The following is a 184,341-nucleotide window of genomic DNA, read 5'->3' as shown; positions in this document are numbered from 1 at the left end:
TGATTTTCAAATGAAAAAAATGGAAGAAGCAAAGCGATTGCCAAATAGGGAATTGGAAAATCTCTGATTTTCAAATGCAAAAAAGGGAAGAATTAAAAAATAATTTACTTTTTTAAAAATAAGACATCCAAAATATCTTTTGTCACGTATATAAAAACAAGTGACACCAATTTCTACTTATATAGGTTAATAGCATAATCATTCTCAAAAAAGTGTCATTAAAAAATAGGTTATTTTATGGGTTAAAATAACCGTAGTTAGTTTAGTTAGGGACTAAAATCCTACTTATTTTGAACAGGAAAGTTTAATTTGGGTAGGATTTAGTTTTTAGGTCTATTTAATAAAGCGCTTTAATTTTCTTTAGTTTTGATTTCCAAAGTTTTAAAGTGTCTTTATGTTTCTTTATGTTGTTATTCACCTCTTGAACTAAAGGATTATCATTTTCTACATTTGTAAAAAATTGTAAATTATTTTCAAGTTGATTGATTTCACCTTTCACTTCATCAATTTTCTTTCTAATGAATGATAGTTCATTATTAAGAACTTTAGAGTCTTCATTATTGTTGAGGACTTCTAATTTGTTGTCATACTTAATGAGCTCAATTTCATTCTTACTTATACCAGTTTTTTCGAATAAATGGTCTAAAGCTTTATAGAATTTACCTTCAATATAGCGTTTATTATTTGGCACAAAACCAATGTCTTTCCATTTAACAATGTAATCTTTTATTAACTGAATATCTTCTTCTTTTTCCCCCTTGAGTTTAAGACCTTTTAGTTCCTGAAGCAGTTCTACTTTTTTATTATAGGTTTCTAATTGCTCTTTGTTTTGTGAATTTCTATTAGCGTGAAGTTTATCAAAATAGCTATTACATGCCGCTTTAAATTGTTTCCAAATCTTATCACTGTCTTTTCTTGGCACATGTCCAATACTTTTCCACTCACTTTGAATTTTTTTCATGAGAGGAGTTATAGTTTCAAAATCTTCACTATCCTTATTGTCTTCAGCAACTTTAATTAAGGCTAATTTTTTTTGAAGGTTTTCGTATTGGTTTTTCTTTAAATCTTTGTAAAATGAATTTTTCTTTTTATTAAAAACTCTAACAGCATTTTTGAACTTTGCCCAAGTCTCTTCGTTTGCTTTTATTGGGACTTTACCAGCATTAAAGAAAGATTCTCTTAATGCTTCAATTTCCTTTATCTTTTTTTGCCATAAACTGTGAGAGGTAGCTCCTTCTTCGGTTATGGTTTTAATAGCATCTATTATCTTTAATTTTTCATCAAGATTTTTTTCATAAACTACTTCAAGTTCTGCAAAGTGTGCCTGGCGTTTATCATGAATTATTTTTGTGGCATCTTTAAAACGTTTCCAAATATCATTTCTATGCTCTTTTGCAACAGGCCCTAATTCTTCTTTCCACATTTTATGCAAAGCTTGAAGCTCACGAAAAGACCTTGTAATATTGTCATCTTTTGCTAGTTCTTCAGCTTGTTCAATAATTTTTAACTTTTTTTCTAGGTTGTATTTAAAGTCTAAATCTCTTAAATCTCGATTAAGATGGAGGAAATCGTAAAAGATTTCAACATGGTGATGATAGCTGTTCCATGCATTATTATATTTATCTCTAGGAATCGGACCGGCATGTTTCCACCGTTCTTGTAATTCTTTAAAATGTTTGTAAGTTGTATTTATGTTCTCTTCAACATTAATCAAGCCTTTAATTTCCTCAATAATTTCTAACCTATTAGCTAGATTGTCCTTGAGACTATTTTCTATGTTTTTATAATGAAGATGTAGTTTATTCCTGTATTCTTTATAAACACTTTTAAAACGCTTTTGTAGTGGACTAGAGTAATAAAAGTCAATTTCATGGCCGCCTTCGTTTAAAAACTCTTCTTTTTTCTCTTCTAAAAGCGCATTGAATTTTGATTTAAATTCTGATCTAATACCTTCTACATGGGCTTTTATAGCCTGTGCTTTTTCATTTTTTACGAGTTTATCCAACTCAATGACCAAAGCATCCATGGACATTTTATCATATTCCTTAAATTCGATAACATGTCGTTCTTTGTTCCCTTCATCTTCGGCATCTTCAGCATTAGAAGAGTCTATTTCATCAATGGCATCTTCCTCTTTTTTTGGCTCTTTATTACTCGATTTTGAAGTAGATTCCTTTTTGTCAAGCGTATCTTCTCCGTTATTGGGCTCATCTATGACTGATGACTGAGAAGAAGATTCTTTTTGATCTTTATGATTCTCCTCTATGAGGTCTATCTTTTTAGACTCTGATTCTTCTATTCCATCTGCTTTTGGCAGGTTATCTTGCTCTGACATTTCTTAAAATGTTTTAAGTTTTTACAATTTCATAACACCTTAAAGATAATAACAACTCAAGTATTTACAAAAGGTTGATACTATTTTAATGTATTAAAAGTACTGTTTTTAATCTTTATTCCAGATGTTCCAGGCTTTCTCTGCTTGCAATATTAACATATTTGAGCCATTAATGGTTGTGGCTCCATATTGTTTGCCAAGCTTAAGAAATTTAGTTTCTTCTGGATTATATATTAAATCGTATAATATATGATTTTGTGTGATGAATTTATATGGAATATTAGGACACTGGTCTACATTTGGAAATGTTCCAACAGGAGAGCAATTAATAATTATTGGATGAGTTTTTATAAGGTCTTCTGTTAAATTGCGATAAGTAATTTTAGTAAATTCTGATGGTTTTCTTGAAATATAAATATAGTCTATTCCAAGTTCGTTTAAAGTAAAGGCAACAGCTTTGCTTGCACCACCTGTGCCTAAAATAATTGCTTTTTTATGGTTAGGTTTTAAAAACGGTTGTAATGATTTTTTAAAGCCATAACAATCTGTGTTATAACCAATTAATTTGCCGTTTGCATTAATCTTTATTGTGTTTACGGCGCCTATTTTTTTTGCTTTTTTATTGAGTTTATCCAGAAAAGGGATGACTTCTTCTTTATACGGAATTGTAACATTCAATCCTTTTAAGTTAACTGTTTTTGATATGATATTTGAAAATTCAGTAATATTCTGAATGTCAAAATTTTGGTAGTTGGCATCATTTATTTGTTCATTTTCAAACTTCTTTTTAAAATAAGATTCAGAAAATGAATATGAAATATTTTTGCCTAATAGACCAAATCTACGCATCTTGTTTTTTAGGTTTTGTTTTTTGTCCGTATACTTCCAAAGCTAAAACAATTAAAATTCCAATAACTATAAATAAAATGGCAGTCCAAGTTTGTGCATTGAGTTCTGGAATGTAACGACTATAATTTTCTATAACTTTTGCTCCTTGAGAATCAATTTGAATACTTCCATCTTCGAGTAACTTATATATGGTTTTTTTCCAGGGCCATACAACACCAAGAGAACCAATAATAAATCCAATGATAACAGAAATAGTAATTCTTTTATACCGTTTTAAAATGTAGCTTAACAAATGAGAAAAAGTGACTAAACCAGTAACAGAACCCAACGTAAAGACTGCAAGAACCTTAAGCATTCTTATTCTTGCAACATTGTATATAAAGCTGAAATTACCTTTAATTATTTCAAATAGAGTATCATAAAGTGCATTTACAGAATCAACTAAAAGCAGTACATAATTACCTAATAAAATAAGAATGAATGAGCCTGAAAAACCGGGCAATGTCATTCCAGTTACGCTAATTATGCCACAGAAAAAAACAAACCAAAGGTTATCATTTTCTGTTGCAGGATCTAAAAAACTAATGCCAATACCAATCACAATCCCTATAATTATAGCAATACAGGTCTTATAATTCCAATCTTTAAAGTCTTTACCGATGTAATATATAGAGCCAATAATCATTCCGAAAAACACACTCCATACATAAAGCTCGTAATGTTTTATAAAATAGTCTAGTATTTTTGACACACTAAAATAACTAATGACCATTCCCAAAAAAAGGAGGCCTAAAAAACGACCATTGATATACTGAAAAAAGCTTTTAAATCTACCATTGAAAAGTAGCTTTAAAGCTTTTCTATTCACTTTTTGTAATGAATAGATAAATTCTTCATAAAACCCTGCAACAAAAGCCACTACACCACCAGAAACACCAGGAACTTTGTTTGCAGCTCCCATACCTATACCCTTTAAAACAAGGAAAATCTTATCTGCTAGTGTTCTTGTACTTTCCATTACACTTTTTTAGATCCGACTTTTTCTAGGATATATATGGTTAAGAAACCAATAATCATTAATACTATGGTGAACAATAATTGATTATCACCTTCATATAAAAATGGAGACACACTTTTTTCCAAAAGAGGAACTTCTACACCTTTAGAATTTAATCGCCAGGTTAATGTTTCTTTCCAAGGCCAAACTTTATTTAAAGATCCAAAAATGAAGCCAGTAAGCAATGCCAATGTGGCATTGTGATAATGTTTAAATAGCCATTTTAAAACACGACTAAAACTTAATAACCCAATTATGGCTCCAATAACAAAAAGAGCAATTTTTTTAAAATCAAAATCATGAATTGCAGTGCTTAAAGTTTTATATGCACCAAGAATGACTAGAATAAATGATCCAGAAATACCTGGTAAAATCATGGCACAAATAGCCAATGCTCCTGCAAAAATTAGAAATATAGAATTCTCATTGTCATTTAATGATGGTAATGTGGATATGTAGTAAGCGATAAATGCACCAATGATTAGAACAACTATTGTCACAAAATTCCATTTTGTAATTTGTTTGCCTACAAAATAGATACTCGCAATTATGAGTCCAAAGAAAAATGACCATATTAAAATAGGATGATTTTCTATTAAATATTTTGCCAAACGCATAAAGGAAACAAAACTGATAATTATTCCAGTTAAAAGAGCTAATAAAAAATTACCATTTAACTGTTTCCAAAATACTGTAAAACCTTCTTTGAAAAGAGTCTTAAAAAGAGCAACATTAACATTACTTATGGTTGTAATCAATTCTTCGTAAATACCTGATATAAAAGCAATAGTACCACCAGAAACACCAGGAACAGCATCGGCTGCTCCCATGGCTATTCCTTTAAGAGATATTATAAAATAATCAATAAGCCGTCTTTGCATTTTCAGTTTTTATATGAGAAAACCAAAGATATTCAATTTTGATAACAAGCTCTTGTTATTGATTTGTTTTTATCAAGTTTTTTATTTTTACTTTCTTGTAAATTTTTGGGAAGAGTTCTTCTATTATAAAAGTATATTCTTTATTGTTTTGTAATGCATTCTTTAAATGATATTCACCTTTATCATTTTCACCTAAAAAGAAATAACATCCAGCTAGCCTATATTCTATTTCAGCATTGTTTGGGTAAAATTCGCTTGCTTCTATTAAGTTTATTATTGCAGAATCTATTTCACCTAATTTAATTAAGATATCACTTCTTGATATCCAAGTGTTTAATTCGTAATTGCCCAAGTCTAGTGCTTTTTTAAAACCATTTTCAGCTTCCTCCAGAAAATTTAACTGTAGATTTATTTGAGCATAGTATTTCCAGTAAACTACGTTTTCACTATCAATATTGATGGCTTTGTTGATATAGTATAATGCTTTTTGAAAATTATGCTTTTTTCTGTAAAATTTAGTGATTGAAATCCAACCTTTATCCAAAAGAGGATCTTCGTGAACAGTTTTATAATAATATTGAACTGCAAGATCGTCCTGACCTAATTTTTCATAACAATTACCAATACGTAACAATGCAAAAGAAGTTGGGTCGTCTAGTTTTAAAGTCGTATTATAACTCTCGATGGCTTCGTTATAGCATTTTAATTTTTCAAGCACTTTGCCTTTTTCTAAATAAGCTCCAATAAAAGCATCATCAGAAATTATAGCAAAATCAAAAGCAGCCAAAGCTTTTTTATAATCTTTTATTGTAAAATATTGTTTCCCTAACTGATGCCATGCTACTTCGCTGTATGGGTTTTTGTCTAAAAACACATTTAAAAACTCAATAGCTTCTAGATTTTGGTCTAGAAAATCAAAACAATAAATCATGTTATACAATGCAGAATAATCAAACTGGTCTTCTTCCACGCATTTCATGAAATAAATTTTTGCTTCTTCAAATTTGTCAAGAAACAAATATTCCATACCTATAAGTGAGTATATATCTATTGGGTCATCCGTTAATTTAAGCGCGTTTTTCAACACATCTACAGCTTCTTGATGAAGATCTTTTTTAGACAGTATATTAGCCTTCTGGATATAAATTTCTTCATTCAATGGCTCTAAATTATAAAGCTCATTAAGCAAACTATCGGCAATATCCAACTTGTTTTCAAAAACATAGACCTCAACTTTAAATAGCTTTAGATTTATTGAAGTCGGATGTTGATCCAATCCCAATTTTATTGCTTTTTTAGCTAGAGCAACTTTACCTTGATTAAGATAGTGGTGGATGATGTTTTCGAATTCCTCTGAATCAAAAAACAAAACATGGTTTGTTTTTAACATTGATTCAAATTTTGTAAGTGATAAATTGTTGTTGTTGTCGTCGGGACTAAACTCCATAGGCACTTCGTACTATTAGGTTTCAATAAATTTAACGTTCTATTCTATTTTTATCTGTTGAAGACTTAAATGTTTTTAACAAAGTAATCAACAGCATAATTTCACTGGTTTTAGGACTTTTGCTTTTGATTTTCAAAAAGTTGAAAACTTATTCATAATGTGTTATTGTGTTTAAAACATCAATTATGATGCCGCAACCTTTAATAATTTCTTCATTTGATATTGTAAGCGACGGTGTAATTCGGATTGCTTTGGGTTCAAATAGTAACCAAAACAGTACTAATCCTTCATCCTGGCATTTTAAAATGACTTGATTTGTAATTTCTGCAGATGGTGTAAAGGCAGCCAACATTAAACCTCGACCTCTTATTTCTGTTATTAATGGATGTTTTAAATGCTCTCTGAAAAGTTTTTCTTTTTTAAGAGTTTGGTGCATTAAATCACTTTTAGTAATTTCTTTAAGAGTTGCAAGAGCAGAAGCAGCTATAACTGGATGACCACCAAAAGTTGTTATGTGTCCTAATCTTGGATTGTCCATAAATAAATCCATTAAACTTGAAGATGATGTGAAAGCGCCAATAGGCATGCCGCCACCTAAACCTTTTCCCATGACCAAGATGTCTGGTACACAATTGTAATGTTCAAACCCAAAGAGTTTTCCAGTTCTTCCAATACCTGATTGAATTTCATCTAAAATTAAAAGTGCTCCAACTTGATCGCAACGTTTCCTAACCTTTTCTAAATAATCCTTATTAGGTTCTATAAATCCAGCACCACCTTGAATGGTTTCAAGAATAACACAAGCTGTTTTAGTAGAAATGTGTTGTAAATCTTGTTCATCATTAAATTCTATAAACCTAACATCTGGTAGTAATGGTCTGAAAGCTCGCTTACGTTTTTCGTAGCCCATAATACTCATAGATCCCATTGTATTGCCATGATAAGCTTTTTTTGCTGCAATCATTTCACTGCGACCTGTAGCTCGTTTAGCAAGCTTTAATGCACCTTCTATGGCTTCTGTACCAGAATTTGTCAAATATGTTTTATCAAGAGATTTTGGTAAAAATTTTGACAATAATTTAGCGAGTTCAACAGCTGGTTCTTGAATGTATTCTCCATAAACCATAACATGCAAATACTTATCTATTTGCCCTTTTATTGCTGAAATGACTTTTGGATGATTATGCCCTAAAGTACATGCTGAAACACCAGCAACAAAATCAAGATATGATTTTTGGTTTTTATCATAAATGTATGACCCTTTGGCATGTGAAATTTCTAGAGCTAAAGGGTTTAGTGATGTTTGCGCTTGATATTTAAAGAAATCTTCCGTCATTGAGAATTGGGCTTCTTTTTTGGTAAGGGTTTCTCTATAGTAAGAGAATCAGACTTTAAGTCTTCTGGTAAATGTCGTGATGCTTTTTTTGGTTCATTTGGGTTAATGCTTGGATCCGCTTCATCAGCTTTTTTTATACGCTCTAATAAATTATCATCAAAGAAATCTTCAGCCTCTATATAATCACTCAACCCTTTTATTTTTGGCAAATTTAAAGGAGGGTCATCCTTAAACAAATCTTCTACGCTATTAGGTCTTTCGTCTTCTCTCCAAACAAAACCTTTAAGTATTTTAGCATTTTCAGGGAATTGTGATTCAGGATAAATATTTCCATCAATTTGATTAATTTTTCTTACTTCCTCTACAGCATTATCTTTAATGAAAATTCTAATTCTGCCTGATTTAGATTTGTCAATTCCAACAAGTTCGTTTTCATCGTTTCTAAAGTAATAAATTGATTCAGCATTTTTTATAATATCAACCTGATGTAGCTGATTTTCTTCATTGAACAAACCAATTAAACGCTGTCCTGATATTTGATTGTATCCAGCATCAAGCGTGTCTTTACTTATTAGAAATGCGTTATTAAAAACAAGTAAAGTATCTAATTTTTCGGTTTCTGTATTGGATATTAAGTGTATAGTATCTCCAGTCATTTGGTTTTTAAGATTCCAAAGTATAGGGCGAATTTTCTTTGCAAATGCATCTGAAGGATCTACTTTAGAAATGTTAATTAATTGTGTTAATCCTTTTTCATGGTTCACATGTACAGAATCTGCTTTTCCGCTCATATCAGATTTATACATTTTTACATTTCTAAAAGCTCTTGTAATGCGATGTTCTGGATCACCAGTTACCATAAGTGTATCGCCATGCATGTAAATAGAATCTTTTTCCTGAACGGTTATTGCTAAAGCGCGTTTAGTTATAAAAACGGAGTCTTTTTCTCTAAACACTTCGGCATAATGTCCTTTCACAACGCTATTATTTAAAGTATCTGTAACCTTAATATTATTAGTAGCCGAAGCAAAACTACTGTTTCGATCAAAATACATGCTGTCTCCTTCAAAAATCCGATTGTCATAATCAATTCTGGATTTTTTTATAAAATAACCGATATCATTTTCTGTGTCATAATAACCACGTTCACAATAAATTTTACTAGAGTCTCCTGTAATTGTGCTTGGCCCGTACATATAGGCATGACCATTTTCTGTAAAATAATCTAATCTTTGAGTCCTTAAAATATAATCTGGGTTTACCAATTTTACGCTATCAATAAATTGATATTTTTTTATATTCATATAATATCTACCGATACGACTTGTGATAGTTCCTGATGAATCTCTAACTACTGTTCCTCCAGATTTGTAAAATGATTGTTGTTTTTCTCTGTCAAAATAAAGCGTGTCTGTTGTAAGTACAGAAGATGGCTCTGTTAAGACCACATCACCGCTGGCAAAAGCTAGTTGTGTTTTGCCACTGTATTCAACATATTTGGCGCCCATATTTATGGTATCGCCTTGTTTCATATTCACATTTCCGTAAGCTTCAATAAAGTTTTCGTCACTATAATGAATGGCTTGGTCACACCACATATTTACACCATCATGGATGATATGTACTTGTCCAGAATCATCTCTGGTTAAGATTTTTGCACCAGGATAATTGGCTTCATCAAAGGTTAAAAATCCAGAATATTCAATTTGAATTTTTCGTTGTTGGGCATTTATTGTTGCAACTGCAAATAACAGGAAACACAAAAAGATATATTTGAATTTGAATAATTTCAAAATTGAATAATTTGCAACAAAAATAACGATAATAATGAAGTAACATTGTGTAGTTAGAAAAAATGCCTAAAATATAGTTAGGCATTGAATTTTATTGAATTAAATTGAAGGTATTTTATACTTTTTTTTCTTTTTTGAATTTGGTTATAATTTTCATTGTACCCGTTGGATTACTGCGTTTTAAAATCAAAAGATCTTCTTGTTGTTGGTACTTATATTCAAGTTTTATTTTGCGACCATTAAATATTAGTGAAAGAAATAAATTATCATTTTCGATTGTCCATGTACCTTCTTGAGATTCCAAACTTCCATTTCTCATGTTACTGGATTGTTTTAATGTGCCATCATTAAAAAAGTATAAATCCCAGGCAGACTTATCTTCTTTTAAAGTGCTTTCGGATGTTGTGTTTGTTTTTTCGCCTTTAACCATTGTAAATTCAATGACGCTCCATTTTCCAATGATACTAATGTCTTGGGCTTTTACTAATAAGGATAAGCTTATAAATATTAAAGTAAATATTAAATGTTTCATTATTATTAATTTAATGTTTTAGATTTTCTTTTTGAGGTATACCAATATAAAAGATACAAGAATCCAGGAGGGAAAATAAAAAATATAAAAATTGAGGCTTGTTTAACAAAATCTAACAATGACATTTTTACATCTGGGGCAGAAATTTGTAAAGCAGTAAACATAATTACTAAACCTAAACAAGCAATGAGTCCACCTAGCCCTTCCCATTTGTAGGCAATAGCTAAACCTAGCACTATTACAAAAAAACAACCAAATGCTATAATTTCCCAAACGTTTCTAAACCCTTCTCCTTTAGGAGCTTCACCAGTTATTGATTCAATAATGTGGGCTATAACCATGAAGAGAATGAAGGCTAAAATCAGTCCTCCCCAAATTCTAGCGATCCACAAGATTAATGTTGAAATTTTCCGTGATTGCTTCATGATAAAGGAATTAAGATCCAACTTTAGGATAATATTAAGCTATAATTTATAAAATGAGTATTATATATTAATATTGTTTAATATATTGGACACTTTTCTTGTGCTCTAGAGGTGTTTGTCCGGTAACTTTTTTGAAGATAGTGTAAAAACTAGATTTTGAATTGAATCCAGATTCTAATCCAATAGATAAAACGGTGTACCTTTCATATTCAGAATCTGCCAGCATTTTTTTTGCTTCCTCAACTCTTAATGAATTAATATAATCAGAGAAGTTTATTGATAAGTTTTTATTGATAAGTTGAGATATATACCCTTCACTCAAATTAAATTTATCAGATAAATATTTTAGACTTAAGTTAGGATTCAAGTATGATTTTTCTTCCTGTATATAATCCTTTATTCTGTCAAAACTTTCTGAATTTCGATTAGGCCTGTTCTGTTTTACCTTAAGATGTTCTATTCGTTTTTCTCTTAATTCAATTCGGTTTCGCAATTCTTTTGACTTATTTAAACCAGCATATCCTATTAAATAAATTAAAATAGATATACCGATCCATAAAGGATAGAATAATTGTATATCATTCAAATCATAAATTGTTGTCTTTGCAACTGCAAATATCCAGCAGATACAAGCAAGCACACCTAGATATATTAAATTTTTTAACCAATTGGTTTCAGATTTTACCCATTTTATGTCATATGTATTATCTTTTTCATACAATATTATCAGTTTGTAGGTAAAATACATGACTAATAAATTGAAAGCAAAGGAAAGATAATCTGAATACATATAAAACCCTCGTTTAAAATGTGAAGGTTCACTAAAATTCTGATTAATGGAGTAGTTGTGCAAGACTAATGATGTGTGGATTATAAAAAGAACACAGAATGGTAAGATTAATAAAATCTTCGTTTTAAATTCCATTTTTTGTTTACCCAAAAATTTGAAAACATAAAAATAGAACATAGGTAATATTAACCATTGCCAAGGTAGATAAGCAAGCTTGAAAATTGAATCATCAGCAACGATCTGTGTATCAAGTAACCAGTTTTGAAAGTTATTTAATGATAAAAAAAGAACAACCAGACCTAAATAAACAGTATTGTTTGTAATATATTTTTTTTGGGTAAATACAATACCACTGAAAATTATTCCATGAACAACTCCAGAGATAATGAGGATATTAAATATGTTAAAATTTAACCCATTTATTGTTACTGTCTAAAAATAGTCTGTTTTCTATCGGGTCCAACAGAGACAATGGTAATTGGTATTTCCAATTCTCTTTCTAAAAAGTCTATGTATTCATTCAGTTCTTTTGGTAATTGAGAATTGTCCAATAGTTTGGTTAGATCTTCTTTCCAACCTTTTAATTCTGTATAAACAGGAGTCACATTTTCAGGTTCGATATTATAAGGTAAGTGATTTATTTCCTTATTTTGATACATATAGGAAGTACATACTTTTAAGGTTTTAAACCCAGAAAGGACGTCGCCTTTCATCATCATTAATTTTGTAACCCCGTTTATTTGACATGCATATTTTAAAGCTACCAAATCTAACCAACCACAGCGTCTTGCCCGTCCAGTAGTAGCACCAAATTCCTTGCCAACACGCCCCATAGTTTCACCAGCCTCATCAAATAACTCTGTTGGGAAAGGCCCAGAACCAACTCTAGTAGTATAAGCTTTAAAGATTCCAAAAACGTCACCAATCTGGTTTGGTGCAACACCAAGACCAGTACAGGCTCCTGCTGCTGTTGTATTGCTTGATGTCACAAAAGGATACGTTCCAAAATCTATGTCGAGCAGAGAGCCTTGAGCACCTTCAGCAAGAATACTTTTTCCTTCTTTTTGAGCCTGAAATATATACTCTTCAGAGTCAATAAACTTTAGTGATTTTAAAACATCGACAGCATTAAAAAACTCATTCTCCAATTCTTTTAAATCGTATTGAATGTCCACATCATAGAAATCTATCATTGCTTCGTGCTTGTTAGCTAGATTTCTATATTTTGTTTTCCAATCGCTCAACTCTAAATCTCCAACGCGAATTCCATTTCTTCCTGTTTTGTCCATATAAGTTGGGCCAATACCTTTCAGAGTAGATCCTATTTTTGCTTTTCCTTTGGAGGCTTCGCTAGCTGCATCCAACAAGCGATGAGTAGGAAGAATGATATGAGCTTTTCGAGATATAAACAATGATTTTTTATAATCTACATGTTGTTCAGTCAGGTTATCCAATTCTTTCTTGAAAATAACAGGATCTATTACAACGCCATTACCTACGAGGTTTGTAGCATTGTCATGAAAAATACCGGAAGGAATAGTATGTAATACATGTTTCTTGCCATTAAAGACCAGAGTATGTCCTGCATTTGGACCACCTTGAAAACGCGCAATAATATTGTAGTTAGAGGTAAGAACGTCAACAATTTTTCCTTTGCCTTCGTCTCCCCATTGTAAACCTAGTAGTAAATCTACTGCCATTATAAAAAATTAATTTTTGGTTGTTTTTTTGTTTCCGTAAAAGTAGAGTGAGTGATTTTTAATTTCGATATCAAAAACCTCTTCAATTGTTTTTTTTATGGATTGAATTCTAGGGTCGCAAAACTCAATAACTTCTCCAGTATCTGTAAGAATGATGTGGTCGTGCTGCCTATCGAAATATGATTTTTCGTAATGTGCCTGATTTTGACCAAACTGATGTTTTCTTACTAAACCACATTCTAAAAGTAATTCGATGGTATTGTAAAGCGTAGCTCTACTTACACGATACTTTTTGTTTTTCATGGTCAGATAAAGAGATTCTATATCGAAATGCTCTTCGCTATTATAAATTTCTTGAAGTATAGCATAGCGTTCAGGAGTTTTTCGATGTCCATTGTCTTCTAAAAATAAGGTAAAGACATTCTTTACAATTTCCTGATGTTTTGAATCTGATTTTACACTCATAATTTCTCTGCAAATTTACACTTATTTTTAAACTCTTGTTACTTTATCTATACCATTAATAGTTTTAAGCTTATCAATAAGTTTTTTGAGCATCGTATTATTTTTTACAATAAGATTTATTTTTCCTGAAAATACACCATCGTCACTATCAAAGCTTAAGCTTTTCATATTAACGTGCATGTTTGAAGAAATAACTTTGGTAATCTCATTGACCAATCCAAGGTTATCTATGCCAGATAATTTTATTTGAGCAGAAAATTCTTGTTGTGAAGAATCTATCCATTTGGCAGACATGATTCTATATGCGTAGTTGGATTGTAGACTTACTGCATTTGGGCAATTTTTTTTATGCACTTTTAATCCTTCAGATACAGTTAGGAAACCAAAAACGGGATCTCCTGGAATTGGGTTGCAGCAGCTTGCCAGTTTATAATCTAATTTTTCTTCATCTTTCCCAAAGACCAGTAAATCATATTTTGAAGTAATTTCTTCTTTTTCAATTTCTTCTTTAGAAATAGAGGTTTTACGAGAAATTTTGTTTTTTATAAAACTCATTAGAGCATTACTTCTTGATGAAGCATAATCTTTTAGCATAGAATTATCTATGGTGCCAATACCGACACGATAAAATAAATCTAGGCTCGTTTTAAGCTTAAAGAAATTAACCAACTCGTTAATAGATTTTTCATCTAAGGTAATTTTAAGCTGCTTTAATTTTCTTCGTAACAATTCTTTACCATCTTCGGCTACTCGTTTTTTATCTTCTTTTAAAACGGATTTAATTTTACTTCTGGCTCTAGCGGTAGTAGAATAGTCCAACCAGTTAGGATTTGGTTTTGCCGATTCTGATGTTAGAATTTCTACCTGATCACCACTTTGTAATTCATGACTTAAAGGCACCAATTTACCATTTACTTTAGCACCGCGAGTTTTCATACCAACTTCGGTATGGATACTAAAAGCAAAATCTAGTGGTGTCGCTCCTTTAGGTAAAGATTTTAAATCTCCTTTTGGTGTAAAAACAAATATTTCTTTTGAATATAAATTAAGCTTAAACTGCTCAACAAAATCTACGGCATTGGTTTCAGGGTTTTCAAGAGCTTCCTGTAACTTGTTTATCCAATCTTCAAGGCTATCTTCTTGTTCGTCTACATTTTTGTATTTGTAGTGAGCTGCATAGCCTTTTTCAGCTATCTCGTTCATACGATCACTTCTAATTTGCACCTCAACCCAACGACCTTTAGGACCCATTACTGTAATATGAAGTGCTTCATAACCTGTAGTTTTTGGAGACGAAATCCAATCTCGAAGTCGTGTTGGATTTGGTCTAAAATGGTCTGTTACGATAGAGTAAATTTTCCATGCCAAGAACTTTTCGTTATCAATATCACTTTTATAAATTATTCTAATCGCAAATTTATCGTACACTTCATCAAAAGATACACCTTGCTTCTGCATTTTTTTTCTAATGGAGAAAATTGATTTAGGTCTTCCTTTTATTGTATAATTTAAATTTTCCTTATTCAACGAATTGCTAATAACCTTACTAAACTCTTTAATGTAAAGATCCTGTTCTTCTTTACTTTCTTTAATTTTAAGTAAAATATCGCTGTATACTTCGGGTTCTGTATATTTTAGACCAAGGTCTTCAAGCTCTGTTTTAATGTTGTATAGCCCAATTCTGTGCGCGAGTGGAGCATAAATATAGAGTGTTTCCGAAGCTATTTTTACTTGCTTATCCGCACGCATCACATCCATAGTTTGCATATTGTGTAGTCGGTCTGCAATTTTTATAATGATTACGCGAACATCATCATTTAGCGTTAACAACATTTTTCTGAAGTTCTCGGCTTGGGTAGAAACATCCATATCTTTTTTAAGTGAGGATATTTTTGTGAGACCATCAACAATTCTGGCCACAGTTTCACCAAACATTTGTTCGATATCTGCCAAATTGTAATCGTCGTTATCTTCTACAACATCATGAATTAAGGCAGCAGCAATTGAGGTTGCGTCCAGACCAATTTCTGAAGCAACAATTTTGGCAACTGCAAGAGGATGAAAAATATAGGCTTCGCCAGATTTTCTACGTTGGTTTTTATGCGCATCTAAAGCGACATCAAAGGCTGAACGAATCATCTTTTTGTCGTCTTTAGTAAGCGTTCTGTAGCTAACTTTTAGAAGTTCTTTATACTCTTTAGCAATTGCAGCATTTTCCTTTTCAATCTCAACTTCTGTCATAAAACTAAAGTAACATAAAGAAAATTAATGAGCAATAGTTTGCTTTGGTTTTTAATTGCTAAAATAGATAAAAGAGTATTTAAACTTGTAAAGTAGACTTTAAACGATTAAAGCTCTAAAAATGAAAGAATTATCATATTTATTTGTATATTAGATATACTTCAAACCAAGATCACCTATTTAGTTTTTGATATCTGTTTTCTATTGCCACTTTAGAATTCTAATCTACACTCTCTGGTTATTTAATTAATAGCAAAATAATATTTAATAACTAAAACTAACACATTATGAAAACAATTTTTAAAACGGCAATGCTCATTGCTATTATGGTATCATTTTCTTGTAGTAATGAATCTTTAAATGATAGTCTAGATTCAGCCAACAAAAGTGCAAATGCAGAACGAGTAACTAAAAAAATAACAAATTCTTTAGCGAGTGATCCTGACCCAAACGCCACCAATGAATGCGGTGAAGCATTATACTATGGTATTATGTCACATATGGGTAAAGTTACTGGCTATACCTATGATTCAACATGTTACTTTACCGAATACGGAACTTTAATTAGTACTGGAAGTGAAGTTACAATTGCTGCAAATGGTGACGAAATGTGGTCTATTGGAACTATAGAAATAACCTTCCCAACAGATGGTTCTAATATCGCGACAATTGAAGGTGGTTCTATTATAACAGGAGGCACAGGACGGTTTGCAGGTGCTACTGGTTGGTTTGTATTTGAAAACATGACTGTAGACCTTTTAACTGGTCATGAATCTCACACTGCTTATGGTGAAATCACGTATTAAGCTTATATAATATAATTTATAATAGTATTATCGGTAATTATTATTTGTCATTAAAATTTGATATTATAATAATTGCCGATTTTTTATAAAATTAAAGTTTTAAATTCTTAATACGTTGCAATAGTGTAGGATGCGAATAATGCATAAATACATAAGCTGGATGCGGTGTTAGATTGCTCAAGCTATTTTTAGAGAGTTTCTTTAATGAAGTAATTAATGGTTTTGCTTTGTAGGTACTTTTGGCATAATCATCTGCTTGGTATTCGAATTTTCGGGAGAAATAATTCATAATCAAACCAGTGATTTCACTAATTGGGCTGTACAACAAACCAAAGGCAATTAAACCAATATGAAAACTTGGAATTTCTACTCCTAAAGCATGCGACAACACAGGATTTGAAATAAAAACCGAAAGTAAATACAGCATAAAACCAGTTAAGATAATAGATACAAACAGATTGAAAATGATATGCTTCTTCTTATAGTGCCCAACTTCGTGAGCTAAAACAGCAACAATTTCTTCGTCATCCAGATCATTAATCAATGTATCAAAAAGGGTGACACGTTTTTCACTACCAAAACCAGAAAAATAGGCATTGGCTTTTGTACTTCGTTTGGAGCCATCAATTACAAAGATCTTATCTAATTTAAAGCCAACCGTTTTGGCATAAGCAGATATTTTTTCTCGAAGTGTGTTCTCTTCCAAAGGTGTTTGCTTGTTAAATAGAGGTACAATAAGACGTGAGTAGAACATATTCATGAATAATGTGAATACAGCAACTGTTGCCCAAGCATATAACCAGAAGTTTGAACCTGTAATGTTATAAAACCAAATGATCAATGCTAATATACCACCGCCAATAATGGCCAACATAAACCAACCTTTTATCTTATCGAGAATAAAGGTTTTCATTGTCATCTTGTTAAAACCAAATTTTTCTTCAATCACAAAATTCTTGTAATAGGCGAATGGTGTTGATAATATATCACTACCTAACATAATGATACCGAAAAATATCAAAGCAATAATTATTGAATTGTCACTGTAACTTCGAGCGATATTATCTACAAATTCAAATCCGTCAAAGAACAAAAAAGCTAAAGTTAAGACCAATGAAAATGCTGATGTATAGTTAGAAAACTGCTGATTGGTCTTTTTATATGCTTGCGATTTTTTGTATTCGTTTTCATCATAAACGTCTTGTAATTCTTTTGGCAATTCGTCATTAAAATGTTTGGCGTTAAGCCAATCTAAAGTTTTGTCAACAATAAAATTGACTAATAAAATGCCAATGATGATATAAAAAAGTGTATTTGAAGTCATGTAATTTAATTCCTAGTTATTTTGTCTCTGACGAACGGCTTCAAAAATAAGAATTCCTGCAGCAACTGAAACATTCATCGAATCTATTTCACCTTGCATGGGTATTATAATATTTTGAGTTGAATTTTGGAGCCATTCATTACTTAATCCTGTAGCTTCAGTTCCAACAACAATAGCTGATGGTTTTTTGAAATCTTGAAAATCATATGTTACAGAAGCCTGTAATGCAGCACAATAAATATTGATGTTATTGGTTTTTAAAAACTGAATGATTTCAGTTGTGCTTCCCATTGCAACAGTATTTGTAAACACACAACCAACACTTGAGCGAATAATGTTGGGATTATACAAATCAGTTTTTGGATTAGCTATAATGACAGCATCCAAATTGGCAGCATCTGCAGTACGAAGCAATGCGCCAATATTTCCAGGTTTTTCAGGAGCTTCGGCAACTAAAATGAGAGGCTTCTTATCTGTAAGTTTTAAATCTTTAAGAGAATGATCTTTACTTTTTGCAACTGCCAAAACACCTTCTGTAGTTTCACGATGTGCTAATTTCTTGAATACGTCATGAGATATTTCTATAATCTCAATACCATGATGCTGTAAGGATTCAGCCTCACTTATTGAAAATAACTCTGGGTAAAACAAGATGGTTTCTATTTTGTAATTGCTTTTAATAGCTAATGAAACCTCACGTTTACCTTCAATTAAAAACAATCCAGATTTTTTTCGTTCTCTCGATTTTTCCTTGAGCTGAACGAGCTGTTTGATATAGGAATTTTGCGTGCTGAAAATTTGTTTTGTCATAAACAGCAAAGATACTTTAAAAACTGATGTCAAAGGTTTGTGTTTTCAAAATAATTAACAAGCAACGCCACTACATAACTATAACTTTCCATGCCTTTATCTTGATTGTTTGCCTTCAAGAAACCATTATAGAAAATTTTAAAAAAAGGCTCAAACGGATTTTGATGTGCTTCCCAAAAATCTCTAACTTCTTTGTAATTTTTTAATATTCCAGGATTTACGGTTTCAACAAGTTCTTCGTAAAGTGCTTCATCTCTCATATAAATTTCATTCAAGCAATGGCGCAAACCAAAAGTGTATCCTGAATATTTAAAATATATATTGTCGTGATTTGTAGCTGCCAAGAAACCAATAAAATTGGCTTCATTTTCTGCTGCATATCCTAACTGATGTGCAATTTCGTGTGAAGCCGTAGTTGGGAATCTGTAAGTTGGTATAAGACCGTCAATTTGAGATTCATTGGTCAACGGATTTAAATAGCCACTAAAACCCATATACGTTAATGGATAGCTAAACAAAGATTTCTTTAAGCTTTTTGTGTTGTATTTTAAATCCGGAAAATCTTTTTTAAGATTGTCATATCCATCCGCAATCATATTTAAAATGTTATTTTCATCGTAGGGTATGGTTACTTTAAGGCTATCATTTCTCGCAATATTGGAATGGATTTCGTTAGATTTTTCAATCAACTTTTTAGTTGTAGACACCAATTGTTCTGTAGTATAGTCAGCTTCAAGACCTAAATTTTTATGAAGAGGTAATCGGTAATAGTTCATTGCCCAAAGCAGATGAAAAGCAAAGTATAAAATTGAAACTACTGAAAGCACATCTGTGAGCCACGATTTAGTATCTTGTATAATTCGTCTTCTATTTTTATACAACCATCTTAAACCAAAAATAATGGCGAACAAATAAAGAAAATCACCTATGGAAAACGGAAACCAACCAAATACAAATCGGAAGAATTTTGAGCTGTATTGGTAAAAACCATTACTGTAATATTTTTCTATAACATCTGGGTAGAGAGACAACCATTTAATAATAAAATATTGTGGAATTATAGAAATCGCTATTAACTGTTTGGTGGTTTTACGCATGAATCAAAAATAGAAAATAGTTTTATAAAACTTGTGCTTATCATTACCTTTGTAAAACTTTAAAAAATAAATATGAATTCTGAAATAAGAGAACTACAGCCAAAAACAATTTGGAACAAATTTGCTGACTTGAATGCAGTACCAAGAGCTTCTAAAAAAGAAGGACGAGTCATAAAGTTCATGAAAGATTTTGGAGCTAAACTTGGTTTAGAAACCATTGAGGATGAAGTTGGGAACGTGATTATAAAAAAGCCAGCAACTGCTGGTATGGAAAACAGGAAAACTGTTGTGATACAATCACATTTAGACATGGTTCACCAAAAGAATAATGACACGAATTTTGATTTTGATACTCAAGGCATTAACATGATGGTTGATGGCGATTGGGTAAAAGCTAAAGGCACAACACTTGGTGCAGATAATGGTTTAGGTGTGGCTACCATTATGGCCGTTCTGGAGAGTAAAGATGTTGTTCATCCACCGCTTGAAGCCTTGTTTACTATAGATGAAGAAACAGGAATGACTGGGGCAATGGGACTCAAAGGAGGCTTGCTTTCAGGAGATATTCTTTTGAATTTGGATACAGAAGAAGATAATGAAATAGGCGTTGGATGTGCTGGCGGTGTAGATATTACAGCAACTAGAACGTACAAGATGGAAGAAACTCCAGAATTCAAAATAGGATTTAAAATTACTGTTAAAGGATTACAAGGCGGACATTCAGGGATGCAAATTCATGAAGGGTTAGGCAATGCAAATAAGATTATGAACAGATTGCTTTTTGATGGTTTTGAAAATTTTGGTTTACGAATTTCTGAAATTGATGGAGGAGGACTTCGTAATGCTATTCCAAGAGAAAGCAATACTATTGTTGCAATTGATAGTATTCATGAAGAAGCTTTTAATACAGAAATGGAAGAACTGGCTAATGAAATCAAAACAGAATTGAACATCATGGAACCAGATTTGGTTATCGAATTTACTAAAGTTGAAACACCAAAAAACATTATGGATTTAGGTGTGCAGGAAGGTCTAACAAGAGCTATTTATGCAGCTTGCAACGGTGTGTATAGAATGAGTGCAGACATTCCAGAATTGGTAGAAACCTCAAATAATATTGCAAGGGTTTTAGTAAAGGATGGTAACATTAAAGTGGCTTGTTTGACACGATCTTCGGTTGAAAGTTCTAAATGGGATTTGGCTAATATGCTTCGAGCTACTTTTGAATTAACAGGTTGTGAAGTTGAATTTTCTGGAAGTTATCCAGGCTGGACACCAAACATGAATTCTTCTATTTTAAAATTAATGACCGAACTCTATAGAGAGATGAATAATGAAGAACCACATGTTGCAGCTTGTCATGCTGGTTTGGAGTGTGGAATTTTAGGACAAAATTACCCTGAAATGGAAATGATAAGCTTTGGACCAAATATTCGCGGCGCACATTCACCAGATGAACGCGTTCAGATTTCTTCAGTTCAAAAATATTGGAAGTTTGTTCAAGAGATATTAAAACGTGTACCAGAAAAAGATGAATAAAAAAAAGCCACTTCATAGTGGCTTTTTTGTTTATTAAATTTCAGTATTCTATTTAACAAGCTCAACAATTTCAACTTCAAAAATTAAATCAGATTTTGGAGGAATACCTCTATTCCCAGCTTCTCCATAAGCCAAATGGTATGGCACAAAAAGAGTGGCTTTATCACCAACACTTAATTGCTGTAATCCTTCTTTAAATCCTGGTATCATTTGGGCATCTGGACTAATATCGGCCGGTATAGGTTGATATTGACCTGCATCTTTTCTCGCCTGGTTTACAACATCATTGGCTTCAGCCACATCAAGTTTGCTTGTTTCTAATAATTTGCCATTATCAAAATAAACGGCATAATGTGTTAATACTTTAGCTGAAGAAGGTAATTTTTCTCCGCTTCCTTTTTCCGTTATGGTAAATTGTAATCCAGAAGGAAGCGTTGTGGCATTTTGTTCTTGCTCATTAAATTTCTCTTTATTCATTTTAATGATAGCTTCTTCTTTTTCTTTTCTTTCTTTTTCGCGACGTTCAGCTTCAGCAAAATGATTTTTAAAAGTATTTGCTGCATCAAATGCTTTGGCATCACTTCCTTTTCTTATAATATTTAGTTGATTAATTGTGATATCTTCTACAGGTTTATTACCCGGTTGTGAAGTTTCGACATTGGAAATAGTGTCTAAAACATCAAGTCCTAAAACCAATTCGCCAAATACACTATGTCTGTTGTTCAAATGTGGCGTAGGAACTTCTGTAACAAAAAATTGACTACCATTGGTCGCAGGTCCTGAATTTGCCATAGATAGAATACCAGGTTTATCATGTTTTAAATCAGGACTAAATTCATCCATAAATCTATATCCTGGGCTGCCAGAACCTGTTCCTGTTGGGTCTCCACCTTGAATCATAAAGCTATCTATCACTCTGTGAAAAATAATACCTTCATAAAAGTTTTTTCCTTTATAAACGCTATCTACCATGGTATTTGTGCCTTCGGCAAGTGACACAAAATTGGCAACTGTTACAGGCGTTTTGTCATAAAATAGTTTTGCTACCATAGTTCCTTTATTGGTAACAATTTCAGCATATATTCCATCGTCTAGATCAGCATATTTTTCCTGACAGGAAGACAATGTCATTAATAGAATTAGAGCAATACTTTTCATTACGTTTTTAAAAATATTCATGTTTATTGATTTTCTGTTATTGAATTTATTGTAACCTCACAAATTAATGGAACATTGCTTCCAATTTTATTGTTGTCGCCATAATACCCGAAGGCCATTTGCGATGGAAATAAAAAAGTAACCGTTTCTCCAGTTTTCATAAGTTTTAGTCCTTCTCTTAAGCCAGTGAAAAGTTCTTGTTGATCCATAGCATAATTATGGGTTTTATTTTCTTCTATAGAATATATTAGACTACCATCAAGCCGTTTTGTACTGTAGTCAAAATTTACTATGTCTCCAAAATCTGGTGTTGTCAGGCTATCATTTTCAATTTTAGTATTATAATAATACCAGAATCCGTTTTCCGAAGCTATATATTCATTCGTCGTATCTTTAGAAATAATACTTTCAATAAGAGATTCTTCCTTTTCGTTTAATTTTTTATTTCGCTCAACAGAAACATCAATAAAAGAACCTGATGTCACAGTTATTGGTCGTCTTGCTTCTGGAGATTTACAATTAAAAAAAGTTAGGCTAATGATTCCTAGAACTAGTAACTTATTCATTATTTAGGGCTTTGTAATAGGATGGCAATATACTAATAAATTTATCAACGGTTTCATTTAAAGACAGCTCACTTCTGCCTCCTGCAGCATTGGTATGGCCACCTCCGTTAAAGTGTAATCTTGATAACTCATTCACAGAAAAGTTGTCTTTAGAGCGTAAAGAAATTTTAATAATATTTTCTTTAAAATCTTCAATGAAAATTGCAGCGAGAATAATGTTTTCAAGAGATAACGCATAGTTTACAAACCCTTCTGTATCACCTTTTTTAAAATTGTATTTATTTAATTCATCTTTAGATAAGGTAATATAAGCAGCTCTGGCTTCTGGAATAACTTTCAGATTATTGAGTGCACAACCTAAAAGCTGCATTCTTTCGTATGAATTTGTGTCGTAAATAGCATTGTGAATTTCAGCATTATTTGCACCTTTTTCGATAAGGTCTGCAATAACTCTATGTGTTGTACTTGTAGTAGAAGCAAACTTGAAAGAACCTGTATCAGTCATAATGCCTGTATACAAGCAAGTTGCCATATCATCATTTACTTGACTTAAATCATTCAGCATATCAATAAAATGGTATACCATCTCTGCAGTAGAACTCATTGTAATATCAGAATAGACATAGGTTGCATAATCCTCTGGTTGCTGATGATGGTCTATCATTATTTTTATGGCCTTGCTTTCTACCAAAACATTTTCCATGTCTCCAGTTCTTGATAAGTCATTAAAATCTAATGTGAATATAACATCAGATTTTTCTATCAACTTATCACATTTATTTGATTCATTATCGTATTTTAAGATTGTGTTTTCACCTGGCATCCATTTTAAAAATTCAGGATAATCATTAGGGGCAATTATGTGAACTTTATGATTGCCTTTTTGAAGATAATGGTAAAGCCCTAACGAAGCCCCTATAGCATCTCCATCCGGGTTTTTATGCGGCACTATAACAATTTGCTTTGGTTGTAGAAGCAATTGTTTTATATGTAGAATATCTGTTTCTGTCATATTGGGCGAAGATACAATTTAATAACATATTCTTTAAAAATAAAGATATACTTTTGTGTAAAAGTAGGTGCATAAAACCCGTTTTAACTTTTATAATTTTATGTTTTGTTGTAACTCCTTTTTTTTCACAAAATGATGAAGGTGTTGAAAGGGATTCTTATTTCACTATTGCTTTTGGTTCATGCAACAAACATAATTCAAAAAACACTTTGTGGGATGATGTTTTAAACCAACAACCTAATGTATGGATTTGGGGAGGAGATAATATCTATGCGGATACTTATAATATGAGTAGGTTAGAACGAAAGTATAAGAAACAATTAAAGAATCCAGATTATAGTAATCTTGTCAAACATACTAAAGTATTGGGTACTTGGGATGATCATGATTATGGCGATAATGATGCTGAAGTGCATTTTAAAGCTAAAAAGGGAAGCCAGCAATTATTTCTTGATTTTATTGGTGTTTCTAAAAATGATGAAAGACGACAACAAGAAGGTATCTACCATTCGGAAACCTTCGAGGTTCGTAACTTTTCGGTTTAAATATTGATTTTGGATACAAAATATTTTAGAAGCGATTTGACAGAGTCTGAAGATAAAAATAAACATTACCAACCTAACATATATGGTAACGGAACACTTTTAGGAAATATACAATGGCAATGGCTTAAAAATGAATTGAATTCATCTATGCAGATTTTAATATTCAGGTTAGTAGTATTCAGTTTTTATCAGACCAACGTGGCTTTGAATGTTGGGCTAATTTTCCTCATGAAGTTGATGGACTGAAAGCACTAATAACTTCTTCAAAAGCCAAAGGTGTTATAATCTTATCTGGTGGTAGACACATTTCAGAATTTTCAAAATTATAGATCCCCAATATGGATTATCCTTTAATAGATTTTACTTCAAGCGGATTAACACATTCATATACAGATTTTAGCGGAGAATATAATCCTTACAGAGTAGGTGATGTTGTTTTTGATAAGAGTTTTGGACTATTGCAATTTAATTTTAAAACGAAGGAAGTCGCTATGAAAATGATGGGTGATAATATTGAGATCCAACAGGTCTTAAAGCAATCTTACTAAAACTTGTTTTTAAATAGAAAAGACTTACTTTTGCACGCAAATTAAAGAACAACATGGTAACAAATAGAACATTTACAATGCTTAAGCCAGATTCTGTTGAAAAAGGGAATATTGGCGCAATATTAGAAAAAATAACAGCTTCAGGATTCAGAATTGTAGCAATGAAATTAACTCAAATGACGGTTGCAGATGCAAAAGAGTTTTATGCTATACACAGTGAGCGTCCGTTTTTTGGAGAACTCGTTGAGTATATGACTCGTGGACCAATTGTAGCTGCAGTTTTAGAAAAAGACAATGCTGTAGAAGACTTTAGAAGATTAATAGGAGCAACCAACCCTGCTGAAGCAGCAGAAGGAACTATACGTAAATTATATGCTACTTCTATGGGAGAAAATGCTGTACATGGTAGTGATAGTGATGAAAACGCAGCCATAGAAAGTGCTTTTCATTTTTCTGGTAGAGAGATGTTTTAGGTTGAAAGAACATGATTGAAATAAAAACCTGCAACATAAGTTGCAGGTTTTTTTGTTCAAAAAATTATTCAGAAAAGTATTATAAAATGGTTTACCTTTAGACCAACTAACTAACTTTTAAATTATGACCAACCAACCAAATGTCGATCTTCGTCCTGTTGAACGAGGTGATCGAATCAACTCCCTTGATATCATTCGAGGAATTGCCCTTCTAGGCATCTTATTAATGAACATTACAGGCTTTGGTCTGGCATATGCCTATGGTGATCCAACCAATTCTGGAGGAGCAGCTGGCTGGAATTTAAAAGTCTGGATCATGGACAATATGTTTTTTGAAGGCACCATGAGAGGCTTATTTACCATGCTCTTTGGCGCTGGGTTTATTCTGTTAACTACACGAGGAATTGAGAAAGGAGGAGGCATTGCTGTAGCCGATTTATATTACCGGCGTATTTTGTGGCTTTTACTTTTCGGAATCATACATGTGTATTTTATGTTATGGTATGGCGATATACTATATCCTTATGCTCTTTTTGGTTTGATGATTTTTCCCTTGCGAAATGTAAAAGCCAAACATCTAGTGATGGCTGGATTAATTTTACTTACCATTGGAAGTTTAATTTCGGTAAAGCATTATCACGAAGATTTAAAAACCAAAACTGAAGGTGTTGCGGTAGAGCTACTTAAAGAACAAAATCAAGATGTAAAACTAACTGAAGCACATGAAACTGCACTTGCCAGTTGGGAAGACTTTAAAAAGAATAAGAAAACTGAAGAGCAAGTTAATGAGGCCATAGAAGAGAATTTACAAGGTTATTGGAGCATTGTGATGAGTAAGAGTAGGTTAAACCGAAACGGGTTTATGCAAGCAAATTTGGTATATGAACTTTGGATTTGGGATATTTTAAGTTTTATGTTATTGGGTATAGCCTTTTTTAAATGGCGCATTTTTCAAGGAGAGCGCACGATTAAATTTTATGCTATTTTAATGGTAATTGGCTATGTCGTTGGTTTGAGTGTTAATTATTATGAAACTATGCTTCACTTGAACAGTAATTTTGATTTGGTTGAAATGAGTAAAGCAGATCAGACCTATCAGCTTGGAAGGCTTTTTACAACCTTGGGACATATAGGATTGTTTATGCTTTTCATAAAATCGGGTATTTTAAGGTTCTTACAAAATGCTTTGGCAGCAGTAGGTAAAATGGCATTGACCAATTATTTGATGCATACCATTATCTGCACTACATTTTTCTTGGGTTATGGTTTTGGTATGTTTGGAAAATTGCAAAGATATGAATTGTATTATGTAGTAATTTCAATATGGATTATTCAACTTATCTACAGTCCGATTTGGTTAAAATACTTTAGATATGGACCTGCGGAATGGTTATGGAGAAGCTTGTCTTATATGAAAAAGCAACCTTTTAGAAGAGTTAATTAAGATATATACTTAAAAAAGCCTCTCATTTTTGAGAGGCTTTTTGTTTTAGGTTAAATTTTATTTTCTACCAAGAGTTTTTCTTTACTTTCTAATGTCAGCCTACGGTTTTTTGCTCGTTTCAATGTTAGGTCGTAATGCTCTATAGCTTCATCAAATCTGTTATGTGCCACCAACCAATCTGCATAGAGTTCATGTGATGGTTTTTGAATAAATGGAGGACCGTAACTAAAGCTCATGCTGTCTTGCAATGCTACTGATTTTTTCAACCAATCTTCGGCTGTTTCTTTGTCGTCATCCAGCCAAGCTCTTAATGCTTTTAATTGCATTTGCATAATTTGAGATTCATCTACATCCGATTGGGAAACATCACCTCTCGAGACACTAGCGCAAACCTTAACACCATCTAAAGCCACCAATAATGATTGCTCATCATAATCTTTTTGCATATCAGAGATTATTGAATCCAATAAAACCTTATTTCCTTTTTTAAAAGCTTTCATACCTTCCAAAAAATTATATTGAGATTTTACTGAAATATTTAGGTCGGCTACATCTATAGGAATATCTGCTATTGCACTATCCCAATCATTAGTATCAACTAAATAATTGCCTTTAAGAAAGATTAAATGCACACGCGCACGAATAGAAGGAGTTTCGTTGGCAAACTTTTCCATTTCTAAAACCATTTTTTTGGCTTCTTCAAAGTTGCCTTTTTGTAAATAACCATATTCTAACCAATGAAAAGCATGATAGCCACGATCATCATTACCTAATTTTTTGCGTTCCATTCTATTTAAACTGGCTTGATACGATGCGATATTAGAAGACACCACTTCATCCCACATGCCTAAAGCCGAATAAATATGTGATGGCATATGAAGCGCATGGCTGGCATCTGGTGCTACTTTTGAATATGAATTGGCAGCACTTAATGCTAGTTCTGCGTGTCCAGGATCATCGTAAGAATGAATTAAGTAATGCAGTGCTCCTGGATGATTAGGGTTTTTGTCTAATATACTTTGAGCTATTTTGGCACCTTGTCCATAAATGATTTCATCTCGACCGTCAGGAACAGATCCCAATAATGATAATGCGTAAAAAGCGGCAACTTCATGATTGTCTGGGTATTTTTCGTAAAGCTTTTTCATGTATTCTGCATAGATCTTGTCTCTTTCTATTTTTGGTGTTTCTGATTTATAAAGTAATCTGCAGCTTTCAATGAAGTCTTTTTCAAGTTCAGAAATGTTATCAAGATTAACAGTATCTAATTTTTGTAAAACTGAAACAGCAACTTCATAATCTTGCTCACTCCATAAACTATGATTGTAGGTCATAGCTTCTCCCCAATATGCCATTGCCATTTCTGGATCTATTTCTTGAGCCATGATGAAAGATTCTCGAGCATCATTATATTCAAAGCTATGTAATAAGAGAAGACCTTTTTCAAAATGAGGAATTGCTTTGTCCTTTCCAGTTACGGTAATGTTTAAGACGCCTAAATAATCTGTTTTTGCTGTTTCTTTTTTACAAGATAATATAACTAGTAAAGACAGAAGATATAAATACGGTTTCATGTTTTAAGTTGATTATGTTTTCGTTTTAAAGGTAATAAAAAAAGCCTATCGAATTCGATAGGCTTTTGTTTTAAAAAATTAAAGCGTATATATTAAATTACTTTTACATTTACTGCGTTCAATCCTTTTTTACCTTCTGTTAAATCAAATTCTACCTCATCACCTTCACGAATCTCGTCGATTAATCCAGAAATGTGTACAAAATGTTCTTTGTTGTTTCCTTCTTCAACGATAAATCCAAAACCTTTAGAATCATTGAAAAATTTTACTGTACCTTTACTCATTATTTAAGTATTAAATTATTTATTAAGGCACAAATATACCATATAAAATCTAACTAGTTCATATTTTGTAATTTATATTTTAGATTTTATGTCATTTTCTAGTTTGCCTTTTTCTTGAAGCTTTATATATTTTTCTATGGCTTTATTTTTTTTAATGCTATTTTTATTGCTCTCATATAATCGAATTACACTCTCTATCCCTGCTATACTTCCTTTTAATTCGTTGTTGTAATCTTTATTTACTAAAGCGTATTTAGCCCAACTTCCCATAAAAACCAAAAGACAATCACTACAATCCATAAAGGTTATAACCTCTGGATTCAAATTAATGGTTACGTCTGGAGTTCCAGTAAGCCATTGCGTTAAGTAGGTATTGACTTCCTTTCTTTTTTCTGTTTCTTGATTCATCGCCGTGTTTTCTAACCAATCTACAGCTTTTATAATATTGCTGCGTTGGTTAGCATAATCTTCAGCTTTTTCAAAAGAATAATTTTTTGGAACTTCAAAATTCTGTGCAGTAATTGATATTGTAAACAGAAAAACACAAAGGATTGATAAGTTTTTTTTCACGGCAAATATATTTAAGGATTTATCTTAATATAATTTTTTTTATTAGAGGTTTACCAAGTTCTTCATTGAGCATGTTGATTATTTTTTCTTTACCATAACTTAATTCTTCACGCAGAACACTTGAGCTCAATTGTACGTGCAAAGTATCACGCTGCAAATTAATGGCTGTAGTATAATTATTTACACCATTGCCCATCATCTTTTCCCAAGCTTTTTGAACATTAACTTTATCCAGACCATGTTCCAGCTTGTTGGTTTCAACAAACTCTTTTAAGGCCTCACTTATGCTTATATGATCGTTATTGCGTTTGGGCATTTTTATAATTTAAAAATCTCATAAGACTGATGTACTTGTTTTACAACCTGCTCTGTACGTTCGGCATGAGTATCACTTATAAAAAGTTGACCGAAATTTTCATCGTCTACCAATTTAATTATTTGTGCTACACGATTTTCGTCTAATTTATCAAAAATATCATCTAGCAATAAAATAGGATTCACACCGCTTTGAGCTTTTAAAAAATCAAATTGAGCTAATTTTAAAGCTATTAAGAACGATTTTTGCTGTCCTTGGCTACCAAATTTTTTAATGGGATAATCTTCAATATTAAATACTAAATCGTCTTTATGTATGCCAACGCTTGTGTATTGTAATGCTTTGTCTTTATAAAGACTATTTTGTAAAAGTATGTTTAAACTATCCTCAAATAAGTCACTTTTGTAAATTAAATTGACTTCTTCGTTCCCATTACTAATTGCTAAATAGCGTGTCTTGAAGATAGGAATAAATTTATCTAAAAAGGCTTTTCGTTCCGTAAATATTTTTGTTCCATAATCGCTTAACTGATTATTATAAACTTCTAAAGTATCCTTATTAAACGTATGATTCAAGGCAAAATACTTTAACAATGCATTACGTTGCATGAGCACTTTATTGTAGTTTATTAAGGCAGTGAGGTAGTTTTTATTGCTTTGTGAAATAACATTATCAACAAATTTTCTACGAATATCACTTCCTTCTGTAATCAGATCCCTATCTGCGGGAGAAATGATAACTAATGGTAAAAAACCAATATGATCGCTAAATTTTTCATAAATTTTGGCATTTCGTTTTATAATTTTTTTCTGCCCACGTTTTAGGCTAACCACAATTTTTTCTTCGTTATCATCTTTGATATAGTTGCCATTTATGACAAAAAAATCTTCATCATGCTTAATATTTTGCGTCGCAACAGGATTGAAATAACTTTTTCCAAACGATAAATGATAAATGGCATCGAGAACATTGGTTTTACCAATACCATTGTTGCCAACAATACAGTTTATTTTGTTGTTAAACACAAACGTTTTGCTATCAAAGTTTTTGTAATTAAGTAATGAAAGCGATTTTAAAATCATATCTACTATAACAGTAATGCTTTTTTATGAATTAGGTTACTTTAAAAAGGATGTGCAAATTATTGAAAAATAACAAATAAATAGGCTTTTAGTTATGAAGAAAAATTATATTTTTGCGGCGCATTAATATTATATATATGGCAACGTACAAGAAAAGAGGAGGGAAACCAAAAGATAAAATTGATAAAGAGCAAAGTTTAGGTGCTGGATCTACAACGGCAGAGGTATTTGATACATTAGATCAAACAGCCTCAAAGACAGAAGATTGGGTAATAAAGAATCAAAAATATATCTTCATAATCATTGGTGTAGTAGCTGTAGTTGTACTTGGGTTTTTGGGTTATAGAGAGTATATTGCTAAACCAGCACAAAGTGAAGCTATGAACGATATGTTCCAAGCTCAAAAATATTTTAATGAGGCTGTAAATGCTACGGAAAAAGATTCATTGTACACACTTTCTTTAAATGGTGGCGAAGGTAAATACGGGATGTTAGATATTATTAGCGAACATAGTGGTACACAAGCTGCAAACCTTGCGAACTATTATGCCGGAATGGCTTATTTGAACCTTAAAGATTACAAAAACGCTGTAGAATATTTAAGCAATTTTTCTAGTGATGATGAGGTTCTTGGACCTTTGGCAAAAGGAGGTATTGGTGATGCTTTTGTTCAACTGAATCAACAAGAAGACGCATTGTCTTATTACGAACAAGCAGCTAAATTAAAGACTAACGATTTTACGACACCAATGTTTTTGTTTAAAGCTGGTACAATCGCGTTAGAATTAGGTCAGGTTGATAAAGCACTAACCTATTTTAACAGTATAAAAGACGATTATCCAAATTCTACCGAAGCTGCAACTATCGATGTATTTATAGGAAAGGCTCAAGCTAGTAAATAACATGGCAACCGAGAATAAAAATTTATCACACTACGATAAAGCCACAATCCCAAACGCGAAGAACTTTCGGTTTGGGATTGTTGTTTCAGAGTGGAACGACACTATTACAGAACGCTTGTTTCAAGGTGCTCATGAGACACTTTTGGAGCATGGTGTTGACCAGAAAAACATTATTCGTTGGAATGTTCCAGGAAGCTTCGAGCTAATTTATGGTTGTAAAAAAATGCAAGAACAATCTGTAGATGCCGTTGTTGCCATAGGTAGTGTTATACAAGGCGAAACCAAACATTTCGATTTTGTTTGCGAAGCTGTTTCACAAGGCATTAAGGACTTAAATGTATTACAAGATACACCAGTGATTTTTTGCGTTCTTACAGATGATACTTCACAACAAGCCATAGATCGTTCTGGAGGGAAGCATGGTAATAAAGGAACTGAAGCTGCTATAGCTGCTATTAAAATGGCTTCCTTACGCAAAGATTCTTAAAAAATATTTTCTTTTTCAATACGGATTTATTGCTATCCTGTTAACAAATTTTAGCATTAAACCAACTGTATTTCTTGGTATTTTAAGTACATTTGGAGTATAACATATGTAAGCGTAAAAGTGATTTTTAAGCAACGCAAACACAGGCAATTTAGTTATAAACCAAAATTTAAGGAAGGAAATACTACTGACGATAGTTTTCAGAACAAATGGGATGAATTAAAAAAATCTAGGAAAAGAAAATCTAGTATTTTATTATCTCCAGTGCTTTTGGTAGTATTTTTGATAGCTATATTAGTATTGATATATATTTTAGGGCGTTACGAATAGATTGAATTATATTATGGGAATTTTTAAAACCAGAAAAAATAAAAAATACAGTTATACACCACGTTTTTATGATGATAATGGAGAAGGAAGTCCTTTTCAGATAAAACGCAAATTTGACGATTATCGTAAAACTGCTACCAGCCCTGGAGGTCTTAAAACTAAATTTAAAACAGCAATTGAAGAACTTAAGGAAAATCCAGATAGAGATGCAAATAGGCGCATATTAATTATTGTTGCTATTTTAGTTTTGTTGTTTTTGTTCATCATAGATTTTGATTTATCTATTTTCTTTTCGAGATAATACATGGCAGACATCATTCAATTATTACCAGATCATGTAGCTAATCAAATTGCAGCAGGGGAAGTGGTACAACGTCCTGCATCAGTTGTAAAGGAGCTACTTGAAAATGCCATTGATGCCAAAGCTGCTGCCATAAAATTAATTGTTAAAGATGCTGGTAAAACCCTTATTCAGGTTATAGATGACGGAATTGGCATGAGTGTTACAGATGCTCGGTTAAGTTTTGAACGCCATGCAACTTCAAAAATTAGAACTGCAGATGATCTGTTCAATCTGCATACCAAAGGCTTTCGTGGTGAGGCTTTAGCAAGTATTGCAGCAATTTCTCATGTAGAGTTAAAAACGAAACCAGAACAAGATGATGTTGGAACTCACCTTATCATCGAAGGTAGCAAAGTTGTGTCTCAAGAAGTGATAGTAACTCTAAAAGGAACCTCGATTTCAGTTAAGAATTTATTTTATAATATACCTGCGAGACGTAATTTTTTAAAGTCAAATTCGGTAGAAATGCGTCATATTATTGACGAGTTTCATCGTGTGGCTTTAACACATCCAGATATTAAATTTGTGATGTTCCAGAATGGAAGTGAACATTTTAACCTTCCTAAAAGCAATTATAGACAACGTATTGTCAATATATTTGGTAGTAAGACCAACGAAAAGTTAGTGCCAATAAAAGAGACTACAGCAGTTGTTGGAATTTCGGGTTTTGTTTGTAAACCTATGTTTGCTAAAAAAACTAGAGGAGAACAGTTCTTTTTTGTGAATAATCGTTTTATTAAAAGCGCTTATTTAAACCATGCAGTGTCTTCTGCTTTCGAAGGTTTGTTGAAAGAAGGTATGCATCCAAGCTATTTTTTGAATCTAGAAGTTGCTCCGAAGTCAATAGATATTAATATTCATCCAACGAAAACCGAAATTAAGTTTGATGACGAGCATGCCTTGTATGCCATATTACGTTCTTCGGTAAAACATAGTTTAGGACAATTCAATATTGCACCTGTGTTAAACTTTGATCGAGATGCAAATTTAGATACTCCATATAAATATAAAGACAAAAAAGCAGTTGCCCCTTCCGTTGAAGTTGATAAAGACTTTAATCCATTTAGAGAAGACAAAGCACAACAAGTTAGAACTTCGTTTAAAAAAGAAACTACTTCCGGTTGGGAGAGTTTGTATGTAGGTTTAGAGTCTAAAAGCACTAAAACACAGCATGATTTTAGTGAAGTACAATTTGAAAGTGATGAAGAAAACACTCAAATATTTGAAGCCGATAAAACCGTAAACGTGTCGTCTAAAATATTTCAGATTCATCGTAAATATGTGGTAAATACTATTAAATCTGGAATGTTAATTATAGACCAACACAAAGCGCATCAACGTATTTTGTATGAAGATTTTCTTCAGTATTTAACGGTTAAAGAAGCTGTGAGCCAACAGTTATTGTTTCCTTTAAAGTTATATTTTTCTGCACAAGAATTAGAAATTATAAATCAATTAAAAGAAGACTTGGAACATACAGGTTTTGTGTTTTCTAACTTTAATGATTCTATGGTTGAAATTTCTGGAATACCAACAAATGTCCCAGAAAGTGAAGTGTCTGTTATCCTAGAACAATTGATAAGCGATGTTCAAAATGAAGTGCCTGATGCCAATTTTAGTGCGACCGATTTGTTGGCAAAATCTATGGCAAAAAGTTTGGCCATTAAAACAGGGCAGGAACTAACTCAAATGGAGCAAGAACATTTAGTAAATAGTTTGTTTGCCTGTAAAGAACCTAATGTTTCACCAAATAATAAAGTGACGTTTGTCACCATGACTGTTGACGAATTAGAAAAAAAGTTTATGTAATATGATGAGGATAACGGATACTGTTAAGCATTTGATAATCATTAATGTTATCATGTTTATTGGAACCATGGCAATAGGAGGTGGGCAATTATTTTATGATTGGTTTGCCATGCATTTTCCAAAGAATGAAACATTTCAACCTTGGCAAATTATAACACATATGTTTATGCATGGTGGATTGATGCATATTGGCTTTAATATGTTTGCGCTTTGGATGTTTGGTACTCCAGTAGAACAGTTTTTGGGTGGTAAAAAATTCTTATTCCTTTATATTTCTGCAGGACTTGGTGCTGTTGCTTTACAATTAGGATATTACTATTTTGATTTTTATTCTGCAGCACAAGGTATCGCAGATTTAAATATGAGCAGTGAATTGGTAAATCAAATAGTTTCTATTGATGCTAGTGATGGAGATTTTTTGAAAGGCGAAATATTGCATAGACAGATGTTACCTATTCTAGCTGAATTTAATTTTGATCCTAGTTTAATAAGCTCAAATAATTTTAGTGCTCTTTTTAATATGAATGCCATAGCAAGAAGCACGATGGTTGGAGCCTCTGGTTGTATTATGGGAATTTTGGTAGCTTTCGGGATGATGAATCCTGATGCAAGATTGATGATGATTTTCTTACCCATTCCGATTAAAGCCAAATACTTTATACCAGGGATAATTATTTTGGATTTAATTTCTGCTTTTAGTGGACAATCATTTTTTAGCCCAAGTAATACAGCATATATGGCTCACGTAGGAGGTGCATTAACAGGGTTTTTAATTATGTGGTATTGGAAAAAATCACAATTCAATAAGAATCGTTGGGATTTATGAGTTTGACACAAGACATCAAATACAAGTTGGCTAGACTTAATGTCTTCGAAAAAATAATAGTTATTAATGTTATTATTTATTTTATTGGATTATTATTAAAACCACTTCAAGGTGGATTGAACAAATACAAAAGTTTAAGTTGGTTAGAAATACCTAGTGATTTTTTTGATTTCATTATAAAACCTTGGTCAATTATTACCTATGCCTTTGCACATTACGATTTTTGGCATATACTTTTTAATATGCTTTGGTTGTATGTTATAGGAAGAATGTTCTTAAATCTATTCAATCCAAAACAAGGATTGAACGTATATTTTCTAGGCGCTATCGTTGGAGGCTTGTTGTTCTTATTTGGTTATAGCGTTTTTCCAGATTTTTTTACTTCAGGTAATAGACTAGTTGGTGCTTCTGCTGCAGTTAGAGCACTTTTAATTTTTCTGTGCGCATATATGCCTAATATGGAGCTTCGTTTTTTTACATTTAACTTAAAGCTTTGGTACATTGGAGCTGCTATTATTGTACTTGATGTTATTGGTTTGTTTGGCATGAATGCTGGAGGCAATCTGGCCCATTTAGGAGGTGCATTATTGGGATATGTTTATGCTAAACAATTGCTCAAAGGCAATAACATTGGTAAAGGGTTTGAACGAGTCATGGACTCTATTGTTAGTTTATTTAAAGCATCAAAGAAGTCACCTTTAAAAACAGTCCATAAAAAAAAGCGTAAAGTGGCAGGTTATACCAAAGACGAATTTAAGGAGTTTAACCATCAGAAGAAAATAGATTTAATACTAGACAAAATAAGTAAAAGTGGATATGAAAGTCTAACAGCCGAAGAGAAAGAGTTTTTATTTAAAGCAGGTAAATAGTTGCAATGAAACATCGATTATGACAATTTTTTTGGAAGCATTGAAAATAATAAGTGTTAATACATGAAAAAATTAAGTTTTATTGGCAAGATTGTATTTTTTTGTAATGCTATTGTTGCTCTTTTACTTTTATTCTCTTACACTTTACCTCTTATTCCGCCAAGGACATTTCCCATTCTTTCTGTGTTAAGTTTAGGAGTTCCATTCTTAATCATACTTAATATATTGTTTTTTATGTATTGGTTTTTTAAGCTAAAAAAACAACTCTTTTTGTCGTTTGTAGTTTTACTTATTGGCTATTTTTGTTTTGGGTCTCTGTACAAATTCTCTTCTGGTGAAGACGAAAAAAAGCCAGACAGTTTTTCTGTGATAAATTACAATGTCAGGTTATTCAATCTTTATAAATGGATTGAGGAAGATAATATTGAAGAAAATATTGTTGGTTTGATAAAAACTGAAGCGCCAGATGTTTTGGCTTTACAAGAGTACCATCCACATAAAGATGTAGATCTTTCGTTTTTTAAGTATAAATACGAAAAACTTTCAGGTAACAAAACGAAGTATGGTCAAGCTATTTTTTCCAATTTTCCTATTGTTAATTCAGGTTCTATCGAATTTCCTAATACATCTAACAACGCCATTTTTGCTGATATCGCCAAAGGAAAAGATACAATTAGAATTTATAATGTTCATTTACAATCCATGAGGATTGATGCCAATGCCAATAATTTTAACGAAGAAGAATCTGAAAAGCTTTTAAAACGTGTAGCCAATACGTTCAAAATGCAACAATCTCAAGTAGAATTATTTCAAGAACACAAAAAGCAGTGTAAGTATAAAATGATAGTTTGTGGTGATTTGAATAATACCTCGTTTTCGTATGCCTATAAGCACATCAAAGGAGATTTTGTAGATGCATTTAAAGAATCTGGAAGTGGCTTTGGAAGATCGTATTTGTTTAAATTAATTCCTTTAAGAATAGATTTTATTTTATGTGATAATAGTTTTGAGGTTACAAGCTTTAAAAACTTCAACGAAAAGTATTCAGACCACTATCCAATTAAAGCAACGTTTGCTTTACATGAATAGACAATCCATACTATCTGCTAAAATGTGAATCATCAAACCTAAACCGATTATTCTTGTACTTTTTGGCAATAATAGTAAAACATATAACACAATAGCAAAGTATGAATGTAAAGGGTGAAAATTGATACTACATCTGTTAGCGTCAAAAATTGGGTTGGCAAATAGATGGTCCAAATCGATCAGCATTGTAGAAATCATAATCAAATAAGCCATTTTCCATGTTGATTTAAAAAAAATCAAAGCGACAACCAAGGGAATAATAAAATGAATTCCATAATGAACACCTTGCTGTATCATTAAAAATTTAATTCTTGAGATAATAAATACTGTGATGTATTTGGACCTTCGTTGAAGAGTAAATCCAAGATGCTCAAATTAGAAATAAATCCATGCTTATTAATGAATACTTGAGTATAACTTTCGAATTCAAACGATTGTTCCTTTTTTGCATTCACTAAAATCCTGTAGTCAGCTTTGTCTTTAACTTCTTTTTCAAATTTCACTGTTTTAGATATGTTTAAGTCTAGTTGAATGCAATCACAAATAGTTTCAAAACATTTAAAATTAAAGTCCATAAGATAATTGGCTTTAGTTGTAAACAATGGTTTTAAATCGTCTTCATAAAACTCAAAAAAAGGTGAAGTTCTGTAAGCCGACTCCAGAGACTTCCAATGTAGTTCCTGCCATTTGGAAATATTGGCAATTTTTACATCACGATATTTTTGTCTGTTCTTTTGAGTGTGAATTACTGGAATATTCAAAAGCAACTTTCCGTTGGCTGCATAAATATAAGCTCTGTTTCTATAAGTTTGTTTTTGGTAATTATCATCTATCTCAAAAGTTAATTCATTTGCCTTTAACATACCTACAAAATGCGCTATGTTTGGAAAGTAAGTCAGATGAATAACAATGTTCATTTATCTAATGTCTATTGTTTTTCTTTCTTCCGTTTTCTCCATTTGCTAAATCCAATCCAGCCAAATAATAAAACCAAGAACGGAATAAAATATGACGTTGCTTTTCCAGTACCATGCACAGTTGTAAAGAAACGTTCCCAACGCGGATTTTTAAGTCCATCCCAACTCATCCATATAAAAACTGGTTTACCAACAACGTGGTCAAAAGGAACAAAACCCCAAGCTCTTGCATCAATGGAGTTATGACGATTATCACCCATCATCCAGTAATAATCTTGCTTAAAAGTATATGTAGATGCAACCTCACCATTTATTAAGATTTGATTGCCTTTTATTTGCAATGTGTTGCCCTCATATTCGGTAATAACCCTTTTATAAAGAGGTAGTAGATCTAAATTAATGTTAATAGTTTTTCCTTTTTCAGGAATATATAATGGTCCAAAAAAATCTACATTCCAATTATAATTGGGATTATGAGGAAAAATGTTTGAGTCTCTAACACCTTTTTCTTTTATATTTGGTGTTATGCTAACCACATTGGGGTTATTTTTAAACTTGGCTAATGCTTCATCAGAAATTGCAGAAAAGTAATATGTATTCTGATTATTGATGATGCCAAAGTTATCCGTGATATCATATCTTTCTTTCAAGAATCTCGGATCAAACTGTGTAGACTTCGGCTGAACAAAATAACTGAATTGTAAATGTGCTCTATCTGGCAATTCATTCTTTTCACCATTTATATACACATATCCATCACGCACTTCAAGTGAATCTCCCGGAATACCTACACAACGTTTTACCAGATTTGTTTTCTTATCGATAGGCTTGTAATAATTTCTATTTGGATTGAAATCATTCATGTCCAGTAATGTATCTGCCGGTTGATTAAACACAACGATTTCATTTCGCTCAATCTTTTCGAATCCAGGTAACCTCATATATGGTAACTGTAGTTTATTTTTCCATGAGGTATTTCTTTTTTCAAAATGGTCATTAAAGAGATACGATTTATTTTTCAATATTGGAATAGTATCATGGACCATAGGAGCAGCTACGGTGGTCATTGGAACTCGAGCACCATAATGGAATTTGCTTACAAATAGAAAGTCGCCAACCAATAATGATTTTTCAAGTGATGATGAAGGAATAGTGTAAGGCTGAATAAAATAGGTATGTACAATCGTTGCAGCAACAATAGCAAACAAAATAGAACTTACCCATTCTCCAGAACCTGACTTTGGATGCAGACTTCTATCTTCAATATATTTTACGTCTGCAACATAATTTAAATAGTAATTATAGAATCCAAGAGTAACAACAGCTAAAAACGTATCTAAATAGGTGTTTTTTCCAAAGCTTCTAGCGGTTTCAACCCAAACGACAGGAAACATTATGAGATTAACAATAGGAAGGAAAAGTAAAAGTGTCCACCAAACAGATCTGTTTATAATTTTCATTAAAATTACGGCGTTGTAGATTGGCACAAATGCTTCCCATGTTTTTCTTCCTGCTTTAATGTAAAGTTTCCATGTGCCTAAACCATGGATGAACTGAAGTATTAAGAAGAAAATTCCCCATTGCGATAATGTCATAATTCTATATATTTAATTTTTTTGTAAGTGAAAAAACATTCTTATTTGTTACTCAAAAATTCATGATTAACTAATATTTAACACATCTTTCATACTAAAAACACCAGTTTTATCTAAAATCCACTCTGCTGCTATTACTGCACCGAGCGCAAAGCCATCTCTGCTATAAGCTGTATGTTTAATACTAATACTATCTACGTTACTTTCGTAATTAATAGTGTGCGTTCCAGGCACATTTTCAATTCTTTTGGCTGTAATAGGAATTGAGCCTTCGACATTTTCACTTAAAGACCATTGGTTATATTTAGAATGTTCTTTAATGATATCATTAGCCAAAGAAATGGCTGTACCACTTGGTGCATCTAACTTTTGTGTATGATGAATTTCTTCAATATCAATATTATATTGAGATAAATTACTCATCATTTTTGCAAGTACTTTATTCAATTCAAAAAAGATGTTGACGCCCAAACTATAATTCGATGCATAAATAAAAGCTCCATTTTTTTCTTTACATAAACTAACAGCTTTATCGAAATCTTGCAACCAGCCTGTGGTTCCAGAAATAACAGGAACATTGTTGTTTAAACAATTTGATATATTATTTAATGCCACTGTTGGAACGCTAAAATCTATAGCAACATCAGCCTTGGTGATATTATATACGGTATCTACATCGGCAATAATTACAATATTGTGACCGCGATCTTTAGCAATGCGCTCTATGGTTTTACCCATTTTTCCGTATCCTAGGATGGCTAATTTCATTAAAATTGAAAGTTTAGTGTTAGTCCAACATCACTGCTTTTATAATCAAATTCATTGATTTTATAATGTGGTCTCAAAGATAAGTTGTCATCAACATTATATTGCAATAAATGAGCATCAACATTGGCATCAATAATATTTAAGGCATAAATACCAATGGTAACAAGAATAGATATTTCTCTGTTTTTATTGAGTTGTTTTTGAGCATTACGCAGACCATCATCAGTTACGCGACCATAAAATTCATCATCCTTAAAGCCAGCTAATCTCCTTTTGTAGGCATCTCTATACCTGTGATATTCATTATTGTTATCTATATAAAAATAAATACTAGTTCCAAGAGCTGCATATATTATAGGTATTTTCCAATATTTTTTGTTATAGGCTTGTCCAAGACCAGGAAGTACGGCAGAATAGAATGCTGCTGTTGATGGGCTTAAAGGATCAAAAGGCTTACTCTCTACGGAAGCCGCTTCAACTGTGATTTCTTCAGTTTTAAGAGTGTATTTACGATCTTTTTCTTTTTCATCCTTATCTTCTTGAGAAAAAGTCGAAAAGGAAAAAAATAAAGTGCATAAAGTTGCTATTACAAATTTACTTTGCACGTTCTACCAGTTTTTTTATACGAATAAAATCTTCTTTTGAATGAAACGGAATCGTAATTTTCCCTTTTCCGTTATTAGAAACTTTAACGTCTATTTTATGTCCAAAGTATTCTGAAAACTCTTTTATACCATTTTTAATAAAATTCGGGAGTTCTTCTTGAGGATTTGGATTATTGGTATTCTCTTTTTTTAAATTGTAATTACGGACCAGATTTTCGGTTTCTCGAACCGACAGTTTTTTTGTGATGACCTTCTCGTAAATATCAAGTTGGGTGTTTTGGTCTTCTACAGAAATGATAGCACGACCATGACCCATTGAGATGAAACCATCTCGCATGCCAGTCTGAATAATAGGATCTAATTTTAAAAGGCGTAAATAATTGGCTATAGTTGAACGCTTTTTACCAACACGTACGCTCATGTCTTCTTGAGTGAGGTTTATATCATCAATTAAACGTTGATAAGACAATGCAATTTCAATTGGGTCTAGATCTTGTCTTTGAATGTTCTCTACCAAGGCCATTTCAAGAGATTCCTGATCGTTGGCAATCCTGATATAAGAAGGAATGGTTTCCAGACCAATTAATTTAGAAGCTCTATAACGACGTTCACCAGAAACCAATTGGTATTTATTGAAACCTAATTTTCTTACGGTAATTGGTTGTACAACACCAAGTTCTTTGATCGATGAGGCCAATTCGCGCAGTGACTCTTCATTAAAGTTGGTTCTTGGCTGAAACGGATTGACCTCAATGGTATTTATGTCTAATTCTACAATACTACCAATAACCTTGTCTGCATTTTTATCCTGAACAGAAGAAATATCATTACTTGGGTCTTTTAAAAGAGCCGACAATCCTCTGCCTAATGCTTGTTTCCTAGTTGCTTTCGCCATAATTAGGAATTTTTATTAATCATTTCTTTTGCCAAACTTAAGTAATTACTAGCACCTTTACTACTAGCATCATAATTTATTATACTTTCTCCATAACTTGGTGCTTCACTCAAACGTACATTGCGCTGAATAATGGTTTTAAATACCATATCATTGAAGTGTTTTTGGACTTCTTCTACCACTTGATTTGATAAGCGTAAACGAGAATCGTACATGGTAAGTAATAAGCCTTCAATATCTAAAGACGGATTATGAATTTTCTGAACACTCTTTATGGTATTCAATAATTTACCGAGGCCTTCAAGAGCAAAATACTCACATTGAATAGGAATAATTACTGCATCTGCTGCTGTCAAGGCATTAAGTGTTAATAAGCCTAAAGAAGGAGCACAATCTATTAATATAAAATCGTAATTATCTTTTATTTCTAACAATGCTTTTTTAAGCATGTATTCACGTTCTTCTTTGTCTATTAATTCTATCTCTATAGCAACTAAATCGATATGAGCTGGAATCATATCCAAATTAGGAGTTTCGGTTTTAACAATAGCCTCCTTTGCTGTATTTGTGTGCTCTAAAAGCTGGTAGGTTCCAATATTGACAGACTCAACATCTATCCCTAATCCAGAAGTTGCATTGGCCTGCGGATCACAATCTATAAGCAATACTTTTTTCTCGAGGACACCAAGCGAAGCTGCTAAATTCACAGACGTTGTTGTCTTTCCTACACCGCCTTTTTGATTAGCAATGGCTATGATTTTTCCCATGAAGTGATTTGGTTTTTTGTATGCGTAAAAATACAATTATTTACGAGTATAGAAAATGGAAGTTGTTAACAGATAGTGAATAAAAATCTTTTAGAGAAGTGTAGAAAAAATAAACAAAGAAATTGTCAGGAAGTGACTTATGTCATATTTCTTATGTGAGTTTTACAGTAATTTTACCTTTTTAAAAACTAATTATAAATATCATGCAAGATTTAAAAATTAACAAGACTATGAATTTAGAGAAGTACGGATTAAAAAATATTGTAGCACATTGGAACCTTTCTCCAGAAGAATTACAGAAAATTACCGTTGAAAAAGGAATGGGAGTTGAAACATCAAACGGAACTTTGGCCATAAATACAGGAAAATTTACAGGTAGATCACCACAAGATAGGTTTTTGGTAAAAGATGAATATACTAAAGATAAAGTATGGTGGGGAAAAGTTAATAAACCATTTGACCCAGAAAACTTTGATGTATTGCAAAACGAAATTGTAAACTATCTTTCAGGTAAGGAAATTTATGTGAGAGATGGCTATGTGTGTGCAGATCCAAAATATAGAACTAATATTAGAACTATTACAGAGTATCCTTGGTCTAATTTGTTTATATACAATATGTTTTTGCGACCAGAACTTTCAGAATTAGAGAATTTTGAAGAAGATTGGTTGGTTTTATGTGCTCCAGGATATGAGGCAAACCCTGAAATTCATGGAACACGTCAAGGTAATTTTTCAATCATCAACTTTACTAAAAAAGTTGCACTTGTTGGTGGTTCTGCTTATACAGGTGAAATGAAAAAAGGTATTTTTTCTGCACTGAATATGATTTTACCAACAGATAAAAATGTACTACCAATGCATTGTTCCGCCAATGTTGGAGAAGATGGAGATACTGCAATTTTCTTTGGTTTATCTGGCACCGGAAAAACCACATTATCGGCAGATCCTAATCGAAAATTGATAGGAGATGATGAACATGGCTGGACAGCAGAAAATAGTATTTTTAATTTTGAAGGTGGTTGTTATGCTAAAGTAATTGATCTTACTGAAGAAAAAGAACCTGATATTTTTAGAGCAATTAAACCTGGAGCCTTATTAGAAAATGTGATACTGAATGCTAATGGAGAAGTAGATTTTATGGACAGCTCAATTACTCAAAATACGCGAGTAAGTTATCCTATTTATCATATTGATAATATACAGGAGCCATCTTATGCAGGTAACCCTAAAAACATTTTCTTTTTAACCTGTGATGCCTTTGGAGTGTTGCCACCTGTTTCTAAACTATCTCCTGGGCAAGCGGCTTACCATTTTATTTCAGGTTATACTGCAAAGGTGGCAGGTACAGAAGCTGGTATAACAGAGCCAGTGCCTTCTTTTAGTGCTTGTTTTGGAGCTCCATTTATGCCTTTACATCCAACAGTGTATGCCGAGATGTTAAGTAAAAAAATGCAAGAGGCAAATGTAAATGTATGGCTTATAAACACCGGATGGAGTGGTGGTGCTTATGGAGTAGGTTCACGTATTAAACTTAAATATACTAGAGCGATGATTACTGCCATTTTAAATGGTGATTTAGACAATGTAGAGTATGAAATGCACCCAATATTTGGGTTGGATATGCCAAAAGAATGCCCTGAAGTACCCAATGGAATATTAAACCCGATAAATACTTGGGATAATGTAAGCACCTATATTAGTAAGTCTATACAATTGGCGCATTCATTTCATTTAAACTTTGAAAAATTTGCGAATGAAGCGAGTGAAGATATCTTAAACGGAGGTCCTTTGATTGATGAACATCATCATTTAGATCATGTTTAATTGATAATTAGTTTTAAAAATGAAAAACGGTGAATTAAAAATTCACCGTTTTTTTTAATTTATCTTTAATTCTTGATCAATTCGTTGTAAAACCTTATCGCACTTGCTTATTAATTCCATATAAATACCATTACTTGCTTTTTGGTTAAATGCTGTAGCTGAAATGGCTCTTACCAACATTTTAAAATTTGGGTCTTCTTTATTGTTTAAAAAGGCATAATCATACTCATTAAGCATTTCTGAAGTCGTGAAAATATCAATAACGCCACTACCAAACTTAATTAAATCTGTTTGGGTAGATTCAGCAGTAGCCATACTGATCATCCAATTTCCTATTGCTAATAACAATGCTCCTTTTTGATCATAGTCACTATAGAGATCTATGATGCTCTCTTTTAATTCCAAGTTATAAATCAATCCCAAAGTACCAGAGCTTACCATTCCCCTATAGGTATTGTCATTTGGAGTAAAAACCTGATCCAATGCTTTGTCATATACCTCACTTATGTATTTAACTTGCTCAATATCATCAACGCCATTGTATAATGTTACTAGAGCCTTTTTAATGTCTTCTCGAAGCGCATTATTTTGTGTAATGATATTTCTAAAGGCAGTAGTATCTTGTACCAAATCGTGATGAATTCTTAACAAATAATCATTTCCTAATCTACGGTCTTTATTTTCTTGGTTCCAATTGTTTACACTTAAAGCGATTAAAATACCAATCACTACAAGTATAATTTCACCAACAGCATAAAAGAGATATTTACTGAACTTGTTTTCTGTCAACATTTTTTGGCGGATGCGTCTAAAAAATTTTATCATGTATTAAAAAGTTTATTTCTTAATGCTTTGACCAAATGTAAGTAAATTATTATCTGGATCGAGCAATGAAAATTCTTTTTGTCCCCAAGGTTTTTGAGTTAATAGTCCGTTAGGGTGGATACTTACTTTTCTTTCCAGTATGTATTTATAAAGATTGTCAATGTCGTCTGTTCTAATGTAGACTTGACCATAATTTTCTTTTGGGTCAAGGTCTTTAAACAAAAAAAAGTGAATTTCAATTTGGTCCTTTTTTATCATTAAGTACTCTTCATAGTCTTTACTTCCCAATTGAATAAAACCCAATTTATTAATATAGTAGTCTTTTGTTTCATCTTTGTTCCGCATTGGTAATTTTGGATTTATTTCAGTCATCATATTTACAGGGTTTTTAAGTTTATTTACCTATTATATTTTCTTCCATTCCGGTTTATGTATTCTAAAGATATTCACTTTATTTCCATTATATTCTGTGACCTTGTCTATGGTCATTCCGTTTTTTAAAGCCACATTTTCAGATGGCTTATTGACTAAACTAATAATTGAAATCAATGAATCAGAAAAGTTGTTTTCGAATGCATAATCACGACATTTTTTAGCTGCTTCGGTTGCATAACCTTTATTCCAAAATTCAGGCAAAAGAGAGTAAGCTACTTCCAATTCTGATACATTGTCAACATTTTGGACTAATAAACCAGCATGCCCAATGATTTTCCCCGTTTGTTTTTCTATTAAGGCGTTCATACCACCCAAATTATTTTCATAACGATGGAATTGTTTTTCATACCATTTTTTGCATTCAATTTCTGGAGATTCAACTTCCGAAATCCAGTATTGTGACGTGATTGGGTTTTTATGAAACTCCAACCAAACATCAAAATCCATCAAGTTTACTTTTCTAAACAATATGCGTTTGGTTTCTTGTCCGTCAAGCAGATATTTCATAATCTTCTAACCTTTTAATTCTAATTTTTTATAAAAACCATCGCAGTTTGGTCTCTCTTTTTTATATTGGCTAAGGTTGCTATGATATATGTCGGCTTTTGGGTTCATTTATTGTTTTAACGCGTTTGTGTATGATTTCGGTGCGTGTTTGAGCAACTAATTTAACAAATAGAAACCGAATAGAAAATCCGTTAGGATTTTCAAAAGTTTGCGATAACGAGCAATTAATTATAGCCGTTGTTGTGCTTTCGTTATTTTTGTTTAATGAGAATTTCAAATAAATTTATTGTTCATTTTTTTGAGTATTTAATTCAGAAAGTAATTTTTCAGTTTCAGATTTAAGTGTTTTGTAAGATTCCAAATGCAATTTTGCAATGTGTGTTCTTTGTTCTAATATATTGAATATAACTAAAGTATTTTCACGTTTTGATACTATTTCACTAGATATTTCACGAACTTTTTTCAATGATTTTTCATCAAAAATAGTGTTGTTCAGTTTATTAAAATCAGCATCATCTGAATCCCAAACAAATAATATTTGTTTTAAAATATTTGTTTGATAAATTGCATCTACGATATGAATATTATTATTTCCAATAACCATTGACACTCTTTCTAAATCATTATAATATTGGATGATTTTTCTTTTAGTTGACTTATCCTGCAAAATTCCAATAGTACCCGTTGATATTAATTCTTGGAATGTCGTTCTGATAGGATTGAAAGTTTTCCTTTCCATTAATGAGTTTAGTTTTGCATAAATACTATCACTACCTATGAATGTTTGATTTGATGAATAGAAGCTCAAAATATCTTTACCATGATGATAATACCTTGATTCAATTTCTATATAGTTTTCTAATACTTTTGATTGTTCTTTAAGGTCTACAATTAGCTCTGCAAGAATCAGTTTTTCTTTATGACGTTCAATTCTATTTTGATTCCAATTATTAATACTTAATGCAATCAAAATTCCTATCACAACAAGTACAATTTCTCCAATAGCATATTTTACATACTTTCCAGTTTTATTTTTCTCCATAAGGTCGTAGCGGATTTTTCTAAAGAATTTAATCATTGGTTTATTGGTTAGCAATAATGAAGCACAACGGTCTTGACTATGGTTTCGTTGTGTAATGGTTCGGCAGAACTATTCCGCCGTAAACCAAAGTTAGCAAATACGCAGGAATTTCGGACAGGGAATTCGCCGCATTGAACTTTAGCCGTTGTTGTGCATAGGCATAACCTATTTTCTAATAATAAAAACTTCAGCTACCAATAAATTAGGCACCCAACATAGCCAGGCTATTATTTTGTAGGCTGGTATAAAATCCATTCCTAAAACTCCTAAAAAAAGAGGCATATAAATCCGTAAAGTTACTGCAGCAAAACACAGGGCATAACTGCGTACCATCCATTGTTGATGTCTTGCTATATCCTTATTCTTAATTGATGAATAAGCTTTAACTGTCGTAAATAGCCAGAGTACTGCAAGTGCAGCAAAACCAGTTGAAGCGATAAAGCCACCTTCCGCAAAAAATGCAATACATAAACCAGCTGTTCCACTGAGCAGTACTGAAATAATATATACTTTTCCTAGAACTTTGTGAATACCAAGATATTTTCTCCTCAATATTTTAAAGAATTGAGAAAATCCACTCAAAAGTGCTAATCCTCCTAAAAAAATATGTGTATAGAATGCAATAATGTAGGGTAAGCTATCTAATAGAGTGGATGATTTGTTACCCAATAAACTATCATTATAACTTAACCCAATAAACCGTAAAGGATATAGACCAATAAATATGGCAAATAGAGCCATAAAAAAATAACCTGCAGAGAGGTGTACTTGTTTAAGATTCATTTTTTCATCAATTTGTAATTAAAAGATGACAGATTTGTTTTATTGTTACAGTTTTTTGCTTACGCACAACGAGTGTGTATGTTTACCGTAGGTGTATATACCTCTATTATAAATACACCATTTCTAAACAATTAATATTTCTAAAATGGAAATCGCTGCATCACTAATTTTGGTGCCTGGTCCAAAAACTGCCATAGCACCAGCATCAAACAAAAATTGGTAATCTTGTTTGGGTATAACGCCACCAACAATCACCATAATATCGTCACGGCCATAGTTTTTGAGTTCTTCAATCACTTGTGGTACTAGCGTTTTATGCCCAGCAGCCAGAGATGATACACCCAAAATATGTACATCGTTCTCAACAGCTTGTTTGGCTGCTTCTTGTGGTGTTTGAAACAATGGTCCAATATCAACATCAAAACCTAAATCTGCATAAGCTGTAGCTACCACTTTGGCACCGCGATCATGACCATCTTGTCCCATTTTGGCAATCATAATACGAGGTCTTCTGCCGTCTTGTTTGGCAAAAATATCGGCAAGTTCTCTTGCTTTTTTAAATGAACTATCGTCTTTTACTTCTTTACTATACACACCAGAAAAAGATTTTATTTGTGCTTTAAACCGTCCAAAAACAGCTTCTAGAGCATCACTAATTTCACCAAGTGTTGCGCGCTCTCGAGCCGCATCAATAGCTAAAGCTAATAAATTTCCGTTTCCTGTACGAGCAACTTCGGTTAATTTTGATAAAGCTTTATTTACTTTTTCTGTATTTCTCTTTAATTTAATAGCGTTCAAGCGTTCTATTTGTTGGTTTCTAACCGTTTGGTTATCTACCTCAAGTGTTGTGATTGGATCTTCTTCTTCCAATCTGTATTTGTTAACACCAACAATAATATCTCGTCCAGAATCTATGCGTGCTTGTTTTCGTGCAGCGGCTTCTTCAATACGTATTTTTGGAATGCCTGCTTCAATAGCTTTGGTCATGCCACCAAGATCTTCAACTTCTTCAATGAGTTGCCACGCTTTTTGAGCAATATCATGAGTTAATTTTTCAACATAATAGCTTCCAGCCCAAGGGTCAACGGTTTTGGTGATTTTGGTTTCTTCCTGAAGAAAAATTTGCGTATTTCTTGCAATTCGTGCTGAAAAATCTGTTGGTAAAGCTATAGCCTCATCCAAAGCGTTGGTATGAAGTGATTGCGTGCCACCAAAGGCAGCTGCGGCAGCTTCGATGGTTGTTCGGGCAACGTTATTGAAAGGGTCTTGTTCGGTTAAGCTCCATCCAGAAGTTTGACAATGCGTGCGCAATGCCAGAGACTTTTCATTTTTTGGATTGAATTGTTTTACCAATTTTGCCCAGAGCATGCGTGCTGCGCGCATTTTGGCAATTTCCATAAAATGGTTCATACCAATCGCCCAAAAGAAAGATAGGCGAGGCGCAAAAGTGTCAATATCCATTCCTGCGGCGAGACCTTTTCTTATATATTCCAAGCCATCAGCAAGCGTATAAGCCAGTTCGATATCGCAAGTTGCTCCAGCTTCTTGCATGTGGTAACCAGAAATACTTATACTATTGAATTTTGGCATGTTTTGACTCGAGAATTCAAAAATATCTGAAACGATTTTCATGGATTGTATTGGTGGATAGATGTAGGTGTTGCGTACCATAAACTCCTTTAGAATATCATTCTGTATTGTACCAGCCAATTGTTCTGGTTTTACGCCTTGCTCTTCTGCTGCGACAATATAGAATGCCATGATAGGTAATACAGCGCCATTCATGGTCATTGAAACCGACATTTTGTCTAAAGGGATTTGGTCAAAGAGTATTTTCATATCTTCAACCGAATCTATGGCAACTCCTGCTTTTCCAACATCGCCAACAACACGTTCGTGATCAGAATCATAACCACGATGCGTAGCCAAATCGAACGCAACAGACAAACCTTTTTGTCCTGCTTCGAGATTCCGCCTGTAAAAGGCATTACTATCTTCTGCAGTGCTAAAACCTGCATATTGTCTTATAGTCCAAGGACGACGTACATACATGGTGCTATAAGGACCGCGAAGAAACGGTGAAATCCCAGCTGCAAAGTCTAAATGTTCAACACCTTTTAGATCGTCTTTAGTGTAGATTGATTTTACTGAAATGCCTTCGGCCGTTTCAAATGTTGAAGAACCTTCAATATTTAAATTGCCATCTTCAGACTTTAAGGTGATATGTTGCAGATTTTTTCGTTTCAAGCCTAATTATTTGAATTGTTTTGAGTATTGGGTTGAGTAGCTGCTGGCCTTTTGTTAAAATCTATATTTGATGCTTCTGGTTTGTCAAAATGTATTGTACTTAAATCTACATCAAAAAGTTTTGAATAATAATATTGTAGTGCAACAAAAGTGGCTAAATATTTATCGTTGATTAGTTGAACAGAACTACTTTTTATAGGTTCTCCAATTAGCTTTGGTGTAAGAGAATTAGTTTGTTGCAGCGCATTGAAAGTAGATTTTAAACGTTCATTCCTTATATTGTCTGCAATGCAATTAACCAATTGGCTATTATAGTTTAAATTGCTTTTACCATTATTAAGGCTCCAAAGGTCCTTATCTTGCTTTAAGACTTCAAAAACTTTTACAGTATGTTCTGATATAACATCTTCTATTCTTAATCTATTGATAATTGATTCTGTAATTAGCCTTGTATAGGCTCTTGATGTATTTCTGTTTTGAGCATCATAATGATTGACAATATCATCCTCAAAAGAATACAATGCTTCTCTTAAGAGTTTTGTATCCATATCACCACAAGTCATGGCATCTGGTTTATCTGCATATTTGAAGTCTGTAAACTCTACCTTATTTTCTGTTTTACAACTTGCTAAACTCATGGCCATTGTGATTAGTAAAAGTTTAAAAAATTGTGTTTTCATTTTTAATTAAGTTTTAAATGTTATTCTGTTTTTAATCGTTCTTGTTCTATCGTTTCTGACAATCGCTTTGCAATAATGGGTTCAACTAATGTTTTTCGTTTATTGGTCTTGACAAAAGGATAAAGTTCAAGCTCATCTTTCATCTTATCATTTGGGTTTTTGTGTTTGTTTGTACCGAGCAATATGTCTTCACCAATATTAAACTGCTCCTGTTCTTTTGCAGCACTTTCTTTGATTTTCTTTTGAATAGTGCCTTGTTTTAACTGATGCAAAAAACCTCCGTTTTTCTCTATGTCTTTAAAAAGCAATAAAGCTTTTTCTGCTAATTGGCCTGTTAAAATTTCAATATAATATGCACCATCTGAAGGATTATTTACTTTATCAAAGTAACTTTCGTTCTTTAAAATCAACAACTGATTTCTAGCAATGCGTTCAGCAAACTCATTGTCTTTATGGTAAATGGCATCGTAAGGTAAATTGCAAATAGTATTGGCGCCACCAAGTATCGCACTCATGCATTCTGTTGTTGTACGCAGCATATTCGTATTGTAATCGTAAAGGGTTTTGTTTCGTCTTGTTGGTGTAGCGAAAATAAAACACTCTGCATTGAAAGCAAATTCTGAAGCGAGAGTTCTATAAAGAAAGCGAAGTGCTTTGAGTTTTGCAATTTCGAAGAAATAGTTTGAGCCAATTGAAACATTAAAGATAACTTTTAAACGTTTCCATGTCATTTCATTCCTCGAAATGACAGTATTATTTATATGATTTAGGTATTCATTGACATGAGCCATAGCATAGGCTAATTGTTGAACCATTGTTGCGCCTGCATTTTGATAAAGCGAATTGTCTATAGATAAGGACAGTGTATTTTTTATACTATTTTCAAATTGAATATGGTCTTCTTTAAGGCTCTGATACCAATTTCCTGTTTTGGTAAGATTGCCAATAATGTCTGTTTGAATATGGATTAAATTATTTGTTGAGATGCTAATCTGCTTGACATATTCAGAGTCTAAAAATTGTAAATCAAAATGAATTTCTATTAAAGCTGTATCTATATGAGATAGCAAATCATTTATTGAGACAGTTCTATTAGGAATAATAAATTTAATGCTTTCTGCTCCCTTATCAATAGCACTTAAGGCTTTTCTATTTGCTGTTTGAGCATCACTAACAAAAATGGATTGGCATATTCTCCATAAAGAATTATTGCCAGTACTTTGTAAAGTGTTTTCTAAATCTTCTTTATTGTAGAAAGGTTTAACATGAATACCTTCGTTTGAATCCCAGATTAATGTTTTATTATAATCGGCACCTTTTAAATCGTATTGTATTTTCTGTTTCCATTGCTTTGTAGAAACCTCATTAAACTCGCTGAATAAGCTACTATTCATCTTCTTTTGTTTTTAAACTATCTTCATATTCAATAATATATATCTCTTCATTTTCGCGTTTCATGTAATATTCTTCTCGAGCAAATTTCTCCAATCCTTCTTCAGTACTTAATTCTTTTATAGCTTTTCTGTCTTTTTCAATTTCTTTTTTATAGTATTCTTTTTCATTTTCTAAAGCTTCAATTTCATTGTTTAATTCGTGATGTATAAACCAGGAATTACTGTCAAAAAACAACATCCAAATCGCAAAAACAATCAGGATTAATACAAAAACATTTTTAAAAGGTCTTAAATATTTCTTTTTATTGACTTTTGAATTTGACATTTATAATTTTTCGTTAATAATAGTTCTAACAATATCTACAGCTACATTATTGTATTTGTTGTTTGGTATTATAATATCTGCATATTCTTTCATTGGTTCAATAAATTGCTCGTGCATAGGTTTTAGTGTATTTTGATAACGTGCTAAAACTTCATCAATATCTCTTCCGCGTTCAGAGATATCACGTTTTAAACGTCTAATGAGGCGTTCGTCACTATCTGCATGAACAAATATTTTGATATCAAACATATCTCTTAACTCTGGATTAGTCAAAATTAAAATACCTTCTACGATCATTACTTTTCTTGCATGTGTTAATATAGTGTCACCAGTTCTATTATGTTTTACAAAAGAATACACCGGTTGATGAATAGGATTGTTATTTTTTAATTCTTTTAAATGTTGAACAAGCAAATCAAAATCTATAGATCTTGGATGATCAAAATTTATTTTGATACGCTCATCATAACTTAAATGAGATGTATCTAAATAGTATGAGTCTTGTGATATAACACCTACTTCTCCTTCTGGAAGTTCATTTAATATCTGGTTAACAACGGTAGTTTTTCCACAACCAGTACCACCAGCTATACCTATGACGAGCATAAAAAAGGTTTTTTGAACTGTACAAAGTTAATTAAATGGATAATGAATATGGGAATGATTGTTTGTTTTTCAATTTCTGAAACTTCTTCTTCGGTAATCATTTTATCATTTGTATTGCCCCAAGTGTTAGTTATGTAATTCATTACATCTGCAATTTCAGAATCGAGCAATCCTAAATTATCCATAACACTATTGTATGTTTTTCCATTAACAACTATTTCTCCTTGCATACCATACTTAATGCTTTTAATGCTTTCAATACGTTTCTCCATTAAAAAGTCAGATTTAGCCAAAGGAGGAAATGTATCTGGTACACCTTCTCCATTAGGCATGTGACAAACAACACAAAAAAAAATCCTGATAGATATCTTTGCCTCTTAAGATGCTATCTTCCTCTGCGTTTTGACAATGGATTTGAGCAAAGCAAATTGTCAAACTATAAATACAAATAGTTAAAAATAGTTTCATAAGGACATTTAATTTGGGATTATTTTATAAATGCCTTTGCCTTCTACTGCAATATATATATAGTCATCTGGTGCTTGAATCACATTTCTTAACCTACCAATACCTTCAAATAGCTTTTCTCGTTTTACTACTTTATTATTTTTTAGAACTAGACGTTCTAAATATTGGAACTTTAGAGATCCTGCCAGAACATTTCCTTTCCAATCAGGATATTTATCTGAAGAAACAATAGCCAAACCACTAGGAGCTATGGAAGGTACCCAATAAAATAATGGTTGTTGCATTCCTTCTTTTTCTGTTATATCAGTAAAACTAGTACCACTATAGTTTATGCCATAAGAAATGACAGGCCAGCCATAATTTTTCCCTTTTTGAATAATATTAATCTCATCACCACCTTGAGGACCATGTTCGTGTTCCCAGATTTCTCCTGTAATAGGACTTTTAACTAACCCTTGAGGGTTTCTGTGTCCATAACTAAAAATAGCTTTTTTAGCATTCTGAACGTTTATAAAAGGATTGTCTTCAGGTATTGTACCATCATCGTGTAGGCGATAAATTTTACCGTTATCACGGGTAATATCTTGTGGATTAACATCACGTTCTCCACGGTCACCAATAGAAAAATAAAGGTAACCATCATTATCAAAAGCAATGCGCGAACCAAAATGTTGCCCTCTGGTTGTGTTAGGGCTTGCTTTGTACAAAACTTGACTGTCAGTTAATGAGTCATCAATTAATCGAGCTCTCATAATAGTTGTATTACCACCATTTCCTTCACCTACAGAAGATGCATAAGACAGATATATCCAACTGTTATCTTTGTAATTAGGATGCAGTTTTACATCCATTAGTCCACCTTGACCGCGCACATAAACTTCAGGCATACCTTTAATATTGGTTTTTTCTCCATTTTTAAAATGAATTAAATTGCCTGACTTTTCTGCAATAAGCATACTACCATCAGGTAAAAAATCCATACCCCAAGGAATGGATAGGTCAGATACCACCAATTCAGTAGTATATTGAATATTTTTAGGATCTTCTGCTTTAACTGAAGATTCAGTTTGTTGAGCACAAGCCGAAAGAGTTGTTAAAACTAATAGTATTAATGAATAAATTTTTCTCATAGCAAAAAGATAATATTATAGATTGTTGCTAAAATTAAAGGAAATAATTTAAAAATTATAAATAACATTAAAACCTGCATAATAATTTATAGGATTTCCAGGGTAATAGTATCTTGGAGCGCTTCCATTAAAACTATTAGCATTTATTAAGATTTGTGATGCATATTTTTCATCAAAAATATTATTTAAACCATAAAACAGATTGGCTTTTATTTGTTTATAAATATTAAACTTGTAACCCAGCTTAAAGTTTGTTAGTTTATAACTGTTTGAATATAAACTGTTGCCATCAGTAATTGGCATGCTGCCAATATATTGAAAGTTAACATTTCCGTAAAGACCGATTTTGGAATCGAAATCAATTACAGCATTAAATACATCTTTTGGGACTCCTGTTAGCTCATTACCAGAAAAATTATTGTCTTCATCAATAAATTCTTTAAAAATATAATCGTTGAAAGTGTAATTAATTAAAGAGCCAAGTGTAAAGAATCCCTTGTTAACAATATTATATTGTAAAGAGACTTCCAGGCCATCATGCTGTGTTTTTCCTGCATTTATGCCAATATATTCGTCTTCTGCAATACGCCTTGAGACCAAAAGATTTTTAATATCCATTCGATAAATTGCCATATTAAAAAATAGTCTATTATGTACAATTGAACCTCTAGTGCCGACTTCAATGTTCCAACCAGTTTCAGGCTTTAAATCTCTATTTATTTGCCCATTTGGCATTAAAGTCTCTGATAATGTGATAGGAGAGAAACCATGTGATGCATTGGCATAGATAACTGAATTCTTTGAAACTTCTTGTGATATTCCAAATTTTGGTGATACAATCCCTTTAAACTTAAATGAACCTGATTGATCTGGATCATTAGGTGAAATTACAAACTTTTCATTTAATTTGTAAGACGTCTGGTTGTAATTAATACCTATAGAAAAAACCGTACTTTTAGTTAAGTTGTAATTCGTTTCAAGGAAAACATTAACATGAGCTCTTTTTTCTTTAAAATTGGTTAATTGATTTCCCTTTACACTACCTGTTCCTGCAGGAAAATCTTCATAAAGGTTTTCAAATGTGGAATATTTATAATTATCATTAAATAATTCAGTACCAAGAGTCCAATTTAAATCATTGTCAAATAATATTGTATTTCCTATGATCCTGCTACGCATACCAATAGCCAATAGATTTTCGTCTAAAATATCAAATGGTCTAGGCTCGTAGGCATTTCTGAAGGATGTAAAGATACTTGTAATTTGTTTTAAGTTAGTGCTGTATTTGTGATTCCAGGCTATGCCAAAAATACCACGCTTGGAATCTTCATAACCTTTGGATTGAGCCCAAGTGAAAGCCGCAGAAGATGGATTATTTTTATAGCTACTTTCATTTAATGAACTAGGTATGTATGCAAATAAATCTACATAACTCATTAAAAAAGTTAGATCATTATTTTCTCCTAGATAAAAGTTCGAATTAAAGTTGAAGGTTTGTCTTTTGTACTCATTGTTTTTTCTATAACCATCACTATTGGTATTGCTGTATATCCCACGAAAGCTTCTTTTTGGAGCACCTATGTTAAAATTGATAAAACCTTTAGTAAATCCGAATGAGCCAAAAGAAAATTCACTATTAATGTTTGTCTGCTTCAAATATGCATTTTGTGGTATTAAGTGTATGGTGCCACCCAAGCCTGCACCATAAATACTGGAAGCGCCTTTGTCTATTTCTACTCTGGAAAAATTCATTAATTCAAAATCTTCAATGTTGGTTTCACCACTTCCGTTTGTCAATGGTATATCCTTATAGTAAGCTCTTATTTTAGCAGTGCCAAACAAGTTTCTGGAACCAATACCTCTTATTGTGATTCTATTGGTATTAAGTGCTCCACTTTGCATAAAAACACCAGAAGTTCGATTTAATGTCGGTGCGATATCAGTACTATTGCCTCTTTGTATATCTGCTGAAGAAAGCAAATTGACAGTTGCTACAGATTTTTTTAGTTGTTTAGGTATTTGATCAGAATTAATAATTACTTCATTCAACTCTAAAGGATTACTACTTAACTGAATTATTTGATAATTCTTATCAATCTGAATTATAATATCTATATAGCCAGATTTTTTTAAAACATAATTTTCAGGATTTGGAACTATGAACTCGCCTTGTAAGTTCGACAAATAAGTTTGATTGTCTTCAGTAGATGTAATGCTTACATTTGGTAGAGCTATACCACTTTCAATATCAACAACTTTTCCTTTATAGACTTCTTGGGCATTAACACCATCGGTTGTAATCATTATAATTACAAAAATGGTTTTAAAAACAAACTTCATGATATCTTCAGTTAGGGAATCTAAAATAAATTATAAAATTATAACTTATAATTTTATTTTTCCTTTCAGACTTTTTGGAGTAAATTATTTTATTACCTAGACTAAAATTTTTGAAAACAAGAAGAAATTGTATTGTGCAGCTTTAATATTTATCTATATTTGCAGTCCTGAAAAGATAACCAGAATTCGGGGTGTAGCGTAGCCCGGTTATCGCGCCTGCTTTGGGAGCAGGAGGTCGCAGGTTCGAATCCTGCCACCCCGACAATTTTAATAAACAATAAATATCAAAACCTTGGTAATCTTGTGATTATTGAGGTTTTATTTTATCAAATTTTACTCAAGAAGCGTTTGTAAATTATTTTTTAATTTGAAAGAGCATTATTAATTGCTGATTCAGCTAATTTTTCCATAATTAAATATCCCTCTTTATTTGGGTGAACAAGATCTTCTTCTGATGTATATTCAGGTACTTTTAAACCTCCTTTGTCATCCACCATTGACGAATAATAATCTAAATAAATAAAATTATTTTTATCAGCATAAGCTTTTAATGCTTTGTTAATTTTCACAATTATTGGAGCGGGTTCTAGTCCTGGCTTCCAAGGATAGTCAATTGCAGGTAAAATAGATGAAATAATTACTTTAATATTATTAGAATTGGCAATTTCGGCCATAGACTTAATATTTCCAATAATAGTTTCAATTGGTGTAAATCCAGTATTGCCAGCAATATCATTAGTGCCAGCAAGAATTACAACTACTTTTGGGTTTAAATCTACAACATCAGCTCTAAAACGCAATAGCATTTGTGATGTAGTTTGACCGCTTATACCTCGTCCTATGTATTCTCTGTCTTTAAAAAATTCTGGACGTATACTTACCCAAGCTTCAGTAATTGAGTTACCCATAAAAACAACACGATTGTTATTTTCTGTGTGTAAATTAAGTTCGATATTGGCTTTGTCATAACGTGTTGTGTTTGCAAAAACACTCCAATTTTGTCCAGACATATTATTAACTAATAGAATGGTGAAAATATAAAATATTGCCAATGACAAACGATTAATCATCATATTTAATTTTAAATTACATAAAAACATTTGTTAATCTTCGGTTTTAAATGTGGAAGCAGGTAGTCCCTCTTTATTATACAAGCTAGCTATTCCATTGTCACTCCAAGCGTAACGTGCATATATAGGTTTTTCAACTGACGAAGCAAATAATTCAATTGTGTTATCAACAATTACTGCTTCAGCAGGAACATATTTTTTGTTTGTGCCAGAAATTTCAAACCCTTCCAAATGAGAATGTATAGACATTAAACCCGAACCTATATGGTCGAATTCTAGTATTATTTTATTTCCAGAAATAGTGTGATTTTTATACAAGGGTCCCGCCGCAACCAGTTCTTTATTATAATCATTGGCCAAAGCTAACGCTGCTAACCGATTACCAACATCTTGTTTATTTGCTGGGTGGATATTCATGAAATTACCAATATCCATAGTAACAACCATTCCAGTATTTTTTGTGCTTAAACTCTTTCTTTGAGCATTTCTTAAATCCATCGATCCTTCTTTACCTAAAGGGCTCCCGTAATTATAAGGTGCAATTTGAACAAAGTAAAAAGGAAAATCTTCTTTCCATTTACTACGCCAATCAGATATCATTTTAGGAAATAATTTAGAATATTGCTCTGCTCTACCAACATTAGACTCACCTTGATACCAAATAGCGCCTTTAATACTGTATGGTATTAACGGATTAATCATAGCATTGTATAGAACACTAGGTAAATTTGGCCCCATTACCATGACTGTGGGACGATTATACAAATCAATATTATCTAGATCATAAATATAAAATTTGCCGTTGTATATTTCAGCTAAAGGTTGGTAACTCCACAAGCCATTTAAAGGAATAGTAACATTGTTTTTATTTGACGTCTTTAGATTACCGGTTATTATTCCAGGTCCCATAACGTCAATAGCTCTTATGGCAATGGTGTTTTTCCCTTTTTTAAGTAGATCTTTTGAAACTGTATAAACTCTTTCAGTTGTATGAAATCCAAGACCTAAATGACCACCAATTCTTTCACCGTTAAAATAAACGGCATCCATATCGTCAATAATTCCCAAAGAAATCTCATAATCCGTCGATATATCATCTATTTCAATTTCTTTTCTAAGCCATACAACACCATCAAATTCATAATCATTAAATTTATCAAATCTATTTGGTAATTCAATGGTTTCCCAATTATCATCCTTAAACTCATATTTGGAAATTTCCAAATCGTCAAAATTTATGGTATACCAATCTTCATTGGTTTGTGGTATTTGTACAGAATCTAACTTTGCATACCAATCTTCGGTACTTTGCCATTTTTCTGTATCCTCTAAAGCGGCAATAGATTCTTCAAAATCTCCCAGTTCATGTATAGATTTTATGCTGGTCCAAGCTTCAGCAACCGTTCCGCCCCAACTCGAATGAATAATTCCTATAGGTATATTTAACTCTTTATGTAAGCGTCTTGCAAAAAAATATGCCGTAGCGCTAAATTCCCCAACAGATTGAGGAGAACAAACATTCCAGTTTCCGCCAATTGAATCGACAGCTTTTAAACTAAAATTTCTTTGTGCATTAAACATTCTTATGGAAGGATAATTGGCATTAGCAATCTCCTCTTCAGAATTTTTTATGGGGTCGTTAGGCGGCCATCCTTTTACTGGCATTTGCATATTTGATTGACCTGACGCCAGCCACACTTCTCCTATCAATACATCGTTTAAGAAGATTGTTGTGTCTTTTGTAGTTACATTTACTTCAAATGGTCCGCCAGCTTCAGGTGTAAGTATATTAAGTTTCCAATTACCGTTTTGGTCAGTAATACCGGTTGACTTTTCTCCCCAACTGCCACTAACCGTAATTTTTTCGATTGGAGTATAAGTTCCCCAAAAAGCCACATCTTGATTTTGTTGTAAGACCATATGATCAGAAAAAAGTTGATTAAGTCTTAATTCTCCTTGTTTTGAATGCTTACAGGAAGCAATCATTAAAAAAGTAAAAATTAAGCTAAAACAAACAGATTTGTTTTTAATCATACTTTCAGAAATCATAATTATAAATTAAATTTTAAGGGTTTAAGGAGATAAAAATTACAAAATTTAATACTTTTTATGAATAGCTTTTTCAAATGCTTCCCAGTGTTCTTTTGTCATTCTTCCTGGTGTAAATAAACAGATACCTGCGGCTCCATTTTCCATAGATTCTCTAATGGCATCTTCTAATTCTTCTGGTAGGAGTCCATGATTTTCAGGATCGTTTTCTTTAGTTTTATTTGCTGGGTTGGGACAAATAAATAAACCGCTAATTACAGGTTTCTTATTATTTAGAGAAGTTACCGCTTCTTTAGTAACTTCTCCAATCCATTTAGTGTCTTCCAAATAGAAATCATTATAATTCATTGGGAAATATGCATCTAACGACCATTTATCCCATTCTTGTCTTACAATCTTTTTAGCTACAGAATTCGGTCCTGGAAAAACAGCTCCATTAATTTGCTTGCCTTCACTATGGGCTACTTCTGTAAGTAAGCTTACTATTTTTGTAATTAAATCATATCGAAATTGCTTCCATTCTTCAACTTGAGTAGGGTCTTCAACATTCAATATGTCAATACCAGATTTTTCTTTAAAATCGGAGGTACATTCATCACAATAGCAATAGTCGTAAGGAGGATATTCTTTATCCATTACCAAACCATATTTTTCCCATAGACCACGAGCTAAAATAACATCTGGAAAGCGTATATAATCTAAATGAATGGCATCAACTTCTTCAACAGCTGCAACTTTTCTATACATATTGCTTAAGAACTCTTGAGTTCCTTTTTTGCTTGGGCATAAAAAAGTATAATGTGGTACATAGGCTGGTTTATCGTAAGCAGATTCTCCATTTCTGTTAACAGCATACCATTCTGGTTTTAACTCATCTTTGTGCCCTTGAACCATTGTTGGAATCCAGGTATGAAAACCTAATCCAACAGACTTGGCAATTTTACCCACTCGCTTATAAACATCAGGATTTTGACCACCATTATACATCAACACATCGATTCCTTTTGCTTTTAAATCATTAAAGTTTTCTTGGATCTCTTTGTCGGTTGATTCACCAGGACCACCTAGCCATGCATATACTGGGATTTTATTTTGTTCTTTAGTTGAATTACATGAGAATGTCAATAACATTAACAAAATGCCAAACACCATAAAAGCATTATTATTGACTGTAATTTTTTGATTGGATCTAATATTTCTTGTCATTTTTTAATATTGTTTTAGGTGAAAAATTATGTTAATATGATACATCAGAATAATGAATAATAAAGGTAATGTGGCTCATTTATACATGCAATAAATTTCTACAATCAACCTGTTTGAAACGCTAAACGTTTATAAATTTCGGATTTATTAAACGAACACATTTTCTTATTGATACTTAAAATATTGAAAATAAGGAGTTAGAGAAATTTCAATTAGAATAGCAAGATATAAAGCCAAACAAATTTGTTTGGCTTTTTTATTTATTCAATTCTAATATAGTTTTCAGCGAGAAGAGGATTACCATCTTCATCTATTTCTATTTGTGTGAATTTATCTTTTTCTAAAATTAAATCAAAATTAAATGATTCTCGTTCGCTAATTACCGGATTCATTGTTTTTGAACCATAATCTAAAGCTTCAGTTAATGATGTGTCCGAATTTGTATAAGTGCCATACCCAAACCAATCATTAGTATCAGATTCAACAAATCTGCTCCACATGACTTTGGTTTTAGTATACATTTTAATTTGACGATACGATTTTGATGACATAATAGTATCGGTTATGCCGTTGTCACCATAATTATAATAGCTAACCAACTCCCAAACTCCTTCTAGCGTCAAATCATTAGATGATGCATCACTAGAATCAATCATAGTATTTTGTGCATATGTGTTACTTAAAAAAAGAAACAAGAGTGCTGTGCAAAGTAAAACCAAAGATTTTTTCATGATATTAAGATGTTTTGTGTCATAACAATTTACAAAAAAATTAAGTTATAATTAAATTATAGATTAAATATATTGTACTATAGTTAGTGTTAATAACTTCTCTGTAAGTTTTATGTTAAAAAAACTACTTTTGTTAGGTAATAAAATTTTAGATAAATGTCAGAAGAAATTGAAAAAATAAAATGCTTAATTATTGGTTCGGGACCTGCAGGATATACTGCAGCCATTTATGCTGCCAGAGCTAATATGAAACCAGTTTTGTATCAAGGTACTCAACCTGGAGGGCAATTAACAACTACAAATGAGGTTGAAAACTATCCTGGTTATCCAGATGGAATAACTGGGCCTGAAATGATGATAGAGTTTCAAAAGCAAGCAGAACGTTTTGATACGGATGTACGAGATGGTTGGATTACCAAAGTTGATTTTTCAGGAGAAATTCATAAAGTATGGGTTAATGACACTAAAGAGATCCATTGTGATACTGTGATAATTTCTACAGGTGCTTCAGCAAAATATTTAGGGTTAGACTCTGAACAAAAATATCTTAAACTAGGAGGTGGAGTATCTGCTTGCGCTGTCTGCGATGGGTTCTTTTATAGAAATCAGGAAGTTGTTATTGTTGGTGCTGGAGATTCTGCTTGTGAAGAAGCACATTACTTATCTAAACTTTGTAAGAAAGTTACCATGTTAGTTCGTAGAGATGAGTTTAGAGCTTCGAAAATTATGCAAGCGCGCGTAAAGAATACTGAAAATATTGAAATTTTGTACAATACTGAAACTGACGAGGTTTTGGGTGATGGGCAAGTTGTAACTGGTGTTAGAGTTTTTAATAACCAAACCAATGAAAAGCACGAAATACCTGCAACTGGTTTTTTTGTGGCTATTGGACATAAACCTAACACAGACATTTTTAAAGACTTTTTAAATCTGGATGAAACAGGCTATATAATTAATGTGCCTGGCACTTCAAAAACCAATATTGAAGGTGTATTTGTAAGTGGAGATGCAGCGGACCATGTATATAGACAAGCTGTAACTGCAGCGGGTACAGGTTGCATGGCAGCTTTGGATGCTGAACGATATTTAGCTGCAAAAGACTCAACATATGAAGTAACCACTTCAAATTATAATTAATATTAAAATAATATTTGTAAAAGACTGAAACTTCGGTTTCGGTCTTTTTATTATATAATGAAAAATAAAACTGTCATTGTAATCGGTAGTTCGAGATCAAATGGAAATACACGGAGAGTTGTTGACCAATTAATTTCTTTGTCTTCAGATATTGATATTATTGATTTAAACAGCTATAACATTGGCTTTTATGATTATGACTTTAAGAATAGAAATGACGATTTTTTCCCTCTTTTTTTGAAAATTTTAGAATACGATACAATAATCTTTGCTACACCAATATATTGGTACACAATGAGTGCACAAATAAAAACCTTTCTTGACAGGATCTCTGATGTACTACATGAAGATAAGAAAGTTTTTGGAAGAAAGTTAAGAGGAAAAAACCTTGCTACCATTAGTTGTGGTTCTGATAATGAAATTTTTGATGGCTTTACAATGCCATTTGAGCAAACTTCAAATTATCTAGGGATGAACTATTTAGGTCATCTTCATACCTGGTTAGATAATAATTCAGAACTACCCGATATTGTAAAAAATAAGTTAAAAGAATTCTCCACTTATTTATAAACAAAAACCCAAGAATACCTTGGGTTTTTGTTTATAAATGATCTTTACACCTAGACTTTAAAATTCCTTAATTCAATTCGGAGTATAAAAAAAATAAATCGATTTTATCTTATGATAAAAGTCATGATTTTAGTTTTCATTAATAAGGAACTTTGTAGTATAAAATAAAAAATTCAAGAAATGTTAGTCATAAATAACAAAATAGCTAAAGTTTTAATCCTCTTTATAGTTTTTAATCTTACAACAAGAATAAGCTGGGGTCAAGAGTATAAATTGGTAAATATTTCCTCTGAACTTTCAATATTTGGTACTTCAACTTTACATGATTGGGAAATAAAAGTTGAGAATATCAAAGGCAGCATTAATATTGAGTCATTAATAGTTAATAGCTTAAAAATTGAAATTGAAGCGGAAAGCCTTAAAAGCGGACACAAAGGCATGGATAAAAACACCTATAAAGCTTTAGAGACAGACACATACAAAACAATAGTATTTCAAATGCCTAATAGTAGTGAATTATCTGAACAAAGTGAAGGAAAATATTTGATGGAGGCAAAAGGAGATTTAACTATTTCTGGTACAACTAAAAATATAACCCTAAAATTTAATGTAGAGAGAAATAACGATCAAATAAAACTCAAAGGAGAAAAAACGTTTAACATGACCGACTTTAATATTGATCCTCCAAAAGCGCTAATGGGGACCATAAAAACAGGTAATGAAATTACTGTAAAGTATCATGTTACTTTTAATAAATAAATAAAAATAGAAATCAATTTAAAACAAAATTTAAAAATCATGAAAACAACACTTAAAAGTCTAATTACAGTAATACTTTTAATGTCATTTATAAGTATTAATTCACAAAATAGGGATCTGGATAATTACAGAGCTCCTGATAAAAGAGGTATCAACGTGTTTGAAGCCCCTAAAGATACCGTTTCAACATTCGAAATCGTAAAAGTAAGAGTAGGTGGACAATCCACATTACAATTTCAAGCTGTAGACCATGAAAATGGTGTATCAGCAGCTAATCAAACAGAAGATAACATATTACAAGAAATAGGTTATAACTTTAATTTAGCAACAGCGAACCTAGATTTGGATGTTGCTTTAGCTAAAGGTGTTAGAATGCATTTAAGAACGTATCTATCTTCAAGACATCACCCAGAACCTTACGTAAAAGGTGGATATTTCCAAATTGATAACCTAGATTTTATCAGTGAAGGTTTGTTAGACAACCTTATGAAGTATACCACTCTTAAAGTAGGGCATATGGAAAATAATTATGGTGATGCCCACTTTAGAAGAAGTGATAATGCACAGGCCATTTACAATCCATTTGTAGGGAACTTAATTATGGATTCCTTTACCACTGAAGTAGGTGCTGAATTTTATTACCAAAGAAATGGATTTATTGGTATGATAGGCTTCAGTAATGGTAAACTAAATCAAGCTGTTGTTAAAGGTTCTAATGGTAAAACAGGTGGTGCTGCATTTCTTGCGAAATTAGGTTATGACAGCCAATTGTCTGAAGATTTTAGATTTAGATTAACAGGTTCATTATACACTACAGGGTATGTTGCAAGCAACTATCTTTATACTGCAGATAGAGCTGGATCGAGATATTATTCTGTTTTAGTAACTCCAACTTTTGTGGACAGAAGTGGAGAAGTAGTAAGGACAACTGCTACAAACAATTTTAGAACAGGTCGTTTTGATCCTGGGTTTAGAAATCAAATAACAGCTGTTATGTTCAATCCATTCCTTAAATACCAAGGATTAGAATTTTTTGGAACATTAGAGTTTAGTAATGGTAAAGCAAGTTCAGAATCAGATACTAGAAAAGCAACACAATTTGCAGGTGAAGTGATTTACCGTTTTGGTGCATCTGAAAACTTCTTTTTAGGTGGTCGTTACAACAAGGTGAATTCAGAACAATCATTTGGTGACGTAGATATCGATAGAGTTCAATTTTCAGCAGGATATTTCTTAACAAAGAATATTTTGGCAAAAGTTGAGTATGTTAACCAAAAATATGATGGCTACCCTGATGATAATGTATTTTATGATGGTAAATTTAATGGTTTAATGATTGAAGCGGTAATTAGTTTCTAATTAAGTTCTGATTGATTATTAGCTAAAAAGCGAGTTTCATTTTTGTAATATTATATTAATACTATACATTTATGAAACTCGTTTTATTTTTAAAAAGTAGATGTTATACCATTGATTCTTTTAGAGTATCCGCATGAAGAAGTTTTTGTTTTTAGGTTTAATCGTATTGCTATTAGCGTTTAAGTCTGATAATATTTTAGTAGAAAAAACAGCTATGGTGATTATGCCTAACAGCTATTTGAGTATTATGGGCAAAACCAACGTGAGTCAGTTTAATTGTGATTTAAATATTTCAAGCATTAATTCGCCTATAGCCATTAATTATGTTAAAACAAGTGATAATGTTCTTTTTAAAAATACCAAATTGTTGGTACATAATTCTTGTTTCGACTGTGGCTCAAAAACAATGAATAAGGATTTTTTGGATTTGTTAAAAACACCAGAACATCCAAATATTATATTGAGTTTAAAAGAAATAGATTTAAGCACTAATCAAAAAAACCAAGTAATTGCTCATATAGAAATTAAGGTAGCTGGAGAAACCAGACCATATGCTGTCCCAGTTATTTTAAGCAATAATCACTTATTAAAAATATCTGGTTGTTTGAATTTAAGATTGAGTGATTTTAATATTCCAGCTCCTAAAAAGATAATGGGTTTAGTAGCTGTTAAGGACGACTTTCAAATAAGTTTTGATTTGGAAATTGATGAATGCAAATAGCCATTTAATAAAATAAAAAAACCGAAGCAACTGCTTCGGTTTTTTTATTTTGAATTAGATACTTTCAGGAAGCGTATATGTTCTTCCTTTGTTTTCTTCTTTTAAGTAATCCATTAATGGCTCAAAATAATCAAGCATAGGTTTTGCACTCATCTCACTACCAACACTTTGTTTTAGTAATGCTCTCCAATCATTATTTGCTCCTGTTCTTAAAACACTCTTTAAGAATTCACCAACTTCTTTGCTTCCAAAATAATTGGTTGCATGAGGATCTTGGTGTAAAACATTTTTTGCTATATGATCATGAAACTGAAATAAAAGGACGTAGGAAATTGCATAATCATAATATTGAGCAGCGTCATTATTAATATGAGTTTTAGAGGCTGCATCACAATATTCTTCTCCTCTTTCGGTTGGAGGAACCATACCTTGATATTTTTTTGCTAATTCCCACCATTTTTTATTGTATTCATCTTTTGGTAAATTTTCAGCATATAAAGCATTTTCAAATTGCGTCATTACTCCAGCACCAAATGGTAAAAAAGCAACATAGTTTAATGCTTCTTTTAAAAGATTTTGAGTTTCATCAATTTTTATGTTCGCATCAACTAAACCTCTACCTTCTAAAAATGGTTTTTGCATGGCAGCCAATCCTAACATACTACCAATAGCTTCATGATAACCACGATTAGCACCTTCTCGTAGCAATAATGGTACATCTGGGTTTGAGTATGATTGATAGTAATAAATATGACCTAATTCATGATGAACCGTTTCATAATATTCTGCAGTTGGTACTACGCTCATTAAACTTCTTAAGTCATTCTCTAAATCCATATGCCAAGCCGAAGCATGATTATTCTTTTTATAAGTGGCATCTTCAGGAAGCGGATATAAGCTAGATTTTTCATAAAAAACCGAAGGAAGTGGATCAAAACCTATACTCTTAAAAAACTCTTCTCCTTCTGTTACAATCCATTCTGCACTTTTATCTTTTAAAGCTTCATCAATATCAAAGCCTTCTACTTTTACTAATGCACTCCAATCTTGTCCCCAACGATTTGGTAACCAATGCGCAGGAATATAATCTGGCACATTTTTTCCATATTTTTTTGCTAATTCGTAACGAGCCCAAGTATGAAGTTCACGATATAATGGCCAAACCTCTTTAATGATTTTATCCATATCATTAAGCATCTCTTCACGAGTCATTTTATAGTCTGATACCTGATATGTGAAATAATCATCATAACCAAGAGCATTAACAGTTTTATTACGAAGAGATACCAAATTCTCGAGTCCATCTTTTAATTCTGTACCAACTTCTTTAGAGCTTTCCCAAACTTTCAAACGTTTAGCTTCATTATTTGATTCACGTAAAATTCTATCAATTTCTGTAGTTGTTGTTGAGGCTCCATCTACCTTGAAATCAAAGCCAAAAAGAGTTTCGTTTTGTGCATTCTCTGCAGTAATTCTTTCAGAAACTAAGTCAGAAACAATTTCAGGATTATTTGCAGCTTTATATAAAATGCTATTTAACTGACGAATCTGTTTAATATCCAATAGATCCTTGCTTTCAAGAAATGTTTTGGTTTTTTCTATTACATCTGTACTTCCAGTAAATTTGGCAAATGCTTCATTAGCTTTTTGAACATTAAAAGCGTTTAATGTATCTCCAGGAACGATTTTGGTGTTAGCATCCCATTCTGCTAAAGCTGAAGCATAATATAAATCTTTGTAGGTTTTTGAATATTCATCAAGAAAAGCTTGAGCTTCAGTTTTTAAGTTGTTGTCTGTGTCTTTTTTGGCGGTTTCATTTTTACAATTAAAAAAAGTAACAGCCAAAATCAATAAAATTATTTTTTTCATTTCTTAATTTTTAGTTTGGATGCAAATATAATAATAAAACCCACCTAAATATGGTGGGTTTTATGTTAAAATTGGTTGGTTTATATTGATGCTATCTTTTTCTTATGCTGCCAGAAACTCCATCACTTTTTTTAACTATTTCTGGATTACCGTAATAGGTTATATCTCCACCACTTGATGCTTTGGCATTTAATTCTTGAGATGTGTTAATTGTAATATCAGCGCCACTCGTCACTTCTACTTGACTTGATTCAGCCATCAATTTTCCAGCTTTAATATCACTTCCACTTGTAGCTTCAGCAATTAAATTTTTGGTTTTACCTGATAATCTCAAATCGCTACCACTTGTAGATTTGCATTCTAGAGTATTTGTGTCTACTTCTAGCTCCATATCACTACCGCTTGTGGTTTTTAGTCTTAAATTATCCACACTAATTACGTTGGTTGAATACACATCACTACCACTAGTAGATGTGATTTTTGAAACATCTGAAAAGCTTACCATTACTTTTTGAGCTTTAGAATGTGCAATATTTTCGGTTGTTGTAATTTTTAGTTCGCCATTTTCTACCTCAACTACAATAATGTCATGTAAGTTTTCGTCCGCTTCAACTTTTATACTTTGAGTGTTACTTTGAGTTAGATAAACATCCAATCCACGACTTACATGAATTGAATTAAAAGATTCATTTATGATTCTAACTTCTGTTTGTACATTTCCGTTTCCTTTAACTCCTGGATTGAAGTGCATATCAAAATTACATGAGAATAATGTTAAACTCATTAATGTAGCTACGATAATTTTGGTGAGTGTCGTCATGATTTAATTATGTTTGATTGATTTTACTTTGCAAATATCTTTCACAAAAGACATATTTTAAATTTTATATTTCTGAACTGTTCATTTAATGAGATGAACTGTTAATTATCTTTTGATTCTATACTGATACCATTTGAGTCAATTTCTACTTTGACGTCTTGATCTTCGCCAATTATTCCGTCTTCATTAATCTTTAAACTAGATTCATCGTCATGTATATCTACATTTACTTTGTAGTTTTCATCTTCTGGGCAATCTAAACACAGGACATCATCTTCAATAACTTTAAGGTAATGTTCTTCCATGCCATTGTCTAAAATGTCATTGCTATTTCGATAGTTTCTATGGTATGAATATGTGTTGTCATCTGCAAAAAGAACAGTTCCTTCAGGTAGATTTATAATTATCTCAACTTGTTGATTCCGAAATTTATTTTTAAAATCTGTTGTTAAATAAGAATCTAATTGCAATTCTCTTCCAACAAGCGCATAATTGTAATTTATTTTTTCAGCACCTTCTTTGGCATTTTGATAATTTCTACCTTCAGAATTCTTTTCAATACTAATTGAGGCAAGAGAATCTTTTGTTGATCGTACTATAAATTTAAGGTCTGAAGAGTAAATTAATTTTTCTCCATTATCATTATAAACTAGTTGAAAGGATCTGTGTCTTCGTCTTATATTGTCATCGTAATTTTTATTTCCAACCATTTTTATAGTAAGTGTATCCTTTGATGTAATATATAATTCTTCTTTTTGGGTAACACTAGCATCAAAAGCATGTTCGGTAGCTTCTCTTATACCAAATACTGTTAATGTCAAGATAGATGCTAACCAAAGTCCCAATAAGGTAAATTTTGCAATGTTGCCAATAGATTTTAAGTTATTCACTAAAATTTTTAAACCTAAATAGAATATGACAAAGAAAGGCACTCCTACTGCAAAAAACACCAGTAATGATATTAACCAAATTGGCATACCTGTTGTATTTGCCACATGAGCATAATCCATCCACCAAGGACTAAAAAATGAAGATGTACCAACAGAAAAAAGACTAATAAATAAAGCAATTAGCGTTGATGCCCCTACAATGATTAAGATAACACCAATAAACTTTGCAATAACTTTAAAGAAAAACATGATAATGTTTCCAAGCGCATCAAAAAATGATCTTGATGATGATTTAATTTTATTGCCTGCCTTACTGTAGTCTTGATTTTTTATTTTTTCAGCAGCGTCTTCAATACTATCTTTTACGTTACCAAACCCTTCTTTTACTTTTTGTTCTATATTAGTAATGTTAACAGGCTTTCCTGACATTGCTAATTTGTCTGCAGTTGTTTGAGCTGCAGGCATTAATATCCATAGTAGAATATAAATTAAGAATCCGGTACCAAAGCCAAACATGAGAATTACCCAAGCTAGACGAATCCAAAGTGGATCTATATCAAAATAGTGCCCCAATCCTGAAGATACGCCACCAACGTAAGCATTTTCAGTATCTCTAAATAATTTTCTTGAAGAACTAGATGTTTTAACTTTTGGCTCATCTTCAAAGATTTCTTCATCTACTAGATAATCTTCTGGTTGTCCCATTATAGCAATAACTTCTTCTACCTCTTTGATAGAAATGACTTGTTTTTCAGTTTTCATTCGCTCTGTAAATAGCTCTGCAATACGAGCTTCTATATCTGAAATAATTTCAGAGCGTCCTTGTGAATTTGTGAATGAACGTTTTATAGCCTCAAGGTAGCGCTGTAATTTTGCGTATGCATCCTCATCAATGTGGAAGAATATACCTGCTAAGTTTATGTTGACTGTTTTATTCATTTTGTTGTTTTTTTATCTCTTGTTACTAGGTTAACTGCATTTTGTAAATCGCTCCAAGTGCCATTAAGTTCGTTTAAAAATAATTTTCCTGTTTCGGTCAAACCATAATATTTTCTTGGAGGTCCAGATGTTGATTCTTCCCAACGATAATTAAGAAGTCCAGCATTTTTTAAGCGTGTTAGCAAAGGGTAAATGGTGCCTTCTACAACGAGAAGCTTTGCTTGTTTTAAAGTGTCTAGAATTTCTGCAACGTAAGCATCATCATCTTTAAGAATCGAGAGAATGCAGTATTCTAAAACTCCCTTGCGCATTTGTGCTTTTGTGTTTTCTATTTTCATGTGTTCATGTTTATTAATATTCTATTATTCACATCCAGCCTTAAAGCTTTTTGTATTATAGAATTAAATTTGTGATAACTGTTCATTTTTTGATTGATGATTGATTGATGATTATTTTAAAAAATTGATGGTTATAGGATATTTATAAGGTTTGCCTTGGTTTGCTTTACTTGTTGCTATAATTATAAAAACTATTTCAAAAATAAATGCAGCTGCAAGGAGTAACCCAGAAATTATTGTAAAAAGTATTACATTGAAACTGTCATGAATTGATAGGTGAAAATCAAAATCGTAAGCATTCCAAAATTCTGGAAAGCTGACCGAATTTAATACACCAAATAAAAACATTGGAATAGTCAAACAACCAATTATAATTGTATAAAGTAAAATACTTAATTGAAAGTTAATGGCTTGTTTACCGTGCTTATCGATAAATTCAGATTTATCCTTATTCATAGTCCAAAAAATTAAAGGCATTAAAAAATTGCCAAGTGGTATAATGAACTTTGTCAATGTTGATAAATGAATTATCGCGGCCAGATTTTTATGATGTGTAGTTAACATAATTGAAACATATAGTAATTTCTTATGCAAATATATATCCAAAAGATAGTATTATGCAATACAAAGTACTATAATTAACAAAATTTTAACATTATTTAATGTTGAAAATATTCAATACTTTTAACTCAAATTAGTTTTATTATGACTATAGCACCTAGTAAACTCAATACTTTTTTATTGTTTAAGTTGCCTTCAGCTTATTTATGTGGAGTAAGAGTTAAATCTATTGATAAAAACAAGTGCATTGTTTCTGTAAAGCATAGATGGATAAATCAAAATCCATTTAAATCTATGTATTGGGTTGTTCAAGGTATGGCAGCAGAGTTGACTACTGGAGTATTAGTGATGCAGAAAATTAAAGAAAGCGGAAAGAAAATATCGATGTTGGTTGCTGGAAATAATGCCACCTTTACAAAAAAGGCAACAGGAAGAATAACTTTTGTGTGTAATGAAGCGTATTTGATTGACCAAGCTATTCAAAAAACCATTGAAACAAAAGAAGGTCAGACGGTTTGGTTAAACTCCAAAGGCATAAATGAAGATGGAGTAGAAGTATCAAACTTTAATTTTGAATGGACAATTAAAGTAAAAAACTAAAATTTTGATGTAACAAAACTAAATTCCAATCAACAAATAAACGTATAATTAAATAATTGAAATGAATATGACAGCACACGAAATTGACTATAGAATTTATGGCGAAGAAATGCAATATGTAGAAATTGAACTTGACCCACAAGAAGGTGTTATAGCAGAAGCAGGTAGCTTTATGATGATGGATGACGGTATAAAAATGGAAACCATTTTTGGTGATGGTTCTCAAAAAGACGATAGTTTTCTGGGTAAAGTTTTTGGAGCAGGAAAACGTATTCTAACAGGCGAAAGTTTATTTATGACTGCATTTTATAACAATCTATCTGGAAAACGTAATGTGTCTTTTGCCTCACCATATCCCGGAAAAATTATTCCAATAGATTTAACTGAATATAAAGGAAAGTTTATTTGCCAAAAGGATGCTTTTTTATGCGCAGCCAAAGGTGTTAGTATTGGTATAGAGTTTAGCAAACGTTTAGGTCGAGGCCTTTTTGGAGGCGAAGGATTTATCATGCAAAAATTAGAAGGTGATGGCATGGCATTTGTGCATGCTGGTGGAACAATGGCTAAAAAAGTACTGCAAGCTGGAGAAGTATTGAGAGTAGATACCGGATGCTTGGTTGGATTTACTCAAGATGTAGATTACGATATAGAATTTGTTGGAGGCATCAAGAACACTATTTTTGGAGGTGAAGGATTATTTTTTGCAAAACTACAAGGTCCAGGCACTGTTTATATTCAATCATTGCCATTTAGTAGGTTGGCTGGTCGAGTTTTGGCTAGTGCACCTCAAAGAGGAGGAAAGAATAAAGGAGAAGGCAGTATTTTAGGAGGTTTAGGAGATATTTTAGATGGAGATAATAGATTCTAAAAACTAACATTTAACATATAATTTTTGCTTTTAAGAAATTGTTTAGATTTTTTTTAATATATTTATTCTGTTAATCTTTAAAACTTTTGCCTATAAAATATCTTTACATTTATTAATTTTTACCAACCCTAACAAATAATTAATATGTCAAGAGCAATGTTTGAATACACCAAAACGGTTCTTAAAAAAGTTAGTTTTGATGTATCGTTGTTCTGTAAGGAGGTACAAAAAGCGATGACGCGATTGTTGCCTTACGAGATTGAAGAGCTTAAAGTCTTTATTCAATCTCTAATTTTGCAGAACCCAGAATTAAACCAATGTTTAATTTATTTAAAAGCATAATTTCAAAAGACCTTCTTTATAAAGAAGGTCTTTTTATTTAGCCAAAGGACTTATAATGTTTACATTCTGAAACGCAATTGCGCCTCTAATAACACCTGAAATCACGTTGTGTAAGGCATTAATTATTTGCATTTTCAATTCACTTTTATGATAAATAACACTTACTTCTCTTGCCGGAGTCGGTTCATTAAAATAATGAAGGTTATTCTTCTTTGATTCACTAATATTCATCGTATGTAAATAGGGCAGCAGCGTCATTCCTAAACCTTCATTAGAAAGATTTATTAGAGTTTCAATACTTCCGCTTTCAAGCTGAAAATTATCATGAAAATGATCTTTGAAGACTTTACATAAATTAATAACACCTTCTCTAAAGCAATGTCCATCTTCCAATAAAAGCATATCGCTTAAGTCCAGATCTGTAACATCAATTTTTTTATTATCATGTAACCTGTGGTTCTGTGGAATGTAACCTACAAATGGTTCATAGTATAATACTCTTTCTTTTATAAAATCATTTTCAAGAGGTGTAGCCGCAATGGCTGCATCTAGATGACCTTCAATAATTTTGGAGATTATATCTTCGGTATTTAACTCTTCTATTTTAAGCTTAATTTTAGGGTATCTTTTAATAAATGTTTTTAAAAACATCGGTAAAAGTGTTGGCATTACAGTAGGTATGATACCTAGCTTGAATTCACCACCAATAAATCCTTTTTGTTGGTCTACAATATCTTTAATCCTATAAGATTCGTTAACAATATTTTTTGCTTGGGTGACAATTTTTCTTCCAATTTCAGTTAATTCAATGGGTTTTTTCCCTCGATCAAAAATGATGACATCTAGTTCATCTTCTAATTTTTGGATTTGCATACTTAAAGTGGGCTGTGTTACAAAGCATTTCTCTGCTGCTTTGGTGAAATTTTGATGCTCTGCAACTGCTAGTACGTAATATAATTGTGTAATAGTCATTAGAATTGATTTAGACTATAAAATTATAAAAACTATCAATAAAATTTATCATGATAGGCATTATTTATAAATTAAATTTGTAGAACAAAATATAATGTTATGATAATTAATAGTTTAGGATTAGAAGTAAATAAGGCAACGGCTTTAGCAAATGATTTGAATATCTTATTATCAAATTTTCAAATCTACTATCAAAATTTACGTGGAATTCATTGGAATATAAAGGGTAAGCGCTTTTTTGATCTACATGTAAAGTTTGAGGAACTTTATACAGATGCAAATATAAAAGTGGATTTAATTGCAGAACGTGTTTTGACTTTAGGAGAAACTCCTTTGCATACTTTTAAAGATTATTTAGAGAATGCAAAAGTGCCTATTGGTAAAAATGTAAGTGTTGATGAAAATGCAGTTAGGCTCATAGTAGATTCATTAACAGAGTTACTAAAACTTGAAAGAAACTTACTTTCCAAATCTGACGAAGCCAATGATGAAGGTACTAATTCAATGATGAGCGATTTTATTACTGAACAAGAAAAAACAGTTTGGATGATGAAAGCATGGCTTAACGAAAAAGTATAAATTCTTATTTTGAAAATAAGAATTGATTTACTTTTGTGAACATGTTTTATTTTGTTGATATCCTTGGAACAATAGCGTTTGCGATTTCTGGTGTACTCGTTGCAATGAATAAGCGTATGGATATTTTTGGAATTATTATCATAGCTTTTGTAACAGCAATTGGTGGTGGTACTCTTCGTGATGTGATTACAGGACAGACTCCGGTTAACTGGATGTTAGATATTACATACACCTATGTAATCATTGGAGCTTCAATTTTTGCAATTGTATTAAAAAATAAAATAAATTACTTAAGAACATCTTTGTTTTTGTTTGATACTATTGGTATTGGTTTATATACAGTAGTAGGAGTTGAAAAAGGAATTGCATTAGGCTTACATCCTATATTGTGTATTGCTTTAGGGACTGTAACTGCCTGTTTTGGAGGTGTAATAAGAGATATGCTTTGTAATGAAATTCCAGTTATTTTTAGAAGGGAAATTTATGCTACAGCCTGTTTACTTGGAGGAGTTTCTTACTTTGTTTTAAGTAATTTTTTAGGTGAACAATTTACTTTTGTGATTGCAGGTATAATAGTAATTACGGTAAGATTATTGGCAGTAAAATTTAATATTGCTCTACCTAATATATATAAAATCTAATCGATAATTTCTACTTTTTTTATGTAGACATTATGTAAAGGCCATTCAGCATTATCAGTTTCTTGTTCAGCAATTTCATCAACTACATCCATTCCTTTGATTACCCTTCCAAATACGGTATAATCACCATCTAAATGATTAGAGGTGCGTTGAACAATAAAAAATTGGTAAGGTGATGCTAACTTATGCGGGTTTTCTATCTCACTACTTGGCATTGAGATTACACCTCTATCATGAGTAAAACCATGTTTGGTGTCCTTAGGTAAGAGATATTTACCAATGTTTCTTCGTCGATTGGCAATTTCCATTTCATCACTGCTTCCACCTTGTATGATAAAGTTTTTAACTATGCGATAAAATTGAGTACCATCAAAATATTTTTGTTTGGTCAAGAAGATAAAATTTGCTCTATGGAATTTGGTTTCATTGAACAACAAAATGTCTATTTCGCCAAAACCTGTAGTGATTCTTACTTTATTTTCTTTATTATGTTTTTCGTATTCCAAGAAGAATTCCATAGCATTTTTGTCGGTGAGTAAAGGGAATTCTCTTTTAGGTTCTAAAATAGCATCTTTAATAGTATCTTTTTGTTTTACAATTTCTTCCTTTTGAACTTCTGGTTTTGTGGTTTCGATATTTTTCTTTTTAGATTGATTATCTTCACAGTTTAGTAAAAATAAAAAGAGAAAAAAGTATAATGTAATCCGCATAGATGAATTTTGACGAGTTTAAAATATTGCTTTCAAAAGTAAAAAATATCCCTTTACCAGCACAGAATTCACAATTTAAAATGGCTCCGCCATTTAGAGAACATCTTCTTAAGAAGTATAAAGAAGCAATGCTAAACTCAAAAAAAGCAGGTGTGTTGGCTTTGTTTTATCCAGATGAGAATGATGTAACCAAAATTATTTTAATTTTAAGGAAGACATATTCGGGCGTACATTCAGATCAGGTTGGTTTTCCCGGAGGAAAGCTTGAGGAAAAAGACAAATCATTAAAAGAAGCCGCAATTAGAGAAACTTACGAAGAAATTGGAGTTCCTATGCATCGTATAGAAGTTATTAGAGAATTGACCGAAGTTTACATTCCGCCTAGTAATTTTTATGTAAAGCCTTATTTAGGTATAACTACTATAGTGCCACAATTTGTTAAGCAGGAAGATGAAGTTGAAGAGCTTATTGAAGTTTTTTTAAAAGATCTATTAATTGAAGATAATGTTGTAAACAAAACAGTTTCAACTTCTTACAATAAAGATTTGGAGGTTCCTGCTTTTAATCTTAATGGATACACGGTTTGGGGAGCCACAGCGATGATGTTAAGCGAAATAAAAGACTTATTAAATCAAACTTTTTAATAATGCAGATTTCATACCTTTGTTATCTTATCTAATTGGTAAAATTTATGGGATTGTTTAAGAAAAATCCTTTTGGACATATACTATTTGTTAAAAAATGGCTCATCAGAATTTTAGGGCTTTTAACACATAGACGTTTTAGAGGTTTTAATGAGCTTCAAATTGATGGTTCAGAAATTATACCCGATTTACCTGAAACCAAAGTATTATTTATTTCTAATCATCAGACCTATTTTGCAGATGTAGTAGCTATGTTTCATGTGTTTAATGCAAGTTTGAGCGGAAGAGTAGATTCTATAAAAAATGTCGGTTATTTATGGAATCCAAAGCTCAATATTTATTATGTAGCTGCTAAAGAAACAATGAAATCGGGTTTACTGCCTAAAATATTGGCTTATGTAGGTTCTGTGAGTATTGAACGTACATGGAGAGCTGAAGGAAAAGATGTGAATAGGCAAGTTAAAATGAGTGATATTTCTAATATTGGAAAAGCCTTAAACGATGGCTGGGTAATTACTTTTCCTCAAGGCACAACAACACCTTTTAAGCCCATTAGAAAAGGAACAGCTCATATTATAAAGCGTTATAAACCTATTGTAGTACCAATTGTTATTGATGGTTTTAGGCGTTCTTTTGATAAAAAAGGGCTTCGAGTTAAAAAGAAGAATATTTTGCAGTCAATTGAAATAAAAGAGCCATTAGACATTGATTACGAAAATGAAACCATTGATGAGATTGTTGAAAAGATTGAGTATGCCATTGAACAACATCCTTCATTTTTAAAGGTCATATCTCAAGAAGAATTACTTGCTGAAGAAGAACTCAATAAGCAAAGAGAATGGTAGTTTACATCTCTAATTTTTTTAGTTCTCTGTAGTTTTTGTTTAATCGCTTCAATAAGATACCATAAACTAGCCAATAAAACAGCAATAGAAAAACTATTGCCATGGCTAGTAATAAAAATGTAGCAATTATAATTGATGCGTAAAACTTAAAGGCGTCTCCATTAGCCGCTGCTACTTGTGCTTGGTTAATAAGTGTTTGGTCTTTATCAAATTCAATAAACAACACCACAATAACAGATAAGACTAAAAAAATCAGGTTAAATGCAACATACTGTTTAACGGTTCTCCTAGTTTTAAGGATGTTTTCCATCAATACTTTTGCACTATCTGTCACAGAAATTTTTCTGTAATTCATAAAGAACAAATAAAAGAAATAAGCTAAAATGACATAACTCACAACAGCAAGTGGAATCAAAATATAATCAGCATCATATTCTTGGAAACGCTGCATGCTTTTAGAATCTTTTAAAACAAAAGAAATCAAACTCCAAAAGGCAAACTCCAAAAGACTAATTATAAAAATCCATTTCACTATTGAAGACGATTTTTTCAAGATCATCTTATAGATATCATTATAGCTTAATTTAGGATAATCATCATCCTTTTTCTGCCAGTCTTTCTTTAATAATTCTAATTCATCCATACAATCACGGATTTAGTATTGTTTTTAATTTCGTTTTTACACGATTCATTTTTACACGAGCATTTACTTCGCTTATACCCAGAGTTTCACTAATTTCTCTGTAATTTTTATCTTCCAGATATAAAAACACCAGAGCCTTCTCAATATCATTTAATTGGCGCACTGCTTTGTAAAGTAGTTTAAGCTGCTGCTCTTCTGTATCATCATAATCTTCTGCACTAATTTTGAACTCTACATTATCAAACTCTTGAGTATTAATTGTTCTTTTTGACTTTCTATATAATGTAATGGCTGTATTCAGTCCAACACGATACATCCAAGTACTAAATTTCGCATCACCACGAAACTTCGGATATGCTTTCCAAAGTTGAATGGTTATCTCTTGAAACAAGTCATTATGAGCGTCATAATTATTGGTGTATAACCGACAAACTTTATGAACAATTTTCTGATGTTTTTCAAGTAATTCTACAAAATTATGTTCTAGTTCCTTGGTCAAATTTTTTGAAGTTAGTTACTATATAAGTAGTATTATGGTTTAAAACGTTACAAAGAAGAAAAATAAATTTAATTTCTATAATCTAAAGCGGGAGCTCGATTACCAAGCAAAGGAATATATTTAAAATCTTTACCTCGGGATTCTAAAAATTCAACTTTAGCTTTATCTATAATTGTAGTATCATAAAAAAGCTCGATAGCTGTTGCTGCCATGGTCTTTGCAGCGACCATCATCCCTTTTGTCCCAATGCTTGTTCCTCCAGCAGCTACGGCTTGCCAACTATGCGCAGGTGTTCCTGGAACCCATGTAGCAGCTCTCATTCCAACCGTCGGTACAGCAAAACTGACATCTCCTACGTCGGTTGAACCACGACCATTGGAGTCAAGTTCGGTAGTATAAGGCATAATACCTTCAGAATATGATACATCTAAGTGGGTGTCATTTAAACTTTTAGATATTTTTTCAGCGAAAAGCTTTTCTTCTGGAGAATATTTGAATCCACCAACTTTTACCAAATTGTCATACATTAATTTTTGAAGCGTTAGATTGGGTAATAATTCGTGTGTACCTCCAATAATTTCATAATCCATAGATGTTTCAGTACCTAAAGCAGCTCCTTCAGCAGCTTTTACAATTCTATCAAAGATATCTATAACCTCATCTCTTTGCGGATGTCTTGCATAATAATATACTTCAGCAAAATCTGGTACTACGTTTGGAGCTTTTCCGCCATCAGTAATTACATAATGAATACGCGCATTATGCGGAATATGTTCTCGCATCATATTTACCATAAAATTCATTGACTCAACTGCATCTAATGCTGAACGCCCTTTTTGAGGAGCTGCTGATGCATGTGCAGAGACTCCATAAAATCTAAATTTTGCTGATTTAACTGCTAATGCAATTGATGGATTGGCATTATTGGCGTTACTTGGATGCCAATTAAGCACAACATCAACATTGTTAAATAACCCTGCACGTGTCATATAAACTTTACCAGAACCGCCTTCTTCTGCCGGACAGCCATAAAACCTTATAGTACCTTCTACTTTATTCTCTTTAAGCCAATTTTTAACACTTATCGCTGCGGCTGCAGATGCGGTTCCAAATAAATGGTGACCACAAGCATGACCAGCCTCGGATCCAGCAGACTTTTTTTCTGGTATGGCTTGTTGAGATAAGCCAGGAAGAGCATCATATTCTCCTAAAATACCAATGATAGGGGTTCCAGAGCCATATTCGGCAATAAATGCAGTTGGTATTCCTGCAACTCCAGATGTAATAGTAAAACCTTCATCTTTTAAAGTTTCTTGTAATAAAGCGCTACTTTTTTCTTCTTGAAAACCCATTTCAGCATAATTCCAAATAGTTTTTGCAATGTTTCCGTAAAATGTAGTTTGATCATCAATATCTTTTAGGATTTCATCTGTTTTGACTTGAGAGAAAAGATTAAAAGATATTAGAAAAAAGATTAAAATGGCACTAAAATATTTCATGGTTTTTATATAATTAGAGTTGTATCCAAATATAGTTTTTTAATAGTTTTAATTGTCTTGTTTTCAGAACTAACTTATTTTTTAGTTCTTTATATTGTTATTATAATTATTAATAGAAAATTTATTTTTTGGTATTTTAATAATAGAATTTAGAGAAAACACAAAGCTGATTTATCGTTAAAATCACAATTTATACTATGTGCTAAATATGTTAAAGTTATAATTTACTATAGTAATTATAATGTTATGATATTTAAATATATAATAACATTCTATAAATATAATCTATCGTTGTTTTTTTATCCCTAAAACAATAAAAAGTTGTGCAAAAGCATAAGTAGATATTACACTTATATCTGCAAATGAAAATTGCACATAAAATTTATTAATTGCCAATAAACTGTCAGAAATCATAAACAAAATAGCTCCAAAAAGGACCAAATTATAACTTAAATGTGGTACACTTCCCTTTCGTAAAAATGCCGTTGTTGCCATAAATAAAATGACAGACATATAGACAATTACAGGCAGTGACATATTTCCTAATCCATCACTTAAAAAGTAGAAAATACCAAGTGCATAAATAACTAATATAGCAGAAAACAATAACGGATTTTTTTCTTTATTTCTCATTTTTAGAAAGAGCATTAAATACATGATATGTGCAATTAAAAAAGCAACAAGGCCACTCATAAAAAAGTTAGGAGATTTGTTTACAAACATTAAGAGTATATCTCCAATTAATGAAAATGACAATGCCGAAAGTGTTAACAGCTTTGTTTTGGATGGTAAGTCAGCACTATTCTTTGCAAAGAACAAGATTAAGCTCAATAAAATAAGAGGTTTAGTAACATAATGTAATATGGTTGGATTGCTACTATCACTAAATAATAGATGAATAATTACTACAAGAATAAATACTATGGTAAAAGAACTTTCTGTTTTAGTAAGCATTTTCCTGATTTTCATCAAATATATTCAATTCATCATCAAAATTTTACAATTCAGTAATTATAAGTTTCTACAATTATTTGTTCGTTGCAACTTTGTACTATCAAAACAAAGAACGAACATTATAATCAATCAAATGAAATCATTTTTACCAATCTTAATTATTTTACTCTCTTTTAACTTGACCGCTCAAAGTACTATTAGTGGCACGGTCACGGATACAAAAGGAAATGTAATAGTTGGTGCTAACGTTTATTTAAAAGGAACTTACGATGGAAGTACTACAGACGAAAAAGGTATTTTTTTATTTAAAACGTCTGAAACTAGATCCCAAACTCTAATCGTCTCTTATGTCTCTTTTGAAACGTTTTCAATGACAGGAGATATCTCTTATATGCAGAATTTAGAAGTTAAATTAAGAGAAGATGTGAATACATTGAATGCTGTTATTTTGTCTGCTGGAACTTTTTCGGCTGGAGACAATAGTAAAGTAAATGCTCTTAAACCTTTGGATGTAGTTACTACAGCAAGTGCTTTAGGAGATTTTGTCGGTGCTTTACAAACACTACCAGGAACATCAACAGTTGCCGAAGATGGTCGACTTTTTGTACGTGGTGGTGAAGCAGAAGAAACGCAAATATTCATAGATGGTATTAGAGTTTTTACGCCGTACACACCAACAACCAATAATGCACCAACACGTGGAAGGTATTCTCCGTTCTTATTTGATGGGATTACGTTCTCAACAGGTGGTTATTCGGCAGAGTATGGTCAAGCTTTATCTAGCGTACTCTTATTGAATACCATTGAAGAGCCAGATCAGAAAAAAACAGATGTTGGCATTATGACTGTTGGTGCAACGCTAGGTAACACACAGAAATGGGACAAAAGTTCTGTAAGTGTAAATGCATCATATATTAACCTTGCACCTTATTTAGACCTTTTTCCAGATAGAAACGATTGGAAAGAACCTTATGAAGCATTTTCAGGAGAAGCTGTTTTTCGTCAAAAGGCTGAAAACGGGTTATTCAAACTTTATACAGCTTTTGATGCTACAAATTTCGACTTAATTCAGGAAGATATTAATTATGATGAAGGTATTCGCTTCAATACAAAAAATAGCAATTTGTATTTAAACACTTCTTATAAAGGTATGCTTAATGACGTTTGGTCTGTTTTTGGAGGTTTAAGTTATACACATGCAAAAGATGACGTAACTGTTATAGATAGCGAAATTGATAATTCTGAAGATTCCTTTCATACAAAACTTAAATTTGGTCGTCGCTTTAGTAACAGGTTTAAACTTAATTTTGGAGCAGAATATTTTTTCACAGATTTTGATGAAACTTATCAAGATTTGACAATAGACAAAGTAAGCTATGGTTATAATAACAATATAAGCGCAGCTTTTACCGAAGCAGATATTTTCTTATCAACAAAACTGGCTTTTAAAGCAGGTTTAAGAGCCGAATACAGTCAGATTTTTAAAGATTTTACCATTTCACCTAGATTATCTATGGCATATAAAATATCTTCAAATAGTCAACTATCTTTAGCTTATGGCGACTTTTTACCAAAACCCTAATAGTAATATATTAAAATTTGAAAACAATTTGTCACCTCAAAAGACATCACATTACATTTTAAACTATCAGTTGAACAGAGATGGACAGATTTTTAGAGCAGAAACCTATTACAAAGATTACGATAATTTGGTAAAATACGACACAGAATTTGTAAGTTTTGATAGTAATTATAACAATTCTGGATATGGATATGCAAGAGGACTTGATCTGTTTTGGAGAGATAGTAAAAGTATTAAGAATATTGACTATTGGGTAAGTTATTCTTTTCTGGATACAGAGCGTAATTACGCAAATTACCCAATGGCTGCACAGCCTGATTTCGCAAACAAGCATAACCTTTCAGTGGTTGGAAAATACTGGATAAACGATTGGCGGAGCCAGGTAGGTATAAGCTACACCTATGCTTCAGGAAGACCATATACCAACCCTAATATGCAAGGATTTTTAAACGAAAAAACTAGACCTTATAACAGTATAAGTTTAAACTGGGCATACTTAATTACACAACAAAAAATCCTGTACTTCTCAATAAATAATGCACTTGGGTTTAAAAATATAAATGGATATCAATATGCCGATATGCCAGATATGAACAACAATTATGCAAGGCGAGCTTTAAAACCAGCGGCTGACCAGTTCTTTTTTGTCGGCTTTTTCTGGACCATTAGTGAAGATAATAAAAGCAACCAGTTGGATAATTTGTAGAATGGTTCAAATGATATCATAGATTTAGAAAAAGTAGCACATGTTAATCTTCAATTTTTTCTTTTTTGACAATACTATTACTGAATTGGAGATCCCTCATTCTTGACTTTCCCTTCAAGACAGGAATGAGGGTGTTTTTAATTTATTTTACTTACTCAAGGCGTCTGAACAGAATTGCAGAGAAACTGCCAATCTAGAAAACGTTTTATTGAAATGACCACCTTCAAAAGTTTCATATGTATAGTCTATACTATAAGCATCCATTTTCTGTATGAGATATGGATAAGCTAAATTCATACCAAGCTCGTCATAAATACCAACATCAAAATAAATACCTTTTAATGATTTAAATTCATTAAAATGTGTATCAAGTAGAGTAAACACATCATTTTGGTACCATCTTTCACTTACTTCAGGAATTGGAATTGGAGATGGATATTCAAATGGTAGGTCAACATAAAAAGGAGGATTATTAAGGTTGGGAGACCAAGCTGCACTAAAGGCATATCCTGCACTTGTTAAGAATTTATCGGGGTCAGGACCAATGAATCCATTAGGGTTTTCTGCTATAATAACTTCTCCCATAGAAAGCACAGCATCTACCAATAATAATCCACTATGACTGGCCACAGCACCAAATATATCAGGATGTTTCAATCCAAATTTAAAAGCGGCATAACCTCCTTGGGAATAACCAATAACAGCACGCCCATTATTACTGGCAATAGTATTGTATCTTTTATCCATAAAATTTACTAAATCATTTACTATATAGTCTTCAAAATTACCATTTAGAATAGAATTTGAATACATACTAAAACCATAAGGGTAAGATATTGCATTGGGCATAACTATAATCATAGGTTCCATTTTCCCAGTTTCAATTAAATTATCTGCCCAAAGTCTAAATCCTTCTGGGGGATCGTCTCGTTCTGGGCTTAAAATATTTTGAGATGCAGCAAACTCGTCCCAAGCCCTTCTATCAATAAATGCTTTTTCACTAAAGGGTTCACCGTGTAGTAAATAAACGACTGGATATCCCTCGGCTCTTTTATGATCATATCCTGGTGGGGTATAAACTTGCATTTTTCTAATTGGATCATTTCCAATTACATTGTACATCAGAGACTCACTGGTAAACTCTTTATTTTGAAGTTTACTCTTATGAATGATTGATGATTTTTGCTGAATTAACTGTTCACTCTCTTGAGTGTTTGTTTCAATAATGTCATGTTCGCAACCGCAAAATGACATAATTGTTGTCAATAATACTATAAGAATTAATTTTTTTTTCATGATGAATATTTTTAAATAGTTAATGAATACCTTTAAGATTTATTAGATTATTTTGTTCTTAAGGAAGAAAGTATTTAGCTATTTAATTCTTCTATCTTATAAATCAAGAAATGTTTTATAAATTAAACCGTTCGATTAATTACATCGAAAAAGTTATGGATATAAATTTTTTTTGGCAATGATATTTATCAGTTCCAATTAATAATGGTATTAATGAATACTTTTTTATTTAAAGCTAACTAAACTTCTTACCAGAAAAAGTTTTAATTGTTATAGCATTTTTTGTGGGCTTTTTCTGGACCATTAGTGAAGATAATAAAAGCAACCAGTTGGATAATTTGTAGGGATTTCATTTAAGGTTGATGTGTATGAGTCGTTGCGTCAAATCAGCTATGATTTTCCGCCGTAACGTAAAGATAGCAAATTGCAAAGAATTCCGGTTAGGAATTCAGGTACAATGAGCTATACATAGTGTTGTAAGCTGCCTTTTAAATTCCAATTATTTATTGGTTATTATAAATTCAAGAACAATTCTATTAAACTCTTCAGGATTTTGATATTCTAAACCATGTGAAGAATTAGATAGTATTTTCAATTCATTTTTATCAATACATTTTGCTAACTCATCAGTAATTGCGGTTAGAACTTTTGGAGATCTATCTCCTTTTATAAGTAATGTAGGTGTTCTTAATTTTTTTAAGTCTTCGCATCCCAATGGTGGAAATGGATTTTCGGTTAAAACAACACCTTTAAGTCCGAAGGCATTATCCATCATTAAGTTCTTTTCCTTGTCAGATGCTTTAGAAAAATAGAGACTATCGGTTAAAACACCTCCAATAAATAGTTCAACTGCTCTTTCATCATTATTGCTATTAAAGGCTTGAACTGAAGGAATTAATACATTCATAGCGAAATCATTTCCTATTTTTTCACCATCAGAAGTATATTGTAAGAAAGACATTACTGGTGGTTCGCCAAGTGTAAGGCTTTTTATTAATTCTGGACTTTCTAATGTTGTCATTAAAGAAGTATATGCTCCATAAGAATGCCCAACGAGATGTACAGGTCCTAAATCAAGTGTTTTTAAGAAATGACTAAGGTCCTTTGAATGTTGAGTTACAGAATAATCGTTGGTTTCAGTGGCTTCCTGTTTGTTTGGGTACGCATAACGTCTGCTTATGGCAATTACCCTATAATCTTTTGAAAAAACTTCCGTTTGTGCTTCCCATGTGCGATAGTCACCTACACCACCATGAACAAAAACTACAGGTTCGCCTTTGCCAATATCAAGATAATTTATGATATAGTCATTAACTTCCATGCTTTTCAATTTTGGAGGTTCTACTTCCACCACTTTTTCAGGTTTTACTTTACTTTCGTTCTTGCAAGAATGTGTAGTGAAAAGTATCATTCCTATTATAATTACGGAGATAAGATTAGTTTTCATAATTCTATGTTTTAAATTGAAATTAGTCATTCCAAGGTTGCTTACAATGATCTGCTAAACGAAGTTCGGCTATTTTTTTACAAAAACAAATAGAATAGAATATAATATTCAATAGACTTTTTCAACTGATAAATATCATAGTAATTGGTTTGAATTCTTGATAATTTCATAATACAAAACTAATGTATCATGCAAGTTAAAAAGAACCCAGAATTAGAGGTTGGCAAGAATAGCAGTCTTTATTTCGCTATCGGATTAAACGTTATGTTGTTTTTTAGTTGGTATGGTTTGAATTATAAGACTTATGAAAAAAATGACATCAGTTTAGATATTGTTCAAGTAGAGGAAGTTTTAGAGGAAGATATCCCCATAACTAATATGGAAACACCACCTCCACCTCCGCCACCAGCTGCAGCACCAGAGATTATAAACGTTGTGGAAAATGTAGAAGAAGTTGAAGAAACCGTTATTGAGAGTACCGAAACCAACCAGTCTGAAGAAATTGATATGGAGGTAAGAATTGAAGATGTGGCTATAGAAGAAGTAGAAGAAGATATTGAAGTTCCCTTTGCTGTTGTGGAGACTGTTCCTATTTTCCCTGGATGTGTTGGCAAAAACAACCAAGAGTATAAAAAATGCTTTGAAGAAAAGGTATTAAAGCATGTGGTTGATAATTTCAAATACCCTGATGATGCACTTCAATTAGGTATTCATGGTAAAGTATTTGTAGTATTTGTTATTGATGCTAACGGCAATGTAGGTAATATAAGAACCAGAGGTCCTCATAAAATTTTGGAAAAAGAGGCCAATCGTATTGTAAGTTCACTTCCTAAAATGACACCTGGAAAACAACGTGGCAAGCCTGTTAAAGTTCCGTTTAGTTTACCAATTAATTTTAGATATGTGGAAAATTGAATAATTCACTACTGTTTTAAGATTTAAGTAACCATTATATAATGAAGTATGATGGTTATTTTTATTCTCAAAATATCATATACTAACATTTCATCCATGTAAAATTACAATTCGGTAACACAGATTTAGAATTAATGCTCTTTCGTTTGATATTTGTACTATAATTTAAAATATACATTATCATGCAGAAATTAATTATCATTTTAGTATTATTTGCAACAAGTTTAGTAAATGCACAGGGCAATTATGAACAAGGTATGCAGAAAGCCTTTGAACTTTGGGGAAGCAACAAAATTGTTGAAGCTTCAAATTTATTTGAGCGTATAGCAGCGGCAGAACCAGACAACTGGTTACCATCGTATTATGCAGCACAAATTAATATTCTAAAAAGCTTTGGAGAAACCAATGAAGAGACCATTACGGCAAATCTTAATAAAGCGCAAGATCTAATCAATGACGCTACAGCAATTTCAAAGAATAATTCGGAGATATTAGTGCTTCAGGCTTTGTTAGATACAGCTTGGGTAGCTTATGATGGCGCAACTTATGGACCGACATTAGCAGGTAAGGTAGCATCTACTTACGCTAGAGCAGAACAAATAGATCCAACAAACCCAAGAGTTGTATTTGGTAAGGCAGAATGGGGAATGGGCAGTGCACGTTATTTTGGCCAGGACATTAAACCGTTTTGCAAAGATATTGAACGCTCAATAGAACTTTTTGCTAACTTTAAACCAGAAACATCTTTTCACCCAAATTGGGGAAAAGAAAGAGCGGAGCAAGTTTTTGCAGAAACTTGTAAAGAGTAATTTTAGGTTAAATAAATGAGTAAATCTATTAAAAATATCATAATCACATTTGTTATTGGATGTATGGTCTTTGGTATAGGCAGTGCACTTTCAAATGGATTTAATTTTGAGAACGCTAATGAATTTTTAATTGATTTTATATTCTATCAGCTATACTCTTTTGTTCTAGGATATTCAAACATGTATTTTTTCGATTACATGGAACGACGTCAATGGAAAAAAGGAGACACTTTAAAGCGTATTTTTTTAGGGATTTTAGGTTCAATTGTAATTACTTTAATTGGCTTATTTGTTTTAAGAGCTGGTATTTCAATGTTTTATTATGGTATTACATTTAAAACTTTTATTACAAATGAAACTTTAAGGAGCTATCAATTTGGAATCTGGATTACGATCACCATTGTTGTTATTTTCCATTTTATATATTTCTATAACAAGTATCAGCAAAACCGGATAAAAGAACAGCAAGTTATTGCAGGCACAGCAAGTGCAAAATTTGATGCATTAAAGAATCAGTTAGATCCTCATTTTTTGTTCAATAGTTTAAATGTATTAACTAGTTTAATAGACGAGAATCCAGAAAACGCTCAAAAGTTTACCACTGCCTTATCGAAAGTATATCGTTATGTACTAGAGCAAAAAAACAAAGAATTAGTTTCTGTAGACGAAGAGTTAGACTTTGCAAGAACTTATATGTCGCTCTTAAAAATGAGATTTGAAGACAGCATTATTTTTGAGCTTCCAGACAGAGCTTCAAATCCAGAAAGCAAAGTAGTGCCATTGTCATTACAATTGTTGCTAGAAAATGCTGTAAAGCATAATATGGTAACAACAACAAAGCCACTTCATATTAAAATATATGAAGAGCAGAATAATTTGGTAGTAGAAAATAATTTACAAGCCAAACAGATAATAAAAAAGAGTAGTGGAGTAGGATTAAGCAACATCATGCAACGCTATGATTTGTTAACAACAAGAAAAGTAAGAATCAATCAACAAGCAAAAAGTTTTGCAGTAGCATTACCAATGCTTACCAAACAATCACATATTTTGAGAACAACAGAATCATCATCAAGTTTAGACGATAGTTATGTACGAGCACGAAAGCATGTTGAAGAACTTAAAGGTTTTTATTACAGCATTATTTCTTATGTACTTGTCATACCATTTTTAATATTTATCAATTACAGAACATATTGGGGCTTTCAATGGTTTTGGTTCCCTATGTTTGGCTGGGGAATTGGTTTAGCCATTCAAGCTTTTAAGGTGTTTTCTGGAAATAGTATATTAGGACATGGTTGGGAAAAACGCAAAATGGAAGAATTCATGCGAGAAGAAGAAAACAATAAATGGCATTAAATTTTAAGATCATGGAACCTTACAAACTAGAACCAAGAAAAGATAATAGCTCTAAATACAATTTTAGAAGAGAAGACGCTTATATGAGAGCTCAAAAGCGTGTTAATGAATTAAAAGGATTTTATTGGCATTTGTTTTCTTATATAGCGGTAAACATATTTATCATTGTTGTTATAGCAATAAACTCTAATGGTAATATTTGGAATTTTGGTACCTTTGCCACAGCATTTTTTTGGGGTATAGGATTGGGATTTCATGCATTTGGAGTTTTTGGTAAAAATGTATTTTTTGGAAGAGATTGGGAAAGACGCAAAATGGAAGAGTTTATGCGTAATGAAGAAAACCAAAACCGTAAATAAGATTGTTATGGAAAGAGTTAATAAAAATAATCAAGATAGCTATTCTCAAAAGGAATTTAAAAGAGAAGAAGTATATTTTAGAGCCGAAAAAAGATTAAAAGAACTCAAAGGATTCTACTGGCATTTATTCTGGTATTTGGCTGTAAACATATTTATAATTGTGAGTAGTCTTATTATAAATTCAACTTACTTCAATATAGGGCATTTTAATGCATATTCCACGGTAGTTTTTTGGGGAATAGGTATAGGAATTCATGCCATAACTGTGTTCGGCAAAAATATTGTGTTCTCTAAAAGTTGGGAAGACCGCCAGATTCAAAAATTTATAGAAAAAGATAAAAAGCAATGGGAATAAACGTAATTCTTATTGAAGATGAGAAACCATCGGCAAGACGTTTGCAACGTATGCTATCTGCTTTAAATGTAGAAGCTGAAACCATGCTCCATTCTGTTGAGGAAGCTATTACATGGTTTCAAAATAACCAACATCCCGATCTTATTTTTCTTGATATTCAGTTAAGTGATGGTCTTTCTTTTGAAATCTTTGATGCTATTGATATAAAGTCTGCAGTCATATTTACAACGGCTTATGATGAGTATGCTTTGCAAGCCTTTAAATTAAACAGTATAGATTATCTTTTAAAACCCATTGACGAAGTTGAACTTGAAAAAGCTATATCTAAATACAGAGACAGAATACCTAACCATAAGGCAGTTACCATAGATTTTAACGATATAAAAAAACTGTTAGTCAATCCAATAGATCGTGAGTACAAAAAACGCTTTTCAGTAAAGGTTGGACAACATTTAAAACTCATTAATATTGATGATATAGAATGTATTTATAGCGAAAATAAGGGAACATATCTTCATACTGCAGAAGGTAGAAACTATTTATTGGACAATACTTTAGAGCAGTTGGAACACGAACTGGAACCTCAAACCTTCTTTAGAATAAACAGAAAATTCTTTGTAAACATCAATGCTATAAAAGACATGTTAAGCTATACCAATTCCAGACTACAAATTAAGCTGAGGTCTTATAAAGAACAAGATGTCATTGTTGCTAGAGAACGTGTAAAAGATTTTAAAGCTTGGTTAGAATAGTAAAAGCAATGAATACATTACAATTTATCCAACACGTAAAATTTTTTCCATTTTACGTCCTTTGGCCAATTCATCTACCAATTTATCCAAATACCTTACCTCTTGTGTTAACTTATTTTCTATGTCCTCAACGCGATAACCGCAGATAACACCTTTAATGAGTTGAGCATTTGGATTTAGTTTGGGCATTCTTAAAAAATGTTTCAAAGGTAGTCTTATCTTCAATAAGTTTTGTTAGTTTTTTTTCATCATAGCCAGTTAACCATTCTATGACTTGGTGTAATTCTTGTTTGGTTCTGCCTTTCTTCTCAACTTTGTTTACATAGTGAGAATAAACAGAAGCAAAACTCATTTTTGCAATTCGTTCGTCATGGTGGCTTGTGTCTTTCATTTATACTAAATTATAGTGATACTAATTTTCTATTTTGATAGAAAATTCAGAATCATGGGATTAACCAATTCTGGATTACTAAAGATTTCATGACCTATATCTGGCAAAATGCATAGTTCACTATTTGATAGCTTTGTATGGATTTCAACTGAATGATTTAGATGTATAAATGGATCTCTATCACCAAAAAGTACAAGTACTTTACATTTTAAGTTTGAAATTAACTCATCAGGAATCCAAACCTCATCCAGCCACATTCTTTTAGATGCATAAATAAAGTTTTCCCATTGGTCTGGATTTGGTGATTTTTCTCTATAAGCAATGGCAAACTCTTCTGGTAATAATTTTGGGCTAAAATTTTGTAGCATCTTCAAACCTTCAGGTTTGCTAGCTTTTGGGTTTAATGCACCAGCTCCAAAAATTAGCTTGTCGATTCTATTTGGTGCTAAATGAGCTACATGGATTCCAATAATAGCTCCGTCACTATATCCTATAATGTTAACTTTATTTAAATCTAACTTGACTAAAAATTTCACGACATATTTAGCTAGATTGTTGTAGCTCATAGAATCGAGATATTGTGATCTTCCATGCCCTGGGCTATCAATTGCATATAATTGATAGTGTTTTGATAATTCAGGAATAACATTTTTAAAATCTGAAATACTTCCTAATCCACCATGAAGAAGTATGGTAGGTGTTCCAACACCATATTTTTCATAGTAAATGTCTAGATTATCTATCTGGATATATTGACCATTATTAGACCCATAATTAATTTGAGATTGAGCAATGGTAAGATTAAATAAAAAGAATACAGAACAAACGAATGAGGTGACGTGTTTATTTATTTTCAAAGTTAGAATGTATTAATTGAAATAATTGTGACATATCTACTAATATACCCATTATTAACTATTTTCCATAATATCATTATCATTTATCTTCAATTGGATTGTCATTAAGAAACGTAGCAATTTAGTTGGTAAATTTTCCTTCAAATTCAATATTTCTTATGGGTTCATCTTGATTTATGGTGTTAGTTTCAATATTTACATTTATTTCCCAAGTATTTACAGAAATTTTTTCACCTCTAATAAATCCTTTTTTGACATTTTGTTGTGTGCCAAAAGCCCAAGCGCCATTTTGGAAATAAAAACAATTCGTAGTAAGAATTTCATCATCAACAAATTCAAATTCCTCGATATCATTTTCTATTTGAAAGATTAATACTTCTGCCCACTCATCATCTATTATGTCATCACATTGAGCTCCAACATGAATATAATTGAATACTAATTTGTTGCCATTTGCAACTTGATAGTGATTTCTTTGGGCTGCCTCATTGAACTCAAGCATTATCTCTTTTTCAGATTCCCATTTTGATAATGTAGTTTCTGGTTGACAATTATTTTCATCGTTAATATTATCACAGGATAAAAAAACAATTTGGAATAGGAATAGAATTAAACTGATTTTTTTCATGACTTGCTTTTTAAGAATAAGATGATGAAAAATTATTTAGGTTGCGTCAATTTCAATTCTAATTAGTTGTATACAAATACTGTGTTAAAAATCTTAAGACTTTACTCATCTTCAACACGGTTGTCATCAAAGGCAGAAGGTAATAATTTAGGTATAAACTTTACTACAAGTGGCAATAATAAAGCACCACCAGGTAACATAAAAATAGCCAGACTTGGTATGCTTTTAAAAATGTCTAGCAGTTGTTCCTGTACTTTTTTATGCTCTTCTTCATTTAGGTCTCTCATTGTAGATTGAGTAAGTAATTTCATGAGCTCCTTGCTTTCTCGTAATTCATTAAGCAGTCGTTTGCTATTTCTTGTAATAAGCTTGGAGACCATACCACTGGAGTTGTCGTAAAAGGTTTTTACCAAATTTTTTGAAGTGAGTAACGCAATATTATTTTTATGAATACTGTAAAATATATTCAATGAGGTTACAGCTTCTTTTATGATATTATGCTCTAGATTTAAGTTTCTGCCAAGTTTATTTAAAACAGCCTGTTCTTGCTTATCTACTGTTGCATCTCCCCAAGTTGCCATGCATGCCATATCTATGATATAATAGGCTTCAAGATTGGTATTTATATGATCTATAGCTTCTTTATAGGTTAATTTAGATTCTTTTCTATAGCGTAAAGACTGCTCGAACAGTCTAATTAAACTTTCGTCGTAGTCTGTTTTTTTCTTTTTAGAATTCAAAACAGTCATCACGATAGTTTCTATAACAGATTCAAGTTGTTGTATGTAATCTTCAGAAATAGAATGCGTTTTTAAATATAGTTTATAACCTAATATATCTGTAAACAGTAGCGCATTGGTAATAAAGTAATTAAAGCTTTTATCAATAATATTGTCTGCAATTTGTATACGCTTATGGATTATTTTTTCTAGTAGAGAAGATGTTTTCTTTTCTCCTATCAAATCAGATAAGAATGACGCTTTATAAACATTGATCTTTGAATAAAAATCTATAACACTTTCAATAAAATCAATTTCGGAAGATGATTGTTTGTGCATATATTTAAATGCAATTAAGAAATTTATCTTACAAAGTTCTTCTGAAGTATAATCATTAACTTTAATAAACTCCTTAAAGACCAAAACGTTATTTCCATAAATAAAACCGCAAGACCTTAATGATGTATAAAAGTCATCTACATCAAGACCTTCAACAGTTTGAATAAATGCTTTCTGCTTTAATATCTTTTTTATCCATCCTGCGGACGAAGGATTCATAGTTGTATGATTTGATGTGATAAAAATAAAGAAGCTACTTGAAAAAGCAGCTTCATAAAGGTTATTTTATTTTAAAATTTTATTCGATTATACCACCACAACTTATACGGCTTCCAGCGGCTCCACTGGGTTGAGAAACAAAATCATCAGTTCCTTGATGTACAATAACTGCTTTTCCTATAATATTTTTTGATTCGTCATCACAATCTATACACCATTGGTCTGTTGTAAATGTAATGGTTCCGTTGCCATTAGCATCTGCTTCAAAATTCCCAATATCACCTTTATGATATCCGGCTTCATCACCCCATTTTCCATGTGGTTGTCGGGTAGGGTTCCAATGTCCACCAGTTGATTTACCATCAGTAGAGGAGCAATCGGCCTTTTCATGTAAGTGTATAGCATGGGTGCCTTCGGATAGATTACTTAATAATGCTACCATTTTTACACTACCTTCTTCTTCGGTAAAAACAGCAGTACCAGAAACATTACTGTCACTTTTAGCTGTAAGATTTATGATAATTTTTTTTGGAGTAGATTCAACAACTTTTTCGGCTACAACCATATCTTCGGTCATGGCATCTTCAGATTGTTTTTTTTCTTGTTTACAGGCAAAAACAAAAAATATTGCAAGTAATATAATAAATATAAACTGTTTCTTCATTTCATTGGTTTTATAGATTATTCAATTAATTTGAATGAAAGTTAAGTTAATATTTATCCAATAGCAAATTACTTACATGACATATATCATATTTTTAATGCTGACCTTTATTTAGTTTTATCTTGTGAACTAAAAACAACATTTAAAATGAAAAAGATAATTGTACCCATAGATTTTTCTGAATATTCAGAAAATGCATTAGAAACTGCGGCTGTTTTAGCCCGAAAGTATAATGCAGAAATTTTGGCATTGCATATGTTAGAATTATCCAATGCAGTCTTGACGAGTACTTCAGATCAAAAAGATGTTGAAGCTTTATTTTATATGAAGTTGGCAGAAAAAAAATTCAAAAACTTTCTAGAAAAAGATTATTTGAATGATATAAACGTAACACCAATTGTTAAACATTTTAAAGTTTTTAGTGAAGTTAATGAAGTAGCAAAAGAAAACGAGGCAAACCTTGTGGTGATGGGTTCACATGGTGTGAGTGGTCTTAAAGAAGTTCTAATTGGATCTAATACAGAGAAAGTAGTAAGACATTCAGACATCCCCGTTTTAGTTGTAAAACACAACCCGATTTTGACCGATTTTGAAAGTGTTGTTTTTGCTTGCGATTTTTCTGAAGATGCTATCAAACCTTACATTAATGCCGCTAAAATGTTTGAAGCTATTAATGCTAAAATGCATTTACTTTATGTTAATGTTCCAGATTCAGGTTTTAGAAGTTCTGCCGAAATGGAAAAACTAGTTGCAAACTTTTTAAAACGTGCAGATGGTAATTTAGACCGAATGAAAAATGTAACCTATGTAAGTGACTATACCATTGAGGAAGGTATACTAAACTTTTCAAATGTGCTTGGAGCTGATTTAATAGCTATTGCAACTCATGGAAGAACAGGTTTGGCGCATTTCTTTGAAGGTAGTATATCTGAAGATATTGCAAATCATTCAACTTTGCCAGTTATGACTTTTAAGATTTAATATGAATTTATTAGTTTTTAGTTTAAGAAAGAGGTAAAGGTTATTTACGTCTTTCTTATTTTATTTATATTGGTAAAAAAGTAATCCCTTTTTCAATTTCCAAGGACAGTTCTTTAATTGTTTTTTTATTGAAAGCCTCAATAAGTTTGTCTCTCATTGGGCTAACAATATGGTGCAAAGGACAAGGTTTGTTTTGGTTGCAGTGTGATAAGCTCAACATACAGCTTTTCATTCTGTAGTCTCCATCAATGGCATAAATAACATTCATTAAGTTCTGTTTAGAATTTTCTTTCGTAAGATAAAACCCGCCTTTTATTCCTCTCGTAGAAGATATAATATTTTGTTTTGATAATTCCTGTAACAATTTGGCAATATATGCTTTGGGGACATTAATTGGTTTATTCAATTCTTTTACCATTATTTTTTTATCCTCACTTGAATGAATTGCTAAATACAATACTGCCTTTAAAGCATACTTTACAGAATTTGAAAACATAATATAATTATTAAATAATGTTCAAATATATAAAAGATATTTTTATCTTAAATATGATTTTTATCATATTTTGTTATTGTCCGAGCTCTTAATTTTGCTGAAACTAAAAATATTTAATTATGACAAAAACACTAAAACCTATACTTGTATTATTTCTTGCTTTGCTTCTGGGATGTGGAGGTAAAGAAGAAAAAAAGAAAGAATCATTTACTATTCAAAAACCAACTGAAACAAAAGAAGTAGTTGATAAAACAGAAAACATCCCAGCTTCTAAAAAAATAGATTTACAGAATAAAGGAGTTGGTCCAATAACATCTTTAAGTCTATCACCAGAAATTGATCAAACTATGGTAGCTCATGGTGCTGATGTTTTTAAAAAAATGTGTACGGCATGCCATAGACCAGATAAGAAGTTTATTGGTCCTGCACCTACAGGAATACTTGAACGCAGAAGTCCAGAATGGGTAATGAACATGATTCTTAATCCTGAAGAAATGGTTCAAAAAGATCCATTAGCTAAAGAACTGCTGATTGAATTTAATGGATCTCCAATGGCAAACCAGAACTTAACCGAAGAAGAAGCACGAGCAGTTTTGGAATACTTTAGAACTTTAAAATAATAGAATATGAAACTAATTAAGCAATTACTTTTTGTTTCTGCACTGGCAACGATGTTGTTTGCATGTAAAAATGAAAATAAAGAAAACTCAACAACTTCAGCAGAAGAAACTGTTGAAGCTACATCAGAAGATAGATCAGGTCAAGCTTTTATTGAAGATGATGGATCTACACCAAATTGTTTACAAATAGCAATAGGTTCTCCAGATCATAAAACGCTTGTTGCTGCAGTACAAGCTGCACAAGTAGAAAATGCACTGGTTAATGTTGGACCTCTAACTGTTTTTGCTCCAACAGATGCTGCGTTTGCAGCTTTACCTGAAGGAACAGTAGAAAATCTTGTAAAACCTGAAAACAAGGAAACTTTAGCGAATATTTTGAAATATCATGTTACACCTGGTAATTTGAGTACAAACATATTAACTAAACTACCTAAACTTGGACAAGCAAATAATCAATATGTACAAGTTGAAGTAGTAGACGGTAAACCAGTCATAGGAGGTGCAAATATTATTGCTTCAGTCAAAGCTGGCAATGGTATTGTTCATGTTATTGATAAGGTATTATTACCACCAACTGAAGATTAATAAAAAATTTAAATAAAAATGAAAAATATTCTAAAATTAACTATTACAGTATTAAGTGTTTTTGTAGCATTTACAAGTTGTAATAATTCCGGAAAATCAGATAAAAAGTCTGGCGCTCTTGCTGGCAATGTTGCCGAAAAAGTATACGTAGCCCCAGGAGAGCACGATGAGTTTTATGCATTTATCTCCGGCGGATTTAGTGGACAGTTATCTGTTTACGGCTTACCATCAGGGCGTTTGTTTAAAGTAATTCCCGTATTTTCTCAAGATCCAGAAAAAGCTTATGGATACAATGAAGAAACAAAGCCAATGTTAAATACATCTCACGGTTTTGTGCCATGGGATGATGCTCACCATCCAGACATTTCTCAAACCGAAGGTGTTATTGATGGGCGTTGGGTATTTATAAATGGTAATAATACACCTCGTATCGCTAAAATAGATTTATCAACTTTTGAGACTACAGAAATTATTGAGATTCCTAATAGTGCAGGTAACCACAGTTCATCCTTTGTTACAGAAAACACAGAATATGTAGTGGCAGGAACCCGTTTTTCTGTCCCTATTCCACAAAAGGATATGCCTATTAAGGACTATAAAGGCAACTTTAAAGGTTCATTAACTTTTATTTCTGTAGATCCAGAGCATGGGCATATGGACATAAAGTTTCAATTAATCATGCCAGGTTTTGATTATGACTTGTCCCACCCAGGTAGAGGGAAATCTCATGGATGGTTCTTCTTCTCAACATATAATACAGAAGAGGCTAGTACACTTATGGAAGTGAATGCATCACAAAATGATAAAGATTTTATTGCAGCTGTAAACTGGAAAAAGATTGAAGAATATGTAAATAATGGAGGAGGTACCATAATGCCAACAAATTATGCTCATAATGTTTATGATGAAAGTACACATATGGCAACTTCCACAATGAAAAAAGAAGTGCTTACGGTAAATCCTCTTGACGTTCCTGGAGCAGTATACTTGATGCCTACACCTAAATCTCCTCATGGTTGTGACGTTGATCCAACAGGAGAGTATATTGTTGGTAGCGGTAAACTTTCAGCCAACTTGACCGTACATTCTTTTACAAAAATGTTAGCTGCTATTGAAAATGAAAAATTTGCAGGTGATGCTTATGGCATACCAATAATTAATTTTGATGATTCTTTGGCGGGAGTTGTAGAACAACCAGGTTTAGGACCTTTACATACAGAATTTGATGATAAAGGAAATGCTTATACTACATTCTTTATTTCTTCTGAAGTTGTAAAATGGAAAGTTGGAACTTGGGAAGTTGTTGACAGACAACCTTGCTACTATTCAGTAGGTCATTTAATGATTCCTGGAGGAAACTCACAAAAACCTTGGGGTAAATATGTTGTAGCCATGAACAAAATCACAAAGGACCGATATTTACCAACTGGTCCAGAAGTAACACAATCAGCACAATTATATGATATTTCTGGAGATAAGATGGAATTATTATTGGATTTCCCAACCATTGGTGAACCTCACTATGCTGCAGGTTGTCCAGCAGATTTGATAAAACCTCGATCTAAAAAGATCTTCAATTTAGAAGATAATAATCATCCTTATGTTGCAAAAAGTGAAGCAGATACCAAAGTTGTGCGTGATGGAAATATAGTTCATATTTATATGACAACGATTCGCAGCCATTTTTCACCTGACAATATTGAAGGTGTCAGAGTTGGAGACAAGGTATATTTCCATGTAACTAATTTAGAACAAGATTATGATGTGCCTCATGGTGTGAGTATGATTGGAGCTAATACATCTGAACTGTTAATCATGCCAGGGCAAACCGAAACATTCCTTTGGGAACCAAAACAAGAAGGTGTTTGGCCATTTTATTGTACAGACTTCTGTTCTGCGTTGCACCAAGAGATGCAAGGTTATGTGCGTGTTTCTGCAGCAAATGCTAATACACCATTAAAATGGTCTTTAGGAGAAGATATTGATTAAAAGGAGCAAGGGAGAATTTGTTTTAGTGTTATTTTTCCTATTTCAAGGCGAGAGTTTTATTTTCGCTCTCGCCTTACTTTTATAATATCATTAAATCACAAATAAAATAAAATGATGAAAAAGTCAAATATCATTATGCTGTTGGCGGCAATATTACCACTTGGATTATTTTTATTTCCACTTTGGAAAATCACTTTGGAAGCTCCACAGTATCCAACTCCTTTAGGAATGTATATCCATATCAATGATTTTACCGATGCGAATCCGCATGATATTAAAAACATTAATTTGATGAATCATTATGTTGGTATGAAATATATTCCTGACGCCATACCTGAATTTAAAATATTCCCAGCAGGTATTATTATTACAACTGTTATAGGATTAATCATTGCTTTTAAAGGAAACTATAAATGGTTCTTATATTGGTTTATTTTAATGATAGTTTTAAGTAGTGCAGGGCTTTATGATTTCTACTTATGGGAGCATGATTATGGTCATAATCTTGATCCTAAAGCTATTATGAAATTCACCAATCCAGATGGTTCAGTTATGGGCTTTCAACCTCCTTTGTTCGGTAGCAAAGACATTCTAAACTTTAAAGCGCATTCTTATCCTAGATTAGGAGCTTACTTTTTAGGTTTAGGAATTGCAATGGGTTTAATAGCCTATCTTGTAGGAAAGAAAAATCATAAAAAAACGGTAGCAATGTAGAAAAAAGAAAAACACTAAAACACTAAAAATGCAAACACTAAAACACTATTCACTAATTGTATTATTTCTGTTGTTGTACAGTTGTAATGTATCACCGCAAGCTATAGATTATGGCAATGATGGTTGTCATTTTTGTAAGATGACTATTGTAGATAAAGTTCATGCTGCAGAGATTGTAACTAACAAGGGCAAAGTTTATAAATTTGATGCTTCAGAATGCATGATCAATTTCATTCAAGAATTTGACACAAATGAAATTAAACTATACTTATCAAATAATTATACTGAACCAGAAATTTTGATAGACGCTACTAAAGCAACCTTTTTAATTAGCGAAAATGTACCTAGTCCAATGGGTGCTTTTTTAACTGCTTTTAAAGATAAGTCGGATGCTGAAAAAATTCAGACTGAAAAAGGAGGAAAACTTTACACTTGGGACCAACTCTTAACACATTTTAACAACAAATAACCCCAATTATTTTATTTTTTTTTGAACTTATGAAACGTATAAATATACTTTCAACGCTAATTGTTTGTCTTATTTTTAATGCGGCATTAGCACAAAATAATAATAACTGTGTTTATTGTAACATGGCAGTTAAAGATGATTTACATAAAGCCGAAGAAGAAATTGATGGTAAGACTATTCATTTTGATGCTATAGAGTGCCTTGTTAATTATTTAAAACAAAAAGATGAAGCTAGTTTTTCTAAATTGCGAGTTTCCGATTATCAATCAGGAGAATTGGTAGATGTAAAGCAAGCAACTTATTTAAAAAGTAAAGCCATTCCTAGTCCAATGGGAGCAAATCTTTCAGCTTTTAAAGACAAAAGCGAAGCCAATAAGTTAAAAACTGATAAAGGAGGTGAGATATTTAATTGGACAGAATTAAAAGCCAAGTTTATTAACTCAAATTTTGGAGCAATAAATCACAGCTATCATGATCATTATAGACCAGACGCTCACGCACCAATTGGTGTTATGGGTGACCATTTGCACGAAAAAGGAGGATTAATGTTGTCATTTCGTTACATGAATATGATTATGGATGGTAATAAATCAGGAACAGATAATATTAATAATGACGATATTTATAACAGTTTTATGGTTGCTCCACAAGAAATGACAATGAATATGTATATGTTTGGAGTAATGTACGCACCAACAGATAAACTTACATTAATGCTTATGCAAAATGTTGTTAAAAAAGATATGGATTTAACCGCCAGAATGATAATGAATGGTATGCCAATGTTACGAGATTTTTCAACAAGTTCGTCTGGATTAGGCGATATGAAGTTAGGTGTAATGTATGGTTTGTTTAATAATCATAAAACTTCTTTACATTTTAATGGAGGTATAAATATTCCAATTGGAGACATCGAAAACAGAGATGACACACCAATGATGAATGATGTTAAGTTGCCGTACGCAATGCAATTAGGAAGTGGTACATTTGATATTACATTAGGTGCTACATACAAAATGAATTGTACCAACACCTCTTGGGGAACACAATTTTTAAGTACGTTTAGAACAGGAGAAAACAGTGAAGATTATCGTTTTGGTAATCTATACCAATTAAATCTTTGGGGAGCATACAAACTTTCTAAAAACTTTAGTGCGTCTGCTAGAGTATTAGGTGTTTCTGAAGGAAAACTAAAAGGAATGGATCCAGATCTAAACCCTATAATGGTAACAACTGCTAATACTAATAACTATGGAAGCAATAAAATAAAGGCCTTGGTTGGTGTAAATATTGCGTTCCCTCAATCATCTAGTTTCAAAAATTTGCGATTTGGCATTGAAGCTGGAGCACCTATTTATGAAAATTATAATGGTATACAAATGAATGAAGATTTATCTCTTAATTTTGGTATTAAATATAATGTGTTGTAGATGAAACACTTTTTACATTATAGTATCATATTCTTTCTATGCTTGATGAGTCCAGGCACTTTTTCACAAACTATTCAAGTTTGTGAAAGTTGCCCTATTACATCCATAAAAGAGGCAATAGCTAATGCTAAAGATTTTGATACGATTATCGTAAAAAAAGGAACCTATAAAGAGTATGATATTTTAATAAATAAACCATTAGTTATAAAGGGTGAAAATTATCCAGTAATTGATGGAGAGCTGAAAGGAGAAATCATCACCATTGTTTCAGATAATGTCACGATAGATGGATTATTTGTGATAAATGTAGGCACAAGTTATACCGAAGATTATGCTGCAATACGTATAAGAAAAAGTAAAAATTTTGTCATTCAAAATGTAGTTTTAGAAAAACTATTTTTTGGTATTTATGTAGAAAAGTCAAGTTATGGTAAGGTGTATCACAATAAAATAATTGGTGATGCGGTTGAAGAGTATAACTCTGGAAATGGTATCCAGTTATGGTACAGTAACCATATTGAAATAGAGCATAATTACATAGAGCATGTTCGTGATGGTATATATTTAGAATTTGCCGATCATTGTATTATTAAAAACAATGTAAGCGCAGAAAATTTAAGATATGGTCTACATTTTATGTTTTCAAATGACGACATTTATCAGGATAACACTTTTGAGAATAATGGAGCTGGCGTGGCTGTTATGTTCTCTAAAAAAATAAAAATGCTTAATAATATATTTAAAGAAAACTGGGGAACAGCATCTTACGGGATGCTTCTAAAAGAAATTAATGATGCGGAAATTATTGGTAATACATTTGAAGAAAATACCATAGGTATTAATATAGAAGGCTCTAATAGAATTGTCTATAAGAACAACAATTTCATCAATAATGGTTGGGCAATCAAAGTACGTGGTGCATGTTATTCCAATAGTTTTTTAGAGAATAACTTTTTGTATAATTCTTTTGATATATCTTATAACAGTAAAGTAAATGACAATATTTTTGATAAAAATTACTGGAGCAATTATACAGGATATGACCTTAATAAAGATGGAATAGGAGATGTGCCATACAGACCAGTTAAGTTGTTTTCATATATTGTAAATCGAACTCCAGAAACTATTATTCTTTTGCGTAGTTTGTTTATCGATATTATAGATTTTTCAGAAAAAGTATCTCCAGTATTTACTCCAGATAATCTACTAGATAATAACCCACAAATTAAAAGAATATAATGGTAAATATTCAAAATCTATATAAATCGTTTGGCAAAAATCAGGTGTTAAGTGGTATTGATCTAGAAATTACCGAAGGCGGTATATTTGCTATCCTTGGTCCAAATGGTTCTGGAAAAACCACTTTAATCAAGTCTATGCTTGGAATGGTTATACCTAACAAAGGTAAAATTGCTGTACATGGAGATGATATTAAAAAGAATTCAATATACAGACACAAAATTGACTATTTACCACAAATTGCAAATTTTCCAAGTAATTTAAGAGTCAAAGAACTTATTAAAATGATAAAAGATCTACGAGGTAAAACCTCTGATGATTTGCAGTTAATTAAATTGTTTAAATTAGAACCTTTTTTAGATAAAAAACTTGGAAATCTTTCTGGAGGAACAAAACAAAAAGTAAATATCGTATTAACATTTATGTTTGACAGTCCACTAATAATTTTAGACGAACCAACCACTGGCCTAGATCCTATTTCCTTAATTCATCTAAAAGAATTAATTCAAAACGAAAAGGAAAAAGGGAAAACTATTTTAATAACCTCTCATATTATGAGTTTTGTGGAAGAGGTTTCTGATAAAATCGTGTTTATACTTGAAGGTCAAATTTATTTTAAAGGCAGTATTAATGAGTTGAAATCTAAAACCAATCAGCCGGATTTTGAACATGCAATTGCATCAATTTTAACAGACAATCATGCTTAAAATATTAAAATATAGTTTTTTTGATTTAATGCGTAGCAGATGGAGTTATGTATATTTTGCATTCTATTTAATGTTAGGTGTTGTACTTCTATTTTTAAATAATGATCTTTCTAAAGCAGTTATAACGTTAATGAACGTTATAATAATACTTGTACCGTTAATAGGTACGATCTTTGGAGTAATGTACTATTATAATTCTAAAGAATTTACTGAGTTGTTATTGGCTCAACCACTTCAACGTTCTTCTATTTTTTTAGGACAGTACCTGGGTGTAGCATTATCGTTATCTATGAGCTTAATTCTTGGTCTAGGTATCCCTTTTGTATTTTATGGTTTGTTTAAAAGCAATGCAATTTGGGATTTTTCGTTGTTGCTCATTACAGGAATTTTCCTTACTTTAATATTTACTGCTTTGGCCTTTAATATTGCTTTATCTAATGAGAATAAAATAAAAGGCTTTGGTTACGCCATATTATTGTGGTTGTTTCTGGCCATAATTTATGACGGAATATTCTTAATGACATTAATACTTTTTGAAGATTATCCACTAGACAAATTATCATTGGTAGGAACTATGTTAAACCCAATTGATTTATCCCGAACATTGATCTTATTAAAACTGGATATTTCTGCATTATTAGGGTATACAGGCGCCATTTTTAAACAATTTTTTGGTACTGGTTTTGGGCTAATGGTATCCTTTGTCATGTTAATAGTTTGGGTAGTTTTACCAGTCACAAGAATTGCTTACAAATCTCAAAAAAAAGATTTTTAACTCAACAAATAATTTTCAATAGTAATGCTCGCTAGATATCTCCCGATTTTTGTCATTTTATCCTTAATTGCTGAAATATTGGGAACTGTTGGAGGCTTTGGTTCTTCTGTGTTTTTTGTTCCAATTGCTAATTTTTTCTTCGATTTTCAATCTGTTCTTGGAATAACTGCATTGTTTCATTTATCAAGTAACGTCACTAAAATTGCATTTTTTAAAAAAGGCCTGAATAAGCAATTAATACTTTCATTAGGTATTCCAGCGGTTATTTTTGTTTTGATAGGTGCTCTTTTAAGCAAGTATTTTGATCCAATTATATTAACATACATACTAGGATTTTTTCTCATAACCTTAAGTTTATTGTTTTTAATTTTTAAACAACTTAAAGTAAGTCCAAGAACAAAAAATGCTATTATTGGAGGTTCTCTTTCCGGCTTTAGTGCAGGTCTTTTAGGGACAGGAGGTGCTATAAGAGGTATCACTATGGCCGCATTTAAGCTAGATAAAAATAAATTTATTGCTACATCTGCTGTAATTGATCTAGGTGTTGATTTTAGTAGAACTATCGTGTATTATTTTAATGGTTATATTCATAAGGATGATTTATACCTTATACCAATTTTAATAGTCGTGAGTATTATTGGGACTTGGATAGGTAAGAAAATTTTGAACAAAATATCTCAAGATCAATTTAGAAATTTTGTTTTGATATTAATTTTAGCTATTGGAATTATAAGTATAATTTTTAATTAATTAGTAACAATCTATATGATTATGTTAAGTCGTTAAACTCCAATTTTTCACCAAATGATTCACATAACAAAAGTGTCTCTTTTACATCGTCTATTGTTGTTCTTGGGTTTATAAGACACATACGTAACACTACTTGATTTTGTAGTACAGTAGTAACCAGTAAAGCTTCTCTAGATTCAATTACTTTTTTGGAAATAGATTGGTTTATTAAATCCAATTCTTTTTCGGTATAAGACTTGCCTATAGGATTGTATCTAAAGTTTATAACAGCTAATGTTGCTGGTGATATTACTTCCCAATAGGGGCTTTTACGCAATAAGCTTTCAACTTCTTCGGTTAAATCTATAGAATAGCTAATAGCCTTTTTAAATGCATTTAAACCAAAGGTTTTCAATGACATATAGAATTTTAATGCTCTAAAACGTCGGGTAAGTTGAATTCCATGATCATAAAAATTAATTTCCGATGTATTGCCTTCAATATCTCTTAAATACTCGGGTTTTTCACTAAATGTTTCACTTAACCATTTATGATTTTTAACAAGGAGACAACCCATTTCGTAAGGTTGAAATAACCATTTGTGAGGATCTATTGTTAAGGAATCTGCCTTTTCAATTCCTTTTAAAAGTTGGCTACCTTTTTTGGATAGAATTGCTGCACCACCATAAGCTCCATCAATGTGAAACCATAATTTTTCTGTTTTACAAATTGTTGCAATTTCATTTAAAGGGTCAACTGTTCCAGTATTTGTTGTTCCTGCCGAAGCTATAATGCAAAAAGGTTTAAGCCCTTCAAGCTTGTCTTTAGCAATCGCATTTTTAAGTTTGTTATTAGCCATTTTAAACTCAATATCTGTTGGGATAATACGCACTTGTTCCTTTTTAAACCCTAATACTCTTATGGCTTTAATGTTTGAAGAATGTGCTTGATCTGACATATAGATAATAGCTTTTGAAAAATCATCTCCGCATTGATGTCTTCTTGCAGTTACCAAAGCAGTTAAGTTTGCCATAGAACCACCGCTGGTAAAAATTCCGCCACCTTTTTTTTCTGGAAAATTAAATAGTTTTAAGAGCCATTGAATACTTACAATTTCAAGTTCTGAAGCTGCAGGTGACCCAGCCCAACCACCAGAAAAAATATTATAGCCAGTTGCTAATGTGTCGGCCATAACACTTACATAATTGCTTGGTCCTGGAACAAAAGAATATGATTTTGGATGTGTAAAGAAATCGCTATAAGGGAACACTTTGTTAACCACAAAGTCCAATACATCTTGATAGTTTGTAGGTTTTTCAGGTACTTCAATTTTTAATAATAATTCCATTTCTTCTCTTGACGCTGTTGTAACGGGTTTTTTTAAACGTTCGGTATCAAAATGATCTACAATAGTATCTATTACTTGATAGCCAAATTGTTTCATTTCTTCTTTATCGAGTTGTAATGTATGTGCGTTTAACATAAGTGCAAATGGTTTTTATATGTTTAAAATTTGGTTTGCAATGTAATAATGAAAAGTAAGCCAATTATAACCTTATTATGGTGAAATAATATTTTCAGTACAATTCTTTTAATGACAATTTACTTGACTAGAAGCCACGTCCACAAAGGGGGTAGGAGATATGTATGGAATTCCTAAACCTAAACCACGTAAAATAAATAATATTCCAATTACAACTACAAAAACAGGTATTACCTTTTGAATACGTTGTTTTATAGTAGTATTCAAAAATTTACCTAGATAAATTGCAGATGTCATTAATGGTATAGTTCCTAAACCAAATAATACCATATATAAACTGCTTTGAAGTGCGCTTCCAGTAACCAATGATGCAAAAACAGCCATGTAAACCAAACCACAAGGTAAAAAACCATTCAAGAAACCAATAGTTAAAAATGTATCTGCTGTTTTCTTTTTTAATGATTTCCCTAAAGCCGACTTAATTTTTGAAATAACCTTATAAACTGGTTTTAAAAAGTTGTATTTATTAAATATATGAACGGGAATTATCACTAGAATTATCATTAAAATACCAATAGTAATAGATAATTGCTGTTGTAGTCCAAAAAGATAAAGACTCTTGCCAATTATTCCAAAGAGAAGCCCAATTATAGCATAGGATATTAGCCTTCCAAAATGATAAACAGAAATCTGCACTATTTTTTTTAAGGAATGGTTTCTGTCAACAGGTAACATAAATGCAATTGGTCCACACATGCCTATGCAGTGCAAACTTCCTAAAAGACCAAATATGAGTGCAGACCAGAGCATTAATACACGATTTCCTTTTTGTATAGATATGATTTTCCGTTATACTGCCAATCCACTTTTATGTTCCAACGACCATCTAATAAACGATTGTCAGGTATGAGCAAATATTGGTTAGACAATGACAAGGGTATATCAAAGTCTAATTGCTTATTAGATGGTCTATATAGGAACACTTTTCCAGTTATATCTTGTGCTTTAAGTGTTTTTGGAAAATGCAATAATATACCTTCGTTGGTTTTTTGCCAGGTAATATTTTCGGTTAAATTATTTCCGTTTTTTTGTTTATCAATATCATTTTGAAATTCTAATTCTTGTTTGTAATAATCATCTGTTACTAAATCATGATCATATTTTTTGTTGGTATTCATGCTTATAACAAAGTACATGATAAAGCTTATAAAGCCTATGAATGCAATAATTACTCCTGTTCCCCAATTAAATTTCATGGTGTTTTATTTTTTTAGTTATAACTTCTTGGTCCTAAAAAGTTAACGGTCGTGGTTTCAATTAATTGGTCTCCACTATAAACTTCAATCATTAATTTGTTTTTATCTCCAGTAAGCTGTTTTTTATCAATTTCAATAAACAAAGTACCTTCAGCAAGGCTTTCTTCTGCTATGGTAATATAATCTGCGTTTGAAACTACTTTTATTTCGCCATCATATTTACGAAGCTTAAAACTTACACTATCTATTTCATGTACAGTTTTATTAATTAATTTATAAGTAAAAACATTACTGATAATATTATTTTCTTTATGCTCGTATAATTGTCCTGGCAAGCGTAATACTCTTGCTTCTATATCATTTCGTAAAAGTAACATTCCTGTAAGAACACCTGTTAATATTATCAAAACGGCAATATAGCCTTTCATACGAGCCGTTAATTTAAACTTTTCTTTTTTCTCTATTTCATCCTCGCTGGCATAGCGAATAAGACCTTTAGGGAGATTAATGCTTTTCATAATATGGTCACACTCATCTATGCAAGCTGTACAGTTTACACATTCTAGTTGCGTTCCGTTTCTAATATCGATTCCTGTTGGGCACACATGTACACACTGTAAACAATCAATACAGTCGCCATGACCTAGAGCCGCTCGATCTTCATTTTTTCTAAATTTTTTCCGTCCATTTTTTCCTTCGCCGCGTTTATGGTCATAAGCAACAACAATGGATTTATTATCTAAAAGAACACCTTGTAAGCGACCATAAGGGCAGGCAATAATACATACCTGTTCTCTAAACCATGCAAACACAAAATAGAAAACTGCAGTAAAAATAATAAGCGGAAATAGTGTGCTAAAATGTTCTGAAGGTCCTTCTGTAATGTATCTAATGAGTTTATCACTACCTATTAAATAAGCCAAAAAGACATTAGCAATTAAAAATGAAATAACCAGAAAAGCTAACCATTTTAAAAGACGTTTTCTAATTTTTTCAGCATTCCATTTTTGCCTGTCTAGCTTTCGCTGTTTGTTTCTATCTCCATCAATCCAATATTCTATGCGTCTGAAAACCATTTCCATAAAAATGGTTTGAGGACAGATCCATCCACAAAAAATGCGTCCAAAACCAACTGTGAATAGTGTAATAAATACTACTCCAATGAGCATAGAAATCACAAACAAATGAAAATCTTGAGGCCAAAAAGGAAATCCAAAAATATTGAAACGACGTTCTAATACATTGAACATCAGGAATTGATTGCCGTTAATTTTGATGAAAGGTGCAGCAAACAAAATGGCTAACAGAAAATAGCTAACTATTTTACGATTTTCATAGTACTTGCCACTGGGTTTTTTTGGATAAATCCAAGCTCTTTTACCTTCATCGTTTATGGTAGCAATCGAATCTCTAAATGATCCATTTTCTGTAGTCTCCACAAATGTTCTTGTCTAATGAATAGTCTTTGTATTATTTTTTTTAAAATAATTTAATCCGTATTGTCATCTATCCAAATATCTCCTTCAGGATTCTTTGGTTCTGCTGGAGTTGTACCTTGAAATTGTAAAATATAACTTGCTACTTGCGCAATTTCTATAGGTTTTAAGCTTTGTTTCCAAGCAATCATGCCTTTACCATCACGTCCGCCTTCATTAATGGTTTGAAACACGTTCTTAATTCCACCGCCAAGTATCCAATAGTTATCTGCCAAGTTAGGACCAATACCACCACCACCATCATCTTTATGACATGCCACGCAATTGGTTTCATAAATGGCTTGACCAGCTTTTAAATCCGCTAGATCAGTTAAAACGGTTACGGTATTGATATCGACCAAATCTTTTGCAGTCTTCTTGTATTCTTCAATGGCAAGCTTGGCTTCGGCGTATTCAGTCTCTAATTCTTGATACTGATTTTGGCCATCAAAGACATGATATCTTAATAAATAAATTGCACCAAAAATAATGGAAGCATAAAAACTATAAAGCCACCATGGTGGTAAACTATTATCTAGTTCTCGAATGCCGTCATAGTTATGATCCAGAATAATTTCATGCTCTTCTTGTATGGGTCTAGATCCTAACAATTTTTTATACATGTTTTTTGTCCAAATAAATAGTTTTGGTTGAGCATTGACGTTAGCCATATACCTTGCTTTGGCCTCTTCATCTAGGCTTTTGGAAACAATATTGTCTATAGTACTGACAATGGCTTCCATAGCAATTAAAATCAACAGGACTAGTAGCAAAAATAACATGATGATCGGTTGCTCAATAAATGCTGGTTTTTCTCCAGAATCAATAAAGTATTCTACAATTCCGAAGATGATAAAAAATATAATTGGGACTCTTACCCAAGATGGAATAAAATGTCTCATAATTCTGTTTGGTTTTGGTTATCTAAAGGTATATTACTTACAGTTTTGATATAATCTTTTTTAGCTGTGACTACCCACCAAAATAGGATAACGAAAAAGATAAAAAAGATAAGTAAAGATATAATGGGGTATATTTCAATGCCTGAAATACTCTCCATATGATTTTTTACAAATTTTAGCATAATTCTAGTTTTGAGCGGTTGTCTCTAAATTGTCAACTTTTATATCTGTTCCTAATCTTTGTAAATATGCAATGAGCGCTACTATTTCACGATTTCTCATTTCAATAAATTCTGATCCTCCTTCTTGCTTATCGGCTTCGTATCCTTCAGCAAAATCTGGATCTGTATACAAGTTTTTCTCAATTTGAGTTCCTTGTTCCAACATGTGGGCTTGAGCGTTGGCAATATCTTCTTCGCTATAAGGAACACCCAATTTTACCATAGTTTTCATTTTTGTCTCGGTTTGCGACTTATCCAGTTCATTTCTAATTAACCATTGATATGCTGGCATAATAGAACCGGACGAAGTACTTTGTGGATCATACATATGATTTAAGTGCCAATTATCCGAATATTTTCCACCAATACGATGTAAATCTGGACCAGTACGTTTACTTCCCCAAAGGAATGGATGATCGTAAACAAACTCTCCAGCTTTGGAATAATCACCATAGCGTTCAACTTCACTTCTAAAAGGGCGAATCATTTGCGAATGGCAACCAACACAACCTTCTCTAATATAAATATCTCTTCCTTCTAATTCCAATGGAGTATATGGTTGTACACTTGAAATTGTTGGAATATTGGATTTTACCATAATAGTTGGTACTATTTGAACAATACCACCAATTAATATAGCGACTGTTGCATATAATGTTAGCTTGATTGGTTTACGTTCTAACCAGGTATGCCAACCTTCTCCTGAAGTACGTCTTTTTGATACATGTTGTAGTGCTGAAGCTTCAGCCAATTCATCGGTAACTTTACTGCCACTTCTTACAGTTAATATAATATTATAAACTAAAATTAGCATACCCACAACATATAGTGTTCCTCCAATAGCACGCATCCAATACATAGGCATGATTTCAGTAACTGTTTCTAAAAAGTTACCATAAACTAATGTTCCGTCTGGATTAAATTGTTTCCACATACTAGCTTGAGTAAATCCTGCAACATACATTGGCAGAGCGTACATGATTATACCTAATGTTCCAATCCAGAAATGCAAGTTAGCCAGACCATTAGAAAATAATTTTGTTTTAAAGAGTCTTGGCACTAAATAGTATATTATACCAAAAGCCATAAAGCCGTTCCAAGCTAATGCTCCAACATGTACATGTGCAATAATCCAATCTGTAAAGTGACCTATAGCATTTACATTTTTGAGTGATAACATTGGTCCTTCAAAAGTGGCCATACCATAACCTGTAATGGCAACCACCATAAACTTTAAAACAGGATCTGTCCTTACTTTATCCCAAGCTCCGCGAAGTGTTAATAAACCATTTATCATTCCACCCCAAGAAGGCATAATAAGCATAACAGAAAAGGCAACACCTAAATTTTGTGCCCATTCTGGTAAAGCTGTATACAATAAATGATGAGGTCCTGCCCATATATAAATGAATATTAAAGACCAAAAGTGAACAATAGATAATCTATATGAATAAACGGGTCTATTAGCTGCTTTTGGCACAAAATAATACATCAAACCTAAAAACGGAGTAGTTAAGAAGAATGCTACTGCATTGTGTCCATACCACCATTGTACCAATGCATCTTGAACCCCAGCATAAACAGAGTAACTTTTTAAAGCACTGACAGGAAGCTCTAAACTATTGAAAATATGAAGTACAGCTACCGTTACAAATGTTGCAATATAAAACCAAACAGCAACATACAAATGACGTTGTCTTCTTTTCAAAATGGTCCATATCATATTAACACCAAATACTACCCAAACCAAGGCAATGGCAATATCAATTGGCCATTCTAGTTCTGCATATTCTTTTGATGTTGTATAACCAAGTGGTAATGAAATTGCAGCCGCGACTATAATTAATTGCCAGCCCCAAAAGTTGATATTACTTAATAGATCACTTGCCATTCTTGTTTTTAATAATCGCTGTAGCGAATAGTAAATTCCGGCAAACATGGCATTGCCTACAAAAGCAAAAATAACGGCATTGGTGTGTAAAGGTCTTAAGCGACCAAAACTTAACCACGAAATGTCATCAGTTAAATTTGGGAATATAAACATAAAAGCCAGTAGTAAACCTACTACCATTCCTACAACACCAAAAACAATAGTGGCGTAGATGAATTTTTTAACGATTTTATTATCGTAGTAAAACTGTTGTACTTCCATAATAATTAATTAGTCTTTTTTGATTTAATAGATGGTTTGGTTTGTTCTTTAAGAAGTTCATCTTCAAATAGCATACGTACTGAAGGTGTGTAATTATCGTCATATTGCCCATTTCTTACAGCATAAATGAATGCAATAAAAAACACTATAGCCACTATAATGCTAATACCCAATAAAATATATATAACACTCATACCTATTTGAAGTTATCGATCAAAAGTACCGTTAAAAGTTACTTAAAAATATGATAAAAGTCATGTTTGTTAACTTTAATTATTTCAATTTCCTTCCTAATAAGTTTGTTGAAACAGTCGTAAAAATTACAATACTTATAGAGCTTAAAGGCATAAGTATTGCAGCAACTACAGGTGCTAATTGCCCTGTTACTGCAAAATAAAGCCCAATTACATTATACATAAAAGACAGAATAAAACTCCATTTAATAATTGTTATAGCACTCTTAGAAGCTTTGATATAGCTATATAATTTGTTGATTTTGGAAGCATCTAAAATGGCATCACAGGCTGGAGAAAAAACATTAATATTTTCTGATACAGCAATACCAACATTGCTTTGTGCAAGCGCTCCAGCATCATTTAGACCATCACCAACCATAAGTATTTTAGCACCTTCTGATTGATGATATTTTATATATTCTAACTTATCATCTGGATTTTGGTTGAAAATTAATTTAGTTTTTGTAGGTAAAAGTTTTCTCAAATTCTTTAACTCTCCTTCATTATCGCCTGAAAGAATGACAAGATCAAAATGTTTTTTCAATTGGTTGAAAAGTTTTGAAACACCTTTCCTGTATCTGTTATAAAAAGTAAACTTTCCTTTGTATTGGTTGTTAGTGCTTACATGAACAGCAGTGTTTAGTGCCGAATTTTCTGTTACTCCAACAAAATTAGCCGAACCAACTTTAATAGAATTTCTATTATATGATGCCTCAATACCTTTACCGACATGCTCTTCAAAATGGTTGAGACTAATAATGTTATTTTCTTCAAGGATGTTGTAAAGTGTTCTACTTAAAGGATGATTTGAGCCGCGAAGCGTGTTTTTCAGTAAAACTTCTTCAGAATGAGATAATTTTTCACCTTCATAAATTGCGGTACTTTGTTTGTTGGATGTTATTGTTCCTGTTTTATCAAAAATAATTGTATTAATTGATGCCAATTGTTCAATAACAGTGGCATTTTTTATGTAAAACTTGAGTTTTCCAAATATGCGTAACAAATTACCATATGTGAACGGTGCCGATAATGCGATTGCACATGGACAAGCTATTATGAGTACTGCTGTAAAGACATTCATGACTTTGGAAGAATCGACAAAAATCCAATACGAAGTTGCAATGACAGCAATACTTAAGATTGCTATAGTAAAGTGTTTACTTATGGCATTTGTTAATGTGGTAAAACCATCTTCCTTACTTTTATTGAATACATCATTACTCCATAATTGTGTAAGATAACTTTGTTCAACCGATTTTATAGCTTCTATTTCAATCACCCCATGTGTTTGTTTACCACCAGCAAAAAGCTTATCTCCTGATTTTTTGTTTACTGTTTCAGACTCACCTGTAACAAAACTATAATCAATTCTCGCTTTTCCATTAATCAATATGCTATCAACGGGGATGAGTTCTCCATTTCTGATAAGGAGTCTATCACCATTTTTAATATCATACACCTGAATTGGTTTTTCTTGTCCATGAGAAATTTTTGTAACAGCTATTGGGAAATAAGATTTATAGTCACGTTCAAAAGAAAGGAATGAATATGTTTTTTGCTGAAAAAATTTTCCAACTAGCAAAAAGAAGACCAATCCTGTAAGACTGTCAAAGAAACCTGATCCTAAATCGAAAACAATTTCAATGGTGCTTCTTACAAATAGAACAGTAATGCCAAGAGCAATCGGGACATCAATATTTAATAATTTTGAACGTAAGCCCTTATACGCTGAAATAAAATAATCTTGACTAGCATAAAATACAACTGGTAATGAGAAAGCGAACATAAGCCAACGGAACAAATGTTTATATTTTTCTAGCCAAAATTCGCCAACTTCAAAATATTCTGGAAACGATAGGAACATGACATTACCAAAAGCAAATCCGGCAATGCCTAGTTTATAAATAAGAGATCTGTTTATATATTGTTTTCCTGTTTTAAAATCATCTAAAGAAATGTAAGGCTCGTATCCTATAGAGTTTAAAAGTAAAACAACTTCTTTTAATGAATAGCTTTCGGTATTATAAGTAACACGAACATTTTTCTTACCAAAATTAACTTGAGATGTTATTATGTTTTGATTTAGCTTGTTGAGGTTTTCTAAAATCCAAATACAAGAACTACAATGTATATGTGGAATATAAAGTGTGGTAATTTGAGTTTTCCCATCATTAAATTCGGTGAGTTTTTCAATAATGTTTTCTTGAGAAAGAAAATCATATTTTCCTGCTATTTCTTTTGGAACAGCTCCTGGAGAAGATTGTAAGTCGTAATAACATGTTAAATCATTTTCATAAAACATCTCGTAAACGGTCTTACAACCATTACAACAAAATGATTTATTATTGAATTCAATGATTGCAGAAACACAATTATCACCACAGTGGAAACAAGTAACCTTGCCCATAATATTTGCTCATTTTTACCCTTAACAAAAGTCACAAAACAAGTGCCTTAAAAATATGATATTTGTCATGTTTTATTTAATTTTACAAGATACAAAAAGTAGCTATGAGTAAATGTGAACAATGCATCGTTAGACAATTTAATTCATTAAAATCTTTAACACACCAAGAAATACATAGAATTTCCAATTGTAAAGTCTCAAGAATAGTTAAACGTGGAGAATCTATTTTTGAAGAAGGTGAAACTATTAATGGGGTTTTTTGTGTCAAAGATGGGATATGTAAATTATCAAAGTTAAGTGCTAATGGCAAGGATCAAATTGTCAAACTGGTAGCTAAGGGAGAATTGTTAGGTCAACGTTCTTTGATTGGGGAAGAGTCTGCAAACTTAAGTGCTATAGCTTTGTCAGATATGGAAGTTTGCTTTATTCCTAAAAGCGAAATTATTGGAGATTTACAAAAAAACACCAATTTTTCCATGGATCTATTAAAGGAAATGGCACAGGATTTAAAGGAATCTGATAATGTAATAGTAGACATGGCTCAAAAATCTGTTAAGCAAAGGTTAGCAGAAACGTTGCTTTACATGAATAATCATATTGGAATTACTGAAGATGGGTATATAAAACTTTCTTTATCTCGAGAAGACTATGCTAATTTAGTTGGTACCGCAACCGAGTCTGCAATTCGAATTCTATCGCAGTTTAAAAGAGACGGATTAATATCTACATCCGGAAAACAAATTAAGATAGAAGATTTGAATGCTCTAAAGCGAGTAGAATAAAGATGTTTTACCAATTACTTCTAGATTTAATATTTGCTTCGCAAAGATTAATAATTTCAACTACGCGCTTTTCCCTAGTTGCATCACGTTTAGCGTGATTGAGCCAGTACAAATAACCTTTTCTGTATGAAGGCGCAAAATTTTTATAATTTTCAAAAGCAAGAGGAGATTCGTCAAATGCTTTTTGGAGATTTTCGGGTATTACTTCGTTTTCAACATCATCCAAAGCTGTCCAACTTCCGTTTTCTTTTGCAATCTTAATTTTTCGCAAACCACTTTTATGCATTAAGTTATTTTTGGTAAGTTCTTTAATATATTTTTTATTTAGAGCGCTCCAAACACTTTTTGGATTTCTAGGTGTAAAATATTGTCTGCGTTTTCCATTACCCAAACTTTTTACAGTAGAGTCTATCCAACCATAACAAAGGGCAACTTTTACAGCTTCTTCCCAACGCATACTTTCTTTGTCATGCGTAACTTTGTAAAAAATAAGATATAAGCCTTGAGAAGTATCATGATTATCATGTAACCATTTTCGCCATTCTTCATCATCTTTAAAGTACAGTTCTGGTAATGACATAGATTATAATTTATACTATGATTAATTTTCACAAAGTTAAAGAAATAAAAAAGCCAGTTCAATAATTTGAACTGACCCTTTCGTCATTTTGAATTAGTCAATAAAAGCTGCTATTAAAAGCAGTATTTGTTTTCGCCTTTTACTTTTTCGGCAATTTCGTTGCGTAAATCTACAATATCTGGATAGTTTTGATATTTAGTGAAACGTTTTAATCCCATGAGCATCATACGTTGTTCATCACCTTCTGCAAAAGAGATGATGCTTTCTTTTCCTTTTTTCTCAATGGTTTCAACGGCTTGATATAAATATAGTTTTGCCATGGCTATTTGTACAGATTGTTCTTTTTCACCATAACGTTTGGCATTCTTTTCTGTACGTAGAATAGCAGATTCTGCCATATAGATTTCAATTAAGATATCTGCAGCGGCAACCAATAGTTGTTGGTGTTCTTCTAAATCTGGACCGAACTTTTGAACAGCAGCACCTGCAACCATCAGGAACGTTTTCTTGAGCTTCTTAATCATATCTTTTTCTTCGGAAAATAATTCAGAATAATCAGGCGTTTCAAATGATGGAATTCCCATTAACTCTTCTTGGACTTTCATAGCTGGACCTAATAAATCTACATGACCTTTCATAGCTTTCTTTACTAACATACCGACAGAAAGCATACGGTTAATTTCATTTGTGCCTTCATAAATTCTGGCAATACGAGCGTCTCTCCAAGCAGCTTCCATAGGTGTTTCTTCAGAAAATCCCATACCACCAAAAATCTGGATACCTTCATCAGAACAATTCTGTACATCTTCTGAAACAGCAACTTTTAAAATAGAACATTCAATAGCATATTCTTCGACACCTTTTAACTCGGCTTCTTGATGCGAATTTCCTGCTGCAACTCTCAATGCAATCCGGTCTTCAATATTTTTTGAAGCTCTGTACGTAGCAGATTCACCTACATAGGCATTAGTAGCCATTTCAGCCAGTTTTATTTTTATAGCACCAAAATCTGCAATTGCTGTTTTAAATTGTTTGCGCTCATTGGCATACTGTACTGCTGCAGTTGTGATACGACGTTGTGAATCTAAACATGCAGCGGCTAATTTAATGCGTCCAACGTTTAACGTGTTCATTGCTATCTTGAAACCATTTCCTCTTTTAGACAGCATGTTTTCAACAGGCACAATAGTATCATTAAAAAAAACTTGTCGAGTTGAACTCGCACGAATTCCTAGTTTATGTTCTTCTTCTCCTAATGTAATTCCATTAGGATTCTCTTTATCATATTCAACTATAAATCCAGTAATATTTTTATCGTCTTCAATACGTGCAAAAACAATCATTAAACGACAGAAACCTGCATTAGAAATCCACATTTTTTGACCATTTATTTTATAGCTTTTCTCATCTATAGAAAGTGTGGCAGTAGTTTTTCCAGAGTTGGCATCACTTCCTGCTCCGGGTTCAGTTAAACAGTAAGAACCGAACCATTCTCCTGACGCTAGTTTGGGAACATATTTTTGTTTTTGTTCTTCTGTACCATATAATGTAATTGGTAAAGTACCAATTCCAGTATGTGCACCAAAAGCTGTACTGAATGATCCGGTTCCGCTTGAAATATAATCACAGGTCAAAACTGTTGAAACAAATCCCATCCCAAGACCTCCATAAGCTTCAGGAACAGCTACGCTTAAAAAACCCATTTCTCCAGCTTTACGCATGCATTCTTCCGTAAGTGCAAAATCTTTTGCTTCAAAACGAGGTTTATGAGGAATAATCTCTCGGTCATTAAATTCAATAACCGATTCTTTCATCATTTTTTGTTCTTCTGAAAAATCTTCAGGAGTAAATACGTCTTCGCATTTTGTTTCTTTTACTAGAAACTGTCCACCTCTCAAGATGTCCTTTTCAGTTGTTTCCATTTATAATAGTATTAAGTTTTTTAGTTTAAAAATTCGAATATTCCACATGCGCCTTGACCAGTTCCAACACACATGGTTACTGCACCGTACTTTCCTTTCATTTCTCGCTTTCTCATTTCATCAAATAATTGTACTGATAGTTTGGCACCAGTACATCCCAAAGGATGTCCTAAAGCGATTGCTCCACCATTGACATTTACAATATCAGGATTTAAACCTAATTCACGAATAACTGCAAGTGATTGTGAGGCAAAAGCTTCGTTAAGCTCTATAAGCTCTATATCATTTTGTTTTAAATAAGCTTGAGCTAATGCTTTAGGAATTGCTTTTACTGGACCAATTCCCATGATGCGAGGTTCAACACCTGCAGCTGCATAGCTTACTAAACGAGCAATGGGTTCTAAATTTAGTTCTTTAACCATATCTTCACTCATGACCATAACAAAAGCAGCACCATCGCTCATTTGAGAAGAGTTACCTGCAGTAACACTTCCACCTTGAGCGAATACAGGTCTTAATTTTGCCAATGCTTCGAGACTTGTACCTTTTCTCGGACCTTCGTCTTTAGTTACTGTATAGGTTTTTGTAGATTTTTTACCATTCTCACCTATATAAGTTTGATTGACTTCAATAGGGACTATTTGGTCTTGAAACCGATTTTCAGCTTGTGCTTTTAATGCTTTCATGTGTGAATTGTATGAAAACTCATCCTGATCTTCTCGAGACACCTTAAATTGATTAGCTACGGCTTCGGCAGTATTTCCCATTCCCCAATAATAATCAGCATGCCCAGCATTTACAATGTCATAATTAAGTTCTGGTTTATAACCCGACATAGGAACAGAGCTCATACTTTCTGCACCACCAGCAATAATGCAATTGGCCATGCCAGATTGAATTTTAGCAGTCGCTATTCCGATAGTTTCAATTCCAGAAGAACAAAAACGATTAACAGTTACACCTGGAACATCTACAATATCTAATCCCATTAAGGAGATTAATCGTCCCATGTTTAAGCCTTGAGAACCTTCAGGCATTGCATTACCTACAATAACATCATCAATACGTTTTGCATCAAAATCTGGCAATTCTTTCATCATGTACTTAATGGTTTCTGCAGCTAACTCGTCGGTTCTTTTGAAACGGAACACACCTCTTGGTGCTTTACCAACAGCTGTTCTATATGCTTTTACTATATATGCTTGTTTCATTTTTTAATTTCTTAAAGGTTTTCCTGTTTTCAACATGTGTTGAATACGTTCAAGTGTTTTTCTTTCTGTACAAAGACTTAAGAATGCTTCACGTTCTATATCCAATAAGTATTGTTCGCTCACATTGGTTGGTTCTGATAAATCACCACCAGACATAACATAAGCCAATTTATTAGCTATTTTTTGATCATGTTCACTTATATAATTACTTGCATTCATAGAATCCGTGCCGACTAAAAATAGTCCAAGTGCTTGTTTGCCCAATACTTTAATATCATTGCGTTTAATAGGTTGAGTATAACCTTGTTCAGCCATCAATTTTGCATAAGCTTTTGCAGTAGCAATTTGTCTATCTTTATTAACTACAACGATATCTTTTCCTTTTTGTAGAATATTATTATCATAAGCTTCATAAGCAGAAGTTGATACCTTCGCCATAGCAATAGTTAAAAAATGTTCTCTTAAAATATTAAGTTCTACATCACCTTTTTGGAATAGATCTTGGGCTCGAAGAGTCATTTCTTTAGAACCACCACCACCAGGAATCACACCAACACCAAACTCAACTAAACCAATATATGTTTCTGCAGCTGCAACAATTTTATCGGCATGTAATGACAATTCGCAACCACCACCGAGCGTCATACCGTGTGGAGCAGAGATGGTTGGAATAGAAGAGTAACGCATACGCATCATGGTATCTTGAAAATATTTAATTGACATATTAAGCTCGTCATATTCTTGTTCTACAGCCATCATGAAAATCATTCCAATGTTAGCACCAACCGAAAAGTTTGCTGCTTGGTTGCCAATAACCAAACCTTGAAAATCTTTTTCGGCAAGATCTATGGCTTTGTTTAACCCTGCAAGAACGTCTCCACCTATAGTGTTCATCTTACTTTGAAATTCGCAGTTCAAAATGCCATCTCCTATATCTTCAATAACAACACCAGGGTTTTTAAATACTTCGTTAGTTTTTCTAATATTATCTAGTATGATAAAACTATCTTGACCAGGAATCTTTTCTTGTGTTTTCGTTGTAAAATCATAGACGTATGTTGCACCATCTTTCACTGTATAAAATGATTTGTTTCCTGAATCTAGCATATCATTTACCCAAGCCGCTGGCTCAAGACCTTCTGCTTTCATGATATCTATTCCTTTATCAACACCTATGGCATCCCAAATCTGGAAAGGACCATGTTCCCAACCAAATCCTGCTTTCATAGCATCATCTATTTTATACAAATTGTCTGTGATTTCTGGAATCCTGTTAGAAACATAAGTAAACATTGCAGAGAAATTTTTTCTGTAGAAATCTCCAGCTTTATCTTTTCCAGAGGCTAGGATAGGGAAGCGGTCTATGACTTTATCAACCGTTTTGGTTAACTCTAAAGTGGCAAATCTAGCCGATTTTTTTTGCCGGTATTCTAAAGTGTTGAGGTCTAATGACAAGATTTCACTAGAGCCATCATCTTTTTTTACTTTTTTATAAAAACCCTGACCTGTTTTACTGCCCAACCACTTATTTTCCATCATAGAATTGATGAAATCTGGTAACTTAAAAAGTTTATGAGCTTCATCATCTGGGCAATTCTCATAAATTCCATTGGCTACATGAACCAAAGTATCTAATCCAACTACATCAACAGTTCTAAACGTGGCTGATTTTGGCCGACCAATTACAGGACCGGTTAACTTATCAACTTCTTCAATAGTTAATCCTAATTCTTTTACCTGATGAAATAAACTTTGAATGCCAAATATTCCGATTCGGTTTCCAATAAAAGCTGGCGTATCTTTAGCAATTACAGATGTTTTGCCAAGATATTGTTCGCCATATCCATTTAAGAAGTCCAACACTTCTGTTGTAGTTTTTGGACCTGGAATAATCTCGAATAGCTTTAAGTAACGAGCTGGGTTAAAAAAGTGAGTTCCACAGAAATGCTGTTGAAAATCTTCACTTCGACCATCGTTCATGAATTTAATAGGAATACCCGAGGTATTGGAAGTAATAAGTGTACTAGGTGTTCTATGTTTTTCTAAATTCTCAAACACTTGTTTTTTAATATCTAAACGTTCTACCACCACTTCAATTATCCAGTCTACATCTTTTACTTTAGATATGTCATCTTCTAAATTGCCTGTTGTAATTCTATCAGCAAATTTTTGATGGTAAATAGGAGAAGGTTTCGATTTTAATGCCGATTGAAAAGAACTGTTAACAATTCTATTTCTAACTTCTTTGTCGTTAAGTGATAATCCTTTTGCTTTTTCAGCGTCATTAAGTTCACGAGGGACAATATCTAGAAGAAGTACTTCTACACCTATATTGGCAAAATGACAAGCAATACCACTTCCCATAATTCCAGATCCAATAACAGCTACTTTTTTTATGATTCGTTTACTCATGTTATTTAAGTGAATATTGTTCTTTTTGGTTATATATTTTTTTATTGGAGATCATATTATTGATAAGTTCTGCAACTTCATAAAAATGATTGAGTTTATCTTGAGATATATTGTTACGAATGGCTTCGTTGAACGTTAAAACCTTTTCTCTTGAATATGCGCGTTTTTCACGACCAAATTCCGTCAAATGAATAATTACACCACGACCATCTTCTGGATTGGGCCTACGTTCAATTAATCCCTTTTCTTCCATGGTTTTTAAAGTTCTTGATAGACTAGTAGCTTCCATTCCCATTTTTGGACCAAGTGAAGTTGATGGGGTACCTTTTTCGGGATCAATACTTAACAAAGCAAATCCAGTTGCCATGGTAGTATCAAATTGAGCAGCTTCCTCATTATACATTTTGTTTATGGCTAACCAAGTGGTTCTGAAAATGTAATCTATCGTTTTGTCATTCATATGTTATGATTTTGAAGTCCAAATATACAAAAAATTTATTATGCACGCATAATAAATTTAAAAAAAATATATATAAGTATAAATAAAAAAACCACCTCAAAAGAGGTGGTTTAAATTCATAATGTTCTATTATATTATCCTAGTTTACCATTAACTAGACCAATAACAGCACCTACAATAGCTGACATAACAATTCCAATAACTACATCTAGAGCCATTAACTCAAATGTTGCACCAGAATCCATAGCCATATTAAAGAAATTGTAGAATAAGCCAATAAACAAACCTATTATAGCACCAGCTTTAGCTCCTGTAGCCAAAGTTGTTATTTGAGCCCATTTGGTAAAGATATAGGCTATAAATAATCCGAAAGTGAGGCAGCCTAGGAATATCATAATCATTGTATTGGAGTGTTCCTCTGGTTGTGGAAATGTATCTTTAAAAATCATTCCATAAAATAACCATCCTAAAAGAAAGTCGACAATACCTCCGACAACACCGGAAACTACAAAATTTTTTGTTTTCATTGTATATAATTTTATTAGTTAGTGTTCTAAAAGTATCAAAAAAATGTGAAATTGATAATTTTTTGATTAAAAAATTATCAAATAAACTAATAAAATTATAAATTATTGAGAATAAATTAGTTAATATTTGGATTGTTTAGAAACTTTCATGTCACTAAAATTAGTATAACTATAATAGGTTTAGCTATAGATTTTGTTGTAAAGACTTATATATTTTTCTTTAATTATTTTTCTTTTCATTTTCATAGTTGGTGTTAAATGACCAGATTCAACTGACCAAACATCGGGTGTTAGTTCAAATGCCTTTACCTGTTCCCATTTCCCAAATTTTTTATTCGCATAATCTATTTCTCGCTGTATTCTATCGCGAATTATTTGCGAAGTAGCAATAGACTCATAATCTGGTTCTACTTCTTTTTCTTTTCGTTCAATCCAATCTTGTATGAACTCAAAATTTGGTTGAATAATGGCAGCTGGCATTTTTTCACCTTCACCAACAACCATCACCTGCTCTATAAATCTGGATTGTTTTAATTGATTCTCAATTAATGCAGGAGCAATATATTTGCCACCGGAGGTTTTAAACATCTCTTTTTTTCTGTCTGTTATTTTTAAGAATCCATCAGAATCTATTTCACCGATATCTCCTGTATGAAAAAAGTCTCCTGACATGACTTCAGCCGTTTTTTCAGTGTCTTTATAATAACCTTGCATAACATTAGGTCCTTTAACCAAAATTTCTCCATCTTCTGCAATTTTCACTTCTACGTTATCAATAATACGTCCTACGGTTCCGATTTTAAAACCATTATTTCTCTGGTCATTGACAGAAACCACAGGAGATGTTTCGGTTAAACCATAGCCTTCCATAATAGGCATGTCTGCAGCTGCAAATATTCTTGTTAGTCTTGGTTGTAAAGCTGCACTTCCTGAAACCATCAACTCCAAATTACCACCTAATCCTTCTTTCCATTTGCTAAAAATTAGTTTTCTGGCGAGTTTTAGTTGTTGTTCATACCACCAACCATTAACACCATATGGTTCGTATTTTAAACCAATTTCTATAGCCCAAAAGAATAGGCTTTTTTTTAAACCAGATAACTCACTACCTTTTGCTACAATTTTGTCATAAACTTTCTCATATAACCGAGGTACAGCCGTCATAACAGTTGGTTTCACTTCTTTTAAATTATGACTCATAGCTTCTATAGATTCAGCAAAATAAATTTCTACTCCACAATATTGATATAGATATAAAATCATGCGTTCAAAAACATGGCAAACGGGAAGGAAACTTAATGCTTTAGATTTTCCATGATCAAAAGGGACACGTTTTTCACTATCAATAACATTTGATACTAAATTGTTGTGAGAAAGCATAACGCCTTTCGGTGTACCTGTTGTTCCTGAAGTATAAATTAGTGTAGCTAAATCATGTGGTTTGACTTGATTTTTTCTGTCTTCTACAACATCTTGATTGGATTGGTCTTCACCTAATTTTAATACTTCTTTCCAATTAGTTTCTCTAACAATATCTTCAAAAGTATATACATTTTTTATTGAAGTATTTTGTTTTATCTGATTTAATTTTTCTAAAATGATATCATCCGAAACAAAACAATATATTGATTCAGAATGGTTTAGAATGTACTCATAATCTTCTTTGCAAATAGTAGGATAAATAGGTACATTTTGAGCACCAATTTGAAGGATACCGATATCAACAATATTCCATTCGGTTCTATTTGTGGTAGAAATTACTGCTATTTTATCATTAGGTTGAACACCTAAACGCAACAATCCACGACTTATAGCATTGGCTTGATTGATATATTCTTGCGTTGAGATGGATTGCCACTGTCCATTTCGTTTAGAGGTAAATGCTTTTTGTAAATTATATTTTTCTAATTGATAATAAGGAAAATCAAAAAGTCGTGTTATTTGTGTCATTAAGTAAATTCTCGTTTGTAGACTTGCAAATTATGAAATTAATAATGATTTTCAAATGGGGAATTAAAAAAGGAGCTTATTTAAAAAAGCTCCTTTTCTAAAAATGGATAACTTATTTCACTTAATTGGTTAATTGATCTATCATTCTATTTGATAACATGTAAATTCTTGCAATTTTAATTAAGTTATCTTCTAGATCATAAGAAACACAAAGAGGAACTTTGACAGTTTTATTAGTTGCAGATATGCCTGCGAAATCACCAATGTGTTTGCCTGTAAACATACCTTCTAGTAATGCTTTATCATCCGTAACAATGGAATTAGTTTTTTCCAGATAAGCATCAAATGCTACATGATAAATATAATTTAACATGTTACCAATTGCTTCTTTACCAATAGTAAGTTCATTGGTTTCCATATTAATAAATACTGCATCTTCAGCTAGATATTTAGTATCATGGGACTCAAAATATTTTTCGATTGGTTTTTTTATTTCTTTAGTTTTCATTAATAATTTGTGTTATTGATTAATATTTAAAATCTAAATCTTAAAAGCACCTCATGAGATCCTTTACTGTAATCTTTTACATCTGTTGTTGTAGCTTCATAAGCGTATCCAAAATGTATCCAATTGGCAAGCTTAACTAATCCTAAACCACTCACTGACTCATCTAATCTATATGAAATACCTAATCCAATTTTTCCTTTATGCTTTCCATATGGAAAATTTATTGAATCTGAATATTCAATTATTTCGTTGTATAGTTCTATTGATTTTTCAGGTTCAGAAAACCTATATTCATTGGCTTTGGCTAGCTTATTCTTAATTGGTAAAGTATCTATTTGAGAAAATCCAAAAAAACAATTTAATAATAATATCGCTAGACAAGAATGACGCATAATGAGTTGGTTACGATGCTTTTAAAGTTAAGGTTTTTTATAAATAGTTAGGCTTTAAATTTAAATAGCAATAAAAAAGCCAACCGAATTAGGTTGGCTTTTTTATTATTTTAACAATGTTATGATTTCTCAATCCATTTTCTTGCATTTATAAAGGCTTCTAGCCAAGGAGAAATCCGGTCTTTTCTACCTTCAGGATAGTTAGCCCAATTCCATTGGAAGGTAGAACGTTCAATATGCGGCATGGTGACTAAATGTCGACCAGATTTATCGCACATCATGGCAGTATTATAATCTGAACCATTAGGATTGTGTGGATATTCTGCATAACTATATTTGGCTACGATGTTATAATTATCTTCAGAAAGTGGTAAACTAAATTTTCCTTCGCCATGGGAAATCCAAACACCTAAAGTACTTCCTGACAAAGTTGATAGCATTACCGAATTGTTTTCTTGAACTGTTACTGAAGTAAAAGCACTTTCGTGTTTATGCGAATTGTTGAAGGTCATTTTGCCATGTACCTTGTGGTCTGGATTAATCTCTTCCAATTCCATAAACAATTGACAACCATTGCAAATACCTACAGAAAGCGTATCTTCTCTGTTGAAGAAATCCTGAATGGCTTTATTTGCTTTTTCATTGTATTTAATAGCTCCTGCCCAACCTTTGGCTGAACCTAAAACGTCAGAGTTCGAGAAACCACCTACAGCACCTAAAAACTGAATGTCCTCTAAAGTTTCACGACCTGATATCAAATCGGTCATATGTACATCTTTAACATCAAAACCTGCCAAGTACATGGCATTTGCCATTTCACGTTCACTGTTACTGCCTTTTTCACGAAGAACAGCTGCTTTAGGTCTTGATTTGCTTGAATCAATTAAAGGAAGTTTTCCAGTAAAATGTTTAGGAAATGTATATTTAAGCGGTTGGTTTTTGTAATTATCGTATCTGTCTTTCGCCAAACCATTGGCTGTCTGTTTCTTGTCAAGTAGGGAAGAGGTTTTATACCAAACATCTCGCAATCTAGAAACGGTTAATGTAAAAACATCAGTGTGATTTATTATACTTAAAACATCAGACTCTGTTACTTTACCAATGTTGAAGAATTCGATGTTAGCATTTGCTAAAACAGTTTCAATCGAATTATCTTTTGACTGAAATACAATACCAGCATTTTCTGAAAAAAGTAGTTTGACAGAATCTTTTTCTCCTAAAGAAGTAAGATCTAATTCCGCGCCTATATTTACATCTGCAAAACAGCTTTCAAGCAACGTAGTTATTAATCCTCCAGAAGCCACATCATGTCCGGCAACAATTTGTTCATCCACAATTAATTGTTGAATGGAATTAAAAACATTTTTCACATAATTGGCAGACTTTATATTTGGAGCGTCTGTACCAATTTTATTTACAATTTGAGCAAACGAACTTCCTCCTAATTCAAATTTGTCTTGCGACAGATTAATGTAATAAATATTTCCCTGATTTCTTTTGAAAACAGGCTCAATCACTTTATTAATATCGTTGCAATTTCCTGCTGCCGAAATAATAACGGTTCCAGGTGCAATAACCTCCTCATTAGGATACTTCTGTTTCATGGATAATGAATCTTTTCCAGTAGGAACATTAATTCCTAAATCTATAGCAAACTCTGAAACAGCTTCAACTGCTTGATATAAACGTGCATCTTCACCTTCATTTTTACAAGGCCACATCCAGTTTGCTGATAAGGAAACTGATTGTAAGCCATCTTTTAAAGGTGCCCAAATAATATTGGTTAAGGCTTCTGTAATTGAATTTCGACTACCAGCAACTGGATTAATTAATCCCGAAATAGGAGAGTGCCCAATGGAAGTTGCAATACCTTCTTTTCCATTATAATCAAGTGCCATCACTCCAACATTATTAAGCGGTAATTGTAATGTTCCAACACATTGTTGTTTAGCTACTTTTCCACCAACACAACGATCTACTTTATTGGTTAGCCAGTCTTTACAAGCTACAGCTTCAAGTTGTAAAACTTGATCTAAATAGTCTAAAATATCTTCAGAATTATAGCTTAAATCATCATAATTTCTTTTGATCGAAACGTCATTCATGACTGTTTTTGGTGAGCTGCCAAACATATCTTCCATGGCTAAATCCATGGGTTTGTCGCCTTTGGTTTTACTTTCAAAAGTAAATCTGTTATCGCCTGTAACATTACCAACTGTATACATTGGTGAACGTTCTCTATCTGCAATTTTGTTTAATATGTCAATATGATTTTCAGCAATCACTAATCCCATACGTTCTTGAGATTCATTGCCGATAATTTCTTTAGCAGATAATGTAGGATCGCCAATAGGGAGTTTGTCTAAATCTATCTTTCCACCAGTTTCTTCAACCAATTCAGATAAGCAATTTAAATGCCCACCTGCACCATGATCGTGAATTGAGACAATAAAATTCTCCTTACTTTCAACCATACCACGAATTGCATTTGCAGCGCGTTTTTGCATTTCTGGGTTAGAACGTTGTACAGCATTTAGTTCGATGCCTGAAGCAAATTCGCCTGTATCAGCACTTGAAACAGCAGCGCCACCCATTCCGATTCTGTAGTTTTCACCACCAAGAATTACAATTTTATCACCTTCTTTAGGCGTGTTTTTAAGTGCTTGATCTGCCTTTCCATAGCCAATACCTCCGGCTTGCATTATGACTTTGTCGTAACCTAATTTACGGGCATGTTCTTCGTGTTCAAAAGTTAAGACCGAACCACAAATAAGAGGTTGTCCAAATTTGTTTCCAAAATCTGAAGCTCCATTTGAAGCCTTTATTAATATATCAATTGGAGTTTGATATAACCAATCACGTTCTTTTATGCATTTTTCCCAAGGTCTGTTGTCTTCTAAACGCGAATAGGAAGTCATGTAAACCGCTGTTCCCGCCAGTGGTAATGAACCTTTACCACCAGCAAGTCTATCGCGAATTTCACCACCAGAACCTGTTGCAGCACCATTAAAAGGTTCAACGGTTGTTGGAAAATTATGAGTCTCTGCTTTAAGAGAAATAACCGATTCAAAATTTTCAGTAGTATAATAATCAGGAACATCGGCACGTTTTGGTGCAAACTGCTCTACAATTGGGCCTTTTATGAAAGCAACATTGTCTTTATAAGCTGAAACAATATCGTTTGGATTGGTTTCTGATGTTTTTCTAATGAGTTTAAAAAGTGAGGTTGGTTTTTCTTCACCATCAATCACAAACGTGCCATTAAATATTTTGTGTCGACAATGCTCTGAATTTACTTGTGAGAAACCAAAGACTTCGGAATCGGTAAGTGGTCTTCCTATTTTTTTTGAAACACCTTCTAAATATGCAACTTCTTCATCACTTAACGATAATCCTTCTTGTTGATTATAAGCCGATATATCTTCAATATTTAGAATCGCTTCGGGTTCAATATGGATTGTAAATGACTCTTGATTTAATCCGTTGAACTTTTCAGAAATCATAGAATCAAAATCTTTAAAATCTTCTGAAACAACTTTAAATTCTTCAATTCTCACTATATCTGAAATCCCCATATTTTGAGTAATCTCAACTGCATTTGTACTCCAAGGTGTTATCATAGCAGCTCTTGGTCCAACAAAAAAGGCGTCAAGTGACGCCGAATTTATTTTTGGTTGATTTCCGAATAACCAAGTAAGTTTAGAGATTGTTTCAGGTGATAATTCTTTTGTTGTTTGAACAGCAAAAACCTTACTGTTTGTGTTTCCAAAGAAATGAATCATTATGCTTTAATTTGTATATTGTATTGAAAGTGCAAATTTAATTTATTTCCTAGTAAACTTCATTTAAAATAACATCAAAATACGTGAGTTATTCACCATGTTTTGAACATAAAAAAAGCGACACAAATTCGCCGCTTTAATTTATTGTTTTATGAGTTTCTTGGTGACTTGCCCATTTTCTGAAATAAGCCTGACCAAGTAAATACCTTTATTGAAACTTGAAACATCAACACTATTTTGATCTGATGATACTTTTTCTATGAGGACTTTTTTTCCTAATACATCATATATAATTAAGTCCAAATCTTGTGTTGTAGAAAAATGTAAATTGTTTTTTACTGGATTTGGATACATACTAACAGAAATTGAGTTATAATTGTTTTCCGTTGAAAGTGAGGCGCTCCAGATTTGCTGAACATACTCTGGATGGTCTATAAAAGGATTACGGTTATTTTGCCTTGCAAAAATGGCGTTGTTTCTATCTTGCTCTCTTATTGAAACTGGGTCATCTAAATGCCATTGGTACAAAATATTTAGAAAGGTTTGATTAAAAACTTTATCGCTTGAACCATCAAACATATCATAAGTGTTAAAGCCTGTAATATCGTCTTCATATCTAGTTACAAAATAGAAAAACATTCTAGCAATATCGCCTTTAAACTCATCAATTGGTTCAAAAACTGTATTGGTGTAACCAGCTGAATATCCTGAATTCAAATTGTTTCCTCTTTTAGAACCATTTGTTGATGTCCAATCTGGTGAATCAACAACTCCAAATGGAAAATTACCTCGTTGAGCATTTACAAATTTATCTGAAGGAATTACAAAATGAGCATCATTTCTCATTGGGTCATCAGAATCAAAAACTGATTGAGGTATCACGTGCTCTCTATTATAATATTCGCCTTCTGATGTACCTCCAGAACCAGAATCCCTATCGTCAGGGTTTTCAATTTCATAGGTATATTCGTAATTGTCTGCTAAATTATTGCCGTCACTGTCAACTCTTTCTGAATACATATCTAAAACAGTACCATTATCTTCAAAATAGTTATCTCTGTCTGATGTTTCATAAGTAATATACAGTCCGCCATAGCCATTATCAACAGATAAATATTCTGTTGAAAGACCATCGTTATTTGCATCAATAATTTCTTTTAATGCGGTTTTTAAAGGGTATCCATTTCTTCCGTTCGCCCAATCATAGTAACCAGTTGGTTGGGCAAAACTTAAAAAAGAGGTCAATAAAAATAGAAAGTAAATATGTTTCATTAATTTTTCTTTTGTAGTAAGGCCATATAAAATCCATCAAAACCAGATTTATGAGCCAATATTTTTTTATCTGTTACAAAGGTAAAATCTTTTCCTGATTCTGAACTTAAAAACTTTTCAACTTGTTCTTGATTTTCAGATGCTAAAATTGAACATGTAGCATAAACTAATTGTCCATCTGCTTTTACCATTTGAGAATATTGTCTTAAAATTTCTTGTTGTGTTATTTTTATATTTTCAATAAACTCTGGTTGAAGTTTCCATTTAGCATCGGGATTTCTCCTTAAAACACCAAGACCAGAACATGGAGCATCTATTAAGACACGATCTACTTTATCATATAATTTTTTAATGACTTTAGTAGAGTCTATTAAACGAGTTTCTATATTATGTGCTCCATTTCGTTTGGCACGGCGCTTCAATTCGTTAAGTTTATTGCCATAGATATCTAATGCAATTATTTGACCTTTGTTTTCCATTAAAGAGGCCAAATGCAATGTTTTACCGCCAGCTCCTGCACATGCATCAACAACACGCATTCCGGGTTTTACGTTTAAAAATTCTGCAACCAGTTGAGAAGATGCATCTTGTACTTCAAACAAACCATTTTTAAAGGCTTCGGTTTGAAAGACATTTGCACGTTCTTTTAATTTTAAAGCATTTGGGTAATCTTTTAAAAACTCGGTTTCAATATCAAGGTCAAATAATTCTGCTTGTAGTTTTTCTTTGGATGTTTTTAAGGAGTTTACTCTTAAAATAACATCAGCTTGTTGGTTTAATGCTTCAATTTCTTTGGTCCAAATTGCATTTCCCAGTTCATCCTCTCCTAAATCATCTAGCCAATCTGGAATGGATTCTCTGAACTTTCTTATTTTTGAAAGTTCATCAAAACGTCCTTTAATTTTTCTTGTAGGGGTGTTTTCAAAATACTTCCAATCAGGTAATTTAATACCTTTTAGAGTTCCCCAAACTGCAAACATGCGCCACAGATTATCTCTATCAAAAGGCTCTTTAACTTCAGCAATTTCAGCATATAACCGTTTCCAACGTACAATATCGTATGTGGTTTCGGCTACAAATGCCCTATCACGACTTCCCCAACGTTTGTCTCGTTTTAAAAGTTGCTGAATCACCTTATCTGCATAGTCTCCTTCATTAAATATTTTTGTTAAGCCATCTATAGTAGCAAAACATAAATTTCTGTGTAATCGCATTTTGAAAATTTAAGTTCGCAAAGATAGGTTTAAAATGTTGATTTGTAAATTGTTTGTCTGGATTATTGATTCTCCAGTATTAAAATGAATGAGTTGCAGAGATACAAGAATCTATAAAAATAAAAAAGACATTTTTAAACGTCTTTTTAAAATATATAAACAAAGGAAAAATTAATGCCCTGTCTTTTTTCTCTTTTTGTATTCTTCAAACATTTTATGTTTGAATTCATTCTCTGCTTCTTTGAGTAACAACACTTTTTTAGCAGGAATGACTTTTGTTATATCAGAAATAAATTCATTATAAAGATCATGACGTTTATTAGAAAGTATGGTTATTTCCTTTAAAATTGATTTAGCATCTGCTTCACTTAAAGTTGCATAATCTATTGCTTTTCTTTTTTCGTGAATCGCATTTTTCATCGCTCTATTACTGTCTTGAAAAGCATTATATATTGGCCAAAAGCTTTGGGCCTCATCTCCCGAAAAGCTCAATTTTTCTGTAATCATAGCTACTTTAAGAGCTTTGATACGTTCTTCTTTATCCTGGGAAAATCCTAAAGAGGAAGCTAAAATGAGTGAGATAAGAATGATGTTTTTTTTCATTTTATTAAAAATTTATTCAGAAAGAAAATCTTCTACATCTTCAGTATTGAGTAAAAAATCTTCTAACAATATATCGCTTACAGACTCTGCTATGGCTGTACTGGATAATTCATCTGTGTTAGTAATAAGATTTGCAATATCTGAAGATTCTAAATCTTCATTTAATACAAAGTTTTCTAAAGTTTCATTATCTAATGAATCAAAAGTTATTTGCTTTTTAAAAATGGAAAGATTAAATAACAATAAAATTGAAGCAGCAATACTTAAGCTCGTAATTATCGTTTTTTTGTTGAATAGTTGAATAACTTTGTTGTCTTTTTGATGAACTTTATTTAAGATAGTATCTTCAATAGTTTCAAAATAACCTTGAGGCACTTTAAAACCACTTCCAGAACATTTAATCTTATCTTGGTTTAAAACAGAAGCTTCAAACGTTTCAAAATAATCTTGTGGAGTTTTAAACCCTGAATATTTGATATTTTTAAGATTGTACTTCTTCATTATTAAGTAAGACTTATTTTTTGATCAAAGGTTTAAATATTGATTAAATAGTCCTCAATTTTTTTTACAGCAATATGGTAGGAAGCCTTTAATGCTCCTTCACTTGTTTTTAATATTTCGGACATTTCTTTATATTTTAAATCTTCAAAATATTTCATATTAAAAACTAGTTGTTGTTTATGAGGTAAAGTGGCAATAGCCTGCTGTAATTTTAATTGTGCCTCATCACCTTCAAAGTAAACATCTGTTGTTAATTTATTTATGGCTAGTTGTTGAACTTCTTCGTTAGTTATCTGTAATCTATTTGCTTTTTTATTAATAAATGTAATAGATTCATTAGTTGCAATTCTGTACATCCAAGAGTACAATTTGCTTTCTCCTTTAAAGTTATGAATATTTTTAAAAACTTTTATAAATGTGTTTTGCAAAACATCGTCAGCATCTGGGTGAGACTTGACAATATTCCTGATGTGCCAGTACAAGCGTTCTTTGTATTGTGTAACTAACTCTCTAAAAGCTTGATCTTTATGTTCAGAAGAATTAAGTTGTTCTATAAGCTCTAGCTCATCCGTCACGTTAAGTAGTTTAAATTAAGACTTATTCTTAAAAAGAAGGTTTAAAAGCAAAAAGATATTCATTTTTCTGTTAAAACACAAAAAGTTGAAAATCAGAATATTAATAATAATATAATCGATTAAGTGTATAAAAATATCGATAAAATGCATTTTTTTCTTGTTTTATAGATTTTTTTGTTTTATGTTTACATCACTAAACCTACCAATATGTTGTTAGAGCCCCAAATCTAGCAATGAATTCAAAAGGATAGAACTTGGTCACTCTATCCTTTTTTTTATTGGACTAATCGAAACTTTGCATTTCTACTAGTTTTTTATAAACTGTATTTTTTTGGAGTAGCTCTATGTGAGTACCTTGTTCTACAATTTCACCTTTTTGCATAACGATTATATTGTCAGCATTTTGAATAGTAGATAACCTATGAGCAATAACAATGGAAGTTCTATTTTTCATCATGTTTTCGAGAGCCACTTGTACAAGACGCTCACTTTCTGTATCAAGGGCAGAAGTTGCTTCATCAAGAATCATTATCGGTGGGTTTTTAAGTACTGCACGCGCAATGCTTAATCTTTGCTTTTGTCCGCCAGATAATTTGTTTCCAGAATCACCTATGTTTGTATCAATGCCATTTGGTAGATCCTTAACAAATTCCCATGCGTTTGCAATTTTTAATGCATCGATAATTTCTACATCAGTTGCTTTAGGTTTTCCTAAAAGAATATTGTTCTTTACAGAATCATTAAATAAGATTGAATCTTGAGTCACTAAACCCATTAATGAGCGTAAGGAACTTTTACTTAAATCTCTAATATCTATTCCGTCTATAGTAATAGCACCTTCAGTAACATCATAAAAACGAGTAACCAGATTTGCAATAGTAGATTTTCCGCTGCCAGATTGACCTACAAGCGCAACGGTTTTACCTTTTGGGACTTGAATAGAAAAGTTCTTTAGAACCAATTCATCTTCATATTTAAAGAAAACATTATCAATAGTAATATTTGAGGTAAAATCTTCTTTTGTGATAGCATTTGGTTTATCTTCCAAAGGAGATGTAGTATTTAAAATCTCTAAAACACGCTCTGCGGCAGCATTTCCTTTTTTAACACTATAACTGGCTTTACTTATAGCCTTTGCAGGTGTTAAAATATTATAAGCTAACCCCATATAAACAATAAATAAACCAGCATCTAAAGTCTTTTCTTTGAGTACCATTTGACCTCCATACCATAGTAAAATTGAAATTACAGTAATGCCTAAAAATTCACTGGTTGGAGAGGCTAAATTTTGTCTATTTAAAAGCGTATTAGAAAAATTAAAAAATTGAGTTGTAGATTCCCTGAACTTGTTTCCAAAGATTTTTTCTGCATTAAAACCTTTGATAACCTTTAATCCTCCAAGTGTTTCTTCGATAATGGATAAAAACTTTCCTTGTTCTTTTTGAACTCTATCTGATTTTCTTTTTAATGATTTACCAATTAAAGAAATAAGAAATCCAGAAATTGGTATGAAAATAAAAACGAAAAAAGTCAGTTTTGCACTAATCAAAAACATCATAATGATAGTAAAAATTATCATTAATGGTTCTCTTACAATAAGTTCAAGTATTGACAAAAAAGAATGTTGTATTTCTTGAACGTCACTAGAAATTCTTGCTATAGTATCACCTTTGCGCTTTTCAGAAAAATAAGATAAAGGTAGACTTACAATTTTATCATATAAAGTATTTCTAACATCTTTTAAAACACCGTTTCTTAGAAATGTAATAAAATACATGGCCAAATAATTGAATACGTTTTTAAGTAAAAACATGCTTACAACCAGAATCACCATAAATATAAGTACATCGTCATTACCGTCATTGGCCTTTTGCGTTACGAAAAAATTAAGATAATCTTCAGCGTAGTTTTTCAAACCAGAAAAACCTTCCCATTCTGGTTTAACCTCAAGTCTTTTGGTTTTATCGAAAAGTACGTTAAGCATTGGGAATAGTGATACCATTGCCAATGTACCAAACAAGGCGTAAAGAATATTTGATAGAATATTTAATAAAGCATAACCTCTATAGGGCTTTGCAAAGCCAAGTATTTGCCTGAAATAATTCATTAATTAAGGCTCATGTCTTTTACAATGGCATCAATTTTATGATCGAGAAGCTTCTCTGTTTTATCAAATTCATCTATAGAGTTTAATGGCATGTTGACACTTATATAAAACTTGATTTTTGGTTCTGTACCGCTAGGCCTTAAAGCTATTTTGCTCCCATCTTCTGTATAGTAAATAAGGACATTAGATTTTGGAATATCAATTACTTCTTCAGAATTATCTATAATGTTTTTGGCAATAGATAGTTGGTAATCTTCAATTCTAATTACTTTGGACTCATTTACTTTTTTAAGAGGATTATTGCGAGCATCAATCATCATTTGTTTTATTTCATTGGCACCTTCTATACCTTTTTTGGTTAATGAAATTAAACGTTCTTTATAAAAACCGTGATCTACATATAATTGGATAAGGTCTTTATAAAATGAACTACCACTAGACTTGGCAAGAGTAGCAATTTCACAGGCTAATAATGTAGAAGTGACGGCATCTTTATCTCTTACAAAATCGCCAACCATATAGCCAAAACTTTCTTCACCACCACCAATAAAATCGAGTTCTGTGAAATCTCTAATCATTTTGGCAATCCACTTAAATCCTGTTAGACCTTCTTTATATTCAACACCATATGCTTTTCCTAAAACCGCCATCATTGGTGTAGAAACAATGGTTGAAGCAATAAATTCTTTACCTTTTATCCTTCCATCTTTTTTCCATTGTTTCAGGAGGAATTCGGTCATCATTAACATGGTTTGATTTCCATTAAGTAAAACCATATTATTTTGAAAATCTCTTACTGCCACTCCAAGCCTATCACTATCTGGATCTGTACCAATGACAATATCTGCATTAACCTTTTCTGCCAATTCTAGGGCCATCTTAAGTGCTGCTGGTTCTTCTGGGTTTGGTGACTCTACAGTAGGAAAATCTCCATTAGGCACACGTTGTTCTTCAACAATATGCAAGTTGTCATATCCAGCATGGGTCAATGTTTCTGGAATTATTGTTATGGAAGTTCCGTGAAGTGATGTAAAAACAATAGTCAGATTATCTTTTTCTTCTTTTGACGTGTAATTAGCATTGATAATAGATGCGTTAATAAAAACATCGTCAACGTCTTTACCAATATATTGGATTAAATCATCATTGGCTTCAAACTTAATTTTAGAATAATCAGTGGCTTCAATCTCTTTTATGGTATTATTGTCATGCGGAGGAACCAATTGTCCGCCATCTTGCCAATAGACCTTATACCCATTATATTCAGGTGGATTGTGAGAAGCTGTTAAAACAATACCACAATGGCAGTTTAAATGTTTTAATGCAAAAGACAATTCTGGAGTTGGACGAAGTTCTTTAAACAGAAACACTTTAATTCTATTAGCTGAAAAAACATCAGCAACAACTTTAGCTAATGAGTTACTATTATGTCTGCAATCATAAGCAATAGCAACTTTTATGTTTTCACCAGGAAAGGATTTGTGCAGGTAATTACTTAAGCCTTGTGTGTTTTTCCCCAGTGTATATTTATTAATCCGATTTGTACCAATTCCCATCATACCACGCATTCCACCAGTACCAAATTCTAAATTTTTATAGAAACTTTCTTTGAGTTCTTTTGGGTTTGTAGCAATTAGATTTTTAATATGATCTTGTGTTTGCTTATCGAATGCTGGAGTTAACCAAGTGTTAACTTTATCTAATAATTCTGGTTCAATATAAATCATAAGCTAATATTATTTAACAAAAATAAGCAATTCGTTAAATGTTAAAGTTTAAAAAAGCGTTAATTTGACTAGAAAGGCTATAAATTCAATTCGTCTTTGATGAGATAACGATTTTTATCTTCTTTTGTTCTTAAGATTATCTCACCTAGAAAACCTGCTACGAAAAACTGTGTACCAATAATCATTGTAACCAAAGCAATATAAAATTGTGGTCTTTGAGTAATTAACCTGCCAGCTGGATTCAAGAATAATTTATCAATACCTAGATATAATGCAAAAGCAAAGCCTACAGCAAACATAATGACACCGAGTGCTCCAAATAAATGCATTGGTCGTTTACCAAAACGAGATAAAAACCAAATTGTAATTAAATCCAGAAATCCATGTATAAATCTATCCATACCAAATTTTGTTTCGCCATATTTTCTGGCTTGGTGTTGTACTACTTTTTCTCCAATATTTGTAAAGCCAGCATTTTTTGCTAGTAATGGAATATAGCGATGCATTTCTCCATTAACATCAATATTTTTTACCACATCTTTATGATATGATTTTAATCCACAATTGAAGTCATGTAGTTTTACTCCAGAAGTTTTTCTTGCTGCCCAATTAAATAATTTGGAAGGCATATTTTTAGAAAGTTTTGAATCGTAACGTTTCTTTTTCCAACCTGAAACCAAATCATAACCATCCTTGACAATCATATTGTAAAGTTCTGGAATTTCGTTAGGATTGTCTTGCAAATCTGCATCCATAGTGATAATGACATCACCATTTGCTTTTTCAAAACCTGCATGTAGAGCTTGAGATTTTCCAAAATTCTTTAAAAACTGAATACCTTTTACATTGCTATCTTTTTGGGATAGTTGTTGTATTGTCTTCCAGGAATCATCAGTACTTCCATCATCAATAAAAATGATTTCATAAGAAAAACGATTGGATTGCATAACATTTGCAATCCAATCGTATAACTCATTAAGAGATTCTTTTTCGTTAAGTAGTGGTATGACTACTGATATATTCATAAGGTATTATGCTTCTTTTTTCATTACCAATCCAGCAATTAATGAGTAAATCAATCCAAACAATGCACTTAAGGCTATCCAAACAGCACTTCCTATAATAGGATTTGTAAATATCTCCCGTATTGATGCTGATTTTTCAACCATTTCTTCGGTTATTTTGCCACTCTCCAATTGCCTTTCAATTTCAGCATTTGCAACTTGTTGTATAAATTCTGGATCTACTATATAATTGAAAATTATTGAATAAACAGAAAAAACTAAAGCACTAACAATAGCAATAGAGAGACCAACTTTTAAAGCTTCACTTAAACTTAAAAGGTTTGAATTATGAGCTTTGTATTTATTAATAGCATAAAATATGACTACGGGGAATAAAATATAAAATAAATACATAGGCCATTGCTTACCTTGTATTTGCATTCCTGTAACATACATCATTACTGCAATTATAATTAAAAACATTCCTAAATAGACACCATAATTTCTTGAAAATTTTCCAGGAGATAAATCTTGAGTTTCCATATTATTTTTTGATTTGATAGTTTATAGTTAGTAAGTGTAAATTTAACCAAAAAAGTTACATTTTGTTTAAACTTGAAAAAATAATAAAAACTATTGTTCTTTTGTAAAAAATGCTTAAATTTGCACCTTTAAAAATCAAAAGAATTTTAAAGCGTCAAGCGATGAAAAAAGGTATACATCCAGAAAATTATAGATTAGTAGCATTTAAAGATATGTCTAATGACGATGTGTTTTTAACGAAATCTACGGCTAATACAAGTGAAACAATAGAGGTTGATGGTGTTGAATATCCACTTGTAAAAATGGAAATCTCTAGAACATCTCATCCTTATTATACAGGTAAATCTAAATTGGTAGATACTGCTGGGCGTATTGATAAATTTAAAAACAAATACGCTAAATTTAAAAAATGAGATATTTTTAAAATATAATTTGATTAAGCCTTTCAACTATTGAAAGGCTTTTTTATTTTTACAGAAAAGCATTTATATGAATTATATTCTTTTTGATGGACCTTCTCGCGAAAACTTACTGCCTTTCACTTTTACTCGACCAGTTGCAGATATAAGAATAGGGATTCTCACTATTCGTGAAAAATGGGAAAAACATTTGGGTTTTACTACAACTACTATTACTGAAGATTATTTGTCTGATAAATATCCAATGGTAGAAATGGAAGAGAATGTGATGATTAACTCATCATATTTACCAAATGCCGAATTGGTTGAAATGATAAAATCTTTAGAAGAAAATCAAGCCATTTTTAAGGATGAAGATGTTATAGCTTTTTATGCTAAAGAAGCTCAAGAAGATATTGATTTTAATACATTTTCTGCCATTGAGTTAGATGATGATATTATAAAAATAGACCATTCTTGGGATATTTTTTCTAAAAATGGAGAAGCTATGCTTGAAGATTTTGATCTTCTAACAAATAATAGAAAGTCAAAAAATATTCCTTCCAGTAATCAATTAATTAATTCTGAAAACATATTTATTGAAGAAGGTGCAAAGCTTGAATTTGTAACCCTAAATGCTAGCTCTGGTCCAATTTATATTGGAAAGAATACCGAAATTATGGAAGGGAGTTTAATTCGTGGTCCATTTGCTTTATGTGAAGGTGGTGTTGTAAAGATGGGAGCAAAAATTTATGGACCTACTACAGTTGGTCCATATTGTAGGGTTGGTGGAGAGATAAATAATTCGATACTTTTTGCCAATTCTAATAAAGGGCATGAAGGTTATCTTGGTAATTCGGTTATTGGAGAATGGTGTAACCTTGGTGCAGACACTAACAATTCTAATCTTAAGAACAATTATGCTGAAGTTAGATTATGGAATTACCAAACCGAAGGATTTTCAAAAACTGGTTTGCAATTTTGTGGTTTGATGATGGGAGACCACAGTAAATGTGGTATTAATACCATGTTTAACACAGGAACTGTTGTAGGTGTAAGCGCTAATATTTTTGGAAGTGGTTTTCCTCGTAACTTTGTTCCTAGTTTTTCATGGGGCGGCCATAGTGGTTTTACCACTTATGATACAAAAAAGGCTTTTGAAGTGGCCAAAGTTGTTATGGCAAGACGACATGTGGAATTTACTGAAAGTGAAGCTAAAATATTAGAGCATGTTTTTCAAGAAACCAGACAATTTAGAAGAAGTTAAGTTTTATCATGAATAAAATATTTTTCTACCCCATTTTATTTATTTCCTTAAATATCTTTTGTCAGGAAGAGCCCTTTACTGTTGTTAATTTAAAAATGAATAACGAATTACCTCATTTTGGATTAACATTAACACCAAAAAATACTGTTTTATTCACATCATATTTGGTCAACAAAAAAGGAAAGGTCAAAATGAATGGAGTAGATCCAATCTTGACGCTTTATGAAGGTCAAATAAGTTCGGATGGTAATATTATAAATATTGAGCAGTTACCAATTGATAATTCACAGGACCTAAACCATATTACTAGTGGCTCACTTTCGCCAGATGGTAAAAGATTGTATGTTGCAACCAATTATATCAATATTAAAAATAAACCAAAAGGTACTTACAAGGAGACCAATTTTTTTATTCAAGCAGGTGAATATCAAGAAGGAATTGGATGGACAAATTTTAAAACTTTACCGTTTTGTCAGCCGAAATATTCTTATTCGCATCCAAACATAAGTCCTGATGGAAAGTGGCTTTATTTTATATCTAATATTAGAGGTGGTAATGACAATACACGAGGACCTTCAGATGTGTTTAGAGTTGAAATACAGGATGATGGAAGTTTTGGAAAGCCAGAAAATTTGGGGTCTAATGTAAACTCTTATAGTCGTGAGATGTTTCCTTTTATAAGTGCCGATAACATTTTATATTTTTCTTCTAATAAACCTAATGGTGTTGGAGGCTTTGATATTTATAAAGCAAAAATGAAAGATGATGGTACTTTTGAAAAAGCTGAAATTTTACCCGAACCCATTAATAGTAAAGAGAGCGATGTTAGTTTTGTTATAGATGCCAAAGGAAATGGCTTTTTGGCTTCAAAAAGAAATGGTGGTCAAGGTGATGATGATTTGTATTATTTCACAAAAAATTAATTCTTTTTTACGAATCTTAAATCCAGATAATTGATTGGATTTATTCCCAATCCTGATACATTTTTTCCAGTAAATCTTACAACTTCATCATAATATAATGGCACTATTGGAGCTTTGTCTATCACAATAGAATCCATTGCAGTATATAATAATTTTCGTTCTTCGATATTAGTTATAGTAAACGCTTTGTTGTATAAACTATCAAATGTGGCATTTTTAAAATGAAAATAATTAGAGCCGTTTGGAGCAAAGTTCTTACTATAAAAAATAGACAAGTAGTTTTCGGCATCCAAATAATCTGCAATCCATGAGCTTCTGAACATATCTATCTTTCCGTTAGACCTTCCACTTCTTAAAGAGGCTTCAGGCATGACATCAACATTAATGGTCAAGCCTGTTTTTTCCAGTTCACGCTGAATAAATTCACAAAAACTTAAATAATTACTTGTAGTTGTTAAAGTAATTTGCGGATTTGATATACCACTTTCCTTCTTGAACTGCTCAACCAATTGTCTTGACTTTTCTGGCTGATAAGTGAATCCTATTGATTTATCATAACCAGCAAGACCAATTGGGATAAAACCACCATGAGCAGGATTTCCTATACCATTTCGCAAATAGATCATCATTTTTGCTCTATCAAAGCCATAGTTTATTGCTTTTCGAATAAGTTCTGATTGAATCTCTGGAGTTTCAGAATCTAAATAAAAACCTAAATATTCAGTATTTAAATAAGGACCTCTGATCATATCAATAGTTTCGGTGTAAGAGTCTCGAAGCTGTCCTTGTGCAGTTAAAAGCTCATCTTTATATGAAGCATCCAAACTATTTAAAAAGTCTAAATTGCCTTGTGCAAATTGTAAAAATTCACTTTGTTTGTCAGGTAAAAATGTAATGGCAACTGCTTCTAAATACGGTAAAGAGTTTCCTGCTTCATCCTTTTCAAAATAAAATTCATTCTTTCTAAAAACTAGTTTAATATTTTCTTCCCAACGTTTAAATTTAAATGGACCTGTGCCAATTGGATGCGATCGGAATTCGCTGCCATAATAATCTACAACTTCTTTTGGCACTACAGAACAGTACTTCATTGATAATAATCCTATAAATGCAGGAAAAGGTTGCTTCAATGTGATTTCAAAAAGTGTGTCGTTTATAGCTCTAAAATCATCAACTTTATTTAAAACCCAACTTCCTGGTGCAGCAATTTTACTATCTCTCAAACGGTTTAAGCTATAATTAAAATCTTCAGCAGTAACAATTCGCGTGGAGTCTTTTCCCAATAATTGATGCTTATGAAAATAAACATCGTTTCTTAATGAAAATGTATAAGTCATTCCATCTTCAGAAATGTTCCAACTTTTAGCAATACAAGGTTTAATGTTTAGATCACTATCTAATTGTACTAAACCATTGAACAGTTGATTAGTTACCCAGGTATCTTGTAAGGTCCTTGCAAATGCTGGATCAAGTGTATTTATGTTAGCATGTTCATTATACCTAAAGACTAAACGATTGTTATCTAAATCTGAAGTTTTATCGCATGAAACAATTACAAAAAATAGAGAAATAAATATTAATACTTGATTTAATAAATTGTCTATTATTAGGTGTTTTATCATTCTATTTATTAGTTGTAAATTTGCAACTTGGTAAAAGTACAAGAATGAACGATAGAAAAAAAGTCGCCTTCTACACATTAGGTTGTAAGCTTAATTTTTCCGAAACGTCAACAATAGCTAGATCTTTTAAAGATGAAGGATTTGAACGTGTTGGTTTTTCTGAAAAGGCAGACATCTATGTTATAAATACGTGTTCTGTTACCGAAAATGCCGACAAACGTTTCGAGACCATTGTTAAACAGGCGCAAAAAGTAAATTCAAATGCCTTTATAGCAGCAGTTGGCTGTTATGCACAATTAAAACCACAGGAACTTGCTGATGTAAATGGCGTGGATTTAGTATTGGGTGCTACCGAGAAATTCAAACTCACAGACTACATTAACGATTTATCAAAGAACGATTTTGGTGAAATACATTCTTGCGAAATTGATGAGGCAGATTTTTACGTAGGTAGTTATTCTATTGGAGATAGAACAAGAGCGTTCTTAAAAGTACAAGATGGTTGCGATTATAAATGCACATATTGTACAATTCCATTAGCTAGAGGAATTTCTCGAAGCGATACTATGCAAAATGTTTTAAAAAATGCAAAAGAAATCGCATCAAAAAATATTAAAGAAATTGTTCTTACTGGAGTGAATATTGGTGATTACGGTAAAGGTGAGTTCGGTAATAAAAAGCACGATCACACATTTTTAGATTTGGTGAAAGAGCTTGATGAAGTTGAAGGCATTGAACGTTTAAGGATTTCTTCTATTGAACCCAATTTATTGAAAGATGAAACTATAGATTTGGTCTCTAAATCAAGAACATTTGTACCTCATTTTCATATTCCGCTACAATCAGGAAATAATAAAATTCTAAAAAAGATGAAACGCAGATATATGCGTGAATTATATTCCGATAGAGTTCGAAAAATTAAGGAATTAATGCCAGACGCTTGCATCGGAGTAGACCTTATTGTAGGTTTTCCTGGAGAAACAAAAGACTATTTTCTTGACACATACAATTTTGTTAATGAGCTCGACATTTCTTATTTACATGTGTTTACCTATTCAGAGCGCGATAATACCTTAGCAACAAAAATGAGTGGAGTAGTACCTGCCAATGTAAGAAGTAAAAGGAGTAAAATGTTGAGAGGTCTTTCTGTAAAGAAACGAAGAGTATTTTATGAAAGCCAGATAGGAACTATAAGAACTGTTTTATTCGAAAACGAAAATAAAGAAGGTTACATTCATGGCTTTACTGAAAATTATGTGAAAGTAAAAACACCTTGGAACCCAGAATTAGTGAATACACTTCATGAAATTGAGCTCACAAAAATTGATGATGATGGCTTGGTGAGATTTGAATTTGTTAAAAATCAAGTGCTGGTTTAGTTAAATGAAACTCCCTTTAGACAGGTTTTATCGAGTTTTAACGATTATTTTTGATTTAAAAGCCTTCCAACTGTAGGTTTGGATGAGAATACTAAAAGTATTACCAAATCTATAACTATGAAAATCTACCTACAATTATTCACAGTTTTTATTTTAATAACTTCAGTTACCTCTTGCACCAAAGATGAGATAAATAAAGATTTCAATATACTTGGTGTTTGGGAAGTAAGTAATTCTACAGATGATACTGTGCACAAACAAACATTGGTTTTCGGCGAAAACAGTACTGGTTTAAACATTTATGCAAGTGAATTTCTTTCTGGAGAAAAAACCTCAAGTGCAATTGCTTTCAATTGGGAAATTAATGGTAATGCAATAACGCTTTTTGAAGGCGACACTGTTCAAAATATTCAGATCATTAATTCAGATGATGAAGTTTATCTTTACCATGAAGATTTATATTTAATTAAAATATCAAATGATTACTCAAGTTACTATTAAATTGTAAAACACTATACAAAAAAAGCCCTAGACCAAAGTTTCGGGCTTTTTTTGTTGAAGTCTATTATTAATGTCTATTATTAATAAAACTTAAATTCTTAACCCAACAGGCAACATGCTCTTATACTGTCTGTTTCGTCTAATGAATTTTGCAATTTCTGGGCTTGTAGGTACAACGCTTAAATTTCGTTCTTCAATATTTTCAAAAACAGCTTTAAGAAAGTCATCAGTAAAATTTTCATCACTAATACATTCAGGAACAATTAGCTTGGTTAGAAAGATTTTTCGGTCCTGTAACGAGTATTCAATTTTTGCTAAATGGTCATCAACTTTAATTTCGTATTGACGTAAAAAGTCATTGTCTATTAGTTCAGCTGCATCAATCATAATAAGTATATTTTTAATTCTATAGGAAATCTAAATAGTGAGCACTATTTTTATAGCTTTGTCATGCAAATTTACAAAAAAAAATTGTTAAATAAGAGAATATTTAGGTTAAAACCTTATGAATCAAGAATTAATTCATGTTTACTTTATGCCAGGTTTGGCAGCAAGTCCTTCAATCTTTGAATACATAAAATTACCTGAACATCAATTTAAGATGTATTATCTTGAATGGATCATTCCATTTTCAGGTGAATCTATTAATAGTTATGCTAAAAGAATGACAAAAAACATAAAGCACGGCAACGTAGTATTAGTTGGTGTTTCTTTTGGAGGTATCTTGGTTCAAGAAATGAGTAAGCATATTAAACTTTTTAAGTTAATAATAGTATCGAGTGTAAAAACAAAACATGAATTACCAAAGCGAATGAAATTATCTAGAAAAACAAAAGCTTATAAACTTATTCCAACAAGTCTAATAAATAGTTTTGAAAATTTAGCAAAGTATTCATTTGGAGATTCGGTAAAGAAAAGGCTTGATTTATATAAAAAGTATTTATCTGTTCGTGATAAATTATATTTAGATTGGTCTATAGAGCAGTTAGTTTGTTGGGATCAAGAAAACCCAATCCCAGGAATAGTGCATATTCATGGCAGTAAAGACCATGTTTTCCCATTTCACCATATTAAAGATTGTATTACAGTAGAAGGAGGAACACATATTATGATTATAAATAAATACAAGTGGTTTAATAAAAATTTACCTCAAATTATTTTAACACAGTAAAATAAAATTATCAGGAAATATTTTTAACTTTAACCAAAACTTATTAGAAATGAAGATAGTACAAAAAGCATTGGCGTTTGTAGGATTATTAAGTTTAGGAATGTTATTTATTTATGCCCTTCAAGACGCCCCAACCGATGAAAATTTTGAAAAAAAATTAATAAACGATTATAACGTTTATGCCCTTCAAGTTCCAGAATATTTAGATTTTGCTGGTGAACCCATACCACTAAAAGATCCAGATATTTTAGAACGAATGGATAGAGAATTATTAGTTAATACATATTGGCAATCTAATGGTTTACTTATGTTTAAAAGAGCCAAAAAGTATTTTCCAATCATGGAACCTATTTTAGAAAAATATGGTATTCCTGACGATTTTAAGTATTTGGCCGTCATCGAAAGTGGGTTAACCAATGCAACTTCTCCAGCTGGAGCAAGAGGTGTTTGGCAAATTATGAGATCTACTGGTAGAGAAAATGGATTAGAAATAAACGATAATGTAGATGAACGCTATCATTTAGAAAAAGCGACTGAAGTAGCTTGTAAATATATTTTAGAAGCTAAAGATCAGTTAGGTACATGGACTCTTGCAGCCGCAGCATATAATGCTGGAAACACTGGTGTTTCAAGACGACTGAAAGAGCAGAATGTGTCCAATTACTATGATTTACTTTTAGGAGAAGAAACAGGAAGATATGTATTTAGAATAGTTGCTTTAAAAGAAATTATAACTCACCCAAGTAAATACGGATTTAATTTTAGAGAAAAGGATTTATATAATCAAATACCAACTTTTAAAGTTCAAGTTGATACTGCGGTTACTGATTTTACTAAATTTTCTGAAACGTTTGGAATAAATTATAAGATATTAAAAATTCACAATCCTTGGTTAAGAGAAGGTCATCTTAACAATAAATCTAGAAAACTTTACTTAATTGATATTCCAGAAGAAGGATATTATAATTTGGTGAATTAAATAAAATTATAATAAATCTGCTATTTAGCGTCTTCTTTGTTGCCTGTGACCACCATAGTGTTGGTTTGGCATTTGAGCGCGCTTCATATTCTCTTTCATCATTTTTATCTGCTCTGTTAACATACCTTGCTTATCTAGCTGTTGTGCTTCCGTCAAAAGTTTTTTAGCTTCTTGCTTTCTTCTTTTAGAGAATGCAATTCCAGATAAATTTAGTTTTGCCATAGCCAGATCATGTTTCATAGATAATCCTAGCGAAATAGCTTTCCTAAAATATTTTTCTGCTTCATTCATATTAGTTTGAGACACCATAATACCATGTAAGTAATTATAATACCCTTGTTGTTTTCTAACTAATGCAGATTTTGGGTTTTTAATTTTAGATAACCATTTTGTCGCTCCTTCAAAATCTTGTTTACGTAATCTTAAAAAAGCAAGTAAAATAAATTCGTTTTTGAAATATAGGAAAACAAATATTGATGATAATAGTATAAACATGATACCATTCCCTATGAAACCTTCACTAAATTGATAGATAGCATATCCGAAAATTAAAATGGCTATGATTAATTTTATTATTTTGTTGTACATTTTAGTAGATAATTTTAAGATTGCAAAGGTAATAAAAACAATTATAAATATTTTTTATTATAGTCTTGTCAGAGTAAAAACTCTTTGTATATTTGCACCCAGTTTTGAGATAACTCTGAACTATTAAAAAGATTATTCAGTTTTAAAAATATAAGACAATGCCAAAAAGAACGTTTCAACCTTCAAAAAGGAAAAGAAAAAATAAGCATGGCTTTAGAGAAAGAATGGCTAGCGCTAATGGAAGAAAAGTGCTTGCAAGAAGAAGAGCAAAAGGAAGAAAGAAATTGTCTGTATCTTCTGAATTGAGACATAAAAAATAATGATTAACAATTGTTAATATTTTAAAGGCGTTACTTAGGTGTAACGCCTTTTTTTATATCTGCGAATGACTATTTTTGAAAAATATTAAAAAAATAAAATGCCAAAAAATCCTCAACTAAAATCTATACTAATTATTGGTTCTGGTCCAATTATTATTGGCCAGGCATGTGAATTTGATTATTCTGGAACGCAATCATTAAGATCTTTAAGAGAAGATGGAATAGAAACAATTCTTATCAATTCTAATCCTGCAACGATCATGACTGATCCTTCAATGGCAGATCATGTGTACTTGCTTCCTTTAACAACCAAATCCATTATTCAAATTTTAAAAGAACATCCACAAATTGACGCCGTGTTACCAACAATGGGTGGACAAACAGCTTTGAATTTATGTATTGAAGCTGAAGAGAAAGGAATTTGGACAGATTTTGGTGTTAAGCTTATAGGTGTTGATATAGATGCAATTAATATTACTGAAGACCGTGAGCAATTTAGAGAGCTCATGCTCAAGATTGGAATCCCAATGGCACCTCAAGCAACAGCAACCTCTTATTTAAAAGGAAAGGAAATTGCGCAAGAGTATGGATTTCCATTAGTTATTCGCGCTTCATATACATTAGGAGGAGCAGGAGCTTCTATTGTCTACAAGCAAGAAGATTTTGATGAATTGCTAACTCGAGGTTTGGAAGTTTCCCCTATTCATGAGGTTATGATAGACAAGGCATTAATTGGTTGGAAAGAGTATGAATTAGAACTGCTTCGTGATAAGAATGATAATGTTGTTATTATCTGTACTATAGAAAATATGGATCCCATGGGAATCCATACAGGAGATTCTATAACCATAGCTCCAGCAATGACATTATCTGATAAAACGTTCCAGCGTATGCGTGATATGGCAATTCATATGATGCGTAGCATAGGTGATTTTGAAGGTGGTTGTAATGTTCAGTTTGCTGTAAGTCCTGACGACAAAGAAGATATTATAGCTATTGAAATTAATCCACGAGTGTCACGATCATCAGCTTTAGCAAGTAAAGCTACAGGATACCCAATTGCAAAAGTGGCTACAAAACTGGCTATTGGTTATACTTTAGATGAGTTAAATAATCAAATCACTGGATCTACTTCTGCATTATTCGAACCAACTATTGACTATGTTGTTGTAAAAATACCACGTTGGAATTTTGATAAGTTTGAAGGATCTGATAGAACTTTAGGCCTGCAAATGAAAGCTGTCGGTGAGGTGATGGCTATAGGTCGTTCGTTCCAAGAAGCTTTACATAAAGGCACTCAATCACTTGAAATAAAGCGTAATGGTATTGGTGCAGATGGAAAAGGGTTGAAAGACTACAATACAATAATTGATAAATTGACTAATCCATCTTGGGATAGAGTTTTCGTGATTTATGATGCTATACAAATGGGTATTCCTTTGAGTAGGATTCACGAAATCACTAAAATTGACATGTGGTTCTTAAAACAGTACGAAGAGCTTCATATTCTTGAAAAAGAAATATCCAAATTCAACATCGATACTATTGAAAGAGACCTCTTATTAGAAGCAAAACAAAAAGGATATGGAGATAGACAAATAGCGCACATGTTAGGATGTCTTGAAAGTCAAGTGTATAAAAAAAGAGAAGAATTGCGAGTTAATCGTGTGTATAAATTAGTTGACACTTGTGCAGCAGAGTTTAAAGCGCAAACACCATATTATTATTCAACTTTTGAAGATGATGTTGAAACTAAAGATGGTAAGCTTTACGCTGATAATGAAAGCGTTGTTTCAGATAAAAAGAAAATCATTGTTTTGGGCTCTGGACCAAACAGAATAGGTCAAGGTATAGAGTTTGATTATTGCTGTGTTCATGGTGTATTAGCAGCTTCAGAATGTGGTTATGAAACCATTATGATAAACTGTAATCCAGAAACGGTTTCTACAGATTTTGATATAGCCGATAAGCTTTATTTTGAACCTGTTTTTTGGGAGCATATTTACGATATAATCAAGCACGAAAAGCCAGAAGGTGTCATTGTTCAATTGGGTGGTCAAACCGCCTTAAAGCTTTCTGAAAAGTTAGATAGATACGGTATTAAGATAATAGGCACTAGTTTTAAATCTTTGGATTTAGCTGAAGATCGTGGTAGCTTTTCGACCTTATTGAAAGAAAATAATATTCCATATCCAGAATTTGATACGGCTGAAACCGCTGATGAAGCTTTAGCTGTAGCAGACAGGTTGAACTTCCCAATATTGGTAAGACCATCTTATGTATTAGGAGGTCAAGGCATGAAAATTGTGATTAACAAGCAAGAATTGGAAGAACATGTAGTTGATTTACTTCGTAAAATACCAAATAACAAATTGTTACTTGACCATTATCTTGATGGCGCTATAGAAGCTGAGGCAGATGCTATTTGTGATGGAGAAAACGTATATATCATAGGAATCATGGAACACATAGAGCCATGTGGAATTCATTCAGGTGATAGTAACGCTACGTTGCCACCATTTAATCTTGGGAATCTGGTAATGCAGCAAATTAAAGATCATACACATAAAATTGCACTTGCCCTTAACACAGTTGGTTTAATCAATATTCAATTTGCCATAAAAGACGATATGGTTTATATCATTGAAGCAAATCCAAGAGCCTCACGCACAGTACCTTTTATAGCAAAAGCCTACGGTGAGCCTTATGTTAATTACGCCACTAAAGTAATGCTAGGAGATAAGAAAGTAACCGATTTTGAATTTAAACCATATTTAAAAGGTTATGCCATTAAGCAACCTGTATTCTCATTCAATAAATTCCCTAATGTGAATAAAAAGCTTGGACCTGAAATGAAGAGTACTGGAGAAAGTATATTATTTATTGATAGTTTAAAAGACGATGAGTTTTACAACTTGTATTCCAGGCGCAAGATGTATTTGAGTAAGTAATTACTTTTCAACTTACTTTGAATATGTAATTGGTTTCCCAAAAGTTTTTTTCAACTTTTATAATATTTAAATCCAGATTATTTGAATTTGCAATAGTCTGGATTTTTTCAATATTACAGTCTTCAGATAATATCATAAAACAATTAGATTTATTAGTTATCCGAAATTGAAGTTGGTTGAAAAGTTTTTGAAAATATTCAAAATTTGGGCCACAGAACCAGGCACTTTCTTCAACCGATTTTGGAGTTCTTGGATAATAGGGAGGATTGATAATTATATAATCGAACATTTTATTTTTCAGATTTTCAAATAAATCTGAATACAAAATTTCAATTTCAAGCTGATTTGCTTTTGCCGAACTTTTAAGGTAAGCCAAAGCAGTTTTGTTAATATCGGTGGCAGTAACGTTAGCTCTTTTTTTTGATGCGAAAAGAGAAATTATGCCACTGCCACAACCCAATTCCAATAATGTTTTTCCATCTAAATCTAAAGTGTCCAAATATTTTAAAAGTATTTTTGTGCTGAAAGTATATTGTGGAGAAAATACTCTAGGCGCTATGGTTATGCTAATATTTTCGTATTTAAATGAACGAGGTTTAGAATAGTACTTTTTAAACCACCATTGAAAAAAAGGGTTAGATATTTTTTTGAAGAATTTCCGCATTATTCGAGGTAGAACCCTTCAATTTCTGGTTGACGATATTTCCATAATTTTTGCAACACTTTTATTTCATATGGAAATTTGTAAAACCCCGATCTATACCGATAGCTTGACAATAACCGAAGCAATTTTTTCTTATAGCCAAAAATTCTAAAATCCGATACCGTTGGATAATAACCGTTCAGAACCGTTTCAAAATTTTTGATTTTATCAATCATTGCTGAAGTTAACCATGGTGTTAAGGGATTTTTTCTTAAATCAAAATTTTCCCAAACTGGAGATAACCAATCTTCCAACTGTTGCGGAAAGCTAAAACCAGACTCTATTATTTGTTTGTACAAATCTGAACCTTCAGTCGGAACAGGACTATATAAGTAGATTATAATTTCGGTATCTGGGTTTAAGGTTTTTATCTCTTTGATGAAATTAATGTCCCAATCAATTTGGTGCATTACTTTTTCTTTAGATTCACCTGGAAGACCTAATACAAAGGACATTTCAGGTATGATGCCAACTTTTCTCATTCTTACTGCAAAATCCTTTATCATTTGTCCGGTTTGCTTTCCACCTTTATCCATTTGTTTTAGAATCTCATCATTGCCTGTTTCGGCACCAAGAAATATCATTTTGCAGCCTGCTTTTCTCATCAATAATAAATCTTCATCATTGTATTGATTAATAGTATCTATGCGGCCTTCGCCCCACCAATCTATATTATCATTTAGTATGAGTTTTGAAAATTCAACCACGCGCTTTCTGGAAGTGAAAAAATTATTGTCATGAAACTCGATAGCATCAATCTTGTATTTCTCTTTAAAAAAAGAGACATCTTCATAAATTTTCGTGGCAGATTTTCCTTTCCATCGTGCATTGTAAATAGGTACAACTGCACAAAAGGAACAAGTAAAAGGGCAACCAAAACTGGAGTGATAAGAAAATGTCCTTTTACCCAAAAACGTTTTACCTAAATAATTTTCCAATTTATAGAAACTATCCAAGTTGTTGTAGGGTAATGGAGGAAGCTCATCCTGATTCAAAAGAGTTTCTTTAGCGTTTACAGCTATTTTGTTGTTTTCGTCTTTGTAAATCAGGTTTTTGATTTTAGGAATATTATCATGGTTTTTATGGATCAACGCTTCTAAAAGTTGAGGGAAAGCATTGTCTCCAGGACCATTTATTACATAATTTACGAAAGGAGAATTAATACAAACTTTATATTGATTGGATGCAAAATAGCCACCCCAAATAACTATGCTGTTAGGGTAATTTTCTTTTATTTTTTTTGAAAAAGGAATGGCTTGCTTAAGTTGTGGACCAGGCATAACTGTAGAACAGAAATATTTAAAATCTCCAGAATTGAAATAAGATTCGATTCTTTTCCAAGGGTCATTTTCAAGATTTCCATCTACAAAAACAAAATCATATTTACCGTAGATAGAAGCACCAACTTGTAAAATAGAATTAGGGATTCTATGTTTTGAATTGGCACTTTTAGGATTAAATATGAGAATTTTTTCTTGAGACATAGTATTGTTAGACTAATTTAGCAAAAATATTACCGTGTAATCTATTTGTTGGTAGGCTATTTATAATTGAACCAATAGAATTTTTATTTTCCCATTTGGAAAGTTCAAAATAGTTGTTTTCGTTTAATATGAAATTATACTCATAATTACCTAGTGTTGATAGCTTTTTAATACATTTTAGAGTTTCATTTAAAAAACCATCGGTAAATTCAAATTCTAATAATGGAATTGCGTAAGTCAAATTTTTTAATATTTCGAATTCAAACCCTTCAGTATCTATTTTGCAAAAATCTGGGATACCAAAAAGTTCAATTTGTTTATCTATAGTTTCAGTTTCGATATATTCTGTATCATTCCAGAAAATATTTTCAGATGTAAAATGTTCAATGAACTTACTTGATAATGTAGCTATTTCTATATGATTTGCAACATGTAAAATGCTTTTCTTGTTAGTGCTTCCTAATGCTTTTTTGACCAATGTGAATTGTGGGTTTTTAATTTGACTCAAAGTAGCATGACATTGTGATTGAGGTTCGAATGCAACAACTCTTGCACCTAAAGAAAGAAAGATTTTACTTTTAAACCCAACATTGGCGCCAATGTCAAAGCAGAGTGAGTTTTTTTTGATTAGTTTCTTATAAAATCTTTTTTTTCTGTAGTATTTTAGAGGTAAACGTATATTCAAGAATCTATTTTATTAAGTGAATAATATTTATAACTCAACACAGCAATAAATTGGCAAATTGCATTAGCTAATAATACACCTTCTAAATTCATGCCTAGAGACAAAAATAGTATGGATAAAAGCAAATTAATTATTAAGCATAATGTTGATATTTTTACTATTGTAAATTCTTTGTTTTGCTTGAGTAAAACATACAAATCAATTGTATATAAATAACATAAGAAACTTATAAAAAACCCAAAAACATACCCTTTTAAACTTAATTCGATTTCATAAATTTTAAGCACAAAATAAATTGCGATTGTCGTAATTATAGAACCAATTAGTCCAAACCACTTCAGTAAGTTTTTTATTTTAATTATTGCAATAGCAGACATTCTAAAAATATTCTTTATGTAGGGTAGTGCAATAATTCCTGCTATAGATTGTGAAAACACAAATAGTCCAGAGATTATTTGATAATTACCTAAAGTAGCTTTATCTCTATAAAAATTCAACACATAAAGATCTACCTTTGATTGTAAAAAACCTGTGATAGCCAAGAGAGTAAAAGGTAACCCAAGTTTCAATAAATTAAAATCAACTTTTAACGTCTTCAAGAAAAAAAACTTTGGATATAATAGTATATAACCCATAGCTATCAATAACATACTTAAACTATAATATACTACTGTTTTTTGCAGCGTTAATGAGTTTGCTTGAAGGATTAAAAAGAAGAGTAGTGCAAAACCGAGCAGCTCTACAATAATCATTTTTAGAAAATCTCTTTGATAAAAAACTATAGGCAGTACTGAATTCTTAATAAATACACTTATAAGCCATACTATTAAATAGATGTATAAAGATGGATTATACAGGAGAATTAGAGTTAAAATGAAACCAACGACTATAGGTAATCTAACCGTAAAATAGTGTTGCCAATTTTGAATTATTAAGCTAGGATTACTACTAAAAAGTCTTAATAAATACATCTTGTTACCCCAATTACATATAATACCAGCTATATAAAAGAAAAGTAGGTGCTCAACAAATTGACCCCAAAGCTCATGTCCTTTACTTTTTATAATTATATATGAAAAAAGTAATGAAAGAAGAGGTGTAATGACACTTTTAGTAGCGTTTAATAGTATAGGGGAACTACGGATTAAGTTTTTGTTTAATGTCACTACCTTAAGTTTATTGAACGAATATAATATTTTATATTTATCATAACTTTAAAGTGTTGATGAATAAAAACAAGATTTCTTTTGTAACAGAACTTAAGTGGTATATTCCATTGGTAGTTTTCATTACATACTTTATAGTTACTTCTTATAATTTTCAATTACATGATTTTGCTAACTATTATTTTGCTTCTAAAGCAGGATTAGAATTTGAAGATAGCTCATTTATATATTCCATTTATTCTTTTAATTCTTATTTATGGTCATTGGGTTATCCAGAAGTATTGGTAGATTTTTATATAAACTCACCCTTTACAATTGCAGTATTTTCTCCTTTTTTATGGTTTGAGAACGCTTTTGTCGCTAAACTCATTTTTAACATATTAAGCTCTGTTTTTTTCCTAGCTTCATTATATTTATTACTTAAATCTAAATTTAATAAAAAGCAATCGTCCATATTCTTTATTTTATTACCCGTATTGTTTTTTGTGCCTTTGCGTAACCAAATACTCTTTGGACAAAGTTATTTTTTAGTTTTTTCTTGTATTGTATTTGCCTTATTGCTCATTGAAAAGCAAAAAGAAATAAAAGCTGGTTTTATTCTCGTTTTAGCGTCCTTACTAAAAATATTCCCTGTTATATATGGTCTTCATTTACTACTTAACAAAAAGTATAAAGCCCTTGCAATATCAACTTTAGTTGTTTTAAGCTTAATTTTAATAGCTATTTGGCAATCGGGTTTGGAGATATGGAAAACTTATTTGGTTGAAGTTTTACCAACAACTTTTAAGAATCATAGTGGTATTGGGTATCAGTTTAATGCGCAATCTGTGTCTGTTTTTTTGAAGACTTTGTTTGTTAAAGATGTTTATTACAATCCTGAAGCTATTGTAGATTCGTTTGCTACTTATACTGTATTAACTTGGCTTTATAAATCATTTATTATAGCATTGTTTATTCAAGGAATTAGGGAAAACAGTAATAATGTTTTTAAAGTTTTTGTAATAACTACAGTAAGCTTATTCTTGCTTCAAGACAGGACAGCAACCTATGCCCAACTTTTATGGATAATTCCACTTAGTTATCTTTTTACTTCAAAAATTTCAATTAAAATTAAATATCTCATGGTATTAGAAATATTAATTATTTGTAATATCCCTTTAAGATGGCTAGAAGAGCTACCAATAATTTTAAAGTTTGGTAGAATGTGGCTCATGTTAATTGTTGGAATAATATTCTTATTCCATTTTGTAAAAAAAATAAAGCCTAAATTTATATTATATACATGTTGTTTTACCATTCCTATTAGTATATTTTCGATTGTTAAGTATGTACCTTCAAAAGCAGAATATGTTCTACCTAATACAGATTATTTTTTAGTTCATGAGTACTCTGCAGAAAAGGGGTATCTAACTTATAAGGCTTTAGGCAGAAATGGAGAAGTGGAGGAGAACACTGAAATTAAGATAAATTCTATTAGTGAAAATGAGTTGAAAGTAATTGACAATCAAGTTTATTTTAGAGGCCAGCAAATCACTTTTGATAATTCTTTAAAGACTAGACCCAAATTAATAAACAATTCCGAAATTTATTTTTTGAGTGACTACAATACAAGAAGAGGACAATTCACATTAAAAAAAATAGTTATTGATTGAATTCCTAAAATACCATATAAAAGACAGGATAGTTTTGACAATTAAGCATTTAAAGTTGCTTTTGTTTCCTAAACACCCCATTATTTTAGTTTTCACTATGGGTAAAGTAGGCTCGTTAAGTGTTTACTCATCACTAAAGAAAAAAATGTGGCAACATGCAATATTCCATATCCACACATTAGATAATAATGAGGTTGAAAGAGTAAACAGACAATTACAAGACAAAGGATTGTTTCCTGATAGTAGAAATCCAGTGCCATTAATACACAAATACTTTTCTAGAAGACAAGTTAAAATTATTACATTAGTGAGGAATCCCATTGAAAGAAATGTTTCAGCTTTTTTTGATGCTTTTCAATTTTTAGTTGGTGTGAAAAAAAAGGATTTTATTGGTAGCATAGCAGATTTAGAGAATAATTACCATCAAACTTTTTTACACGAGTATCCAATATTTTGGTTTCAAAATCAATTTTATAAATGTACAGGCATCAATATTTTTTCTTATCCGTTTAATCCAGAAAAAGGATATTTAACAATCGCAAAAGATACTGTTTCAGTACTATTAGTTAGAAGTGACTTACCTGATTTTAGAAAAGAAAATCTTATTTCAGAATTTTGCAGCATTCAAGATTTTGAGTTAACAAATACAAACTTGAATACAAGTAGCTTATATCAAAAGTTCAAGAACAACATAAAATTTTCTAAAAAATATCTTGAAGATATTTATAATTCTGATTTAGCTGTTCATTTTTTTTCAGTACAAGAAAGAAATGATAATATAGAAAAATGGATTAAGAAGGATGCTTGAAAATTTTAAAACTACCCAAACCTAATTTTTGTAAGAAGTACTTTATGGATACTCCCAAAACCCCAAATCCATAAATAACACTTCTTGTAAAATTGATGGATGAAGAATTCTCATCATATTTGGTAGGACAAGATATTTCTCCTATTCGAGCATTATTAAAACAGAATTGTGCAATAATTTCGTTATCAAAAATAAAATCATCAGAATCAGTATTAAAAGCAATGGAATTCAAAAACTGAGCATTGTAACAGCGATAACCCGTATGATATTCTGAAAGCTCTTGATGCATTAAAACATTTTGAACAAAAGTTAGTATTCTATTTGAAACAAACTTATAAACTGGCATACCACCTTTTAAAGCACCTTTCCCTAAAATTCGAGAACCAAGCACCAAATCATAGGTGTTGTTAGCAACTAATTCACACATTGCTGGTATGAGTTTAGGACTATATTGATAATCTGGATGTAGCATTACAATAATATCTCCTTGTAAATCAATAGCTTTAGAATAACAACTTTTTTGATTTGCACCATAGCCTAAATTCTTATCGTGTTTTAGAATGTGTTTTATGCCTAATTGTTTTGCAACTTCAAGGGTTTTATCGTTGCTACAATCGTCGGTAAGAATAACTTCATCAACGATATCCGTTGGAATTTCACGATAAGTTTTCATTAACGTTTTTTCAGCATTATAAGCTGGTAAAACAACTATTATTTTTTTGTTGTTTAGCATCTATTCCAGGTAATTAACTTCATTTTCGGAAGGTTCTCTAACACTGCTCGATACAGTAAGCCCTTGAAAAGGTGCTAAAGATTCAACATCATTTCTGTGGTATAGATTTCCAAGAAAAGGAAATTCATCATAAACATGTGTTTCTAATTCTGAAAGCAAGCTTTCTATTTCAGCTAAAGGTAAATTCCACTCATAACTTAATCGCTGTGCTGATGGTTCCATAAATGAAATGTAAAGCAATTCAGTAAATGTATGTTGTTGAGTTTGGGTAAAATCAACACCATTTGGAAACAAGGTAGTTTTGTTTTCATGATGTTGTACCCTATAATTTTGTAAAGTGTTTTGAAGCTCATTGTAGGTTAAGTAGTTTGGGTAATTATTTTGCGGTGTAAAAAGCGGATTGATTGTTGATTCATGACACCACATACACTTTGCAGGTTTACCAGCGTTTGTATAAATACTTTCAGCTGAAGGAATCCTAATTCCGTTTGCATCAAAAATGCCAAAACGTAATTGACCGTTAGGTAATATTTCAATGGTTTCGTATTCGTTAATTTCTTGGGTTATTGGATCAACTTCAGTTGTCATTAAAAGTTGATTGAGGGCATTTTGCTCACTAAATTCCAATATTCTATGTTCGTTTGAAACAGTAGAGTTATCTATATATCCTTTTAAGGGTAGAAAAGTATAGTTATTTAAAATTTCATCTAGGGTAATTGGTGTGCCAACAATTTTGTAATAATGTTCTGAAGCACCAATCGTTAAGGCAATAAACCTTCCTAAATCAATAGTGTTGTTGGTTTTATATTCATTGGAAGTTTTCATGATTTCCACTAGTTCTAAAAGAGACTGTTCAGCGCTTGTATTGAAACCCAATTTTATAATATCTATGGTAATGGCGGTATCTGATACTGAAATGCCCATATCGCCGCTTGGTAGTGATGCACCTATATAAGATAAAGCCCATTTTAGCCCTATTAATGATTGATCTATGGAATCATCTTCATAGGCTTTGTTCCATTTTAGAGTAATGGTTGTGTTGACATTAGCCAAATCAGAATATGAATCGTTAGAACATGAAATTAGTAATAGATAAATAAATGAAAGTAGTCTAATTTTCATAATTATTTAGATAGGTTCATTAACCCACTTGCAATAATAGATTTTAATTTTAATTTACTTTTTTTTAAAAACGAACTAGTTCTTTCTATCTCCATTTCGTTAACCACTTTTCTCACAGCATATTCATAATACTTTCTTTTATAGGTTCTTTCAAAATCAATATCTCTATCTGTAGAGGTTTCCCAATTAGGTTGAACAGTAATTTTATTTTCAATTTCATTGTAGAGACTTGTTCCTTTAATAGGATATGCCACAGTTATGGTATATTGTGTCGGATTGGCTTCTTTGAGATATTGAATAGTTTCTTTAATATCGTTTTCAGTTTCTTCAGGATAACCCAACATAATAAAAGTGCCTGATTCTATACCTAGTTTATTTGTTTTTTGAATCATTTCTTTTACTGTTTTTACATCAACTCTTCTGTCCATAGCATCAATAACTTTTTGAGAACCACTTTCTGCTCCAATCCAAATTCTAAAACATCCTATATCTTTAAGTTGCTTTAGAACTTCATCGTTGAGACGTTCAGCTCGGGTAATTATTTCAAAAGGGATTTTAAAATTAGCTTTGTTCATTTCAGAATGAAATTCGTTAATCCATTTATGACTAACTGTAAACACATCATCTACAAACCAAATGGCATCAGCATTATATGTTGCTTTTAGTTTTACCAACTCTTCAACAACTATTTTTGCTGGTCTTCTCCTGTAACTTAAACCATATACTGCCGTACTGCACCATTTACAAGTATAGGGACAACCACGTTGCGTACTAACTGTCATTGAACTTTTGCCGTGATGTTTTTGCCAAGTGTTTAAATACTTTTGTACAGGAATTGCATCTCTATTTGGCATAGGAAGCTCAGCAAGATCTTTTATTTTTTCTCTTGCTTCAGTTTTAATTAATTTTCCATTTTCCATAAAAGCAATTCCTGGAATATCATTAAAACTTTTCTTGCAAATTATAGCTTGATACAATTCTAAAGTTGTTTGCTCTCCTTCACCAATCACTAAAAAGTCAGCTCCAGTTTTTAAGTAATTCTCGCAATTGTATGTAATATCTGGGCCTCCTAAAATTATTTTCGGAAACCCATAAGTAGGTTCACGTTTAAGAATTTTAACCAATTTTATAACATTTATTTTAGTCATTAAATTGGTATAAATGGCTATTATTTTCGGTTGTTTTTCTAAAATATATTGTAATTGCTCTTCAGAAGAATTAAAAGTGCTGTCAAAAACATCATTTGGAATATTATACTTTTTTAAATAGGATGAAATATAAAGTAACCCTAATGGAGGATAAGGTTTCATGATTTTTTGCTCTTTGGCATCTTCATACAAATAATAGGCATGTGTTAGAAGAATACTCATCTTTTTTCTAATTCAATAATGAAGTGGTCGGCATATTTTGCTAAAGCAGAAAGGCCTAACAATTTTTCAATATTAACCAATACCTTAAATACAATACCTTTTGTTACAAAAGAATTTTCTAAATAAGAAGGAGGAATACTGATTCCTATTGGTTTGATAAATTTTATAGCAAACAACTTTTCTGTTAAAGATACAATATCTTTTGGGTTGTAAAACCATGTTTTAATTGGTTCTCCATGAACATTTATGAGTATTGGACTAGTTGTGTTTCTCCGCTTTGCAGTTATAAACTTTCCTTTTAGAAAAAAGTAAAAAATTTCCCAAAGACATTTTTTGGACATAATAACCGCTACTATTTTACCTTGAGGTTTTAACAAAGGAACACATTTACTAAAAAAAATATTTAATTGATCTTTTGAAAGACAATTAAGACCACCAAAGTTTGAAAACACTAAATCGAATTTTTGTACAAAATCTTCGGGGTTAATTAAGTTAATATCCAATACTTCAAACTGAAGATTATTTAAATTGGTTTTGGCGTTTGCAATTTCTATCATTTCTGGAGATACATCTGTTGCTAATACTTTATGGCCTAATTGAGCAAATTTTATAGCATCTTCTCCTGTGCCACAATTAATTTCAAGTATTGATATTTTTTTTGAATTAGAAATAATTGGATTTATATAAGAATAGACTCTATTACGCTGGGCTTTGCCTATTTTGGTAAAGGTAAAATCCTTATCATAACTTATTGAAGCACTACCAAAACCTTTAGGCATGAGAATGTTGGAATTTTTTGAGTTGTACTTTATTGATAAAAGCAAAGAGAACATAATATAAAAAAAGTAGCATAGACCTCAATTCAGGTTTAGTAGTTTTAAAGGGCATTTGTAATACCTTTTTAAAATTTGTTATAGCCTGACTTTTTCTATACTCTTTATGCACGTATCTATGGAGTTTCTTATAATATTTAGAATGGTAAGTGCCTTTAAACATCATTGCCAAATCGTCTGAATCTGTCCAATTGGCTTTCAACTTTAAATCATCTTTTACTTTTTCGTAGAATTTTGTGCCTGGTAATGGATAGGAAACGGAAATACCAAGATTATCAGGTTGTAATTCCTTTATCATGTGTATCGTCTTATCGATATCTTCTTTGGTTTCTCCCAAGTATCCAAACTGTATAAAAAAAGCAACTCTGATATTTTTTTGTTTGAGAAGACTTGTTGCTTCATAAATTTGTTTCACAGTGGTTCCTTTATCCATTGCATCTAAAATAGTTTGAGAGCCACTTTCCGCTCCAACCCAAACTTCTTCCAGACCACTTTCTGCAAGAGCGTCTATTGTATCTTCTTTCAAGAGAAGATCAACTCTACTCTGAATATAATATTTGATTTTTAAAGATCTTTTTTTTAGTTCTTGATTGAATTCTTGAACCCAATTTGGCTTTAACCCGAAAATATCATCACACATCCAAAACTTGTTGACTCCATAGTTTTCTTTTAAATAGGAAATATGGTTAGTTATATATTGTACAGAGTGAGAATTATATCTATTCCCATAAATCGGTTTTGCACACCAATTACATTTAAATGGACAACCTCTGGTTGTTACCATGTTAAGCGTAAATTCCTTGCCACCGGAATTCCAAATAGATTTGTAAGCATCTATATCTATTAAATCCCATGCAGGAAGTGGTAAAGTGTCTAATTCATTTAATACAGGTCGTTTTGGATTTACGACTATATTATTGTTTTCTTTGTAAGCAATACCTAAAATATTAGAATATGATTCATTCTTCATAAGTGAATCAGATAACTCCTTTAATGTAATTTCTCCTTCACCTTGAATAATGAAATCTGCACCAGCTTCAAGATAGTCTTTATAATGATCTGTCGCATCAGAACTGCTAACGATAACCTTACAATCATGAGTTTTAGCTATTTGTATCATTTCAAAAGCTGCCTCTCGCATCTTTGTAAGGCACATTTTGGTTAAGTAATTAAAGCAATCGTCATAAATTACAAATAGCTTTGGTGTTTGGTTTTCTAAAACAGGTTGTATGTCTTGAGGATTATCTATCAAACATGTGTCAAATAAGCTAACCGAATAATCATGTTGTCGTAAATATGATGCGGCATAAATTGTACCTAGTGGAGGATAAGGTGTTTTATTTTTCCATTGTTTAGCATCGAATTTGTAAAAATAGGAATGCGAAAATAAAATATCAAGCATGTTCGGGTTCTAAAATTATTTCATGTTTTTGTTTTACATGATTATAATTTTCATTTAAGGCTTCTATAACTTTTTTCTGAAAATTATTAGGGTGATGTTTAGAGACATTTTTAGTAGATTTCATAGCAATATTAAAATCTACATTATGCAAATGTTTAAACTTCTTATTCCAAACATTAAGTGTCATTATTCTAAATTGTGTATCTAAAAAATCACCAAATTTATTATTGAGTATAAATTCTATTAATTTCGAAATAATAGGTTTTTTTGTATCACTGACAAGACTAAAATTCTCTTCAATATTTTTATTTGGGAAATATCCTTTTACCCACTTATTGTTACTCATAAACTCCTTAAATATGGATTGCCCATAGGTTGGGATAAGAGTTACTAGCTCCATTGCAGTAAACTTGTTTTTTTCTGTAATATTTAAATTGTTACTGCCGATAAAGTAGTTTACACAGAAGTATTTTTTAGAATTGAGTAAAAATATTTTTTTATACAAAATTAGTAGGGTTCGAGCTAACCATAGTTTGTTTGGAGAAGTAATAATGAAAAAATCCACATCACCTTCACTGTCAAAACAGCCTTTAGATAACCCACCAGACAACGCAACCCCTTTTACATAAGGGAATGAAGCAATGCGTTTACTTATCCTTAAAGCTTTAGGCATTATTTTCTCTGCCATCTTATTGTTGGTAAGTCTTCTTTTTACTGAATCTAGAGATTGAGTGTTTAGATAATAATCACCAATTTGGTAAATAATCTTTCTTTTTAATAGAATTTCAAGCTCATTATCCAATATATCAATATTCTCACTGGTTGAAAATTTAAAAATTTCATCTCTAGTAACGGGATAATTAAATATTGAAAAGTATAGTATGGTCTTTAGAGCTGTCAAAATATATAATTGATTGTTTAATTATTGCTTTTCAAGATTAAATTCAAATGAAACCGCAACATCTTGTGCAATTTTGTTGCTCACTATTTTTGGTATTTCAATGTCATAATCTGAAGCCTTTGATATAAATTCTCCAGTAATAATAATTTTCCCATCAGCTTTTGTAATGGTTAATGGAATATCTTCTAAAGCTTTTGTGACACCATGAAAGGTTAGCTCTCCAGAAATATTGTAAGACGATATATCGCTATGTATATCCAGTCCTGAAATGTTTCCCTTAAAAGAAGCTTTTGGGAATTGACTCGATTCAGCATAGTTTTCATTAAAATGCTCTTCCATAAGTGCATTCTTAAAACGGAAACTTTTCACTAAAACCAAAGCAGCAAATTCACCATTATCAGTATTTATTATAGCTGTTGCAGCATTACTCTTTGCTTTGACCTCTTCAAACGCTGGTACTGAAGCTTCAAAGCCTATAATTCCTGACCTCGTGATATATTTGTTTTGGGCAAATGAAGTTAGGCTAAATAGAAGAATGAAATAGAATATGTTTTTCATAGATTTAAATTTATAAAGATTTAGAACAAAAATTCTGCCAAGAAACAATTTAATTTTCTAACAGACCATCTGTTTCCCATTGTACAATTTTATCAATGAGGTTTTGAGGCAATCTTGTGCCTCCAAAAGGCATAAATCCAGCCTCTCCTGGTTGAGCCGAAATTCTGTTTATTAAATTACTATTTTCAACAGCACTTTTTACTTTATCATAAGTCGTTAAAGAATTTGGGGCACCATTTACTGGAGGGTTATTATGGCAAAAAATACAATTGTTATCTATGATAACTTTTACATCATCAATATAGGTCACTAATTCTGGGTCTGGATCGGGAGGAACTGGTTCAAGCAAATCATTTTCACTATGATTGGTACACGATATGATTGAAAAAATGGTAATAATAGATGCACTGAAGATTAGATATTTTTTCATAATCCTAACAATTTTTGATATAAATTTAATTAAATTCATTTTAATTTCATTAATTTTAAACAATAAATTGCTTTAAAACATTTGTATATACAAGTTTTATGAAAAAGAAAGTCTTCATTTTTATAATAACGGTTATTGTTGTGATTATTGCATATAATTATGTGTATCAGGATCACAGAAATATTCAAAAAGAAAAGGCTGAATTTGTAGTTTCTGCCACAGAAATTTCTAATGAATACTCAAATAATTCCGAAGAAGCATCCAGCAAGTACTTAAATAAAACCATTGAGATATCTGGACAAATCACCAAATTGAATGAAAATGATATTGTATTGGATTCTAAAATATTTTGCCAATTTGTTTCTACTATAAACAGTAAAGTTCAAGAAGGCGATATGGTTAAAATAAAAGGTCGCTGTATTGGGTTTGATGATTTATTAGGTGAACTTAAACTTGATCAATGTTCTATTATTGAATGAAATTTTATGCTATGAAAAAATTGAAATTTATTCTTCTAATTGTTTTTTGTTGTCCTTTAGTCATTTTTTCTCAAGAGGATTTGCTTCGAGAAATTGACACAGATTCTGTTACCGATAATTATGCTTCGGCCGTATTTAAAAGTTTAAAGATTGTCAATTTTGAATCTACTAAACTTGTAGCTAAAAAAGAGTTTATGTTTGTTGTAGCACACCGATTTGGTAGTTTGGAAAATGGGCTTGATACTTTTTTTGGTCTTGACGATGCTGTGACAAGATTAAATTTTATTTATGGAATTTCCGATGGGTTTAATATAAGTATTTCGAGAAGCTCTTACCAAAAAATTTATGAGAGTGCTCTTAAGTACAGACTGGTTCAGCAAAAAGAAGGAGGTTTCCCTTTTACTATTGTAGGGTATAATTCTTTAATGATTAATACTGCATTAGAGAAAGATAATTTACCGAAATTAGAATTTGAAGATCGTATAAGTTATGCTACGCAATTGTTGATTTCACATAAAGTAAATACAAATTTTTCTTTTGAAATTGCTCCAACTTTATTCCATGACAACTATGTCATGCTAGATTCTCAAGACAATACCCAGTTTGCACTTGGTTTAGGAGGAAGACATAAGCTTGGCAAACGATGGTCCATAAATGCCGATTATGGTATTCATATGAATAGAGCTAGCGATTCTCCTTTTAAGAACCCATTGTCTATTGGTGTAGATTTAGAAACCGGAGGACACGTGTTTCAAATGCATTTTACCAATGCACAACCTATGAACGTGAATGGGTTTTTAGGACAAGCAACTGGAGATTGGGGAGAAGGCGATATTTATTTCGGATTTAATTTAACTAGGATATTTTAAAGTTCGATTTTTGCATTATGAGTTTTTAAAATTTCAAGATGATCATCAATCTTAAATTTTGAAGCTTTAAATTTATTAGATCTTTTTTTAGATTGTTTTTGTCTGACTATACTTCTTGAAAATCTACGAATACTTTGCTCTGTATTTAAAATAAGACCTGGAACAGGTACATTTTTTCCTGATTCACCTTTTGCCACCATTGTAAAGTATGACGAATTACAATGTTTTATTTCACTTGTTTGAATGTTTTCAGATTCTACTCTAACACCAACAACCATCGAAGTTCTACCAGTATAGTTAACAGAGGCCTTAAGTGTTACAAGGTCGCCAACATCAATAGGATTTAGAAAATCTACTCTATTAACTGAAGCTGTTACACAATAATGTCTGGAGTGTTTTGAAGCGCAAGCAAATGCAATTTGATCCATTAAACCTAAAATATATCCACCATGAATTTTACCACTAAAATTAGAATGTGATGGTAACATTAATTCGGTAATGGTTATTTGTGAGTCTTCTATGTTTTTATACATACAATAGCTTTAAAATACAATATCAATTATTAAGTTCAGAACGTTTCAAAATATTTTCAGGAAGTGATTTTTTAGCTTTAGCACCTAGCTTTTTAAGTTTTTCAACACTTTTAATAAGATTACCTTTACCTTCAACTAGTTTATTCATAGCAGAAGAATAATCTGTTTTTGCAGAATCTAATTTTTTACCAATTCCTGTTAAATCACTAACTAAACCCTCAAATTTATCATACAATGCTCCAGCTTGTCTGGCAATTTCAATAGCGTTTTGCTGTTGTTTTTCATTATTCCACATGGTATCTATAGTTCGAAGTGTGGCCAATAATGTTGAAGGGGTTACAATAACAATATTTTTCTCAAAGGCTTTATTATATAATGTATTGTCTTCATTAATAGCTATAGCAAAAGCAGGTTCTATAGGAATGAACATCAACACAAAGTCAGGCGATTCTATATCGTATAAATCTTCATATTTTTTATCAGATAATTGGTCTACATGCTTTTTAATTGAATTGACATGAGATTTTAAGAATTGTGGTCTATCGTCTTCGTCAGCATTTACAAAACGTTCATAATCTGTTAAAGACACCTTACTGTCAATGATCATGCGTTTGTTATCAGGTAAATGTAAGACCACATCTGGCATGACTCTAGAACCATTTTGATTTGTAAAACTTTGCTGAACAAAATATTCACGATCTTTTTCCAAACCAGATTTTTCCAAAACACGCTCAAGAACCAATTCGCCCCAATTTCCTTGCATTTTGCTATCGCCTTTCAGAGCTTTGGTAAGATTTGTAGCTTCTTTAGTCATTTGAAGGTTCAAATCTTTTAAGCCTAAAAGTTGTTCCTTTAGAGCCGAATGCATGCTGATACTTTCCTTTTGGGATTTCTCAACCTTGTCTTCAAAAGTTTTAATTTTCTCTTGTAAAGGATTTAGAATTTGCTTTATGTTTTCTTTATTTTGAAGAGTAAATTTTTCTGATTTTTCATCCAAAATCTTATTTGCCAAATTTTCAAATTCCTTTGTGAACTTTTCTTGAAGTTTTTCTACTTCACTTTTCTGTTCTTGAAGCTTTGTCTGTAGATTTTCAAATTCTGAATTGCGTCTAACTAATTCAGAGTTGAGTAAGTCTTTTTCTTTTCTTATCGATTCACGCTCAAGTTCTATCTTATTCTGGTTTTCTTTTAATTCTGCAATGTTTTGATTAAGTAAATTTTGACGCTCTTCTAAAGCACTTTGATTGCTTTTACCTTTTAACTTAGCAATAGTAAACCCAATATAAACACCAATGCCACCAGAAATAAGAATTGCAATTATAAGAGTTAGGTTATCGTTCATTTTAAATGTAGAAGTTTACCCAAAGATAAATTTTTTAGCTGGAAAAGATATAAATGTTGATAAGTTATATGCTACTTCTTTAAAGTCTTTATGTCACTGATGAGCCTGTTTATGTCGTTATCATCAGTGCCGTCATAAATACCTCTTATCTGTTTTTGTTTATCTACCAAAATAAAGTTTGGAGTATGAATAAAATCCTGAAGCTCACCATCGCCTTGGTCTACCACCGCAAAATAACTTTTTCTAGCTAATTGATAGATATGCTTTTTATCTCCAGTAGTTACATTCCATTTTGAATCAATAACTCCTTTTTCATCAGCGTATTGTCGTAATACTGGAATGCTGTCAATATTTGGAGTTACAGACATTGATAAAAACATGATATCAGAATCATTTATAAATTTATCTTGTAATAGTTTCATATTATCCGTCATCACCGGGCAGATGGTAGGACAACGCGTAAAAAAGAAATCGGTTACATAGATTTTATTTTTGTACACTTCTTGCGTGATTGTATCGCCATTTTGATTGATTAATGTGAAATTAGAAACCGTATGATTATGGTTTTTATTTTGAAGAGTTTCATCAACCAATACAGGATTAAAGTCTACAGGGTTATAAATAGGTAAGGATTTGTTATTATTTTTTTGACAACCAATACATAAAATAATGGTCAAGGCTAACAACAAAGATTTACTAAATATATTGAACATAAAAACTATTTGCGTTGACTAAAATAATCTTTAATTTCTGAAATTTCAACTCTATCGCTAATTGTATTTTCCGTTTGTTTCATCAGAGTTTGAAAATACAATGTCATTTTTTCATGGTTTCCAATTTGTTTAGCTGTAATAGCTGCTCCATAAAGGCTGTTAAATCTGTTAGGATGCTTTTTTAAGCAAAATTCATATGCTTCTAAAGCCTCTTTTGGTTTATTAAGTCGTATGTATAAATCACCAAGAAGCTCATCTGCAGGCAATACTTCACATGGTGTTACGGCATGCTTCGATGTATTATTTTCCAATGCTGAAGCTTTTAGCATACGTTTAAAGGCTTTTTCATCATTTCCTTTAGCTAATTCAATCCAAGCTTGTGCAGCATTTATTTGTATAAGAACTTGACCAGACTTATAATCATCATTTTGTTTTATTAGTTTTTGATAAAGCGATTCTAAAATTTTCAATTCACTTTCGGCAGATACGACATCACCTATACGTGAAAATCCCAATGACCTTCCAAAATGAAGAATAGCCTCTTGCCAAGGGAATACTTCCCAGTTTATTTTAATATCAGGTAATTGAAGTTGTGAAGCCTGAATCCAATTTTTATTTTCCAATGCTATGCGCGTAGGAATAGCAGCTGCACTATATGCAATTTTGAAATTAGCTGGAAAAACATCATCAAATGTTTTTAAATAGTCATATTGTTCTTTCGCTTTTGTATTATTGCCAATTTGTAAATAAGCGTAAACTAGATAGTCCATTCCATGGAGCTCTTCATCCCAATGCGATTCAGGGTTTATATTTTCTGCGTAGCATAAAGCAGATTCTGTGGAATGTATATTTGATTGGATTGATTCTTTCCAAAGTCCTAATCTTGTAAATATATGAGAAGGCATGTGCTGTGCATGGGCTGAAGCTGGTGCAATTTGTGCATAACGCCTTGCAGTACCCAAAGCCAAATGGGCTAATTCTGGATAATCGTAATTATGAATTATGTAATGTGCAATGCCTGGATGGTTTGGATATTTTACAAATAAATCTTCTAATATTTTCCCTGATTTTTTTTGTTTGGTATACATTTTATCATTTGGGTCCGCCGCTGTTCTTAAAGCTAGAGCATAAAATACGGCTGCTTCAGTATCATTTTTATATTTTTTATAGAGAGCTTCCATTTTCTTTTCATACAACTCTTTTCTGGTTTGTTGGTCAATAGTTTGCCAATCTTTATAAAAAACCCCTATGGCATCTAAATAATCTTTTTCCTTTGCCTCTAGATTAAGTTTGTCGGCAATCTTTATAAGTTTTTCTCCTTTTTCCAAATAACTTAAGTCTGATTGCATCCAGAGTGAATGAAAGATACTCATAGAAACTCCCCAATACGCCATAGCGCAATCAGGATCCATATCAATAACTTTTACAAAAGCTTTTTCGGCTTCAGCATATTCAAAAGAGTGAAGTAATGATATTCCAAGATCAAAGGTCTCTCTAGTGTTATAATCACACGGCAAAGAAAAGCTTACGTCTCCAAATTGTTCCGAATTACAAAGTATAAGTTCTCCTCTCAACAGGTTAATACTAGCTAAATCTGGATTAGGGTTTGAAGATTTATTTTTACAACCTGTTAAACAAACTGTTGTAAATAGTATAATAATAAGCTTCAATGATTTCATAATAAGCATTTTTAAAAGACATTTTTTGACATGCTTTTACTGCTTAAACAAATCCCTTAAAGTCTAGTTTTGAACAAACAAGGTATGAATTATTTGCAGATTATAAACTAAATGTGAAATGAAAATTTTAAACTGTTTTTAAATATCTGTTTGACACAAATTCAAAACTGTAATACATCACTCCTGCAAAAAAGAAATCTCCAATAATTGAATTTCTGAAAAAAGGAATAGCTAGAGTATAACATTCAATTAATCCTGCAAAGTTTTTAGGGTAATGCAATAACCAAACACCAAAATTTGTGATTAGAAAGAAACTTATACTACTAATTAATATAGATTTGATAGAGATCTTTTTTGAAGATATACCAATATATGCAACTAGTATAAAAGCAGCATAAACAAATAAAGTAATATTAGAAAAGCCTAAAAACAAATCTGATAAAAACATCGCAAAAAGCGGAATTGCAAATGCAAATTTTTTATTGGTAAGATAAACACCCGAAAACAAGGCAATTGCTGTAATTGGGGTCACATTTGGCAAATGAGGAATTAACCTAAAAAGTACAGCAATAACAATAAACAAAATAATTACTAATTGTTTTTTATTTAATAAAGAACTCATAATATTCAATTTTTTCTTACCCCAAAAGTAATATATATAGTTTTAACATTAAAAAATAAAAATAGATATTTACATTTGCAAAGAATATTGGTTTGATTCAGGTTTAATTTGAATCAATTAAAAGGGAATCTGGTGCGAAAATTAATTTCAAGGCCAGAACTGTTCCCGCAACTGTAAGCTATCAAGCTTCATGTTAAACTTCAAGTCACTGGAAATTTTATTTCTGGGAAGACCAACATGAAGACGCAAGTCAGGAGACCTGCCAAATTCAAAAGTTATAAGTCAAACTTTCGGGATAAAAGTTTACGTATGATGATCCATGCGATTCTCGAGCAATTTTTATTTAAATGAAAAATAAGGCAACAATTTTTGGAATGCTTTTTAGCATATCAATTTGTGGATTTACGCAGCAACATGCAGATTCAACCAAAGTACAAGAATTGGAAGAAGTAGTTATTACTGATTCTAAATTCAACTTAAAACGTGAAAATTCTGGTAAGGTGATTACCAAGATTACCCAAAAAGAATTACAAAACCTTCAAGGAAAAACCATTTCGGAAATAATCAACACCACTGCAGGAGTTGAAATTAATGGAACAAAAAGTAGTGCATCGCAAAACTTGAATTACTATGTACGAGGAGGTAGAAATCGTCAGTTATTAATACTTATTGATGGAGTGGCATTAACAGACCCTTCTCAAATAGCCAACGACTACGATTTAAGGTTGATTAACCCAGATCAGGTTGAAAGCATTGAAATTCAAAAAGGAGCTTCAAGTACGTTATATGGTTCTGGAGCTGCAACAGCTGTTATAAATATTAAACTAAAAGAAGCATCAAAAGATAAAATTTCTGCTAATTTTAGAAGTACTTTCGGGACAAATGCATCTCAAGATGATGATGGTTTTTCAATTAACGATTTTAGAAATAATGTTTCAGTTAATGGTTCATTGAATACGTTTAATTATTTGGCGAGTTTTGGTAATCAATATACTGATGGCCTTTCTGTAATTTCAGATGGTACTGAAAAAGATGTTTATAATGCTATTTATGGAAATTTTAAACTTGGCTTTAAAGCTTCAAATACATTTAAATTAACAACTTATGGAAATTTTGAAAAGTTTAAGGCCGATTTTGATAATGCTTTTTCTATGATAGATTCAGATGATCTTTCTATATCAAATCAGTATAGACTTGGTTTGTCTTCAGAATATAAATATAACAAAGGAAACATTACTCTAAATGCCGCCTATAATAATATTGAACGTTATGTTCAATCTAGTTTTCCAACGCAGTTTTTTGCTGAAAGCTTTATAGGTGATATTTTCAACAGAAATAATTTTAATGATAAATTTTATACAGTTCTTGGTGTTAACATTCAGCAAAGCTCAATGGAAAGTTTTACAATACCATTTGGTAGTACAGATTTAGAGCAAAGTATAAATCCAGATGTTGCAGAATTTTCAATTGTTGATCCTTATATCAATGCCGTTTATATTTCAGAATCTGGTTTTAATGTAAATGCTGGAACACGATTAAATAATCATAGTGAGTATGGTAGTCACTTGGTTTATAGTGTAAATCCATCGTACAGAAAAGAAGTTGGTTTTGGCTCTATAAAAGGATTAGCAAGTTATAGTACTGCTTATATTACACCTTCGTTGTACCAATTGTTTGAACCTACTTATGGCAATGCAGATTTGCAGCCAGAGGAAAATACTACTTTAGAAATAGGAGCTGAAATTGGTATTTCAGACAAAGGGAATTTTAGTTTGGTCTATTTTAACCGAAATGAGAAGAACTTTATTGATTTTGTAGATTTAGGAGGTTTTGTTTTTCAGTATACCAATGTAGATAAAGAATTTACAGCAAGTGGTATTGAGTTTGTAGCGAATTACAAACTTTCAGAAAAGATTGGTTTGAATGCTAATGCTACTTTTACCAAAGTTGACAAGGATTTAAATTTGAGAATTCCAGAGTTGAAGGTCAATGCACAAATAGATTATCAAGTTTGTGACGCTACTTTTTTAAGTATGTCTTACCAGTTTAATGACGATCGGAAAGATTCTGTTTTTAATAGTTCAACATTTATGAATGATGAAGTTACATTAAAAAGTTATAGCCTATTGGATTTTTATGTGAGTCATAACATCATTAAAAATAAAATGAAGGTATTTGCAAACATCACCAATATTTTTAATGAAGATTATCAAGAGCTTTATGGATTTACAACCGAAGGAAGGAATTTCAGTTTAGGGTTTAATTTGAACCTATAAAATAAAGCCGCTTTTTTAGCGGCTTTTTTTATTCATTGAATAATAATCTTTTGATCATTCCCGGAGGAACATCTTTCTCACTTAACATTCTGAATTTAGAATCGTTTTCATTTATAAATTCATATAAGAAAGAATCATTATCCTTTTGGTTAACTGCTCTTCCAGAACCAGCAATAGTTGCAATGGCTTCAGCTAAAAGAGGCTCGGTTTCATCACCTAAAACACCCAAATTATTGAAACGTTCACGTTTTTCTATATCTGGTGACAGACCATCAATAAAATCTGTATTGCCTTGAATGTTCGAATATTTAAAAGTCAAGGGTTGTAATGCATAAGTATGATTTGGGTTTACATTATCTCTTGTGAAATCTGGAGAATCATAAAGTGTAAAGGATCCTTGGTATTTTCCTCTTGTGTTTGTACCAATCTGAACCACGTTTATAAATGGGTTTAAAGAATTAATTACAAACTCACTGGCAGAAGCACTACTTCCTGTAGTTAGAACATATACTTTATTGAGGTTTAAACTATTAAGAGCCATGTCATTTTCACTACTTATAAACCTATCGTTCAAAAATTCTGGGTCATCATTTTCAATGGCTGCTTGTATTTCACTATTATATTGATCAGTATTCATTACATCTCCTGTAAATTGTCCAGTAATGAGGCTTGCCATTAAAATTGCTTTACTTGTAAAACCTCCTGGATTATATCTTAAATCAAGTATTAAGTCAGTAATTCCAGCACTTTTAAATGTTCCAAAAACGTTATTCAACTCTGTTGAACTTCCATTAAAAGCATTAAACATTAAATAACCAACATTGTTTCCGTTAACATTAATAACTCTATTAATATGAATAGGATTTTCAATATGTTCAATGCCAATTAATGAAACACTTTCGGCTGTTTGTATCATGGAGTCATCTGTGTAATCTGTTGGCGTTCCGTTATCATTATAAGTTCCTAAATTTATTGAGTAATTTGCTCCGCTTAAAAGCGAACGAGCATTGTTGATAGTTAACTGGGTACCATCAACACCATAAAAAAGATCGCCTCTCTTTAAACCTTTGTCGTCTGCATCAAGACCAGGAATTACATAGCGTACATAACCATAGAGGTCTGTAGCTTCTGACGAAAATCTAAAAAGACCATAAGCCATACCATTATTAAGGCCTTCGCCATTTAGAAACTGCTCGTTCGCAATGTAATCATCAGTTATCCAGCTAAATTCATCTATAGTTTCACGATTATATATTAAGCTTTCAAATAAGTCTTCTGGAGTAGAAAATAAGTTCAAATAATTGGCATACTCTTCGTCGCTCGAAAAACGATTATTAGCCAAATCCGGTACGTTATCTTTGTACAGATACCAGACATTCATGCCTTTCCAAACAAAATCATTGATCTCACTTGCAAAAATGCCATTATCGTCTCTATCCTCAAAACAACTCACAGATAAAGCAGATATTAAAATAAGTAATATAAAGCGTATAGAATTTTTCATAGGAATTTATTTGTGCAATTTTAGTCTCTTTAACGTTAAAATTACTTACATTATTTTGTAATAAAAATTTTTTGTAACAAAATAGTTTATCATTCGTCGTAATATCAAATAGCATTAAAAGCTACTTAACAACCAAACCAAAAAATGACGCAGACAGAATTTTTAAATATTGTCATGCCTTTTAAAGATAAGATATTTCGTTTAGCAAAACGATTGTTAGTATCTACAGAAGAAGCGGAAGATGCAACGCAAGAGGTTTTAGTAAAACTTTGGAACAATAAGTCGAAGTTTGAAACCTATAAGAATGTGGAAGCGTTTTCTATGACAATGACCAAGAACTTTTGTCTTGACAAATTGAAATCTAAACAAGCACAAAATTTAAAAATTGTGCATAGTAACTATCAGGACAATAATGTGTCTCTGCAAAAGCAAGTTGAATTGAACGATAGTTTAAGTTGGGTTGAACGAATTATTGAAGATTTACCAGAGCAGCAAAAAATGGTCATTCAATTAAGAGATATTGAGCAGTATGATTTTGATGAGATTGCAAAAATGTTGGATATGAATAATACAGCTGTAAGAGTAACGCTTTCAAGGGCAAGAAAAACAATAAGAGAAAAATTAACTAATACACATAGTTATGGTATTAAATAATATAGAAAAATTACTAGAAAAGTACGAGAACGGTGAGACATCGCTAAAAGAAGAGCAACAGTTAAGACACTATTTTTCTCAAGAAACTGTGCCACCGCATTTGGAAATGTACAAACCAATGTTTGAATATTTTTTAGTAAATCAGGAAGAACAGTTTACTAAAGACGTTCCATTAACAACTAAAAGTAACCCAATTTACAAATGGATTTCTGTAGCAGCAGTAGCAGTTCTTATGTTTGGTATTTACTTTCAAATGAGTAATACGCCAAAAACGATTGAAGATTTAAGCCCAAATGAATTAATGGCTTATAATCAAACTGTAGAAGCTTTAGGTTTAGTTTCATCACAGTTATCAAAAGGAACCGAAAACATGTTAGCTCTAAACTTAATGTCTTCGAACTTTAATAAAGGAACTGAAAATATGTCCTATTTGGAAGAATTTTCAAGCACAACAAACAAAATTTTTAACACAAATAATTAGAACAAATTTAAATTAAGAAATCATGAAAAAAGTAGTATTAATAATAGCAATTGCTTTAGCTCCAGTAGTTACCTTCGGTCAAAGTTTATTTGACAAATATGAAGATTTAGACAACGTAACTTCTGTTGTAGTAAATCAAAAAATGTTTAATATGTTAGCTCAAATAGATGTACAAACAGACGATCCTGAAGCTGATGAGTTTATGAGCATGGTAAAAAAATTGAATAATCTTAAAGTATTAACTACAGGAGATGCCAAGGTGTCTGGACAGATGAAAGCTGATGTAGAAAAATATTTAAAAACAGCAAACCTTGAAGAATTAATGCGTATTAAAGATGGGGACCAAACGGTTAAGTTTTATGTAAAAAATGGAAAAGACGAAAATCATGTCAAAGAACTTTTAATGTTTGTCAATGGTTTAAAAGAACTTACACAAGGTCAGGATATTACAATTAATGGAGAAAAGCGTGAAATAGAAACAGTACTTTTATCTTTAACTGGTGATATAGACTTAAGACAAGTATCTAAACTTACCAATAAGATGAATGTACCAGGCGGTAAGCAATTAGAAAAAGCAGGAAAACAGTAATATTTAGTTTTTACCAAATAAAAATGAAAAAAACATCAATCATAAAAACTGTTATGTTAATCATTTTGGTCACAGCATTTGTTAGCTGTGGCCAAAATGCTTCATTGCAAAGCTATTTTGTAGCAAATCAAGAGACACCTAATTTTATCTCTGTAGATCTTCCAGTTAGTTTTGTTAAATTGGATGAGAATACTCTAACAGAAACTCAAAAAGAAGCCTATGAGTCAATGGATAAACTTAATATGCTTGGATATCATTTAACAGAAAACAATCAGGAAGAATATAAAACAGAATTACAGAAAGTTCAAAACATTTTAAAAGATGAAAGATACCAAGAGCTTTTTAGAGCAGGAAACTCTAAAGATGGTAAAGTGGTTGTAAAATATATCGGAACAGATACTACTATAGATGAGCTAATACTCTTTGGTAACATGAATGATCAAGGGTTTGCAATTATTAGAATTTTAGGAGATAATATGGAACCTGCAAAAATCATGTCGCTTTCAGATCAGATTCAGAATATAAATTCCGACGAAAACAGTATTGGCGAATTCATGAATTTTTTTAAATAGATAGTTTTTAGCTATATAAAAAAGGCTTGCATTTGCAAGCCTTTTTTATTCAGAATCTTTATCACTATCCAAGAGATGTTCTCTCTTTCGGAGGACAATATTTACAATTATAGCAATGAAGGCTAAAATCAAAATAGAAGCAATCATAAAATTGTCAAGAATCCCTAAAATTCCAGCAACGCAAAACCCTAGAGATACAAAGACACACAGTAATAATGATTGTTTGTTGCTTAACATAAAATTAAATTCCAGTATAATTACTCGGCGTAATTATTTTTAATTCGCTCTTTATTTCTTCAGAAACATCTAAAGTATCAATAAAATCTGAAATAGATTGTTGGGTAATTTTTTCATTAGTACGAGTCAAACCTTTTAAAGCTTCATAAGGATTTTTATATCCTTCACGACGCAATATAGTTTGAATAGCCTCGGCTACAACTGCCCAATTATTTTCCAGGTCTTCTGTAAATTTACGTTCATTTAAAAGTAGTTTGTTGAGCCCTTTTAAGGTAGATGAAAAGCCAATAAGTGTATGACCAAAAGGTACACCAATATTACGCAAAACTGTACTGTCTGTGAGATCTCGTTGTAATCTTGAAATAGGTAGTTTAGCTGATAAATGCTCAAAAATAGCATTTGCCATTCCTAAATTTCCTTCAGAATTTTCAAAATCTATAGGATTAACTTTATGAGGCATTGCCGAGCTTCCAACTTCTCCTTTTTTAATCTTTTGCTTAAAATAATCCATAGACACATAAGACCAAACATCTTTATCAAGATCCAGTACAATAGTATTGATTCTTTTTAATGCATCAAACAAAGCAGCCATATGATCGTAATGCTCAATTTGGGTCGTGGGGAACGAATGTTGGAGACCTAATTTTTCCTGTACAAAAGTGCTTCCAAAAGCTTTCCAGTCTATGTTTGGATAAGCAACTTTGTGCGCATTAAAATTTCCTGTAGCTCCACCAAATTTGGCTGCGCTTGGTATGTCATTTAATAAGTTAAATTGTTCTTCAAGTCTAACCACAAATACTTCAATCTCTTTACCTAATCGTGTTGGCGAAGCAGGTTGACCATGAGTCCTAGCCAGCATAGGAATTGATGCCCATTCTTTTGAGAGTTCTTGAAGCTTTTCTACCAGAGAAAAATATTCAGGAACATAAACATCATTCATGGCTTCTTTGATACTCAAAGGAATAGCTGTATTGTTAATGTCTTGTGATGTTAAGCCAAAATGTATAAACTCTTTATATTCGGATAAATGTAAATCGTCAAACTTTTCTTTAATAAAATACTCAACAGCTTTAACATCATGATTGGTAACCTTTTCTATGTCTTTTATAGCATTGGCATCTTTGGTTGAAAAGTCTTTATAAATTTTTCTCAAATCCTCAAAGCTACTTTTGTTGATGCCTTTTAATTGAGGTAACGGAATTTCACAAAGCGAAATAAAATATTCAATTTCAACCAGAACCCTATATTCTATAAGAGCCTCTTCAGAAAAATACTTTGATAACTTCTCTACTTTATTTCTATATCTTCCATCAATTGGCGAAATGGCGTTTAGTAAGGACAAAGACATAAATAGTATTGTTTTTTGAAGTTGCAAAGATAATTAATTCGGTAAAGAAAAGAGACTTTAAAATTACTTATATTCGTAGTTAAATTAAATATAATGAAGAAAATTGCGCTGTTAATTACAATCCTTTCAATTCAAAACCTTGTCGCACAATTATACATTAAATCTGAACCTTTTGTGCATACGTATTCTATTGTAGCAAGAGATTCAGTTACAGGTGAAATGGGTGTTGCAGTACAATCTCACTGGTTTAGTGTTGGTAGTATTGTTACATATGGTGAAGCAGGTGTTGGAGTAGTGGCAACACAGTCTTTAGTAAATCAAAGTTATGGACCAAAAGGACTAGCTTTAATGAAGCAAGGATTATCACCGCAAGCTGCATTAGATCTTTTACTAAAAAAAGATGAAGGTGAAATGTACAGACAGGTTGCATTTTTAAACTCAAAAGGTGAAGTAGCTACACATACAGGAGATCTCTGCATTGCAGAAGCTGGTCACAGACAAGGTAAAAACTTTTCTGTTCAGGCTAATATGATGCTTAAAAACACTGTTTGGGATGCTATGGCTAATGCATTTGAAAATACCACTGGAAGTTTAAGCACTCGTATGGTAGCGGCCTTAAAAGCAGCTGAAGGTGAAAAAGGGGATATTAGAGGAAAACAATCTGCAGCAATATTAATAGTAAAAGGTGAAGCTACTGGAAATTCTTGGGAAGATATTGTTATGGATCTTCGTGTTGAAGACCATAAATATCCTTTATACGAGTTGGAGCGTCTTGTAAAAGTTCATGAAGCTTATGATTATATGAACAAAGGTGATTTAGCCATGGAACATGGTGATTCTGCAGAAGCAGAACGTATGTATTTGAAAGCACAAAACTTAATAGACTATAAAATAGAAATGAAGTATTGGTACGCCATCAACTTACTTAATAATAAAGAATACGATAGAGGCCGAACCATTTTAAGATCCATTTTCAGAACAAACAGGAATTGGAAAACGTTAACTTCAAGGTTAGTTAAAAGTAAACTTTTAAACATACCAGATGAAGAATTACAAAAGGTTATGCGCCTTTAATTTTCTTCAATACTTGCTTGGCTCTTGCTTTAAATCCAGCACTTTCATTGGCGTAATCATGTTGTAATATTTGCTTCAATTCTGGATGAACCCAATCGTATTCTTGTCCTAAAAGATAGAGAGTTGTCATAGAGTAGGCTTTTACTGCAACCTTTTGATCGCTTATCATCCAGTCAAAACAAGCTTCAATGATGCGTTCTTTGTGTACAGCTTGCAAATTTTTTTTTATGGTTTTGTTGTGTTTGGAGTCGTATTCTTTAGCTAACATTTCACAAACTTTAGCAACGGGTCTTATGGAAGAATCTAAATAAACTTGTTTTAAATTTTTGGTAAATACATCTAGATAGGGAATTAATCCATAGATATAGTCATTACACACATATTCAAAGACCCAAGCTGCACGAGAAGAAATTGGGTCATTAACCATAAACATGATTTCAATTAGCTTTGGAAACAAACTCATATCGTCTAAAACCATTTTAGCATACTTTAATCGATTTTCACGCGATGCATCTACATAGTTTAAGGTTTCATATAATTGATTTATTGTCATCAGATAATTTTAGTAAATTTAAAATTCTTAAATTATGTAAATGAAAATTATAAAAAAAATAGTCTGGTTTTTATTCGTAGTTTTTATTATTGCTCAATTTTTAGGCTCGGAAAAGTCAAGTACGTTTTAAATATAGTTTAGAGCCTAAATCACAATAACGGTTTATGAAACACGTATTAATTATTGGTTTTGTTTGGCCAGAACCTAAATCTTCGGCTGCTGGAAGTCGCATGATGCAATTAATATATGCTTTTTTATCAAATGGCTATCAGGTCACATTTGCAAGTCCTTGTCAGAAAAATGAGAATGCTGTTAATCTTTCAGAAATTGATGTAAATCAAGTTGAAATAGCACTAAACAGCCCTAGCTTTGATGTTTTTATTAAAGAGCTTAAGCCGTCAATTGTTATGTTTGACCGTTTTACAATGGAAGAACAATTTGGTTGGAGAGTAGTTGAACATTGTCCCGATGCGTTGAGAATATTGGATACAGAAGATCTACATGGTTTACGAAAAGGTAGACAGCAGGCCTTTAAGGATGGTAAGTATTTTAGTAAGGAGTATTTATTCAACGATTTTTCTAAACGCGAAATAGCCAGTATTTACAGAAGCGATATAAGTTTGATTATTTCTGAAGCCGAAATGGAAATACTTCAAACAGAATTTAAAATAGATCAACAATTATTGTATTATTTGCCATTTATGTTAGATGAGGTTTCAGATGAAACTAAAAAGAAGCTGCCAAAGTTTGATGAACGAGAACACTTTATTAGTATTGGCAATTTTTTGCATGAACCCAATTACAATTCAGTGTTGTATTTAAAAGAAGTACTTTGGCCTTTATTAAAGAAAGAATTACCTGAAGCAGAATTACATATTTATGGTGCTTACGCTTCTCAAAGAGTAGATCAGTTCCATAATGAAAAGGAAGGATTTCTCATTAAAGGCTTTGCTAGTGATGTAAACCATGTCATGCAAAATGCCAAAGTATGTTTGGCGCCTTTACGTTTTGGTGCTGGTTTAAAAGGTAAACTTATCGATGCAATGCAAAACGGGACACCGTGTGTTACAACATCGGTTGGAGCAGAAGGTATGTTTGGTAATTTAGAGCCTAATGGCTTTACAGAAGATTCAACTGATGCTTTTGTGGAGAAAGCAGTAATATTATATAATAATCAAAACGTTTGGACAACCAAACAATCAAACGGTTTTGCAACTATTAAAAATCGCTTTAATAAAAAATATCTTGAATCAGAATTCATTAAAATAGTTGAAGAGCATAAGACCAATTTAAAAGTACATCGCTCAAATAATTTTATAGGTATGATGCTACATTTTCATACTATGCAAAGCACTAAATTCATGAGTAAATGGATAGAAGAAAAGAACAAATAATTAGAATATCATGATATCACTTAAATTAATATACTACATAATTTTATTAAACTTTTTTATCCTCTCATGTAAACAACAACCTAACTTACCTGATCCTTCGCAAGCAGGATGGAAAGGACATAAGGTTTGTGAAGTGCTAGAGGATAATGATAAAGTAAAAATTTTAAAATGCACATTTCCTTCAGGAATTGGTCACGAAAAGCATAGGCATAAACCACACTTTGGCTATACATTAGCAGGTAGTAAATTTAGAATGGTAGATAAACATGGAGTGAAAGAATTGGATGTTCCAACAGGTTATTCATTTTACAAAGATAGTGTCACGGTTCATGAAGCTTTGAATATTGGTGATAGCACTGCAGTTTTTTTAATTATTGAACCAAAATAAAAACTACATTAGGTTTTATTAATTAATCCCTATATCTTTAAAGGACTAACAACCAATAATTTATTTTAATGAAAGCCAACCAAACTTGGT

Annotated in this window: 185 protein-coding genes, 1 tRNA gene, 2 pseudogenes and 1 riboswitch (1 of these 189 cut by a window edge); of the genes and pseudogenes, 69 read left to right on the top strand and 119 right to left on the bottom strand. The window is 31.8% G+C overall.

Translation table 11 applies throughout. The annotated features are described in order from the left end of the window. Positions 1-337: 337 nt before the first annotated feature. From AAFP94_RS10535 to AAFP94_RS10475, 13 genes are all read right to left on the bottom strand, one after another. The gene (locus AAFP94_RS10535; protein WP_316662677.1) at positions 338-2,335 is read right to left on the bottom strand and encodes a DUF349 domain-containing protein; all 1,998 of its coding nucleotides are present in this window, start codon (positions 2,333-2,335) and stop codon (positions 338-340) included. Between the two features lie 108 nt (positions 2,336-2,443). Further along, positions 2,444-3,184 (bottom strand): shikimate dehydrogenase family protein, encoded by a 741-nt coding sequence (locus AAFP94_RS10530; protein WP_316662675.1) that lies wholly within the window; start codon positions 3,182-3,184, stop codon positions 2,444-2,446. Beyond that, complete coding sequence (locus AAFP94_RS10525; protein ID WP_316662674.1) at positions 3,177-4,202, bottom strand: DUF368 domain-containing protein; 1,026 nt, start codon at positions 4,200-4,202, stop codon at positions 3,177-3,179. Before AAFP94_RS10525 ends, AAFP94_RS10530 begins: the two co-directional genes overlap by 8 nt. Further along, positions 4,202-5,122 carry a polyprenyl-phosphate transporter gene (locus tag AAFP94_RS10520; RefSeq protein ID WP_316662673.1) on the bottom strand — a complete coding sequence of 307 codons (921 nt, stop codon included), beginning with the start codon at positions 5,120-5,122 and terminating at the stop codon, positions 4,202-4,204. The genes AAFP94_RS10525 and AAFP94_RS10520 overlap by 1 nt, the downstream gene beginning before the upstream one ends. Positions 5,123-5,177: 55 nt before the next feature. Further along, positions 5,178-6,512 carry a tetratricopeptide repeat protein gene (locus tag AAFP94_RS10515; RefSeq protein WP_409628534.1) on the bottom strand — a complete coding sequence of 445 codons (1,335 nt, stop codon included), beginning with the start codon at positions 6,510-6,512 and terminating at the stop codon, positions 5,178-5,180. 205 nt (positions 6,513-6,717) lie between these two features. Then, positions 6,718-7,905 (bottom strand): aspartate aminotransferase family protein, encoded by a 1,188-nt coding sequence (locus AAFP94_RS10510; protein WP_316662671.1) that lies wholly within the window; start codon positions 7,903-7,905, stop codon positions 6,718-6,720. Continuing rightward, a complete protein-coding gene (locus AAFP94_RS10505; RefSeq protein WP_316662670.1) occupies positions 7,902-9,698 on the bottom strand; it encodes an OstA-like protein in 1,797 nt (598 codons plus the stop codon). Before AAFP94_RS10505 ends, AAFP94_RS10510 begins: the two co-directional genes overlap by 4 nt. Positions 9,699-9,813: 115 nt before the next feature. Then, a complete protein-coding gene (locus tag AAFP94_RS10500; protein WP_316662669.1) occupies positions 9,814-10,230 on the bottom strand; it encodes a hypothetical protein in 417 nt (138 codons plus the stop codon). Positions 10,231-10,235: 5 nt separating this feature from the next. Then, a complete protein-coding gene (locus tag AAFP94_RS10495; protein WP_316662668.1) occupies positions 10,236-10,655 on the bottom strand; it encodes a DUF7670 domain-containing protein in 420 nt (139 codons plus the stop codon). A gap of 67 nt (positions 10,656-10,722) precedes the next feature. Further along, entirely contained in the window at positions 10,723-11,580 is an 858-nt protein-coding gene (locus AAFP94_RS10490) for a helix-turn-helix domain-containing protein (protein ID WP_316662666.1), read from the bottom strand. A 290-nt stretch (positions 11,581-11,870) separates the two neighbouring features. Beyond that, the gene (locus AAFP94_RS10485; RefSeq protein WP_316662665.1) at positions 11,871-13,145 is read right to left on the bottom strand and encodes an adenylosuccinate synthase; all 1,275 of its coding nucleotides are present in this window, start codon (positions 13,143-13,145) and stop codon (positions 11,871-11,873) included. A gap of 9 nt (positions 13,146-13,154) precedes the next feature. Next, on the bottom strand, positions 13,155-13,610 hold the full coding sequence (locus tag AAFP94_RS10480; RefSeq protein ID WP_316662664.1) for a Fur family transcriptional regulator: 456 nt from the start codon (positions 13,608-13,610) through the stop codon (positions 13,155-13,157). Positions 13,611-13,637: 27 nt separating this feature from the next. Beyond that, a complete protein-coding gene (locus AAFP94_RS10475; protein WP_316662663.1) occupies positions 13,638-15,851 on the bottom strand; it encodes a RelA/SpoT family protein in 2,214 nt (737 codons plus the stop codon). 287 nt (positions 15,852-16,138) lie between these two features. Here AAFP94_RS10475 and AAFP94_RS10470 point away from each other — a divergent pair, with 287 nt between their 5' ends. Further along, on the top strand, positions 16,139-16,657 hold the full coding sequence (locus AAFP94_RS10470) for a hypothetical protein (RefSeq protein ID WP_316662662.1): 519 nt from the start codon (positions 16,139-16,141) through the stop codon (positions 16,655-16,657). A 91-nt stretch (positions 16,658-16,748) separates the two neighbouring features. Here the strand turns inward: AAFP94_RS10470 and AAFP94_RS10465 are convergent, their stop codons facing one another. From AAFP94_RS10465 to AAFP94_RS10455, 3 genes are read right to left on the bottom strand one after another with little or no spacing between them, the layout of a single operon-like run. Beyond that, on the bottom strand, positions 16,749-17,981 hold the full coding sequence (locus AAFP94_RS10465) for a M48 family metallopeptidase (protein WP_316662661.1): 1,233 nt from the start codon (positions 17,979-17,981) through the stop codon (positions 16,749-16,751). Between the two features lie 12 nt (positions 17,982-17,993). Beyond that, complete coding sequence (locus tag AAFP94_RS10460) at positions 17,994-18,791, bottom strand: TrmH family RNA methyltransferase (protein WP_316662660.1); 798 nt, start codon at positions 18,789-18,791, stop codon at positions 17,994-17,996. A 29-nt stretch (positions 18,792-18,820) separates the two neighbouring features. Continuing rightward, on the bottom strand, positions 18,821-19,888 hold the full coding sequence (locus AAFP94_RS10455; protein WP_316662659.1) for a DUF3810 domain-containing protein: 1,068 nt from the start codon (positions 19,886-19,888) through the stop codon (positions 18,821-18,823). Positions 19,889-19,960: 72 nt separating this feature from the next. Between AAFP94_RS10455 and AAFP94_RS10450 the strand changes: the two genes are divergently transcribed. Beyond that, positions 19,961-21,427: an aminoacyl-histidine dipeptidase gene (locus AAFP94_RS10450; protein ID WP_316662658.1), complete on the top strand. Its 1,467-nt coding sequence runs from the start codon at positions 19,961-19,963 to the stop codon at positions 21,425-21,427. 48 nt (positions 21,428-21,475) lie between these two features. Here the strand turns inward: AAFP94_RS10450 and AAFP94_RS10445 are convergent, their stop codons facing one another. From AAFP94_RS10445 to AAFP94_RS10435, 3 genes are read right to left on the bottom strand one after another with little or no spacing between them, the layout of a single operon-like run. Next, positions 21,476-22,606: a peptidylprolyl isomerase gene (locus tag AAFP94_RS10445; protein ID WP_316662657.1), complete on the bottom strand. Its 1,131-nt coding sequence runs from the start codon at positions 22,604-22,606 to the stop codon at positions 21,476-21,478. Between the two features lie 2 nt (positions 22,607-22,608). Beyond that, positions 22,609-23,151 (bottom strand): gliding motility-associated peptidyl-prolyl isomerase GldI, encoded by a 543-nt coding sequence (gene gldI, locus AAFP94_RS10440; RefSeq protein WP_316662656.1) that lies wholly within the window; start codon positions 23,149-23,151, stop codon positions 22,609-22,611. Further along, positions 23,144-24,163 carry a DHH family phosphoesterase gene (locus AAFP94_RS10435; protein ID WP_316662655.1) on the bottom strand — a complete coding sequence of 340 codons (1,020 nt, stop codon included), beginning with the start codon at positions 24,161-24,163 and terminating at the stop codon, positions 23,144-23,146. Before AAFP94_RS10435 ends, gldI begins: the two co-directional genes overlap by 8 nt. 53 nt (positions 24,164-24,216) lie before the next feature. Between AAFP94_RS10435 and AAFP94_RS10430 the strand changes: the two genes are divergently transcribed. From AAFP94_RS10430 to AAFP94_RS10410, 5 genes are all read left to right on the top strand, one after another. Continuing rightward, a complete protein-coding gene (locus AAFP94_RS10430; RefSeq protein ID WP_316662654.1) occupies positions 24,217-24,708 on the top strand; it encodes an alkaline phosphatase D family protein in 492 nt (163 codons plus the stop codon). Positions 24,709-24,717: 9 nt separating this feature from the next. Continuing rightward, on the top strand, positions 24,718-24,954 hold the full coding sequence (locus AAFP94_RS10425) for a hypothetical protein (RefSeq protein WP_316662653.1): 237 nt from the start codon (positions 24,718-24,720) through the stop codon (positions 24,952-24,954). A 92-nt stretch (positions 24,955-25,046) separates the two neighbouring features. Next, the gene (locus AAFP94_RS10420; RefSeq protein ID WP_316662652.1) at positions 25,047-25,256 is read left to right on the top strand and encodes a hypothetical protein; all 210 of its coding nucleotides are present in this window, start codon (positions 25,047-25,049) and stop codon (positions 25,254-25,256) included. Positions 25,257-25,309: 53 nt separating this feature from the next. Beyond that, positions 25,310-25,729, top strand: a complete 420-nt coding sequence (locus AAFP94_RS10415) for a nucleoside-diphosphate kinase (RefSeq protein ID WP_316662651.1) — start codon at positions 25,310-25,312, stop codon at positions 25,727-25,729. Between the two features lie 124 nt (positions 25,730-25,853). Continuing rightward, positions 25,854-27,173, top strand: coding sequence for a DUF418 domain-containing protein (locus AAFP94_RS10410; RefSeq protein WP_316662650.1), 1,320 nt, complete (start codon positions 25,854-25,856; stop codon positions 27,171-27,173). 50 nt (positions 27,174-27,223) lie between these two features. On the opposite strand, the gene AAFP94_RS10405 is transcribed toward AAFP94_RS10410, so the two are convergent. The 5 genes from AAFP94_RS10405 to recF all read right to left on the bottom strand — a co-directional run bounded on the left by AAFP94_RS10405 (position 27,224) and on the right by recF (position 30,999). Next, positions 27,224-28,747: a tetratricopeptide repeat protein gene (locus AAFP94_RS10405; protein WP_316662649.1), complete on the bottom strand. Its 1,524-nt coding sequence runs from the start codon at positions 28,745-28,747 to the stop codon at positions 27,224-27,226. 92 nt (positions 28,748-28,839) lie between these two features. After that, the gene (locus tag AAFP94_RS10400; protein ID WP_316662648.1) at positions 28,840-29,031 is read right to left on the bottom strand and encodes a cold-shock protein; all 192 of its coding nucleotides are present in this window, start codon (positions 29,029-29,031) and stop codon (positions 28,840-28,842) included. Between the two features lie 72 nt (positions 29,032-29,103). Further along, positions 29,104-29,601 (bottom strand): hypothetical protein, encoded by a 498-nt coding sequence (locus tag AAFP94_RS10395; protein ID WP_316662647.1) that lies wholly within the window; start codon positions 29,599-29,601, stop codon positions 29,104-29,106. 19 nt (positions 29,602-29,620) lie between these two features. Then, on the bottom strand, positions 29,621-29,917 hold the full coding sequence (locus tag AAFP94_RS10390) for a DUF721 domain-containing protein (RefSeq protein ID WP_316662646.1): 297 nt from the start codon (positions 29,915-29,917) through the stop codon (positions 29,621-29,623). Positions 29,918-29,919: 2 nt separating this feature from the next. Then, entirely contained in the window at positions 29,920-30,999 is a 1,080-nt protein-coding gene (gene recF, locus AAFP94_RS10385; RefSeq protein WP_316662645.1) for a DNA replication/repair protein RecF, read from the bottom strand. A gap of 137 nt (positions 31,000-31,136) precedes the next feature. Here recF and AAFP94_RS10380 point away from each other — a divergent pair, with 137 nt between their 5' ends. From AAFP94_RS10380 to AAFP94_RS10350, 7 genes are all read left to right on the top strand, one after another. Next, on the top strand, positions 31,137-31,901 hold the full coding sequence (locus AAFP94_RS10380; protein WP_316662644.1) for a tetratricopeptide repeat protein: 765 nt from the start codon (positions 31,137-31,139) through the stop codon (positions 31,899-31,901). Position 31,902: 1 nt separating this feature from the next. Beyond that, positions 31,903-32,388, top strand: a complete 486-nt coding sequence (gene ribH / locus AAFP94_RS10375; protein ID WP_316662642.1) for a 6,7-dimethyl-8-ribityllumazine synthase — start codon at positions 31,903-31,905, stop codon at positions 32,386-32,388. A 343-nt stretch (positions 32,389-32,731) separates the two neighbouring features. Then, positions 32,732-33,019 (top strand): riboflavin synthase subunit beta, encoded by a 288-nt coding sequence (locus AAFP94_RS10370; RefSeq protein ID WP_316662640.1) that lies wholly within the window; start codon positions 32,732-32,734, stop codon positions 33,017-33,019. Between the two features lie 3 nt (positions 33,020-33,022). Continuing rightward, on the top strand, positions 33,023-34,870 hold the full coding sequence (gene mutL / locus AAFP94_RS10365) for a DNA mismatch repair endonuclease MutL (RefSeq protein ID WP_316662639.1): 1,848 nt from the start codon (positions 33,023-33,025) through the stop codon (positions 34,868-34,870). Position 34,871: 1 nt separating this feature from the next. Beyond that, positions 34,872-35,696 carry a rhomboid family intramembrane serine protease gene (locus AAFP94_RS10360; RefSeq protein WP_316662638.1) on the top strand — a complete coding sequence of 275 codons (825 nt, stop codon included), beginning with the start codon at positions 34,872-34,874 and terminating at the stop codon, positions 35,694-35,696. Beyond that, a complete protein-coding gene (locus AAFP94_RS10355; protein WP_316662637.1) occupies positions 35,693-36,565 on the top strand; it encodes a rhomboid family intramembrane serine protease in 873 nt (290 codons plus the stop codon). Before AAFP94_RS10360 ends, AAFP94_RS10355 begins: the two co-directional genes overlap by 4 nt. A 63-nt stretch (positions 36,566-36,628) precedes the next feature. Then, on the top strand, positions 36,629-37,654 hold the full coding sequence (locus AAFP94_RS10350; RefSeq protein ID WP_316662636.1) for an endonuclease/exonuclease/phosphatase family protein: 1,026 nt from the start codon (positions 36,629-36,631) through the stop codon (positions 37,652-37,654). Here AAFP94_RS10350 and AAFP94_RS10345 read toward each other — a convergent pair. The 7 genes from AAFP94_RS10345 to AAFP94_RS10315 all read right to left on the bottom strand — a co-directional run bounded on the left by AAFP94_RS10345 (position 37,643) and on the right by AAFP94_RS10315 (position 43,201). Beyond that, complete coding sequence (locus tag AAFP94_RS10345; RefSeq protein WP_316662635.1) at positions 37,643-37,951, bottom strand: DUF6122 family protein; 309 nt, start codon at positions 37,949-37,951, stop codon at positions 37,643-37,645. The genes AAFP94_RS10350 and AAFP94_RS10345 overlap by 12 nt on opposite strands. After that, a complete protein-coding gene (locus AAFP94_RS10340; protein ID WP_316662634.1) occupies positions 37,951-38,571 on the bottom strand; it encodes a WbqC family protein in 621 nt (206 codons plus the stop codon). Before AAFP94_RS10340 ends, AAFP94_RS10345 begins: the two co-directional genes overlap by 1 nt. An 11-nt stretch (positions 38,572-38,582) precedes the next feature. Next, positions 38,583-40,166, bottom strand: a complete 1,584-nt coding sequence (lepB, locus tag AAFP94_RS10335) for a signal peptidase I (protein ID WP_316662633.1) — start codon at positions 40,164-40,166, stop codon at positions 38,583-38,585. A gap of 66 nt (positions 40,167-40,232) precedes the next feature. Further along, positions 40,233-40,934, bottom strand: a complete 702-nt coding sequence (dapB, locus tag AAFP94_RS10330) for a 4-hydroxy-tetrahydrodipicolinate reductase (protein WP_316662632.1) — start codon at positions 40,932-40,934, stop codon at positions 40,233-40,235. Further along, entirely contained in the window at positions 40,934-41,539 is a 606-nt protein-coding gene (locus AAFP94_RS10325; protein WP_316662631.1) for a DUF5683 domain-containing protein, read from the bottom strand. Before AAFP94_RS10325 ends, dapB begins: the two co-directional genes overlap by 1 nt. Next, positions 41,529-42,434, bottom strand: a complete 906-nt coding sequence (locus AAFP94_RS10320; protein ID WP_316662630.1) for a ParB/RepB/Spo0J family partition protein — start codon at positions 42,432-42,434, stop codon at positions 41,529-41,531. Before AAFP94_RS10320 ends, AAFP94_RS10325 begins: the two co-directional genes overlap by 11 nt. A gap of 2 nt (positions 42,435-42,436) precedes the next feature. Next, a complete protein-coding gene (locus tag AAFP94_RS10315) occupies positions 42,437-43,201 on the bottom strand; it encodes a ParA family protein (RefSeq protein WP_316662629.1) in 765 nt (254 codons plus the stop codon). Positions 43,202-43,404: 203 nt separating this feature from the next. On the opposite strand from AAFP94_RS10315, the gene pckA reads away from it, so the two are divergent. Beyond that, the gene (gene pckA, locus AAFP94_RS10310) at positions 43,405-45,027 is read left to right on the top strand and encodes a phosphoenolpyruvate carboxykinase (ATP) (protein WP_316662628.1); all 1,623 of its coding nucleotides are present in this window, start codon (positions 43,405-43,407) and stop codon (positions 45,025-45,027) included. Positions 45,028-45,081: 54 nt separating this feature from the next. Here the strand turns inward: pckA and AAFP94_RS10305 are convergent, their stop codons facing one another. The 13 genes from AAFP94_RS10305 to AAFP94_RS10245 form a co-directional block, all read right to left on the bottom strand. Continuing rightward, positions 45,082-45,852, bottom strand: coding sequence for a DUF6090 family protein (locus tag AAFP94_RS10305; protein WP_316662627.1), 771 nt, complete (start codon positions 45,850-45,852; stop codon positions 45,082-45,084). A gap of 12 nt (positions 45,853-45,864) precedes the next feature. Beyond that, the gene (locus tag AAFP94_RS10300; RefSeq protein WP_316662626.1) at positions 45,865-46,227 is read right to left on the bottom strand and encodes a bleomycin resistance protein; all 363 of its coding nucleotides are present in this window, start codon (positions 46,225-46,227) and stop codon (positions 45,865-45,867) included. 30 nt (positions 46,228-46,257) lie between these two features. Continuing rightward, the gene (locus AAFP94_RS10295; RefSeq protein ID WP_316662625.1) at positions 46,258-46,794 is read right to left on the bottom strand and encodes a GNAT family N-acetyltransferase; all 537 of its coding nucleotides are present in this window, start codon (positions 46,792-46,794) and stop codon (positions 46,258-46,260) included. A gap of 283 nt (positions 46,795-47,077) precedes the next feature. Beyond that, the gene (locus AAFP94_RS10290; protein WP_409628518.1) at positions 47,078-47,872 is read right to left on the bottom strand and encodes a DUF6090 family protein; all 795 of its coding nucleotides are present in this window, start codon (positions 47,870-47,872) and stop codon (positions 47,078-47,080) included. 168 nt (positions 47,873-48,040) lie between these two features. Further along, on the bottom strand, positions 48,041-48,658 hold the full coding sequence (locus AAFP94_RS10285; protein WP_409628516.1) for a DUF2306 domain-containing protein: 618 nt from the start codon (positions 48,656-48,658) through the stop codon (positions 48,041-48,043). Between the two features lie 123 nt (positions 48,659-48,781). Next, positions 48,782-50,905, bottom strand: a complete 2,124-nt coding sequence (scpA, locus tag AAFP94_RS10280; RefSeq protein WP_316662621.1) for a methylmalonyl-CoA mutase — start codon at positions 50,903-50,905, stop codon at positions 48,782-48,784. Between the two features lie 2 nt (positions 50,906-50,907). Further along, positions 50,908-51,585 carry a hypothetical protein gene (locus tag AAFP94_RS10275; RefSeq protein WP_316662620.1) on the bottom strand — a complete coding sequence of 226 codons (678 nt, stop codon included), beginning with the start codon at positions 51,583-51,585 and terminating at the stop codon, positions 50,908-50,910. Between the two features lie 20 nt (positions 51,586-51,605). Further along, the gene (locus AAFP94_RS10270; RefSeq protein WP_316662619.1) at positions 51,606-52,979 is read right to left on the bottom strand and encodes a methylmalonyl-CoA mutase subunit beta; all 1,374 of its coding nucleotides are present in this window, start codon (positions 52,977-52,979) and stop codon (positions 51,606-51,608) included. After that, positions 52,972-53,304, bottom strand: coding sequence for an FtsB family cell division protein (locus AAFP94_RS10265; protein WP_316662618.1), 333 nt, complete (start codon positions 53,302-53,304; stop codon positions 52,972-52,974). Before AAFP94_RS10265 ends, AAFP94_RS10270 begins: the two co-directional genes overlap by 8 nt. Beyond that, positions 53,305-53,910, bottom strand: coding sequence for a uridine kinase (gene udk, locus AAFP94_RS10260; RefSeq protein ID WP_316662617.1), 606 nt, complete (start codon positions 53,908-53,910; stop codon positions 53,305-53,307). It abuts the gene before it with no gap. Continuing rightward, positions 53,898-54,242: a c-type cytochrome gene (locus AAFP94_RS10255; protein ID WP_316662616.1), complete on the bottom strand. Its 345-nt coding sequence runs from the start codon at positions 54,240-54,242 to the stop codon at positions 53,898-53,900. Before AAFP94_RS10255 ends, udk begins: the two co-directional genes overlap by 13 nt. Positions 54,243-54,386: 144 nt before the next feature. After that, complete coding sequence (locus AAFP94_RS10250; RefSeq protein ID WP_316662615.1) at positions 54,387-55,508, bottom strand: PQQ-dependent sugar dehydrogenase; 1,122 nt, start codon at positions 55,506-55,508, stop codon at positions 54,387-54,389. Positions 55,509-55,556: 48 nt separating this feature from the next. After that, on the bottom strand, positions 55,557-57,848 hold the full coding sequence (locus AAFP94_RS10245) for a TonB-dependent receptor domain-containing protein (RefSeq protein ID WP_316662614.1): 2,292 nt from the start codon (positions 57,846-57,848) through the stop codon (positions 55,557-55,559). 187 nt (positions 57,849-58,035) lie between these two features. Here AAFP94_RS10245 and AAFP94_RS10240 point away from each other — a divergent pair. Continuing rightward, positions 58,036-58,110: transfer RNA gene (locus AAFP94_RS10240), tRNA-Pro, on the top strand. A gap of 100 nt (positions 58,111-58,210) precedes the next feature. On the opposite strand, the gene AAFP94_RS10235 is transcribed toward AAFP94_RS10240, so the two are convergent. From AAFP94_RS10235 to AAFP94_RS10220, 4 genes are all read right to left on the bottom strand, one after another. Next, positions 58,211-58,921 (bottom strand): SGNH/GDSL hydrolase family protein, encoded by a 711-nt coding sequence (locus tag AAFP94_RS10235; RefSeq protein WP_316662613.1) that lies wholly within the window; start codon positions 58,919-58,921, stop codon positions 58,211-58,213. Between the two features lie 30 nt (positions 58,922-58,951). Then, the gene (locus tag AAFP94_RS10230) at positions 58,952-60,967 is read right to left on the bottom strand and encodes a sialate O-acetylesterase (RefSeq protein WP_316662612.1); all 2,016 of its coding nucleotides are present in this window, start codon (positions 60,965-60,967) and stop codon (positions 58,952-58,954) included. A 48-nt stretch (positions 60,968-61,015) separates the two neighbouring features. After that, the gene (locus AAFP94_RS10225; protein ID WP_316662610.1) at positions 61,016-62,173 is read right to left on the bottom strand and encodes a glycoside hydrolase family 10 protein; all 1,158 of its coding nucleotides are present in this window, start codon (positions 62,171-62,173) and stop codon (positions 61,016-61,018) included. 260 nt (positions 62,174-62,433) lie between these two features. Beyond that, complete coding sequence (locus AAFP94_RS10220; RefSeq protein ID WP_316662609.1) at positions 62,434-62,904, bottom strand: hypothetical protein; 471 nt, start codon at positions 62,902-62,904, stop codon at positions 62,434-62,436. Between the two features lie 156 nt (positions 62,905-63,060). Between AAFP94_RS10220 and trxB the strand changes: the two genes are divergently transcribed. From trxB to AAFP94_RS10195, 5 genes are all read left to right on the top strand, one after another. Continuing rightward, positions 63,061-64,041 carry a thioredoxin-disulfide reductase gene (gene trxB / locus AAFP94_RS10215; protein ID WP_316662608.1) on the top strand — a complete coding sequence of 327 codons (981 nt, stop codon included), beginning with the start codon at positions 63,061-63,063 and terminating at the stop codon, positions 64,039-64,041. Between the two features lie 57 nt (positions 64,042-64,098). Continuing rightward, positions 64,099-64,611: a flavodoxin family protein gene (locus tag AAFP94_RS10210; protein WP_316662607.1), complete on the top strand. Its 513-nt coding sequence runs from the start codon at positions 64,099-64,101 to the stop codon at positions 64,609-64,611. Positions 64,612-64,791: 180 nt separating this feature from the next. Then, the gene (locus tag AAFP94_RS10205; RefSeq protein WP_316662606.1) at positions 64,792-65,370 is read left to right on the top strand and encodes a YceI family protein; all 579 of its coding nucleotides are present in this window, start codon (positions 64,792-64,794) and stop codon (positions 65,368-65,370) included. A gap of 39 nt (positions 65,371-65,409) precedes the next feature. Next, entirely contained in the window at positions 65,410-66,729 is a 1,320-nt protein-coding gene (locus AAFP94_RS10200; RefSeq protein ID WP_316662604.1) for a hypothetical protein, read from the top strand. Positions 66,730-66,862: 133 nt separating this feature from the next. Beyond that, complete coding sequence (locus AAFP94_RS10195) at positions 66,863-67,450, top strand: YceI family protein (RefSeq protein ID WP_316662603.1); 588 nt, start codon at positions 66,863-66,865, stop codon at positions 67,448-67,450. A 54-nt stretch (positions 67,451-67,504) separates the two neighbouring features. Here AAFP94_RS10195 and AAFP94_RS10190 read toward each other — a convergent pair whose 3' ends face one another. The 5 genes from AAFP94_RS10190 to AAFP94_RS10170 form a co-directional block, all read right to left on the bottom strand. Then, on the bottom strand, positions 67,505-69,319 hold the full coding sequence (locus tag AAFP94_RS10190; RefSeq protein WP_316662602.1) for a M2 family metallopeptidase: 1,815 nt from the start codon (positions 69,317-69,319) through the stop codon (positions 67,505-67,507). A 91-nt stretch (positions 69,320-69,410) separates the two neighbouring features. After that, positions 69,411-70,139, bottom strand: coding sequence for a head GIN domain-containing protein (locus AAFP94_RS10185; protein WP_316662601.1), 729 nt, complete (start codon positions 70,137-70,139; stop codon positions 69,411-69,413). A gap of 101 nt (positions 70,140-70,240) precedes the next feature. Next, positions 70,241-71,968: a PspC domain-containing protein gene (locus AAFP94_RS10180; RefSeq protein WP_316662600.1), complete on the bottom strand. Its 1,728-nt coding sequence runs from the start codon at positions 71,966-71,968 to the stop codon at positions 70,241-70,243. Then, positions 71,965-72,306 (bottom strand): PadR family transcriptional regulator, encoded by a 342-nt coding sequence (locus tag AAFP94_RS10175; RefSeq protein WP_316662599.1) that lies wholly within the window; start codon positions 72,304-72,306, stop codon positions 71,965-71,967. The genes AAFP94_RS10180 and AAFP94_RS10175 overlap by 4 nt, the downstream gene beginning before the upstream one ends. A gap of 111 nt (positions 72,307-72,417) precedes the next feature. Beyond that, positions 72,418-72,870, bottom strand: a complete 453-nt coding sequence (locus AAFP94_RS10170) for a DUF4870 domain-containing protein (RefSeq protein ID WP_316662598.1) — start codon at positions 72,868-72,870, stop codon at positions 72,418-72,420. Positions 72,871-73,011: 141 nt separating this feature from the next. On the opposite strand from AAFP94_RS10170, the gene AAFP94_RS10165 reads away from it, so the two are divergent. The 3 genes from AAFP94_RS10165 to AAFP94_RS10155 all read left to right on the top strand — a co-directional run bounded on the left by AAFP94_RS10165 (position 73,012) and on the right by AAFP94_RS10155 (position 74,677). Further along, on the top strand, positions 73,012-73,467 hold the full coding sequence (locus AAFP94_RS10165) for a DUF4442 domain-containing protein (RefSeq protein WP_316662597.1): 456 nt from the start codon (positions 73,012-73,014) through the stop codon (positions 73,465-73,467). A gap of 67 nt (positions 73,468-73,534) precedes the next feature. Then, entirely contained in the window at positions 73,535-74,335 is an 801-nt protein-coding gene (locus AAFP94_RS10160; RefSeq protein WP_316662596.1) for a TIGR00266 family protein, read from the top strand. 144 nt (positions 74,336-74,479) lie between these two features. Then, positions 74,480-74,677: a hypothetical protein gene (locus AAFP94_RS10155; protein WP_316662595.1), complete on the top strand. Its 198-nt coding sequence runs from the start codon at positions 74,480-74,482 to the stop codon at positions 74,675-74,677. A gap of 33 nt (positions 74,678-74,710) precedes the next feature. Here the strand turns inward: AAFP94_RS10155 and AAFP94_RS10150 are convergent, their stop codons facing one another. Then, on the bottom strand, positions 74,711-75,649 hold the full coding sequence (locus AAFP94_RS10150; protein ID WP_316662594.1) for a LysR substrate-binding domain-containing protein: 939 nt from the start codon (positions 75,647-75,649) through the stop codon (positions 74,711-74,713). A gap of 99 nt (positions 75,650-75,748) precedes the next feature. On the opposite strand from AAFP94_RS10150, the gene AAFP94_RS10145 reads away from it, so the two are divergent. Together AAFP94_RS10145 and AAFP94_RS10140 are read left to right on the top strand one after the other, a co-directional pair. Continuing rightward, the gene (locus AAFP94_RS10145; protein ID WP_316662593.1) at positions 75,749-76,228 is read left to right on the top strand and encodes a Dps family protein; all 480 of its coding nucleotides are present in this window, start codon (positions 75,749-75,751) and stop codon (positions 76,226-76,228) included. A gap of 41 nt (positions 76,229-76,269) precedes the next feature. Then, positions 76,270-76,869 (top strand): trimeric intracellular cation channel family protein, encoded by a 600-nt coding sequence (locus tag AAFP94_RS10140; RefSeq protein ID WP_316662592.1) that lies wholly within the window; start codon positions 76,270-76,272, stop codon positions 76,867-76,869. Here AAFP94_RS10140 and AAFP94_RS10135 read toward each other — a convergent pair. Next, positions 76,866-77,579, bottom strand: coding sequence for a peptidylprolyl isomerase (locus tag AAFP94_RS10135; RefSeq protein WP_316662591.1), 714 nt, complete (start codon positions 77,577-77,579; stop codon positions 76,866-76,868). The two genes, AAFP94_RS10140 and AAFP94_RS10135, sit on opposite strands and share 4 nt — an antisense overlap. A gap of 2 nt (positions 77,580-77,581) precedes the next feature. On the opposite strand from AAFP94_RS10135, the gene AAFP94_RS10130 reads away from it, so the two are divergent. Next, on the top strand, positions 77,582-78,223 hold the full coding sequence (locus AAFP94_RS10130) for an NUDIX hydrolase (RefSeq protein ID WP_316662590.1): 642 nt from the start codon (positions 77,582-77,584) through the stop codon (positions 78,221-78,223). A gap of 47 nt (positions 78,224-78,270) precedes the next feature. Continuing rightward, entirely contained in the window at positions 78,271-79,068 is a 798-nt protein-coding gene (locus AAFP94_RS10125; protein WP_316662588.1) for a lysophospholipid acyltransferase family protein, read from the top strand. Between the two features lies 1 nt (position 79,069). Here the strand turns inward: AAFP94_RS10125 and AAFP94_RS10120 are convergent, their stop codons facing one another. From AAFP94_RS10120 to AAFP94_RS10105, 4 genes are all read right to left on the bottom strand, one after another. Further along, on the bottom strand, positions 79,070-79,711 hold the full coding sequence (locus tag AAFP94_RS10120) for a hypothetical protein (RefSeq protein WP_316662587.1): 642 nt from the start codon (positions 79,709-79,711) through the stop codon (positions 79,070-79,072). A gap of 4 nt (positions 79,712-79,715) precedes the next feature. Further along, positions 79,716-80,210: an RNA polymerase sigma factor gene (locus tag AAFP94_RS10115; RefSeq protein WP_316662586.1), complete on the bottom strand. Its 495-nt coding sequence runs from the start codon at positions 80,208-80,210 to the stop codon at positions 79,716-79,718. Positions 80,211-80,278: 68 nt separating this feature from the next. Then, positions 80,279-81,709 carry an amidohydrolase gene (locus tag AAFP94_RS10110; protein ID WP_316662585.1) on the bottom strand — a complete coding sequence of 477 codons (1,431 nt, stop codon included), beginning with the start codon at positions 81,707-81,709 and terminating at the stop codon, positions 80,279-80,281. Positions 81,710-81,994: 285 nt separating this feature from the next. Next, positions 81,995-82,663: a lysoplasmalogenase gene (locus AAFP94_RS10105; protein WP_316662584.1), complete on the bottom strand. Its 669-nt coding sequence runs from the start codon at positions 82,661-82,663 to the stop codon at positions 81,995-81,997. A 133-nt stretch (positions 82,664-82,796) separates the two neighbouring features. Between AAFP94_RS10105 and AAFP94_RS10100 the strand changes: the two are divergent. Next, a pseudogene (locus AAFP94_RS10100) lies at positions 82,797-84,951 on the top strand (TonB-dependent receptor). Between the two features lie 147 nt (positions 84,952-85,098). On the opposite strand, the gene AAFP94_RS10095 reads toward AAFP94_RS10100, so the two are convergent. Further along, on the bottom strand, positions 85,099-86,247 hold the full coding sequence (locus AAFP94_RS10095; protein WP_316662582.1) for an alpha/beta hydrolase: 1,149 nt from the start codon (positions 86,245-86,247) through the stop codon (positions 85,099-85,101). 499 nt (positions 86,248-86,746) lie between these two features. Then, the gene (locus AAFP94_RS10090) at positions 86,747-87,694 is read right to left on the bottom strand and encodes an alpha/beta fold hydrolase (protein WP_316662580.1); all 948 of its coding nucleotides are present in this window, start codon (positions 87,692-87,694) and stop codon (positions 86,747-86,749) included. A gap of 189 nt (positions 87,695-87,883) precedes the next feature. On the opposite strand from AAFP94_RS10090, the gene AAFP94_RS10085 reads away from it, so the two are divergent. From AAFP94_RS10085 to AAFP94_RS10060, 6 genes are all read left to right on the top strand, one after another. Then, a complete protein-coding gene (locus AAFP94_RS10085; protein WP_316662578.1) occupies positions 87,884-88,609 on the top strand; it encodes an energy transducer TonB in 726 nt (241 codons plus the stop codon). Between the two features lie 182 nt (positions 88,610-88,791). Further along, positions 88,792-89,418: a hypothetical protein gene (locus AAFP94_RS10080; protein ID WP_316662576.1), complete on the top strand. Its 627-nt coding sequence runs from the start codon at positions 88,792-88,794 to the stop codon at positions 89,416-89,418. Between the two features lie 15 nt (positions 89,419-89,433). Further along, positions 89,434-90,777: a histidine kinase gene (locus AAFP94_RS10075; protein WP_316662574.1), complete on the top strand. Its 1,344-nt coding sequence runs from the start codon at positions 89,434-89,436 to the stop codon at positions 90,775-90,777. Positions 90,778-90,788: 11 nt separating this feature from the next. Then, positions 90,789-91,136 (top strand): 2TM domain-containing protein, encoded by a 348-nt coding sequence (locus AAFP94_RS10070; protein WP_316662572.1) that lies wholly within the window; start codon positions 90,789-90,791, stop codon positions 91,134-91,136. Between the two features lie 7 nt (positions 91,137-91,143). Continuing rightward, positions 91,144-91,491, top strand: coding sequence for a 2TM domain-containing protein (locus AAFP94_RS10065; protein WP_409628501.1), 348 nt, complete (start codon positions 91,144-91,146; stop codon positions 91,489-91,491). Continuing rightward, the gene (locus AAFP94_RS10060) at positions 91,488-92,243 is read left to right on the top strand and encodes a LytR/AlgR family response regulator transcription factor (RefSeq protein WP_316662679.1); all 756 of its coding nucleotides are present in this window, start codon (positions 91,488-91,490) and stop codon (positions 92,241-92,243) included. The genes AAFP94_RS10065 and AAFP94_RS10060 overlap by 4 nt, the downstream gene beginning before the upstream one ends. A gap of 24 nt (positions 92,244-92,267) precedes the next feature. Here AAFP94_RS10060 and AAFP94_RS10055 read toward each other — a convergent pair. The 5 genes and pseudogenes from AAFP94_RS10055 to AAFP94_RS10035 all read right to left on the bottom strand — a co-directional run bounded on the left by AAFP94_RS10055 (position 92,268) and on the right by AAFP94_RS10035 (position 96,060). Next, a pseudogene (locus AAFP94_RS10055) lies at positions 92,268-92,634 on the bottom strand (DUF2200 domain-containing protein). 29 nt (positions 92,635-92,663) lie between these two features. Further along, a complete protein-coding gene (locus tag AAFP94_RS10050; RefSeq protein WP_316662568.1) occupies positions 92,664-93,491 on the bottom strand; it encodes an alpha/beta fold hydrolase in 828 nt (275 codons plus the stop codon). 121 nt (positions 93,492-93,612) lie between these two features. Next, complete coding sequence (locus AAFP94_RS10045) at positions 93,613-94,119, bottom strand: hypothetical protein (RefSeq protein WP_316662566.1); 507 nt, start codon at positions 94,117-94,119, stop codon at positions 93,613-93,615. Positions 94,120-94,220: 101 nt separating this feature from the next. Further along, positions 94,221-95,396 (bottom strand): LETM1-related biofilm-associated protein, encoded by a 1,176-nt coding sequence (locus AAFP94_RS10040; RefSeq protein WP_316662565.1) that lies wholly within the window; start codon positions 95,394-95,396, stop codon positions 94,221-94,223. Between the two features lie 79 nt (positions 95,397-95,475). Further along, the gene (locus AAFP94_RS10035; RefSeq protein WP_316662563.1) at positions 95,476-96,060 is read right to left on the bottom strand and encodes a superoxide dismutase family protein; all 585 of its coding nucleotides are present in this window, start codon (positions 96,058-96,060) and stop codon (positions 95,476-95,478) included. 147 nt (positions 96,061-96,207) lie between these two features. Between AAFP94_RS10035 and AAFP94_RS10030 the strand changes: the two genes are divergently transcribed. Continuing rightward, the gene (locus tag AAFP94_RS10030) at positions 96,208-97,041 is read left to right on the top strand and encodes a universal stress protein (RefSeq protein ID WP_316662561.1); all 834 of its coding nucleotides are present in this window, start codon (positions 96,208-96,210) and stop codon (positions 97,039-97,041) included. A 64-nt stretch (positions 97,042-97,105) separates the two neighbouring features. Here AAFP94_RS10030 and AAFP94_RS10025 read toward each other — a convergent pair whose 3' ends face one another. After that, entirely contained in the window at positions 97,106-97,537 is a 432-nt protein-coding gene (locus tag AAFP94_RS10025; RefSeq protein ID WP_316662559.1) for an RrF2 family transcriptional regulator, read from the bottom strand. A 119-nt stretch (positions 97,538-97,656) separates the two neighbouring features. On the opposite strand from AAFP94_RS10025, the gene AAFP94_RS10020 reads away from it, so the two are divergent. From AAFP94_RS10020 to AAFP94_RS09975, 10 genes are all read left to right on the top strand, one after another. Beyond that, the gene (locus AAFP94_RS10020) at positions 97,657-98,157 is read left to right on the top strand and encodes a c-type cytochrome (protein ID WP_316662557.1); all 501 of its coding nucleotides are present in this window, start codon (positions 97,657-97,659) and stop codon (positions 98,155-98,157) included. A 6-nt stretch (positions 98,158-98,163) separates the two neighbouring features. Next, positions 98,164-98,742, top strand: a complete 579-nt coding sequence (locus tag AAFP94_RS10015) for a fasciclin domain-containing protein (RefSeq protein WP_316662556.1) — start codon at positions 98,164-98,166, stop codon at positions 98,740-98,742. Positions 98,743-98,760: 18 nt separating this feature from the next. Next, positions 98,761-100,731 (top strand): Sec-dependent nitrous-oxide reductase, encoded by a 1,971-nt coding sequence (nosZ, locus tag AAFP94_RS10010; RefSeq protein WP_316662554.1) that lies wholly within the window; start codon positions 98,761-98,763, stop codon positions 100,729-100,731. A 114-nt stretch (positions 100,732-100,845) separates the two neighbouring features. After that, positions 100,846-101,445: a hypothetical protein gene (locus AAFP94_RS10005; protein ID WP_409628537.1), complete on the top strand. Its 600-nt coding sequence runs from the start codon at positions 100,846-100,848 to the stop codon at positions 101,443-101,445. A gap of 28 nt (positions 101,446-101,473) precedes the next feature. Continuing rightward, on the top strand, positions 101,474-101,914 hold the full coding sequence (locus AAFP94_RS10000; RefSeq protein WP_316662549.1) for a nitrous oxide reductase accessory protein NosL: 441 nt from the start codon (positions 101,474-101,476) through the stop codon (positions 101,912-101,914). A gap of 29 nt (positions 101,915-101,943) precedes the next feature. Beyond that, complete coding sequence (locus AAFP94_RS09995) at positions 101,944-103,344, top strand: nitrous oxide reductase accessory protein NosL (RefSeq protein ID WP_316662547.1); 1,401 nt, start codon at positions 101,944-101,946, stop codon at positions 103,342-103,344. A gap of 45 nt (positions 103,345-103,389) precedes the next feature. Continuing rightward, positions 103,390-104,583 (top strand): nitrous oxide reductase family maturation protein NosD, encoded by a 1,194-nt coding sequence (locus tag AAFP94_RS09990; RefSeq protein ID WP_316662678.1) that lies wholly within the window; start codon positions 103,390-103,392, stop codon positions 104,581-104,583. Next, the gene (locus tag AAFP94_RS09985) at positions 104,583-105,290 is read left to right on the top strand and encodes an ABC transporter ATP-binding protein (RefSeq protein ID WP_316662546.1); all 708 of its coding nucleotides are present in this window, start codon (positions 104,583-104,585) and stop codon (positions 105,288-105,290) included. The genes AAFP94_RS09990 and AAFP94_RS09985 overlap by 1 nt, the downstream gene beginning before the upstream one ends. Beyond that, positions 105,283-106,065, top strand: coding sequence for an ABC transporter permease (locus AAFP94_RS09980; protein ID WP_316662544.1), 783 nt, complete (start codon positions 105,283-105,285; stop codon positions 106,063-106,065). The genes AAFP94_RS09985 and AAFP94_RS09980 overlap by 8 nt, the downstream gene beginning before the upstream one ends. A 24-nt stretch (positions 106,066-106,089) precedes the next feature. Further along, a complete protein-coding gene (locus tag AAFP94_RS09975) occupies positions 106,090-106,815 on the top strand; it encodes a sulfite exporter TauE/SafE family protein (protein WP_316662542.1) in 726 nt (241 codons plus the stop codon). 19 nt (positions 106,816-106,834) lie between these two features. Here the strand turns inward: AAFP94_RS09975 and AAFP94_RS09970 are convergent, their stop codons facing one another. From AAFP94_RS09970 to AAFP94_RS09930, 9 genes are all read right to left on the bottom strand, one after another. Beyond that, complete coding sequence (locus tag AAFP94_RS09970) at positions 106,835-108,277, bottom strand: pyridoxal phosphate-dependent decarboxylase family protein (protein ID WP_316662541.1); 1,443 nt, start codon at positions 108,275-108,277, stop codon at positions 106,835-106,837. Between the two features lie 108 nt (positions 108,278-108,385). Continuing rightward, a complete protein-coding gene (locus tag AAFP94_RS09965) occupies positions 108,386-109,087 on the bottom strand; it encodes a sulfite exporter TauE/SafE family protein (protein WP_316662539.1) in 702 nt (233 codons plus the stop codon). Beyond that, on the bottom strand, positions 109,087-109,533 hold the full coding sequence (locus tag AAFP94_RS09960; protein WP_316662537.1) for a FixH family protein: 447 nt from the start codon (positions 109,531-109,533) through the stop codon (positions 109,087-109,089). The genes AAFP94_RS09965 and AAFP94_RS09960 overlap by 1 nt, the downstream gene beginning before the upstream one ends. 14 nt (positions 109,534-109,547) lie before the next feature. Beyond that, positions 109,548-110,972: a cytochrome c oxidase accessory protein CcoG gene (gene ccoG / locus AAFP94_RS09955; protein WP_316662535.1), complete on the bottom strand. Its 1,425-nt coding sequence runs from the start codon at positions 110,970-110,972 to the stop codon at positions 109,548-109,550. A 50-nt stretch (positions 110,973-111,022) separates the two neighbouring features. Then, positions 111,023-111,910 (bottom strand): cbb3-type cytochrome c oxidase N-terminal domain-containing protein, encoded by an 888-nt coding sequence (locus AAFP94_RS09950; protein ID WP_316662534.1) that lies wholly within the window; start codon positions 111,908-111,910, stop codon positions 111,023-111,025. After that, entirely contained in the window at positions 111,907-112,092 is a 186-nt protein-coding gene (locus AAFP94_RS09945) for a CcoQ/FixQ family Cbb3-type cytochrome c oxidase assembly chaperone (RefSeq protein ID WP_316662532.1), read from the bottom strand. The genes AAFP94_RS09950 and AAFP94_RS09945 overlap by 4 nt, the downstream gene beginning before the upstream one ends. Positions 112,093-112,096: 4 nt before the next feature. Beyond that, on the bottom strand, positions 112,097-114,283 hold the full coding sequence (ccoN, locus tag AAFP94_RS09940) for a cytochrome-c oxidase, cbb3-type subunit I (RefSeq protein WP_316662531.1): 2,187 nt from the start codon (positions 114,281-114,283) through the stop codon (positions 112,097-112,099). 5 nt (positions 114,284-114,288) lie between these two features. Then, the gene (gene ccoS, locus AAFP94_RS09935; protein WP_316662530.1) at positions 114,289-114,477 is read right to left on the bottom strand and encodes a cbb3-type cytochrome oxidase assembly protein CcoS; all 189 of its coding nucleotides are present in this window, start codon (positions 114,475-114,477) and stop codon (positions 114,289-114,291) included. Positions 114,478-114,556: 79 nt separating this feature from the next. After that, on the bottom strand, positions 114,557-116,926 hold the full coding sequence (locus AAFP94_RS09930; RefSeq protein WP_316662528.1) for a heavy metal translocating P-type ATPase: 2,370 nt from the start codon (positions 116,924-116,926) through the stop codon (positions 114,557-114,559). A 104-nt stretch (positions 116,927-117,030) separates the two neighbouring features. On the opposite strand from AAFP94_RS09930, the gene AAFP94_RS09925 reads away from it, so the two are divergent. Next, positions 117,031-117,708, top strand: coding sequence for a Crp/Fnr family transcriptional regulator (locus AAFP94_RS09925; RefSeq protein ID WP_316662527.1), 678 nt, complete (start codon positions 117,031-117,033; stop codon positions 117,706-117,708). Between the two features lie 7 nt (positions 117,709-117,715). On the opposite strand, the gene AAFP94_RS09920 is transcribed toward AAFP94_RS09925, so the two are convergent. The 19 genes from AAFP94_RS09920 to AAFP94_RS09830 form a co-directional block, all read right to left on the bottom strand. Then, a complete protein-coding gene (locus AAFP94_RS09920; RefSeq protein ID WP_316662526.1) occupies positions 117,716-118,288 on the bottom strand; it encodes a YdeI/OmpD-associated family protein in 573 nt (190 codons plus the stop codon). 113 nt (positions 118,289-118,401) lie between these two features. Continuing rightward, positions 118,402-120,210, bottom strand: a complete 1,809-nt coding sequence (locus AAFP94_RS09915; protein ID WP_316662525.1) for an acyl-CoA dehydrogenase family protein — start codon at positions 120,208-120,210, stop codon at positions 118,402-118,404. A gap of 20 nt (positions 120,211-120,230) precedes the next feature. Continuing rightward, complete coding sequence (locus AAFP94_RS09910) at positions 120,231-121,421, bottom strand: acetyl-CoA C-acyltransferase (protein WP_316662524.1); 1,191 nt, start codon at positions 121,419-121,421, stop codon at positions 120,231-120,233. Between the two features lie 3 nt (positions 121,422-121,424). Beyond that, the gene (locus AAFP94_RS09905; protein WP_316662523.1) at positions 121,425-123,833 is read right to left on the bottom strand and encodes a 3-hydroxyacyl-CoA dehydrogenase/enoyl-CoA hydratase family protein; all 2,409 of its coding nucleotides are present in this window, start codon (positions 123,831-123,833) and stop codon (positions 121,425-121,427) included. Between the two features lies 1 nt (position 123,834). Then, complete coding sequence (locus AAFP94_RS09900; protein ID WP_316662521.1) at positions 123,835-124,293, bottom strand: MarR family winged helix-turn-helix transcriptional regulator; 459 nt, start codon at positions 124,291-124,293, stop codon at positions 123,835-123,837. A gap of 134 nt (positions 124,294-124,427) precedes the next feature. Continuing rightward, entirely contained in the window at positions 124,428-124,820 is a 393-nt protein-coding gene (locus tag AAFP94_RS09895) for a DUF1761 family protein (protein WP_316662519.1), read from the bottom strand. A gap of 180 nt (positions 124,821-125,000) precedes the next feature. Then, the gene (locus AAFP94_RS09890) at positions 125,001-126,770 is read right to left on the bottom strand and encodes an AMP-dependent synthetase/ligase (RefSeq protein ID WP_316662518.1); all 1,770 of its coding nucleotides are present in this window, start codon (positions 126,768-126,770) and stop codon (positions 125,001-125,003) included. Between the two features lie 121 nt (positions 126,771-126,891). Further along, positions 126,892-127,278 carry an ester cyclase gene (locus AAFP94_RS09885; RefSeq protein ID WP_316662517.1) on the bottom strand — a complete coding sequence of 129 codons (387 nt, stop codon included), beginning with the start codon at positions 127,276-127,278 and terminating at the stop codon, positions 126,892-126,894. Positions 127,279-127,304: 26 nt separating this feature from the next. Next, on the bottom strand, positions 127,305-127,670 hold the full coding sequence (locus tag AAFP94_RS09880) for a type IX secretion system membrane protein PorP/SprF (protein WP_316662516.1): 366 nt from the start codon (positions 127,668-127,670) through the stop codon (positions 127,305-127,307). A 119-nt stretch (positions 127,671-127,789) separates the two neighbouring features. Continuing rightward, the gene (gene purL, locus AAFP94_RS09875) at positions 127,790-131,452 is read right to left on the bottom strand and encodes a phosphoribosylformylglycinamidine synthase (RefSeq protein ID WP_316662515.1); all 3,663 of its coding nucleotides are present in this window, start codon (positions 131,450-131,452) and stop codon (positions 127,790-127,792) included. 141 nt (positions 131,453-131,593) lie between these two features. Next, on the bottom strand, positions 131,594-132,724 hold the full coding sequence (locus AAFP94_RS09870) for an endonuclease (protein WP_316662514.1): 1,131 nt from the start codon (positions 132,722-132,724) through the stop codon (positions 131,594-131,596). Beyond that, positions 132,724-133,938: an RsmB/NOP family class I SAM-dependent RNA methyltransferase gene (locus tag AAFP94_RS09865; protein ID WP_316662513.1), complete on the bottom strand. Its 1,215-nt coding sequence runs from the start codon at positions 133,936-133,938 to the stop codon at positions 132,724-132,726. The genes AAFP94_RS09870 and AAFP94_RS09865 overlap by 1 nt, the downstream gene beginning before the upstream one ends. Positions 133,939-134,109: 171 nt before the next feature. After that, positions 134,110-134,541 (bottom strand): sensor of ECF-type sigma factor, encoded by a 432-nt coding sequence (locus AAFP94_RS09860; RefSeq protein ID WP_316662512.1) that lies wholly within the window; start codon positions 134,539-134,541, stop codon positions 134,110-134,112. A gap of 12 nt (positions 134,542-134,553) precedes the next feature. Beyond that, positions 134,554-135,042 carry a hypothetical protein gene (locus AAFP94_RS09855; protein ID WP_316662510.1) on the bottom strand — a complete coding sequence of 163 codons (489 nt, stop codon included), beginning with the start codon at positions 135,040-135,042 and terminating at the stop codon, positions 134,554-134,556. Positions 135,043-135,074: 32 nt separating this feature from the next. After that, a complete protein-coding gene (locus AAFP94_RS09850; protein WP_316662509.1) occupies positions 135,075-135,617 on the bottom strand; it encodes an RNA polymerase sigma factor in 543 nt (180 codons plus the stop codon). Positions 135,618-135,900: 283 nt separating this feature from the next. Then, positions 135,901-137,724: an ABC transporter ATP-binding protein gene (locus AAFP94_RS09845; RefSeq protein ID WP_316662507.1), complete on the bottom strand. Its 1,824-nt coding sequence runs from the start codon at positions 137,722-137,724 to the stop codon at positions 135,901-135,903. Next, positions 137,724-139,451, bottom strand: a complete 1,728-nt coding sequence (locus AAFP94_RS09840; RefSeq protein ID WP_316662505.1) for a phospho-sugar mutase — start codon at positions 139,449-139,451, stop codon at positions 137,724-137,726. Before AAFP94_RS09840 ends, AAFP94_RS09845 begins: the two co-directional genes overlap by 1 nt. A gap of 77 nt (positions 139,452-139,528) precedes the next feature. Continuing rightward, positions 139,529-140,476, bottom strand: coding sequence for a glycosyltransferase family 2 protein (locus AAFP94_RS09835; protein ID WP_316662503.1), 948 nt, complete (start codon positions 140,474-140,476; stop codon positions 139,529-139,531). A gap of 6 nt (positions 140,477-140,482) precedes the next feature. After that, the gene (locus tag AAFP94_RS09830) at positions 140,483-140,998 is read right to left on the bottom strand and encodes a DUF4199 domain-containing protein (RefSeq protein ID WP_316662501.1); all 516 of its coding nucleotides are present in this window, start codon (positions 140,996-140,998) and stop codon (positions 140,483-140,485) included. 161 nt (positions 140,999-141,159) lie between these two features. On the opposite strand from AAFP94_RS09830, the gene AAFP94_RS09825 reads away from it, so the two are divergent. The 3 genes from AAFP94_RS09825 (at position 141,160) to AAFP94_RS09815 (ending at position 143,586) form a co-directional block, all read left to right on the top strand. Then, entirely contained in the window at positions 141,160-141,411 is a 252-nt protein-coding gene (locus AAFP94_RS09825) for a type B 50S ribosomal protein L31 (RefSeq protein WP_316662500.1), read from the top strand. A gap of 76 nt (positions 141,412-141,487) precedes the next feature. Then, positions 141,488-142,663: a GlmU family protein gene (locus AAFP94_RS09820; protein ID WP_316662499.1), complete on the top strand. Its 1,176-nt coding sequence runs from the start codon at positions 141,488-141,490 to the stop codon at positions 142,661-142,663. 95 nt (positions 142,664-142,758) lie between these two features. Then, positions 142,759-143,586, top strand: coding sequence for a TolB family protein (locus tag AAFP94_RS09815; RefSeq protein ID WP_316662498.1), 828 nt, complete (start codon positions 142,759-142,761; stop codon positions 143,584-143,586). On the opposite strand, the gene AAFP94_RS09810 is transcribed toward AAFP94_RS09815, so the two are convergent. After that, positions 143,583-145,208, bottom strand: a complete 1,626-nt coding sequence (locus tag AAFP94_RS09810; RefSeq protein ID WP_316662497.1) for an ABC transporter substrate-binding protein — start codon at positions 145,206-145,208, stop codon at positions 143,583-143,585. The genes AAFP94_RS09815 and AAFP94_RS09810 overlap by 4 nt on opposite strands. 44 nt (positions 145,209-145,252) lie before the next feature. Here AAFP94_RS09810 and mtaB point away from each other — a divergent pair, with 44 nt between their 5' ends. Both mtaB and AAFP94_RS09800 read left to right on the top strand, forming a co-directional pair. Next, the gene (mtaB, locus tag AAFP94_RS09805; RefSeq protein ID WP_316662495.1) at positions 145,253-146,587 is read left to right on the top strand and encodes a tRNA (N(6)-L-threonylcarbamoyladenosine(37)-C(2))-methylthiotransferase MtaB; all 1,335 of its coding nucleotides are present in this window, start codon (positions 145,253-145,255) and stop codon (positions 146,585-146,587) included. A 117-nt stretch (positions 146,588-146,704) separates the two neighbouring features. Continuing rightward, positions 146,705-147,088, top strand: a complete 384-nt coding sequence (locus AAFP94_RS09800) for a hypothetical protein (RefSeq protein WP_316662494.1) — start codon at positions 146,705-146,707, stop codon at positions 147,086-147,088. Between the two features lie 90 nt (positions 147,089-147,178). Here the strand turns inward: AAFP94_RS09800 and AAFP94_RS09795 are convergent, their stop codons facing one another. Continuing rightward, a complete protein-coding gene (locus AAFP94_RS09795) occupies positions 147,179-147,475 on the bottom strand; it encodes a GNAT family N-acetyltransferase (protein ID WP_316662493.1) in 297 nt (98 codons plus the stop codon). 118 nt (positions 147,476-147,593) lie between these two features. Between AAFP94_RS09795 and AAFP94_RS09790 the strand changes: the two genes are divergently transcribed. Next, positions 147,594-148,259 carry an alpha/beta hydrolase gene (locus tag AAFP94_RS09790; RefSeq protein WP_316662492.1) on the top strand — a complete coding sequence of 222 codons (666 nt, stop codon included), beginning with the start codon at positions 147,594-147,596 and terminating at the stop codon, positions 148,257-148,259. 49 nt (positions 148,260-148,308) lie between these two features. Continuing rightward, positions 148,309-149,238, top strand: coding sequence for a lytic transglycosylase domain-containing protein (locus AAFP94_RS09785; RefSeq protein ID WP_316662491.1), 930 nt, complete (start codon positions 148,309-148,311; stop codon positions 149,236-149,238). A 24-nt stretch (positions 149,239-149,262) separates the two neighbouring features. Here the strand turns inward: AAFP94_RS09785 and AAFP94_RS09780 are convergent, their stop codons facing one another. Continuing rightward, positions 149,263-149,826, bottom strand: coding sequence for a DUF2892 domain-containing protein (locus AAFP94_RS09780; protein WP_316662490.1), 564 nt, complete (start codon positions 149,824-149,826; stop codon positions 149,263-149,265). A gap of 158 nt (positions 149,827-149,984) precedes the next feature. Between AAFP94_RS09780 and rpmH the strand changes: the two genes are divergently transcribed. Further along, positions 149,985-150,146 carry a 50S ribosomal protein L34 gene (rpmH, locus tag AAFP94_RS09775; RefSeq protein ID WP_316662488.1) on the top strand — a complete coding sequence of 54 codons (162 nt, stop codon included), beginning with the start codon at positions 149,985-149,987 and terminating at the stop codon, positions 150,144-150,146. A gap of 98 nt (positions 150,147-150,244) precedes the next feature. Continuing rightward, on the top strand, positions 150,245-153,097 hold the full coding sequence (gene carB / locus AAFP94_RS09770) for a carbamoyl-phosphate synthase large subunit (protein ID WP_316662486.1): 2,853 nt from the start codon (positions 150,245-150,247) through the stop codon (positions 153,095-153,097). 7 nt (positions 153,098-153,104) lie between these two features. Here carB and AAFP94_RS09765 read toward each other — a convergent pair whose 3' ends face one another. The 4 genes from AAFP94_RS09765 to AAFP94_RS09750 are packed head-to-tail and all read right to left on the bottom strand — an operon-like array spanning position 153,105 to position 157,135. Then, positions 153,105-153,761, bottom strand: coding sequence for a methyltransferase (locus tag AAFP94_RS09765; RefSeq protein ID WP_316662485.1), 657 nt, complete (start codon positions 153,759-153,761; stop codon positions 153,105-153,107). Continuing rightward, positions 153,761-155,284, bottom strand: coding sequence for a B12-binding domain-containing radical SAM protein (locus AAFP94_RS09760; RefSeq protein WP_316662484.1), 1,524 nt, complete (start codon positions 155,282-155,284; stop codon positions 153,761-153,763). The genes AAFP94_RS09765 and AAFP94_RS09760 overlap by 1 nt, the downstream gene beginning before the upstream one ends. A 7-nt stretch (positions 155,285-155,291) precedes the next feature. Beyond that, positions 155,292-155,969: an FkbM family methyltransferase gene (locus AAFP94_RS09755; protein ID WP_316662483.1), complete on the bottom strand. Its 678-nt coding sequence runs from the start codon at positions 155,967-155,969 to the stop codon at positions 155,292-155,294. Beyond that, the gene (locus AAFP94_RS09750) at positions 155,966-157,135 is read right to left on the bottom strand and encodes a hypothetical protein (protein ID WP_316662482.1); all 1,170 of its coding nucleotides are present in this window, start codon (positions 157,133-157,135) and stop codon (positions 155,966-155,968) included. The genes AAFP94_RS09755 and AAFP94_RS09750 overlap by 4 nt, the downstream gene beginning before the upstream one ends. A 59-nt stretch (positions 157,136-157,194) precedes the next feature. Between AAFP94_RS09750 and AAFP94_RS09745 the strand changes: the two genes are divergently transcribed. Together AAFP94_RS09745 and AAFP94_RS09740 are read left to right on the top strand one after the other, a co-directional pair. Next, positions 157,195-158,787: a glycosyltransferase family 87 protein gene (locus tag AAFP94_RS09745; RefSeq protein WP_316662480.1), complete on the top strand. Its 1,593-nt coding sequence runs from the start codon at positions 157,195-157,197 to the stop codon at positions 158,785-158,787. Between the two features lie 97 nt (positions 158,788-158,884). Beyond that, entirely contained in the window at positions 158,885-159,595 is a 711-nt protein-coding gene (locus AAFP94_RS09740) for a putative capsular polysaccharide synthesis family protein (RefSeq protein WP_316662479.1), read from the top strand. On the opposite strand, the gene AAFP94_RS09735 is transcribed toward AAFP94_RS09740, so the two are convergent. Genes AAFP94_RS09735 through AAFP94_RS09700 form a run of 8 tightly spaced genes read right to left on the bottom strand, consistent with a single transcriptional unit; the run spans position 159,579 to position 166,944 of the window. Further along, positions 159,579-160,328 carry a glycosyltransferase family 2 protein gene (locus AAFP94_RS09735; protein WP_316662478.1) on the bottom strand — a complete coding sequence of 250 codons (750 nt, stop codon included), beginning with the start codon at positions 160,326-160,328 and terminating at the stop codon, positions 159,579-159,581. The two genes, AAFP94_RS09740 and AAFP94_RS09735, sit on opposite strands and share 17 nt — an antisense overlap. After that, entirely contained in the window at positions 160,329-161,450 is a 1,122-nt protein-coding gene (locus AAFP94_RS09730) for a hypothetical protein (RefSeq protein ID WP_316662477.1), read from the bottom strand. It abuts the gene before it with no gap. 2 nt (positions 161,451-161,452) lie between these two features. After that, entirely contained in the window at positions 161,453-162,820 is a 1,368-nt protein-coding gene (locus AAFP94_RS09725) for a B12-binding domain-containing radical SAM protein (RefSeq protein ID WP_316662475.1), read from the bottom strand. Next, positions 162,817-163,599 (bottom strand): class I SAM-dependent methyltransferase, encoded by a 783-nt coding sequence (locus AAFP94_RS09720; RefSeq protein WP_316662472.1) that lies wholly within the window; start codon positions 163,597-163,599, stop codon positions 162,817-162,819. Before AAFP94_RS09720 ends, AAFP94_RS09725 begins: the two co-directional genes overlap by 4 nt. Beyond that, positions 163,592-165,055 carry a B12-binding domain-containing radical SAM protein gene (locus AAFP94_RS09715; protein ID WP_316662471.1) on the bottom strand — a complete coding sequence of 488 codons (1,464 nt, stop codon included), beginning with the start codon at positions 165,053-165,055 and terminating at the stop codon, positions 163,592-163,594. The genes AAFP94_RS09720 and AAFP94_RS09715 overlap by 8 nt, the downstream gene beginning before the upstream one ends. After that, a complete protein-coding gene (locus AAFP94_RS09710) occupies positions 165,048-165,956 on the bottom strand; it encodes a nucleotidyltransferase domain-containing protein (protein ID WP_316662468.1) in 909 nt (302 codons plus the stop codon). The genes AAFP94_RS09715 and AAFP94_RS09710 overlap by 8 nt, the downstream gene beginning before the upstream one ends. A 21-nt stretch (positions 165,957-165,977) precedes the next feature. After that, entirely contained in the window at positions 165,978-166,514 is a 537-nt protein-coding gene (locus AAFP94_RS09705; RefSeq protein WP_316662467.1) for a YceI family protein, read from the bottom strand. 49 nt (positions 166,515-166,563) lie between these two features. Next, positions 166,564-166,944: a hypothetical protein gene (locus AAFP94_RS09700; protein ID WP_316662465.1), complete on the bottom strand. Its 381-nt coding sequence runs from the start codon at positions 166,942-166,944 to the stop codon at positions 166,564-166,566. Positions 166,945-167,042: 98 nt separating this feature from the next. On the opposite strand from AAFP94_RS09700, the gene AAFP94_RS09695 reads away from it, so the two are divergent. Next, positions 167,043-167,423 (top strand): OB-fold protein, encoded by a 381-nt coding sequence (locus AAFP94_RS09695; RefSeq protein ID WP_316662463.1) that lies wholly within the window; start codon positions 167,043-167,045, stop codon positions 167,421-167,423. 11 nt (positions 167,424-167,434) lie between these two features. Continuing rightward, positions 167,435-168,292 carry a DUF5777 family beta-barrel protein gene (locus AAFP94_RS09690; protein WP_316662462.1) on the top strand — a complete coding sequence of 286 codons (858 nt, stop codon included), beginning with the start codon at positions 167,435-167,437 and terminating at the stop codon, positions 168,290-168,292. Here the strand turns inward: AAFP94_RS09690 and AAFP94_RS09685 are convergent. The 5 genes from AAFP94_RS09685 to AAFP94_RS09665 all read right to left on the bottom strand — a co-directional run bounded on the left by AAFP94_RS09685 (position 168,289) and on the right by AAFP94_RS09665 (position 173,181). Further along, positions 168,289-168,825, bottom strand: coding sequence for an acyl-CoA thioesterase (locus AAFP94_RS09685; protein WP_316662460.1), 537 nt, complete (start codon positions 168,823-168,825; stop codon positions 168,289-168,291). The two genes, AAFP94_RS09690 and AAFP94_RS09685, sit on opposite strands and share 4 nt — an antisense overlap. 22 nt (positions 168,826-168,847) lie before the next feature. Then, positions 168,848-170,167 carry a DNA recombination protein RmuC gene (rmuC, locus tag AAFP94_RS09680; protein ID WP_316662459.1) on the bottom strand — a complete coding sequence of 440 codons (1,320 nt, stop codon included), beginning with the start codon at positions 170,165-170,167 and terminating at the stop codon, positions 168,848-168,850. Between the two features lie 71 nt (positions 170,168-170,238). Beyond that, entirely contained in the window at positions 170,239-170,880 is a 642-nt protein-coding gene (locus AAFP94_RS09675; RefSeq protein WP_316662458.1) for an SCO family protein, read from the bottom strand. Between the two features lie 5 nt (positions 170,881-170,885). Further along, positions 170,886-172,559 (bottom strand): tetratricopeptide repeat protein, encoded by a 1,674-nt coding sequence (locus AAFP94_RS09670; RefSeq protein WP_316662457.1) that lies wholly within the window; start codon positions 172,557-172,559, stop codon positions 170,886-170,888. A 127-nt stretch (positions 172,560-172,686) separates the two neighbouring features. Beyond that, positions 172,687-173,181: a DUF6580 family putative transport protein gene (locus AAFP94_RS09665; protein WP_316662456.1), complete on the bottom strand. Its 495-nt coding sequence runs from the start codon at positions 173,179-173,181 to the stop codon at positions 172,687-172,689. An 82-nt stretch (positions 173,182-173,263) separates the two neighbouring features. Continuing rightward, a riboswitch (cobalamin riboswitch) is annotated at positions 173,264-173,462 on the top strand. Between the two features lie 66 nt (positions 173,463-173,528). Between AAFP94_RS09665 and AAFP94_RS09660 the strand changes: the two genes are divergently transcribed. Further along, positions 173,529-175,457, top strand: a complete 1,929-nt coding sequence (locus AAFP94_RS09660; protein WP_316662455.1) for a TonB-dependent receptor plug domain-containing protein — start codon at positions 173,529-173,531, stop codon at positions 175,455-175,457. Positions 175,458-175,485: 28 nt separating this feature from the next. Here the strand turns inward: AAFP94_RS09660 and AAFP94_RS09655 are convergent, their stop codons facing one another. Further along, a complete protein-coding gene (locus AAFP94_RS09655) occupies positions 175,486-176,961 on the bottom strand; it encodes a S41 family peptidase (protein ID WP_316662454.1) in 1,476 nt (491 codons plus the stop codon). A gap of 144 nt (positions 176,962-177,105) precedes the next feature. On the opposite strand from AAFP94_RS09655, the gene AAFP94_RS09650 reads away from it, so the two are divergent. Genes AAFP94_RS09650 through AAFP94_RS09635 form a run of 4 tightly spaced genes read left to right on the top strand, consistent with a single transcriptional unit; the run spans position 177,106 to position 179,257 of the window. Further along, entirely contained in the window at positions 177,106-177,615 is a 510-nt protein-coding gene (locus tag AAFP94_RS09650; protein WP_316662453.1) for an RNA polymerase sigma factor, read from the top strand. Continuing rightward, a complete protein-coding gene (locus AAFP94_RS09645; protein ID WP_316662452.1) occupies positions 177,602-178,096 on the top strand; it encodes a hypothetical protein in 495 nt (164 codons plus the stop codon). The genes AAFP94_RS09650 and AAFP94_RS09645 overlap by 14 nt, the downstream gene beginning before the upstream one ends. Before the next feature lie 22 nt (positions 178,097-178,118). Continuing rightward, a complete protein-coding gene (locus tag AAFP94_RS09640; RefSeq protein WP_316662451.1) occupies positions 178,119-178,685 on the top strand; it encodes a DUF4252 domain-containing protein in 567 nt (188 codons plus the stop codon). A gap of 23 nt (positions 178,686-178,708) precedes the next feature. After that, entirely contained in the window at positions 178,709-179,257 is a 549-nt protein-coding gene (locus AAFP94_RS09635) for a DUF4252 domain-containing protein (protein ID WP_316662450.1), read from the top strand. Between the two features lie 45 nt (positions 179,258-179,302). On the opposite strand, the gene AAFP94_RS09630 is transcribed toward AAFP94_RS09635, so the two are convergent. Then, positions 179,303-179,494 (bottom strand): hypothetical protein, encoded by a 192-nt coding sequence (locus AAFP94_RS09630; protein WP_316662447.1) that lies wholly within the window; start codon positions 179,492-179,494, stop codon positions 179,303-179,305. Between the two features lie 4 nt (positions 179,495-179,498). Beyond that, positions 179,499-180,842 carry an adenylosuccinate lyase gene (purB, locus tag AAFP94_RS09625; protein WP_316662446.1) on the bottom strand — a complete coding sequence of 448 codons (1,344 nt, stop codon included), beginning with the start codon at positions 180,840-180,842 and terminating at the stop codon, positions 179,499-179,501. A gap of 93 nt (positions 180,843-180,935) precedes the next feature. Here purB and AAFP94_RS09620 point away from each other — a divergent pair, with 93 nt between their 5' ends. Beyond that, the gene (locus AAFP94_RS09620) at positions 180,936-181,916 is read left to right on the top strand and encodes a DUF1028 domain-containing protein (RefSeq protein WP_316662445.1); all 981 of its coding nucleotides are present in this window, start codon (positions 180,936-180,938) and stop codon (positions 181,914-181,916) included. Here AAFP94_RS09620 and AAFP94_RS09615 read toward each other — a convergent pair. Then, a complete protein-coding gene (locus AAFP94_RS09615; RefSeq protein ID WP_316662444.1) occupies positions 181,903-182,469 on the bottom strand; it encodes an adenylosuccinate lyase in 567 nt (188 codons plus the stop codon). The genes AAFP94_RS09620 and AAFP94_RS09615 overlap by 14 nt on opposite strands. 164 nt (positions 182,470-182,633) lie before the next feature. Between AAFP94_RS09615 and AAFP94_RS09610 the strand changes: the two genes are divergently transcribed. The 3 genes from AAFP94_RS09610 to AAFP94_RS09600 all read left to right on the top strand — a co-directional run. Beyond that, a complete protein-coding gene (locus AAFP94_RS09610; RefSeq protein WP_316662443.1) occupies positions 182,634-183,863 on the top strand; it encodes a glycosyltransferase in 1,230 nt (409 codons plus the stop codon). Positions 183,864-183,873: 10 nt separating this feature from the next. After that, complete coding sequence (locus AAFP94_RS09605; RefSeq protein WP_316662442.1) at positions 183,874-184,251, top strand: cupin domain-containing protein; 378 nt, start codon at positions 183,874-183,876, stop codon at positions 184,249-184,251. 68 nt (positions 184,252-184,319) lie between these two features. Continuing rightward, positions 184,320-184,341 carry the beginning of a gluconate 2-dehydrogenase subunit 3 family protein gene (locus AAFP94_RS09600; protein ID WP_316662441.1) on the top strand. Its footprint extends 545 nt past the window's final position, so only the first 22 of its 567 coding nucleotides appear in the window; the start codon lies at positions 184,320-184,322; its stop codon lies off the right edge, out of view.

Source organism: Gilvirhabdus luticola (assembly GCF_040117515.1).
In the GTDB taxonomy this organism is placed as follows: Bacteria; Bacteroidota; Bacteroidia; order Flavobacteriales; family Flavobacteriaceae; genus Gilvirhabdus; species Gilvirhabdus luticola.
The sequence above is the reverse complement of the archived record's forward strand: the minus strand, read 5'-3'. Positions and strand labels throughout refer to the sequence as shown.

Excerpts from the sequence above, each read along its gene's own strand:
- AAFP94_RS09615 (WP_316662444.1), bottom strand. The coding sequence starts at position 182,469 with ATGACAATAAATCAATTATATGAAACCTTAAACTATGTAGATGCATCG.
- ribH (WP_316662642.1), top strand. The coding sequence starts at position 31,903 with ATGGCAACCGAGAATAAAAATTTATCACACTACGATAAAGCCACAATC.
- AAFP94_RS09855 (WP_316662510.1), bottom strand. The coding sequence starts at position 135,042 with ATGAAGAAGTACAATCTTAAAAATATCAAATATTCAGGGTTTAAAACT.
- AAFP94_RS10300 (WP_316662626.1), bottom strand. The coding sequence starts at position 46,227 with ATGATGACTGAAATAAATCCAAAATTACCAATGCGGAACAAAGATGAA.
- AAFP94_RS09960 (WP_316662537.1), bottom strand. The coding sequence starts at position 109,533 with ATGAAATTTAATTGGGGAACAGGAGTAATTATTGCATTCATAGGCTTT.
- AAFP94_RS10020 (WP_316662557.1), top strand. The coding sequence starts at position 97,657 with ATGACAAAAACACTAAAACCTATACTTGTATTATTTCTTGCTTTGCTT.
- AAFP94_RS09860 (WP_316662512.1), bottom strand. The coding sequence starts at position 134,541 with ATGAAAAAAAACATCATTCTTATCTCACTCATTTTAGCTTCCTCTTTA.
- AAFP94_RS10465 (WP_316662661.1), bottom strand. The coding sequence starts at position 17,981 with ATGACTTCAAATACACTTTTTTATATCATCATTGGCATTTTATTAGTC.
- AAFP94_RS09645 (WP_316662452.1), top strand. The coding sequence starts at position 177,602 with ATGGTATTAAATAATATAGAAAAATTACTAGAAAAGTACGAGAACGGT.
- AAFP94_RS10070 (WP_316662572.1), top strand. The coding sequence starts at position 90,789 with ATGGAACCTTACAAACTAGAACCAAGAAAAGATAATAGCTCTAAATAC.
- AAFP94_RS10495 (WP_316662668.1), bottom strand. The coding sequence starts at position 10,655 with ATGAAGCAATCACGGAAAATTTCAACATTAATCTTGTGGATCGCTAGA.
- AAFP94_RS10535 (WP_316662677.1), bottom strand. The coding sequence starts at position 2,335 with ATGTCAGAGCAAGATAACCTGCCAAAAGCAGATGGAATAGAAGAATCA.
- AAFP94_RS10470 (WP_316662662.1), top strand. The coding sequence starts at position 16,139 with ATGAAAACAATTTTTAAAACGGCAATGCTCATTGCTATTATGGTATCA.
- AAFP94_RS10450 (WP_316662658.1), top strand. The coding sequence starts at position 19,961 with ATGAATTCTGAAATAAGAGAACTACAGCCAAAAACAATTTGGAACAAA.
- AAFP94_RS10190 (WP_316662602.1), bottom strand. The coding sequence starts at position 69,319 with ATGAAAAAAATAATTTTATTGATTTTGGCTGTTACTTTTTTTAATTGT.
- AAFP94_RS10130 (WP_316662590.1), top strand. The coding sequence starts at position 77,582 with ATGAATTTTGACGAGTTTAAAATATTGCTTTCAAAAGTAAAAAATATC.
- AAFP94_RS10145 (WP_316662593.1), top strand. The coding sequence starts at position 75,749 with ATGATAATTAATAGTTTAGGATTAGAAGTAAATAAGGCAACGGCTTTA.
- AAFP94_RS09670 (WP_316662457.1), bottom strand. The coding sequence starts at position 172,559 with ATGAAATCATTGAAGCTTATTATTATACTATTTACAACAGTTTGTTTA.
- AAFP94_RS09815 (WP_316662498.1), top strand. The coding sequence starts at position 142,759 with ATGAATAACGAATTACCTCATTTTGGATTAACATTAACACCAAAAAAT.
- AAFP94_RS09930 (WP_316662528.1), bottom strand. The coding sequence starts at position 116,926 with ATGGGCAAGGTTACTTGTTTCCACTGTGGTGATAATTGTGTTTCTGCA.
- AAFP94_RS09635 (WP_316662450.1), top strand. The coding sequence starts at position 178,709 with ATGAAAAAAACATCAATCATAAAAACTGTTATGTTAATCATTTTGGTC.
- AAFP94_RS10350 (WP_316662636.1), top strand. The coding sequence starts at position 36,629 with ATGAAAAAATTAAGTTTTATTGGCAAGATTGTATTTTTTTGTAATGCT.
- AAFP94_RS09690 (WP_316662462.1), top strand. The coding sequence starts at position 167,435 with ATGAAAAAATTGAAATTTATTCTTCTAATTGTTTTTTGTTGTCCTTTA.
- AAFP94_RS09630 (WP_316662447.1), bottom strand. The coding sequence starts at position 179,494 with ATGTTAAGCAACAAACAATCATTATTACTGTGTGTCTTTGTATCTCTA.
- AAFP94_RS09910 (WP_316662524.1), bottom strand. The coding sequence starts at position 121,421 with ATGAAACAAGCATATATAGTAAAAGCATATAGAACAGCTGTTGGTAAA.
- AAFP94_RS10255 (WP_316662616.1), bottom strand. The coding sequence starts at position 54,242 with ATGCCTAATGGAGAAGGTGTACCAGATACATTTCCTCCTTTGGCTAAA.
- dapB (WP_316662632.1), bottom strand. The coding sequence starts at position 40,934 with ATGAAATTAGCCATCCTAGGATACGGAAAAATGGGTAAAACCATAGAG.
- AAFP94_RS10205 (WP_316662606.1), top strand. The coding sequence starts at position 64,792 with ATGTTAGTCATAAATAACAAAATAGCTAAAGTTTTAATCCTCTTTATA.
- AAFP94_RS10270 (WP_316662619.1), bottom strand. The coding sequence starts at position 52,979 with ATGAATAGTAGCTTATTCAGCGAGTTTAATGAGGTTTCTACAAAGCAA.
- AAFP94_RS09825 (WP_316662500.1), top strand. The coding sequence starts at position 141,160 with ATGAAAAAAGGTATACATCCAGAAAATTATAGATTAGTAGCATTTAAA.
- AAFP94_RS09685 (WP_316662460.1), bottom strand. The coding sequence starts at position 168,825 with ATGTATAAAAACATAGAAGACTCACAAATAACCATTACCGAATTAATG.
- AAFP94_RS09660 (WP_316662455.1), top strand. The coding sequence starts at position 173,529 with ATGAAAAATAAGGCAACAATTTTTGGAATGCTTTTTAGCATATCAATT.
- AAFP94_RS10390 (WP_316662646.1), bottom strand. The coding sequence starts at position 29,917 with ATGCCCAAACGCAATAACGATCATATAAGCATAAGTGAGGCCTTAAAA.
- AAFP94_RS09610 (WP_316662443.1), top strand. The coding sequence starts at position 182,634 with ATGAAACACGTATTAATTATTGGTTTTGTTTGGCCAGAACCTAAATCT.
- rmuC (WP_316662459.1), bottom strand. The coding sequence starts at position 170,167 with ATGAACGATAACCTAACTCTTATAATTGCAATTCTTATTTCTGGTGGC.
- AAFP94_RS10315 (WP_316662629.1), bottom strand. The coding sequence starts at position 43,201 with ATGGGAAAAATCATAGCCATTGCTAATCAAAAAGGCGGTGTAGGAAAG.
- AAFP94_RS09950 (WP_316662534.1), bottom strand. The coding sequence starts at position 111,910 with ATGAGACATTTTATTCCATCTTGGGTAAGAGTCCCAATTATATTTTTT.
- AAFP94_RS10160 (WP_316662596.1), top strand. The coding sequence starts at position 73,535 with ATGACAGCACACGAAATTGACTATAGAATTTATGGCGAAGAAATGCAA.
- AAFP94_RS09800 (WP_316662494.1), top strand. The coding sequence starts at position 146,705 with ATGAAAATCTACCTACAATTATTCACAGTTTTTATTTTAATAACTTCA.
- AAFP94_RS10235 (WP_316662613.1), bottom strand. The coding sequence starts at position 58,921 with ATGATGATTAATCGTTTGTCATTGGCAATATTTTATATTTTCACCATT.
- purL (WP_316662515.1), bottom strand. The coding sequence starts at position 131,452 with ATGATTCATTTCTTTGGAAACACAAACAGTAAGGTTTTTGCTGTTCAA.
- AAFP94_RS10410 (WP_316662650.1), top strand. The coding sequence starts at position 25,854 with ATGACCAACCAACCAAATGTCGATCTTCGTCCTGTTGAACGAGGTGAT.
- AAFP94_RS10420 (WP_316662652.1), top strand. The coding sequence starts at position 25,047 with ATGGATTATCCTTTAATAGATTTTACTTCAAGCGGATTAACACATTCA.
- AAFP94_RS10245 (WP_316662614.1), bottom strand. The coding sequence starts at position 57,848 with ATGAAGTTTGTTTTTAAAACCATTTTTGTAATTATAATGATTACAACC.
- AAFP94_RS10435 (WP_316662655.1), bottom strand. The coding sequence starts at position 24,163 with ATGACAGAAACAGATATTCTACATATAAAACAATTGCTTCTACAACCA.
- rpmH (WP_316662488.1), top strand. The coding sequence starts at position 149,985 with ATGCCAAAAAGAACGTTTCAACCTTCAAAAAGGAAAAGAAAAAATAAG.
- AAFP94_RS09995 (WP_316662547.1), top strand. The coding sequence starts at position 101,944 with ATGAAACGTATAAATATACTTTCAACGCTAATTGTTTGTCTTATTTTT.
- AAFP94_RS10220 (WP_316662609.1), bottom strand. The coding sequence starts at position 62,904 with ATGAAAAAATCTTTGGTTTTACTTTGCACAGCACTCTTGTTTCTTTTT.
- AAFP94_RS10185 (WP_316662601.1), bottom strand. The coding sequence starts at position 70,139 with ATGACGACACTCACCAAAATTATCGTAGCTACATTAATGAGTTTAACA.
- AAFP94_RS10080 (WP_316662576.1), top strand. The coding sequence starts at position 88,792 with ATGCAGAAATTAATTATCATTTTAGTATTATTTGCAACAAGTTTAGTA.
- AAFP94_RS10150 (WP_316662594.1), bottom strand. The coding sequence starts at position 75,649 with ATGACTATTACACAATTATATTACGTACTAGCAGTTGCAGAGCATCAA.
- ccoS (WP_316662530.1), bottom strand. The coding sequence starts at position 114,477 with ATGAGTGTTATATATATTTTATTGGGTATTAGCATTATAGTGGCTATA.
- AAFP94_RS10490 (WP_316662666.1), bottom strand. The coding sequence starts at position 11,580 with ATGGAATTTAAAACGAAGATTTTATTAATCTTACCATTCTGTGTTCTT.
- AAFP94_RS09905 (WP_316662523.1), bottom strand. The coding sequence starts at position 123,833 with ATGAGTAAACGAATCATAAAAAAAGTAGCTGTTATTGGATCTGGAATT.
- ccoN (WP_316662531.1), bottom strand. The coding sequence starts at position 114,283 with ATGGAAGTACAACAGTTTTACTACGATAATAAAATCGTTAAAAAATTC.
- AAFP94_RS09700 (WP_316662465.1), bottom strand. The coding sequence starts at position 166,944 with ATGAAAAAATATCTAATCTTCAGTGCATCTATTATTACCATTTTTTCA.
- AAFP94_RS09965 (WP_316662539.1), bottom strand. The coding sequence starts at position 109,087 with ATGCTCTGGTCTGCACTCATATTTGGTCTTTTAGGAAGTTTGCACTGC.
- AAFP94_RS10155 (WP_316662595.1), top strand. The coding sequence starts at position 74,480 with ATGTCAAGAGCAATGTTTGAATACACCAAAACGGTTCTTAAAAAAGTT.
- AAFP94_RS09945 (WP_316662532.1), bottom strand. The coding sequence starts at position 112,092 with ATGCTAAAATTTGTAAAAAATCATATGGAGAGTATTTCAGGCATTGAA.
- AAFP94_RS10110 (WP_316662585.1), bottom strand. The coding sequence starts at position 81,709 with ATGAAATATTTTAGTGCCATTTTAATCTTTTTTCTAATATCTTTTAAT.
- trxB (WP_316662608.1), top strand. The coding sequence starts at position 63,061 with ATGTCAGAAGAAATTGAAAAAATAAAATGCTTAATTATTGGTTCGGGA.
- AAFP94_RS10090 (WP_316662580.1), bottom strand. The coding sequence starts at position 87,694 with ATGAAAACTAATCTTATCTCCGTAATTATAATAGGAATGATACTTTTC.
- carB (WP_316662486.1), top strand. The coding sequence starts at position 150,245 with ATGCCAAAAAATCCTCAACTAAAATCTATACTAATTATTGGTTCTGGT.
- mtaB (WP_316662495.1), top strand. The coding sequence starts at position 145,253 with ATGAACGATAGAAAAAAAGTCGCCTTCTACACATTAGGTTGTAAGCTT.
- AAFP94_RS10135 (WP_316662591.1), bottom strand. The coding sequence starts at position 77,579 with ATGCGGATTACATTATACTTTTTTCTCTTTTTATTTTTACTAAACTGT.
- AAFP94_RS10480 (WP_316662664.1), bottom strand. The coding sequence starts at position 13,610 with ATGAGTGTAAAATCAGATTCAAAACATCAGGAAATTGTAAAGAATGTC.
- AAFP94_RS09720 (WP_316662472.1), bottom strand. The coding sequence starts at position 163,599 with ATGCCTAAAGGTTTTGGTAGTGCTTCAATAAGTTATGATAAGGATTTT.
- purB (WP_316662446.1), bottom strand. The coding sequence starts at position 180,842 with ATGTCTTTGTCCTTACTAAACGCCATTTCGCCAATTGATGGAAGATAT.
- AAFP94_RS09880 (WP_316662516.1), bottom strand. The coding sequence starts at position 127,670 with ATGCGTCATTCTTGTCTAGCGATATTATTATTAAATTGTTTTTTTGGA.
- AAFP94_RS09730 (WP_316662477.1), bottom strand. The coding sequence starts at position 161,450 with ATGAAAATTAGACTACTTTCATTTATTTATCTATTACTAATTTCATGT.
- AAFP94_RS10075 (WP_316662574.1), top strand. The coding sequence starts at position 89,434 with ATGAGTAAATCTATTAAAAATATCATAATCACATTTGTTATTGGATGT.
- AAFP94_RS10455 (WP_316662659.1), bottom strand. The coding sequence starts at position 19,888 with ATGCGTAAAACCACCAAACAGTTAATAGCGATTTCTATAATTCCACAA.
- AAFP94_RS09885 (WP_316662517.1), bottom strand. The coding sequence starts at position 127,278 with ATGAAAACTAAAGAAATAAAAAAACCAATCGAAAAATATTTTGAGTCC.
- lepB (WP_316662633.1), bottom strand. The coding sequence starts at position 40,166 with ATGACATTATCGCAATGGGGAATTTTCTTCTTAATACTTCAGTTCATC.
- AAFP94_RS09830 (WP_316662501.1), bottom strand. The coding sequence starts at position 140,998 with ATGGAAACTCAAGATTTATCTCCTGGAAAATTTTCAAGAAATTATGGT.
- recF (WP_316662645.1), bottom strand. The coding sequence starts at position 30,999 with ATGATTTTAAAATCGCTTTCATTACTTAATTACAAAAACTTTGATAGC.
- AAFP94_RS09715 (WP_316662471.1), bottom strand. The coding sequence starts at position 165,055 with ATGCTTGATATTTTATTTTCGCATTCCTATTTTTACAAATTCGATGCT.
- AAFP94_RS10005 (WP_409628537.1), top strand. The coding sequence starts at position 100,846 with ATGAAAAAGTCAAATATCATTATGCTGTTGGCGGCAATATTACCACTT.
- AAFP94_RS10000 (WP_316662549.1), top strand. The coding sequence starts at position 101,474 with ATGCAAACACTAAAACACTATTCACTAATTGTATTATTTCTGTTGTTG.
- AAFP94_RS10025 (WP_316662559.1), bottom strand. The coding sequence starts at position 97,537 with ATGTTTTCAAATTCTGTAAAGTATGCTTTAAAGGCAGTATTGTATTTA.
- AAFP94_RS10035 (WP_316662563.1), bottom strand. The coding sequence starts at position 96,060 with ATGAAGAAACAGTTTATATTTATTATATTACTTGCAATATTTTTTGTT.
- AAFP94_RS09785 (WP_316662491.1), top strand. The coding sequence starts at position 148,309 with ATGAAGATAGTACAAAAAGCATTGGCGTTTGTAGGATTATTAAGTTTA.
- AAFP94_RS10510 (WP_316662671.1), bottom strand. The coding sequence starts at position 7,905 with ATGACGGAAGATTTCTTTAAATATCAAGCGCAAACATCACTAAACCCT.
- AAFP94_RS10195 (WP_316662603.1), top strand. The coding sequence starts at position 66,863 with ATGAAGAAGTTTTTGTTTTTAGGTTTAATCGTATTGCTATTAGCGTTT.
- AAFP94_RS10030 (WP_316662561.1), top strand. The coding sequence starts at position 96,208 with ATGAAAAAGATAATTGTACCCATAGATTTTTCTGAATATTCAGAAAAT.
- AAFP94_RS10085 (WP_316662578.1), top strand. The coding sequence starts at position 87,884 with ATGCAAGTTAAAAAGAACCCAGAATTAGAGGTTGGCAAGAATAGCAGT.
- AAFP94_RS10200 (WP_316662604.1), top strand. The coding sequence starts at position 65,410 with ATGAAAACAACACTTAAAAGTCTAATTACAGTAATACTTTTAATGTCA.
- AAFP94_RS10520 (WP_316662673.1), bottom strand. The coding sequence starts at position 5,122 with ATGCAAAGACGGCTTATTGATTATTTTATAATATCTCTTAAAGGAATA.
- AAFP94_RS09745 (WP_316662480.1), top strand. The coding sequence starts at position 157,195 with ATGAATAAAAACAAGATTTCTTTTGTAACAGAACTTAAGTGGTATATT.
- AAFP94_RS09810 (WP_316662497.1), bottom strand. The coding sequence starts at position 145,208 with ATGATAAAACACCTAATAATAGACAATTTATTAAATCAAGTATTAATA.
- nosZ (WP_316662554.1), top strand. The coding sequence starts at position 98,761 with ATGAAAAATATTCTAAAATTAACTATTACAGTATTAAGTGTTTTTGTA.
- AAFP94_RS10105 (WP_316662584.1), bottom strand. The coding sequence starts at position 82,663 with ATGCTTACTAAAACAGAAAGTTCTTTTACCATAGTATTTATTCTTGTA.
- AAFP94_RS10040 (WP_316662565.1), bottom strand. The coding sequence starts at position 95,396 with ATGAATCCTTCGTCCGCAGGATGGATAAAAAAGATATTAAAGCAGAAA.
- AAFP94_RS09895 (WP_316662519.1), bottom strand. The coding sequence starts at position 124,820 with ATGAAAACAAAAAATTTTGTAGTTTCCGGTGTTGTCGGAGGTATTGTC.
- AAFP94_RS09845 (WP_316662507.1), bottom strand. The coding sequence starts at position 137,724 with ATGAATTATTTCAGGCAAATACTTGGCTTTGCAAAGCCCTATAGAGGT.
- AAFP94_RS09870 (WP_316662514.1), bottom strand. The coding sequence starts at position 132,724 with ATGAAACATATTTACTTTCTATTTTTATTGACCTCTTTTTTAAGTTTT.
- gldI (WP_316662656.1), bottom strand. The coding sequence starts at position 23,151 with ATGAATAAGTTACTAGTTCTAGGAATCATTAGCCTAACTTTTTTTAAT.
- mutL (WP_316662639.1), top strand. The coding sequence starts at position 33,023 with ATGGCAGACATCATTCAATTATTACCAGATCATGTAGCTAATCAAATT.
- AAFP94_RS09975 (WP_316662542.1), top strand. The coding sequence starts at position 106,090 with ATGCTCGCTAGATATCTCCCGATTTTTGTCATTTTATCCTTAATTGCT.
- AAFP94_RS09725 (WP_316662475.1), bottom strand. The coding sequence starts at position 162,820 with ATGAGTATTCTTCTAACACATGCCTATTATTTGTATGAAGATGCCAAA.
- udk (WP_316662617.1), bottom strand. The coding sequence starts at position 53,910 with ATGCTCGTCATAGGTATAGCTGGTGGTACTGGTTGTGGAAAAACTACC.
- AAFP94_RS10460 (WP_316662660.1), bottom strand. The coding sequence starts at position 18,791 with ATGACAAAACAAATTTTCAGCACGCAAAATTCCTATATCAAACAGCTC.
- AAFP94_RS09735 (WP_316662478.1), bottom strand. The coding sequence starts at position 160,328 with ATGCTAAACAACAAAAAAATAATAGTTGTTTTACCAGCTTATAATGCT.
- AAFP94_RS09890 (WP_316662518.1), bottom strand. The coding sequence starts at position 126,770 with ATGACACAAATAACACGACTTTTTGATTTTCCTTATTATCAATTAGAA.
- AAFP94_RS09900 (WP_316662521.1), bottom strand. The coding sequence starts at position 124,293 with ATGAATGACAAAACGATAGATTACATTTTCAGAACCACTTGGTTAGCC.
- AAFP94_RS10415 (WP_316662651.1), top strand. The coding sequence starts at position 25,310 with ATGGTAACAAATAGAACATTTACAATGCTTAAGCCAGATTCTGTTGAA.
- AAFP94_RS09650 (WP_316662453.1), top strand. The coding sequence starts at position 177,106 with ATGACGCAGACAGAATTTTTAAATATTGTCATGCCTTTTAAAGATAAG.
- AAFP94_RS09990 (WP_316662678.1), top strand. The coding sequence starts at position 103,390 with ATGAGTCCAGGCACTTTTTCACAAACTATTCAAGTTTGTGAAAGTTGC.
- AAFP94_RS09605 (WP_316662442.1), top strand. The coding sequence starts at position 183,874 with ATGATATCACTTAAATTAATATACTACATAATTTTATTAAACTTTTTT.
- AAFP94_RS10285 (WP_409628516.1), bottom strand. The coding sequence starts at position 48,658 with ATGAATCTTAAACAAGTACACCTCTCTGCAGGTTATTTTTTTATGGCT.
- AAFP94_RS10045 (WP_316662566.1), bottom strand. The coding sequence starts at position 94,119 with ATGAAAAAAATCAGTTTAATTCTATTCCTATTCCAAATTGTTTTTTTA.
- AAFP94_RS10305 (WP_316662627.1), bottom strand. The coding sequence starts at position 45,852 with ATGATAAAATTTTTTAGACGCATCCGCCAAAAAATGTTGACAGAAAAC.
- AAFP94_RS09925 (WP_316662527.1), top strand. The coding sequence starts at position 117,031 with ATGAGTAAATGTGAACAATGCATCGTTAGACAATTTAATTCATTAAAA.
- AAFP94_RS09920 (WP_316662526.1), bottom strand. The coding sequence starts at position 118,288 with ATGTCATTACCAGAACTGTACTTTAAAGATGATGAAGAATGGCGAAAA.
- AAFP94_RS09695 (WP_316662463.1), top strand. The coding sequence starts at position 167,043 with ATGAAAAAGAAAGTCTTCATTTTTATAATAACGGTTATTGTTGTGATT.
- AAFP94_RS09795 (WP_316662493.1), bottom strand. The coding sequence starts at position 147,475 with ATGATTGATGCAGCTGAACTAATAGACAATGACTTTTTACGTCAATAC.
- AAFP94_RS10355 (WP_316662637.1), top strand. The coding sequence starts at position 35,693 with ATGAGTTTGACACAAGACATCAAATACAAGTTGGCTAGACTTAATGTC.
- AAFP94_RS10230 (WP_316662612.1), bottom strand. The coding sequence starts at position 60,967 with ATGATTTCTGAAAGTATGATTAAAAACAAATCTGTTTGTTTTAGCTTA.
- AAFP94_RS10405 (WP_316662649.1), bottom strand. The coding sequence starts at position 28,747 with ATGAAACCGTATTTATATCTTCTGTCTTTACTAGTTATATTATCTTGT.
- AAFP94_RS10320 (WP_316662630.1), bottom strand. The coding sequence starts at position 42,434 with ATGGCGAAAGCAACTAGGAAACAAGCATTAGGCAGAGGATTGTCGGCT.
- AAFP94_RS10170 (WP_316662598.1), bottom strand. The coding sequence starts at position 72,870 with ATGTTAACTACACATCATAAAAATCTGGCCGCGATAATTCATTTATCA.
- AAFP94_RS10345 (WP_316662635.1), bottom strand. The coding sequence starts at position 37,951 with ATGATACAGCAAGGTGTTCATTATGGAATTCATTTTATTATTCCCTTG.
- AAFP94_RS10475 (WP_316662663.1), bottom strand. The coding sequence starts at position 15,851 with ATGACAGAAGTTGAGATTGAAAAGGAAAATGCTGCAATTGCTAAAGAG.
- AAFP94_RS10400 (WP_316662648.1), bottom strand. The coding sequence starts at position 29,031 with ATGAGTAAAGGTACAGTAAAATTTTTCAATGATTCTAAAGGTTTTGGA.
- pckA (WP_316662628.1), top strand. The coding sequence starts at position 43,405 with ATGCAAGATTTAAAAATTAACAAGACTATGAATTTAGAGAAGTACGGA.
- AAFP94_RS10065 (WP_409628501.1), top strand. The coding sequence starts at position 91,144 with ATGGAAAGAGTTAATAAAAATAATCAAGATAGCTATTCTCAAAAGGAA.
- AAFP94_RS09655 (WP_316662454.1), bottom strand. The coding sequence starts at position 176,961 with ATGAAAAATTCTATACGCTTTATATTACTTATTTTAATATCTGCTTTA.
- AAFP94_RS09970 (WP_316662541.1), bottom strand. The coding sequence starts at position 108,277 with ATGTTAAACGCACATACATTACAACTCGATAAAGAAGAAATGAAACAA.
- AAFP94_RS10140 (WP_316662592.1), top strand. The coding sequence starts at position 76,270 with ATGTTTTATTTTGTTGATATCCTTGGAACAATAGCGTTTGCGATTTCT.
- AAFP94_RS09980 (WP_316662544.1), top strand. The coding sequence starts at position 105,283 with ATGCTTAAAATATTAAAATATAGTTTTTTTGATTTAATGCGTAGCAGA.
- AAFP94_RS09840 (WP_316662505.1), bottom strand. The coding sequence starts at position 139,451 with ATGATTTATATTGAACCAGAATTATTAGATAAAGTTAACACTTGGTTA.
- AAFP94_RS09705 (WP_316662467.1), bottom strand. The coding sequence starts at position 166,514 with ATGAAAAACATATTCTATTTCATTCTTCTATTTAGCCTAACTTCATTT.
- AAFP94_RS09865 (WP_316662513.1), bottom strand. The coding sequence starts at position 133,938 with ATGCGATTACACAGAAATTTATGTTTTGCTACTATAGATGGCTTAACA.
- AAFP94_RS10265 (WP_316662618.1), bottom strand. The coding sequence starts at position 53,304 with ATGTCAAATTCAAAAGTCAATAAAAAGAAATATTTAAGACCTTTTAAA.
- AAFP94_RS10175 (WP_316662599.1), bottom strand. The coding sequence starts at position 72,306 with ATGAAAATAGAAAACACAAAAGCACAAATGCGCAAGGGAGTTTTAGAA.
- AAFP94_RS10380 (WP_316662644.1), top strand. The coding sequence starts at position 31,137 with ATGGCAACGTACAAGAAAAGAGGAGGGAAACCAAAAGATAAAATTGAT.
- AAFP94_RS10360 (WP_316662638.1), top strand. The coding sequence starts at position 34,872 with ATGATGAGGATAACGGATACTGTTAAGCATTTGATAATCATTAATGTT.
- AAFP94_RS09820 (WP_316662499.1), top strand. The coding sequence starts at position 141,488 with ATGAATTATATTCTTTTTGATGGACCTTCTCGCGAAAACTTACTGCCT.
- AAFP94_RS10530 (WP_316662675.1), bottom strand. The coding sequence starts at position 3,184 with ATGCGTAGATTTGGTCTATTAGGCAAAAATATTTCATATTCATTTTCT.
- AAFP94_RS10015 (WP_316662556.1), top strand. The coding sequence starts at position 98,164 with ATGAAACTAATTAAGCAATTACTTTTTGTTTCTGCACTGGCAACGATG.
- AAFP94_RS09740 (WP_316662479.1), top strand. The coding sequence starts at position 158,885 with ATGGGTAAAGTAGGCTCGTTAAGTGTTTACTCATCACTAAAGAAAAAA.
- AAFP94_RS10275 (WP_316662620.1), bottom strand. The coding sequence starts at position 51,585 with ATGAAAACACAATTTTTTAAACTTTTACTAATCACAATGGCCATGAGT.
- AAFP94_RS10500 (WP_316662669.1), bottom strand. The coding sequence starts at position 10,230 with ATGAAACATTTAATATTTACTTTAATATTTATAAGCTTATCCTTATTA.
- AAFP94_RS10525 (WP_316662674.1), bottom strand. The coding sequence starts at position 4,202 with ATGGAAAGTACAAGAACACTAGCAGATAAGATTTTCCTTGTTTTAAAG.
- AAFP94_RS10210 (WP_316662607.1), top strand. The coding sequence starts at position 64,099 with ATGAAAAATAAAACTGTCATTGTAATCGGTAGTTCGAGATCAAATGGA.
- AAFP94_RS10290 (WP_409628518.1), bottom strand. The coding sequence starts at position 47,872 with ATGATTAAATTCTTTAGAAAAATCCGCTACGACCTTATGGAGAAAAAT.
- AAFP94_RS10180 (WP_316662600.1), bottom strand. The coding sequence starts at position 71,968 with ATGAATAAAACAGTCAACATAAACTTAGCAGGTATATTCTTCCACATT.
- AAFP94_RS10340 (WP_316662634.1), bottom strand. The coding sequence starts at position 38,571 with ATGAACATTGTTATTCATCTGACTTACTTTCCAAACATAGCGCATTTT.
- AAFP94_RS10120 (WP_316662587.1), bottom strand. The coding sequence starts at position 79,711 with ATGGATGAATTAGAATTATTAAAGAAAGACTGGCAGAAAAAGGATGAT.
- AAFP94_RS09985 (WP_316662546.1), top strand. The coding sequence starts at position 104,583 with ATGGTAAATATTCAAAATCTATATAAATCGTTTGGCAAAAATCAGGTG.
- AAFP94_RS09790 (WP_316662492.1), top strand. The coding sequence starts at position 147,594 with ATGAATCAAGAATTAATTCATGTTTACTTTATGCCAGGTTTGGCAGCA.
- AAFP94_RS10485 (WP_316662665.1), bottom strand. The coding sequence starts at position 13,145 with ATGGCAGTAGATTTACTACTAGGTTTACAATGGGGAGACGAAGGCAAA.
- AAFP94_RS09760 (WP_316662484.1), bottom strand. The coding sequence starts at position 155,284 with ATGTCTCAAGAAAAAATTCTCATATTTAATCCTAAAAGTGCCAATTCA.
- AAFP94_RS10165 (WP_316662597.1), top strand. The coding sequence starts at position 73,012 with ATGACTATAGCACCTAGTAAACTCAATACTTTTTTATTGTTTAAGTTG.
- AAFP94_RS10095 (WP_316662582.1), bottom strand. The coding sequence starts at position 86,247 with ATGAAAAAAAAATTAATTCTTATAGTATTATTGACAACAATTATGTCA.
- AAFP94_RS10125 (WP_316662588.1), top strand. The coding sequence starts at position 78,271 with ATGGGATTGTTTAAGAAAAATCCTTTTGGACATATACTATTTGTTAAA.
- AAFP94_RS09620 (WP_316662445.1), top strand. The coding sequence starts at position 180,936 with ATGAAGAAAATTGCGCTGTTAATTACAATCCTTTCAATTCAAAACCTT.
- AAFP94_RS10295 (WP_316662625.1), bottom strand. The coding sequence starts at position 46,794 with ATGAAATATCTGCTTGACGGACAAGAAACCAAACGCATATTGTTTAGA.
- AAFP94_RS09640 (WP_316662451.1), top strand. The coding sequence starts at position 178,119 with ATGAAAAAAGTAGTATTAATAATAGCAATTGCTTTAGCTCCAGTAGTT.
- AAFP94_RS10370 (WP_316662640.1), top strand. The coding sequence starts at position 32,732 with ATGGGAATTTTTAAAACCAGAAAAAATAAAAAATACAGTTATACACCA.
- AAFP94_RS10250 (WP_316662615.1), bottom strand. The coding sequence starts at position 55,508 with ATGAGAAAAATTTATTCATTAATACTATTAGTTTTAACAACTCTTTCG.
- AAFP94_RS09765 (WP_316662485.1), bottom strand. The coding sequence starts at position 153,761 with ATGCGGAAATTCTTCAAAAAAATATCTAACCCTTTTTTTCAATGGTGG.
- AAFP94_RS09780 (WP_316662490.1), bottom strand. The coding sequence starts at position 149,826 with ATGTACAACAAAATAATAAAATTAATCATAGCCATTTTAATTTTCGGA.
- AAFP94_RS09915 (WP_316662525.1), bottom strand. The coding sequence starts at position 120,210 with ATGGAAACAACTGAAAAGGACATCTTGAGAGGTGGACAGTTTCTAGTA.
- AAFP94_RS10445 (WP_316662657.1), bottom strand. The coding sequence starts at position 22,606 with ATGAATATTTTTAAAAACGTAATGAAAAGTATTGCTCTAATTCTATTA.
- AAFP94_RS09675 (WP_316662458.1), bottom strand. The coding sequence starts at position 170,880 with ATGTTCAATATATTTAGTAAATCTTTGTTGTTAGCCTTGACCATTATT.
- AAFP94_RS10225 (WP_316662610.1), bottom strand. The coding sequence starts at position 62,173 with ATGACAAGAAATATTAGATCCAATCAAAAAATTACAGTCAATAATAAT.
- AAFP94_RS09835 (WP_316662503.1), bottom strand. The coding sequence starts at position 140,476 with ATGAATATATCAGTAGTCATACCACTACTTAACGAAAAAGAATCTCTT.
- AAFP94_RS09665 (WP_316662456.1), bottom strand. The coding sequence starts at position 173,181 with ATGAGTTCTTTATTAAATAAAAAACAATTAGTAATTATTTTGTTTATT.
- AAFP94_RS10515 (WP_409628534.1), bottom strand. The coding sequence starts at position 6,512 with ATGTTAAAAACAAACCATGTTTTGTTTTTTGATTCAGAGGAATTCGAA.